This is a genomic window from Emticicia aquatilis (genome assembly GCF_014644295.1).
Lineage (GTDB): Bacteria > Bacteroidota > Bacteroidia > Cytophagales > Spirosomataceae > Emticicia > Emticicia aquatilis.
This window is the reverse complement of record NZ_BMKK01000001.1, coordinates 1-230,686: the sequence shown is the minus strand read 5'-3', so window position 1 is coordinate 230,686 and position 230,686 is coordinate 1. Positions and strand designations below refer to the sequence as shown.

At 37.3% G+C, this 230,686-nt stretch carries 197 protein-coding genes and 1 pseudogene (1 of these 198 cut by a window edge); 106 read left to right on the top strand and 92 right to left on the bottom strand.

Annotated elements, in window-relative coordinates; all coding sequences use genetic code 11:
- From IEX65_RS00980 to IEX65_RS00920, 14 genes are all read left to right on the top strand, one after another.
- Positions 1 to 672, top strand: the 3' portion of a protein-coding gene (locus IEX65_RS00980) for a ThuA domain-containing protein (RefSeq protein WP_188763730.1). It extends 156 nt beyond the left edge of the window; 672 of the gene's 828 nt are visible here — the last part of the coding sequence; its start codon lies off the left edge, out of view; its stop codon occupies positions 670 to 672.
- An 88-nt stretch (positions 673 to 760) separates the two neighbouring features.
- Positions 761 to 1,531 (top strand): MerR family transcriptional regulator, encoded by a 771-nt coding sequence (locus tag IEX65_RS00975; RefSeq protein WP_188763728.1) that lies wholly within the window; start codon positions 761 to 763, stop codon positions 1,529 to 1,531.
- 108 nt (positions 1,532 to 1,639) lie between these two features.
- Positions 1,640 to 2,260, top strand: coding sequence for a Crp/Fnr family transcriptional regulator (locus IEX65_RS00970; RefSeq protein ID WP_188763726.1), 621 nt, complete (start codon positions 1,640 to 1,642; stop codon positions 2,258 to 2,260).
- A gap of 85 nt (positions 2,261 to 2,345) precedes the next feature.
- Positions 2,346 to 2,555, top strand: a complete 210-nt coding sequence (locus IEX65_RS00965; protein WP_188763724.1) for a YgaP family membrane protein — start codon at positions 2,346 to 2,348, stop codon at positions 2,553 to 2,555.
- A gap of 68 nt (positions 2,556 to 2,623) precedes the next feature.
- Positions 2,624 to 2,815, top strand: a complete 192-nt coding sequence (locus tag IEX65_RS00960; protein ID WP_188763722.1) for a DUF6132 family protein — start codon at positions 2,624 to 2,626, stop codon at positions 2,813 to 2,815.
- On the top strand, positions 2,812 to 3,084 hold the full coding sequence (locus tag IEX65_RS00955) for a heavy-metal-associated domain-containing protein (RefSeq protein ID WP_188763721.1): 273 nt from the start codon (positions 2,812 to 2,814) through the stop codon (positions 3,082 to 3,084). Before IEX65_RS00960 ends, IEX65_RS00955 begins: the two co-directional genes overlap by 4 nt.
- 11 nt (positions 3,085 to 3,095) lie before the next feature.
- A complete protein-coding gene (locus IEX65_RS00950; RefSeq protein WP_188763718.1) occupies positions 3,096 to 3,380 on the top strand; it encodes a rhodanese-like domain-containing protein in 285 nt (94 codons plus the stop codon).
- 32 nt (positions 3,381 to 3,412) lie between these two features.
- Positions 3,413 to 3,727 carry a rhodanese-like domain-containing protein gene (locus IEX65_RS00945; RefSeq protein ID WP_188763717.1) on the top strand — a complete coding sequence of 105 codons (315 nt, stop codon included), beginning with the start codon at positions 3,413 to 3,415 and terminating at the stop codon, positions 3,725 to 3,727.
- Positions 3,724 to 3,933 (top strand): hypothetical protein, encoded by a 210-nt coding sequence (locus IEX65_RS00940; RefSeq protein WP_188763715.1) that lies wholly within the window; start codon positions 3,724 to 3,726, stop codon positions 3,931 to 3,933. The genes IEX65_RS00945 and IEX65_RS00940 overlap by 4 nt, the downstream gene beginning before the upstream one ends.
- A 112-nt stretch (positions 3,934 to 4,045) precedes the next feature.
- Entirely contained in the window at positions 4,046 to 4,294 is a 249-nt protein-coding gene (locus tag IEX65_RS28000) for an OsmC family protein (protein WP_229250467.1), read from the top strand.
- 23 nt (positions 4,295 to 4,317) lie between these two features.
- Positions 4,318 to 4,476: a hypothetical protein gene (locus tag IEX65_RS27995; protein ID WP_229250465.1), complete on the top strand. Its 159-nt coding sequence runs from the start codon at positions 4,318 to 4,320 to the stop codon at positions 4,474 to 4,476.
- Positions 4,477 to 5,196 (top strand): thioredoxin domain-containing protein, encoded by a 720-nt coding sequence (locus tag IEX65_RS00930; RefSeq protein ID WP_188763713.1) that lies wholly within the window; start codon positions 4,477 to 4,479, stop codon positions 5,194 to 5,196.
- Positions 5,197 to 5,627: 431 nt separating this feature from the next.
- Positions 5,628 to 8,702: a SusC/RagA family TonB-linked outer membrane protein gene (locus IEX65_RS00925; protein ID WP_188763711.1), complete on the top strand. Its 3,075-nt coding sequence runs from the start codon at positions 5,628 to 5,630 to the stop codon at positions 8,700 to 8,702.
- A 42-nt stretch (positions 8,703 to 8,744) separates the two neighbouring features.
- Complete coding sequence (locus IEX65_RS00920; RefSeq protein ID WP_188763709.1) at positions 8,745 to 10,088, top strand: RagB/SusD family nutrient uptake outer membrane protein; 1,344 nt, start codon at positions 8,745 to 8,747, stop codon at positions 10,086 to 10,088.
- Between the two features lie 105 nt (positions 10,089 to 10,193).
- On the opposite strand, the gene IEX65_RS00915 is transcribed toward IEX65_RS00920, so the two are convergent.
- The 4 genes from IEX65_RS00915 to IEX65_RS00900 all read right to left on the bottom strand — a co-directional run bounded on the left by IEX65_RS00915 (position 10,194) and on the right by IEX65_RS00900 (position 14,114).
- Positions 10,194 to 10,892, bottom strand: coding sequence for a 3-keto-disaccharide hydrolase (locus IEX65_RS00915; protein ID WP_188763707.1), 699 nt, complete (start codon positions 10,890 to 10,892; stop codon positions 10,194 to 10,196).
- A 227-nt stretch (positions 10,893 to 11,119) separates the two neighbouring features.
- Entirely contained in the window at positions 11,120 to 12,172 is a 1,053-nt protein-coding gene (locus IEX65_RS00910; RefSeq protein ID WP_188763705.1) for a sugar phosphate isomerase/epimerase family protein, read from the bottom strand.
- 86 nt (positions 12,173 to 12,258) lie between these two features.
- Entirely contained in the window at positions 12,259 to 13,410 is a 1,152-nt protein-coding gene (locus tag IEX65_RS00905; RefSeq protein ID WP_188763703.1) for a Gfo/Idh/MocA family protein, read from the bottom strand.
- Between the two features lie 74 nt (positions 13,411 to 13,484).
- Complete coding sequence (locus IEX65_RS00900) at positions 13,485 to 14,114, bottom strand: Uma2 family endonuclease (protein ID WP_188763701.1); 630 nt, start codon at positions 14,112 to 14,114, stop codon at positions 13,485 to 13,487.
- Between the two features lie 180 nt (positions 14,115 to 14,294).
- Between IEX65_RS00900 and IEX65_RS00895 the strand changes: the two genes are divergently transcribed.
- Both IEX65_RS00895 and IEX65_RS00890 read left to right on the top strand, forming a co-directional pair.
- Positions 14,295 to 15,509, top strand: a complete 1,215-nt coding sequence (locus tag IEX65_RS00895; protein WP_188763699.1) for an MFS transporter — start codon at positions 14,295 to 14,297, stop codon at positions 15,507 to 15,509.
- Positions 15,510 to 15,846: 337 nt separating this feature from the next.
- Positions 15,847 to 16,914 (top strand): GHMP family kinase ATP-binding protein, encoded by a 1,068-nt coding sequence (locus tag IEX65_RS00890; RefSeq protein ID WP_188763698.1) that lies wholly within the window; start codon positions 15,847 to 15,849, stop codon positions 16,912 to 16,914.
- A 99-nt stretch (positions 16,915 to 17,013) separates the two neighbouring features.
- On the opposite strand, the gene IEX65_RS00885 is transcribed toward IEX65_RS00890, so the two are convergent.
- The gene (locus IEX65_RS00885) at positions 17,014 to 18,216 is read right to left on the bottom strand and encodes an ROK family protein (RefSeq protein WP_188763696.1); all 1,203 of its coding nucleotides are present in this window, start codon (positions 18,214 to 18,216) and stop codon (positions 17,014 to 17,016) included.
- A 203-nt stretch (positions 18,217 to 18,419) separates the two neighbouring features.
- Between IEX65_RS00885 and IEX65_RS00880 the strand changes: the two genes are divergently transcribed.
- Positions 18,420 to 19,781, top strand: coding sequence for a M20/M25/M40 family metallo-hydrolase (locus IEX65_RS00880; RefSeq protein ID WP_188763694.1), 1,362 nt, complete (start codon positions 18,420 to 18,422; stop codon positions 19,779 to 19,781).
- Positions 19,782 to 19,879: 98 nt separating this feature from the next.
- Here IEX65_RS00880 and IEX65_RS00875 read toward each other — a convergent pair whose 3' ends face one another.
- Both IEX65_RS00875 and IEX65_RS00870 read right to left on the bottom strand, forming a co-directional pair.
- Positions 19,880 to 20,650, bottom strand: coding sequence for a TIGR02757 family protein (locus IEX65_RS00875; RefSeq protein WP_188763692.1), 771 nt, complete (start codon positions 20,648 to 20,650; stop codon positions 19,880 to 19,882).
- A 221-nt stretch (positions 20,651 to 20,871) separates the two neighbouring features.
- Positions 20,872 to 21,960: a LysM peptidoglycan-binding domain-containing protein gene (locus IEX65_RS00870; protein ID WP_188763690.1), complete on the bottom strand. Its 1,089-nt coding sequence runs from the start codon at positions 21,958 to 21,960 to the stop codon at positions 20,872 to 20,874.
- A gap of 181 nt (positions 21,961 to 22,141) precedes the next feature.
- Between IEX65_RS00870 and kdsB the strand changes: the two genes are divergently transcribed.
- From kdsB to IEX65_RS00855, 3 genes are all read left to right on the top strand, one after another.
- The gene (gene kdsB / locus IEX65_RS00865; protein WP_188763688.1) at positions 22,142 to 22,885 is read left to right on the top strand and encodes a 3-deoxy-manno-octulosonate cytidylyltransferase; all 744 of its coding nucleotides are present in this window, start codon (positions 22,142 to 22,144) and stop codon (positions 22,883 to 22,885) included.
- A gap of 138 nt (positions 22,886 to 23,023) precedes the next feature.
- Positions 23,024 to 24,586, top strand: coding sequence for a T9SS response regulator signal transducer PorX (gene porX / locus IEX65_RS00860; RefSeq protein WP_188763687.1), 1,563 nt, complete (start codon positions 23,024 to 23,026; stop codon positions 24,584 to 24,586).
- Between the two features lie 49 nt (positions 24,587 to 24,635).
- On the top strand, positions 24,636 to 25,349 hold the full coding sequence (locus IEX65_RS00855; protein WP_188763686.1) for a hypothetical protein: 714 nt from the start codon (positions 24,636 to 24,638) through the stop codon (positions 25,347 to 25,349).
- A 71-nt stretch (positions 25,350 to 25,420) separates the two neighbouring features.
- On the opposite strand, the gene IEX65_RS00850 is transcribed toward IEX65_RS00855, so the two are convergent.
- Genes IEX65_RS00850 through IEX65_RS00840 form a run of 3 tightly spaced genes read right to left on the bottom strand, consistent with a single transcriptional unit; the run spans position 25,421 to position 27,320 of the window.
- Positions 25,421 to 26,320, bottom strand: a complete 900-nt coding sequence (locus tag IEX65_RS00850) for a carbon-nitrogen hydrolase family protein (RefSeq protein ID WP_188763685.1) — start codon at positions 26,318 to 26,320, stop codon at positions 25,421 to 25,423.
- Positions 26,317 to 26,919: a GNAT family N-acetyltransferase gene (locus IEX65_RS00845; RefSeq protein ID WP_188763684.1), complete on the bottom strand. Its 603-nt coding sequence runs from the start codon at positions 26,917 to 26,919 to the stop codon at positions 26,317 to 26,319. The genes IEX65_RS00850 and IEX65_RS00845 overlap by 4 nt, the downstream gene beginning before the upstream one ends.
- A 2-nt stretch (positions 26,920 to 26,921) precedes the next feature.
- Positions 26,922 to 27,320 (bottom strand): nuclear transport factor 2 family protein, encoded by a 399-nt coding sequence (locus IEX65_RS00840; RefSeq protein ID WP_188763683.1) that lies wholly within the window; start codon positions 27,318 to 27,320, stop codon positions 26,922 to 26,924.
- Between the two features lie 499 nt (positions 27,321 to 27,819).
- Here IEX65_RS00840 and IEX65_RS00835 point away from each other — a divergent pair, with 499 nt between their 5' ends.
- The gene (locus IEX65_RS00835) at positions 27,820 to 31,836 is read left to right on the top strand and encodes a fibronectin type III domain-containing protein (RefSeq protein ID WP_188763682.1); all 4,017 of its coding nucleotides are present in this window, start codon (positions 27,820 to 27,822) and stop codon (positions 31,834 to 31,836) included.
- Between the two features lie 296 nt (positions 31,837 to 32,132).
- Here the strand turns inward: IEX65_RS00835 and IEX65_RS00830 are convergent, their stop codons facing one another.
- The 3 genes from IEX65_RS00830 to fsa all read right to left on the bottom strand — a co-directional run bounded on the left by IEX65_RS00830 (position 32,133) and on the right by fsa (position 34,939).
- Positions 32,133 to 33,410 (bottom strand): Hsp70 family protein, encoded by a 1,278-nt coding sequence (locus tag IEX65_RS00830; protein ID WP_188763681.1) that lies wholly within the window; start codon positions 33,408 to 33,410, stop codon positions 32,133 to 32,135.
- Positions 33,411 to 33,491: 81 nt separating this feature from the next.
- The gene (locus IEX65_RS00825; protein WP_188763680.1) at positions 33,492 to 34,175 is read right to left on the bottom strand and encodes a cell division ATP-binding protein FtsE; all 684 of its coding nucleotides are present in this window, start codon (positions 34,173 to 34,175) and stop codon (positions 33,492 to 33,494) included.
- A 104-nt stretch (positions 34,176 to 34,279) separates the two neighbouring features.
- Positions 34,280 to 34,939, bottom strand: coding sequence for a fructose-6-phosphate aldolase (gene fsa, locus IEX65_RS00820; protein ID WP_188763679.1), 660 nt, complete (start codon positions 34,937 to 34,939; stop codon positions 34,280 to 34,282).
- Between the two features lie 423 nt (positions 34,940 to 35,362).
- Between fsa and IEX65_RS00815 the strand changes: the two genes are divergently transcribed.
- Positions 35,363 to 35,698, top strand: a complete 336-nt coding sequence (locus IEX65_RS00815; RefSeq protein WP_188763678.1) for a transmembrane 220 family protein — start codon at positions 35,363 to 35,365, stop codon at positions 35,696 to 35,698.
- A 193-nt stretch (positions 35,699 to 35,891) separates the two neighbouring features.
- On the opposite strand, the gene ligA is transcribed toward IEX65_RS00815, so the two are convergent.
- The 8 genes from ligA to dusB form a co-directional block, all read right to left on the bottom strand.
- Positions 35,892 to 37,964, bottom strand: coding sequence for an NAD-dependent DNA ligase LigA (gene ligA / locus IEX65_RS00810; RefSeq protein ID WP_188763677.1), 2,073 nt, complete (start codon positions 37,962 to 37,964; stop codon positions 35,892 to 35,894).
- Positions 37,965 to 38,129: 165 nt separating this feature from the next.
- Complete coding sequence (locus IEX65_RS00805) at positions 38,130 to 38,696, bottom strand: hypothetical protein (RefSeq protein WP_188763676.1); 567 nt, start codon at positions 38,694 to 38,696, stop codon at positions 38,130 to 38,132.
- A 4-nt stretch (positions 38,697 to 38,700) separates the two neighbouring features.
- A complete protein-coding gene (locus tag IEX65_RS00800; RefSeq protein ID WP_188763675.1) occupies positions 38,701 to 39,402 on the bottom strand; it encodes a hypothetical protein in 702 nt (233 codons plus the stop codon).
- Between the two features lie 219 nt (positions 39,403 to 39,621).
- Positions 39,622 to 40,182: a ribosome recycling factor gene (gene frr, locus IEX65_RS00795; protein ID WP_188763674.1), complete on the bottom strand. Its 561-nt coding sequence runs from the start codon at positions 40,180 to 40,182 to the stop codon at positions 39,622 to 39,624.
- A gap of 48 nt (positions 40,183 to 40,230) precedes the next feature.
- The gene (gene pyrH / locus IEX65_RS00790) at positions 40,231 to 40,947 is read right to left on the bottom strand and encodes a UMP kinase (RefSeq protein ID WP_188763673.1); all 717 of its coding nucleotides are present in this window, start codon (positions 40,945 to 40,947) and stop codon (positions 40,231 to 40,233) included.
- A 175-nt stretch (positions 40,948 to 41,122) separates the two neighbouring features.
- A complete protein-coding gene (locus tag IEX65_RS00785) occupies positions 41,123 to 41,620 on the bottom strand; it encodes an acyl-CoA carboxylase biotin carboxyl carrier protein subunit (protein ID WP_188763672.1) in 498 nt (165 codons plus the stop codon).
- Positions 41,621 to 41,739: 119 nt separating this feature from the next.
- Positions 41,740 to 42,636 carry a DMT family transporter gene (locus tag IEX65_RS00780; protein WP_188763671.1) on the bottom strand — a complete coding sequence of 299 codons (897 nt, stop codon included), beginning with the start codon at positions 42,634 to 42,636 and terminating at the stop codon, positions 41,740 to 41,742.
- Between the two features lie 138 nt (positions 42,637 to 42,774).
- Positions 42,775 to 43,803 carry a tRNA dihydrouridine synthase DusB gene (dusB, locus tag IEX65_RS00775; RefSeq protein WP_188763670.1) on the bottom strand — a complete coding sequence of 343 codons (1,029 nt, stop codon included), beginning with the start codon at positions 43,801 to 43,803 and terminating at the stop codon, positions 42,775 to 42,777.
- A gap of 188 nt (positions 43,804 to 43,991) precedes the next feature.
- Between dusB and IEX65_RS00770 the strand changes: the two genes are divergently transcribed.
- Complete coding sequence (locus tag IEX65_RS00770) at positions 43,992 to 44,918, top strand: CPBP family intramembrane glutamic endopeptidase (RefSeq protein WP_188763669.1); 927 nt, start codon at positions 43,992 to 43,994, stop codon at positions 44,916 to 44,918.
- Between the two features lie 327 nt (positions 44,919 to 45,245).
- Here IEX65_RS00770 and ggt read toward each other — a convergent pair whose 3' ends face one another.
- Entirely contained in the window at positions 45,246 to 47,033 is a 1,788-nt protein-coding gene (gene ggt, locus IEX65_RS00765) for a gamma-glutamyltransferase (RefSeq protein WP_188763667.1), read from the bottom strand.
- 221 nt (positions 47,034 to 47,254) lie between these two features.
- Between ggt and IEX65_RS00760 the strand changes: the two genes are divergently transcribed.
- The 4 genes from IEX65_RS00760 (at position 47,255) to IEX65_RS00745 (ending at position 51,109) form a co-directional block, all read left to right on the top strand.
- Positions 47,255 to 48,499: an ABC transporter permease gene (locus IEX65_RS00760; RefSeq protein ID WP_188763665.1), complete on the top strand. Its 1,245-nt coding sequence runs from the start codon at positions 47,255 to 47,257 to the stop codon at positions 48,497 to 48,499.
- Between the two features lie 114 nt (positions 48,500 to 48,613).
- Complete coding sequence (gene tsaB, locus IEX65_RS00755; RefSeq protein WP_188763662.1) at positions 48,614 to 49,345, top strand: tRNA (adenosine(37)-N6)-threonylcarbamoyltransferase complex dimerization subunit type 1 TsaB; 732 nt, start codon at positions 48,614 to 48,616, stop codon at positions 49,343 to 49,345.
- 128 nt (positions 49,346 to 49,473) lie between these two features.
- Entirely contained in the window at positions 49,474 to 50,553 is a 1,080-nt protein-coding gene (locus tag IEX65_RS00750; RefSeq protein WP_188763660.1) for a BamA/TamA family outer membrane protein, read from the top strand.
- Between the two features lie 79 nt (positions 50,554 to 50,632).
- Positions 50,633 to 51,109, top strand: coding sequence for a hypothetical protein (locus tag IEX65_RS00745; RefSeq protein ID WP_188763658.1), 477 nt, complete (start codon positions 50,633 to 50,635; stop codon positions 51,107 to 51,109).
- On the opposite strand, the gene IEX65_RS00740 is transcribed toward IEX65_RS00745, so the two are convergent.
- Entirely contained in the window at positions 51,069 to 52,232 is a 1,164-nt protein-coding gene (locus IEX65_RS00740; RefSeq protein ID WP_188763656.1) for an NRAMP family divalent metal transporter, read from the bottom strand. The two genes, IEX65_RS00745 and IEX65_RS00740, sit on opposite strands and share 41 nt — an antisense overlap.
- Before the next feature lie 118 nt (positions 52,233 to 52,350).
- Here IEX65_RS00740 and IEX65_RS00735 point away from each other — a divergent pair, with 118 nt between their 5' ends.
- The 4 genes from IEX65_RS00735 (at position 52,351) to IEX65_RS00720 (ending at position 56,143) form a co-directional block, all read left to right on the top strand.
- Positions 52,351 to 52,977 carry a Uma2 family endonuclease gene (locus IEX65_RS00735; RefSeq protein WP_188763654.1) on the top strand — a complete coding sequence of 209 codons (627 nt, stop codon included), beginning with the start codon at positions 52,351 to 52,353 and terminating at the stop codon, positions 52,975 to 52,977.
- A gap of 84 nt (positions 52,978 to 53,061) precedes the next feature.
- Complete coding sequence (locus IEX65_RS00730) at positions 53,062 to 55,518, top strand: 3-coathanger stack domain-containing protein (RefSeq protein WP_188763652.1); 2,457 nt, start codon at positions 53,062 to 53,064, stop codon at positions 55,516 to 55,518.
- A gap of 149 nt (positions 55,519 to 55,667) precedes the next feature.
- Positions 55,668 to 55,880: a hypothetical protein gene (locus tag IEX65_RS00725; RefSeq protein WP_188763650.1), complete on the top strand. Its 213-nt coding sequence runs from the start codon at positions 55,668 to 55,670 to the stop codon at positions 55,878 to 55,880.
- Complete coding sequence (locus IEX65_RS00720; RefSeq protein WP_188763648.1) at positions 55,877 to 56,143, top strand: type II toxin-antitoxin system RelE family toxin; 267 nt, start codon at positions 55,877 to 55,879, stop codon at positions 56,141 to 56,143. The genes IEX65_RS00725 and IEX65_RS00720 overlap by 4 nt, the downstream gene beginning before the upstream one ends.
- Before the next feature lie 54 nt (positions 56,144 to 56,197).
- Here IEX65_RS00720 and gcvP read toward each other — a convergent pair whose 3' ends face one another.
- A complete protein-coding gene (gcvP, locus tag IEX65_RS00715; RefSeq protein ID WP_188763646.1) occupies positions 56,198 to 59,074 on the bottom strand; it encodes an aminomethyl-transferring glycine dehydrogenase in 2,877 nt (958 codons plus the stop codon).
- A gap of 890 nt (positions 59,075 to 59,964) precedes the next feature.
- Complete coding sequence (locus IEX65_RS00710; RefSeq protein ID WP_188763644.1) at positions 59,965 to 61,290, bottom strand: cytochrome-c peroxidase; 1,326 nt, start codon at positions 61,288 to 61,290, stop codon at positions 59,965 to 59,967.
- Between the two features lie 363 nt (positions 61,291 to 61,653).
- On the opposite strand from IEX65_RS00710, the gene IEX65_RS00705 reads away from it, so the two are divergent.
- The 11 genes from IEX65_RS00705 to IEX65_RS00655 all read left to right on the top strand — a co-directional run bounded on the left by IEX65_RS00705 (position 61,654) and on the right by IEX65_RS00655 (position 81,211).
- The gene (locus tag IEX65_RS00705) at positions 61,654 to 63,552 is read left to right on the top strand and encodes a helix-turn-helix domain-containing protein (protein WP_188763642.1); all 1,899 of its coding nucleotides are present in this window, start codon (positions 61,654 to 61,656) and stop codon (positions 63,550 to 63,552) included.
- Between the two features lie 256 nt (positions 63,553 to 63,808).
- Complete coding sequence (locus tag IEX65_RS00700) at positions 63,809 to 64,333, top strand: nuclear transport factor 2 family protein (RefSeq protein WP_188763640.1); 525 nt, start codon at positions 63,809 to 63,811, stop codon at positions 64,331 to 64,333.
- 13 nt (positions 64,334 to 64,346) lie between these two features.
- A complete protein-coding gene (locus IEX65_RS00695; RefSeq protein WP_188763638.1) occupies positions 64,347 to 64,667 on the top strand; it encodes a LytR/AlgR family response regulator transcription factor in 321 nt (106 codons plus the stop codon).
- A 71-nt stretch (positions 64,668 to 64,738) separates the two neighbouring features.
- Positions 64,739 to 75,331 carry a choice-of-anchor D domain-containing protein gene (locus tag IEX65_RS00690; protein ID WP_188763636.1) on the top strand — a complete coding sequence of 3,531 codons (10,593 nt, stop codon included), beginning with the start codon at positions 64,739 to 64,741 and terminating at the stop codon, positions 75,329 to 75,331.
- Between the two features lie 610 nt (positions 75,332 to 75,941).
- Positions 75,942 to 76,520: an ankyrin repeat domain-containing protein gene (locus IEX65_RS00685; protein WP_229250462.1), complete on the top strand. Its 579-nt coding sequence runs from the start codon at positions 75,942 to 75,944 to the stop codon at positions 76,518 to 76,520.
- A gap of 13 nt (positions 76,521 to 76,533) precedes the next feature.
- Positions 76,534 to 77,607 carry an acyltransferase family protein gene (locus IEX65_RS00680; protein WP_188763634.1) on the top strand — a complete coding sequence of 358 codons (1,074 nt, stop codon included), beginning with the start codon at positions 76,534 to 76,536 and terminating at the stop codon, positions 77,605 to 77,607.
- Positions 77,608 to 77,699: 92 nt separating this feature from the next.
- Positions 77,700 to 78,203: an RNA polymerase sigma factor gene (locus IEX65_RS00675; protein WP_188763632.1), complete on the top strand. Its 504-nt coding sequence runs from the start codon at positions 77,700 to 77,702 to the stop codon at positions 78,201 to 78,203.
- Positions 78,204 to 78,205: 2 nt separating this feature from the next.
- Positions 78,206 to 78,850 carry a hypothetical protein gene (locus IEX65_RS00670; protein ID WP_188763630.1) on the top strand — a complete coding sequence of 215 codons (645 nt, stop codon included), beginning with the start codon at positions 78,206 to 78,208 and terminating at the stop codon, positions 78,848 to 78,850.
- 23 nt (positions 78,851 to 78,873) lie between these two features.
- On the top strand, positions 78,874 to 79,503 hold the full coding sequence (locus IEX65_RS00665) for a hypothetical protein (protein ID WP_188763627.1): 630 nt from the start codon (positions 78,874 to 78,876) through the stop codon (positions 79,501 to 79,503).
- Between the two features lie 138 nt (positions 79,504 to 79,641).
- Positions 79,642 to 80,130: a DUF3237 domain-containing protein gene (locus tag IEX65_RS00660; RefSeq protein WP_188763625.1), complete on the top strand. Its 489-nt coding sequence runs from the start codon at positions 79,642 to 79,644 to the stop codon at positions 80,128 to 80,130.
- A 157-nt stretch (positions 80,131 to 80,287) separates the two neighbouring features.
- Positions 80,288 to 81,211, top strand: coding sequence for an alpha/beta hydrolase (locus tag IEX65_RS00655; protein WP_188763623.1), 924 nt, complete (start codon positions 80,288 to 80,290; stop codon positions 81,209 to 81,211).
- Positions 81,212 to 81,400: 189 nt separating this feature from the next.
- On the opposite strand, the gene IEX65_RS00650 is transcribed toward IEX65_RS00655, so the two are convergent.
- Positions 81,401 to 83,548, bottom strand: coding sequence for a xanthine dehydrogenase family protein molybdopterin-binding subunit (locus tag IEX65_RS00650; protein ID WP_188763621.1), 2,148 nt, complete (start codon positions 83,546 to 83,548; stop codon positions 81,401 to 81,403).
- 96 nt (positions 83,549 to 83,644) lie between these two features.
- A complete protein-coding gene (locus IEX65_RS00645; protein ID WP_188763619.1) occupies positions 83,645 to 84,103 on the bottom strand; it encodes a (2Fe-2S)-binding protein in 459 nt (152 codons plus the stop codon).
- Between the two features lie 220 nt (positions 84,104 to 84,323).
- Between IEX65_RS00645 and IEX65_RS00640 the strand changes: the two genes are divergently transcribed.
- Both IEX65_RS00640 and IEX65_RS00635 read left to right on the top strand, forming a co-directional pair.
- Complete coding sequence (locus IEX65_RS00640) at positions 84,324 to 84,563, top strand: hypothetical protein (RefSeq protein ID WP_188763617.1); 240 nt, start codon at positions 84,324 to 84,326, stop codon at positions 84,561 to 84,563.
- Positions 84,560 to 84,970, top strand: coding sequence for an HNH endonuclease (locus IEX65_RS00635; protein ID WP_188763615.1), 411 nt, complete (start codon positions 84,560 to 84,562; stop codon positions 84,968 to 84,970). The genes IEX65_RS00640 and IEX65_RS00635 overlap by 4 nt, the downstream gene beginning before the upstream one ends.
- A gap of 23 nt (positions 84,971 to 84,993) precedes the next feature.
- Here IEX65_RS00635 and IEX65_RS00630 read toward each other — a convergent pair whose 3' ends face one another.
- From IEX65_RS00630 to IEX65_RS00605, 6 genes are all read right to left on the bottom strand, one after another.
- Positions 84,994 to 87,402: a penicillin acylase family protein gene (locus IEX65_RS00630; protein ID WP_188763613.1), complete on the bottom strand. Its 2,409-nt coding sequence runs from the start codon at positions 87,400 to 87,402 to the stop codon at positions 84,994 to 84,996.
- Between the two features lie 143 nt (positions 87,403 to 87,545).
- On the bottom strand, positions 87,546 to 88,238 hold the full coding sequence (locus tag IEX65_RS00625; protein WP_188763611.1) for a response regulator transcription factor: 693 nt from the start codon (positions 88,236 to 88,238) through the stop codon (positions 87,546 to 87,548).
- Positions 88,239 to 88,374: 136 nt separating this feature from the next.
- Positions 88,375 to 90,066 (bottom strand): sodium:solute symporter family protein, encoded by a 1,692-nt coding sequence (locus tag IEX65_RS00620; RefSeq protein ID WP_188763609.1) that lies wholly within the window; start codon positions 90,064 to 90,066, stop codon positions 88,375 to 88,377.
- Positions 90,063 to 90,212, bottom strand: coding sequence for a hypothetical protein (locus IEX65_RS00615; protein WP_188763606.1), 150 nt, complete (start codon positions 90,210 to 90,212; stop codon positions 90,063 to 90,065). The genes IEX65_RS00620 and IEX65_RS00615 overlap by 4 nt, the downstream gene beginning before the upstream one ends.
- A gap of 50 nt (positions 90,213 to 90,262) precedes the next feature.
- The gene (gene porW, locus IEX65_RS00610; RefSeq protein ID WP_188763604.1) at positions 90,263 to 92,440 is read right to left on the bottom strand and encodes a type IX secretion system periplasmic lipoprotein PorW/SprE; all 2,178 of its coding nucleotides are present in this window, start codon (positions 92,438 to 92,440) and stop codon (positions 90,263 to 90,265) included.
- A gap of 199 nt (positions 92,441 to 92,639) precedes the next feature.
- The gene (locus IEX65_RS00605) at positions 92,640 to 93,395 is read right to left on the bottom strand and encodes a patatin-like phospholipase family protein (RefSeq protein WP_188763601.1); all 756 of its coding nucleotides are present in this window, start codon (positions 93,393 to 93,395) and stop codon (positions 92,640 to 92,642) included.
- Between the two features lie 191 nt (positions 93,396 to 93,586).
- On the opposite strand from IEX65_RS00605, the gene IEX65_RS00600 reads away from it, so the two are divergent.
- Complete coding sequence (locus tag IEX65_RS00600; protein ID WP_188763599.1) at positions 93,587 to 94,606, top strand: phage tail-like protein; 1,020 nt, start codon at positions 93,587 to 93,589, stop codon at positions 94,604 to 94,606.
- 72 nt (positions 94,607 to 94,678) lie between these two features.
- On the opposite strand, the gene IEX65_RS00595 is transcribed toward IEX65_RS00600, so the two are convergent.
- Positions 94,679 to 95,512 carry an MBL fold metallo-hydrolase gene (locus IEX65_RS00595; RefSeq protein ID WP_188763597.1) on the bottom strand — a complete coding sequence of 278 codons (834 nt, stop codon included), beginning with the start codon at positions 95,510 to 95,512 and terminating at the stop codon, positions 94,679 to 94,681.
- Positions 95,513 to 95,868: 356 nt separating this feature from the next.
- Between IEX65_RS00595 and IEX65_RS00590 the strand changes: the two genes are divergently transcribed.
- The 5 genes from IEX65_RS00590 to IEX65_RS00570 all read left to right on the top strand — a co-directional run bounded on the left by IEX65_RS00590 (position 95,869) and on the right by IEX65_RS00570 (position 103,302).
- Positions 95,869 to 97,245, top strand: a complete 1,377-nt coding sequence (locus IEX65_RS00590) for a HAMP domain-containing sensor histidine kinase (protein WP_188763595.1) — start codon at positions 95,869 to 95,871, stop codon at positions 97,243 to 97,245.
- Between the two features lie 90 nt (positions 97,246 to 97,335).
- Positions 97,336 to 100,875, top strand: a complete 3,540-nt coding sequence (locus tag IEX65_RS00585) for a DUF7948 domain-containing protein (RefSeq protein ID WP_188763593.1) — start codon at positions 97,336 to 97,338, stop codon at positions 100,873 to 100,875.
- A 72-nt stretch (positions 100,876 to 100,947) separates the two neighbouring features.
- Positions 100,948 to 101,316, top strand: a complete 369-nt coding sequence (locus IEX65_RS00580) for a four helix bundle protein (protein ID WP_229250460.1) — start codon at positions 100,948 to 100,950, stop codon at positions 101,314 to 101,316.
- A gap of 48 nt (positions 101,317 to 101,364) precedes the next feature.
- Positions 101,365 to 101,820: a DUF4920 domain-containing protein gene (locus IEX65_RS00575; RefSeq protein WP_188763591.1), complete on the top strand. Its 456-nt coding sequence runs from the start codon at positions 101,365 to 101,367 to the stop codon at positions 101,818 to 101,820.
- A gap of 201 nt (positions 101,821 to 102,021) precedes the next feature.
- Positions 102,022 to 103,302 carry a metal-dependent hydrolase family protein gene (locus tag IEX65_RS00570; protein WP_188763589.1) on the top strand — a complete coding sequence of 427 codons (1,281 nt, stop codon included), beginning with the start codon at positions 102,022 to 102,024 and terminating at the stop codon, positions 103,300 to 103,302.
- Positions 103,303 to 103,353: 51 nt separating this feature from the next.
- Here the strand turns inward: IEX65_RS00570 and IEX65_RS00565 are convergent, their stop codons facing one another.
- From IEX65_RS00565 to IEX65_RS00510, 12 genes are all read right to left on the bottom strand, one after another.
- Positions 103,354 to 104,061 carry an SDR family oxidoreductase gene (locus tag IEX65_RS00565; protein ID WP_188763587.1) on the bottom strand — a complete coding sequence of 236 codons (708 nt, stop codon included), beginning with the start codon at positions 104,059 to 104,061 and terminating at the stop codon, positions 103,354 to 103,356.
- A 102-nt stretch (positions 104,062 to 104,163) separates the two neighbouring features.
- Positions 104,164 to 104,376, bottom strand: a complete 213-nt coding sequence (locus IEX65_RS00560; protein ID WP_188763585.1) for a DUF3820 family protein — start codon at positions 104,374 to 104,376, stop codon at positions 104,164 to 104,166.
- Between the two features lie 33 nt (positions 104,377 to 104,409).
- On the bottom strand, positions 104,410 to 106,065 hold the full coding sequence (locus tag IEX65_RS00555; RefSeq protein ID WP_188763584.1) for a phospholipase D-like domain-containing protein: 1,656 nt from the start codon (positions 106,063 to 106,065) through the stop codon (positions 104,410 to 104,412).
- 104 nt (positions 106,066 to 106,169) lie between these two features.
- The gene (locus tag IEX65_RS00550) at positions 106,170 to 106,553 is read right to left on the bottom strand and encodes a DUF3037 domain-containing protein (RefSeq protein WP_188763581.1); all 384 of its coding nucleotides are present in this window, start codon (positions 106,551 to 106,553) and stop codon (positions 106,170 to 106,172) included.
- Positions 106,531 to 107,316 (bottom strand): HipA family kinase, encoded by a 786-nt coding sequence (locus IEX65_RS00545; RefSeq protein WP_188763579.1) that lies wholly within the window; start codon positions 107,314 to 107,316, stop codon positions 106,531 to 106,533. The genes IEX65_RS00550 and IEX65_RS00545 overlap by 23 nt, the downstream gene beginning before the upstream one ends.
- A gap of 12 nt (positions 107,317 to 107,328) precedes the next feature.
- A complete protein-coding gene (locus tag IEX65_RS00540; protein ID WP_188763577.1) occupies positions 107,329 to 109,032 on the bottom strand; it encodes an amidohydrolase family protein in 1,704 nt (567 codons plus the stop codon).
- Positions 109,033 to 109,049: 17 nt separating this feature from the next.
- On the bottom strand, positions 109,050 to 110,435 hold the full coding sequence (locus IEX65_RS00535) for an alkaline phosphatase family protein (protein WP_188763576.1): 1,386 nt from the start codon (positions 110,433 to 110,435) through the stop codon (positions 109,050 to 109,052).
- 118 nt (positions 110,436 to 110,553) lie between these two features.
- On the bottom strand, positions 110,554 to 111,747 hold the full coding sequence (gene eboE / locus IEX65_RS00530) for a metabolite traffic protein EboE (RefSeq protein WP_188763574.1): 1,194 nt from the start codon (positions 111,745 to 111,747) through the stop codon (positions 110,554 to 110,556).
- 203 nt (positions 111,748 to 111,950) lie between these two features.
- Positions 111,951 to 113,096, bottom strand: coding sequence for a 3-dehydroquinate synthase (locus IEX65_RS00525; RefSeq protein ID WP_188763572.1), 1,146 nt, complete (start codon positions 113,094 to 113,096; stop codon positions 111,951 to 111,953).
- Between the two features lie 204 nt (positions 113,097 to 113,300).
- Positions 113,301 to 114,203, bottom strand: coding sequence for a UbiA-like protein EboC (gene eboC, locus IEX65_RS00520; RefSeq protein ID WP_229250458.1), 903 nt, complete (start codon positions 114,201 to 114,203; stop codon positions 113,301 to 113,303).
- Positions 114,204 to 114,238: 35 nt separating this feature from the next.
- On the bottom strand, positions 114,239 to 115,258 hold the full coding sequence (locus IEX65_RS00515; RefSeq protein WP_188763570.1) for a TatD family hydrolase: 1,020 nt from the start codon (positions 115,256 to 115,258) through the stop codon (positions 114,239 to 114,241).
- 33 nt (positions 115,259 to 115,291) lie between these two features.
- On the bottom strand, positions 115,292 to 116,098 hold the full coding sequence (locus IEX65_RS00510; RefSeq protein WP_188763568.1) for an EboA domain-containing protein: 807 nt from the start codon (positions 116,096 to 116,098) through the stop codon (positions 115,292 to 115,294).
- A gap of 434 nt (positions 116,099 to 116,532) precedes the next feature.
- Here IEX65_RS00510 and IEX65_RS00505 point away from each other — a divergent pair, with 434 nt between their 5' ends.
- Complete coding sequence (locus IEX65_RS00505; protein ID WP_188763566.1) at positions 116,533 to 117,534, top strand: hypothetical protein; 1,002 nt, start codon at positions 116,533 to 116,535, stop codon at positions 117,532 to 117,534.
- Positions 117,535 to 117,851: 317 nt separating this feature from the next.
- Here the strand turns inward: IEX65_RS00505 and IEX65_RS00500 are convergent, their stop codons facing one another.
- The 6 genes from IEX65_RS00500 to IEX65_RS00475 form a co-directional block, all read right to left on the bottom strand.
- Positions 117,852 to 118,598, bottom strand: a complete 747-nt coding sequence (locus IEX65_RS00500) for an NARF domain-containing protein (protein ID WP_188763564.1) — start codon at positions 118,596 to 118,598, stop codon at positions 117,852 to 117,854.
- Positions 118,579 to 119,055, bottom strand: coding sequence for a Mov34/MPN/PAD-1 family protein (locus IEX65_RS00495; protein WP_229250456.1), 477 nt, complete (start codon positions 119,053 to 119,055; stop codon positions 118,579 to 118,581). The genes IEX65_RS00500 and IEX65_RS00495 overlap by 20 nt, the downstream gene beginning before the upstream one ends.
- Entirely contained in the window at positions 119,052 to 120,731 is a 1,680-nt protein-coding gene (locus IEX65_RS00490; RefSeq protein WP_188763562.1) for a ThiF family adenylyltransferase, read from the bottom strand. The genes IEX65_RS00495 and IEX65_RS00490 overlap by 4 nt, the downstream gene beginning before the upstream one ends.
- Before the next feature lie 3 nt (positions 120,732 to 120,734).
- Positions 120,735 to 121,715 carry a nucleotidyltransferase family protein gene (locus tag IEX65_RS00485; RefSeq protein ID WP_188763560.1) on the bottom strand — a complete coding sequence of 327 codons (981 nt, stop codon included), beginning with the start codon at positions 121,713 to 121,715 and terminating at the stop codon, positions 120,735 to 120,737.
- 49 nt (positions 121,716 to 121,764) lie between these two features.
- Positions 121,765 to 121,920, bottom strand: coding sequence for a hypothetical protein (locus tag IEX65_RS00480; RefSeq protein ID WP_188763558.1), 156 nt, complete (start codon positions 121,918 to 121,920; stop codon positions 121,765 to 121,767).
- A gap of 77 nt (positions 121,921 to 121,997) precedes the next feature.
- Positions 121,998 to 122,174, bottom strand: coding sequence for a hypothetical protein (locus IEX65_RS00475; RefSeq protein WP_188763556.1), 177 nt, complete (start codon positions 122,172 to 122,174; stop codon positions 121,998 to 122,000).
- Between the two features lie 207 nt (positions 122,175 to 122,381).
- On the opposite strand from IEX65_RS00475, the gene IEX65_RS00470 reads away from it, so the two are divergent.
- Together IEX65_RS00470 and IEX65_RS00465 are read left to right on the top strand one after the other, a co-directional pair.
- Positions 122,382 to 122,726, top strand: coding sequence for a helix-turn-helix domain-containing protein (locus IEX65_RS00470; protein WP_188763554.1), 345 nt, complete (start codon positions 122,382 to 122,384; stop codon positions 122,724 to 122,726).
- A gap of 20 nt (positions 122,727 to 122,746) precedes the next feature.
- Entirely contained in the window at positions 122,747 to 123,292 is a 546-nt protein-coding gene (locus IEX65_RS00465) for an ImmA/IrrE family metallo-endopeptidase (RefSeq protein WP_188763552.1), read from the top strand.
- Positions 123,293 to 123,636: 344 nt separating this feature from the next.
- On the opposite strand, the gene IEX65_RS00460 is transcribed toward IEX65_RS00465, so the two are convergent.
- The 5 genes from IEX65_RS00460 to mnmE form a co-directional block, all read right to left on the bottom strand.
- Positions 123,637 to 124,623: a hypothetical protein gene (locus IEX65_RS00460; protein WP_188763550.1), complete on the bottom strand. Its 987-nt coding sequence runs from the start codon at positions 124,621 to 124,623 to the stop codon at positions 123,637 to 123,639.
- Positions 124,613 to 124,924, bottom strand: a complete 312-nt coding sequence (locus IEX65_RS00455; RefSeq protein WP_229250454.1) for a helix-turn-helix domain-containing protein — start codon at positions 124,922 to 124,924, stop codon at positions 124,613 to 124,615. Before IEX65_RS00455 ends, IEX65_RS00460 begins: the two co-directional genes overlap by 11 nt.
- A gap of 305 nt (positions 124,925 to 125,229) precedes the next feature.
- Positions 125,230 to 126,159: a hypothetical protein gene (locus IEX65_RS00450; RefSeq protein WP_188763548.1), complete on the bottom strand. Its 930-nt coding sequence runs from the start codon at positions 126,157 to 126,159 to the stop codon at positions 125,230 to 125,232.
- 54 nt (positions 126,160 to 126,213) lie between these two features.
- On the bottom strand, positions 126,214 to 127,296 hold the full coding sequence (locus IEX65_RS00445; protein ID WP_188763546.1) for a site-specific integrase: 1,083 nt from the start codon (positions 127,294 to 127,296) through the stop codon (positions 126,214 to 126,216).
- Between the two features lie 168 nt (positions 127,297 to 127,464).
- On the bottom strand, positions 127,465 to 128,787 hold the full coding sequence (mnmE, locus tag IEX65_RS00440) for a tRNA uridine-5-carboxymethylaminomethyl(34) synthesis GTPase MnmE (protein ID WP_188763544.1): 1,323 nt from the start codon (positions 128,785 to 128,787) through the stop codon (positions 127,465 to 127,467).
- A 194-nt stretch (positions 128,788 to 128,981) separates the two neighbouring features.
- On the opposite strand from mnmE, the gene IEX65_RS00435 reads away from it, so the two are divergent.
- From IEX65_RS00435 to IEX65_RS00270, 35 genes and pseudogenes are all read left to right on the top strand, one after another.
- A complete protein-coding gene (locus IEX65_RS00435; protein WP_188763542.1) occupies positions 128,982 to 131,693 on the top strand; it encodes a hypothetical protein in 2,712 nt (903 codons plus the stop codon).
- 436 nt (positions 131,694 to 132,129) lie between these two features.
- Positions 132,130 to 132,750 carry a 50S ribosomal protein L3 gene (rplC, locus tag IEX65_RS00430; protein WP_188763540.1) on the top strand — a complete coding sequence of 207 codons (621 nt, stop codon included), beginning with the start codon at positions 132,130 to 132,132 and terminating at the stop codon, positions 132,748 to 132,750.
- Positions 132,751 to 132,855: 105 nt separating this feature from the next.
- A complete protein-coding gene (rplD, locus tag IEX65_RS00425; RefSeq protein WP_188763538.1) occupies positions 132,856 to 133,482 on the top strand; it encodes a 50S ribosomal protein L4 in 627 nt (208 codons plus the stop codon).
- 38 nt (positions 133,483 to 133,520) lie between these two features.
- Complete coding sequence (rplW, locus tag IEX65_RS00420; RefSeq protein ID WP_188763536.1) at positions 133,521 to 133,808, top strand: 50S ribosomal protein L23; 288 nt, start codon at positions 133,521 to 133,523, stop codon at positions 133,806 to 133,808.
- Between the two features lie 78 nt (positions 133,809 to 133,886).
- Positions 133,887 to 134,711, top strand: coding sequence for a 50S ribosomal protein L2 (gene rplB, locus IEX65_RS00415; protein WP_188763533.1), 825 nt, complete (start codon positions 133,887 to 133,889; stop codon positions 134,709 to 134,711).
- 67 nt (positions 134,712 to 134,778) lie between these two features.
- Positions 134,779 to 135,057 carry a 30S ribosomal protein S19 gene (gene rpsS, locus IEX65_RS00410; RefSeq protein WP_188763531.1) on the top strand — a complete coding sequence of 93 codons (279 nt, stop codon included), beginning with the start codon at positions 134,779 to 134,781 and terminating at the stop codon, positions 135,055 to 135,057.
- A gap of 127 nt (positions 135,058 to 135,184) precedes the next feature.
- Complete coding sequence (rplV, locus tag IEX65_RS00405; protein WP_188763529.1) at positions 135,185 to 135,529, top strand: 50S ribosomal protein L22; 345 nt, start codon at positions 135,185 to 135,187, stop codon at positions 135,527 to 135,529.
- Between the two features lie 56 nt (positions 135,530 to 135,585).
- Positions 135,586 to 136,446 carry a 30S ribosomal protein S3 gene (gene rpsC, locus IEX65_RS00400; protein WP_188763527.1) on the top strand — a complete coding sequence of 287 codons (861 nt, stop codon included), beginning with the start codon at positions 135,586 to 135,588 and terminating at the stop codon, positions 136,444 to 136,446.
- A 111-nt stretch (positions 136,447 to 136,557) separates the two neighbouring features.
- Positions 136,558 to 136,986 (top strand): 50S ribosomal protein L16, encoded by a 429-nt coding sequence (gene rplP, locus IEX65_RS00395; protein ID WP_188763525.1) that lies wholly within the window; start codon positions 136,558 to 136,560, stop codon positions 136,984 to 136,986.
- 126 nt (positions 136,987 to 137,112) lie between these two features.
- The gene (gene rpmC, locus IEX65_RS00390) at positions 137,113 to 137,295 is read left to right on the top strand and encodes a 50S ribosomal protein L29 (RefSeq protein WP_015027364.1); all 183 of its coding nucleotides are present in this window, start codon (positions 137,113 to 137,115) and stop codon (positions 137,293 to 137,295) included.
- A gap of 44 nt (positions 137,296 to 137,339) precedes the next feature.
- Positions 137,340 to 137,594 (top strand): 30S ribosomal protein S17, encoded by a 255-nt coding sequence (gene rpsQ, locus IEX65_RS00385; RefSeq protein ID WP_015027363.1) that lies wholly within the window; start codon positions 137,340 to 137,342, stop codon positions 137,592 to 137,594.
- Between the two features lie 101 nt (positions 137,595 to 137,695).
- Positions 137,696 to 138,064: a 50S ribosomal protein L14 gene (gene rplN / locus IEX65_RS00380; RefSeq protein WP_015027362.1), complete on the top strand. Its 369-nt coding sequence runs from the start codon at positions 137,696 to 137,698 to the stop codon at positions 138,062 to 138,064.
- 71 nt (positions 138,065 to 138,135) lie between these two features.
- The gene (gene rplX / locus IEX65_RS00375; protein WP_188763523.1) at positions 138,136 to 138,474 is read left to right on the top strand and encodes a 50S ribosomal protein L24; all 339 of its coding nucleotides are present in this window, start codon (positions 138,136 to 138,138) and stop codon (positions 138,472 to 138,474) included.
- A gap of 82 nt (positions 138,475 to 138,556) precedes the next feature.
- Entirely contained in the window at positions 138,557 to 139,105 is a 549-nt protein-coding gene (gene rplE, locus IEX65_RS00370) for a 50S ribosomal protein L5 (RefSeq protein ID WP_188763520.1), read from the top strand.
- A 35-nt stretch (positions 139,106 to 139,140) separates the two neighbouring features.
- Positions 139,141 to 139,410 (top strand): 30S ribosomal protein S14, encoded by a 270-nt coding sequence (rpsN, locus tag IEX65_RS00365; protein ID WP_188763518.1) that lies wholly within the window; start codon positions 139,141 to 139,143, stop codon positions 139,408 to 139,410.
- A 201-nt stretch (positions 139,411 to 139,611) separates the two neighbouring features.
- Complete coding sequence (rpsH, locus tag IEX65_RS00360; RefSeq protein WP_188763516.1) at positions 139,612 to 140,013, top strand: 30S ribosomal protein S8; 402 nt, start codon at positions 139,612 to 139,614, stop codon at positions 140,011 to 140,013.
- 130 nt (positions 140,014 to 140,143) lie between these two features.
- Positions 140,144 to 140,704 carry a 50S ribosomal protein L6 gene (gene rplF / locus IEX65_RS00355; protein WP_188763514.1) on the top strand — a complete coding sequence of 187 codons (561 nt, stop codon included), beginning with the start codon at positions 140,144 to 140,146 and terminating at the stop codon, positions 140,702 to 140,704.
- An 81-nt stretch (positions 140,705 to 140,785) separates the two neighbouring features.
- The gene (rplR, locus tag IEX65_RS00350; RefSeq protein WP_188763511.1) at positions 140,786 to 141,133 is read left to right on the top strand and encodes a 50S ribosomal protein L18; all 348 of its coding nucleotides are present in this window, start codon (positions 140,786 to 140,788) and stop codon (positions 141,131 to 141,133) included.
- A gap of 18 nt (positions 141,134 to 141,151) precedes the next feature.
- Positions 141,152 to 141,655 carry a 30S ribosomal protein S5 gene (gene rpsE, locus IEX65_RS00345; RefSeq protein ID WP_188763509.1) on the top strand — a complete coding sequence of 168 codons (504 nt, stop codon included), beginning with the start codon at positions 141,152 to 141,154 and terminating at the stop codon, positions 141,653 to 141,655.
- Between the two features lie 80 nt (positions 141,656 to 141,735).
- Complete coding sequence (gene rpmD, locus IEX65_RS00340; RefSeq protein ID WP_188763507.1) at positions 141,736 to 141,915, top strand: 50S ribosomal protein L30; 180 nt, start codon at positions 141,736 to 141,738, stop codon at positions 141,913 to 141,915.
- A gap of 130 nt (positions 141,916 to 142,045) precedes the next feature.
- Positions 142,046 to 142,480, top strand: a pseudogene (rplO, locus tag IEX65_RS27990) (50S ribosomal protein L15); the annotation flags it as partial.
- Positions 142,457 to 142,846 (top strand): helix-hairpin-helix domain-containing protein, encoded by a 390-nt coding sequence (locus tag IEX65_RS28280; protein WP_510185802.1) that lies wholly within the window; start codon positions 142,457 to 142,459, stop codon positions 142,844 to 142,846. The pseudogene rplO and the gene IEX65_RS28280, both read left to right, overlap by 24 nt.
- A gap of 32 nt (positions 142,847 to 142,878) precedes the next feature.
- Positions 142,879 to 144,213, top strand: coding sequence for a preprotein translocase subunit SecY (secY, locus tag IEX65_RS00330; protein ID WP_188763504.1), 1,335 nt, complete (start codon positions 142,879 to 142,881; stop codon positions 144,211 to 144,213).
- Positions 144,214 to 144,231: 18 nt separating this feature from the next.
- Positions 144,232 to 145,041: a type I methionyl aminopeptidase gene (map, locus tag IEX65_RS00325; protein ID WP_188763501.1), complete on the top strand. Its 810-nt coding sequence runs from the start codon at positions 144,232 to 144,234 to the stop codon at positions 145,039 to 145,041.
- 48 nt (positions 145,042 to 145,089) lie between these two features.
- Positions 145,090 to 145,308 (top strand): translation initiation factor IF-1, encoded by a 219-nt coding sequence (infA, locus tag IEX65_RS00320; RefSeq protein ID WP_188763499.1) that lies wholly within the window; start codon positions 145,090 to 145,092, stop codon positions 145,306 to 145,308.
- 147 nt (positions 145,309 to 145,455) lie between these two features.
- Positions 145,456 to 145,572: a 50S ribosomal protein L36 gene (rpmJ, locus tag IEX65_RS00315; RefSeq protein WP_015027349.1), complete on the top strand. Its 117-nt coding sequence runs from the start codon at positions 145,456 to 145,458 to the stop codon at positions 145,570 to 145,572.
- Positions 145,573 to 145,577: 5 nt separating this feature from the next.
- On the top strand, positions 145,578 to 145,952 hold the full coding sequence (gene rpsM / locus IEX65_RS00310) for a 30S ribosomal protein S13 (RefSeq protein ID WP_188763497.1): 375 nt from the start codon (positions 145,578 to 145,580) through the stop codon (positions 145,950 to 145,952).
- A gap of 120 nt (positions 145,953 to 146,072) precedes the next feature.
- Positions 146,073 to 146,468 (top strand): 30S ribosomal protein S11, encoded by a 396-nt coding sequence (rpsK, locus tag IEX65_RS00305; RefSeq protein ID WP_188763495.1) that lies wholly within the window; start codon positions 146,073 to 146,075, stop codon positions 146,466 to 146,468.
- 226 nt (positions 146,469 to 146,694) lie between these two features.
- Entirely contained in the window at positions 146,695 to 147,300 is a 606-nt protein-coding gene (gene rpsD, locus IEX65_RS00300; RefSeq protein WP_188763493.1) for a 30S ribosomal protein S4, read from the top strand.
- A gap of 117 nt (positions 147,301 to 147,417) precedes the next feature.
- On the top strand, positions 147,418 to 148,407 hold the full coding sequence (locus IEX65_RS00295; RefSeq protein ID WP_188763492.1) for a DNA-directed RNA polymerase subunit alpha: 990 nt from the start codon (positions 147,418 to 147,420) through the stop codon (positions 148,405 to 148,407).
- Positions 148,408 to 148,559: 152 nt separating this feature from the next.
- Positions 148,560 to 149,150 carry a 50S ribosomal protein L17 gene (rplQ, locus tag IEX65_RS00290; RefSeq protein WP_188763490.1) on the top strand — a complete coding sequence of 197 codons (591 nt, stop codon included), beginning with the start codon at positions 148,560 to 148,562 and terminating at the stop codon, positions 149,148 to 149,150.
- A 115-nt stretch (positions 149,151 to 149,265) separates the two neighbouring features.
- The gene (locus IEX65_RS00285) at positions 149,266 to 152,409 is read left to right on the top strand and encodes a T9SS type A sorting domain-containing protein (RefSeq protein WP_188763488.1); all 3,144 of its coding nucleotides are present in this window, start codon (positions 149,266 to 149,268) and stop codon (positions 152,407 to 152,409) included.
- A gap of 52 nt (positions 152,410 to 152,461) precedes the next feature.
- Positions 152,462 to 153,412, top strand: coding sequence for an Ig-like domain-containing protein (locus IEX65_RS00280; RefSeq protein WP_188763486.1), 951 nt, complete (start codon positions 152,462 to 152,464; stop codon positions 153,410 to 153,412).
- A 32-nt stretch (positions 153,413 to 153,444) separates the two neighbouring features.
- The gene (locus IEX65_RS00275; RefSeq protein ID WP_188763484.1) at positions 153,445 to 153,987 is read left to right on the top strand and encodes an RNA polymerase sigma factor; all 543 of its coding nucleotides are present in this window, start codon (positions 153,445 to 153,447) and stop codon (positions 153,985 to 153,987) included.
- A 103-nt stretch (positions 153,988 to 154,090) separates the two neighbouring features.
- Positions 154,091 to 155,494: a hypothetical protein gene (locus IEX65_RS00270; protein WP_188763482.1), complete on the top strand. Its 1,404-nt coding sequence runs from the start codon at positions 154,091 to 154,093 to the stop codon at positions 155,492 to 155,494.
- Between the two features lie 72 nt (positions 155,495 to 155,566).
- On the opposite strand, the gene IEX65_RS00265 is transcribed toward IEX65_RS00270, so the two are convergent.
- From IEX65_RS00265 to IEX65_RS00255, 3 genes are all read right to left on the bottom strand, one after another.
- Positions 155,567 to 158,152 (bottom strand): TonB-dependent receptor, encoded by a 2,586-nt coding sequence (locus IEX65_RS00265; RefSeq protein WP_188763480.1) that lies wholly within the window; start codon positions 158,150 to 158,152, stop codon positions 155,567 to 155,569.
- A gap of 362 nt (positions 158,153 to 158,514) precedes the next feature.
- Positions 158,515 to 158,730, bottom strand: a complete 216-nt coding sequence (locus IEX65_RS00260) for a helix-turn-helix domain-containing protein (RefSeq protein ID WP_188763478.1) — start codon at positions 158,728 to 158,730, stop codon at positions 158,515 to 158,517.
- Positions 158,731 to 158,741: 11 nt separating this feature from the next.
- Positions 158,742 to 159,272 carry a DUF2975 domain-containing protein gene (locus IEX65_RS00255; protein WP_188763475.1) on the bottom strand — a complete coding sequence of 177 codons (531 nt, stop codon included), beginning with the start codon at positions 159,270 to 159,272 and terminating at the stop codon, positions 158,742 to 158,744.
- A 223-nt stretch (positions 159,273 to 159,495) separates the two neighbouring features.
- On the opposite strand from IEX65_RS00255, the gene IEX65_RS00250 reads away from it, so the two are divergent.
- Positions 159,496 to 160,152, top strand: a complete 657-nt coding sequence (locus IEX65_RS00250; RefSeq protein WP_188763473.1) for a response regulator — start codon at positions 159,496 to 159,498, stop codon at positions 160,150 to 160,152.
- Here IEX65_RS00250 and IEX65_RS00245 read toward each other — a convergent pair.
- The 3 genes from IEX65_RS00245 to IEX65_RS00235 form a co-directional block, all read right to left on the bottom strand.
- Positions 160,149 to 162,716 (bottom strand): M4 family metallopeptidase, encoded by a 2,568-nt coding sequence (locus IEX65_RS00245; protein ID WP_188763471.1) that lies wholly within the window; start codon positions 162,714 to 162,716, stop codon positions 160,149 to 160,151. The genes IEX65_RS00250 and IEX65_RS00245 overlap by 4 nt on opposite strands.
- A 27-nt stretch (positions 162,717 to 162,743) precedes the next feature.
- Positions 162,744 to 163,448 (bottom strand): PepSY domain-containing protein, encoded by a 705-nt coding sequence (locus tag IEX65_RS00240; RefSeq protein WP_188763469.1) that lies wholly within the window; start codon positions 163,446 to 163,448, stop codon positions 162,744 to 162,746.
- 161 nt (positions 163,449 to 163,609) lie between these two features.
- Complete coding sequence (locus tag IEX65_RS00235; protein WP_188763467.1) at positions 163,610 to 165,589, bottom strand: sensor histidine kinase; 1,980 nt, start codon at positions 165,587 to 165,589, stop codon at positions 163,610 to 163,612.
- Between the two features lie 164 nt (positions 165,590 to 165,753).
- Here IEX65_RS00235 and IEX65_RS00230 point away from each other — a divergent pair, with 164 nt between their 5' ends.
- The 4 genes from IEX65_RS00230 (at position 165,754) to IEX65_RS00215 (ending at position 174,930) form a co-directional block, all read left to right on the top strand.
- Positions 165,754 to 169,551, top strand: coding sequence for a choice-of-anchor Q domain-containing protein (locus tag IEX65_RS00230; RefSeq protein WP_188763465.1), 3,798 nt, complete (start codon positions 165,754 to 165,756; stop codon positions 169,549 to 169,551).
- Positions 169,552 to 169,594: 43 nt separating this feature from the next.
- The gene (locus tag IEX65_RS00225; RefSeq protein WP_188763463.1) at positions 169,595 to 170,932 is read left to right on the top strand and encodes an autotransporter outer membrane beta-barrel domain-containing protein; all 1,338 of its coding nucleotides are present in this window, start codon (positions 169,595 to 169,597) and stop codon (positions 170,930 to 170,932) included.
- Positions 170,933 to 171,262: 330 nt separating this feature from the next.
- Positions 171,263 to 173,290 carry an NAD(+) synthase gene (gene nadE, locus IEX65_RS00220; RefSeq protein ID WP_188763461.1) on the top strand — a complete coding sequence of 676 codons (2,028 nt, stop codon included), beginning with the start codon at positions 171,263 to 171,265 and terminating at the stop codon, positions 173,288 to 173,290.
- A gap of 35 nt (positions 173,291 to 173,325) precedes the next feature.
- Complete coding sequence (locus tag IEX65_RS00215; RefSeq protein WP_188763459.1) at positions 173,326 to 174,930, top strand: AAA family ATPase; 1,605 nt, start codon at positions 173,326 to 173,328, stop codon at positions 174,928 to 174,930.
- A gap of 44 nt (positions 174,931 to 174,974) precedes the next feature.
- On the opposite strand, the gene IEX65_RS00210 is transcribed toward IEX65_RS00215, so the two are convergent.
- From IEX65_RS00210 to IEX65_RS00125, 18 genes are all read right to left on the bottom strand, one after another.
- Positions 174,975 to 176,486, bottom strand: a complete 1,512-nt coding sequence (locus IEX65_RS00210; RefSeq protein ID WP_188763457.1) for a sulfatase family protein — start codon at positions 176,484 to 176,486, stop codon at positions 174,975 to 174,977.
- A gap of 47 nt (positions 176,487 to 176,533) precedes the next feature.
- Positions 176,534 to 178,783: a DUF7133 domain-containing protein gene (locus tag IEX65_RS00205; RefSeq protein ID WP_188763455.1), complete on the bottom strand. Its 2,250-nt coding sequence runs from the start codon at positions 178,781 to 178,783 to the stop codon at positions 176,534 to 176,536.
- 7 nt (positions 178,784 to 178,790) lie between these two features.
- On the bottom strand, positions 178,791 to 179,621 hold the full coding sequence (locus IEX65_RS00200; RefSeq protein ID WP_188763453.1) for a ceramidase domain-containing protein: 831 nt from the start codon (positions 179,619 to 179,621) through the stop codon (positions 178,791 to 178,793).
- 5 nt (positions 179,622 to 179,626) lie between these two features.
- On the bottom strand, positions 179,627 to 181,165 hold the full coding sequence (locus IEX65_RS00195) for a DUF8769 domain-containing protein (protein WP_188763450.1): 1,539 nt from the start codon (positions 181,163 to 181,165) through the stop codon (positions 179,627 to 179,629).
- Between the two features lie 15 nt (positions 181,166 to 181,180).
- The gene (locus IEX65_RS00190; RefSeq protein ID WP_188763448.1) at positions 181,181 to 182,737 is read right to left on the bottom strand and encodes an arylsulfatase; all 1,557 of its coding nucleotides are present in this window, start codon (positions 182,735 to 182,737) and stop codon (positions 181,181 to 181,183) included.
- A gap of 12 nt (positions 182,738 to 182,749) precedes the next feature.
- Complete coding sequence (locus tag IEX65_RS00185) at positions 182,750 to 184,768, bottom strand: NPCBM/NEW2 domain-containing protein (protein WP_188763445.1); 2,019 nt, start codon at positions 184,766 to 184,768, stop codon at positions 182,750 to 182,752.
- 69 nt (positions 184,769 to 184,837) lie between these two features.
- Complete coding sequence (locus IEX65_RS00180; protein WP_188763443.1) at positions 184,838 to 187,087, bottom strand: PVC-type heme-binding CxxCH protein; 2,250 nt, start codon at positions 187,085 to 187,087, stop codon at positions 184,838 to 184,840.
- Positions 187,088 to 187,102: 15 nt separating this feature from the next.
- Positions 187,103 to 189,103 (bottom strand): NPCBM/NEW2 domain-containing protein, encoded by a 2,001-nt coding sequence (locus tag IEX65_RS00175; protein WP_188763441.1) that lies wholly within the window; start codon positions 189,101 to 189,103, stop codon positions 187,103 to 187,105.
- An 18-nt stretch (positions 189,104 to 189,121) separates the two neighbouring features.
- Positions 189,122 to 190,630 carry an alpha/beta hydrolase-fold protein gene (locus IEX65_RS00170; protein WP_229250450.1) on the bottom strand — a complete coding sequence of 503 codons (1,509 nt, stop codon included), beginning with the start codon at positions 190,628 to 190,630 and terminating at the stop codon, positions 189,122 to 189,124.
- A gap of 26 nt (positions 190,631 to 190,656) precedes the next feature.
- Positions 190,657 to 192,363, bottom strand: a complete 1,707-nt coding sequence (locus tag IEX65_RS00165) for a hypothetical protein (protein ID WP_188763440.1) — start codon at positions 192,361 to 192,363, stop codon at positions 190,657 to 190,659.
- A gap of 44 nt (positions 192,364 to 192,407) precedes the next feature.
- Positions 192,408 to 193,784 carry a 3-keto-disaccharide hydrolase gene (locus tag IEX65_RS00160; RefSeq protein ID WP_188763437.1) on the bottom strand — a complete coding sequence of 459 codons (1,377 nt, stop codon included), beginning with the start codon at positions 193,782 to 193,784 and terminating at the stop codon, positions 192,408 to 192,410.
- A 94-nt stretch (positions 193,785 to 193,878) separates the two neighbouring features.
- Positions 193,879 to 195,741: a RagB/SusD family nutrient uptake outer membrane protein gene (locus IEX65_RS00155; protein ID WP_188763435.1), complete on the bottom strand. Its 1,863-nt coding sequence runs from the start codon at positions 195,739 to 195,741 to the stop codon at positions 193,879 to 193,881.
- A gap of 21 nt (positions 195,742 to 195,762) precedes the next feature.
- Complete coding sequence (locus tag IEX65_RS00150; RefSeq protein ID WP_188763433.1) at positions 195,763 to 199,065, bottom strand: TonB-dependent receptor; 3,303 nt, start codon at positions 199,063 to 199,065, stop codon at positions 195,763 to 195,765.
- A gap of 304 nt (positions 199,066 to 199,369) precedes the next feature.
- Entirely contained in the window at positions 199,370 to 200,449 is a 1,080-nt protein-coding gene (locus IEX65_RS00145; protein WP_188763431.1) for a FecR family protein, read from the bottom strand.
- Between the two features lie 69 nt (positions 200,450 to 200,518).
- Positions 200,519 to 201,133: an RNA polymerase sigma factor gene (locus tag IEX65_RS00140; RefSeq protein ID WP_188763429.1), complete on the bottom strand. Its 615-nt coding sequence runs from the start codon at positions 201,131 to 201,133 to the stop codon at positions 200,519 to 200,521.
- Positions 201,134 to 201,342: 209 nt separating this feature from the next.
- Positions 201,343 to 202,368, bottom strand: coding sequence for an OmpA family protein (locus IEX65_RS00135; RefSeq protein WP_188763427.1), 1,026 nt, complete (start codon positions 202,366 to 202,368; stop codon positions 201,343 to 201,345).
- 38 nt (positions 202,369 to 202,406) lie between these two features.
- Positions 202,407 to 203,447, bottom strand: coding sequence for a hypothetical protein (locus tag IEX65_RS00130; protein WP_188763425.1), 1,041 nt, complete (start codon positions 203,445 to 203,447; stop codon positions 202,407 to 202,409).
- A 27-nt stretch (positions 203,448 to 203,474) separates the two neighbouring features.
- Positions 203,475 to 204,707: a hypothetical protein gene (locus tag IEX65_RS00125; protein WP_188763423.1), complete on the bottom strand. Its 1,233-nt coding sequence runs from the start codon at positions 204,705 to 204,707 to the stop codon at positions 203,475 to 203,477.
- A gap of 136 nt (positions 204,708 to 204,843) precedes the next feature.
- On the opposite strand from IEX65_RS00125, the gene IEX65_RS00120 reads away from it, so the two are divergent.
- The 4 genes from IEX65_RS00120 (at position 204,844) to IEX65_RS00105 (ending at position 208,277) form a co-directional block, all read left to right on the top strand.
- Positions 204,844 to 206,805, top strand: a complete 1,962-nt coding sequence (locus IEX65_RS00120) for a tetratricopeptide repeat-containing sensor histidine kinase (RefSeq protein WP_188763421.1) — start codon at positions 204,844 to 204,846, stop codon at positions 206,803 to 206,805.
- 74 nt (positions 206,806 to 206,879) lie between these two features.
- Positions 206,880 to 207,494 carry a response regulator gene (locus IEX65_RS00115; RefSeq protein ID WP_188763419.1) on the top strand — a complete coding sequence of 205 codons (615 nt, stop codon included), beginning with the start codon at positions 206,880 to 206,882 and terminating at the stop codon, positions 207,492 to 207,494.
- A gap of 58 nt (positions 207,495 to 207,552) precedes the next feature.
- Positions 207,553 to 207,891, top strand: a complete 339-nt coding sequence (locus IEX65_RS00110) for a hypothetical protein (RefSeq protein WP_188763417.1) — start codon at positions 207,553 to 207,555, stop codon at positions 207,889 to 207,891.
- The gene (locus tag IEX65_RS00105) at positions 207,888 to 208,277 is read left to right on the top strand and encodes a type II toxin-antitoxin system VapC family toxin (protein WP_188763414.1); all 390 of its coding nucleotides are present in this window, start codon (positions 207,888 to 207,890) and stop codon (positions 208,275 to 208,277) included. Before IEX65_RS00110 ends, IEX65_RS00105 begins: the two co-directional genes overlap by 4 nt.
- Positions 208,278 to 208,337: 60 nt before the next feature.
- Here the strand turns inward: IEX65_RS00105 and rplI are convergent, their stop codons facing one another.
- From rplI to rpsF, 3 genes are all read right to left on the bottom strand, one after another.
- Positions 208,338 to 208,781 carry a 50S ribosomal protein L9 gene (gene rplI, locus IEX65_RS00100; RefSeq protein ID WP_188763412.1) on the bottom strand — a complete coding sequence of 148 codons (444 nt, stop codon included), beginning with the start codon at positions 208,779 to 208,781 and terminating at the stop codon, positions 208,338 to 208,340.
- A gap of 143 nt (positions 208,782 to 208,924) precedes the next feature.
- The gene (gene rpsR, locus IEX65_RS00095) at positions 208,925 to 209,179 is read right to left on the bottom strand and encodes a 30S ribosomal protein S18 (protein WP_188764753.1); all 255 of its coding nucleotides are present in this window, start codon (positions 209,177 to 209,179) and stop codon (positions 208,925 to 208,927) included.
- Between the two features lie 16 nt (positions 209,180 to 209,195).
- Positions 209,196 to 209,579, bottom strand: coding sequence for a 30S ribosomal protein S6 (gene rpsF, locus IEX65_RS00090; RefSeq protein ID WP_188763410.1), 384 nt, complete (start codon positions 209,577 to 209,579; stop codon positions 209,196 to 209,198).
- 259 nt (positions 209,580 to 209,838) lie between these two features.
- Between rpsF and IEX65_RS00085 the strand changes: the two genes are divergently transcribed.
- Positions 209,839 to 210,306 (top strand): hypothetical protein, encoded by a 468-nt coding sequence (locus IEX65_RS00085; protein ID WP_188763408.1) that lies wholly within the window; start codon positions 209,839 to 209,841, stop codon positions 210,304 to 210,306.
- A 42-nt stretch (positions 210,307 to 210,348) separates the two neighbouring features.
- Here the strand turns inward: IEX65_RS00085 and IEX65_RS00080 are convergent, their stop codons facing one another.
- Positions 210,349 to 210,798, bottom strand: a complete 450-nt coding sequence (locus tag IEX65_RS00080; RefSeq protein WP_188763406.1) for a type I restriction enzyme HsdR N-terminal domain-containing protein — start codon at positions 210,796 to 210,798, stop codon at positions 210,349 to 210,351.
- A gap of 113 nt (positions 210,799 to 210,911) precedes the next feature.
- Here IEX65_RS00080 and IEX65_RS00075 point away from each other — a divergent pair, with 113 nt between their 5' ends.
- The 4 genes from IEX65_RS00075 to IEX65_RS00060 all read left to right on the top strand — a co-directional run bounded on the left by IEX65_RS00075 (position 210,912) and on the right by IEX65_RS00060 (position 216,360).
- A complete protein-coding gene (locus IEX65_RS00075; RefSeq protein ID WP_188763403.1) occupies positions 210,912 to 211,685 on the top strand; it encodes an AMP nucleosidase in 774 nt (257 codons plus the stop codon).
- A 68-nt stretch (positions 211,686 to 211,753) separates the two neighbouring features.
- Positions 211,754 to 214,186, top strand: coding sequence for a TonB-dependent receptor (locus IEX65_RS00070; RefSeq protein WP_188763401.1), 2,433 nt, complete (start codon positions 211,754 to 211,756; stop codon positions 214,184 to 214,186).
- A 37-nt stretch (positions 214,187 to 214,223) separates the two neighbouring features.
- A complete protein-coding gene (locus IEX65_RS00065) occupies positions 214,224 to 215,288 on the top strand; it encodes a DUF4249 domain-containing protein (protein ID WP_188763399.1) in 1,065 nt (354 codons plus the stop codon).
- Positions 215,289 to 215,298: 10 nt separating this feature from the next.
- Positions 215,299 to 216,360: a DUF4249 domain-containing protein gene (locus IEX65_RS00060; protein ID WP_188763397.1), complete on the top strand. Its 1,062-nt coding sequence runs from the start codon at positions 215,299 to 215,301 to the stop codon at positions 216,358 to 216,360.
- Here the strand turns inward: IEX65_RS00060 and IEX65_RS00055 are convergent.
- From IEX65_RS00055 to IEX65_RS00040, 4 genes are all read right to left on the bottom strand, one after another.
- Positions 216,357 to 216,704, bottom strand: coding sequence for a LytR/AlgR family response regulator transcription factor (locus tag IEX65_RS00055; RefSeq protein WP_188763395.1), 348 nt, complete (start codon positions 216,702 to 216,704; stop codon positions 216,357 to 216,359). The genes IEX65_RS00060 and IEX65_RS00055 overlap by 4 nt on opposite strands.
- Positions 216,705 to 216,846: 142 nt before the next feature.
- On the bottom strand, positions 216,847 to 218,793 hold the full coding sequence (locus IEX65_RS00050) for a sensor histidine kinase (RefSeq protein WP_188763393.1): 1,947 nt from the start codon (positions 218,791 to 218,793) through the stop codon (positions 216,847 to 216,849).
- Between the two features lie 4 nt (positions 218,794 to 218,797).
- Positions 218,798 to 220,633, bottom strand: coding sequence for a histidine kinase (locus tag IEX65_RS00045; protein ID WP_188763391.1), 1,836 nt, complete (start codon positions 220,631 to 220,633; stop codon positions 218,798 to 218,800).
- A 174-nt stretch (positions 220,634 to 220,807) separates the two neighbouring features.
- Positions 220,808 to 221,551, bottom strand: a complete 744-nt coding sequence (locus IEX65_RS00040) for a LytR/AlgR family response regulator transcription factor (RefSeq protein ID WP_188763389.1) — start codon at positions 221,549 to 221,551, stop codon at positions 220,808 to 220,810.
- 305 nt (positions 221,552 to 221,856) lie between these two features.
- On the opposite strand from IEX65_RS00040, the gene IEX65_RS00035 reads away from it, so the two are divergent.
- Entirely contained in the window at positions 221,857 to 223,140 is a 1,284-nt protein-coding gene (locus IEX65_RS00035) for a citrate synthase (RefSeq protein ID WP_188763387.1), read from the top strand.
- 101 nt (positions 223,141 to 223,241) lie between these two features.
- On the opposite strand, the gene IEX65_RS00030 is transcribed toward IEX65_RS00035, so the two are convergent.
- Positions 223,242 to 223,904, bottom strand: coding sequence for a riboflavin synthase (locus IEX65_RS00030; protein ID WP_188763385.1), 663 nt, complete (start codon positions 223,902 to 223,904; stop codon positions 223,242 to 223,244).
- 127 nt (positions 223,905 to 224,031) lie between these two features.
- On the opposite strand from IEX65_RS00030, the gene IEX65_RS00025 reads away from it, so the two are divergent.
- Together IEX65_RS00025 and IEX65_RS00020 are read left to right on the top strand one after the other, a co-directional pair.
- The gene (locus IEX65_RS00025; RefSeq protein ID WP_188763383.1) at positions 224,032 to 224,622 is read left to right on the top strand and encodes a DUF1684 domain-containing protein; all 591 of its coding nucleotides are present in this window, start codon (positions 224,032 to 224,034) and stop codon (positions 224,620 to 224,622) included.
- 93 nt (positions 224,623 to 224,715) lie between these two features.
- On the top strand, positions 224,716 to 227,175 hold the full coding sequence (locus IEX65_RS00020; protein ID WP_188763381.1) for a zinc-dependent metalloprotease: 2,460 nt from the start codon (positions 224,716 to 224,718) through the stop codon (positions 227,173 to 227,175).
- Between the two features lie 107 nt (positions 227,176 to 227,282).
- Here the strand turns inward: IEX65_RS00020 and IEX65_RS00015 are convergent, their stop codons facing one another.
- Both IEX65_RS00015 and IEX65_RS00010 read right to left on the bottom strand, forming a co-directional pair.
- The gene (locus IEX65_RS00015) at positions 227,283 to 228,101 is read right to left on the bottom strand and encodes a DUF3298 and DUF4163 domain-containing protein (protein ID WP_188763379.1); all 819 of its coding nucleotides are present in this window, start codon (positions 228,099 to 228,101) and stop codon (positions 227,283 to 227,285) included.
- Between the two features lie 137 nt (positions 228,102 to 228,238).
- Positions 228,239 to 229,561, bottom strand: a complete 1,323-nt coding sequence (locus IEX65_RS00010) for an alpha-L-fucosidase (protein WP_188763377.1) — start codon at positions 229,559 to 229,561, stop codon at positions 228,239 to 228,241.
- Positions 229,562 to 229,710: 149 nt separating this feature from the next.
- Between IEX65_RS00010 and IEX65_RS00005 the strand changes: the two genes are divergently transcribed.
- Entirely contained in the window at positions 229,711 to 230,550 is an 840-nt protein-coding gene (locus tag IEX65_RS00005; RefSeq protein WP_188763375.1) for an endonuclease/exonuclease/phosphatase family protein, read from the top strand.
- The last annotated feature ends 136 nt before the right edge of the window (positions 230,551 to 230,686 follow it).

Below are 230,686 nucleotides of genomic sequence, written 5' to 3'. Positions count from 1 at the left end.
TTTCCTACTGTGGCTAAGAAATATAATTTCAGTTATGATTCAACTGATAATTGGGCAAATCTTAATGCTGATTTTCTTTCAAAATATCAGATTGTACTTTTCTTAGATACACGTCCCGAAGATAAAACTCAGCGAACTGCTTTTCAGCAATACATCGAAAAAGGTGGAGCTTGGATTGGCTTTCATTTTGCAGCTTTTGCTCTCAATAATTCTACTTATAATCAAGATTGGGATTGGTATCACAACCAGTTTTTAGGTGCTGGACAGTACAAAAGCAATACATGGCGACCAACTTCGGCTATTTTACGAGTAGAAGACTCGACACATCCTGCCACAAAAAAACTTCCAGAAACCTTCAAATCTTCGCCTAACGAATGGTACAGATGGGAAAAAGATTTACGCCAAAATAAGGATATTAAGGTGCTACTTTCTATTGACCCAAGCAGTTTTCCACTCGGAACTGGCCCAAAAGCCCACGAAATTTGGCACAGTGGCGATTATCCCGTGGTTTGGACAAATAAAAACTACCGAATGCTCTACGTAAATATGGGGCATAACGACATCGAGTATGAAAACAAAACCAATAAAGAATTATCATTTCAGTTTACCAACGAAACTCAAAATCAGCTGATTATCAATACTTTGCTTTGGTTGGGTAGAGGTAAGAAATAATTTTTTAGATTACTTTCGAGAAATCGCTTGACTCTAACCTTAGGTCATAGGCTATGTTTGCAGAGTCAATGAATAATATTCAAAAGAAATGCAAAAATATTCGGTTAAACAGTTGGCAAAATTGGCAGGAGTAAGCGTACGAACACTCCATGTCTATGATAAAATGGGTTTGCTCAAACCATTGTCCCGTACTGAGGCTAAGTATCGGTTATATGGTGAACAAGAATTACTTCGACTTCAGCAAATATTGTTTTACAAAGAGCTTGATTTTCAATTACAAGAAATTGCACAAATCTTAGATGATAAAGATTTTGATGTGATGGATTCGCTCAAAAATCATAAAGTAAACCTAAGAGCCAAGCAGGATAGATTAGCAACTTTGATATTAACGATTGACAAAACAATAGAAAACCTAAAAAAAGATACTGTTATGTCGAATCCAGCCGAATTATACGAGGGTTTATCTGCCGAAAAAGCCCAGTCGTATCGCACAGAAGCCATTGAAAAATATGGTGAAGAAGTTTATAAATCTGAGAAAGCATTATTGAAACTGACTAAACCTCAGATTGCCGAACTAAAAACCGAACAGACTGAAATTGCTCAAAAGCTATTCTCATTAATACACAAAAGCATTGAAAGTGAGCAAGTTCAGACACAAATTGCTCGACATTATGAGAATATCCGTAAATTTTGGGGAACGCATGGTTCAGCCGATACTCAAGCCGAAGCCTACGCTGGTTTGGGTCAGTTATACGTTGATGATGAACGTTTTACGATGATTGATGGCAAATCTCACCCAGAATATGCCTTGTTTCTGAGCAAAGCCATGAAATATTTTGCCGAGAATCGTTTAAAGTAGTATTTGTATAAGCCTGCTTCTAAATCATGCGTTGGAAGTAGGCTTACTTTTATAATGGATTTTTTCTGCTAAATTTGGATTCCTCTTTTAATAAATACTCAGCAAAAAATGGAACTTGATAATTTAGTAGCATTCAAATCATCGCACGAAGTAAAGCAAAAACTTTCTTCTTACGGAATCGTCAAGAAATTTGAGGAAGGGTCGATTATTCTCAACGAAAATGCTTACATCAGAGCCATTCCAATTGTGCTGAAAGGCTGCATCGGGGTTATGCGAACCGACGACGAAGGGCGAGAAATTCTACTTTATTATATCAATGCTGGCGAAAGCTGCATTATGTCGTTTTTGGGTGGACTTCACAACGATACCAGCAAAGTAAAAGCCATTGCCGAAGAAGAAACCGATATTCTTTTTGTGCCGATTGATAAAGTAAATTTACTAATAAAAGAAAATCCCGAATGGCTTGATTATATTTTTCGTCTTTATCACAAGCGTTTTGAAGAATTGCTGGAAGTTGTCAATGATGTTGCTTTCAAGAAAATGGACGAAAGGTTGCTCAATTTTATCAAGAAAAGATGCGAATTGGGCAAAACTACCACACTTCATATTACCCACGAACACCTCGCCAACGAACTCGGAACTGCCCGAGTGGTGGTTTCTCGCCTATTGAAACAAATGGAAGATAAAGGACTTTTGAAACTCGGCCGAAATAAAATTTCGCTTATGTAACAAATGTTGCTGAACGCCCATTTTTCATGTTTGATATTTGTGTTGTTAAAATAATTCTACCTCTAAAATTAAAAACAACAACAAAATGAAAGCAAACATGGGAACTGTTGACAAAGTAGTAAGAATACTTGTCGCAATCGTAATAATCGGTTTATATTTTGCCAATCAAATCACTGGAATGGCTGCCATTATTTTATTGGTAGTTGCGGGAGCATTTATCCTAACCAGCTTCATGAGCTTTTGCCCATTGTACTTGCCTCTCGGTATTTCTACCCGAAAAAAAGAAGATAAATAAATACTGTGGAGCGAATATTTTGTTCGCTCATATTTAAAAAGCGAATAAAATATTCGCTCCACAAAAACATGAATTTCATCAATAATCATAAACTGACCATCATCGGAGTCATAATCGGAGCGATTGGTGGCTTCCTCTACTATCACTATATAGGTTGTGCAAGTGGCACTTGTCCGATAACCTCCAAGCCACTCAATAGTACGCTTTACGGTGCGGTGATGGGTAGTTTACTTTTTAATATTTTCAAGAAAGAATCATGAAAACCGAAGAAATAATCATTGCCAACTTGAAATGTAATGGCTGTGCCAGTACAATCAAAAAAGAATTATCATCGCTAACTGGTGTAAAAGAAGTAGCGGTCGATGTAGAAAAAGATGCCGTAAATGTAACTTATGATAATATCAGCCGAGAAAGTATCATCAATAAACTCCACTCATTGGGGTATCCAGAAGCTACCGAAAAAAACGGTTTGTTATTGCAAATCAAAAGTTACGGAAGTTGTATGGTCGGTCGAATCAATAATCTATAATTTATACTAAAATGAATATCGAATCAATAATCCAAGAAAAGAAAGGTACAATCGTAGATGTACGAACGCCCGAAGAGTTTCGTGGCGGACATGTAGCAGGAGCTATAAATATTCCACTAAACGAAGTTCCATACCGTGTTGAAGACCTAAAAACTTTGAAAGCACCAGTAGTTTTGTGCTGTGCATCAGGTAACAGAAGCGGACAAGCACATCGTTATTTGCAACAACACGGTCTTGAGTGCTATAATGGTGGCTCGTGGTTGGATGTAAATTATTATCAATCTTTAGCGGTTTAAAGTCAGAATATTTACAAAACGTACTTCAGAAAATGTTAAATGCAATAAAAAATTTATTAGGTTTTGGCCCAAAGGTCGATTTTGCTGAGTTGGTAAAGCAAGGAGCAATTATTTTAGATGTGCGAAGTTCGGGCGAGTTTGCGGGCGGACATATCAAAGGAGCAATCAACATTTCGGTCGATTCTTTGGGTCGAAACCTGAGTAAACTTAAAGATAAAAATAAACCAATTATTACCTGTTGTGCATCGGGAATGCGTAGTGCAGCAGCAAAAAATATTCTTTCATCAAACGGTTACACCCAAGTTTATAACGGTGGAAGCTGGGGAAGTTTACAACACAAATTATGATTACCAAAGAAACATTATTCACCAATTGGCATTTTATGCGTTGGTTGAGGCTGGGCATGGGCTTTTATGCCGCCGTAGTAGCTTTGCAGCTGCATGACCCACTTTCGGGATTTATTGCTGCTTTGTTTTTATTCCAAGCAATGACAAATACAGGGTGTTGTGGAGCTAACGGTTGTTCAGTTCCCACATCCGCTAAAAGAAGTTAGAGGAAAACTGAAGAAATTGAGTTTGAAGAGATAAAGTAGTCCACGGTCGATAGTCAATAGTACACAGCAATCGGTCGTTACCATCAATTAACACTTAACATATTTTAATAAAATGGAACCACACTATTTTAACGTAAATCTGAGTTGGATTTCAGACCGAAAAGGCGAAGTGTCTTCGCCAGAATTAGAAGACAAAATTGAAGTTGCTACTCCGCCACCGTTTCCTAAAGGAATCGAAGGCGTTTGGTCGCCTGAACATTTGCTTACCGCAGCGGTGAATAGTTGTTTTATGACCACATTTTTGGCCGTAGCCGAAAACTCAAATTTGAACTTTTCGACTGCAAAGCCAAAGGTAAATTAGAACAAGTAGAAGGTAAGTTTTTGATGGCAGAAGTGATTCTCGAACCAACACTGGTTATCACAAAAGAAGCTGATAAAGACCGTGCTGAGAGAATTCTACAAAAATCAGAAGCTGCTTGTTTGATTTCTAATTCGATAAAATCGAAAGTTTCGATGATTTCTAATATTCAATATCTAAACTGAATGAAAAAATATATCATTGCTACTCTGGCAGCTTTTACTATTATATTAAATAGTTGTTTGTCTGGGCAATCACAAAATATCAAAACGAATTTAACACCAACCGAGTTTGCCGAAAGGATAAAAGCACAAGCGAAGACCACACTGATTGATGTGCGTACGCCCGATGAGTTTTCGAAGGGACACCTCGAAAATGCCCAGAATATCGACTGGCGTAACAATGATTTCAGTAATCGAATCGAAACATTGGATAAATCGAAACCAGTATTTGTCTATTGTTTGAGTGGTGGGCGAAGTGCGTCGGCAGCCAGTGCGATGCGTGAAGCAGGTTTCAAGGAAGTGTATGAATTGGATGGTGGAATTATGAAATGGAGAGGAGCGAATCTGCCCGAAACAACTTCAAATACCTCAAGTAAAACAGCAGGCTTGAGTCGCCAACAATTTGAAGCACTTTTGGCGTCTGATAAACTGATTTTGGTGGATTTCTATGCCGATTGGTGTGCTCCTTGCAAAAAAATGAAGCCATATTTAGAAGAAATTTCAAAAGATATGGCCAACAAAGTAAAAGTTGTGCGTATTAATGCTGATGATAATCAAGCACTTTGTAAGGAATTACAAATAGATGCCTTGCCCGTTTTGCAGCTTTATAAAAACAAAAACCTTACATGGAATAATGTGGGTTTTATTGATAAAGCAGGTGTTCTAACTCAAATAAATAAGTAATCACATAAAAGGTTGAGAGAGAAAAATTCGATAACCAAACTTCGTTCCATCCGTAAATATTTAAAAAATCTTCAAATATAAAAACTTTGAAGGTTTTTTTTTGTTCATAAACTTACCGAATTGAGTGTAACTCAGGAAGTTAAAAGAACCATTTTTTATGAAACTTAGCTATTCCAACAAAAATTTTAAGCCTTTTCAATAGAGGCTGTTGAAAATAAATGTTAGAAAATACAGCGTTGTAAGAAAAATGAACGTTCTTAAGATAAGCGTCTTTTTTAAATATAAACATAATTATTTGTATTATGTCGAGATATTTTATTAAATAGTCGCTATTATTATTTAAAATATTTAATAATCAAGTCTTTTTTATTAAGTATTGATTAATTTTATCACGCTTTATTAATTATTGTATAACAAACTAAAACTTACGAATGAACAAACTTCTACGAGTTTCGCTGGCGTGTTTATTTCTCTTTGTTTCTTTTTGGGGAAATGCACAAACGGTAGTAACGGGAAAAGTTACATCGAGCGAAGATGGTAGTCCACTTCCAGGAGTATCAATCACAATCAAGGGTACAACAAAAGGAACAAGTACAGATGAAAAGGGTGCGTACAAATTATCTGTACCTGCAAATTCAACACTTCAAGCAAGTTTTATTGGCTTTACTGATGCCGAACAAGTTGTGGGTAATCGCAGTGTTGTTGATTTCACACTTACTTCTGATGTAAAATCATTAAACGAGGTAGTTGTAACTGGTTATGGCTCACAAATTAAGCGTGACCTAACAGGAAATATCGTTAAGATTAAATCTTCTGAAATCCAAGATATGCCAGTGACTACTTTCGAGCAAAGTATTCAAGGTAAAGCTGCGGGTGTTCAGATTAACCAAGGTACTGGTAAATTAGCTCAAGGTATTCAGGTACGTGTGCGTGGCCAGTCGTCGGTTTCAGCGTCAAATGAGCCATTATATGTATTAGATGGTATTCCACTAACACAAGGCGATTTGAGTAGCAATGGTGGTGATACCAACCCATTAGTTGATATCAACCCACAAGATATTGAGTCAATCGAAATCTTAAAAGATGCTTCGGCTGGTGCTATCTATGGTGCTCGTGCTGCTAATGGAGTGGTTTTGATTACTACTAAAAGAGGTAAATCAGGCACTACGAAAATTACTTTTGGTATGCAGTATGGCAAAAGCAAGCCAACAAATATCTTGAAGTTCTTGAATACTAAACAATACATGGACTTCTATCGTATTGCTGCTGCTAACTCTGATGCTATTGATGGATACGATGCAAAAGACCCAGATTCTTACACTGCATACATGGAAAGTTTCTTTGAAACTCAAAGTCTCGGAACACTCGGAACAGCTAATCAAGCAGATACTGATTGGGGTAGTTTAGCATTCCAAGATGCTCCATCAAAGCAATATGACCTTAATTTAAGTGGCGGTTCGGATAAAACTACGTTCTTTATTTCTGGACAATTACTTGACCAAACGGGTATTTTGTTGGGTAACGCATTCAGCCGTTATACTGGCCGTATGAATCTCAACCACAAAGTATCTGAGCGTTTGAATATCGGAATGAACATGAGCATTGCTCGCTCGCTTAATGAGCGTGTTTCGGGTGACCGTCAGTTTGACAACCCATTACAGTTAGTTGCTTTACCTCCAATGACACCTGCAACTGACCCTACGACTGGTCTTCCAGTAGGTACACCTCCTGGTGATATTTCTATTCCTGTATATTATAATGGTATGATTAACATCGGTAATGCTTACTATAACACTACCGTACACCGTAATATCAGCAGCGTTTATGGCGAATATACTTTATTGAAAGGTCTTCGTTTCCGTACAGAATTTGCTCTTGATTTATTGAATCAACAAGAAGAACAATATTACAATAGCAAAACTCAACGTAACTTCGGTGCTCCACTTGGGTATGGTTTCAACCGTTTCGTAAGAGTTGAAAACTATAATACCAACAACTATTTCGTTTACGACAATGTATTTGGTAAACACGGAATCAATGCAACGGCTGGTTTATCTTACCAAAACTCACAAACTAAAACAAGTTCGGCTGAAGGTAAAGATTTTCCATCAGATGCTTATCGTATGATTGCAAGTGCGGCTCGTAAAACCGATGCAAGTTCTTCTCAGTCAGATTATCGTTTTGCTTCATACTTCACTCGTTTGAACTATAAATTTAACGATAAATACTTATTAGGTTTAAGTGCCAGAGTCGATGGTTCATCACGTTTCGGTGCTGATAACCGTTATGGTTTCTTCCCTGCGGTTTCGGCTGGTTGGGTACTATCAGAAGAAAGTTTCTTGAAAAACATTGAGTTAATTAGTTTCTTGAAATTACGTGCAAGCTGGGGTAAAACAGGTAATGCCGAAATCGGTAACTTCCCTCAATTGGGCTTATTTACTGGTGATGCAGGTTATGGTACTTTACCAGGCCAACGCCCTTCACAATTGGCTAATCCATCTCTCGGTTGGGAATCTACTCAACAAATTGATATTGGTCTTGATTTCGGTATCTTGAAAAACCGTATTAATGGTGAAATTGACTACTACGAGAAAAACACCACTGGTTTGTTATTGAACGTAAACGTACCTGGTACTACTGGTTTTGCTACACAAGTGAAAAACGTGGGTGCTTTAACTAACAAAGGTTTTGAATTTGTGCTGAACACCGACAATTTAGTGGGTCAATTCAAATGGAAAACAAGCTTAAATGCTTCTACCAATAAAAACAAAATCACTGACCTACAAGGGCAAGTAATTGAAGGTGGTTTGGCTAACATGAGCCGTGCCGTTGAAGGACAGCCATTGGGTACATTCTTTACGGTTGAATATGCTGGTGTTGACCCTGCAAATGGCGATGCTCTTTTCTATAAAAATACCAAGAATGCCGATGGTTCAATCGACCGTTCAACAACCAAAACTTATAGCCAAGCACAACGTACTGTAATTGGTAGCCCACTACCAAAATGGGTTGCAGGGGTAACAAATACATTTAGCTATAAAGGTTTTGAGTTAAGCGTGTTCTTGAATGGTGTATTCGGAAACAAACTTAACTTTTACGGTGTAGGTCGTTTCTCTTCTGCTAATGGTCGTTTTGAAGATAACCAAACTGTAAATCAATTAGCTGCATGGACGCCACAAAATACTAATACGAACGTTCCACAAGCACGTTTATTCTTCAACAATGGAGCTCAAGCATCGAGTCGTTTTATTGAAGATGGTTCATTCGTTCGTTTACGTAACGTAACATTTGCTTACAACTTACCAAAATCATTGATTAGCAAAATAAAATTAAGCAATGTAAGATTATATGTGACAGGTCAAAACTTATTGACATTCACGAAGTATTCTGGTTGGGACCCAGAAGTTAATGCCGATGATGTTGTATCAAACATCGCTTTGGGTTATGACTTCTATACAACTCCTCAAGCAAAAACTTTCATGGGTGGCTTAAACATTAGTTTCTAATAGCCTAACACTTTATTGATTTACTTAAAGAAATTAGATAAAATGAATAAAAATATAAAAAATTGGCTATTTGTTGGTGCATCTGCTGTATTAATGACAGCGTGTGATAGCCGCTTAGATGTAAAGCCAACACAATCAATAGAAGAGTCAACGGCTCTTGCTACTTCACAAGACGTAGAAGTAACACTTATTGGTGCTTATGATGGTTTATCGAGCAATAACCTATATGGCGGAGCGGTTCAATATTCGGGCGAACTATTGGGTGATGACGCAGAAGTAAGATTTGCTGGTACATTCTCTACATTGGACGAATTGTGGCGTAAAACAATGACCACCACTAATGGTCAAACACAATTGACTTGGTTACAGGCTTACAGCACTATCAACCGTGCAAATAATGTTTTGGCTTCACTTGATAAAGTTGAGGCAAGCAAAAAAGCACAAGTTGAAGGTGAGGCTCGTTTTATCCGTGGTTTAGTTTATTTTGATTTAGTGAGATTATGGGCAAAAGCATGGGGTGATGGCGATAATGCTACTAACTTGGGTGTACCACTCGTAACAACTCCTACACGTATTGTTAGTGAGGCTGACAGTCGCCCGAGAGCAACTGTTGCAGCTGTTTACACGCAGGTGTTAGAAGATTTGACAAAAGCGGAGTCATTACTCGGTAATATCTCTGATGCTGGCTTTGCTTCAAAAAGTTCTGCACAGGCTATTTTGGCAAGAGTTTATCTACAACAAGGTAATTATGCTGCCGCTCGTGACGCTGCTAATAGAGTAATAGCAAGTAATCAGTTTGCTTTAACACCTACATTTGCAGAGGCATTTGAAGATGCTTCGAATGACAGTGAAATGATTTTCAAAGTTATCGTAACTGACCAAGATGGAACCAATGATTTGAATACATTCTATGCTCCATCTACTTATCAAGGACGTGGCGATATTCGTATTCAGGCAAAACACTTGGCACTTTATGCTGCTGGTGATAGTCGTGGTACATTCTTCGTGAGAGCATCTAATAATAACTTTACTGCTAAATTCCTTGACCAATATGGCGATGTGCCAGTGGCTCGTTTGGCCGAAATGTATTTGATTCGTGCTGAAGCTAATCAGAGATTGAATACAGCTATTGGTGCAACTCCATTGGCAGATATTAATCGCATTAGAGCCAGAGCAGGAGCAAGAGCTTTGACAACTGTTGATTTGAATGCAATTTTAGCTGAACGTAAGTTAGAATTAGCTTTTGAAGGACAACAAGTGCATGATGCTAAACGATTAAAGAGAAATGTTGGTACTTTAGCATTTAGCGATAATAAATTAGTGATTCCGATTCCACAACGTGAAATAGACACTAACAAAGCTTTAGTACAAAACCCAGGATATTAATTTTTGGAAATAATAGCATAAAAAAAATGCGAGTCGATTTCGGCTCGCATTTTTTGTTGAATTGAAAAATTACCAGTCACAAATTACCTAATAACCAGTAACTAATCACAATTCTTTGATACGAATATTTTTGAAAGAAACGGCATCGCCATGGTCTTGTAAACCAATTTTACCTTTACTATATTTTCCGAAACCTTCCCAACCTTTAAATTTACTTTTAGCTACCATTGCGTCCCATTCTGGGCCTTCTGATTTATATTTTACCGACAATGTTCCATTTTGATAAATGCTAACTTCGCCTTTATTTTTAACGATTTTTACTGTATTCCAAACTCCCGCAGGCTTTGTAACCGATGCCGAAGGAATCATATCGTATAACGAACCCGCTTTGTGATTACCATCTTTACCTGCTTTTGCATCAGGGTGACGCTCATTGTCAAGCACTTGAATTTCAGGAGCTGTCAGGTAAGGAACACTGTATTTAGCATCTTCAAAAACACCATAGAAAATGCCACTGTTTGCACCTTCCGATACTTTCCACTCTAATTCGAGTTCAAAGTTTTCGTATTCTTTGTCAGTAATAAGGTCGTCACCGTGTTTTTCGCCTTTGGCTTTTCCTGTAAATACTAATGTTCCATCTTGAATCTTCCATTTATCAGTAATTGGTTGACCTGCTTTGTTATAAACGTGCCAGTTTGTAAAAGTTTTTCCATCGAATAATGTTACCCACTTACCTTTTTTTTGAGCAAAACTTGTTGAAGCCACCAATAGCGTAAGTGCAAGGATTTTTGAAATTGTTTTCATTGAAAAATGATTGAGGTTGATTAAATAATAAACTACTAAGCAAATTAAAGAAAAGATGAACGAAGAATTGTGTTGGAGAAAGAAAAATCGACAAAAAGGTAGATAGTATGGACAAAACTTTGGCAGACTTATTTTACCATAAGTTTAAAAATGAGTAATTGTTTAAAGTTGGGACTGAAATTTCTTCAACCCCAACTTTATCTTTTATCAGAATGATACTAATGATTTTAAATCCCTAAAACTCGGCGATTTACTGCTTCGTCAGCACCAGTAGCAGCAAAATCATCAAATGCACGAGTAGCTACTTGAATAATATGATTTTGAATAAACGGAGCTCCTTCAGCAGCACCTTGTTCAGATGATTTTACACAACATTCCCACTCCAATACTGCCCATGAATCGTAGTCGTATTGTGATAATTTCGAGAAAATACCTTTGAAATCAACCTGACCATCGCCTAATGAACGGAAACGACCCGCACGGTCTGCCCAACCAGCATAACCACTATAAACACCTTGTTTCCCTGATGGATTAAACTCAGCATCCTTAACGTGGAATGCCTTGATACGGTCGTGATAAAGGTCGATAAATGCTAAATAGTCAAGGTGTTGAAGCACAAAGTGACTTGGGTCGTAGTTGATACAAGCACGTGAATGTCCACCCAAATAATCTACAAACATTTCAAAAGTTGTTCCATCGAACAAATCTTCACCTGGGTGTAATTCGTAGCAATAGTCAACGCCACACTCATCGTAATAATCTAATATTGGTTTCCAACGGTTTGCCAATTCTTTGAATGCCGTTTCAATCAAACCACTTGGACGTTGAGGCCACGGATACAAGAAAGGCCAAGCCAATGCACCAGAAAACCCAACGTGTGATGTCAATCCAAGATTTTGCGAAGCTTTTGCTCCCCATCTGAGTTGTTGCTCAGCCCACTGGCGGCGAGCTGGCTCATTTCCATGTACAGCCGCTGGTGCAAACGCATCATACATCGTGTTGTAAGCAGGGTGCGAAGCAATCAATTGCCCCTGGAGGTGCGTTGATAATTCTGTGATTTCTAAACCTTTATCTTTTAGTTTTCCTTTCAATTCATCACAATATGTTTGGCTTTCGGCTGCTTTTTGGAGGTCAATCACACGGCCATCCCATGATGGTAACTGGATTCCTTTATAGCCCAAACCTGCCATATAATCGGCAATTGTATCAAGTGAATTAAATGGTGCTTCATCGCCCATAAACTGAGCAAGAAATATCGCTGGTCCTTTTATTGTTTTCATATAAGCCCTATGATTACGCATCCCGCCCCTAAAGGAGGACTTTTATCGTTTTAAATTTGTAAGAAATTTATAAATATTATTCAAAATTAGCTTTTAAACTTTACCCATTTTGACGAAGACTTGCCTGATGCAATTACTGTTTCCACAAATTGCATTCCTCTGATTCCATCATCAATCGTTGGGAAGTCGAGGTCGAATTCGTTTGGTGTTTCACCATTCATTCGCTTGCGAACTGTGCGAGCAAAGTTTTTGTAAATATTAGCAAATGCCTCCAAATATCCTTCTGGATGTCCAAACGGAATACGTGAACTCACTTTAGCGGCTTCGTATAAATCGCCCACTGATGGTTCGAAAATTCTTTGTCCATCAATAGATTTGTGCTTTAAGTATTGTGGCGTTTCTTGGTGCCAGTGTAAACTTCCAAGTTCGCCATAAACTCTGATATTAAGTCCGTTTTGTTCGCCATTGGCAATTTGGCTACAAGTCAGAATACCTTTTGCCCCATTATCGAAATGTAATAAAACATTGGCATCATCATCAAGAAGGCGGCCTTCAACAAATGTCGAAACATCAGCACAAAGTTCGGTGATTTTCAAGCCAGTTACATACTCAGCTAAGTTTTCGGCGTGTGTACCAATATCACCGACAGCACCTGCAATTCCCGAGCGTTTAGGGTCAGTACGCCATTCGGCTTGCTTATTTGTGCCTTTTTGTTCTTCAGGAAAAGATAACCAACCTTGCGGATATTCAACAATAACTTTGCGGATATTTCCGATTGCACCTGCTTGAATCATGGAACGTGCTTGTTTTATCATCGGATATCCCGTGTAGTTGTGCGTTAAGGCAAATGTTAAACCTGTTTTCTCAACAATATCTTTCAGTTTTCGAGCTTCCGAAAGTGTGAAAGTTACGGGTTTATCGCAAATCACATGGAAGCCATTTTCTAAGGCCATTTTTGCAGGAGCAAAGTGCATGTGATTAGGTGTAACGATTGAAATAGCGTCCATGCGGTCTTTGCGACGCTTTTCTTTTTGAATCATTTCTTTGAAATCGCCGTAGCAACGAGCGGGGTCGAGCATTAAGTCTTCGCCCGATGCTTTTGATTTTTCTGGTGTAGAACTAAAAGCCCCACCAACTAATTCGATTTCACCATCAATGGCAGCCGCAATTCGATGAACACCCCCGATGAATGCCCCTCGACCACCGCCAACCATACCTATTCGGATTTTACGAGCCATAGTTTAAATAATGATTAATTTTTAATGATTAATGTTGAATGTGTTGCGATTTACGCTAAGTTTTATAGAATTTTCTAAAGTTTGAATCCTTCTTTTTCGAGTAATTTTTCGAGCGAAAATTTATATTCGCCCAAAACCACTAATTCTTTATCCCAATTTGCAATAATCCAATCTTGGTTCGGACGAGCAATGGCTACTTGTTTGGATGCTGAAAAGAACCAAAAAACTTCTTTTACCCCAAAATCTAATAGACTTTTGGTTTTCATCGAATAATAATCAAACTCACTGAGACCAAAGTCTTTAGCATCGGCTTCAATATCTATTTCGATAACTACCAGTGGAGGAATATCAAAATATTTGCCTTTATTTTCTCTATTTTTTAGGATTTCCTTGTCAAAAATTACAATATCAGATGAAATATTATTGTTTTTTGATAGATGAAACCCCGTTTCGTTACTTCCTACAAAATATTTATCATCATCTAAATTTCTGAAAAGGTTTTTTAAAATAATGTTTAATAGGATATACTGAATATCACTTTGTCCCATGATTTCTTCCGTGCTTTTTAAATGATTCATCACGTCCTTGTAACCCTTATAATACATAGGTTTTCCATCGTACATTTCATAGATGAGTGATTTTGGAATCTCATGCTTTGCGAAGTGATGACGATAACGTTTTTTAGGTGAAAGAGCCGTTTCCATACAAAAGAATTTATTTGAGTAGCAATTTACATAAAACCATAGATTCTTGTTAATTGCGTTGCCAAATTTCTGAAAAAGTGTCGAATCAACAATTAAAAATAGGATTTTCTTTTGGGAAAATTTAAAATATTCTATTTTTACGGCTCAATTTATTCAAAACCCTTAAAACCTTCTAAAACTATGGTAAATCAGAACCGTCTTTTTCTGGGAAGTTGTTTTGCTCTCATCACAACAGCTTTCTCATTTAGTATTCGTGCGGGGATTCTTCCGCAATTAGCAACTGATTTTAGTTTAACAGCCGAGCAGCTTGGTTTCATCAACTCTATGTGGTTTTTGGGCTTCCCGATTGCCATGATTGTTGGCGGATTGGTGTATCACACCGTAGGCCCGAAAAAAATCATGATGATTGCATTCGTGTGTCATGCTCTCGGTATTTTATTGACTCTTTATCCACAAATCTTGGGTGGATATACTGGTCTTTTGGTTTCAACCTTCTTGATTGGTATTGGTAATGGCTGTACGGAAGCAGCTTGTAATCCGATGATTGCAGATGCCTATTCTGGCTCACAAATGAGTAAAATGTTGAACCGTTTTCACATGTGGTTTCCTGGCGGAATCGTGGTAGGTAGTTTATTATCTAAATTCATGACAGATGCAGGCTTGGGATGGCAGCCACAAATTTGGTTGATTTTAGTGCCAACAATAATATATGCTTATTTATTCTGGGGACAAGAGTTTCCAAAGCCTAAAACAGAAGGTGTAACTTCAATCGGCGAAAACCTAAAAGCAATGGCTACACCTTTGTATATCTTTATGTTTGCTTGTATGGCTCTTACGGCTATCACAGAGTTTGGCCCGCAACAATGGACAGGCTTAATCATGAGTAAATCAGGTGCAAGTCCGATGCTTATCTTAGCTTTGGTAACAGGTTTAATGGCTGTTATCAGATTCTTTGCTGGCCCAATTGTTGAGAAACTTGACCAAACTGGGGTTTTACTTGGTTCGGCAGTTTTAGCAGCCATTGGTATCTATTTATTCAGTACACAAACAGGTGGTATGGCATACGTAGCAGCAATTTTCTTTGCAATGGGTGTTGCTTTATTCTGGCCAAATATGGTTGGATTTATTGCCGAAAAAGTGCCTTTGAGTGGTGCTTTAGGTATGTCAATCATTGGTGGTGTGGGTATGTTCTCAACTTCAATTTTCCAACCAATCATTGGTCGGTGGATTGACTCAGCAAAAGCAGAAAAAACTGCTGCTGGCTTGACAGGTGATGAAATGGAATTGGCAGCAGGACAAGCTACGCTTAGCACAATGGTATTATTCCCAGCTATCTTGATTGTGGCGTTTACAATCCTTTATTTCTGGCAAAAAAGAAAACCAGCTCAAGCATAAGTTTTTCGATATATAGTTGATTATTAAAAAGCCTCGCTAAATACTTAGCGAGGCTTTTTAATAAGAAAATCCCTTATCTCAAGCGAAATAAGGGATAAGAATTAAATTACTAACTTTCTCTATTAATTATGATGCTTGTTGACGAACGATGTAAAAAATATCTTTTCTTTGCTCACATTTGATTCTGGTACAAATAAAAATATTTTTTTAGTAATTGCATAATATTTTTAAAAAATTTATTTATATTCTAATTATAGATAAATAAATAATTAATCATTTAAAAGTTTTGTGTTAAATTTGGGCAAATTCGATTTAAATAAAAATTTAATATATATTGATGATAAAAATATCAACTCCAGGACGTATCTGTCTTTTCGGGGAGCATCAAGATTATCTCGGTTTACCTGTCATTGCTGCGGCAATTTCTCGAAGGGTTGATATGTCGGGCGAGCATCGTGCGGATAAGCAAATAATCATTCATTTACCCGATATTGGTTCAGAGCTAATCATGGAAGTTTCGGCTACTCGAATGCCGTATAAGCAGAAACGAGATTATTTCAGAAGTGGTTATAATGTGTTGATTGATAAAGGCTTAACTTTCTCAAAAGGCTTAGAATGTACTGTAAGAGGTAATATTCCTATCAATTCAGGTACATCGAGTTCATCGGCGTTATTAGTTACTTGGATTCATTTTTTATCGAAAATGGCTGATATTCCGCATGAGTTTTCATCAAAAGAATTAGGCGAAATGGCGTATCAAGCCGAAGTAGTTGAGTTTGGTGAACCCGGTGGAATGATGGACCATCTTTCGACAGCCATCGGTCACGCTGTTTATTTAGAGTTTGAGCCAAGTACAACTGCGGAAGCCATCGAACCAAAATTGGGAAGCTTCGTTTTGGCTGATTCTTGTGAACCAAAAGATACAATTGGTGTCTTGAAACGAGCAAAGTTTGCCCGTTTGGCACTTATTGAAAAGATAAAAGAGCAATTACCTGATTTCTCACTCCATACATTTGATTCTGCCGAAAAAGAAAAGCTAAAGATATTTTTGAGTGAAGATGATTATACACTTTTACTCGGAACTCTCAGAAATCGAGATATTCTGCGAGAAGCTTTAGTTCTCTTCAAGTTAGATAAAATGACCGATGAAATTTTAGGTAATTTACTGCTCGAACACCACACGATTTTGAGAGATGTACTGGAGATTTCTACCCCAAAAATCGAACGAATGCTTGATGCCGCTATGAACGCTGGTGCTTTAGGTGGGAAAATTAATGGTTCGGGTGGGGGAGGATGTATGTTTGTGTACGCTCCAAATGACCCCGAAAAAGTAGCTGAAGCAATTGATAAAGTGGGTGGTAAAAGCTATGTAATAAGTATTGATGCTGGAACGAAGGAAATGTAAAATTAAGAATGTAGAATTAAGAGTTAAGAATGAAGAACTATTCGTATGCAATTTGCTGATAATCACATTCTTAACTCTTAATTTTTAATTGTGTAGCTCCTATACCTCATCAAACAAATGTTCTAAAACGAACGAGAAAGTGCCCAAAAAGCCTGCTGATTCGTCCAATTGAGAAGTATTGACTGATAATTTGGTCTTAAATTCACTCAGACAATATTTATTAATGGCCTGCTCAATCGGAATCGTGATGAATTTATCAGCTTTGGCCAAAAGACCATCTACTAAAATCAATTCGGGGTTGAATAGGTGTACCGCAATCGAAAGGGCTTTGCCCAGTTCGGTTCCAATTTCATTGAGTAAATCAATACAAAGTTCATCGCCCGAATGCGTGGCAGCAATAATCATATCTTCGTTGACCGACTCAATATCACCTTTTGTCAACTGAACAATCTTTGAAACTCGACCATTCTGTAATTCTTCCTTTACTCGTTTGATAAGCACTTGGGCGGTTGCTACCGTTTCTAAACAACCGATTTTCCCGCATGAGCATAACTCGCCCGCACCACGTACTTGTATGTGTCCGAGTTCGCCTGTAAAGCCAGATGTACCATTGAAAACCTCGCCGTCAATCAAAATTCCTAAACCTACACCCCAGTCGATATTGATAGCCAGTACATTATTGTAATCATGAGCCAAACCGAAGCGTTTTTCGCCCAAAGCTATGGCTTTTGCATCATTTAAGGTATAAGATGGCACATTGAAATATTCACTCATCAGAATATTAATGGCTTTACCTTCGCTGGTTGGATAGGAGAAATTATAGCCTGTTTCTTTATCAATCAAGCCTGGCATACAAATGCCAATGCCCAATATTTTTTCGGTACTAAAACCTTCTTTTTTTAGAAATTCTATGGATTTTTCTAATATAAATGTGCTGTAAGCGGCGTTGTTTTCGATTTGAAGTTTAAATCTTTTTTTAGCACAAACCTCGTTTTTAAGATTATATAAAATAATTGTGCTATCGAATTTATTGATGAGCCAAGTGAGGATATAGCCATGACCAGCATTGAGTCCATAAAGTACAGGTTTTCGGCCTGATTTTGAATTACCCGTTCCGACTTCCGTAAGCCAACCTTCTTGCATTAGCTCGATGAAAAGCACATTAACTGATGGTGGACTTGAATGCAAGGTTTTACTTAAATCAATGATAGTATTTGGGCCATTGAGGTATAATTCCTTCAAAAGTTGTTGTTTTAACTTATTTTTTTTTATTTCTACGACAGACTCCTTTGGTTCAACCATAATTACGAAAAGATTTTATTTAACAAAGATACATCTTTTTAATAATTGTTATGAATAAAATATTATTTTCAATAAAGCTCAACATTTGAAAAAAATATTTTTTAAATAAATTTATTATTTACCTTTTGTGATTTAATGTCAAACTCACTAAATTTTACTAAATTGCCTTATCAATAAACTAAATAGTATCCTCTATCTAAAACATGAAAAAAAGTCTTCTTGCCCTAATCTTTTGTTCGTTTTCGGCCTTCGCTCAAGACAGTGATTCGCTGGTAATCCGAAAAATCTACAATGAAATTCTCTCAAAAGGAGATGCTTATAAAACACTTACACATTTAAGTAAAAAAATAGGGCCAAGACTTAGTGGTTCTGAAGGTGCTGCAAAAGCCGTGCAATACACCAAAAAAGTAATGGAAGATTATGGTTTTGAACGAGTATTTCTGCAAGACGTAATGGTGCCTCACTGGGTGCGTGGTCAAAAAGAAACGGCTTTTATTGAAGCTGGCAAACAAAAGATTAATGTGCCAATTGCGGCATTGGGTGGCTCGATAGCTACGCCAGCCGCTGGAATTAAGGCCGAAGTAATAGAAGTAAAGAATTTTGAAGAATTGGAAGCTCTCGGCACAGAGAAAGTGAAAGGGAAAATCGTGCTTTTTAATCGCCCGATGGACCCTACAAAAGTTAATACTTTTGAGGCTTATAGTGGTGCTGTCAATCAGCGTGGAAATGGTGCTTCACAAGCTGCTAAGTATGGTGCAGTTGGTGCAATTGTGCGTTCGATGACTACTCTACAAGATGATAATCCGCACACGGGCGGTATGCGTTACGCTACAGGCGTACCGATGATTCCGACGGCGGCAATCAGTACAAACGGAGCAAATTTATTGAGCAAAATGCTTAAAGAAAATCCTAAATTGCAGTTTTATTTCAAACAAAGTTGTGAATCATTACCCGATGCTCCTTCGCATAATGTAGTTGGGGAAATCAAAGGAACAGAAAAACCTGATGAAATTATTGTAGTAGGCGGACACCTCGATTCGTGGGATTTGGCGGAAGGTGCTCAAGATGATGGTGCAGGTTGTGTGCAATCAATCGAAGTTTTGCGTGCTTTGAAGGCTCTGGGCATTAAACCAAAACGTACAATCAGAGTAGTAATGTTTATGAATGAAGAAAATGGCCTTCGAGGTGGAACAAAATATGCTGATTTGGCCAAACAAAATAATGAAAAGCATATTGCCGCTATCGAATCAGATAATGGAGGATTTACGCCAAGAGGTTTCGGAATGGTGGGAACTGATGCCCAAATTGCCAAAGTGGCAGTTTATAAAAACTTACTCTCTGCCTATGACCTCAAAGAAATTGGTCGTGGCGGTGGCGGTGCTGATATTGGCCCGTTGGGTCAGCAAGGTACTTTATTGATTGGTTTTAAACCAGATTCTCAACGTTATTTCGATTTTCATCACGCAAAAACTGATACGCTTGAAGCCGTAAATGAGCGTGAGCTAAATCTCGGTGCTGCTTCAATGGCTGCCTTGGTTTATTTGCTTGATAAATATGGACTTTGAGAAATTTACGATTTCAGACGGGGTCGCCCGTGCGATTACGATTTACGAATAATTGTTCTCAACCGATTCGTAAATCGTCATTCTACATTCGTAAATCTCTACATATATCCTTCAACGCCTAACCCAAATAGTGCAAAATCATATTTCACTGGGTCAATTGGGTCGAGTTGCTTGAGATTTTGCGTGAGTTCGACTGCCGTTTGCCAGTCGGGTTTCGGGCGAGTAATAAAACCGAGTTTTCGAGCAACACGCTCAACATGAACATCGCAGGGACACACCAACTGCGATGTTTTTATTTTATTCCAAATACCAAAGTCAACACCTTTGTTATCTTTTCTTACCATCCACCGCAAAAACATATTGATGCGTTTGCAAGACGAGTTGCGTGCAGGCGTAGCTACGTGTTTGCGTGTGCGAATAGGGTAATCTTCTATGCTGAAAAATACGTTTTGGAAATTCTCTAAGCCAGCCTTAATATCTTCATCATTGGGGTTTAAGCCTACTAAAAAAGCATTTTCAAGAGAGTCATTTTTTGCGTAAAAATCCTTGAAAAACTCAATAAAATAAAGTGTATCAGTAGCATTAAAAGTGCGATGCTTAAATGCAAGAAAGCGTTTGAGGTCAGAATCTTGGTGATTTTTGATAAAATCGTAAGGAGCATTATCCATCAAACCGATAAGCTCATTGCATTTATTTATAATGGTTTTTCGCTGCCCCCAAGCGAGGGTAGCGGCAATAAAACCTGTAATTTCTATATCTTGTTTTTTGCTGAACTGATGCGGAATACTGATTGGGTCGTGAGGAATGAAGTCAGGTTGATTAAACAACTCATACTTTTCATTCAGTAAATCAATAATGATTTGCGACATTATTTTATGATTTTATCTTCTTCAAAACCCAAACAATACTATTGGATACCCACGAAAAAACGGCAAGTATGGCTGTAAATAAGAAGCCAAATACCGTAATAAAAGGATATAAGATAGAAAATAAAACCGTCCAAATGACTGACTTAGTTTGCATAAAAGCGTACAAATTGAAATAATAAATACTTTACTTTCACCGTGGACTGAAAACTATCGACAGTGGACTAATTACTAACACTATAACTCAAGTCGGCTCTGATTCGTTTATCTTTTGGCGATAATTTTTCGAAAGCTTTCGGTGAAATTTTTATCACTACATCGCCCGCCGAGCTTAGTTTGCCAATAACTTTTACCCAAACACTTTGGCCGTTGGCTTGGTTAGCAACTTTGATAAGTGTTCCAACTGGAGCAGTGCGGTGCAAAGCCAAAAACTTATTGGTGCTTACACCTGCGTCAATCATTTCGGCAATTCCTTGTTCCGAAAACTTCTTGCCTCCTGGAGCATTAGGTACGGTTGTGGTTGCAGGTTTGTTAGTTACTGGTTTGTTTACAACCGTTTGGTCTTTACGTTTTTCCTTTTCTTTCTCTTTTACGGCCACATCACCCGCAGGAGCTTGAACCTGTACAGGTTTTGGCTTTAATGTATCTTTTTTTGCAGTTTTTGTTACTAAAACTGCGGGTTTTTCTACGATAAGGACTTGCCCAACACGAACGGCATCATTGGTCAAATTATTCCATTCTCTAATTTGCCATACCTTAATATTATGAAGTTTAGCCACCGTAAATAGATTTTGTCCAGCCACTACTGTGTGCGTTTTGCCTTTGATTGGCACTTTAGATGCTGAGGTTTTCTTATTACTATCAGTTTTTGCCGAAGCTCCCTTTGCTAAATCATCGGTTTGGCCTATCTTTTCAGTGACTTGTGGTTCTTTTGGTGTTGCTTCTGGTACATCAACTACTTCAATTCCGTTTTCATCGACATTTTTCTTTTCGGTTTTAGCTGGTGTGGCCGACACAATCTCAACTACGGGAGCTGCTTTAGGCTTTACTTTCTTGCTTTTGAAAGGAACTTCAATTACTTGTTCGGGCGAAATAGTTGCTCCTTTTTTAAACGAAGAATTAGCTACTAGAAAATCTTTTTCTGAGCAGTCATATCTTTTTAGGATTGAATATAGGGTTTCGCCTTTTTCTACTTTATGTTGAACCAAAATTTTTCCGTTTCTTTTTTCGACTCCAAGAGAATCAACAGGATTAGCGAAAGAGTTCGTCAGAATAAGCATCAAGGCTGTCGTAGAACAAAACAATCTGAACATATGGGCGTAATTAGGATAAAATGCAAAACTTTTAATGTGCACGATGTAATAAAAAGACCGAATTTACTTCGTTTTTTGCTGGTATTTATTTCAATTTTATGCAAATTTAATCATTCTATGACAGATTAACGTATATATTTTTTTTTTGGTGTAAATTCGCCCTCTTCAAGCAACAAAACCTATGAAAATTCTCGGTATTATTCCAGCAAGATTCGCTTCGAGCCGCTTTCCCGGAAAGCCTTTGGCCGATATTGGCGGAAAAAGTATGATTCAGCGTGTGTACGAACAAGCTCTAAAAGCCAAAAGTCTCAATAAAGTAGTGGTGGCTACCGACGATGCTCGTATATTAGAACATGTTATTTCATTTGGAGGTGAGGCTTACATGACTGCCCAAAATCACCCGAGTGGAACTGACCGCTGTTTTGAGGCTTTGCAAAAAGCAGGAGGGGGAAGTAAATTCGACTACATTATCAATATTCAAGGAGACGAACCTTATATCGACCCCGAAACCATTGACCAAATGGCAAAACTGCTCGATTTTAAGACCGAAATCGCTACGGCTGTCAAGAAAATAACTGATTACGAAACCTTGTTCGACCCAAATGTGGTAAAGGCTGTACTCACCATGCGTAAACAATGTTTATACTTTAGTCGCCAAACTGTGCCTTATGTGCGTGGATTTGAACCCGAAACTTGGCTCGACCACGCAGATTTTTATAAGCATATTGGCCTATATGCCTATCGGAATGATGTTTTGGAGCAGATTTCGCATTTGCCACCATCGCCACTCGAAAACACCGAAAAACTCGAACAATTACGTTGGCTTGGATATGGATACAAAATTTATGCGACTATCACTAACTACGAAAGTATAGGCGTTGATACCCCCGAGGATTTAGAAAAGTTGAATAAGAGCCTTTTATAATTTTTTAAAGATTAAGAAAGCAACAAAATAGCGTTTATGCCGTTAGAGATTAATTAAAAGTAGTCCTATATTTTACTAAATAGTTCTCCACTGGGTCAGTTTGCTGTTGCTACTGGAGGGCGAATAAAATCATAACTTATGCGATATAATATTCTTTGGGCCGATGACGAAATAGATTTATTAAAACCATACATAATTTTCTTGCAAGCTAAGGGCTACGATGTGACGCCTGTGCCGAGCGGAGCCGACGCACTTGATAAGGTTGAGTCAGAAAGGTTCGATGTGGTGTTTTTGGATGAAATGATGCCAGGTATGACGGGTTTGGAAACACTTTCAAAAATTAAAATTCTGAAGCCAAACTTGCCAGTTGTGATGATTACGAAGTCGGAAGAAGAACGTATCATGGAAGACGCTATCGGCTCACAGATTGCCGATTATTTGATAAAACCAATCAATCCGAACCAGATTTTACTTTCGGTTAAGAAAATTCTTGATAACAAACGCTTGATTTCGGAGAAAACAAACTTGGGTTATCAGCAGGATTTCAGAAACTTAGCCATGCAATACAACGACCGCATTGGTCATGAAGAATGGTCGGAGATTTATAAAAAATTGATTTTCTGGGAGCTTCAACTCGACAAATCAGAAGATAAAAGTATGGAAGAGGTTTTTGGCATGCAAAAGGCCGAAGCCAACTCTAATTTTTGTAAGTTTGTTGAAGAAAACTACGAAGATTGGCTCTCAGACCCTAAAGCCGACAAGCCTCTGCTTTCGCATCAGTTGATGAAAACCAAAGTTTTTCCTTTGGTTAAAAACGATTCTCCACTTTTCTTTTTACTGATTGATAACCTTCGTTATGACCAATGGAAGGTAATCGAAGAGGTGATTTCTGATTATTTCAATGTAGAAGAAGAAAGTGATTATTATGCGATTTTGCCTACGGCAACTTCGTATGCTCGCAATGCAATTTTCTCGGGAATGATGCCTTCAGATATGGCAAAATATCACCCCGATTTATGGGTAAATGATGAAGGTGAAAATGAAGATGCCTTGAATAATAATGAGGCTGAATTTTTGAAACGTCAGATTGAGAAAAGCCGCCAGAATATTAGTTTTTCATATCATAAAATCTTAAATACGGCTCAAGGTAAAAGCTTGGTCGATAATTTCAATAACTTATTGAAAAATCAGCTGGTGGCGATTGTCTATAATTTTGTTGATATGCTTTCGCATTCACGTACCGAAATGGGTATGATTAAAGAGCTTGCTCCTGATGAATCAGCATATCGTTCGATAACTAAATCTTGGCTCGAACACTCACCTTTGTTGGATTTATTGAAGAAAATTGCCGATAAAAAAGGCCGTTTGGTAATTACAACCGACCACGGTATGATAAAAGTAAAACATCCGAAACGTATTGTTGGCGATAGAAACGTTAATACGAATCTTCGTTATAAGCAAGGTAAAAACCTAAACTTAGATGATAAAAACGACCACGTTTTGGTAGTGCGTAAACCAGAAACTTTTATGTTACCAAAACCAAATATTTCGACGGCTTATTTCTTTACTACCGAGGATTATTTCTTTGCGTATCCGAATAACTATAATCATTACGTTAGCCATTATCGTGATACTTTCCAACATGGAGGAATCTCTATCGAGGAAATGATAGTGCCGTTTGCTTATTTGACAGCGAAGTAAACACAGTTTCCTAAATTGTGTTAAGAATGACCACATACCACAACAGAAAATGAAACGGATAATCAACTTGTTGCTGATACTCAATTGTTTGATAGTCAATGTGATGGCTCAAGAAAAGCCCACGAAATATCTTGAAGACCGATATGCGTGGTATATGTCGCTTAATCTTGGGAATCCGACAGGAAATTATCACAAAATTCTGAAAGATGCCGACAATGCAGGCACAAAAGCAGGTATTGTGGTGGGTGGGTTGATGAACCCATATAAACGAAAAAAAGCGTCAGCAGTATTTTATGGAGCGGAGCTGGGGTATCAATCTAACGGTCGAGACAAAGATTTTGTTAGTAATGCTTTGGGCGAATTTTATGTGGCAAACAATTCGTTTTGGTTGAATGGATTAGCTCGGTATCGTCCTATTTTGTGGAGTTCTAAGCTGAATCCTTATGCGGATGCGTTTTTTGGAGCAAAGGTCATACGAACAACTGTGGTTGAGCAGTTAAGTCCAGACCAAAGTGAGGTTTTGAAAGCTGTTAATCGAGTTGTGCCGAATTATGGGGTAGGAGTGGGGCTTGGTATAAAACTTACTGGCCAGTTGAAAAATACATACCTTGATATTGGAGTTTATTATCAGCAAGCTGATGCTACCAAAATCGTAAAGCCTAATAGTGTTGAAATTAATAGTTCGTACCTGACTTCTTATAAACAGGTATTAACCAGTACTAATCAAATTGTAATTAAGATTGGCTTGGCTGGTTTTATGTAATGATTATAAAACAGAACGCTGATTTATCTAAAAATCAGCGTTCTGTTTTATAGCTAAAGCCGAATAAAAAATTAGATTTTAGCCTTTAATATGCTTATTTCTTCAGTCTCAAAGCCTGTGCTTATTCGCTGAAAATCTTTGAAGTTAAATACTTGTCCATCGGCTCGTACTTGCTGAATTTTATCAAGGTCGAGCGTTTCTATTAACCAACCTTCTTCTTGTGCCTTACTTACAGAAATGATGCCTTGTTCGGGAAGACTTTTATCAGGCGTAGTGTAAAAAGCTCCAAAACCAAAGTTTATATCTACCGCGGGCGACCATAACGCATTATTTATTGTTTGCGAAACAACCGTATAGCATTGATTTTCTAAGGCTCTTGCTCTTGCTCCGATATGCACACGGGTTGCTCCTCGAATGGTTTCGGTACAACTTGGAGAAAGAATCAACGATGCTCCAGCTTCGCACAAACACTGTGAACCAATCGGAAATTCGACATCATAGCAAATCTGAATACCGAAACTTCCCCAATCAGCCTCAAAGACTGTTAGTTGTTTGGGAGCAGAATGAATTCCCCATTCTTCATTCTCGAAACGAGTCATGAAAAACTTATCTTGATAACCAACTAAGCTTTTTGCCGAAAAAACATACGCACGATTATAGATTTTGTCACTTTCAAGTACAGGGAAACTCGGAGCGACGATAGTAACTTGGTATTTTCGTGCAAGGCTAATAAATGTTTCGCAAAAATCGTTTTTGAGTGAATCAAGTTCTCGTACTTGCCAACGAATATCAGCACGAATTTCGTCGGAAAACAAACTGACCAGTTCCATTGAGCCATATTCAGGGAAAAGCAAGATTTCAGCATTTTGTCGAGCCGCTTTTGCTACCCACTGCTCAGTGTGTAATCGCCAATGGTCAAGACTTTTGTGTTCGGTAATCGGATATTGTGCCGAAGCTACGGTTACGGTCATTTTGGGTTAATTTGTTTGGTCCAATAAATCATTTCTTTTTGAGTCGAAAGCTCTTCTCCAATATCAAGCCATTCAAATTTACTTTTGAGCGAAGGTTCTTTCTGATAACCTCGTTTTGTCCAAAAAGCGTCTAATGGCTGATAAGCGACAGGCTTCAACTGATGATTTTCTGGACGAACAACCGAACAAAAGCAGGTCATTTTACAAGTTTTAAAATTTCGTGCGTGAGCTTCTCTTTCATCAAAAAAACGATGTCCTAAGCCCAACCCACGATATTGGGGCAATAAAATACTTTCACCAAAATAAAATACACTTGAGAGGTCGATACCTGCATTGATGAATGGTTCTTGTACTTCGGTTGTTTCGTCGAGTAGTGGAATACAAGTAGTTGCACCTACCATTTGAGTACCATCATAAACAGCGAATAAAAAGGCATTGGCCGAAGAACAATAAACCTTGAGATACTCTTTTTCATAGGCAATACTTCCTTCATAAAGATATGGGAAGGCCCTAAAAACCGTAATACGGAGTTGTGCGAGTTCATCGAAAACAGATGCTATTTCAGCACCTGTTTTTTTTATGTACGAAAGCTGAGTCATTTTTACGAAACCAACTTAATCCAAAGCGGAAGGTTATAATAAGTAGTTACACGAGTAATTTTTCCATCTTTTACTTCCAAAAATGCCCCCGCTGGCAACACATATTTTTGACCGTGAGCTGCTGGCGAATCTTCATCCCCTTTTTTATAGATGCCATTTACCACAAATTCGGCGGCTACACGGCTGTTGTTAGGTTCACCCAAAAGCACGATTTCTGTCAAGGTTTCTTCGTAGCATTCATCCATCATTTGCAAAAACGCAGTGAATAATTCAATACCGATGCGTTCTTCTCCTTGATTGGGTTGGTGCTTGATTTCTGGATGAACGAGAGCCAACATTCCTTTCCAGTCTTTGTTATTAAAGCAATCGTAGTAATTTTTTACGGTTTCTAAGGCGTTCATTGTAAAGCAAATTTGATTTTTTTAATGGATTATAAGTTCACTTTTCTATTTATGACTACAAAATTAGACAAATATGAGTTTCGGAAAGGGTAAAATTCTGAAAATGATTTGAGAATGACCATCACGGAGGGAATTTTGGAGCGTTATAATGACTCATTTTGGCACTATTATTGTGGCTAATTTATTGACTAATTATACCCACTTAATAACTCTACCTATATACGTAAAAGTTATTTTTTTTCTACATAATTAAGTTTTTTCTTTGCTTCTTTGCCGACACTTATTGATGAAGTTTGATTTGCATATTTCTTGTATTTATGCCCGTAAACGAATATATTCATTGTATTATTCTAAGTTTTTTACTTTTCAATTTACTTCATTAAGCCCCCTTTTTGCATATTCAGATGATTTAAAAAATTATTAAACGGTATAAGATTTGTACTGATTTAATAGGGTTAATCCTGTCAATTGTTATTGAGTAATACTATAAAATTTATTTATGAAGAACTTCTATTTTAGTAGAGCGTTTGCATTATTTGCATTCACTCTTATTATTAATTTTCCGTTATTCGCACAAAAAGAGGTCGCTAAATGGGTAGAGGAGGTTCGTAAAAATAACAATAAATTTTCGGAAGAGAATTTTATACAATCAAGTAACAATAATGTTAATCAATCAGAGCTAAAAAAAGGTACAACTGTAAGCATAGATGTAAGCAAACTGACTGATTTATGGCAAAGACCACGCCCAACCTTAGTATTATCGTTACCAATAGCTGGCCGTAGCACCCCGATTACCGTTGAATTAGCAAGAATCCAAGTCACTACTACCAATTTTAAAGTTTCTTCAAGTAGTACATTAAATCAAAATCCTAAAACAGATGAAGGTGTTCATTATCGAGGTATTGTAAAAGGCGATACTGAGTCGGTAGCGGCAATTAGTATCTATAAAAATGAAGTGAGAGGCTTTATCGCCGATAAAACAGGGAAGTATGAAATCGGAAAGCTAAAAGATAAATCTTCTGACCATATTATATATAATGAGCGTGATTTGACTTCGACTCAGCCTTTTGCGTGCGGGACAAACCCAGTTACTCCTAAGAAAACTATACGTACTTCCAATCTCAAAGAATCAGCCTCTATTACTGGTATTGGATGCAAGACAGTAACGGTATATTTTGAGTGTGATTATCAGATGTATTTAGATAATGGCTCGAATGTAACGAATGTAACAAACTACGTAACGAGTTTCTTTAATCAGGTAGCTACTTTATACCAGAACGAAAATATTGATATTCAGATTTCAGAAATTTACGTTTGGACAACTCCCGACCCTTATCGTACGCTTACTACAACTTCAAGCGTTTTACAATCATTTAATACTAATAGAGGAGCGAATTTTAATGGTAATTTGGCTCACTTCCTCACGACAAGAAATTTAGGTGGTGGAATTGCGTATTTGAGTACACTTTGTAGTAAATCGTATGCACACGGTGTAAGTATGGTACAAAATACGTTTGCAACTTACCCAACTTTCTCTTGGACGGTTGAGTGTGTAACGCACGAATTAGGGCATAACTTAGGCTCGAATCATACTCAATGGTGTGGTTGGGTAAAACCCGATGGTACAACTGGGCCAATTGATAATTGTGCCGCTCCCGAAGGTGGCTGTACGACTGTTGGGCCAGCACCAACAAATGGAGGTACTATCATGAGTTACTGCCATTTAACAACTACTGGAATCAACTTTGCCAACGGATTTGGTACTTTACCTGGTAATGCTATTCGAGCAGGTGTAACAAATGCAACTTGTTTGGCCACTTCTGCAAGTACAACTTCTGCTCCAACTGGACAACAAACAACGAATATCACTAATAATACTGCCACTTTATCATGGAATGCAGTGCCGAATGGCCTTGCCTATTCCGTTGACTATAAACCAACGAGTTCAGCTACTTGGACAACTTTGGGTAGTTTTACAACTACAGCGGCTAATCTGAGCGGGCTTTTGGCAGGAACAAGTTATGACTGGAGAGTTAAATGCGATTGTTCGGGGTATTCAACAACAAGCACTTTCGTAACAACAGGCACTGCTTCTTGTGCAGCACCTATCAGCTTAACCAGTAGTAGCATCTCAAGTACGACTGCTAATTTATCATGGGGAGCAGTAAGCGGAGCAACGAACTATACAGTTCAATACAAAACCTCATCTGCCACTACATGGACAGTCGCTGGCACAGTTTCAACCACAACTTATACCTTATCGGGTTTGGTAGCGAGTACGGCTTACAACTGGCAAGTGAAAGCTAACTGTTCAGCTTATTCGGCAACCGCCAATTTCAGTACGCTTGCGGCCACTTGTGCAGCACCAGTGAGTTTAGCGAGTAGTTCTATTGCGAGTACGACAGCGAGTGTATCATGGGGAACGGTAAGCGGAGCAACGAGCTATACGGTTCAGTATAAAACCTCGTCTGCTACGACATGGATAACTGCTGGTACAGTCTCAACCACGACTTATGCTCTATCGGGTTTGGTAGCGAATACATCTTACAACTGGCAAGTGAAGGCCAACTGCTCAGCTTATTCAGCAACCGCCAGTTTCACTACTCTTGCGTCCACCTGTGCAGCACCAGTGAGTTTAGCGAGTAGTTCTATTGCGAGTACGACAGCGAGTGTATCATGGGGAGCAGTAAGTGGAGCAACGAGCTATACAGTTCAATACAAAACCTCATCAGCCACGACATGGACAACTGCTGGCACAGTCTCAACCACAACTTATGCTTTATCGGGTTTGGTAGCGAGTACGGCTTATAATTGGCAAGTGAAGGCCAACTGCTCAGCTTATTCAGTAACCGCCAGTTTCACTACTCTTGCGTCCACCTGTGCAGCACCAGTGAGTTTATCGAGTAGTGCAATTGCGAGTACGACAGCGAGTGTATCATGGGGAGCGGTAAGCGGAGCTACCAGTTATACAATTCAATACAAAACCTCATCAGCCACGACATGGACAACTGCTGGTACAGTTTCAACCACAACTTATGCTTTATCGGGTTTGGTAGCGAGTACGGCTTATAATTGGCAAGTGAAGGCAAACTGTTCATCTTATTCGGCAACTGCCAGTTTCAGTACGCTTGCCTCTACGTGTGCAGCACCAGTGAGTTTATCGAGTAGTGCAATTGCGAGTACGACAGCGAGTGTATCATGGGGAGCCGTAAGCGGAGCTACCAGTTATACAATTCAGTATAAAACCTCATCAGCCACGACATGGATAACTGCTGGTACAGTTTCAACCACAACTTATGCTTTATCGGGTTTGGTAGCAAGTACGGCCTATAATTGGCAAGTAAAAGCGAACTGTTCAGCCTATTCGGCAACTGCCAGTTTCACTACGCTTGCGGCATCTTGCACGGCTCCATTTGGTTTGTCGAGTACTAATATTGCGAGTACATCGGTTACTTTAGTTTGGAATTCGGTAAGTGGAGCCACGAGTTATACAATTCAATATAAGACTTCATCTGCTACAACATGGTCAACTGCCGCAACAGTTTCAACAACTAATTATAATTTGACTGCACTGATTGCTGGAACAACTTATAATTGGCAAGTGAAGGCCAACTGTTCAGCCTATTCGACAACGGCCAGTTTTGCGACGCCAACAGCTTCTTGTACAGCTCCAAGTGGCTTATCAACTACCAATATTACCAGTTCATCTGCTACTTTAGTTTGGAATTCAGTAAGCGGAGCCACGAGTTATACAGTTCAATATAAGACTTCATCTGCTACAACATGGTCAACTGCCGCAACAGTTTCAACAACTAATTACAATTTAACTGCACTAATTGCTGGAACAACTTATAATTGGCAAGTAAAAGCCAACTGCTCAGCATATTCAGCGGCTGTGAGTTTTACTACTACTACTTGCACAGCCCCAACTGGCTTGACGAGTAGCAACGTTGCGGGGACTTCTGCTACAATAGCGTGGAATTTGGTGAGTGGAGCCGCCAGTTATACAATTCAATATAAGAAATCAACTACTTCGACATGGACAACCGTAGCAACTGTATCGGCTAATGCGTACAGCTTAACTGGTTTGACAAAGAACACTACATATAATTGGCAAATAAAGGCAAATTGCTCTGTTTATAGTTCTACGGCTACCTTTACCACATTATCAACGGCGGCATTGAAAAATGCTATTGTAGCTACTTCAAATGATTATGAGATAAAGGAAGAGAAAATTCAATACTTGCCTAATTTCCCTATTGAGCCTCGAACTAAGTTTTCAATTTTCCCGAATCCTGCTCAAAACAATATTTCTTTGATAATAAGTAATGAAGAAAAAATTGAAGGGGGTGTGTTTTATCAGATTGTTGATTTTAGAGGAAAGGTCAGAAAATCACAAAAAATAACAACTGATAATATTGATTTGCAGATTTCTGACTTAGAATCTGGCATGTATATCATTCAGATGGTCAGTAAATTGGGCGTGATAGAAAGTAAAACTTTGATAAAAGAATAAAATTTTAAAGTTATGCTATTTGATAATTTCCCAATTAAATGACCCAAATCCTTAGTCCGTAGGACTTTTATATTGGTAGAAATTTTGATGATATTAATTTTTAGAATGCCGTAGGTATTCAACTATACCGACTATTTGTTGAGTACCTACGATATTTTTGTTATACTTTTTCGGTTTTATGATACCTAGCGTTAATATTAAAGCCCTATATACTAGATGGCTTAGGCTTAATCTATCTATTCTCTTTTCGTTTAATCGGAAAGCGGTCGATGGGATGATAGCAGACCGCTTTTTTATTAAGCAACGGCCTCAGCCAACACACGATAACTATACGCCAAGCCCATAGCCACACTATTAAAATTATCGCCCGATTTGATTTTTTCTGAGCCAAAACGCTTCATAAAAATATGGTTGAGTGGTCGTACCATCGAAGTACCGCCAGTCATAAACACCACATCAATATCTTCGTTTTTTATCTGATTTTTATCGAGAAACTCTTGCAAATACTGTTCGATTTTCTCGACGTTTTTGTCAATAATTTCTTCCGAAAACGCTTGAATAGAAATAGGCTCGTTAATGGCAATTTCGCTTTCGTTAAACTCAAAAACAGCATCATCAGACTTTGTTAAGTCGATTTTTACTTTTTCGATTTGCTTGAATAAAACATAGCCTAAGTTTTGTTCAATCAAGGTTTGTAGGTTTTTCACTCGATAATCTTTGCCCGAATATTGGTAAGATTTAGCAATGCTCAACTTCATACGAAGCGAGTCGAGGAAGTTCATTTTTTCCCACGAACAGATGCTATAAAAGTAAGAAAGTGGCAAATCAATCGGTTTACCAGGCGTAAATTCTTCTTTTACACCACGCCCGAAATGTGGTGTGCCTTTGTGCCACATAATGTCAGAATCAAAGCTATCACCACCGATATAAATACCTCCTTGGGCCAGCATATCGGCTTTGCGGTCAGCTTGATTGATGGCCTCTGGGTTGAGTTTCATCAACGAAAAATCAGATGTACCACCACCAAAGTCGGCTACTAAAACCAGTTGTTGGTTTTCGATTTGACGTTCGTAAGTAAAAGCTGCTCCGATTGGCTCCATTTGGAAATAAAACTCCTCAAAACCGGCAATTTGTGCCGCTTTTGAGAGTCTTTCTTGGGCTAAAGCATCTTTCTCGGGGTTTTCGTCAAAAACTACTGGTCGGCCAATAACGGCGGTTTTGATGTTTTCTTCCACAAATTCATCGGCTATTTTCTTTAGATGCACTAAAATCAAAGCTACTAAATCTTCGGCACGGTAGCTTTTCGAGCCGATGCGGGTATCAATAAAACTTTTATTTGGCAAAACCTTCTTGATAGATTTCATGAATCGCCCACGCATACGGCTTTGTACATAGAGCGAAATGGCATCATGCCCAACCGTTGGAGCTACAATTTCTTTGGGATTTGTTGGCTCGGGGAAAAATAGGAGCGAAGGTATCGTGAAAAGTTTAACTAAATTATTTGTTTCGGTGTCAAGAATTGCAAGGGCCGAGTTTGTCGTTCCGAAATCAATTCCGTAAATATATTTGCTCATGAAAAACGATTATATTGTAGCACAATTTTCTCAATTGTGTAAGACGTAGAACAATTTGAAAATTGTGTGAGGATAAAAAAATTACATACTCTCGGCAAGGTCACGAACTTGGCCTTTGTCGCAGTAGAGCGTACGGTGCGGGAAGCGTTCGATAAGCTCGAAATCATGGGTTGCCATCAGTACGGCAGTATTCGATTTTTCGTTAATGTCGAGGAAAAGTTTCAGAATTTCAACCGACATTTCTGGGTCAAGATTACCCGTTGGCTCATCGGCCAAAATAATGTCGGGTTTGTTGAGTAATGCTCGGGCAATTCCGACTCTTTGTTGCTCACCACCCGAAAGTTGGTGGGGCATTTTTTCGAGAATATGAGGAAGATTGACCAACGAAAGTACTTCTGCTATTCGCTCATTCATTTCATTTTTATCTTTCCAGCCCATGGCTTTCAAATAGAAATGAAGATTTTTTTCGATATTTCTATCACTCAGTAATTGGAAATCTTGAAAAACTATCCCGATTTTTCGACGTAGATAAGGTATTTCGGAACGTTTAAGAGCGTGAAGTTCAAAACCGCCGATTATTCCAGAGCCTTTTTCAAGCCATAGGTCGGCGTAAAGAGTTTGTAAAAGCGAAGATTTCCCACTTCCAGTTCGGCCAATTAAATAGACAAATTCTCCTTTTTGGATACTAAAATTTACGTCCGACAAAACCAATTGGTCTCGTTGGTAAATAAAAGCCTTTTGTAGAGAAATTACCGAACTTTCCATAATTAATTAAGAATTAAGAATTAAGAATGAGGAATGATTGACCAAAAAGATAAACCATTCTAATTCTTAATTCTTAATTCTACATTCTTAATTCTTAACTAATTTTATTTTGCGTTCACTTTAGCGTAGTCAGCTAAGAATTTAGCCAAGCCGCTGTCAGTTAATGGGTGATTCAATAATGCCATGATAGCCGAAAGTGGGCCAGTCATTACGTCAGCACCGATTTTAGCACATTGTAAGATGTGCATTGGGTGACGCACCGAAGCAGCTAAGATTTGAGTTTCAAATCCGTAGTTGTCATAAATCAAACGAATATCTTCGATTAGATTCATACCATCGGTTGAAATATCATCTAAACGACCAACGAACGGAGATACATAAGTAGCACCAGCTTTAGCCGCTAACAAAGCTTGACCAGCCGAGAACACTAACGTACAGTTAGTTTTGATACCTCTTTCTGAAAAATATTTAATAGCTTTGATACCATCTTTAATCATCGGTACTTTCACTACAATTTGCTCGTCGATTTCAGCTAACTCTTCACCTTCGGCAATCATTTCTTCAAAAGTAGTAGAGATAACTTCGGCACTTACATCGCCATCAACAATCTCGCAGATTGCTTTATAATGACGCATAACGTTGTTTTTGCCAGCAATACCTTCTTTCGCCATTAATGAAGGGTTGGTAGTTACGCCGTCGAGAACACCGAGGTCTTGTGCTTCTTGAATCTCTTTGAGAGAGGCTGTATCAATAAAAAATTTCATGGAGAGAAACCCCTAACCCCTAAAGGGGGATTTTTGTTTGATGCTTTCAAGTCTTGGGGCTATTTAGACTAAAAAGCTACATGAATATGTTTTTCTAAAAAAAAGTCAAAAAAAAAGGCAAATTCACCGCTCAACCACAGTACCCTTGCTTCGGTCAAGACCTGGGGGATTCAGCAGGAGCTGGTAATTTGCCGACACAAAAGTAGTAATTTTTTGACTGTCTGCAAACGTTTTTTTGTGCAAATTTAATAGTTTTTTTGATTTTAGCCTCAAAAAACGGATTAATAGCTTGATAGTCAGTTATTTGTCGGGTAAAGCAAGAGGATTAAAAAAAATTAAGGAGATATATCATATTTTTTAAAATCTGTTAGTCGTAATTTTGTTTGTTTTGATAAATATTCCTAACCCAATACTTTTAAAGATATGATACAGAAAGTAATTCTTTGGTTTTTTGTAGTGATGTTTTTTGTGTTTGCATTGGTACAGTATAACGACCCTGACCCTTATGTTTGGATTCCAGTGTATCTGATTCCGACGTATTTATGCTATTACAAATTGCAGGGAAAGGGCGATAAATTGATGTATTTTGGCATTGGTTTATTGTTTTTAATGTGGGCAATAAATCAATTTCCGCCTGAGTGGGAAGGTGTTTTGTTGAATCAAGGTATGAAAACCGTGAATATCGAATTGGGTCGTGAATCGCTTGGCTTGGGCTGTTGCACCATTGGAATGTGGCTTTGTGCGGCGTTGAAGAATTAAGTGATTGGGTTATTGGTTATTTGTTACTGGTAAATTGGTTACTAAATAAAACTGGGTATTGAGAACTCGTTTACGTAAAAACGAATTTCCCAATAACCAATAACCAATAACCAATAACCAATAACCAATAACCAATAACCAATAACCAATAACCAATAACCAATAACCAATAACCAATAACCAAATTACCAAATTACCCAAGCATTGCCATAAATTCTTCTTCCGAAATCATCGTTACGTTGAGTTTCTTGGCTTTTTCTATTTTTGATGAACCTGGTTTTTCGCCAACAATCAGAAAATCTAATTTTCCTGAAACTCCACTCACCACTTTTCCTCCATTAGCCTCAATTTTTTGTTCGAGGGCTTCACGCTCAAAATTGGCGAACGTACCCGTGTAGAGGAAAGTTTTTCCTGCCAGTTGGTCGCCTTCGATTTCTTTAACTTCATCTAAAGCGGCCATTTGTAAACCTGCTGCTCTAAGCCTTTCGATTAAAGCCAAATTATCTTCATTCTGGAAAAATTCAACAATACTTTGGGCAATCTTGTCGCCAATTTCGGGTGCGGTGCGAAGCGTTTCGTAATCGGCGTTTTTGATATTGTCAATATTTTTGAAGAAACTCGCCAGTTTTTCGGCCACAGTAGCACCTACATAACGAATACCGATACCAAAAAGCACTTGTTTGAAAGGTGCTTGCTTCGACTTTTCGATACCATCTAAGATATTCTGAACGGTTTTTTCTTTGAAACCAATTTTTCTGACTTTACCTGTGAGTTCGTCTTCGGTTACTTTTTCGAGTCCGAAAAGTTTTTCGTAGGTCAAATCATATAAATCCGTGATGTCGTTCACCAATCCTTTATCATAAAGCAATTCGATTTTTCCTTCACCCAAGCTATCAATATTCATGGCTTTGCGGTGAATAAAATGCTCGATTCGACCTCTAATTTGTGGTGGACAACCTTTTTCATTGGTACAGTAGTGGTTGGCTTCGCCTTCTTTGCGAGTTAATGCACTGCCACATTCGGGACAAGCACTTGGATACACAATTTCTTGAGTATTAAACATATCTCGTTTTGATAAATCAACGGCTGTTACTTTCGGAATGATTTCGCCACCTTTTTCTACAAAAACGGTATCACCGATTCTTAAACCCAAACGCTCGATTTCGTTGGCATTGTGGAGCGAAGCACGTTTGACGGTTGTGCCAGAAAGGTGTATGCCTTTGCCATTAAGTTTTTCATTGTCGAGTTCGGCCACGGGCGTAATTGCTCCTGTGCGACCCACTTGATAGGTAACGGCTTTCAGAATAGCGGGTTTCGATTCGGCTTTGTATTTATAAGCAATTGCCCAACGTGGACTTTTAGCGGTATAACCCAATTCGGCTCTTTGAGCAATCGAGTTGAGTTTAATTACGATACCGTCAGTGGCGAGTGGTAATGAAAAACGTTTTTCGTCCCATTCGTTGATGTAAGCAATCACTTCTTGGATTGTGCTGCATTTTGTCCAAGTTTGCGATACATTGAAACCCAAGTTTTTGAGTGCTATTAGGCTTTCTTCATGTGTTGCAAAGACTTCCTCATCGGATAGAAATTGATATACGTACGCATCAAGTCCACGACGAGCTACTTCGGCCGAATCTTGCAGTTTGAAACTACCCGAAGCGGCATTTCGAGCGTTGGCGTAGCTTTCTTCGCCTGCTGCTTCGGCATCGGCATTCATTTTCTCGAATGATGAATAAGGTAGGAAACCTTCTCCACGAATCTCGAATGCTCCAGTTGCTCCTGCTAGGGGAGTTTTTATTTTGAGGGGTAAAGTTTTTATTGTCTTTACATTATTCGTAATATCATCACCTCTTACGCCATCGCCCCGAGTTACACCACGCACAAAAACACCGTTTTCGTAAGTCATTGATAGCGAAATACCATCAAACTTTAATTCACAAATATATTCGTAAGTTTCGCCGTTGAGTCCTTTTCTTACTCTTTCATCAAAGTCGATGAGTTCTTGCTCGTTGTAGGTATTTGCCAACGAAAGCATCGGGTAACGGTGCTCGACACTCGCAAAGTTTTTTGTAATAGTACCACCTACACGATGCGTTGGAGATTCGGGTAATTTTAGGTCAGGGTACTGATTTTCGAGCGATTCTAATTCTTTCAAGAGCATATCAAACTCTTGGTCAGAAATCTCCGAAACGCTATCCATATAGTAGCGTTGGTTATAATAATTGAGTTTTTCGGTTAGCTCGCTTATGCGTTCGGCAGGATTCATATAGGTAGATACTGGTTATTGGTTCTTGAGGAATTAGTTATTTAAGCTCAAGTTTGGCATCATTGAAAAGTTTTAAACCCCAAATTGCAATGCAATTTATAAAGATTCCATTAAAAAAGCCTGCTGTTAGGAGCAAGCTTTTTTAATGAAATTCTGAAATGGTAATTATGAAGGATTATTAATTAATAATATCCCAATAATGATTAGAATAACCGCAATTATTTTAAGAAGGCAGCCAATTCCTCCAACAACAATTGTAAAAATCCCTATAATGAATAGTATTACACCAAAAATAATCAATATCCATCCTAAAAGATTATAATTAGTACTTGTACCATGCTCCCCTTCAATAATTGATAATTCTTTTACATCATCACCATGAATTTCTAAGTACCATATATTAGAATTTGTTTGTCTATTCAAGTGATAAGTCCCATCCCCTTTAACATCCACCATACCTGTGAAGTATATATCAAAAACATTATTGGGAATACTAACGTTTTTCATATTTTTAATTATCAATCGTGTTACTCCTCTTTCCGGCTCTGGCAGGTTTTCTAATGCAACAGAATTCATTGCTCCTAAATTCTTTACAAATTTGCTATTTCCTTCCATTGAAATATTTCCAACATCATCGAAGTGTAGATTAATTTCTTTATTCTTCTCTGCACAACTTAGAAAACAAAAAAAAATAGCATATAAGGCTGTTTTTAAAAAGTTATTAAGTCCCATTTTTTTAAAGTATTTCGTTGATATTGAGATAAACTAATTTTATATTATTAATTTTACTTAAATTGGAGAAAGATAAACTATATTTTTTATTTTCGTCGATATAAAATATCTCTTTTTTGTTTGGATTTAAAAGTATTTGCTTTTTCTGATTTTGGAACCCACTTAATTTAATATATACTTTGACTATTTTATTACTCGGGTCAATCGAATTGACACTAATTTGAAGTAATGTTTTTAAATCGTTATAAGTTTGCTCTTCTTTCATCGCTATTTTTGAATTATAAAGCTGTTCATTAATGAATACGGTATCTATTTGAGAAAGTGTAATATTTATATCGTCTAAATAATTTGAAGTAGAATCATAGTTGGTTATTCGATTAACAACCTCATTTCTTTGTTTTGTTAAAGTTGTATCTAAATATGCATATTGTGTAGTATCTTCTTTGATAAATTCTTTAATTACATCTTTGTGAGTAAAAAGAAGTTGTAAAATTAAGATAATATATATTCCTAAAAATACAATTGAAAAAAGTAAAGTATATTTGTTTATAAAATGTTTAGTTGTTTCGTTGGACGAGCCATTCGATTTGATAAGTGCTGCACCTTGATAAATTACAATTCCCGCCAATAATGTTCCAACAATTAGAACCCCAAGTATCCCACCCTTATCAATTAATTCTTTTAATATTTCAGTAGTAATTTTCATAATTGTTTTTTTCAAATATAGATGAAATTTTAATTATTTGTATATATGAGATAGTTTTTTGTTGTAAAAACTATTTTGAAGTTACTTTCCTTATATTGTTCTTGAGACTACAATATATTCGAAGGTAAAATAAATATTCAATTTATAAAGATTTCATTAAAAAAGCCTGCTTTTGGGCAGGCTTTCTATAATTCTCACAATTTGAAAAATTGTGTTGTACTATACTTGCATGATGTCTTTTTCTTTATCGGCCATTAGCTGTTCGGCTTTGGCAATATAGCTGTCGGTCATTTTTTGTACACGGTCTTCTGCTTTTTTCACTTCGTCTTCTGAGCCACCATCTTTCTGAATTTTCTTCAATTCTTCGTTGGCTTCTTGGCGTACTTTACGAATATTCACACGAGCAACTTCGATTTCGGCTTTAGCTTTTTTAACTAAATCTCTACGACGTTCTTCGGTCAGTGGTGGAATATTCAAACGAATAATTTCTCCGTCGTTGGCAGGGGAAAGACCCACGTTTGAGTTGATGATGGCACGCTCAATATCGTTGATGAGTTTACGCTCAAAAGGCTTAATAGCAATTGTGCGAGCATCAGGCGTACTGATTGATGACACTTGACTTAATGGAGTGGGTGCACCATAATATTCTACCTGAATACCATCAAGCATTTGAGCAGAAGCACGTCCAGCTCTGATTTTTGAAAGTTCGATTTGTGTATGTTTCAAGGCACGTTCCATCGTGTCTTTCGCCATATCAAGGACTAATTCTATTTCTTCCATTTTCTTAAACTTCGTATTTCTATAATTATAATATCTATAATATTCAAATTACTCGCCTACCAAAGTACCTACATCTTCACCTTGCACTACCTTCATCAAATTTCCTGCTACATTCATATCAAACACGATGATTGGCATTTTGTTTTCTTTGCAAAGTGCAAAGGCCGTGAGGTCCATTACTTTAAGGTTTTTGTTGATGGCTTCTTCGTAGCTAATTTTATCGTATTTTGTGGCGGTAGCATCTTTACGTGGGTCGGCAGTATAAACACCGTCAACGCTTGTGCCTTTCAATAGTACATTTACGCCGAGTTCGTTGGCTCTTAAAGCTCCACCCGAATCAGTCGAGAAGTACGGGTTTCCTGTTCCTGCTCCTAAGATGACGATTCTGCCTTTTTCGAGGTGACGAATCGCACGACGACGAATGAACGGCTCGGCTACTTGTTCCATTTTAATGGCCGACATTAAACGTGTATTTAAACCAGCTTTTTCTAATGCACTTTGTATGGCCATACCGTTGATTACGGTAGCAATCATACCCATGTAATCGCCTTGCTCACGGTCAATGCCAGAGTTTTGGCTTGCTCCACGAAAGATATTTCCACCACCGATTACGATTGCAACTTGGCAACCTGCTTCAACGATATATTTAATTTCTTGGGCGTATTGCGAAAGAATATCGGAGTTAATAATTTGGCTTTTATCGCCGCCGTTGAGGGCTTCGCCACTTAATTTAAGGAGGATTCGCTTGTATTTTAGTTCAGACATGAGGGTGTATTTTAGAGCAAAGTTAGGGTTAAATTTTTGAGTTTGGAAAATTTTGTCGGTAGAAATTTGAATCTACTCTACAAAACAAGAGTGGCACACCTTGTTGCGTTCAACAATGAGGTATGCCACTCTTTAAAAAAATACTGACCATTGGCCACGAAATATCGACTAAATTTTACTCAAACTCCATGATTAATTGTCCTTTTTCAACGCTATCGCCAGTGTTGGTTTTGATACTTTTTACGATTCCATCACCTGCGGCTTTGATGGCATTTTCCATTTTCATGGCTACCAAAATCAACAGTACGTTACCTTTCTTTACTTCATCACCTACTTTTACTTTCATTTCATAAATTAAGCCTGGCATTGGTGCTTTTAGGTTATTGAGTTTGGCCGATGCCGCACTACTCATGCCCATTTTTTCTAAAAGTAAATCAGTCCGATTTTTGAGATTGACGGTATGAATTGTCCCGTTTATTTTCAGTTTAAAGATTTTTTCGGCGTAATTGGCCTCTACGAGTTCGGCATTATACGATTGATTATCTTTAATGATATGAAAATGATTCTCAGAAATATCACGTAAATCCCACGAGAAGGGCTGGTTATTGATTGAAATCGCTCCTTTTTCGTCAGAAAGCTCAAAAGTTTGGTCGTTAATGATTGCTTTTAGCATGGTTGAATCTTTTGTTTGAGATGTTTGATGTTGTTACATATTGTTGCACATCGCTTTTCGCTTAATTTGTTGTTCATGAACAACATTCAACCAAAACCAACAATCTGCAACTAAAATAACTATTTTTTATTTATCAAATATACACCAACCAAAATGATTGTCATACCAAAATAATGCAAAAAAGATATAGATTCGCCATCAATGAAACCCATCAAGGTAGCCACAACTGGAATAAGATACGTAACCGAAGATGCAAAAACGGGTGAAGAAATCTGCAAAACATAATTGAAAATGATAGCTGCAATGCCCGAATTGATTGCACCGAGTAGTAGCAACATCATCAATGGTTGGAGGGTATCGGTATTGATGCGAGAAACAAAGTCGGTCGAGAATAGAATGATGGCTGATACTACTGCCACACTAAAAAGTGTCCAACCGCTCAATAAAACGGCGTTGATTCCGCTCAAATGTTTACCCACAATATTTACGTTGAAACCATACATCAATGATGCCAAGATTATCAGTAAAGCGTAAGGGTTTAATTGATTGAGCGAAAGCCCATCTTTGCTTGAAGAAAGTACCAAAATGACACTTCCCGCAAAACCCAAAACTAAACCTGCTACTTGCCAACGCTTGATAATTTGCTGAAAGAAAATAGCACCTACAATCAATACAAAAAGTGGCGTTGCGGAGTTTAAAGTTCCTGATAATGAGCTATTTATCTTACTTCCGGCAAAGGCAAATAAGAATGCAGGTAGAAAATAACCTAAAAGCCCCGAAGCAATGAAGTATTTGGTTTTTTCTTTTGGAAATTGTTTGCGAGAAGAAATTATCCAAGGCAAAAATACCAATCCAGCCGCCAGGATTCTGACCGTTCCGATTTGAATTGGTGTAAAGGCATCAAGACTTTTTTTGATAATAATAAACGAAGACCCCCACATAATGGCCAGTAAACTAAGCAAAAGCCAAGAAATAAGTGTTCGGTTTTCGGGATTGGTAAAGGTATTTTTATTCATAATTAATGAGTGAATGCCTCGATGATAGAATGAGTGAATATTTGAGGGATAGAATGTTTGAATGATAGAATGAGAGGGTAGCAAACAAACAAATTTAAAATTCATTCATTCTCTCATTCAATCATTGAGGAATTGGATTTAATCCACGCCTGCGTATTCAACTTTTATTTCTTGTTTTTCGAGGACGAACCCTTCGTAAACTTTTGAAACTTCGGCAAGTATGGAAAGAATTTCTTGGAAATCCATCGAAAGTACCAAACGCATACGGTATTCTTTGAAGTTGGGTAATCCTTTGAAGTAATTACTGTAATGACGACGCATCTCTAAGATTCCTTGGCGTTCGTTTTTCCATTTCATCGAAAACTCTAAGTGCTTTCTGGCGGCATCTACTCGTTGTTCGATGCTTGGCGGAGCGAGTTTCTCACCAGTTTTAAAGTAATGTTTGATTTCGTTGAAAATCCAAGGATAGCCGATGGCCGCACGGCCAATCATGATTCCATCAACTCCAAAACGATTGCGGTAATCAAGGGCTTTTTCGGGCGAATCAATGTCTCCATTACCAAAAATCGGAATCTTGATGCGAGGGTTTTCTTTGATTTTGGCAATCAAAGTCCAATCTGCTTCGCCTTTATACATTTGGGCTCTGGTGCGTCCGTGTACGGTAAGAGCCTGAATACCAACATCTTGTAAGCGTTCGGCAACTTCTTCTATATTTTTGGTTTCTTCATTCCAGCCCAAACGAGTTTTTACTGTGACAGGTAAATGGGTATTTTTCACAACCGAAGCGGTCATTTCTGCCATTTTCGGAATATCTTGTAATAAAGCTGCTCCCGCACCTCTGCACGCAACATTCTTTACAGGACAACCATAATTTATGTCAATCAAATCGGGTTTGGCATCGGTGGCAATGCGTGAACATTCGCCCATGGTTTCAACATCGCTACCGAAAAGCTGGATTCCGATTGGGCGTTCGTACTCAAAAATATCGAGTTTTTGCACACTTTTGGCTGCATGACGAATCAATCCTTCGGACGAGATAAACTCGGTGTACATCAAATCGGCACCGTTTTCTTTACAAACCAAACGAAAAGGAGGGTCGCTCACGTCTTCCATTGGAGCGAGTAAAAGTGGAAATTCTCCTAAATCTATATTACCTATTTTTGCCATATTCTCATGTAGAACAGGTTTGTAACCTGTTTTTCTTTAAACTACGAATCGACAGGTTGGAAACCTGTCCTACAAAAACTTAACTATAAAAAAACGCTAATAATTCCTTTCGGACAGCCAAAAACGGCCTAAACATTGCTAATGCAGGAAATACTGAATATTTTTACCACAAAATTACGAAAAAACTTATGAAACTTACCGATTCTCGTGAAAACCCCGCAGCTTCGTCGCTTCTGATTATCATTGGCCTATTTTTGATAGGTTTTTTGTTTTTAGGTAGTGTGATTCAGATTTTGGTGATGATGGCCGCTGGAGCCTCGTTGACTGATTTCATGAATAGCGATGGCGACTTCTCTAAACTACCCAATGCGTGGCTCGGAATGATTCTGGGGCAGGGTTTAGGTTCGTTTATGGGTTTTGTTGGTACGGCTTGGCTATATTGGAAGAATATTGAGAAAAAATCTTGGAAAGACCTCGACTTTAATAAAGTGCCTGCCTTACCTGTTTTCGGAATGATAGTTTTAATCCAAATGGCTTTTATGGGTTTCAATGGTTGGTTGCAAGAAATCAATCAAGGTATTGCGTTTCCTGAATCAATGAAAGGCTTAGAGGCATTACTGAAAGGAATGGAAGATAAATTGGCCGAGACAACTAAATTTTTTACAGATTTCACTTCATTTTGGCAGTTTCTGTTGGCATTTTTGGTGATTGCCGTGATTGCTGGAGTAGGAGAGGAATTGATTTTTAGAGGCTTAATTATGCGAAAATTGTTGCTCGGAACGGGCAATCCACACATTGCGATTTGGGTGTCAGCTTTCATTTTTGCGGTTATTCACTTTCAATTTTATGGTATTTTACCCCGCATGATGCTGGGTGTTTTGTTTGGCTATTTTTATTTATGGACAGGAAATATTCGTGTGCCGATTTTTGCCCACATTTTTAATAATGGTTTGGCCGTAACGATTATGTATTTGCATAATATCGGAATCGTGAAAACGGATTTGGAAAGCATGGATGATGTGCCGATGCCAATTGTAGGTTTTTCGTTGATTGCAACTATTGGACTGATGTTTTTGTTGAAGAATTATATGCTTCAACAGAAGCAAGAAAACTAATTAATCAACGGTCAACTGACGATTATCCACAGTGCTATAAATGAAATTTAAGCAGAAAAAGCGGAGAGTTTAGTGGTTGAGTAAAAGAGAATTTGAATGGAAGAACAGTCGAAATTTAAGCAATGGTTTAAGCGGCTCGGGTGGGCTGGTTTTCTGTTTTTTTTGATAAAAGGCTTACTTTGGCTAATAATCCCGTATTTGATTGCGAAGGGAATTCTTAAATAGAGTTCTGAATTCTGACGGGGCCGCCCGTGCGGTTTAGAGTTCTGAGTTAAAAAATCAGATAGCAAATAACTCAGAACTCAGAATTCAAAGCTCAGCACTTTTTCAGTATCCCACGCTTGTATTATCGGCACGAGGGTCAGATGCACCTTCGAGTGTGCCATCTGGACGCAGCATGATGCAGTCCATTCTTCCGAGTGTGCCTTTTTGGGCGTCAATGATGTATCCTCTTGATTTTAAGGCATTTAATGTTTTTTCGCTAAAAGCGTTTGCTTCATAAACTGTTCGGTCGGGCAACCATTGGTGATGAAATTTAAGGGCATTTACTGCTTGCTGCATTGTCATTCCGTGTTCGATTACATTCAAAATAGTTTGGTAAACCGATGTGATGATTGTTGAGCCACCAGGCGTTCCAACGGCCATCAAAAACTTTCCGTCTTTTTCTACAATCGTTGGTGTCATTGACGAAAGCATACGTTTTTCGGGTTGAATTTCATTGGCTTTATTCCCCAATAATCCAAACATATTTGGTACTCCAGCTTTAATGCTAAAATCATCCATTTCGTTATTCATCAAAAATCCACCTCCCGAAACAACAACTTTACTACCATAGCCACCGTTAAGCGTTGTTGTTATCGAAACTGCATTGCCTTCTTTATCAACTACCGAGTAGTGCGTTGTTTCGTTTGATTCATACCCTGGAATTGTACCACCATCAATTGATTTACTATCGGTTGCTTTAGCAAAATTGAAATCAGACCAGCGTTTTTTCAGATATTCACGACTCATCAATTCTTTCATGGGTACTTTCACGAAATCCATATCGCCCATCCATTTGGCACGGTCGGCATAAACACGGCGTTCTGCCTCAATCATTACTTGTACGGTTGAGTCGGAATTAAAGCCCCACTTACGGAGCGGATATTGCTCGACACTTCTTAGTAACTGTACCAAAGCTACCCCACCACTCGAAGATGGTGGCATCGTGATGATTTTGTAGTTTTTATAATCAGCCACGATTGGTTCACGCCAAGCTGAATGATATTTTTTAAGGTCTTCGTGCGAAATAATGCCACCACCTTTTTTCATTTCATTGACCAGTAAATCGGCTACTTCGCCTTCATAAAAACCGCTACGACCTTTTTGTTGAATAATGCGAAGTGTTTTTCCTAAATCTTTTTGGATTAACACATCTCCTTTCACCCAATCACGGTTTTCTGGGTTCATAAAGTAAGGTGTGTTTTCACCATTGACTTTCTTGAAGGTTTGTTTATTATTATTTAGCCCCAATGCTTCACGGTCGGTTAGAATTACACCTTTTTCAGCTAAGTCAATGGCTGGCTGCACAACTTTTTCCCACGATAATTTTCCGAATTTTTTGTGTATTTCTACCATGCCGTCAACTGCCCCTGGTACGCCGCTTGCCAAATGTCCAAGCAAACTTAAACCTTGAATCACATCGCCTTTAGCATCGAGATACATATCTCGGTTAGCTTTGAGTGGTGCTTTTTCTCTGAAATCAAGCGTATATGCTTTGCCATTTTTATCTCTGATAACTGCAAAGCCGCCGCCGCCTAAGTTGCCTGCGAACGGAAACACAACGGCCAATGCAAAGTGCGTAGCGACAGCCGCATCAATGGCATTTCCGCCCATTTTCATGATTTCTACACCTACTTTCGAGGCTTCTGGGTGAGCAGATGCTACCATTCCGTTTTGACCGATTACACCTTTACGGTCGGAGAAAAATGCTTTTTGATTAGGGTCTTCTTCAAAAAGTACAAATAAGTCTTTTGATTTGCTCGATGTGCCATCAGTCGTTTGAACAGGCTTATTTGTACACGCAATAGCAAAAAAAACTAAAAAAAGAGTAAGAAGGGAAAGGTTTTTCTTCATGTTTATTGATGTTTTCTGTGGGGCGAACTTCCCAGTTCGCTGTTTTAAATATGTGACAACTTAACAAAGCGAATTTGGAGATTCGCCCCACATATCCTTGAAATTTGCCGTTAATTTACTAAAAACTACTGATTGACGAAATTCATTTCCGAAAGTAATTTCACAGACCTATTTTCGTAAAATTATTAATTCAAAAAAACTGTCCTGCGGGGCGAGAAAATATGAAAGTATTCCTACTAATATTCGAGAGTTTTCGTTTTGCGATGAATGCCCTACGAGAAAATCTTTTGCGTACAGTTTTGTCCCTTTTGGGCGTAACGGTCGGTATTTTCTCAATTATTGGGGTTTATACGATGGTGGATTCGCTCGAATCGAATATTAAGGGAAGTTTGAGTTCGATTGGTACGAATGTAATTTACGTACAGAAATGGCCATGGTTTTTTGGTGGAGGCGATTATCCGTGGTGGAAATATTTTCGTCGTCCCGAACCTAAATACGACGAATTCAAATATTTGAAAGATAATCTTGAAAATGCCCAAGCCGTAGCGATGATGGATTTTGCGGGTGGGGTTTCGTGCAAAAAAGGAAACAACAGTATTGAGGCTCTGTGCCAAGGAATTACTTACGATTTTACTGAAATCACCGAGGTTCCGATTGTCAATGGTCGTTATTTTGCTCCGCAAGAAGTTGAATCAGGTAGAAATGTTGGGATTCTGGGTGCAGATATTGCTGATGCTCTTTTTCCAGATTCTGACCCAATCGGGCAGACTTTTAAGATGAAAGGGCAAAATATTACAGTTATTGGCGTGCAGGAACGAAAAGGGAAGCAAATTGCCGATTTTGGTGGCGAACCTGACCAAAAAGTATTTATCCCGTTTTTGTCACACAAACGTATTTTCTCTTCTGGTGAACCATACGGAGATATTGTGCTGAAAGGTTTTGATAATGATGAAGGACTTTTTGAATTAGAAGGTGAAACAACAGGCTTGATGCGTACGAAACGAGGTTTACGCCCATCGCAAGAAGATAGTTTTGCTCTTAATCGACCTGAAGCAGCCGCAGCAGCTCTTGGCCAGTTATTTGGAACGATTCGTACGAGTGGTTTCTTTATTGGATTGTTTTCGTTGCTAATTGGTGGTTTCGGAATTGCCAACATTATGTTTGTCTCCGTAAAAGAGCGTACTAATATTATCGGTATTCAGAAATCATTGGGTGCCAAAAACTTCTTTATACTCTTTCAGTTTTTATTCGAATCGGTCTTTTTATGCCTTATCGGTGGTTTCTTCGGAATCTTGTTAGTGTACCTATTAAGTTTCTTACCACTCGGAACACTTGACATTGTACTTAGTTCGGGGAATATCGTTTTTGGAATCATCATTGCAAGTTTGATAGGGGTAATTTCTGGAATTATCCCCGCTTGGCAAGCTGCTCGCCTGGACCCCGTAATTGCGATTAGGAGTAAATAAAACCCCTAACCCCTAAAGGGGAACAAAAATATTGAGTAATTTTGGGCGATAGAATGTAGTATGAGTCTTGACATCATTCTACATTCTACATTCTACATTCTACATTTTTTGATAATGCCCATTATTCTCAGTATCGAAACTTCTACGAAGGCTTGTTCGGCTGCCATTCATCAAGATGGTAAGTTGCTTTCTGTCAGTGAACTATATAATGAAAAATCTTCTTCAGGCATGCTCACTACGCTCATAGAGCATGTAGTAAAAACCGCCAGTTTGAAACTCCAAGAGGTTGATGCCATCGCCGTTGCAAAAGGCCCAGGTTCTTACACGGGGCTACGAATTGGTGTTTCTACGGCAAAAGGGTTGTGTTTCACCCTCGAAAAACCTTTGATTGCTATCAATACGTTGGAGGCAATGGCTTTTTCGATTTTTGATTTGAAATCAGATGCTCAAAATCCAGTAACCAATCTTCAATCTTCAATCGTAAATCTCCTTTGCCCGATGCTTGATGCTCGACGGATGGAGGTTTATTGTGCTGTTTATAAGGCTGATTCACTTGAAGTTATAGAGCCAACACAAGCCAAAATCATTGACGAAACTTCGTTTGCGGATTTACTCGAAAAGCATCAAATAATCTTTTTTGGTGATGGTGCCGAAAAATGCCGAACTACTTTGGGAGCAAATCCGAACGCTGTTTTCTTGAACCACACTATTTATCCATCGGCCAAAAGTATTGGTGCATTAGCCAATGGTGCCTTTGAGCAACAACAATTTGAAAATGTTGCCGATTTTGAGCCTTTTTATTTGAAGGAGTTTGTTGGTACAACACCAAAGAAAAATTCGATATAGGTTAGAATGAAGGTAGTGCCGAAACAAATCATGCTGAAATTCGTTTTTAGTTGGAAGAAGATAAAAGTCTATATTCAACTTTTAAACGTAAATGAGTTATTGATTTATTGATAATTCGACCTCCAAACATGAAGTATTACATTTTGTTTTTTATATTATTGAGTTTTATTCATACTATTTCTGCACAAGATTCCACCCGAAAGAAACTATTAAGAAATAAAAGTATTATTGCTTTGCCAGTTGTATTTAGGCTACCCGAAACTCGTTTTGGTGGAGGAGTAGGCGGTGTAGCTACTTTTGGTTTTTCGAGAGATTCTATCGGAGCAAAGCCTTCCCAGATTTCGTTTGGGGCTACTTATACCCAGAATAAACAAATTCTGATTTTCTTCCCATTCAAAATTTTTACACGTAATAATAAATACTATTTTTCGTCAGAAAATGGCTGGTTTCGCTATAATTATATCTATTCGGGAATCGGTGAAAATCGTGTTGCCGAAGAAAAATATGATGCTGATTATGAGCGAGTAAGGCTATTGGCATCGAGGGCGATTAATGCAAATACCTATGTAGGGTTAAGGCTTAATTTTGAAAATTATAATGTCACATCAACGGTTGCAGGCGGAGAGTTGGCTTCGGGGCGAATAAACGGAAGTAAGAAATCCCGAACGTTGGGTTTGGGAATGAGTATTTTGCGAGATACCCGTGACCAAGTTTTTTATCCAAGAAAAGGTGTTTTTGGAGAAGCCTTCATTGTTCCTTCTGGTCGAGTATTTGGAGGAAACCGAAATTTTACGAAGATTTCGGCCGACATTGCTAATTACAATAGTTTGGGAAAGAAGACAGTTTTGGCCAGTAATTATGTGTTTACTGCTAACATTGGCGATGTTCCTTTCAATCAATTGGCTTATTTGGGTGGACAGTCTCGGATGCGTGGAATTTTTGAAGGATATTTTAGAGATAAAAATGCTCTGATAATTCAGCAAGAAATCAGACAAGAGATTTGGAAACGTTTGGGAGCAGTGGCTTTTGGTTCGATGGCATTTTTGGGGAGTCAAGAAGATAGTTTTTTACGATTGAATAAACCCAAGTTTACTTATGGGGCAGGGCTAAGAATCGCCACAAAAAATCACCTCAATCTTCGTCTTGATTATGCTCTTTCGCCTTATGGTAAAGGAAATTTTTATGCAACTATCGGGGAAGCATTCTGAAAAATCCTTAATACTTGACGAAAATCATAAATTGCCCCGAAAACTCGCCATAACTTGCCTAAAAAATCACATTAATCTTATGGCAAGTAATTACAAACAGTTGAATCCGCTTTCTATTTCTTCTAACATCATTTGGTGGAATCGTGTCGCTTTATTTGTAGTTTTCTTTTGGTTTGGGTTCCTAAAAATTATTCATATTTCTCCTGCCGAAGGTTTAGTCACTAATTTACACCAAGCAACTATTGCCTCCTTGATGCCTATTGAGCATTTCTTGGTCTTTTTGGGTGTCGTTGAGTGCGTAATTGGTGTTTTGTGGTTGATACCGAGCCTTACAAAAGTGGCTTTTGGAGTATTTATTTTACAGATGTTTACCACATTTTTGCCGTTACTTTTCTTACCAAAAGATACTTGGCAAAATACATTGGTGCTGACGCTTACTGGCCAATACATCATCAAAAATGTGGTATTAATAGCCAGTGCTTTAACAATTCTTAGAGCTACTTCTAAGGTAGAAACTAATGAGGTAATAGTCCGTAAATCACCATCGCTGACATAATTACCACTACCAACCAGCCAATTATCTGTAAAACTAATGAGTGTTTGTAATTACCCATCAAGCGGGATTTTCTACTGGCAATCAACATAATAGCCAATGCAATTGGTAGTACAAAACCGTTGAGCATTCCAACAAAAACGAGCGTTTTTACAGGTTTTCCGACCAAAACAAAGATAATAGTAGAAAAAACAATAAAACCGATAATGATTTGTCGATTGTATTTCTCGAAATTGGGGTGAAAAGTACGCAAGAAAGAAACCGAAGTATAAGCCGCTCCAACTACTGAAGTAATGGCCGCACACCAAATAACTACTCCAAAGATTTTATAGCCAATTTCGCCCGCCGCACTCTGAAAAACCGATGCTGGAGGGTTGTCTTTGTTCAAGGTAAAGCCCGCTACAACCACGCCCAGTGAAGCCAAGAAGAGTAAATATCTGACCACGGCTGTTACTAAAATACCAGTTGTAGCACTGCGGTTGATTTCGGGTAGATTTTCTTCTCCATTGATGCCAGCATCTATCAAGCGATGCACTCCCGAAAACGTAATATAACCACCAACTGTACCTCCCACGAGTGTAACAGTAGCCAACGCATCAAATTTTTGAGGAATAAACGTACGTTGAACTGCCTCAAAAATTGGTGGATTCGATACAAAAACTACGTAGAGAATCAATAAAATCATGACGAACCCCAAAACCTTGGTAAAACTATCCATGACTTTGCCTGCATCTTTCGAAATAAAAATACCGATAGCAATCACCGCACTAATGACCGCCCCGATTTTTACATCAATTCCAAAAAGAACCTCGAAGCCCAAGCCTGCACCTGCTACATTTCCGATATTAAACGCCAAACCACCCACAACAATCAAAATCGCTAACAAATATCCCATTCCAAAGAAAAGCTCGTTGGCTAACTCTTGGGCGGGTTTTCTACTGACCGAAACTACTCGCCAAATGTTGAGTTGTGTACCAATATCCAACAAAATTGAAAGAAAAATCACGAAGCCAAAGCTGGCGGTTAGTTGCTGAGTAAAAACCGTAGTTTGAGTCAGGAAACCTGGACCAATAGCAGAAGTGGCCATTAGAAATGCAGCTCCGATAATGGTGTTTTTGTTTTTCATAGGGATTTTGGTTAGTCAATGATTTGCAAAGAAAGTAATTCTACGAGAAGAATTTTAGGGTTTATTTGAAAAAAAGAGACTATTTGTTTTAAATTTACGAAAGCAAAAATCAAATAATATGGTAGCAGTCAGAAATTTAAATAAAAAGCTCCCAAAAATTCCAGCAAAGAAAATTCCAGCCTCGTTGATTTATGAAGTAATTGATGGAAAACCTATCTATTATAAAGGTTACAGAGAAGTATTGGGTGGAACAAAGAAAATTAGCGAAATCATGGGTGCAAGTACATTACAAAATATGATTATCCAATATATGCTTAGGATTTTGTTCAGAAATCTGGATGAGAAAAGATATCATATATTGACAAATGAGCAAGGGCTACACTTAGAGAAGAAAACCAATTTATCAGCAGATATTGCTATTTTTGAAACCTCAAAATTGCCTTTAAAAGCTGCTGATAAACATTATGCGAGTGTTCCACCAAAAATTCAGATAGAAGTAGATATTGATGCTGATATTGAAGATTTTGAATTCCCTGAGGCTTATATTAACTTAAAAACTGATAAACTTTTAGCTTTTGGTGTGGAAAAAGTGATTTGGGTTATTTCGGAAAGTAAAAAAGTAATGATTGCTACTAAAGACGAAAACTGGCAAATAGCTAACTGGCACCAAGATATTGAAGTAATTGAAGGTATCAGTTTTAATATTGGGCAATATCTACAAGAAGGAGAATCGCCATACGCTTAAAAAGATAAACTACCAGAAAATAAATAAATTTGCTCATCAGGTGAAAAGTTACGACTTTAGTATCTCACTTAATGAGCATTTTTTATGCACAAATCTTACATTATCGCTGTGGCTCTGTTCTCAGTTTTCAATGTTTGGGGGCAAGAAAAAAAGAAAGAATTTCATGAGAATCCCTACGAACGAGCAAGGTTTGAAACCGAAATCACACAAGACCCCGCCACAGGAGTAGTTCCACTTGAGCGATTGGTTTCGGCAAGAAAAAATCTACAAGAGAAAATACAGAAAGGCCGTTTATCCTCTTCAATGAATTGGTACGAAATGGGGCCATCGGATGCAGGTGGGCGTACACGAGCGTTAGCTCTCGACCCCAATGATGCCAATCATAAAAGAGTGTGGGCTGGGGGAGTAGCGGGCGGACTTTGGTATAATAATGATTTCACCGATGCTAATCAGCAATGGGTAAAAATTGATGATTTTTGGGCAAATTTGGCGGTTTCTTGCATTGCATTTGACCCAAACTCTCCACAAAAAATGTACGTAGGTACGGGAGAAGGTTGGCAAAATATTGATGCTGTTCGTGGGGCAGGCATCTGGTATTCTGCCAATAACGGTACAACTTGGCAACAATTACCTTCAACCGCTTCCAATTCCGATTTTTATTTTGTTCAAGATATAGCAGTAAACACTAATGGAAAAGTTTTTGCTGCTACACAAAACGGCGTTTATCGCTCAACTGATAATGGCACAACTTGGCAACAAGTTTTATTACCCACCATTGGCTCAACTTTTGCCGCTGATTTAGAAATTGCCTCCGACCAAACGATTTTTGCAACTTTTGGTAAAATTACCTCTTCGGGAAGTGGCATTTATAAATCAACCGACGAAGGGTCAACTTGGACAAATATCACGCCCGATAATACTGGAGCAAGAACTGAATTGGCTTTAGCTCCCTCCACTTCGGGAAGTTCGCAAGTAATTTATGCGGTTTCTACTTATGGAGATTCACCCCCAAATACTGGAAAAATCAAATGGTTTAAGAAATCGAGCGATGCTGGTAGCACTTGGACAGATATTGCAGCACCAAATTTTACATCGAATCAAGGTTGGTATAATCTGATTTTGTCGGTACATCCAACCGACCCCAACGTAGTGATTGCGGGCGGTACGAATCTCGCCAAAACGACCGATGGCGGTGCAAACTGGGTGATGCTCTATTATGGACTTCCATACCCCGACCAACATGCGATTGTTTTTAACCCTTATAACCCCGACCAAGTGCTGATTGGTAATGATGGAGGCGTTTTTGTATCAAATAATTATGGAAATGCAGCTACTACCGAGCCAACTTTTCAACGCCGAACCAAAGGCTATAATGTGGCTCAGTTTTATAGTGTGGCCGTAAAAAATATTGCAGGAAGCGGCTACGCCATTGGCGGAACGCAAGATAATGGTTCACAAAGAATCAATCCACCGATTTTTACGCAAGGAACTGGCACTGATGTAGCCATCTTTAGTGGCGATGGTTATATCTGTTTTATCGACCGAGATAACCCAAATGTGCAGATAATTTCGGGTATTAAAAATGTCTATGAACTGCATAACCAAAATGGAGATTTCACAGAATCTATCGTCATTGATGGTGATAAAGGTAAGTTTCTGAATCCTGCGGCTTATAATGATAAAATCAATGTTTTTTATTCATACTCCGATACTACTTCTACTACAACTCGCCTTTCAAGAGTGACGGATGTTGGTGGTGGGACAGTCTTGGGTAGCATGACCGTAAACGTAAAAATGGATATTACGTTTATGAAAGCTGGCAAGACCGACCATACCTTATTTATTGGCTGCAAAGGTGGTAAAATCTATAAAATTACGAACGCAGGCATTGCTGGTCAGAACTTTACGCAAATTGATAATGCTTGTTTACCTGCTGGAAACACCACTATTTCGTGTATTGATATTGGTGCAACCGATGATAATTTGTTGGTGACGTTTTCAAATTATGGTATTTCTTCGGTTTGGTTGACCAACGATGGTGGCACAACCTGGGTAAACAAAGACCAAACAGGTTCTGGCTTGGAAGATATGCCCGTGCGAGCCGCAGTTTTTTATCCGCTCGACCGCAAACAAGTATTTTTGGCTACTGAGTTGGGTGTTTGGCAGACACCAGATATTTCGTCAACTAACCCCAATTGGCAACCGACAAACACGGGCTTGGCCAATGTACGCTGCGATGGCTTGGTGTATCGTTCAACTGACCGAGTTTTGGCGGTAGGCACACACGGACGAGGCATTTACATGAGTACGCTACCACTACCACCCAACTGCAATAGCCAACTGGTGTTAGAAAAAGAAAACAGATTGCCAAACGCCACAATAGAATCGTGGGATTGGATACAAGCCAATGCCAATAATGCCATCAATGCCAACCAAAAAGTAACCTATTCAGCAGGAAAATATATTTTGCTCGAACCCAATTTTGAAGCCAAACAAGGTAGCACTTTCCAAGCACAGATTGCTGGGTGTTCGGAGAATTGAAGTGATAAATATTTGAAGAGTTATGAAAATAATGTTTAAATTTGAGAAAATAGTAGTAGCCAATGTATTGTTAAACTGTTATTAGTATAGAGGCATCTTGTTAATAAAACAAAAAACCAATAAATTTGCTCATTAATAAAGATAATACGATGGATTTAATTCTGGAAAATATACAACCCGAACAAGTACAGGTTTTTAAGAAAATGGCGAAGCTATTGAGTATTCGCACTAAAATTAAGAACCGAGTTTTGACAGAAGAACAAGAAGATAAAGCATTGTTCGTGGCAATGGAAGAGGGTTTAAAAAGCGAAACCTTGACAGAAGCAGAAAAAGATAATTTTTTAGATGCTTTAGGTAAATGAAAATTGTTATTAAGGGAAGTTTTGTACGTGATGCCAAGAAGTTGGGTAAGGAAATACAACTCGAAATTAAAGATATTTTACTCGAATTAGAACAAGTTGATAGCTTATCACAAATTAAGAACCTCAAAAAAATGACTGGCTACAAAAATGCCTATCGAATAAGATTGGGGAATTACAGAATTGGTTTCTTAATGATTGCAGATGAACTTATACTGAGCCGAGTACTTCATAGAAAAGATATTTATGATTATTTTCCTGATTAACAAAAATGCCTTGCTGATGAAATCAACAAGGCATTTTTGTTAAGTTTTATCCTATCAATTCTCAGCATAAGCCTCCACAGGTTCACAAGCACAGATAAGATTTCTGTCACCATAAGCCGAGTCGATGCGGCTAACGGTTGCCCAGAATTTATTGGCTTTTACGTAAGGTAGTGGGTACGCCGCTTTTTCTCTCGAATAAGCTTTTGTCCAATTTTCTACCAAAACTACTGCCGCTGTGTGCGGAGCGTTTTTCAATACGTTATCGGCTTTATCTACATTTCCTGCTTCAATTTCTCTGATTTCTTCACGAATACTCAAAAGTGCATCGCAGAAACGGTCGAGTTCAGCTTTCGATTCTGATTCAGTTGGCTCAATCATGATTGTACCCGCAACTGGGAACGAAAGCGTTGGAGCATGGAAATTATAATCCATCAAACGTTTTGCTACGTCTTCGGCCTCAACGCCTGCCGAAGTTTTGAACTGACGTAAATCAACAATCATTTCGTGGGCACAACGTCCGCTATCGGCGGTGTAAAGAATTTGGTATTCGCCTTCCAAACGAGATTTGATGTAATTGGCATTCAAAATCGCATTTTTAGTGGCATTTGTTAAGCCTTCACCGCCCATCATGGCAATGTAAGCGTAAGAAATAGTCAAGATACTTGCACTTCCGTAAGGAGCAGCCGAGATTCCGTGAATACCCGATTTTCCACCCATATCCACAACGGCATTGGTTGGTAAAAACTCAGCTAAGTGCTGTGCTACACCGATTGGCCCCATTCCTGGACCACCACCACCGTGAGGAATACAGAATGTTTTGTGTAGGTTGAGGTGACAAACATCTGCTCCGATAGTTGCTGGCGAAGTCAAACCAACTTGGGCATTCATATTTGCACCATCCATATAAACTTGTCCGCCGTGTTCGTGAATCAAAGCACAAATTTCTTTGATAGATTCTTCAAAAACCCCGTGTGTCGATGGGTAAGTTACCATCAAACAAGCCAAGTTTGCTGAATACTGCTCAGCCTTTGCCTTCAAATCTGCAACGTCGATGTTTCCTTTTTCATCACATTTACTCACAACTACTTGCATACCCGCCATTACGGCCGATGCTGGGTTTGTACCATGAGCCGACGATGGAATCAAGGCAATATTACGGTGCGAATCGCCACGGCTTTCGTGATAAGCACGAATCACCATCAAACCTGCGTATTCGCCTTGAGCTCCCGAATTTGGCTGTAACGACATTTGAGCGAAGCCCGTTACTTCACACAACCAATCGTTTAAGTTTTTGAATAATTCTTGATAACCTTCGGTTTGGTCTTTTGGAGCAAATGGGTGAATTTGACCGAATTCTGGCCAAGTTACAGGAATCATCTCGGCCGTAGCGTTGAGTTTCATGGTGCAACTTCCCAACGAAATCATTGAGTGAACCAACGATAAATCTTTGTTTTCTAAAGATTTTAGGTAACGCAACATTTCGTGTTCGGTGTGGTAGCTACTAAACACAGGGTGGGTCATGAAATCAGAAGTACGGTTTAGACCTACGCCAAAACCAATTTCAACTTCAGATTTTAAGTTGATGTTGGTGCTTTTTCCACCCGCTTCGGCAAAAATATTTAATAATTGCTCAACGTCTTTGATGGTTTTTCTTTCATCGAAAGAAACGCCCACATTTCCATTGGCATAATAACGAAGATTTACCTCATGTTTCTCGGCAATTGCTTTGATTTTGCTGTTGTCTTCGGTATGAATCGTTACGGTATCGAAATAGTTTTTATTTAATACTTGATAGTCGAGTCCTTCAACTGATTCAGCAAAAAGTTTGGTCAAACCATTGATTTTAGCTGCAATATTTGTCAAACCTTTTGGCCCGTGATATACACCGTAAGCCGAAGCCATCACCGATAATAAAACTTGGGCAGTACAGATATTTGAAGTTGCTTTTTCACGACGGATGTGTTGCTCACGAGTTTGTAAAGCCATACGCAAAGCACGATTACCTTGGGCATCAACCGAAACACCAATAATACGACCTGGGATTTGACGTTTGAAGCTATCTTTTGTAGCAAAAAAAGCCGCATGAGGGCCACCATAACCCATCGGCACTCCCAAACGTTGGGCTGAACCAACTACCACATCAGCACCCATTTCACCTGGAGGAGTGAGGAGCGTTAATGACAATAAATCGGCCGCTACGGCAGTAAATACATTGAGTTCGTGAGCAGCAGCAATCAAATCGGTGTAGTCATACACTTCGCCGTTTGTGGCTGGGTATTGCAATAAAATTCCGTATAAATCTTCGTTGGTTAAATCATAAGTTGCGTGATTACCAACCACAACATTAATTCCCAAAGGTTTTGCACGACCAATTACCAAATCAATTGTTTGTGGGTGACAAAGTTCTGAAACGAAGAAGGTTTGAGCGTTTTTCTTGGTAGCAGGACGCACACTGTGAAGCATCGTCATGGCTTCGGCGGCAGCAGTACCTTCATCGAGCAAAGAAGCGTTAGCAATTTCCATTCCCGTTAGCTCAATCACCATCGTTTGGAAATTCAATAGCATTTCTAAACGTCCTTGGGCGATTTCAGCCTGATAAGGCGTGTAGGCTGTGTACCACGCAGGATTTTCGAGTATATTTCTTAAAATCACATTTGGCACAACGGTATCATAATAGCCCGTACCAATAAATGATTTATAAACTTTGTTTTTTTGAGCCAATGCTTTGAAGTCAGCTAAAAAATCTACTTCCGACTTTGCTTCTGGCAAATTGAGTGGATTTTTTAAACGGATTCCAGCAGGAACAGTTTCGTTGATGAGTGTTTCGAGCGAATCGACACCAATGCTTTTAAACATGGCTTGGAGTTCTGCATCGCTTTTGCCATGATGGCGACTTTCAAAGGATTCTTGCGTAATAAGGTTTACTTTCATCGGTGAAAAACCCCCTGCCCCTGAAGGGGAGTTTATTTTTGAATTGATTCATGCTTTGGGGTATGAAACTGCATGAATGGTCTGTTTGGATGAGCATGCAAATATACTAAAATTATAAATTAATTGTTGAAACAAATTGTTAGAAAATCAGAGAAATTTTATTGAATATTTTTAGAAGGCAGTATATTTAATCTACAAGAATGATATATTTTAGAGAAAATGTCTATTAAAAAGATAAATCATAGAAAATGGTAAAACAAAAGAAATGCAATGTTATTGGGCGGTTTTGACAAATAAATTTACCATTAGTTAATACCAAAGCAGAATAAAATATTTTTGAGTTTCGGTTTTGAAGAGATATATAAACAAAATTACTCTAATTTTTTGTGACCTCCTCTTCTCCTGCGGGAGAAGAGGAAAGGAAGGAGGGCTTGTTACTACGAAAACACCCTCACCCTTTCACCCCCTCTCCCACGGGAGAGGGAGGAACACGCTATGGAAGTTCAAAGAAACTTTATTGATAGTATCTGATGTTACGCAGAGCCATCGGCTCGATTGATTTTGTAGCCGTCGATTTTAATCGATGGTAGTAATTATAAGGGTAAATCAAGTTCCATCGGAACGATACATTTATTATATGGGTCGTTTATTATATGGGTCGTTCCGATGGAACTCTAACAAACTATGTACATCGTTTTACCATCGATTAAAATCGACGGCTACAAAATGAGACAATCCTACGGATTTTTAGAAAATTTGCGTAACATCAGATTTATGTTAACACCTAAAAATTTCGCCATTTTTTTGTTAGAACTAAAAAAAGCATAGCTTAGTGCCATTCCGACAAAAGCTATGCTCAAGTAAGTAAAATATATTGAAGGGTATGTGTTTTATTGACAAGTGCTAATCTGGGCTTTAAATACACTCCCAGTTTTAGCTTCAAACGAAGGATTCAGAATAATGGCTTTGCCAGAAACAAGGTTTACAGTACTACCACTTTGCACTTGTGTGCTGCTACCATCTTGCACTAAAATAGCATTGCTCGACTGAAAACCACCCGAATTGATTGTACCCGTAAAACTTAGATTAGTCTGACAAAACGGGTTACTCCAACGTGCTTCGGTTGCTACACTATTATCGGTTAAGGTTCTCATAAAGGCCACTAAGGCGTTTTTCTGAGCAGTCGAGAAGTTTAATCTTATGGGGTTGCCGTTGGCATCTTTCAAAATACCCGAAAGATTGGGGTGAGCCTGAATACCACTATTGTAATGCTCAACCACTTGTTCGAGGGTAGTAAATCGGCCATCGTGCATGTAGGGGGCAGTAAGTTCGATGTTTCGGATACTTGAATTTTTGAAATGTCCTATTAAGTTGGGCCTGATGGGTGCAACACCACCAACGCCTAAATCGGTAGTTGAAGTGAGGTCAATTCCGTTGTTTTCGGGTCTGGCACTTACAAAGGCTTCTGTACCATGACAGCCCGCACAACCTCCGCCCCCTTGCGGAATTGGCGTGAAGAATAACTGCTTTCCTTGATTTTCTTGAGCTGTAAAATTTGCAAAAGGCTGGTTAGGATTGTTTACAGCAGCTCGACCAATATCATATTTACTTTGATAGCTCACGATACTTCTTACAAATTGAGCCAAAGCCTTTGAAATTCTATCGTTAGTAATAGAATTATCTCCAAAAGCATTGATAAATAGTTGATTATAGTAAGGTTGCTCGCTCACTCTTTCCGAAATTTGAGCAGCAGTCAAACCCATTTCTACGGTGTTTTGTAGAGGTTGAAGCACTTGGTCTTCAAGCGTGGCGGCTCTTTCATCCCAGAAAAAACGCCCACGTTGATAGTACCGAGCATTCAGAACGGTCATGCCGTGGCGGTCGGTTGTACCTCCAGCAAAACCTATGCTTAGCGTGCGAGAATCGCTGAAACCTTCGCTTTGTTTGTGGCACGAAGCACACGAAACAGTTCGGTTAATACTTAGGTTTTTATCATAAAAAAGTACACGCCCGAGTGTTGCTCCATGATTGGTGATAGGGTTGGTGGCGGGAGTGTTATCTATCGGATTGACATTATTGGCATAGTAGTTGGGTAACGAAACACTATATTCATAAGGAGTGGCTGGTAGGTTTAGGTAGTCGGTAGTGGTTATTGTTTTTGAGGCAACAAACAAAAAGAAAATAACAGAGCCAAAGAGTAATTTTTTAAGATTCATACGTATAGGTTTTATGGCTTTTGATGTTTAAAGGAGCTAATGGTTTAACGAGTTTTTGTTTAGATGCTTTATTTAAAGTTTTCTTGCGGTCATAGTCGAGCTTTTGTGAAAAGATATGATTTCTTAAAAATTGAAATATAGATACTATTAAAATTCCAATGCTGATTAATACGGCTTTTCTGAGGTATCTGCTTAAACCCTTGCTGAAAATAAAATTTATCGGTATTCATCGTATTTATTGAGTTTGATAGAAAAAAAGAATGATTTGCTCGATTAAGAGTGAAATGTTTGTTCGCTTTATACTTATATTTGTAACCCAAGTAACCCTATTATAATTGAGTGAAGCTTTAACGCTTATTTTGAATGTCAGAGAAGTTTAACAATACAGAAGTAGTTTTATTGGACAAAGTCAACCAACTGATTGATGATAATCTTGGGAACGAGTCGTTTTCTTCAGATACTATTTGTAAAGAATTTGGACTAAGTCGGTCGCAACTTTTTAGATTAATCAAGGAATCTTCAGACCTTTCTATTTCGCTGTATATTCGCCAGCGAAAGCTTCAAAAAGCTAAGGAATTATTGCTAAATTCGGAACTGAAGATTTCCGAGATTACCTATGCCGTGGGCATTGATTCTCCTCAGAGTTTTAGTAAATACTTTACGGAAACTTATGGTGTAAGCCCCACTGAATATCGAAAAAACAAAGATAAACTCATTGTTCAGAATTATAATCAAAATACTGATAGTGAGATAATTACAGAAAAACGTGTTTCTAAAAAGTCATTTAATAAAAATTGGCTTTGGGTAATTCCTATTTTATTAATTTTATTTTCGAGCATCTACTTTTTTCAAAATAATACTACTACAAATAATCAATTAAATACCGATAATTCGATTGCCATTTTACCTTTTAAAAACATCGGGAATATTGACAATTCGTTTTTTGCAGAGGGTTTGATGGAGCAAGTTCATTCGTCGCTTACTTTACTCAAAAAACTCAAAGTTATCTCAAAAAACTCTTCTTCTCAATTCAAAGATTCTCCAAAAACGATTCCCCAAATTGCCAACGAACTCCAAGTAACCTATATTTTAGATGGCACCATTAAGCAAGTTGGTTCAAAATTATTGGTCAGTATTGAGTTGGTGAAGGCAAAAGAGGACAGAACGATTTGGATTAAAAGTTTTGAAGCTGAAACTAATGATGTTATTGGTATCACAAATAAAATAACAAAAGAAATTGTAGAGGTATTGCATGAGCAATTGAGCGATATTGATACCAAACAATTGAATAAGATTCAGACAACAAACACGGAGGCATACAATGAATACTTGCAGGGGAGACAACTATTGGCTACCCGAACCAAAGAAAAAATGATAGCAAGTTTAGAAAAAATGGATAGGGCAATTGCTTTAGACCCGAGTTTTGCCGATGCTTACGCCAGTAAGGCGAGTGTTTATTTTTTTCTTGGTAATTTGAACTATATAAACATAGATTCAAGTTTTAGAATGGCAGAGCAAGAGGCATTAGAGGCAATCAGAATAGATGTTGCCAATGCTGAGGCCTATGGCTTACTGGCGGCTATTTATCAGGACCAACACAAATGGGAACAAGCCAATACTACCTTTCAGATTGCTCTCAGATGTAATCCCAACAATGCACAGGTAAATTATTGGTATAGTCTGATGTTACGCTCCTTTGGTATGTTGGACGAGGCATTAGAGTATAGTACCAAAGCACTTTCATTAGACCCACTTTCTCCAGTCATTTTGGCAGGACACATCAGGAATTGTTCGTACTCCAATAAAATAGCATTAGCCAATGAAGCTATCAAAAAAGGTGAACTTTTATTTAATGATTCTTATCTGTTCTATTGGAGTACAGGTTATCATTACCTTCATATTAAAGACTATCCCAAGGCATTGTCTGATTTGACCAAAGCTCAAAAACTTAATCCAACTGTGAAAGGTGTAAATGCAGCTATTGCCTACACGCAAGCCTGTATGGGGCAAGATGCTGCCGCTAAAACCTACTTGGCTAATTTACCCAATATGCCCGAGAACTATACGTATTTTGCTATGGTATATGCTGGACTCAAAGACAAAGAAAATAGTTTCAAATACCTTGAGCAAATGGCTACTTTAAAGCAAATACCACTTGATATAAAAGTATCACCTTTCTTCAGATACTTAGATGGCGACAAACGATTTAATGAATTATTGAAACGCTTTGGCTTGCTTGATGTGAAGGTAGAAGTGGAGTAGAAAAGGTGAAAAATATGCTGTAAAAAAAGATTTTTGAAGTTGGTTGAGAGGGTTTTCTCAACCAACTTTTTTTATTTTGAAAAATCCCCTAATCTGAATGATGCAAGGCCTCTTTTTGGGACAAAATTTACACATTTGGTCAAATAACACAAGTTTTGGTCAAATAACCTAAGTTTTTGGTCAAATATACTAACATAGAAAATTTAATCTTCCCGAACTTTGTCACATCAATTTCATAAAAAACAGCATGAAAACGATGCGACGATTCATCTTTTTTACCCTCAAAAAAATCTTACTGATGGGCTTGCTTTTTGCCTGTCAGAGACAAGAAAATTCGAGCAATAACGACCTCAGTATTGCTACTCAAAACTATGCCGTATTGGCCGAAAAAACTATCAGCTACCAAGCTGATTTTGATTTGGATGCTTGGAGCAAAATGCTGGCCGATGATGTGCAGTTTGAACTACCCGATGACACTACTCAGCCCAGCTTGGTGGGCAGAGCTGCGGCCATAGCAGCATGGCAAAAGTGGAGAGATGTGAATAAAATTCAATCGCTGAAATTTTCGAGGTTTACTCAGATTCCCATCAGTAGTCAGAAGGCCATGAAGTTCTCAGATTTGTCAGGAGTGTATGTTTTCTCACTTTTTAGTGGAACGGTTCGCTACACCGATGGCCGCACGGCCGACCTAAAAATGAACTACTGCTTTCATTTTAACGAAGCCAAAATGATAGATAGATATTATGTCTTTCATGACAAGATAAATTTTACTAAAAACTAAACAACCAAAAGCTATGGAAAATGTGATAAGTATCGGAGGTCGAAAAAAAGTTTCTCCTTCAGAAGTGGTCTATTTTGAAGCTGATGTTAATTACACCCGTGTACACTTTGAGAATGGAGAAAAACTACTGGTTTCTACTAACCTAAAAGTAATCGAAGAACGCTTTGCCGAGTGTAAGTACTTCTTTCGCCCGAACCGCTCTTTTTTTATCAACCTGCATTATGTCGAATTTGAGGCATCTTACTCGATACTCAGAATCAAAGACCAAGAGTCGGTTTTGGTTTCGAGACGAAAGAAGCCTTTACTAATAAATGCATTGGATAAAATTAACTGATTTTGAATAATTAAGTGACAACTCAACTATAACTAATTGACTAACAAAATAATCTAATTCCAAAAAATACGATGAACACAAAGTTTAGAACCTATTTAAATCTACTTTTTTTGCTGTTTTGGCTGAATGTCGAAGGATTTAGCCAAGCCCAAACGAAACCCAAACTATTTATATTCTATGCCGATTACTGCGGGTATTGCAAGAAAATGCACCAAGCGTTTGAGCAAAACAAAGCTTTTCTTGATTCGATGAATGTACGATATGACGTACAAGAAATAGAAATACAATCGCTTAATGGAAAACCAGTTGCACAAAAATGGGGTGTTTCGGCAGTTCCAACACTAATTGTGCAGGAGAATGATGGAAATGTTAGAAAAATTAATGGTTTTTCAACGCTCGAAAAACTCAGCAGTAATTTATTTGATTTGCCAATTCAGAGCAAATTTATTGATGCTTCAGCAAAGTCAAAAGCTGATTATATACCTTATTGTGGCAGTGCGATTCGTGACGCTGGCGAACAATGCGATGACGGAAATACGGCATCGGGTGATGGGTGCAGTGCTACTTGCCAAATAGAAATAAATTATAGTTGTAGCGGTGCACCAAGTGTATGTACAGCAGGTTGTGGGAATGGTGTAAAAGCGGGTAATGAACAATGTGATGATGGTAATAGTAATAATACCGATGGTTGTACAAATTATTGCGAATTGGACGTAGATAGAGATGGCGTTGGTGATAGAATTGATAACTGCCTTACAATTGCAAATTCTAATCAATTAGATACAGATGGCGATGGATTTGGTGATGTTTGTGATGCTTGTCCGACATTTGCAGGAAGTCGGTTATACGTAAATTTTATGGCCACCACAGGCTTAAATAACGGGTCAAGTTGGACCAACGCCTATAATGATTTACAGACAGCTTTGACTTTTGCACGAAATAATACTTGTATAACCGAAATCTGGGTAGCCAAAGGTACTTACAAGCCGGGAACTTTTCGTAATAGTGCATTTAGCATGATAAATAACGTAACCATTTATGGAGGATTTAGTGGAAATGAAACGTTACTTTCACAAAGAAATTGGGTAACAAACGAAACGATTTTGAGCGGAGATATTGGTACATTAAATAATAATTCTGACAATAGTTATCATGTAGTTAGCAATGGTAACCTCAATAATACTGCAAAATTAGATGGTGTAATTATTACTGATGGAAATGCTAATGTTTTCGGTACGAATTCGTTATGGGGTGGGGGAGTTCTTAATAATGGGATTTGTAGCCCAGTTTTCACAAACTGTATCATCAGAAATAACACCGCAATTTACGGTGGTGGGGTAATGCACATTGGAACAACAACCGCATCCACCCCAACATTTATCAATTGCCTATTTTATAATAATCAAGCTATTGGCTATAGTGGTAATTCTACTGGTGGTGATGGAGCAGCGATGAGGGCTCATGGAAACTCTCAAGTGCAATTAATAAACTGTACGTTTGCCAATAACTCAGCCTTGAACTCAGGTAGAGGGGGGGCTCTATACACTGAGATTTCCAACGGTTCACCTAACGTTACTGCAAAAAACTGCATTTTTTGGGGTAATACGTCGGTCTCACCAGTAAGTCAAATTTATATTTCTAATTCTACTCTAAATGTTTCAAATAGTATTTTAGAAGGAGGGCTTGGTGCCATTATTTTAGTCAATAACGGAACTTTAAGTGATGGAGGAAATAATCTTTCTTCTGACCCACTTTTTGTGGATGCCGCCAATAGTAATTTTAGGTTACAAGTTTGTTCGCCAGCGTTAAATGTAGGGAGTAATGCCGCCAATACAACTACAATTGACTTGGGAGGAAACCAACGTTTATTTGGGTCAACGATTGATTTAGGGGCGTATGAGTCGCAAACGGCAAATCAACCCCAGAAAATCAATGTTAAAGGGAATACTATTTCAATAGCGAATGGAGATGGCAGTCCGTCATTAGCCGACCACACAGAGTTTGGGTCAGTAGCTATTGGAAGTAGTAAGATAAGAACTTTTACCATCGAAAATACGGGAAATTGTGACCTAATCATTCCCGCAAATGCGTTTTCTATGGGCGGTACAAGTTCAGTAGATTTCAGTATCGGTGGAATTACTCTCCCAGCTACAATTTCGGCGAATAGCTCTACTACATTTACTGTTAACTTCACCCCTTCGGTTACAGGATTGAGATATGTGGGGCTGAATATTGACAACAATGATACACATTATGCTTATGGTATTCAAGGTACTGGGGTTAATCCAAGTTCTGATATTAGTGTTTCAATGACCGATGGTGTAACAATAGCAACACCTGGAAATAATGTTACTTATACTATAACTGTAACTAATAATGGGCCAGATAATGCCAACAACGTAACAGTTGCCAATCTATTCCCTGCAAGCTTAACAAATATTTCTTGGACGGCGGTAGCCACCAATGGAGCAACAGGAACAACCAGTGGAACTGGAAATATTAACACCAATTTAGTAATGCCTGCGGGTTCAACCTTTACTTTTACAGTAACTGCTACTGTTTCTCCATCTGCAACGGGTACATTATCAAATACCGTTACTGTAGCTCAAGCTGGAGACCCGAATGCAGCCAATAATAGTGCCACAGATACCGACACTTTATCACCAAGTGCCAACTTGTCAATTTCAATAACTGATGGGCTTACTTCTGTTAGTCCAGGTTCGCAGGTAACCTATACTATTGTAGCTTCCAATGCTGGGCCATCAAATGCTTCTGGAAATGATGTAGCTGTTACTTTTCCTGCATCGCTTTCAGGGGTTTCGTGGTCTGGAATTAGCTCTGGTGGGGCTTCTATATCCGGAACTTCTACTGGTACTGGTAATATAAACAAAACTGTTAATTTGCCTGTAGGTAGTTCGATAACTTTCACAGCAACAGGAACACTGATAAATACGGCCACTGGAAATTTATCTACAACAGCAACGATTGCTGCGGGAGCAGGAATTACAGACCCAGTTCCAGGTAATAATTCGGCTAATGATACTGACATAATTACGCCGATTCCAGAAATAAATGTAAAAGGCAATGGTACTTCAATCGTAAGTGGCAATACAAGCCCTTCTACCACTGACCATACTGATTTTGGTTCAGTATTGGTTACTTCTGGAACAATTGTTAGAACCTTTACGATTGAAAATTTAGGTGGAGCCAATTTATTATTAAATGGCTCACCGCAAGTCTCTATTAGTGGCACAAATGCCGCTGATTTTGCTGTAACAGCCTTACCTACCTCACCAGTGGTGGCTTCAGGAAGTACAACTTTTCAAGTTACTTTCGACCCTTCGGCGGCAGGAACAAGAACAGCCATTATTAGTATAGCAAATGATGATTCTGATGAGAATCCTTATGTATTTTCAATTCAAGGAATAGGCTCAAATCCTACTATTTCAATCAATAATGATATTTCGTTAAATGAAGGACTTTCGGGAACTACCGCTTTTGACTTTACGGTAAGTTTGTCTTCTCCCGCAGGCCCAGGAGGTGTATCATTTGATATTAGAACTGTTGATGGAACAGCCTCAGGTGGTTTTGATTACGTTTCGAAATCGCTCACTGCCCAAACTATACCTGAAGGAAGTAGCAACTATACGTTTACGGTACTGGTCAATGGCGATGCTACATTTGAAGGTGATGAAACTTTTTTTGTAAATATCACGAATGTAACAGGAGCGACTATTGGTCGAAGTGCAGGTACAGGTACTATTATTAACGACGATTGTTTGCCACCAAATCCTCCAACTGCCCTTTCGATAAGTTCAGCTACCGTCTGCCAAGGCACAAGCGTAAATTTACAAGCTACTTGTACAAACGGAACTGTAAACTGGTATAATTCATCAACGGGTGGTACTGCTCTCGGCACGGGAAGTTCATTTAGTTATACTGCTCCAGTGGGAGCAAACCAAACGTTTTATGCCAGTTGTAAAACTGCTACTTGTGAGAGTGCTTTGATGGCAACGAGTAATACATTGATGGTAAATAATGCACCCACTCGCCTCTACGTTAACGCCTCAGCCACCGCAGGAGCAAATACAGGTTTAGATTGGGCAAATGCCTTTACTGATTTACAGTCAGCTTTGAATTATCCTTGTAAAACTAATTTGACCGAAATCTGGGTAGCCAAAGGTACGTACAAGCCCCATGCTTCCGACCGCAATGTAGCATTTGTGATGCTACCGAATGTGAAAATTTATGGTGGATTCCCGAACACTGGCAACCCAACGATGACTGAAAGAAACTGGACAGTCAACCCAACTATTTTAAGTGGAGATTTGAATGGTAATGATGTGATAACTGGCTCAGGGGCTACTTTGAGTATTACTGGTAATGGTGAGAATAGTTTACATGTTATTTTAAATGCCAGTAACGGTCTGACAACAAGCAATTCACTTTTGGATGGGTTTACGATTACTGGAGGGAATAGTAACACTAATGGTGGCGGTATGTCAAATGAGGGCTCTTCTCCAAGCCTTAGTAATGTTATTTTTTCAGCAAACAGTGCCTCAAACGGTGGAGGTATTTTTAATCAAGGTTCTTCGCCATCTCTTAAAAATGTTCAATTTTATCAAAATAAGGCATTTTTCGGTGGCGGAATTTTTAATAATAACTCTTCACCAAGCTTAGTTAACGGTCTATTTTCGGCGAATAATGCTTCACTTGGTGGGGGGGGTATATTTAATGTTGCATCTACTACAAACCTAAGTAATGTGACATTCTCGGGAAATAATGCAAATAATGGCGGTGCTGTTTATAATGATTATTTAACCAATACGGTTGTAAAAAACTCTGTGTTTTGGGGGAATTCTGCTGCGGGTAATAGTAATACAACAGGTGCTGACATTGTAAATATGAGTGCACAAAGTTCTCCTGCAATTACACTTGTAAATAATACCACATTGCAATTGATAAATAATGCCACAAACTACCCAACTACTGGTAATAATAAGTTCCAATTTAGCGATGTTAATAATATTCTCTTTGCCCAAGACCCACTTTTTGCCAACGCCGCTAATCCAGCAGGAGCAGATGGCATTTTTGGTACTAATGATGATGGTTTAATCCTTACCGCTTGTAGCCCTGCACTCAATGTTGGTGATAATACAGGCGTTGCAAGTACAGATATCATTGGCAACCCACGTATTTTCAATACAACAGTAGATTTAGGGGCGTACGAATTGCAAGGAGCAGCTCTAACTTCACCTATGCGTCTGTACGTAAACGCCGCTTCCACTACAGGAGCTAATACGGGTTTAGATTGGGCAAATGCCTTTACGGACCTACAATCGGCATTAAATTATACTTGCAAAACTAATTTGACCGAAATCTGGGTGGCCAAAGGTACATACAAACCCCATGCTTCCGACCGCAATGTAGCATTTGTGATGCTACCGAATGTAAAAATATATGGTGGTTTTCCGAACACTGGCAACCCAACAATGGCCGAAAGAAATTGGACGACGAACCCAACCATTCTGAGTGGTGATTTGAATGGTAATGATGTGGTAACTGGCTCAGGGGCTACTTTGAGTATTACTGGTAATGGTGAGAATAGCTATCATGTGATTTATAATAACAGTAATGGATTAACAAACAGTAACTCTCTTTTAGATGGTTTTACTATTACAGGAGGGTATGCGAACGGTGGTTATGTTAATGATAGTGATTATGGGGCTGGAATGTATAATAATAATTCTTCTCCGAGTCTCAATAATATTACTTTTTCGGGGAATAAAGTTTATAATAGTGGAGGTGGGATGTACAATATTAATCAGTCTTCCCCGAAACTCAACAATGTTTATTTTTTGAGGAATAATTCTAATGCTAATGGCGGTGGGATGTTTAATTTTAGTTCTTCTCCGAGCCTTAACAATGTAACTTTTTTTGGAAACAGTGCTTCCAATAATGGTACTTATGGTGCCAATGGTGGTGGAATGGGTAATTATGCTTCCTCCCCGACTCTAACTAATGTTATTTTTTCGAGGAATAATGCCATTAATGTAGGCGGTGGGATGTATAATGCTCTATCTTCCCCAATCCTCATTAATCTTACTTTTTCGGAGAACAGTGCTACTTATAATGGCGGTGGAATGTATAATTTCGTTAGCGGCTCTCCAACCATTAAAAATAGTATCTTTTGGGGCAATACCAAAGGAGGTAATGCCACAATTGCAGGAGCAGACATTCTAAATAATGGTCCTACAGTTACTGTCAGCAATTCTTTACTGCAATTAGCTAATAATACGACTAACTACCCAAGCAGTTTTACTTTTTCAGGCACAAATAATCTTTTTGCACAAGACCCACTTTTTGCCAACGCCACCAACCCAGCAGGAACAGATGGTATATTTGGAACAAATGATGATGGCTTATTGCTTCTTGCTTGCTCACCAGCCGTAAATACAGGTGATAATACAGCCAATACAAACACCACAGATTTAGCAGGAAACCAACGTATTTTCAATACAACCATTGACATGGGAGCGTATGAATTGCAAAGTTCGCCAATTACTGCTCCCACAGCTGTTTCGATAAGCCAAACAACAGTTTGCCAAGGCACAAGTGTAAACTTGCAAGCAACTTGCACGAGTGGAACTGTCAATTGGTATAATTCTGCAACGGGTGGTACTGCTCTCGGCACGGGTAGTTCATTTAGTTATACTGCTCCAGTGGGGGCAAATCAAACTTTTTATGCCAGTTGTAAGGATGCTACTTGTGAGACGGCTTTGGTGGCAACGAGTAATACAATTACAGTAAATGCTAAACCAAGTGTACCAACAATTACACCACCAACAAACACGGTTATCTGTTCACCAAATACGTTAACCTTAACGGCAACTTGTGCAAGTGGAACGGTTGTTTGGTCAAATAATTCAACGGGTACAAGTTTGACACTTAATTCAGTTGGCACATATTCAGTATCAGCTAAATGTGTGTTGAATGGTTGCGAATCAGACGCCAGTTCGACAACAAACTTAGAAATCAAAGCCAAACCAAGTGTTCCAACCATTACACCACCAAGCCAATTAGTGGTATGTTCTCCAAGTAATTTGACTTTAACGGCAAACTGTTCAACTGGAACGGTCCTTTGGTCGAATAATTCAACAGGCACGAGTTTGACGCTTAATTCAGTTGAAACATATTCAATATCTGCCAAATGCGTGCTGAATGGTTGTGAATCAGACCCAAGTTCTACAACGAATTTGGAAATCAAAGCTAAACCAGCCACTCCGACCATTACACCGCCAAGTCAATTAGTGGTGTGTTCTCCAACAAGTTTGACATTAACGGCAACTTGTGCGATTGGAAATGTATTATGGTCGAATAATTCGACAGGTACGAGTTTGACGCTTAATTCAGTCGGAACATATTCAATATCAGCGAAATGCACCTTAAATGGTTGTGATTCTGACCAAAGTTCAATAACGAATTTAGAAATCAAAGCTAAACCAGCCACTCCGACCATTACGCCACCAAGTCAATTAGTGGTTTGTTCTCCAAGTACTTTGACATTAACGGCAACTTGTGCAACTGGAACGGTGCTTTGGTCGAATAATTCGACTGGCACGAGTTTGACGCTTAATTCAGTCGGCACATACTCAATATCAGCTAAATGTGTATTGAATGGTTGTGAATCAGACGCCAGTTCTACAACGAATTTGGAAATCAAAGCTAAACCAAGTGTGCCGACTATTACACCACCAAGCCAATTAGTTGTTTGTTCTCCTACAAATTTGACATTAACGGCTACTTGTGTAACAGGAAATGTAGTTTGGTCGAATAATTCAACAGGTACGAGTTTGACGCTTTCAGCAGTTGGAACATACGCAATATCAGCGAAATGTACGTTAAATGGTTGTGAATCAGACCCAAGTTCTACAACGAATTTAGAAATAAAAGCTAAACCAAGTGTGCCGACCATTACGCCACCAAGTCAATTAGTGGTTTGTTCTCCAACAAGTTTGACTTTAACTGCTAACTGCATGACAGGCACCGTTTTATGGTCGAATAATTCAACAGGTACGAGTTTGACGCTTTCAGCAGTTGGAACTTATGCGATTTCAGCAAAATGTACATTGAATGGTTGTGATTCCGACCCAAGTTTGACAACGAGTTTAGAAATAAAAGCCAAACCAAGTGTGCCGACTATAACGCCACCAAGTCAATTAGTAGTATGTTCACCAACAAGTTTGACTTTAACGGCAACTTGTGCAAGTGGAACGGTACTTTGGTCGGATAATTCAACAGGTACGAGTTTGACAGTTTCAGCAGTTGGAACTTATGCGATTTCAGCAAAATGTACCTTGAATGGTTGTGATTCTGACCCAAGTTCGACAACGAGTTTAGAAATAAAAGCCAAACCAAGTGTGCCGACTATAACGCCACCAAGTCAATTAGTAGTATGTTCACCAACAAGTTTGACTTTAACGGCAACTTGTGCAAGTGGAACAGTACTATGGTCGAATAATTCGACTGGCACGAGTTTGACACTTAATTCAGTTGGAACATATTCAATATCAGCAAAATGTACCTTGAATGGTTGTGATTCTGACCCAAGTTCGGTAACGAATTTAGAAATCAAAGCCAAACCAAGTGTGCCGACCATTACGCCACCAATTCAATTAGTGGTTTGTTCTCCAACAAGTTTGACTTTAACGGCAACTTGTGCGACTGGAAATGTTGTTTGGTCGAATAATTCAACAGGGACAAGTTTGACACTTAATTCAGTTGGAACATATTCTATTTCGGCTAAATGTGTACTAAATGGCTGTGAATCAGACCAAAGTTCTGCTACGAATTTAGAAATCAAAGCCAAACCAAGCGTACCGACTATAACGCCACCAAGTCAATTAGTGGTATGTTCGCCAAGTAATTTGAGTTTAACGGCCAATTGTGCAAGTGGAAATGTAGTTTGGTCGGATAATTCAACTGGTACGAGTTTGACACTTTCAGCAGTGGGAACATATTCAATATCAGCTAAGTGTGTGTCGAATGGTTGCGATTCTGACCAAAGTTCTGCAACGAATTTGGAAATCAAAGCCAAACCAAGTGTTCCGATAATTACGCTACCAAGTCAATTAGTGGTTTGTTCGCCAACTACTTTGACTTTAACGGCAAATTGCACAACAGGAAATGTTGTTTGGTCGAACAATTCAACAGGAACAAGTTTGACGCTTTCGGCCGTTGGAACTTATGCCATTTCCGCAAAATGTACCTTGAACGGTTGTGATTCCGACCAAAGTTCGGCAACCAATTTGGAAATCAAAGCCAAACCGAGTATTCCAACCATTATACCACCAAGTCAATTAGTGGTTTGTTCGCCAACTACTTTGACATTAATGGCAAATTGTGCAAGTGGAAACGTTGTTTGGTCTGATAATTCAACAGGCACGAGTTTGACGCTTTCGGCAGTGGGAACATATTCAATATCAGCTAAGTGTGTGTCGAATGGTTGCGATTCTGACCAAAGTTCGGTAACGAATTTGGAAATCAAAGCACTACCCAATGTTACAGCTACAAATACTGGCCCCTATACAGTCGGACAAAGTATTAGTTTAGTTGGAAGTGGTGGTGGAACTTATAGTTGGACTGGTCCAAATAATTTTAGTAGCACGCAAAGCAGCCCAACCATTCCAAATGCCCTTTCGGTCAATGGTGGAATTTATACTTTGACTGTGGTTGGAGTAAATAGTTGTTCGGCCGCGGCAACGACAAATGTTGTCATCAGTGGCGTTGACCCTTGCGACCCAAGTCGAATCGTTGATTATTTGTATGTAAAAGCAGGGAACCCGCACCAGCCATTATTCAATCTGACTGATGGTATGACTATCAACCAAATTCCTGAGCAGGTTTCGATTTTAGTTACACCATCATTATGTCCATCAGTTACTATCGAAAGTTTTGAGATGAATCTTCAAGGCCCAGAATTCAATTGGAATATTTTACAGAATGTTGCACCTAATGCTCTGTTCGACAATTTTGGCTCAGATATTTGGGGAAGGAGTTTTAAACCAGGTAATTACACCTTGACCGTGACGGGCTATGCCCAAGATAACAAAGGAGGTGGCATCACTTACGGACCAAAAGTTATCCGATTTAAAGTATTGGGTAATCTGACAACGATAAATGCACCAACACTTTCAAAGACCATTATTTGTGCGGGTAGTTCGGTGGATGTAAGTTTTAATACCTCTGGTACTTTCAATATCGGTAATGAATTTAGGGTTGAGTTGTCTGACTCGTCGGGAAGTTTTACTACTCCAGTTTTGATAGGAACCACCAATGCCATAGGCACTTTGAGTTGCACAATTCCACAGAATACAGTTGAAGGAACAAAGTATTTGATTCGAGTATCCTCTTCAAATCAAGTAGTAGTGAGTAATCCAGCGATAAGCCAAGTTACGGTTCACCCGTACAGCTATAATTTGCTAAGCCCAACTGATAATTTGACAGGTACAAAAACTAAAAAAGCTGTAACGAGCATCAATGCGAGTAATAAGGTAACATCACCTGCCAGCGTGAGTTACCAAGCAGGGAAGTCGATTTTACTGACACCTGGTTTTGAATCGGGTGCGGTCTTTAAAGCAGAGATTTTAGGTTGTGAGAATTGATTGATTATCCTCCCACCCCCCATTTCTAATAGATTTGGAGGGTGGGTTATATTTAAAATGTAAATATTCTATTAAAGTTACAATGAAAGGCAAAATAAAATATTGAAAAAATCGAATCGCAATCTTTATTTTATTTAAAAAAATGGTCGTTAAAAAGGAGTTTGGAGAGCATTACTCACCTTTTCTGTCCACTTTTATAGATGTTTTGCTTAAAAATTTTTGAATTATTTTGCCAATAAAAAACTCTACTGTTTTGAGACTTTGCATTCGATTATATTCCGTTCAATCAGCAAAAACTCAAATAGAAGTTCAAAACTCTATGTTTACACGTTAGCCTCGCCTGAAGCAGTAAATCTGCGTTACTATTAATTCTTCTTTTTTCTATCTTACTGTTACAATTTTAGTGAAACTATATTGTGACTTTTATTTATTTACTCGGCCAAGTCGAAAATACTTTTCTTCAAGTTTAATTTGGTAGAACAACTCTAATTTCTCAATTAGCTTTTTGAAATTTTTGTCTGCTTTAAGGAAGTTTCTGTGATATTTCCTCCCATCATGCGAATCATTAGGAAATAATTTTTTAATAATCTTTCAAATAAACATTTAAGAAATGAAACGTTTATTCCTATTCAGACTGAAACAGTCTGCAGCTATGCTATTGCTTATTTTTAACCAAAATACAGCTTTTTGTACAAACATTACTTCTCCCAAAAATGCGTTTGTTAGGAGTCAATCTAAGGAAATTAATATCCACGAGGCAGTAAAGGCAAATAATATTACAGCTGTAAAAAAATACATTTCCCTCAAGAAAAACCTAAATGAAAAAGACCCTATGGGCGGTTCAAGCCCTTTGATTACGGCTTGCTTGTATGATAAAAAGGAAATTGCTCAATTATTAATAAAAGCAGGAGCAGATTTAAACTTTCAAAACAATGATGGTTCAACACCTTTACATGTGGCAGCTTTCTTTTGTAAGCCAGAAATGGTGAAATTACTACTCGCTTATAAAGCCAATAGAACCATTAAAAACAAATATGGAAGTACTGCACTACAAACTGTTTTAGGTTCATTCAAAGATGTAAAACCAATTTATGAACCAATGAAACAAATGCTTGAACCTATGGGTGTGAAGCTCGACCTCGCTTATATTGAAAAAACAAGACCAGTCATTGCCCAAATGTTGAAATAAACTATAAAAAAGCATGAAAAGACGCTATGACATTGATTGGATAAGGGTAATTGCAATTGTGTTATTACTCATTTACCACACAGCTATTGGTTTTCAACCTTGGGGTGGATTTATAGGATTTATTACTAATGCAGAGCCGTGGGATACGCTTTGGATTCCCATGACAATGCTTAATGTTTGGCGAATACCCATATTATTCTATGTATCTGGCATGGGTTTGTATTTAGCCATCCAAAACAGAAATTTGAAGCAGGTTTTTGTTGAACGCTTTTTACGCATTGGGTTACCACTAATATTTGGAAGTGTAGCCATTGTACCATTTCATTTATGGCTTTTACAGCTTTATTATCAGAGAGATAATGCCTATTTACCCAATATGGGCCATCTTTGGTTTTTGGGTAATATTTTATTCTATGTGACCATTTTATTACCTATTATCTTCTTTTTTAAAAATAGAAGTGATAGTAAAATAAGAGTTTTTTGTAAGAAAACCCTTAGTACATCTTATAGCTTAGCCATTGTTATATTTTTGTTTGTATTAGAGACTTTAGTTAGTAAACCTATGGTTTTTGAGATGTACGCCTTTACCTTACATGGTTTACTTTTAGGGATGTTAGCATTTATATCAGGTTTTTTATTTATGCTTGGTGGAGAGCCTTTTTGGAAAATGTTACTCAAATGGAGATGGCTTTTTATAATTGTAGCGGTAGCTCTTTTTAGTATTCGAACTGTAAAAATCTCCGAGCCAGTACCCCACTATTTATTGGCAATCGAATCAAACTGTTGGATATTTTCAATGTTAGCATTTGCTCATAAATATTTAAATAAAAATAGTCGTCAGTTAAAGTATTTAAAAGATGCTGCTTACCCTGTTTACATCATTCATATGGTGTTTTTGTATATGGGTTCTATTTTATTATTTCCTTTGAAAATAGACGTTGCCATCAAATACTTACTGCTCCTTTTTTTTACAATTGGGGGAAGTTTAGCTTTTTATGAGTTTTTTATCAAACGAATCAATTGGACTCGACCACTTTTTGGTTTAAAGTATTTTGAAAAAAATAAAATTATAATCAAAAAACTGTGATTTTTTCTCCCTGTTATCGAATCATTGGTAAAAATGATAACGTATCAAACTTGAAACGAATGAGAATTTTACAAAAAACAATTTAATACATTATGGAGCAAACAACACAAAATAGCTTGTTTGAAACCATACTCAACGAGCATAAGGGAATTTTCTTTAAAATAGCTAAAACGTATTGTAAAAATGAAGACGACCGAAAAGACCTTTTGCAAGAAATGATGATACAAGTTTGGCAATCATTGCCGAGGTATAAGAGCGATTTTAAACTGTCAACATGGCTTTACCGAGTGGTACTAAACGTAGCCATTTCTTATTACCGAAAACAAGTTATCCGACAAAACCACCATCAAATTATTGATTTTTCGATTCAAGATTTTGTTGATACGCCTATTAGTGAAAGTAATCCAAATCTTGAACTTTTAGAGACGTTTATCTCAGAATTAAATGATTTAGACAAAGCCTTGATAGTCTTGTATTTAGAAGACAAAAATCATGGAGAAATTTCGGAGATATTGGGAATTTCGGTCTCAAATGTTTCTACTAAAGTGCTAAGAATTAAAGAAAAGCTAAAACAAAAATTTTCTAAACAACAATAAAAATGGATGATATAGAATTCAAGCAAATGTGGGCTTCGCTCAATGAAAAGCAAGAAACTACTTTAAAAGTTAATCAAAAAATTATAGAAAATGCCAGTGGTTTGAGAGTAAAATCTTTACTCAATTCAATGAAGCCGACAAAATTGTTTCTCATTATAATCGGTATTTTGTGGGTGCTGTTTTTGGATACTGTCATCATAAATACTTTTGGTGAGGTAAGTGCTTTTTTTACTATTTCGGCAATAATTCAGGTCTTGTTAACCAAGTTATCTATTGGTATATATCTCTACCAAATCATTATGATTCAACAAGTAGATATTAGCCAACCTATTACAGTAGCTCAAGAAAAACTTTTAAACCTAAAATCTTCAACACTTTGGGTGGCTCGAATATTATGGTTACAACTGCCCGTTTGGAGTACATTTTATTTACACCCAGCACTTTTTACAACTGAAAACCTTTTGTGGCTCATTTTCCAAGCAATCGCTACTTTTTCATTGCTATATTTATCAATTTGGTTATTTATTAACATTAATTTCAAAAACAAAGAGAAAAAATGGTTTAAATGGCTATTTGATAATAATGAATGGAACCCAGTTATTAAATCAATGGAATTAATAGATGATTTAAAAGAATTTAAAAATTAATAATAATAACAATAACAAAAATTATGAAAAAGCTCAGATATACTCTCTCTTGTGTTTTGGTAATGGTCATTACACAACTTGTTTATTCACAAGATAATCGTATGAAAATCTACGGAGTTTTCGGATTTCAAATGAACAATTTTGCAAGTAAGTTTAATACAAATCTTACGCCAGAAATATATTCGTTTAATTCTGGTGTAGGAGCAAAATATTATTTCAAACACTTTTTTTCAGGTGCTGAATTTTACAATGCTAATGGTGTTCAAAATACACAAGCAGAAAAAATCAACTTTAGCGGTTTTAGTTCTACGATGTTTGCAGGTTATAAGTTTGGTATTACTTCTGGAATATCAATAGAACCATCTTTAGGGATTGGCATGCTACTTAACAAAGCAATAATCAATAATTCAGAACAGATAAAGACAAGGGCCTATACTAAAAATACGGCTGTTTTTAACCCAACATTGAGCCTCAATTATCTCGAAAACAAACCGATTTATTTCGGAATTAGATGGGGTTATAATTTAGGATTAAATAATAATTCAAATTGGCTAAATGATGCCAACGATAAACCAAGCAATTTTACTGATAATAACAATTCGTTTTTTATTCAATTTACCTGTGGAGCGAATTTATCCTTTAAGAAGAAGTAGATTTTTTGCTTCAAAAATAGTCTTTTTAGGTTAAAAATATGAGATATAACGACATATAATCTCACTATTGCAATAAAAGTTTTCATGTGGTCGCCTTACTATCTTATTATTTTTTTACATGTTAAACATCCAAATAAAATGAAAAAAACTATAATAATCTCAGGGATTACACTATTCCTAACGCTGTTTTTTGTCAATAATTCCTTTTCGCAACAGTTAGAATCTGAATTCCTTTACAAAATCACATTATTGTTGGACAAGCCAATTGACACCGGCAAATCTCCATTCGGAATAAGGATTGCATACCCCATCAAAGGGGGGATTTTTGAAGGCCCAAAAATGAAAGGAAAGGTAAAACCAGTAGGCGAAGATTGGCTTTTGAAAGTAGATGATGTAACTAATAAACTGGCTGTTAGATTAGTTCTTGAAACCGAAGATGGTCAATTAATTGCATGTAATTATACTGGAATTGTGCATAATCAGCCTAATGAAGCAGCGTATTGGAGAATCACTCCCACATTTGAAACGAGTTCAAAACAATTTGATTGGTTAAACTATGTGCTTGCTGTCGGAAAAGGGAGTTTTCAAGATGGTAGTGTGAATTATGAGGTTTTTGCCATTAAATAAGTTCAAAGTAAAAAAAAAACGCATTAGATATTTGTTTAAAGCCACTATTTTAAAAACAAAAATCCATGTATTGAAGGTAATTACCTAAGGAACAATCTTAAGTAGTCAGCCAATAGAAAATTGGTAAAAAACATTCATTTTTCACTTCAACTCAATAATGAAAACACGCATTTTTATACTAAAGATTATTTTATTTTCACTTAGGCAAATTACATCTTTTGCTCAGGAAAAAGTAATTTCAATTTATTCGGGTGAAATACCAAATTCTAAAGAAGCACCCCTAAACTATCAAGAAAATAGAGATTCAGATGGTTTATTTACGAAAATTAGTGTCCCCACATTAACAGTATATACTCCAGAAAAAAAGGTAAAAAATGGCACAGCGGTAATAATCCTTCCAAGTGGGGGGTATAGGGTGCTTGTGGATGAAGGAGAGGATTTTGCTAAAACTTTTATTAAGCATGGGATAACAGCTTTTGTTCTAAAGTATCGATTGCCCAGCGATGAAATTATGCAAGATAAATCGATTGGTCCATTACAAGATGCTCAAATGGCAATTAAATTGGTACGCATGAATGCAAAAGAGTATAATATTGATACAAATAAAATTGGTTTTGTGGGTGTTTCTGCGGGCGGGCATCTTGCAACAACAGAAGCTACGCATCTTGAGACCGTCTTGATTGATAATAAAGAAAAGATAAATCTTCGCCCCGATTTTATGATATTAATTTACCCCGTTATCAGCTTTACTCAAGCCAAAGTTAATGCAACTATAGCCAAGTTGCTCGGAACAAATCCTTCAGAAGAAACATTGAATTTTTTTAGCAACGAAAAACATGTAACTGCCAATACTCCACCAACATTTTTACTTCATGCAGGCGATGACGAAAGAGTTTCGGTGAAACATAGCCTTTTATTTTATGAAGCTCTACAAAATGTAAAAGTAAACTCAGAAGTTCATATCCTTCAAAGTGGGGGGCATGGTTTTGCTTTGGAACATCCAACAAGAGGTGATAAATGGTCTATTTGGTGTATAGATTGGTTAAATGAGAATGGATTTGGGATTCAGACTAAAAAATAAAACCTGTATTTTTGTGGAATACATACCTAAAGGTGAGGTGGTATCCCTTACGGTCTAAAATCATCCGATTTACGATTTAGAATAGGGTGCAGGATTCGAGCTTGCGAGAATTAAAGTTTTTGCTCAAACTAAAAAGCCGAATCAGTTTTGATACTGATTCGGCTTTTTTAGCAAATATAACTTCATTTATCAAGAGACACTCTCAAACAACTTTTGGTCTTCTTCAATAAAAGGTTGATTACGTAAACGCTTGCCAGTCGCTTTAAAAATAGCATTGGCAACCGAACCACCAGTAGGAGGGAGAGCTGGCTCACCTAAACCAGTTGGGTCGATGCCATTATTGACGAAACTTACTTCTATTGCAGGAATTTCGTTCATTTTTATCAATCTAAAAGCGTTGAAATTCTTCTGGTCTGGCGTACCGTCTTTGAAAGTCAAGTTTCCGTACATGGCGTGACCGATACCGTCAACGATTCCACCAGTAACTTGGTTTCTTGCTCCACTTTGATTGACTACTATTCCACAATCAACGGCAGCGTAAATTTTTTGTAAAACTGGTTTCCCTTTCTTCATTACTACTTCTGCCACTTGAGCAACATAAGATGCGTGTGAGAAATAAACACTGAAACCGAGACTTACACCTTTTTTCTTTTTACCCCAACCAGATTTTTCAGCCGCCAATTCAATAACAGCTTTCATGCGGTCGATGTTATATTTTATTTCACCTGTTGGAGCAGTTTTGGCTTTTTCCAGTAATTCAAGTCTGAATTGTACGGCATCTTTACCTGCGGCTGTCGCTACTTCATCAAGGAAAGATTGTTCGGCAAATGCCAAGAAATTAGTAATTGGAGCTCTCCACGGGCCTGTTGTAATTGGTGATTTGTGCTCGGCCGAATCAATCAATAAGTTTGAAACTGCTCCCGCTGGAAAATTATCTTGTCGAGTTGAGTTTCCTGCATTAATACCTGCTCCACGGAGTGTGTAGCCAATCATATTGCCTTGTTTATCGAGAGCCGCACGGAAACGATAACGAACAGCTGGACGGTAACTACCTCCACTCATATCATCTTCACGAGTCCACATTACTTTTACTGGGGCTTTGATAATGCTTGAAAGTTCGGCCGCTTCCAAAACGTAGTCTGTTCCCAAACGACGTCCGAATCCACCACCCATTTTTGTCAATTCAACCGTTACTTTTTCGGCTGGAATATTGAGCAATTTGGCAGTTTGGTTTTGTGCATTTTGTGGTGTTTGGGTTGGACCAACTAATTCGACTCCATCTTCTCTCACGTGAGCGAAGAAGTTCATTGGCTCCATCGGGTTGTGCGGTAAAAACGGACATTGATATTCGGCTTCTACGATTTTTGCTGCATCCTTGAAAGCCGTTTCCACATCACCATCTTTTCTACGTACTTCTGCTTTTCCATCCAATAACTCTTTAAAAATTCTATTATGGTCGTCGCTACTTTCGAGGTTAGCGGCTTTCTCCCATTCGATTTTAACTAAATCACGGGCTTTTTTAACTTCCCATGTCGATTTTCCAACGATGGCAACTTTATCTTTGAGCGAAACCACTTCAATACCACTTGCCGAAGCTTTCGCCGCAGAAGCATCAAATGATTTGAGTTTCATTCCAAAAGCAGGCGGACGCTGAATCATGGCGAATTTCATGCCTTCACGATAAAAATCGAGTCCAAAAAGTGGTTTTCCTGTTAAAAGTGCCTGATTATCAACGCCTTTTACGGTAGAGCCAATGAGTTTGAAATCTTTTTTATCTTTCAATTTTACATCAGTTGGTGGGGTGAGTTTAGCAGCTTCTGTCGCCAATTCTCCATAGCCCAACTTTTTGCCTGATGCTGTATGAATCACAAAACTTTTTTCGGTCGAACATTCACTTGCCGAAACTCCCCAACGTTTGGCGGCCGCTTCAACCAACATTTGGCGGGCTGTTGCACCTGCTTTGCGGAGGCGTTGCCACGAATGAGGAATCGAACCACTACCACCAGCTACTTGGCGTTCAAATTTCTTGGTGTCGAGCGGAGCTTGTACAACTTTTACGTTTGCCCAATCAGCATCTAATTCTTCGGCCACGATTATCGGGAAAGCAGTTTTGATACCTTGTCCGATTTCAGGATTTGGTGAAAAAATCGTTACGATTCCGTCAGTTTGGATAGATAAAAAGGCATTGAAAGCAGTGTTGCCTGCTTCGTTTGCTATACCTTCTACTACTGTGGCCGCCGAAGCCTCTTGTCCAAACCAATTGAAACCCAATATTAAGCCACCAGCACTCAGTGCGGTTGACTTTAGAAAATCTCGTCGGCTATTATTTTTTGTCATTATAGTATCTGTTTATTTTGGATGATAGACGAAAAATAAGTAAAAGATTGATAGTCAAAACTTTATTCTATCATTCTAACATTCACTCATTCAAAATTACATTTTTGTTGCCGCTAACTGAACCGCTTCTTTGATTCGGTGATAAGTACCGCAACGGCAAATATTTCCTGACATCGCCGCTTCAATTTCTTCCAAACTTGGTTTTGCATTCTTTTTCAAGAAAGCCGCCGCCGTCATCATTTGTCCAGTCTGGCAGTAGCCACATTGTGGTACGTCGATGGCATCCCAAGCTTTTTGGACAGGATGGTCACCTTTTTCAGAAAGTCCTTCAATTGTGGTGATTGTTGCATCAGCAACCGCTGAAACAGGTAACACGCACGAGCGAGTTGCTTCGCCATTGATATGTACCGTGCAAGCTCCGCACTGAGCCATTCCGCAACCGTACTTTGTACCTACAAGTCCGAGATTATCACGCAAGACCCATAATAATGGTGTATCAGGCGATGCTTCGGTTTTGAGGGTTTGACCGTTGATTTTGAGGTTATAATTTGCCATTATCGAAATGTTTATTGAATGTCTGAATCTATAACTAAAATTACACTAAAAGTTCTTGAAAATATGCTAAAAGTATAAAGTTTTGAATAAAAATTCGACCAAAATGTGGTTTTTAGCGATTTGCAATAAAAAGTCTTTTGTTGTAATGGTCGAATTATTATCAAAATTTACAAACACAATTTTTTTCTTATATCTTTGTTAACATATAAATATACTAAAAATGAGCGTATCAGAAGCATTTGGGGATGTAGCGAGCTTAATTGCTCAGATGAATCCCGAAAAGATTGTTAAACTCAAAGCATCGAATGTAATGTCGGAGCGTGTAGAAAATTTAGTTTTTAGGAAAAAAAATGGAACTATCACGCTTGATGAAACTTCAGAACTTGAGCGGTTTTTAGCCCTTGATTTATTTATTGGGCTTGCTAAAGCTCGTGCTAATCAATTGATTATGAATAAATGAGACAAGCAATTCCTGAACGAATTCAACTTGCGGTGGCACAACGAGCCAATTTTCGTTGTGAATATTGTCATATTCATTCTGATGATTTGTTTTTATCTTTTGAAATTGACCATATAATTGCCATCAAACATGGTGGTACAAATGCCATTGAAAATTTAGCTTACGCTTGTCCACATTGTAATCAGCATAAGGGGGCTGATTTTGCCACACTTTTAAATGATTTCAGTAACATTGTGGTGCTGTATAATCCAAGAATACATAACTGGATAGAGCATTTTGACATTTCCGATGGTGAAATAATTGCAAAAACTCCCATCGGACAAGCAAGTATAAAAATATTCAAATTTAATGAACCAGATTTATTAATTCTTAGAAAACTACTATTTGAGTTGGGGCGTTATCCATAGATTTTTCCCCAACTCGTTACATCTCAAGGTTTCAAAATCAACTTTCCTGTTTTCACCTTTTCAATCTCTGCTCGATTCATCAGTTCGGGGCGTGAACCACCTTTCACAAACATTTCGGCTTGGTCGTCGTAGTGTTTGCTTAAAAAATGTCCTGATTGACCAGTTGGTAGTACGCTTCGACCATGTTCGACATCGGCAAAATCAACAATTCTGCGTAAAGCTGGGCCATAAGTAACTTTATAAGTGCCGCTCGAATCGACCGAAAAATCAAGATTATTGATGGTTTCTCGGCCACCTGGGGCTGGAAGTGGCCCAACATTGAAATATTTTCCTACAACTGGCAAAATACCGAGTGGATGATTATGCGTAAGCGTATGTACTTTTTCCCATTTCCACGCAGTCATGTCGTTGCCAAGTTGTTTTTCGAGACTTACCAATGCTTCATTCAGCGACGTTGTCAAGATTTCTTTGCGAGTTTCTTTGTTTTTTGTCGAAATATTATCCCACCACGGCGAAGCATCATTTCGCATCAATGTTGCCATATTTCGCTTGAAATTTCCGTTGTGTTCAAAAGCCTTGAAAACTTCGTTGCCCAATTCATCTTTGATGGTATTTACAAAAAAATGATAAAGAAAACGGTAGTAAATTGTTGGTTCAATGTCTTCTAAATCGTGCGAACCGTCCCATTTCGAGAGTTTTTCTAAACCACTTTTTGCCGAAGGACTTAGCTTGTTTTTATCAATTACTGGCAGAATATCTTTCAAAAGTCCACTAAACGAAGAAGAAGTTACATCATTGATTACTTTTCTTACGCTTTCCTGCGTCCAATCTTTTTTATCATTAAACAAAAGTTCTTCGATTCGGCTTGCACGATTCCCTGGAACGTAGTATCCTGGCACTAAGCCATTTCCCATATCGGCTGGCTGATTATTAGCAGTGTAAAGTATGCCACGTTTTGGATTTAAGATTTGAGGATTCAGCGAGAAATCGTACCAACCTTGTGGGTCGTCGTTGCCTGTTGAGCCATCTAAAATTAACATTGGATTTACGTGGGCTGGACGTTTCGGCAATTTCCCGGCTGCCCACCACGCAATGTTTCCTTCGGTATCGCCCCACATAATATTTAAACCTGGAGACGTAAGTTTACTTGACGCTTTGCCTGCTTCGGTAGCATTTTTTGCGTGAGCCATTTCGTAGAATGCCTCCAGATGATAGCTTGGAAATTGATTGTAAACCCACCACAACGCAATCGGGTCTTTTTGGTCGGCCATTTTATCAAAACTATCATTCATTAAGATTCCGTGGCGAGAAGTTTTTACCGCAATTTTTACATCGGCCGCATCTTTTACTTTAATGCTTTCTTCACGCACTTTCAAATCTTCCCAATGGTCTTTGTACCAAACTTGGTTGGCGTTGGCAGGATTTGCTTTTTCACGGAAAAAATCAACGTCGTCATTTTCAAACATTGTCAAACCCCAACCGCCATATTGCGAATGTCCCAACGCTCCAACTGGCGTTCCTGCCAAGAAATTACCGTAAAACTTAAAGTTTGGACATTCGAGATGAGCTTCATACCAAACCGAAGGTTGCGAAAAAGCAATGTGGGTATCGTTCGATAAAATTGGCTTGCCTGACTTGGTTTTCGAGCCAGCAATTACCCAGCCATTTGAGCCATGATAAGGCGGAAAAAGTGCATTGGTTTCGATGTTGGTTAGTTGATTGGCCATGCGTGCCAAAGCCGTAGATGAAGCGATGTTTTCTTGAGCGTTAGTTGGAATTTTTGGTTCGTTGGTAGGCCAACCTGTCATTACATCTTTCCAATATTCTGGGCCGTATTTGTTCTGAATCATGGTAGAAATGGCTTCCGAGCGGAAAGCTTCGGCAAATGTAAAACCCATATAACCCATAATTATCTGCATATCGGCCATTTCAAAAGGTGTTTTTTTGATGCCCGCAATTGAAAACTCGGGAGGCGTTTTGCCATTTTCGATGTATTCGTTTACTCCTTTTATGTAGGCTTGTGCAGCTTTTACGAATGGTGCGTTAGGGTTTTTCATCAGCACCGAATCAATCGTCCATTGAGCGTGCTGGCGGAAACTGAGTGTTCGGAAAAACTTATCTGATGGGAGTGCTTTTTCGCCAAAAAGTTCTGCTAAGCGTCCATCTGCCAAACGGAGGAGTAATTCCATTTGAAAAAGGCGGTCTTGGGCATGAACGTAACCAAATGCTTGAAATAAATCGTCTTCGTTTTGGGCGTAAATATGTGGAACTCCGTAGTCATCATAAAGCACTTCGACTGGTGCTTTTAGTCCTTTGAGTTGTAACTCGCCATCGAGTGTAGGTTTGGTGCTTTGTAACCAAAAATAGATTCCAATGCCCGCCACAACGAGCAAAATAAGTAATCCGAGAAGGATTTTCTTCAATACTTTCATCGAACAGTAGTTTTTAGGTTGATTGAGTTGAAATGTAAAAATAGCAAGAAAAAATTGAAGTTTTTGAAAAAAAATGTGGCACACCTCGTTTATCGCAATAAAAGAGGTGTGCCACATTTAATGACACAATTCGGAGAATTGTGTTACTCATCTTTCAAAACATAACCCATCCCAGTTTTGGTATGAATAAGTTTTGGTTCGAAATCTTTGTCAATTTTTTTACGGAGGAAATTGATATATACTTCAATCACATTTAAGCTATTTTCGGCATTATTTCCTTCCCAGATTTTCTCGGCAATTTCGGCCTTTGAAACTACTTTTCCTTTATTACGTATCAGGTATTCGAGCAACGAAAACTCTTTTGGTGTAAGGTCAATGTGTTTGCCTTGTCGAGTTGCCATTTTGCTCTCAAAATTAATTTCGAGGTCGGCAATGCGTAGAATATTTGCGTTGGTTTCGTTTTCGGCGTAGGCACGTTTCAAAAAAACATTCACACGGGCAATCAATTCACGGTATTCAAATGGTTTTACGATATAATCATCGGCACCTTTTTCAAAACCTAAGATTTTATCATCGGTTTCACCTAAGGCCGTCAACATGATAATTGGCGTTTGGCGGTCACGTTCTCTGATTTTTGCACAAACCTCGTAGCCATTCATTAAGGGCAAATTCACATCGAGCAAAATCAAATCGTATTTACCACTTAGGGCAAAACGAAGGCCAATTTGTCCATCAAAAGCAATTTCGGTTTCAAAGTCTTTCTCTGACAAACCTTTTACTAAGTTTTCGGCCAAACGTTGGTCGTCTTCTACGATGAGTATTTTTTTCTTTTCCATATCTTTGTTTTTAGATATGAGATATTAGTTATGAATTATGAGATATGCAATTCAAGATAAGACACGCAAACAAAAAATCTTTTCAACTCCAAACTATATCTCGGACTAATCACCTAACCAATTCATAACTCATATCTCATAATTTATATCTAAATTTCTGCAAAACCCAAGCAATACCAATTACCAAAAAACAGCCAATCGGATTGAACCACAGATAAGCTATCCACTCTTTTTTCAGAATTACTTGCGGGATTCCAATACCAAGAATAATAGCTTGACTGATAACTGCTGCCCAAAAAGTGGCCGTTCCGCCAATATTTTTGAAATAAAATGCGACTAAGAATACGCCAAGAATTATTCCATAAAACAATGAGCCAAGTACATTGACAACTTCAATCATATTACCAAGCTGGTTGGCGTATTGTGCGACAAAGATACAAAAAAGCCCCCACAAAACGGTTGAAACTTTCGATGCGTTGAGTTCTGACTTTTCGGTTGGAGTAGTTTTTGAAAATTTTCGGTAAACATCCACCACCGAAGTTGCCGCCAAAGAGTTATAAGCAGAGGCAATAGAACCCATTGAAGCCGCAAAAATAACGGCAATCAAAAGCCCGATAAGGCCGTGCGGTAGGTGGTCGAGTACGAATCTGAGAAACACAAAATCTCGGTCGTTGGTGCTGGCCGATGGGTCATTTTTCTTGATTAAAGACACGACTTCACCTTTGATACTTTTAATTGCCGAATCAGACTTATACAAATTAGCTTTATAAACATCCAGCTGTTGGTCAGTGAGATTTTCGGAGCCAACTAAGAGCTGTTTGCGTTGCTCGGTTACGCTTTGGTATTGACTTTCTAAGGCTTTATATTCGGTTGCATATTGGCTATTCAGTAGCTTATCCGTTTCGACTTTGTTGAAAAATACAGGCGACGAGTTATACTGATAAAACACAAAAACCAAAACCCCCACCAATAAAATCAGAAATTGCATCGGGATTTTCAACAAACCATTCATTACTAAACCCAAACGGCTTTGCGTGATAGACTCGCCCGTTAGATAACGCCCAACTTGTGATTGGTCAGTACCAAAATAAGAGAGTTGCAAAAAGAAACCACCAATCAGCCCCGACCACAGATTATAACGGTCTTTAGGGTTAAAATCAAAACTTACGACATTCGTATGGTTGGCTTTTCCAGCAATTTTCAATGCTTTCACTAAGCCGATTTCGGGCGGAAGCATCATTACTACAATGACACCCGCCAATACCATTGCTACCGTAATAACAATCATTTGTTGGAGGTGAGTGTATGAAATGGCCTTTGTACCACCTACAACCGTATATGTCAGCACCATTCCTCCCATCAGAATATTTGTCCAGAAAATATCCCAGCCAAAAATTGTTGAAAGAATAATTGAAGGAGCATAAATTGAAATTCCAGTTGAAAGACCTCGCTGAATCAAGAATAGAAAAGCAGTGAAAACTCTCACCTTCCCATCGAAGCGTTTTTCGAGGTATTCGTAGGCAGTATAAACTTTTAATCGATGAAAAATTGGAATGAACGTAACGCACAAAACTATCATTGCCAAAGGCAAACCAAAGTAGAATTGTACAAAACGCATTCCATCGTCGAAGCCTTGTCCAGTAGTAGAAAGAAACGTGATGGCACTGGCTTGGGTAGCCATTACCGAAAGTCCAACATGATACCACGGAAGTGATTGATTACCAAGTAAGTATCCGTCTATGTTTTTATCTTTATGATTTTTATAAACACCATAAATGATAATAAAAAGCAATGTAATAGTAAGTAAAATCCAGTCGAGGTTTGTCATGCAAAGTATAGGGTGAAAGCGTAGAAAAGTACAATAGATACTACCAAAGAAATAAGCACTAAGGCATATACATTTTTCCAAGTTCCTAAAATTGGTGGAGCCTCGTCACAGTCAGCCTCCAAAGGAGAATCATCGTCGTTTTTCATAGTTTTGCTTAGGGTGATAGTTTATAATAGGGAAAGTGCGTTTGTATAAATTACTTTTTTTCTAATACTGCCATCAACTCTTTGGCCCGACCGAGCAATGCACTCGAAGGATACCCTTGAATGAATTCGTTGAGAGCTTGTTTATAAGCATCTTTTTGTTCGGTTTTAGCAAAAAGAAAGATTCGGAGCATAGCAAATTTATCTTCAATACTTGTGCCTGTATAAGTGATTAGTCCGTCTTCTGCAAGTTTGATGGCTGACTCATAACTTTCATTAGTATATAAGTTGAACGCCTGTGAGTAAACTAAATGTGCTTTTGATTCAGTATCGCTCGTAATCTGTACATTTCCTCGCAAAAGCTGACGAGCATAAGTTGATGCAGGAAACTTCTCAATCAAAGTCTTGCGATAGGGGCTTGTTGCCTGATTCTCAGATAGTAAAGTAAGCAAATAAAGTACCTCTACTTCATGAACTGTATTTGGAAACTTATTGAGTAAAGTCAAGAAGGTTTCGGTAGCATTTTGTGGTTCGTTAAACTGAAACTTATAAATTTTACCAAGTTGATAAAGTGCTTCTTCTTGCTTACGTTTAGAACCAACAAGCTTTTCGGGCGTTGTTGGAATCTTTTCATAAAGTTCTTTTTTCTTTCCTTCAAGAGCTAAAGATGCTTTCTCTTCTTGAAGTTTCTTTAAATCCTCGGGGCTTTGTTTAGGTGCTTGTTTGGTAGGTTCTTGCCCGACGACACCACGCTCAACTTTAAAGCTAATCGAACCCGCTTCTTTGTCTTTTCTACGCCAGTTATCATCTAACGGACGGCTACCCCATACTTGTTGAAAATCACTTTTGTTACGAGAAATCACCAGAGGGTCATATAAAGCCCAACGTTTAAATTCTGGGTCTTTGTCGGAAAGGCGGTCAACAGGAAGACTATTTTGCGAGACAATTTTTTGTGCCATTTCCTGCATTTTTTTATCCTCATCTTCTTTTTGTTTGATGATTCGTTCAAGAGCTTTATCAAGAGCCGCAGGATTCATGCCTGCCAAGCGTTGAAGACTGTCTTCTACGATTAAAACTTTCTGATATTTCACGAAGTCTCCCAATGAAATGGCTCTTTTGGCAATTCGTTCGTAGTCGGTTGATGTTTTAGGAAGGGCCGTAAGCGTACTATCGTAGTACATACTGGCTACATCGTATTTGTTTAAATGATTATAATAAAGTTCAGCCAGTTCTAAATAAGTATAAGCATTTTGGGTGCTATTACCTTTCGAGCTTCGGAGCGAAGAATTAAAGTATTCGATGGCTTTTGGGTAGTTTTGTTTTTTCATTTCCAAACTTCCCATCGTGAAGTAAATCTTATCTTTTAGGTCAGAATTCTTTCTATCGACCAGCATTTTCTTGAAATTTTCTTGCACACCTGCCGTACTTCCACGTTGCGAAGCGGCGGCATCAAGCAAAGTATTCATGCGAGCATAAAACTCCATGTCATAATTCGGACGATTTTTGGCAACAGCCGCAAAGTGCGGAAGAGCTTTGTCAGGTTGGCCAATCATGTCATACATTTGTCCAACTGCAAAATGCACACGAGCAGTTTGCTCACCTTTCGACATCAATTTTAGTGCTTCTTCGCCAATAGCGGCCGAAATTGCAAATTCTTCACGGCGTTGGTGCAAATATGCTTTTACCAAATAAAAATCTCTGGTGTTTTCTTTGTTCAAATCAAGCGTGCGAAGTACATCCGAAACTTTAAGGGCTGTATCATAATCTTTTTCTTCGGTGTAGGCACGCATGAGCCAAACTAAGGCTGCGTGTTTATCATCTTCTTTGCTTTCAGTTGAGTTGATGTACTTAAAAATCTCGATAGCATTTAGATAATCTTCTTTCAAAAGTCGAGCTTTACCGAGCAAAATATAGGCTTCACCTAAATATTTTGAGTTAGAATGACGCTCGGCAATCAAAGAGGTTTTCTCAATAACTTCCTTCAAATTTGTTGCAACTGCCTGACTTTTAGTAGAATCAATCGGAACGAAGATAGTCATCAAAGCACTGTAATTTTCTACACGTTTATCAAACAGGTCTTTTTCTGCCTGTTTCATGTTGTCACGGGCAATAATGAGCGAGTTGAAACGAGCATTGGCGTTGTGCCATGCCTTGCTTGTGGGAGAGTTGCTAAACTGCGAACAAGAGGCAGTAAGCAACGAAAATGCTATCAGTATATATAATTTTTGCACTTAAATATTAAAGTTGATGATAGATACCTTTGCTTTTAACGGTTTCTTGAATAAAAAATTGTCTAATTTCATGCCAAAGTGAGTAGTTTTGAATGTAGAGTTTTGAATTCTGAGTTGTTTTTCTTTGAATAAAACCTGATAATAACTTGAAGATTAGATTAGTTTTGATACAATAATAACTCAGAACTCTACGGCCCCGTCAGAGCTCTCGAAGTTTTCCTTCAGCGGCACGAATGGCGTGTTCGTAGCCGAGTTGGTATATTTCTTTGGCTTTTGCCATGCTTAGGCCGTTGTAATTATATATTTCGGTTGGTTCTATGGCAATGTCACAACGAGTGAGTTTTGCCCCCGAGGTATTTCTGATAGCCAAATATAGGCTTTTGGTCAGAATATCTTTGGCCGAATTGATGGGCATATTATTGCTTACAGGCGTAACGTTTACGCCAATGATGAGGTCGCAAATACCTTCGAGTTGCTCAATGGGTAAATTATTGGTTACACCACCATCTACCAAAACTCGGTCTTGAAATTTTATTGGCTCAAAAATGCCGGGAATACTACACGAGGCCATCACAGGTTTTATTAATTCTCCTTCGCTGAAATAAACCGCTTCTCCTTTTTCGATATCAGTTGCACATACAACGAGTGGAATTTTAAGTTTTTCAAACGAATTATGCGGAATGTACTTCAAGAAAATCTCCTCTACTTTATCCATTTTGAATAGACCAAAACGGTTGAAAGCAAATTTAATAGAATTTATAATGCCCAATGATTGAATCGTTTCAAAGATAAAATCGGGTGAATATCCTGCTGCCGTAAAAGCACCTACGAGCGAACCTGCACTCGTGCCTGCAATCATTGTTGGTTTAATTCCGAGTTCTTCGAGTGCTTTCAATGCCCCTAAATGAGCAAATCCACGGCTGCCTCCGCCTGATAATGCTATTCCTATTTTCATCTATACATAAAATTATGTTTGTGAATTTAATTTTCAAAATTACTAAAATAATGACTTAATAAATGATTGAATGAAACTTCACTCAAAAAAAATACCGCTCAGTAAATTAAACGAATGAATATTGGCCTCAGATATGCTTTTAAATTTAATAGCATTTACTTTTGAAGCATCAATTTTTAAAATATAATGCTATGAAAAAAATAACTACCTCTCTTTTCATTTGTTTAGTAGCGTTTAGCAGTTTTGCTCAAAATACCAAGGTCGTAGATTCTCCCAACGGAACGGTGATTAGCAATTTAGGTGGGACTGATATTCCTCATTCTTCGTCTATTTTGGATATCAGAAGTACAAATAAAGGAATATTATTGCCCCGAATGCTTGCTTCAAGCCGTGATGCCATTATATCGCCACAACAAGGGTTATTAATCTATAATACATCAACCAACCAATTTGACTATCACAATGGTACGAGTTGGCAACAACTGTACTTAGGAAACCAGTGGAGTGTAAATGGAACAAGTTATTATTATAATGCAGGAAATGTGGGTATTGGTACAAATGTGCCAGGTTATCCATTAGAAGTTATAGGTAATGCTCGTATTTCAAACAGATTGGCTGTTAACGACCCTTTTCCTGATTATAATTTGGATGTAAATGGTACGGCTGGGATAGAAACTTTGGGTATTGGTGGAGCAGTTCCCAATGCAACATACCCATTAGATGTACTCGGAAACACAAGGTTGCAGAGTAGTTTGTCAGTATTTGGGACAACGACCATCACTGGTACAACAAATTTGAATACAACTACCAATGTAGGGGGAACTTTAAATGCCAATAGTAATTTGGTAGTTGATGGTACTGCAACCATTAATAACGGGAAAGGGGTTGCATATAATCCTGCAAGTGCCACTAACCTTAGAGTTTATCCATTTACTACTGGTACCTTTAACGCTGTACTGCCCGGATTTGGGTTATCGGCCGAAGGTGGTATTATATTTGGTGGTAACTTTACTTCTGCTCCAAAAGTATTTGTAGGTGATATTGATGTTACAGGAGGAAGTGCAGGTGAACTATACAGAGTACAATTAATACTTTACGGTTGTAAAGTAGATAATGCTACTAATTCAAGTTGCAAGGCAAGATTGCTAAATACAAGCCCCAATGCTGTAAATTACTCAATTACATGGAATTGTGTAGCAATAGGAAATTAATAGATATTTTAAAGCCACAAAACAAATAAGTTTTGTGGCTTTGTTTATTACCTTAATTGCAAGAGCCTTTTGTCATACTTTTTCAAAATCACCTACTCTATAACCTTTTTCGGTCAGTTGAATAGTTGCGGCTTCGTGGCTTGGGTCGTGGTCGAAGATGATTGTCCAGTTTCCTTCAACTGCTTGCTTCAATAACGCTTCTTTTTCGCTCATTGTTTGGAGTGGACGCACATCGTACCCCATCACATAAGGCACAGGAATGTGGGCATGAGATGGAATGGTATCGGCAATAAACAAATACGTTTTTTCGCCAACCTTTATTTTAGGCATAATCATTTTTTCGGTATGGCCATCGGCATAAAGCAAGTCGATATTTTCCCCAAAAGGATTGACAATCTTGTCTGTAAATTGCAATGCTCCTGTTTCTTGCATTGGCATAATATTTTCTTTCAAAAATGTTGCCTTTTCACGAGGATTTGGCTTCGTAGCCGTTGCCCAATGTTCTGAATGGGTCCAATAATTAGCATTCGGAAAAACCAATTCCAATCGGTCTTTGCTTGTATTCCATTTTACGCTTCCACCACAGTGGTCAAAGTGCAAATGTGTGCTTAGTACATCGGTTATTTCGTTGGGCGAATACCCAGCTTTTTTGATGGAATTTATCAAATCACCTTCGCCATGACGAAAATAAAAACCTTGCCAACGAGCATCTTGCTTGTCGCCCATACCGCTATCTACCAAAATTAGTTGTTTACCTGTATCTATCAATAGGCAACGCATCGCCCAACTGCAAAGATTATTTTCGTCGGCAGGCATTTGCTTATTCCAAATCGTTTTTGGTACAACCCCAAACATCGCTCCACCGTCTAATTTAAAATGCCCAGCATCAATTACATGAATTTGCATATATTTTGCTAATTGTTTCTTAAATGCACTTGTGTTACAGAAAAATTAAATTTATTTGTAAAAACTAATTTGCTGATTACTAAACTTCTTCGCCTTACTTTTTTTTGAAAAAAAGTAACCGCTTCGGCGGTCCGAAAAAAAACACGAACCTTACAATCACCTCATGAAAAATTTGGTAAAAAATCAAAAGAACTTTATAGATTTACTTTACCAAATTTTTCAAACGGCGTGTAAGATTCATTTAAGATACATATTTTTATATATTTGTTTACACTTTTCATTTTAAGTTTTTGTGTTACAAATATATTGAATATTCGCTCATTCACTCAATCAGTCATTCACTCATTAAATTTTAAATGCAAATACGTACTAAAATAGCTATTCAGTTTACGATAATCATTGCGGCTATCTTGATTATTTTCTCGTTGGCTATTTATTATACCTCAGAGAATTTTCGGAAGCAAGAATTCTATAATCGTCTAACTGACCGTGCGTTGCTGACGGCTGGCTTATTGAAAGAATTGAAGATTACCGAAAAAGATAAAAAGAAGCTACGTGATGCCAACAAAACCTTTTTGACAAAACTTAATACCGAAAAAGTATTGATGTTTAACGAAAAAAACGAATTGGTTTACGCCAGCTACGAAGCAGAATCATTTTTGTTTAGCCCTGATTTTTTGAATCAAGTACGTAAACAAAGATACGTGGAAACCAGCGATTGGGCCAATCAAGTGATTGGAACGATGTATGAAGATGAAGAAAAAAAATCTTATGTAGTTGTGGCATCGGCCAGTGATAAATATGGACAAGATAAACTCAAAAACATTAGAGATACCCTCGTAATTAGTTTTATCATCGGAATTTTACTAACCATATTTTTGGGCGTAATTTTTGCTGGACAATCACTCAAACCCATTGCTGATATAAACGAAGAAATCACGAATATTACGGCCTATAATCTTAAACAAAAGCTTAGTACAGGTAATAATAAAGATGAAATTGCTCAACTGGCCATTAACTTTAATCAAATGTTGGAGCGTTTGGAGCGGTCGTTTGAGTTGCAAAAAAGCTTTGTATCAAATGCTTCGCATGAGCTACGAACGCCACTGGCTGCTATTAAATCAGAAATTCAGATTGCACTTGAAAACGACCGAACACCAGCCGAATATAAATCTATTTTACGTTCGTTGTTGACTGATAATCAGCGACTTATTCAGCTTACCAACGGACTATTACAGTTGGCAAAGTCTGAGAATCGGGATAATAGTTTGGTGATGAAACCAACTCGCTTAGACGAGCTTTTGTTTAAAGCCCAAGAAGAAGTTTTGAATCAGAATAGCGACTATAAGATTTCGATTGATTTTGATGACATCCCTGATGATGATGAATGGGTAAGTACAAACGGTAACGAAGCATTATTGCTTACAGTATTTACTAATTTACTCGAAAATGCTTGTAAGTATTCGCCCGAACATCAAGCTGAGGCCAAAATCAAATTTAACGAGCAACATTGTATTGTGGCTGTAAAAGACAATGGAATTGGTATTCCTGCCAGTGAATTGAGTAAGATATTTGAACCGTTTTACAGAACACCGAACGCATCAAAATACCGTGGGCATGGCATTGGGCTCTCTATTTGCCGAAGAATTATTGATATGCACCAAGGTAAAATAGATGTAACAAGCGAGGAAGGAAAAGGCAGTACTTTTGTAGTGACCTTGCCACATTTGTAATTTTTTGTCTGCACCGAAGGTCTGACAAAAGGCGTAGAACAACATTATAAACAAAATACATCGTCAGACCTTCGGTTAGACGTAAACAAGATGAAATACTTATACCTTATCATTTTTGCTGTATGTGGGTCGTTAAGTTTCGCAGCTCCCAATCCTTCGGTTAGGTTTATCCAAAACGAAGGTCAATGGGAATCATCCATTCGTTTTCGAGCCGATATTCCAGGAGGATATTTGCTGGTAAAAAATACAGGTGTCCAATATGTTTTCTATGATACACAGGCTTTAGCAACGATTCATGCGGGTAGTTTAGACCCCAAATCTGGCCGAAAATCTGTTGGAGCTATCAAGGCTCACGCCTACGAAATGACTTTTCAAGAAGCTAATCCAAGTCCAAAAATAGAGGCGGTTTCTCCCACAACTGCCACTTACAATTACTTTATCGGTAATGACCCTACCAAATGGAAAGCTAATGTGGCAGCTTTTGACGAAATTTATCTACGAGATATTTATCCCGATATTGATTTTAAATTATACAGTTTCGACCAATCGCTTAAATACGAATACATTGCCAAGCCACGAGCCGATGTTTCGAAAATTAAGATGAAATATGAGGGTTTGGACGAAATTACAGTCGAAAACGGACAACTTCGATACAAAACTTCGGTCAATGTCGTGAAAGAGTTTGAACCATATTCGTTTCAGACCCGAAATGGCAAAACCGTTGATGTAAAATCGAATTTTCGAGTCAATAATAATGAAGTACGTTTTGAGTTCCCCGAAAACTATGATGCCTCTCAGCCACTTATTATCGACCCTGAGTTAGTTTTTTCTACGTATTCTGGTTCGAAGTCAGATAACTGGGCCCAAACTGCAACCTATGATGCCGACGGCAATTTATTTGCGGGAGGAACTGTCTTCGGGCTGGACTTTCCCGTAACCAATGGTGCATTTCAGGTCAAAGGCAGCTCTACAACCGCCTCAAGTGCCGAAAGTGTGGCGGGTTATGGCATTACGGATATTGTCATTATGAAATTTAGTGCCGATGGCTCAACTTTGCTTTACTCAACTTATTTAGGGGGTAATGCCTCTGATGTACCGCATAGTTTAGTAGCCAATTCAAAAGGAGAGTTGGTGATTTTCGGCACTACTTCGTCCAATAATTTCCCAACCAATAGTTCATCTTATCAAAAAAGCTTTGCAGGTGGAAGCCTTATCGGCATTTATTCATCGTTTTCGGCAGCCGACCAAGACCCCAATTTTACAGGAATTGGCTTTGAGCGTGGAACTGATATTTTCGTGACCGTTTTGAGTGTTGATGGTAAAAGTCTGGTCGGAAGCTCATACATCGGCGGAAAAGCCAACGATGGTTTCAATGATACTCGTGCTTTAAATATCAAAAACTATGGAGATGAATTTAGAGGAGAAGTGGTAGTTGATAAAGATGATAATATTTATTTTGCTTCAATTACTGCTTCAACTGACTTTCCGCTCGTAAAACAATCGCAAGGCGTAAAAGGGGCAGGTTTTGATGGAGTAGTTTGTAAACTCAACAGGACTTGTTCGCAACTACTTTGGAGTACTTATTTAGGTGGAAATAACTTCGATGCAGCATACGGTATAAAGGTAAGCCAAGAAGGTAAAATCTACGTTTGTGGCCAAACTTTTAGTGCAAACATGGCCGTAAAAGATGGGGCTTATAGTAAAACTTACGGTGGAAGTGGCGATGGCTACATTGCAAAGTTTAGTGCTGACGGAGTAATAGAGCAACTTACCTACGTAGGCACAACCGAAGCTGACGTAAATTTCCTTCTTGATATTGATAAAGACGAAAATGTGTATGTTTTTGGCTTAACACAAGGCGATTATCCAGTTTCGAGCGATGTTTACCGCAATGCAAAAAGTGGTCAGTTTATTCATTGTTTTGATAAAAACCTGAGCAAAAGTGTCTTTTCTACCATCGTTGGTACAGGTAGAGGAGTTGGCAAAATCGACATTGTGCCTACGGCGTTTTTGGTCAATGATTGTGGAAATATCTATTTATCTGGTTGGGGGGGAAGAGTAAATGCCTCAGTCGGGCGTAACCTCAATCGCAATAGTACCACAACTGGTTTACCTGTCACTTCTGATGCGTTTCAGGCTACAACTACTGGTAGCAACTACTATTTTATGATTCTTGAAAAAGGAGCAAAATCATTGCTTTATGCTACTTTTTTTGGAGCATCTGCTCCCCCTACACCCGAAGGTGAAGTAGGCGACCACCTTGATGGTGGCACTTGTCGATTCGATAAAAATGGCATCATTTATCATACTGCGTGTTCGTGTTTGCCTCGTCAGGGGCAAGCTGTGGCCACTTTTCCTGTAAAAAATGCCTATCAGCCACGTCACCAAAGTACCAATTGCAATATGGCAGCTTTTAAATTTAGCATTGATGCTCTAAAAGCTGATTTTGAGATAAAAAATGAATCAAATCGAGTAATTACCGAAGTATGTGCCCCTGCCAGAGTGAACTTTAATAATTTGAGTGTAGGTGCAAAAACTTACGAATGGGAATTTAATGGCAATGTAGTTTCTCGTTTGAAAGATGTAGTTTTTAACTTCACCACTCCCGGTGAATACACCGTAAAACTCCGAATATTTAATAAAATAACTTGTCGAACAACTGATTCCACAGTCAAGAAGATTTTAGTAAAAGGTTTTATCGCTAAAGCTGGCCGAGATACATTGGTTTGTCCTGACTCGCCCGTGCAGCTTTTGGCCGAAGGTGGCGATAAATATACTTGGACGCCAGCAACAGATTTGAGCAGCACCACAATTTTCAATCCGATTGCCAAGCCGAAAGCTACTACCAAATACACAGTTGTGATAGAAAAAGATGGCTGCTCGGTATCGAAAGATGTAACTATAAAAGTTGAAGACAATAAAGTTGATTTTCAGGCGAGTGGAGGAAAGGAAATTTGTGCGGGACAAAGCGTCACACTCACCGCAGTAGGAAGTGCCACCAAATTTACGTGGTCGGGCGTAGGACTAAAAGATACCGTTGCCAAACAAATAGTAGTAAAACCTACCCAAACCAGTACCTATACAGTGAGGGGGGAATACCCCGATGGGTGTAAACCTACACGCACCACTACGGTTGTGATTGATAATTCGTTTAAACCCGATTTTGATTATAGTATCACACAGTTTTGCGATAAACCGTATCAGTTGACTTTTACGAATAAAACCACCAATGCTAACTCATACGTTTGGGATTTGGGAAATCAGGATTCATTGAAAGCAGCCGTTCCTGAAAATTATCGTTTTCAGAAAGGCGGAGCATACACGGTTACTTTGAAAGCCTACAATAAAATAGGTTGTGAAATGGTTATTACAAAAAGTATCGACGTGCCAGAAGGCGATGGGAAAGTTCCGAATGTGATTACACCCAATAATGACGGAAAAAATGATAACTTTGTGACGGGTTTTAAGAATGCAACTTTAGAGATTTATAATCGCTACGGAAAACTTATCTTTAACTCAAAAAATTATCAGAATGATTGGGGAAGCGGCGTCTCAGCAGGTACTTATTATTATGTATTAAGCACCGATACTGGAACCGACTGTAAAGGTTGGGTGACGGTGGTCGATTAGTTTTGATTGAGTGAATGATTGAATGAGAGAATGTAGTATTTTAATTAGTTCTATGAAAAAAACTTAATTGCTGTGGAAAAGATTATCGAAAAGACTATTTTTGTTGAAGAATTTAAGAAAAGAACAAAAGATTTCACCCTGAGAAACATAAAGCTATTTCAATCTTTACCAAAAACAGATGAGGCTCGAATCATAGGAAAACAATTACTGAGGTCGGCAAGTTCGGTTGGAGCAAATTATAGAGCCGTTTGTCGAGCAAGAAGCCAAGCCGAATTCTATTCGAAATTAAACATCACAATTGAAGAGGCTGACGAATCTCTTTTTTGGTTAGAAATTTTAGGTGAGTCAAATATTTTACCATTAAATAAATTAGCAGACTTAATGAATGAGGCAGAGGAAATTATTAAAGTACTTTCTAAAGCAAGGAAAAATATAAATTAAATATTCACTCATTCGCTCAGTCAATCATTCAAAATTAAATTTTTAACAATGAAAAAACTCATCACACTTTTCGTAATTATTTTCGCAGCAAACATTTCATTCGGTCAAAAATATGATAGTTTTGGCGAAAAAATCAAGCCAAGCGGTGCAATTACCACGGCTGATTTAGCTAAAAAAGCAGTTGAAAAAGGCACGGTAGAAGCCAAAGTAACTGGCGTAGTAGAATCGGTTTGTCAAGTAAAAGGCTGTTGGATGAAAGTAAAAATGGATGATGGCCAAACCATGCGTGTAACTTTCAAAGATTATGGTTTCTTCGTACCGAAAGATATTGCAGGAAAAACTATCGTTTTTGAAGGAAATGCTAAAACCAAAACTACTTCGGTGGACGAACTTCGTCACTACGCTGAAGATGCTGGTAAAAGCAAAGACGAAATTGCAAAAATCACTGAGCCTAAAACCGAACTGGCGTTTGAAGCAAATGGAGTTTTAGTGCCGAAAAACTGATAGTCTTTCTAAAATCTGCAAGGTTTGTAAAAAACTTTTAGATTTAAATCAAGGTCTTCCCGCATACGGAAGGCCTTTTTTATTGAATGTCTTTATAAAATAGCTTTTTAGCTATTTATCGTAGTAAAGTTTTCAAAAAACAACTATTTTTAGGCATAGATTTATAGTTATAACATCTTCCTAAACTAAAAAAACATCTAAATGAAAAAAACTTACCTTTTAGCCCTTTCTCTTGGATTATCAGTTTCATCTTTTGCCCAACGTACACTCATTCATTGTGGTACTTTGATTGATGGAGTGAGCAATTCGCCAAAGTCTCAGATGACAATTATTGTCGAGAAAAATCGTATCACTGACGTACAAAGCGGTTATACTGCTGCTCAAGCAAGCGATAAAGTGGTAGATATGAAAACCAAAACCGTTACGCCAGGTTGGATTGATATGCACGTGCATATTGAAAGCGAAACCAGCAAAGACCAGTACCTCAAACGCATGAGCTATAACATGGCCGATGTGGCTTACGAGGCACAAAAACACGCTAATACCACTCTCATGGCGGGTTTCACGACGGTACGAGATTTAGGTGGTACGGGCGTAAATATTTCTATCCGTAATGCCATTAATAAAGGTTTGGTGGTTGGACCAAGAATTTTTACATCAGGAAAAACAATCGCAACAACTGGTGGACACGGCGACCCAACCAATGGAATTAACTCTAAATATACTGTGCCTGATGATGTAACTGATGGTGTAGTAAATTCGCCAGAAGAAGGCCGTCAAGCCGTGCGTCAGCGTTATAAAGATGGGGCAGATGCCATCAAGATTACGGCAACTGGCGGTGTATTGAGCGTTGCTAAAAATGGAAAAGGCCCGCAATTTACTGAAAACGAAATCGAAGCTATTGTTTCGACTGCCAAAGATTATGGTTTCACGGTAGCTGCTCACGCCCATGGTGCGGAAGGTATGAAACGTGCGATTCGTGCAGGCGTAACCACAATCGAGCACGGAACATTCATGGATGATGAAGCCATTGAGTTATTCAAAAAACATGGAACTTACTACGTACCGACAATTATTGCAGGAAAAACCGTTGGTGATTCAGTGAAAGTACCGGGTTATTATCACCCATTGGTTGTCCCAAAAGCCATAGAAACATCTAAACAAATTGCTGCTACGTTTGCAAAAGCTTACAAAGCAGGTGTAAAAGTGGCTTTCGGAACAGATGCGGGTGTTTTCCCTCACGGATATAACGCAAAAGAGTTTCAGTATATGGTTGAAGGAGGAATGCCAATGATGGAGGCAATCAAATCGGCAACGATTGTAAATGCTGGAATCTTAGGAATGAAAGACGACCTCGGTTCAATCGAAAAAGGCAAATTGGCTGATATTGTAGCCGTTGATGGCGACCCATTACAAGATGCAAAAGCTATGATGAATGTTGTGCTTGTAATGAAAGAAGGTAAAATTTATAAGCAGAAATAAGTTTTAAGGAGGTCTCCGCTTCAAGCGAAGACTTCCTTTTTTATCTAAAATTTACTTCGGCATTGTCGGACGAACCTCAACTTTACTCGGTAGCGTACGAGCGGGCATTTTGATTAAATCCGAAACAATTTGCCCAATATCTTCTGGCTGAATCTTCCACGCATCCTTTTCACTTGGTTCGTGATTATTGAAATGCGTAGCCACCGAACCTGGCATAATCGTAGAAACTTTGATTCCTTCGTTTCTCAAATCAAGCATAATGGCCTGTGTAAAACCAACCAAACCAAATTTACTGGCATTATAACCACTGGCACTTGCAAAAAAGTTTGTACCAGCCAAACTTGCGATACTAATAAAGTACCCTTTTGTGGCTTTTAGTGCTTCTAAAGATGCTTTGATGCTGTAAAAAACACCTGTAAGGTTAATGTCAATCATCTCGTGCCATTGTTCCGAAGAAAGTGTTTGAATAGGTGCGAAGTGTCCGACGCCCGCATTCGCAATGAAATAATCGAGTCTTCCCCAAGTATTGATTACTGCATCAACTGCACTTTGTTGAGAATCAAAATTTCTAACATCCGATTCGATTCCGAGGGCGTATCCTTCTTTGATTTTGTTTAGTTCAGCGGCTGCTTCATCGGCAGCTGCTTTTGAGCGACTCGTGATAGCAACTTTTATTCCTTCTTTTATCAATACTTCCGCTACACCGTAGCCAATTCCTTTTGAACCTCCCGTAATGAGAGCTGTTTTTATTTCTGACATGTTATTCTGATAGTTTATATATCAAGAATAACAGCAAAATGTAGAAGATAGTTTGAATGTTTGAATGAAGTCTTCGCTTTAAGCGAAGACTTCATTTGAAGTTTAGTGTTGCTTCAATGGTTTTAACAAATATTCCAAGCCATTGACTTTAATTTCGTACATTGTGGCAAGCAACATTCCGAGTTTGCCTTCGGGAAAACCTTTGTTTTGATACCAAATTAAATAATATTCGGGCAAATCGCATATTAATTGGCCTTTATATTTGCCATAAGGCATTTGCATTTTTACTAAATCTTGTAATATCTGAGAATTCATTTTTGAATATTTTATTGAATCGGACGAGGCTTACTAAATAGCCATTTCGTCAAATAACTGCTTTCTTTTTCCTCTTAATGTTGTTTTTTTATAGAACGACGGAACCCAATCTTTTGAGTTTGTTTGTAAATGTAATGGATTTCGTTGGTCATGAGTATTATCGCTGGCCATCTTTTTTGCCGTTTGACGCACATAATAGTGGTTGAAAACCCTAATGAATTCGGTCAAATACATATCTGCCAAGTCTTTATTCCCTTTAATAACGAGTGTATTTTCGTCATTATTAGCAATGCTATTATCACTAAAATTTGCCGAACCAATAATTACTACTGGGTTTTCACTCATAGGGTCGATTAGCAAAATTTTGTTATGAATAAAATTTGTGCCACTCTTAAACAAACTTCCTGCACTTGTTTCTTTGACCCAATTGAAAAGTGGCTCTTTAAAATATCCACCATAAACAATCATATTATCAAAGTCGGTATTAGGAAGGGTTGTGTTTTTATCTTGTTTATCAATTAAGATATATTTGAGGTGTTCGGTTGGCTTCACGACCACATTTTTAATGGCCTTATTAAACGAGAACGGAAACATTCCGCATACCAATGCTTTAGAACCATCAATCAACGACGCATAGGTTTTAAGAATATCTTTCTTGCTTCTTGGGCTAAAGAAAACAGATGTTCCTGAGGGTATTTCTTCTAATTTTAAATCTTTCTGAATCGCCTCTGTCTTTTGTTGAATAATATCTTGCTCTGGGTCGGTATTTAGGCATTCCCAATAATCGGCATATTGAGCAGCTATTTTTGGATTACTTACTAAATGACCAGTGTTACATTGTCCAAAAATCCCTTTTTCGGTAATATTAGTTGAGCCTGTCCAAACTTTGATGGGCAGGTTATTTTTGTAAAGAACTATAAATTTATTGTGAGAAATAAAATCTGGGTCTTTGGTTCGTGGAGTTAACATTTCGGCTGGTAGAGCAGCTTCGTGAATAGCTTTTGTATTTTTTTCTTTTTGTCCCCTCGAATCATAAACAATATGTACATCAACTCCTCTTTCTTTGGCTTTTTTGAAAGCTTCTAAAACTGGCTGGTATTCAAATTCATATAGAGCCGCCCTTAGTTTAAATGTATTATCTTTAGCCGACTCAATGAAGCCAATGAGTGCTTCAAAAAGTCCCCTCGAAAGCCATTCGAGTGCCTTTTTTTGTTCATCTGCGGGCATTTCACTCGGTTTTTTATTTCCGAATTTTATGGCATAGGCATTGCTTCCTGCTACCCCACGATTAAAGTAAACTGCGTGTTCGGCCAGTTCATAGCTTGGGGTAGTTACTTTAATAGCACAACTTTTGCCATATTCGAGAAATTTGGGTTTTCCAAAGACAGGGATAATATTATAAATATATTCGTGTTCTTTTTTTACCGTAAAATCTTCCCACATAAAAGATTGAATCGGATGCTCGAATGAAGTGAAAAGCTGTCCTTCGCCAACAATAACTGCTGTTTCTTCAAAGTATTTGAAACCTTTTAGAAAATACTTATCGCCCTCGGTTTTGTCTTCTCGTTCGATTGCGAAGCCAAGTAAACCTTCGGTTTTGGCTACTTTCATATCGAATGATAATAGCACACACGTTGTACCGCAAATTGCCGTAACGGTTAGTCCATTTTGTGTTTCTCGAAATCTCATAACAAAAGTGTTTTAAGTTTAATCGAAGTTCCACAAAACTTTTGAGATTTAGCGAAGATACCAACCATTTTTATTTATCGGTTTTGATTGACTTATTTAAAAAGTCATAAAACCAACTCCGAGAATAAGGTTGTTAGCATTTCTTGGGCATCAGTGCAGTAGCCAGGATGAACTTTCGAGGTTTGAATAATTGTGCTGCGGGTAGCTGTAAGCCATCTGAAACGTGCCGAAATTGCCAAACTTCCAATCGGGCCGCCATTCTTTCCTCCTTTACAGATTTTTTGCCAAGTTTCGAGGTAATTATGTAGTTCTTCGCAATCAATATTAGCCGAAAAAGCACGTAAACGTTCTTCTTCAATCTTAAAAATTGACTGCAAAAAATGCTGCTTGGCACAGTATAAAATAATACCAACATTCAGAAATTCCTCTCGTTCAACTCTTGGAACTACCCGAATGACAGCGTATTCATATAAGACTTTCTCTTGCATTTTGGGCTTCTTTTACTAATAAATCGGAGATTTCTAAACGTTTTACTAAAAATTGGGTATAAACTGCACGGCGGTCTTCGGCGGTTTCGTCATAAGTATCGGCCAAAAGCCATTCGTCTGGAATTAGTCCTGTGATGTCACCTATGATTTCGGGAGTGAGTTTCTGTTTAAATGCTTCATTTACTGCATCAAGTTCGCTTGCTTTGGGTAACAAAACGTGGTCTTTGATGGCGGCAAATGGGCGTTCGGCTTGCGACTGCCAGCTATCCCACGAGTGATGAAAATAGAGCGAAGCACCGTGGTCTATCAACCATAATTCTTTGTGCCACATGAGCATATTGGTATTTCGGAAAGTACGGTCAACGTTTGTTAGGATACAATCCAGCCACACAATTTGAGAAGCCAGTAGGGGAGATACCTGCGAAACAACGGGGTCGAAAGTAATTGAGCCAGAAAGATAATGTATGCCTAAATTCAGTCCAACACTCGCTTGTAGTAAATCTTGGATTTCTTCGTCTGGTTCGGTTTTGCTGAAAGAATCATCAAGCGTAGCAAAGACAATTTCGGGCATTTTTATACCTAAGAATCGAGCTAATTCTCCACCAATTAACTCGGCTATTAATGCTTTTACGCCTTGACCAGCCCCACGAAATTTAAGTACATACAAAAATCCATCATCAGCCTCTACAATGGCAGGCAACGACCCACCTTCTCGCAAAGGTGTTACGTAGCGAGTAATATTTACGGTTCGGAGGTTTTGCATGGAAGTTTTGGTTTATCTCACAAAATAAACCCTTTTAATTTTATTATTTTCAATCTGATAAATAGCAGAAGCTTCAAAAGGTTTGCCTGCACCTGTGATGTATTCTTTATCAATAACGGTGTTGCCTTGAATGATGCGGTTTTTTATCTCACAATGAAGATTCGGTGTTTTCTTGAAGTAAGTATCATAAGATTTTCGCATTTCATCTTTTCCCTTACTTCGTAAAGTATTCGGAAATGTGTAAATCTCGACGTCATCGGCATAAGGTTCTAAAAAAGCCTCAATATCACGTGCATTATAGCCATTTAACTGCTTTTGAGCTAAAATTTCTGGCGTGTCAATCAGAATTTCGCTCGGTTTAATTTCTTGACCCTTATTAAAAACTGTGTTTATATCGTGTAGAGACTCAAGATTTTCGAGAGGATTGCTATTCAAAACTAATAAATTGGCGAGTTGTCCTTCTTCAATTGCTCCAAAATTTTGATGTTTGGTAAAAATATTAGCAGCATTAAAAGTTGCCATTTTGAGTAATTGACTATTGGATAACCCTGCTTTTTTCATTTCTAATAATTCATCTAAAAAAGACGTACCGTGAAAAACGCTTAGATTACCAGCATCTGTGCCGACAACAATATTGATACCCGCATCAAATAATCTTTTTAAATTGACTCGTTGAACAGAATCAACTTTGGCACGACGAATTTTATAGGCATTTGAATTAACGACTCGCATTCGTGTATTGATGAGTGTTGTATCAGAGAGCGTTTTTAAATCGAATAATGTGCCAATTACAAATGGATTGGCTTTCTGGAAGTCGTATTTTGATATAATTTGTGAATTATTATAAGTTTTGCCCGAGTACAAACTGACAATCATTGTTGGGTTTAAGGTAACTTTAAATTGTTGCATTAAGCCTATAAATTCTTCATCTATGGCTTCATATACATTATGAACCAAGTATTTTGCACCCGCTTTTATAGCAAGTTTTGCTGAGCGTAAATCGGTAGCGTGTACGGCCACTTGTAGGTCGTTTTTCGTTGCTTCGTCAATTGTCGCTTCTAAAATTGGCAAATTTGCTTCGTGATTGTTTGTTGCATTGATAAACCAAATTTTTATAAAATCAGGTTTTTGTGGGAGCTGTGCTTGTACGATTTTACGAGCTTCTTTTGGAGTATTGGCTTTTATAATTGGAGCATCTTCGATTTTGAAAGCTTCGGGCTGATAGGTCGAAATCAAAGGCCCTGTCATGATTATATGCGGAGATAAAGTTTCTTGGTTGAATTGATTGCGGATATTAAAATTATAGAGCGGCCCACCAATATCAATCACAGTAGTTATTCCACAAGCCAAATATCGTTTTAGTAAATCGCCTGCATTATCTTTCAACCATTGCCTTTCTGCTTCATAAGAACGATATTTTCTTAAATCTAACCCATCGGGACGAGTGTAGAGCCCACCTGACTGAAAAAGATGTATGTGACTATCGACTAAACCGGGTAACACCCATTTCCCTTTCAAGTCAATGACTTTAGCGTTTGATGTAGCTGTAATATTATTGCCAATTTTTACGATTTTGTCGTTTTCAATCAAAATACTTTGACCATTGAGAATTTGTTCATTCTTTGTGTCAATGATTGTAGCATTAGTAATTAACGTTTGTTTTTGAGCAAAAAGAATATTTGTCAAAAACATAAATAGGATACACGCTTTTTTCATGAAAGTTTCAGGATTAATTATTTGGTAGGTAATGGCTTTTCGCCAAAAATAGCCTCCCAAATTACTGAATAAACGTCAGTTGCCAAAATTTCATCAGAAGTAGTTTGATTACTAATCAAAACAGGATAGTACTCTTTACCAATATCAAGCGTTCCGTGCGAGCCTTTGATGAGGGTTGCATCGAGCGGAATTACATCCATTCTGTATCTGAAACCTAAGAGTTTTCGAGCGAGTTTATAAGCTGCACGCAGTTTGATGAACGGATTTTTAGGGTTCATAAACATCTCCACAGGGTCGTAACCTGGTTTGTTATGAATATCAACACTTCGGGCGAAATCAGGAGCAACTTTATCATCCAACCAATAATAGTACGTAAACCAACTATCGGCTTTTGCCATCAAAACCAAATCTCCTGCCCGTTCGTGGTTGATTTTATGCTCACGTTTCTCGGCTTCGTCCATTATCAAAGCAATTCCTTCTACCTTAGATAAAATAGACTTGATTCGCTCTTTTTGACTTAAATCATTGATATAAACATGGGCAATTTGGTGGTCGGCGGCGGCAAATGCTTTTGAAGCACCGCCATCAAGAAGTTCATGTCCATTTTCAACTCTTACCGAAATCAAACCATTTTCACGCAAAATACGATTAATATGTATTGGATTACTTACGTTGTTAATTCCATATTCGGAAAGCAGAATTACGTTGGTATTTTTTGCTTCGTAATATTCTACTAATTCTTTTACCAACTCATCAATTTCGTTCAAATCTTTGGCAATTTTATTGAAATCAACGCCAAATTTCTGTAAACAATAATCTAAATGTGGTAAATAAATGAGTGTAAGTGTTGGGTCATTTTCTCTATCAACTTCTAAGGCAGCATCGGCAATCCATTTTGAACAATCAATGCTCGTATTTGGCCCCCAAAATTTAAACAATGGAAAAGTGCCGAATTTGGCTTGTAATTTATCTCGTAAATCAGCAGGGTAGGTGTAGCAGTCAGGTTCTTTTTTTCCATCCGAATGATATTGCGGGCGAGGCGTTGCAGAAAAATCTGCCGATGAATACATATTGTACCACCAAAACATCTTTGATGCTGTAAAATTTGGATTTTTACGTTTGGCAGCCTCCCAAATTTTTTCAGCCCGAACTAATTTATTCGACTGCTTCCAAAATTTCATTTCGTTGGCTTCACGGTCGTACCAGCCATTGCCCACGATACCATGTTCATCTGGATTTTTCCCTGTAACATAACAACTTTGCGAGGTAGTCGTTACAGCAGGAAAAGGTGGTTTTATATGTGTTAGCTTGTTTTTTGCAATAAATTGCTGTAAAAAAGGTGTATGCTCACCAATCACACTCGTGCTGAGACCAACTATATCTATGACTACTGTTTTTTGCATTTTTTAGTTTGAAATGTTTTAACCACGGAGTTTTGTGAGTTTATCACAGAGTTGCATAGAGTGAAAACCCTCCGAGAAACTCCGTGCAAAACTTTGTGCAACTCCGTGGTGGAAAAGATTATAGGAGTCCTTTCACCCAATTAATTTCTCTAATAATTGATTCATTCAAAGGGGCTTGGAATTCAGTTGGTAAAACTCCCCAAGTATAAGTTTCGATTTCGAGGTGATTGGTGAAAGGTTTATTTTTATGAACATTTATTGTATCAACAATATCAGATTGAGTAGAACTCAATACACCGTAGTTTTCCAAGAATAATGGCACATGGAAATGCACTTTCCAAGAATGAATGTTTTCGTCAAAACCTTCAATTGCTTCTGTCAAATCTGGGAATTTCTGAAAACTTCCATCTTTTCGTTGAGCCACAACTTGGTGCAAATAAGTTGGTTCATTGTATTGAGCAATAACTCTCAGTTTTTCTTCAGCATCGCTCGAAAAATCAATTTTTAAAGCCGAACTAATTTGTATTTTTCCAACTTTCAATCCTTCTGATTCTAACTTGTCAATGACCACTTGCGGAGCTTCAAAACCTACTGCAAAGTGACAAACATCATAACATAATTGGATATGTGTTTTGATAGCTTCAGCAGCTTGTTCGCTCGAAAATCCTTTGCTCACAAGTTGTTCAATACCCATTGGGAGTAAGTAATTATTATACCAAGCGATATATTCATCAGAGTTTTCGAGAATTCCGTCAGGTTCTGGTTCAATATCAAGATGAAGTATTTTTCCTTTAGTAGCTTTTATTTCAATAAGTGATTCTACTACTAAAATCATGTTTCTTGTAGCAATTTTAGTTGCTTCCTCTAAAGAATCGGCAGTTTTCCACCAAAAACGGTAGGAGAGAGGAGACGTGGAAATACCCCCTTCAGTTAAATGAGTTGGTAAAAGTTGAGCCAGTAAACTAAAACTTCTGATAGTATAATTGGTGCGTTCGGTTGTTGTCCAATCGGGGGCGTGAACTTGGTCTTTTACAACTACGTTATGAAAGCCTCCGTATGGAAAACCATTCATCGTAAAAACATAGCAGTCGTTTGCTTCGAGCCAATTCTTGAAAGTGTCAAAATTAGATTTTTCCGATAAGTCAATGCTTGCTTGATTAGCCAGTCGTAGGCCAATACCCATCTTTTCGTTTGGAAAAACAGCCGCTTTTATTTCCGGAATACTTCTTTGAAGTACCGAAAAATGAGCATCCCAATCTTCGCCGGGATGAATATTACTACAATAAGAAAGGTGTCCGTATGGGGTTTGCATAGTCGAATAGAATTGTGTAATCTACTTTTATACTTCTTCGCTTTACTTTTTTTTGAAAAAAAGTAACAAAAAAACACGAATCATACAATCACCTCTTGAGAAATTGGGTAAAATATCTAAAGAACTTTTAAGTTGGTTAAACCCAATTTCTCAAACGGCGTGTATGATTCATATAAGGTACAATTCTGATGAACTTAAAAATATCAAATATTCATTTTCAATTCATCCACTGCCTGTTTCATTAGCTCAAAATCTACTTCGTGAATCTCACGGCCTTTGCCCAATTTTTCTAAAATCGTGATAGTGAGTTGTCCGCCCAAGTGTTCTCTAAATTCATTCAAACCTTCCCACAAATTTAATTTGTCGTTCTCACCGAGTTTTTCGTGGTAAAGCGTGAAACCAAGATTTTTGAGCAAATGAATGATTCGGTTTACTTCTTCTTGTGAAATAAGGCCTAAAAGTTGCGAATAAATCGAATCAAGTGCAATTCCGATGGCAACAGCTTCACCGTGTCGAATCTCGAAATTGGTTAAATACTCCAACTTATGAGCTGCCCAGTGCCCAAAATCCAGCGGTCGAGCCGAACCCATTTCAAATGGGTCGCCACTCGAAATATGATTAGTATGCAATGCCGCCGAACGGAAAATCTGTTCGTGCATTACTTCCATATCACGGTTTGCCATTGCATGAGCATTAGCTTCAAGCCATTCAAAAAATGGTAAATCTTTTATCAAAGCCACTTTCACAGCTTCCGAAATTCCCGAACGCCAATCTCGGTCAGAAAGTGAGGTCAAGAAGTCAGAGTCATTGAAAACCGCAACGGGTGGAGAAAAAGTGCCAAGAAAGTTTTTCTTTCCTAAAAAATTAACTCCATTTTTTACACCAACACCCGAATCATTTTGAGAAAGAACAGTTGTGGGAATGCGTATATGTTTTACGCCTCGGTGAGCAATCGTTGAGGCATAGCCAACCATGTCCAAAAACGCTCCTCCACCGATGGCTGCCACAAACGAATGGCGGTCGATGCCGTATTTATTGATGGCCAAAAGCGTTTGGTCTAAATACTGCGTATCATTTTTTACGATTTCGCCACCAGGCATTACCAAAATTTCATCAACTAAAATAATACTGTGGTGATTTTTGAAGTAAGATTGAATAGAACCTGCCAACGAAGGATGGTTTTCGGCTACTCCCGCATCAATTAAAAACAAAATTTTCTTTTGAAATCGAGTATCACCAAAATTTGTTAGAAAATCACTAAACTCTTGATTATCAGATGAAAAAAGCCCTTTCGTAAAAACAATATTAAATGAATACGGAACTTGAAAGGCTTGTTGAATAAGGTTCATTATATTGGGTTATAGAATTTACGATTGACGAACGGTTCGCCGTAGCGATTACGATTTACGAATTGTTTTGTCCCGAAATAAATTTATAAAAAATGTAAACTATAAATTTGGTTTTTATGCTTGACTGAAAATATATTTTCAAAATATGTGAATTTTTGAGAAAATTCGTCATTCAACATTCGTAAATCGTCATTTTACTTCTAATTAAGTTACGGCAAAAACTTTTGCCAACTTCATCGAAATCGGTAATAAACATAAAACTGCGATAGCAAGAAAAATGTTGCCCGAAACACTTACCCATGCGGCATCCATTACGATGAGCGAAAGTACTCCTGCTTTCACGGCTTTACCGATATTTGGCCCAATTGGATTTGAAATTGCCGTAATTAAAGGTTTGAATATCAAATAAATATGCAAAATTACGAATCCTACCGTAATTAGTAGATTTCCTAAATTAAAAGAGATAAACAACTGAAAAGTGCTGACCAAAACGTATAAAAATGCAGCAAAATAGAGTGTGTTCTTATTTCCGCCGTGTACTTCGCCTCGGCTAATCATCGTGATGGCAGCAATATAGCAAACTGGCAAAAGACCAAGCCACCACCATTGCGGAATGGATGCTTCGATGATACTCATTCCCAATATCAGATTTCCACCACGACAAAGCCCCATATTGATTGGTCCAAAAAACGAATGATGCTTGCCGTATTTGTCATAAATCAATGCACAAATAGCTACTGATAAGGCAATTATACTGCTTATTGAACTATTCACAAGTGCCGCAAAAACGCCTAATAGCAATAACAAAACGCCGAAAATGATTGCATTATTTTTGCTTACCTTTCCACTCGGAATTACTCTTTCAGGACGCTCAACTTTATCCAGTTCTAAATCAAAAATATCATTAAAGACAATGCCACCACCGTACAAACCAATGGTAGAAAGGCACAAAAAGATAACTTTTGTTGGGTTTATCTCTTCAATCGAAAATGAGAAGGTAGCAATAGCAACGCCAGCCAAAATATCAGCAATAGCCGTGATAATATTGGCAGGTCGGGTCAGTTGTAAGTAGGCTTTTAGGTTCAAGGTTGTATTTTGTAAAATCAATTTTTTACTATTGTCTATCGTCTATTGACCATCGACTAACTAATTATCAACGAATTTTTATCAATTCTCGGTATTTGGCCACCACGCAAAACCGTATTTCCATTGAATTTGAGGCTTTGGTCAATTACCTGTGGCGTCTCAAAATCAGCCACATTGATTTGTCCGCTTTGGGCAAAAGCATCAATGGCATTTTGGTAAGTTACTAAACGAATATCTTCGTCCGAAATACCTTTGATTTTCATTAAAGCTGCCGTTTTTGGCACTGCCAAAGGGTCGCTTATACCCCAGTCAGCTGCTGAATTGACCATAATTCTCTCCGAGCCATATTTTTTCACGATTTCAACCATACGTTCATTCCCCATTTTTGTAAATGGATAAATCGTAAATGCCGCCCAAAAACCTTTATCAAGCACACTTTCTACCGTTTCTTCATTATTATGGTCGATAATTACCATGCTTGGGTCGATTCCGTGTTCGAGAGCAATGGCCATACTTAGTTCAGTTCCTTTCTTTTTATCACGGTGTGGTGTATGAACTTGTACTGGCAAACCAGCTTCTTTCGATAATTCGAGTTGCAATCGATAGTATTTTTCTTCGGCGGCGGTTTGGTCGTCAAAACCAATTTCTCCAACACCAACTACACCTTCTTTGTACAAAAACAAAGGTAAAATTTCCATGACTTGCTCTGCTAATGCCTCATTATTTGCTTCACGAGAATTTAAGCCAATCGTGCAGTAATGTTTGATTCCAAACTGCGACGAACGGAAACGCTCCCAGCCAACCAAACTGCTAAAATAATCTTTGAAAGAAGCCAAGCCCGTACGTGGTTGACCCAACCAAAAAGCAGGTTCAATAATGGCTACCACACCCGCATCAATCAAAGCCGTATAATCGTCGGTGGTGCGGGAAGTCATGTGAATATGTGGGTCGAAGAACTTCATGCCTTTTGTATAATCAGCATAATTCGCCTGTACTGTTTTTGACGTTACGAGTTCTTCGGCTGTGCCTTCAAAGTGTGAAGGATTTTGCGATATTTCAGAATGTTTTTGACACATTTTATTGATTCTATTGTTGTTAATACTCCGTTTCTAAACCTCAAGCATTGACCAACTAAAGGTTTTGTTCTGTAATTCTTGGTGTTTTTCTAATTCTTCTTTGGCCGCTGAAAAATCAGTTTCGTTACAAACCAAAGTAGCCGCTATTTGGTCATTTTGATTTTGAGATACAAATAGGGTACAAATATCTTTAAAAATTGCTTCATTCATAAATTTACTGACCAATCGCCAAGCCTGAGCAGGAATCGTGCGACCAGCAGCCCAACGCTCATGGGCAAGGTTAGAAATCGAAATTGCCAATTCTTGATTTGCTCGTTCGTTTAAACCTTGAATTCGGTGAATAGGTTTATCATTGAAAATACACTTCAAAACCAGTTGATTCCAAGCCAGTTCAGAGAAATATTGCATCGGAAATGGATTCTGAAATGCAATTGCGTCGAAAACTAAACCAATGTTTGAACGCACTGCATCAGTAGCCCTTAGCATCCAATAATCAGGAAAAGCCAAAAAGGGTAGTGCAGAAATAAGTGCAACCGCCTCATTATTTTCAGCAGTTTCAAAGAGTGTATCAAGGGCTTTGGTGTAGGAATCTTTATCTGAACTATCCATTTGCGAAAGCAAGTAAACTCTAACGAGTCTGTCCAGCGACCAATCTTTGATAGATAAATCGTTGATAGTTTCAGTAGATTGAATGAGAGTTTTGCTAATAAATCTTGGTGTAGCCACAAACGCAGTCTGTAGCGATTGTAAACTGCCACTGGCTTTACTTTCTATCCAAGTTATCTCTTTTGACGTAGCGTATTCTTTTATTTTTTCGAATAATTGTTCTGAAAAACTCATTGTTGGTTAGGCGAAATAGCGACTATTAAATTGAAAATAATCGTAAATATTTAATAATGATTTTATCTATGCTATGAGATAAATCACTTTCCAATGCAAAAAGTATTAATATATTGATTATTAAATAGTTACAAATACAAATTAATACATAATCAATAAAAGTAATTAAAAACCATAAAAAGGTTATAAAAATATGGTATTAAAAACTTTATTATTTTTTATTGTTTTATATTAGTCAATATATTTATTTTAGAATAAAATTGAATAATTAACTGTAAAGATAAAGGAGGAAACCGTATATTTAAAATAATACACATTATCTTAGAAAATATATAGTAAGTAAAATATTATAGTGCGTTTAGCTAAAAGTCCTGTATTCTGAAATCTGGTAAGTTTCTATTACAAACAGGGAAGTAAAGCCAAAACGTCTGTGCATGGCATGGACGTTACTTTGCTTTGTTTGTAAGGTTTACCAGAGCCTCAGAATACAAGTAAATGTAATTGTTCATGCTTTTTATTTAATATCTCAATTCATGCTATCTTCTAAATCAAATCTGGTATTACTTCAAATTTTGCTTTTTATCTTTTTGCCATTCTGTTTTAGTTCTTGTGTTAGTAAGGAAACAAAGATTAAACGACTTTGTAAGAAATGGATTTATAGCCCGAAAACCATAAATGAAAAGAAAGATAGATTAGCTGAACTTTCTCAGAGTTCAAGTTTAACTGAACAATTAGCAGGAGCAATGGGACAAGGAGTTTTTAAAATGATGGAAACTTCGATATTTGAATTTGAGGGAAATGGCAATTATACGATTAGTAATTCAGAAGATGGGCTTTCAGTTTTATTAACTCAAACAGGAAGTTGGGAGTTTGATGGATTGGGAACTATCATTATTACCTTGAATAATAAAAAAGAAAGATATGAAGTTAAGGAATTAACCGATAAAACCTTGATTTTATCCTATATAAAAGAAGGACAAGAGGTAGTTGAAGGATTTGTACCATTCGTGAAAGAAAATGTGAAAAAACAGGAAAAAACAGGTGAAAAAAAATCTGAGGTTGAAAAGCAAACATCTTCTAAAAGTACTGATGGTATTTTCTTAAAGTATCCTACTGAAATTAATCATGGTGAATTATTTTTATTAAAATTAAAAATACCTCATGGAAAGGAGTTTGGAATAGTTGACCCTTCTAATAATTTCTTTTATGTTGTTTATTCTGGAAATGATGGTTTTGTCGAATCAACTATAACTCCTAATGGTTTTGAAAATTTAGAAAGTACAATTATTAATACAGCTACTTTTAAAGGAACAAAAGCTGGTGAAAGTAAGCCTGAATTAATATTTAATAAAAATGGAGTATATAGATTTATTATTGGTGATAATCTTGAATCTGATTCAATAAACGAAGTAATAGATATTAAAATTAATAAATGAGTTTAATTATCTCTATAATTCTTTAAAAATACCATTGAAAAACTGATTCTAACACATTATCTTCTATTTGATAGGAATAATCCTTACTTAACAATTATCTATTGTTAAAACAAAGAATTATACAAACTTAGTCTTTCTATAATTATATCTTTTCTTTGAAAGAATAATACTTTTTCTTTTTGCCTGACTTTTTATTAATCACTCCTTCTTTCTATCTTTAGAGATTATCAAAATATGAATAAAAACTAAGTTCAATGCTATTTTATAAACCCCTTAATTCAATATACCAAAACTCTACTAGTTATAAAGAAAAATAATTATTTTAAAACCTCTTGGTATCTTAGCAAGTTTATAAGGTTTCCATAAATCTGTGTTCGACTATTTGCTAAATTCATTCTATCAGATTCACTTGTTCCTCTTGGATATTGACTACCAAAGAAAAACAAAACTGTTTTATTATTACTTTTTTGAAAAAATTCTTGAATCAAATTAATATCTAAAGTATTGTCTTCATTATTTGCAAAAATTAAATCATAGTTTCCAAAATTTTGAAATGAATCTACCTTTTCAAAATTTACATTATTTACAGGAAATCCCATAGCTCTAAAAAACTTTCTTATAAAAATATCACTGGCATTTTTTGAAGAAAGAACAAGAATTTTCTTTGTATTAACAATTTGTTTTTCTATGTCTTGTTTGTCTAAAATCTCCAATATATTAGCTTCTTTTTGTGTAATAATTTTATCAAACTTTTCAGTTAGTTTTTTTTCTACATACTCTTTGTATTTCCATAAACCACCGATTAAAACAATAAGATTTAAACCTAAACCTATCCAACCTAAGTATTTTAATAAAGAATAATCGTCATTAATTTTGTTCTCTAGTTGTTTGAAGTTATTATCTAATCCTTGTTTTGTTATTTCTTGAAAACCCTCTACTTTTTCTATTCTAAAATCAATTTTTTCTAACTTAGCTTTCGTGCTATCCTTCTGCCCCAAACTGTAAGTAACAGTAAAGATTGACAATACCAAAACTCCAATAATTTTATTTATTAACTGTTTCATATTTATATATTTTATTTTTAAAAATAATGTAAAAACCAAGTTCTGTTTTAATTTTATTATACCCAATTATTAAGAATATAGGATTTTGAATAGCCACTTCTTTAGAATTAGTAATATTATTCATGGCTTTAATATCCATATTACTTGGAATAGGTAGGTTATTGGGGTGTGTATGCCATTCCCCAACATAAAATTTTTGAGGGTTTTCTTTATAAAACTTTTCAAATTGTTCGTCTACTCCTATATTTTCTCTTTCAAATAAAAATGGAGTTGATTTATATCTATTTGGTAAAATAGTATCTGTAATATTTAATTTCTTAAAATCATCTGAATAATTACCGATAAGAAAACCCCCAAACTCATTCGGATAGTGTTTCTTGCCGATATAAATAAGATTACCTACCAATTTATCGTCAATTTCTATACTTAGTCCTATTTCTATATTTGTTAAAATCAAAATTCTTTTAGTTTAATATTTAACTCATTATCAGTATTAGTTTCTACAACAAAGTTTCTTAGTGATATATCTTGTGAAAGTCTTAAATTAATATGTTTTAAGGCATATTGAACTAACACACTTATATCGTTATAAGATGCTTTAAAGGTTGGACTCCAACAACCAGTAGGATAATGTAGGTCTTCAATATCATTGTCAAGTATCTTTTCAAATTGATTTATAACCCAATCATAACTTTTGATTTCTGTTGAACAAACTAAGCTTTTTGCCTTATTTGTTATAGCCATTGAAATTAAATTGTGTAGTTCTAATTGATTTAAAACAAACATTAAATCATTATCTGTTGAGCAATCAAAAATTAAATCATATTGATTAAAAAACTCTTTCTTCTCTGTTTCATGAATTTGAATTTCAAATTTTTCCCAATCTTGAATTTTTAAAATAGAATTAAAAAGCCCACCTTTTTGTATTATTTTTACATCTATAAAAGGAGATATTGAGTGTAAATAATTTGAAATATCTGTTACTTTATCGTTTATTCCTGTTAGAAATGAGTATTCGGCTCTACAAACATTTTCAGGCTCTTTTACATCAAAATCAACAACATCTATTTTAGTACAACCTCCTCTTGCTAATGTTGTAGCCACCATACTTCCAATGGCTCCAACTCCTATAATTAAAATTCGTCCTTGACTTATTTTATCCTCCATTTTTCCACGACCAAAGAAATATTTATAGGAACAGTTTTTTGTAATTCCCCATTCGATATTTCTATCATCAAAATATCCTATATATTTTTGATTTTCTTTTTTGTGATAAATTGGAAAATTACCAATTTCTAAATTAGCCGTTTGCCAATGTATTTCATTATCAGTTATCTTATATCCTAACAATAAAGGAATATTTACTCCTCTATTGTTTTTATTTGAGACTTCAAAATCATATAAAAATTTAAGAAAATCTTGACTAATTAGTGGTTCTAATTCTTTCCATGTTTCAAACGCAAATTTTTCAAAATTAGCTGGTGGCGTTTCTATATATATGTATATTCCATGATTACTACTTACTCGTCTAAGACTTTTTATTTGAATTCCCCATTGACACTGAATAATGCTTTTTTGGTATTTTGTTTTAAATTCTTGGACAACATTATTATATATTTTATTTCCATAATAGCTCCCTTCACTCATCAGCGAATATTCAAAATATCCAAAATCACCTTTATTAAAAGAATGACTCACTTCTGTAAATAAATAAGAATAATATGCTGTTTTAATTGGTGACGGATTTAGTATAAGATGTTCATAATGTTTATCTTCTTTACCATTTATGTAATACTCCCAAATCCATCTTTTTAATGAATTAAAGTCAATCTCAATCTTTTTTCTTAAATCAGTACAATGTGAAGTGTGAATACAGATAGAACCACTTTTCATAATGTGCTTATATTTTAATAAGCCAATATTAATAAAAGTAATTGATTCAGAATTTCCTGTTTTTAATGGATATTCTGGTAGTATTCTTACTTCAAAAATTAATGATTCTTGATTATCAGGTAATTTAATGGAAATAGCACCTTTTATATCTAAATCGTTAGTTATCTCAAAAGTATCTACAATTGAAACATCTTTAAGTTCAGAGACATATCCTATAATTTTATGTAGTCTATCTTCCATTAATTATCCAAATCTTTCGTTTTTTGGTGGAATAGTGAAAAAACCACTACCTTTTACTTGGTATTTATTTTCTTCTTTTTTATCTTCTTTAAACTTAGCATTTTCGGGAAAATATGTTTTTATATTCTCATCATTTTCTTCAATTCTATCAAGTATATTTTTCATATCATTTGAAAGTGTTCTTTTTTCAGATTCAGTTAAAGTATCGGCTAAGTCGTTTGAACTATTGCCTTTATCTTTTAGAGTAAAGCTGTCTTTTGTTACTTCATCTTTTATATACTCTAAAACTGTTTTCAGTTTATCCCAAAGATTACCCGCTATAGTTTTATTATCAAAAGCCTTAATTGTTATTAATTCCAAGAAATATGATTTTGTAGGATAATCGAATTTCGTCTTTTTCCAAACCTTTAAAAGTCTGATAATTTTTCTGATAGAATCTTTTTCGGTAGTAGCTCTATTTCTAATGCTATCTATTTGAGCCTGAATATTTGTCTGAATTCTTTCACTTCCAGCATCAAATTTTCCATATCTGGAATAGACATATAGGTTTAGTTTACTATCTTCTATATATTGTTTTTCGTTCAGTTCTCTACCAGGAGTAACATCAATTTTTACAATATCATTTTCTGAATCTGCATAAAATTCAATTCCGATTGACACTTTTTGTTTTTTTACTTTTGCTACATCTTTATATTTCTCATAAAGAAAATCGTAAACATCTTCGTACATTTCCTTGAGAGTTCCTTTTGTGCCAAAAGCATATCTTTTAAATGGAGCAATTAAATCAAAATCGAACTTTGTATTTATAGCCGTATTTTTAGCATACGAACCCGAATTAAAAGGATTGTAAATACTCCCTTTGTAATGTTCAAATAAATCGTCTTTGACTTCTTTATTCCTTTCTCTGAATTTGTTAAGAAGTTTTTCCTCTTTTGTAATTTGGTGAGTTTTTATTACGGAGTCTAAATGTTCACTTTTATTCATGTTTATTGGAGTTTAGTTTAAAAAATAATGGGGACTATGCCCCATTTTCTCAGTTTGTATTTGACTGCTTTGCTAAATATGCAAAACCAGCCGCTACTAAAAAGATAAAGATTCCAATAGAAATTATTCTAGCATTTTCTCCACTTGCTTTTATTGAATAGTTTCCGAATCCTAAGTCTAATGAATCATTTGTTATTAAATTCATCTTACATAAAATAGAATGGTTAAAAATAGCTTTTAACTTATCGACCTAAAAGCTTAGACGGTTACTTCCAGTAGTAACTACTTTTCTTTGCGAACCCCTTTGAATGGTTCGTTTGAAGATGTCTTCACATCCATAAATCTACCTGTGGTAGAATCTCTTTTAACCCAAAGTTCAGTTTTGGTATTCAAAACCTGTGAACGTTCCTTAATTGACCCTTTTCTGGCATTATCGCCAAATGGTTTATTAGTTGCCATAATTTTATATGTTTTAATATTAATTCATTAGCAAAGAAAAACAAATAAGTTTTCCAAAGCAAGAATGTTTTCATTTTTTTTATTTGTTTTCAAATATTGTACATAAGTTGATTAAAAAAGCGAGTTACCAAAGTGATAAATTTGTATTAGTGTTATTTATAGTTTAGATTTGTGCAAATATTTCAATAAAAGAAATTAATAAGAAATATGAAAGAAGAGCAAAAGAAGCAATTCTATATGCTAATAGGAGAAAATATTGTTAGGTATATGAAACAAAACAATATTAAGCAATCTCAGCTTTTAGAAAAATTAGAAGATGTTAAGAGTAGGTCTACTTTATCAAATATTTTATCAGGCAAAAGACAAATTAGTCTTCATTTACTTCATGACATTTCAATAATTATTAATGTCAATATCAATCTTTTAATACCATCAACTAATGAACTTTATAGTGTTTCAGACAACTTCAAATTGCGTGAGGCTCTAAATGATGCTAATATAGATGATACAAAAAATCTAAAATCATACTTAAATGATTTTATTAATAGATAAACTTTCAAACTACTTATGTTATGATAAATCAAGCTATTGAATTAAAAGCAGAAGGGCTTCTGCGTGATTCAAACACATTTTCATATCCAATAAAAGTTGAGGAGTGTGCAAAATATTTAAAATTACCAATTTCTGAACTTGATATAGAAGATGAAATTTCGGGTTTTTTGGCTATTAAAGATAAGGAATCTATAATTGGAGTTAATATGAAACATCATATTAACCGAAAAAGATTTACTATAGCTCACGAATTAGGTCATTTTATACTACATAAAAATGAGAACCCCCTTTTTATTGATAAAAATGAATCTAATGTTATTGCTATTTATAATAGAGACGAAAAATCTTCCAGAGGTGAAATCTTAAAAGAAAAAGAAGCCAATAGTTTTGCAGCAGCTTTATTGATGCCTAAGAAATTAATAAAAGAAGCTATTGAAAACAGTATTAATAAAAATAATATTTTATCTCTAATAGATGAGCTTGCAAGAAAATTTGAAGTTAGCCAACATGCTATGAGTATTAGGCTTTCAGATTTAGGGTATTCAGACTATACAAATGCCTTCTAAAATTTATTCTTTTTATTTGTTTATCAAATAGCCTTTGTAAAATAGGTATTTATTAGTTGAAAATGTTAATATAAGGTTAGGTTTTTAAGTTAAAAGTATCTCTATCTTATTTCTGATATGATTTAGTCAAGACAAAAGTTCATTTGTTGACTTAAAGTTTCGTACAGTTATTCAACAGTTTGTTATCGTATTTTTGTTACAATATTCATGTTTGTATAGAAGGATAAAGAATGTTAAAAAGATGGAGTAGTTTATTATTATATTATAAACCCTAAAACTTGAGTTACTTAGCTTTGTTAATAAAGAAAAAAGCACTTCTCATTAGTTATGAAAAGTGCTTAATTTTAATTAGTAGCAAATTGCAATTTAAGCTCAATACTTACATTTCTTATTTTATTTTTTTCTAAAATTAGACTTTCAAAAGTTTGTTTAAATTTTTCTTTAAGTTCAACAAAACAAGTGCCTTCTCTTTGAATAACTGTTTGATACACCTCTTTACATTCTGCAAACACTTTTTTATACTCATTTTTATTACTTAGAATTTTTTTATGGTCTTCCATAAAAACGGTATCTGTATATGCTTTGACTGATGCATATTCTAAGGGGGATAAGTTATCAGCAAATGGTGTTTTTCTAATTGAACCGAATACACTTATTAATTTGTCATAGCATTTATGCCAATTTTCTACATTGAGTAAGTCTTGTAGTGTAATTTGTTCATTACCAAGTTTACCAAATATTTTTCTTGTTTGCTCAATGTTTTTGCACACAAATTCATATCTTAATATTTTGCCCTTTACCTGTGCTTGTTTTCCTTTATCATAAAATTTTACTGCATAGTTCGTAAAATCACACCTCTTTTCGATAGGTTTTCCATATTCATTTGGCATGACATAAAAAGGATTTGAAGCAGTGGTAACAATGGAGTCAAATCTTGAAATTATGCTAAACGGTTTTTGATTCACAATTATATTTAAACCAAACTCAAAATGACCAAATAACTTCAAATCATTAGGATAACAGTCTAATGTGTTACAAAGAAACAGCACTGTTTCATTAAAATTTGCAAGTGTAAAAGTATTATGGTTATATGCCCCCCAATTTAAAATGTGAGTGTTATAAAATTTATGAATAGAATTTTTTATCCAAAGTTGTTTGGAATGTGGATAAAACTCAATTCTTAAATTTTCCCAGTTTATATACCGTTTCCCACCTCGTTGAGATTTAGCATAAGTAATGGAGTTAACATTTGCCCCTATATGCTTGGTAACTAATTTATAGAATCGTTCTTTTGAGAAATTTTCTAATTTGAATGAAATATTATCGAACATAGTGGTATTTTCTTTTAGTGTGAATTTCTATTTCGGTTGTTAATTCATCATTTGATTTTACTTTTCTTATATTTAACCAATTTTCTAAGTCTTCTTTTTTGAAGTATAATTTCTTCCCTGCTTTGTAATAAGGTACCACATTATTCATACGATACTTGTACAAACAAGAGGCAGAAATACCTAAGAAACTACAAGTTTCTTTAAAATCCATGAACGGTTTATTTATTTTTGAGACAATATTTCCATTTAATACCTCTTTTAAGGCATTGATTAGAACTTGGTGGTTTTCAATTATTTCCATGATTCTTTTATGATTTTCAAAATGATAGTTGTATACTAAACTTATTTTTTGGAGAATAGCTAAAGTAGATTATACTACAATTACTTGTTGCATAAAAGTTAGGGAGGAACCTTATTTAAGCGTAAAATAGTTTTCAAAAAGACTATGAGATTAGATAGCTTTTTAGCAATTTCTTTAATTTGTGGAGTAAACTGTTCAGTTTCAAATAGATGTACCATACTTATGCTATTATTTTAATAGCACAAGATTACGAAGTGGATAAGTGGCAACAAGGTGGACAAAAAGTGATTTCGTGAACAATAAATTTATTTGTTCCTACTTAGTAAAAGTTGGTAGTTTTTGGGCTCTTCACTGAATTTTTTATAGTTCGTAGATTTTCGATAATTTTTTTTATTATCATTTAATCTTGGAAATATTCTTGTTAGAAAAATAAATATATTCTCTGAATACACTGTATCAGGATACTTTTCTTTTGTCATTAAATAGAAAGAATATCTTATTTCTCCAGCTCTTAATGCAGTACTTTTTATAGGTTTGAGGTCTTCTGGAACTTCTAATTTCTCGAATAAATAATTTGTGGCTTCGATTAGATGATTATATTCATTAAGTGTCATGTAAGGTTTATTTGTTAAACTTTTACCTTTCAGAAAAAAAAGGAATTTTTCAGCAAATGATTCATTGTTGTCTTGACTCTGTACATTTTTATCAATGTTAATTTCTGAATCTACATTTGATGAATTACCCCTATAATATGGAGTAATTTGTTCATTATTAGTTACATCATCATTTTTAACATTAGAAACAGGGTTTTCAAGTTTTAAAAGGTTTTTCTTATACTGGGCTACTTTTTCTTTTAATTCATTTAATTGATTAAATCTTTTTGTGAGCCATCTTGACTGTGCAGATAATGCTCCACTACCATGAGTATTTATCTCTGATAATATGTCTTCTTGGGTAATTTCATCAAATACACATTCCCCGATTTTATCTAATCTATCAGTAAAATATTCCTCTAACTCAACATTGTTTGATAATAAAACATCTAATCTTTCTAAAAAAAATATCGTTTCGTTTGTTGTTGTAAGTTCATTACATAAATCTTCAAATACCAAGTTATAACTATAATCTTTTGCATAAGAAAAGGGCTCACTTTTCTTGGTATAGAATAAAAGCCTAAAAATTAACTGTGATGTCTTATTTAAGGCATTTTCAAAATGATGTTTATTATCATTCATTCTCTAATAAAATTAAAGTAGGATAGACTAAATAAAAATGATAGAACTCAAATCTCAAGTTAAATTTTTTAGTTCAATTTTAGGTAGCTTAGATAATGCTTTTATTTTTGTTTCATTCATTATTTTAGCATAAATCTGAGTTGTTTTTAAATCCCTATGACCCAACATCTCAGAGACAGTATAAATATCTACTCCATTATTGAGCAATAACATTGCATTAGTATGTCTTGCACAATGGAAAGTAATATGTTTTTTTATACCTACATTCAAAACCCATATAGCTAAAGTTGAATTGTTGTATGCACTATATTTTAACCCTTTAAAAGCTCTATCTTCGTCCTTCTGTCTTTCTCCTAATAATTCCAAAGCATTAGCAGATATTGGGAGTGTTTCAGAGTTTTTAGTCTTTTTTTGTGTATATACTATGTGAGGAATGTTATCAATAATTTGAATATTTTTCCATTTTAAATTATTGACGTCTGACCACCTTAAACCTGTAAGACAGCTAAATATAAATGCCTTTTTAAGTAAGTTGTTTTTGCAAGGCTCTTCTACTAATTTATTTAACTCTTCATTTGTTAAAAACTCTCTATGAGTTTCTACTAATCTTGGTGCGGTTACCCTATCAGCAGGGTTTTCATAGATTAATTTTTCTCTATATGCTCTGTGTATAGAGGCTTTTAATTTATTGAAGTAATTACTTGCGGAGTTTTGGTGTACCTTTTTTAAGAGATATGCTCTAAACGTTTCTAAAAAATCTTCTGTAAGTTCGCCAAATAAAATTGGTTTTTTAAAATCATTGAGGTGTTTATTAACACTTATCCAAGTTTCATGGTTTTTACCTGTTTTTATTCTCTCTGAAACTAAATCATTGAAATATTCGGAAAATGTTTTATTATTCTTTTGAGGAACACGAAACCCTAAGCCTAAATGTTGGATTTCTGTTAATCTTTTTAACTTCAGTTGGTCTGCTAATCTTAATGTCTCTTTATTTTTCTGTTTTACTAATGGATTATTCTTGTCATCTTCTAAGTAAAGACCTAATGTTTCTTGGGTTTGCTTTCCATTTACATATACATCCAGAAACAAACTCTTTCTATTACCTTTTAAAGCTCTTTCTCTAATTATTACATTCATATTTATATTTTATTGATTTGTTACTAAAATTAATAAATAATCAATAAAAATAATAATAAATAATGAAAATATTTGATAAATAATGAAAATAAAATATACTGTAAAGTGTTTATTATAAGTGATTTATATTTCTTTTGTTTTCCTTTGTTTTCATCTATTTTTATAGTATTACTTTCCAATGCAAAATTTACTAAATATATTGGCCAGTAAATCATCGGAAGAGATAGCTCCCGTAATCTCACCCAAATGATGCAACGAAAGACGAATATCTTGAGCCAAGAAATCGCCTGTTATACCTAAATCTAAACCATTCAATACTTCACTCAATGCTTCGTTGGCTTTTACAAGGTGTTCATAGTGGCGTAAATTCGTCAGCATTGTATCAGCTTGTTTTTTCATTTTTGCTTTAGCTACGATTGCAGCTTTGAGTTCATCAATACCGATGTTGTTTTTTGCTGAAATACCCAAGCCATCTACATTTTCTGCTTTTGCCACCAAATCAATCTTATTTCTTACTCTAATAATCTTATCTTCATCAAATTCTGAAATAAAATCTTCATTTGAATCTTGACTATCCGACAGCAATAGCACAATTTCTGCTCTACGCATGGCATCTTTCGAGCGTTCGATACCAATTGATTCTACAACATCTTTTGTCTCTCTGATTCCTGCGGTATCAATAAATCTAAACTTTATCCCTTCAATAAAAAGCACATCTTCAATCACATCACGGGTTGTGCCAGCAATTTCGGTTACGATTGCCCTTTCTTCATTCAACAAGACATTGAGTAAAGTAGATTTTCCTGCATTGGGCGGGCCAATTATCGCCACAGGAAGACCTTCTTTTATCACATTTCCCGCATCAAAAGAATCTATTAGATTTTTCAGAAAATTTTGAATTTTCAATATTAAAGATTTTAAGTCATCTCTTTCTGCAAATTCTACGTCTTCTTCGCCAAAATCTAATTCTAATTCAACCAAACTTGCAAAATGAATCAGTTCTTCACGCAATGCCTTCAATTGATTCGAGAAACCTCCACGCATCAAGTTCATGGCAGTTTTATGGGCTGCTTCGGAGTCAGCGGCAATCAAATCTGCTACGGCTTCGGCTTGTACTAAATCAAATTGACCGTTTAAAAATGCACGTTGCGTAAACTCTCCTGCCTGTGCCATTCGGCAACCGTTTTGGAGCAGAAGTTTCAGAATATACCTTATTATATAGTCGCTACCGTGACAAGAAATTTCTACGACATCTTCTTTCGTAAAACTTTTGGGAGTTTTAAAAACTGCTATCAAAACTTCATCGACAATCACGCCGCCATCTCGAATCGTACCGAAATGAATCGTGTGGGAATCTACTTTCGTTAGGTCTTTTCCCTTGAAAATTTTATTGACAATCTCAAATGTACGCTCGCCCGAAACACGGATTACCCCGATTGCTCCAATGCCTTGTGGCGTAGCCAACGCACAAATTGTTTCTAATTGAATCATTTATTGTATAAAAAACTTATTAAACCATCCCATTAATCAAGCTTACAAATCCTGTAAATCTTTTAATCGTGGTTTTAATTACTTATTTTTGCAAATCTACCAACTAAAATCTTAAAATCAGTGATTGTAGATAATACGTCGATAATTTATTTGAAACTATCGACTTACAGCCCTGTACTTTCGACTTTTGAAATATGCTAAAAGCAAGACAATTGTGGTATCTGAATGCAATCTTATTGGTGGTTGCTCTATTTATTGCTTATCAAATATGGTTTGCTCCACGTAAAGATGCTTGGAATTTTGTGCCTGACAGTACTTTTTTGGTTGTCGAAAGCTCCGAAATTCAACAATCACTTTATTCCAAAACTGACCCCACTCAGCTTGCTGATATTCCTTTTTTTTACGATGCCTTAGTTCAACTAAAAAAGGTAGGCGAAAATATTGATAACCAAGATATTGCTAAAAAGTTCTTCGAGAAAAAACTTATTACTTATTCGCTTCACCGAGAAAACAAGAAAAACCTCGAATACATTATATATATTCCTGCGGGAAATTTCGGTGATGAAGCCTTCTTGAATAATCTTTTAGTGCCAGATGCTACCAAACGTAAAGTTTACGGACGTAACTATAAAGGATTACGTATCAACGAATTATACGATGTAAACAGCCGTCCAATATTCAATTTCTTTGTGCATGATGATTTCTTGATTTGTAGTGCGTCAAAAGTATTGCTCGAAGAAGTAGCCAATCGAATCAAGTCAGGTGTAGCAATCGAACGAGTGCCATTCAAAGAAAGTAGAAAAGGAACTGCCCACATTTATTTCAAAAGTAAAAGTTTGCAAGATGTAGCCGATATTCTTCCGTCACAATTGTCGCCTAATCTCATTGAGTTTTTCGGAAATATCACCCCACGAAATCCCGATATTGTTTTCGAGAAACAAAAACTACCTAATATCATTTCTGCCTACATTTACTCAAAAGGCAAAAATGCTATTCCGTTTTTAGGGATTTTTGCTCGCCAGAAACCACAGCCATTTGCATGTACGGGGCTAATTCCCGAAAATACAGCTATCACGATTCGTCTGAGTTTTAAGAATAAACTTTTGTTGGCACAGGAGTTTAATACTTATATGAAAAACGAAGAACCCGAACTCGTTGCCGAAAAAGATAGTGTGAATCGTTTGCTTAATGCCAATATCAATAGTTTTTATTCGATTCTAAAAGATGAAATAGTTTTATGCGAGATGGAAACTTCATCGGATGAACCATCGAAGAAAATCCTGCTCATCAAAACCGAAGATTCGGCCGAAGCTCTCAATTTATTTGATGATTTAGCTACCAATGCCGAAAAGATTTCGAGTTATTTCAAATCCCAACCGTTCACATACCTCAATAATTATGTAAGAAAAATTGATGTCAGCCAATTACCCGCCATGCTTTTTGGTTCTGTATTCAAAGGTTTTTCTGACTGCTACTATACTCAAAAAGATGATTATATCATTTTGGCGAGCGATGACGATGCTATGCGTGAATACCTCAATAATCTAAACACAGGTCAAACTTGGGCAAAATCGAGCATTTATCGAGATTTTATAGCCAAACTTAGTCCACAATCGCAAGTAACCGCAATCATTAGCCCTCAGCGAGTATGGAACAATATTTATTATTCATTACCAAAAAAATGGCAAGCCTCAACTGTCAAGCATGAAGTTAGAGTGAAAGATTTACGCTTTATCGCCATCGAAAACTTTGTGATTAATAGCACCTTCGGCACTAAGTTTTTGATAGAAAAAGTCCCACAGACTCAAAAAGCGGCTGTCGTTAATAAGCTGTTCCTGCAAGATAGTTTAGTTGTCAATAGCCCATTGGCTGGTATTCCAAACATTATCAAAAATCCAGTTAATGCCGCCGATGAAATTATTATTCAGCAGGCAGATAGTCACCTGAAATTATTGTCAAATACTGCTAAAGAAATCAATGCTATTCCGGTGGGACAGGCAATCAACACCAACTATTTATTACCAACCGATTATTTTCAAGATGGCCTTTTGCATTATCTGACCACCACAGTAACTGATTTGGTGGTTTTGAGTAGAGATAATACAAAAGGGATTGTAGCCAGTTCGCCCGAATTATCGCTCGATGGTGGAGTAAAAGCCTTAGCCGCCAACGAAACCAAAATCTATGTCGTTGATGCTTCGGGGGCGATATATATAATTAATGAAGAAACCCAAAAAGTAAGCAAGATAAAGACCCCGACTCAGCTCGGCAGTATAGTTCAGATTCAGCCAGTTAAGTATAAAAACAATCCATATTTGGCTGTCCTTCAAAAAGATGGTACACTCAATGTATTTTACGAGCAAGGACCGAACCTAAGTGGTTTTCCGAAAGTGCCACTAACTGCCAGACCAGTAGGAATGATAGTGGAAGAAGATGGCAACAAAAACTCGGTAATTACTTTACTTTCTGAAATCGGTGAAATCAAGAAAGTAGATATGTTCGGCAATAGCATAACCGACGCCAATATTCAGTTGGAGCGACCCGATAAAGGAACGGTATTTGAACTATTATTCGACCAAAATCGCAAAGATTGGTTAGTGGTGCGTCGTACTCCAACTTCGATGGTGATTTTCAATAAGCAAGGAGCATCAGTCATAAAAATTGAAAGTACCAACTTTATGAAATCTCAATTGAAGTATTTCGATTTAGGAAATGACCTGCGAGTAATTTCAATTTTTGATGGAAAAAATAATACATTCTTTGACCTAAAAGGTAAAACTATCGGGGATAAACCGTTGCCAGCCAGTGCATTACCCGCACTTTCGTATGCCGAAGCCTATAATAAGTTGTACATTTATAACCCCAACAAAACCAAATTTGAGGTTTGGACAGTGAAGTTGAAATAAATATAAAATATTTCCACTAAACATTTGTAACTAAAAAATAAAACTTCTACCTTTGCACTCTCATTAAGAAACGGAGTATTCTTCTCTGGTCAAATGAAGTCCCAGCTCATGCGGGAAACCAATTTGATTATTGACCTGTTGAGTCGTCTGAATTTATTCACTACACTCATTTGAAACGGTCTCCGAAAGCTTTTGAACATTTACAGGAATCATTGCAAGGTAACAAGGAATTGTCCTGCACCTTTTGGTCCTTACCCACGTGGTTTGCAATGCAAAGTTTAAGTTGGCAGTGGTCAACCTCTGAAAAAAGTAAATAAATTATTGGCTTAAACTTGTAATCGTGCATTATTTTCACGAATTTTGCACCCCAGTTTACGTTGAACTGGCGAAACGGTGAAAGTTTAGGTTAAATTAGCAAAATAAAGCGTAAAATACCATGTCTGGAATTATTGGAAAGAAAGTTGGAATGACAACTATCTTCAACGCAGAAGGTCAAGCAGTGCCATGTACATTGATAGAAGCAGGCCCATGCGTTGTTACTCAAGTTCGTACTGAAGAAAAAGATGGCTACACAGCTATTCAATTAGGTTACGGCGAAAAGAAAGAAAAAAATACAAGCCGCTCGCTTGTAGGTCATTTTAAGAAAGCAGGTACAACACCTAAGCGTAAATTAGTAGAATTCAAAGAATTCGAAAAAGAATATAGCCTTGGCGAAACAATTCGTGTAGAAGATGTTTTTGCAGAAGGAGATTTCTTAGACGTAACTGGAAACTCGAAAGGTCGTGGCTTTCAAGGGGTTGTTAAGCGTCATGGATTTGCTGGGGTAGGTGGTCAAACACACGGTCAGCATAACAGAGGTCGTCACCCAGGTTCGATTGGTGCTTGTTCATTCCCATCACGTGTATTCAAAGGTGTTCGCATGGGTGGTCGTATGGGTAACACTCGTACTACAATCCAAAACTTGAAAGTATTAAAAGTACTTACAGAGCAAAACCTAATCGTAGTGAATGGTTCAATCCCAGGAGCGAAAAACGGTTACATTACATTACATAAATAAGATAACCCCCAGCCCTTTAAAGGGGTGTTATAGAAAAAGCTTCCACAGGGCAGGAGCTATTTAGGTCGAAGCTGAACGACATCGAAAAAATACAGTAATAAGCAAATGAATTTACCAGTATTAAGCAAAGACGGAAAAGACACAGGTCGCGTAGCTACATTAGCTGACAGTGTTTTCGGAATTGAGCCAAACCAACATGTTGTTTACTTAGATGTAAAACATTATTTGGCTAACCAACGTCAAGGAACTCACAAAGCAAAGCAAAGAGCAGAAATCGCTCGTTCTACTAAGAAAATCGTTCGTCAGAAAGGTTCAGGAGGTGCTCGTCACGGTTCTACCAAATCTCCAATCTTCGTAGGTGGTGGCCGTGTATTCGGTCCAGTTCCACGTGATTACGATTTCAAACTCAACAAAAAAATCAAAGTGTTGGCTCGTAAGTCAGTACTTTCTTCAAGAGCTTCTGAAAACAATGTTTCAATCATTGAAAACTTTACTTTTGAAGCTCCAAAGACAAAATCATATTTGTCATTCCTCAACGCACTTTCTTTAGCTGGCACTAAAACCCTATTCATCATAGGCGATTATGATAGCAACGTATATTTATCAGCACGTAATATTCCTAAAACTAAGGTTTTGAGTGTTGATGAAGTAAGTACTTACGATTTAATTAACGCTGACAAAGTTTTAATTAGCGAAGGTGCATTGTCGAAAATTGAAACAATATTGAATTAAGACTTATAGTTGCATTGCAGCTTATAAATAATACAAAAATGAGCGTACTCAAAAGACCAATCGTTACCGAAAAATCACAAAAACTTACTACAAGTGGTAAATTTGTGTTTGAGGTTGAGTTGAATGCGAACAAAATCGAAATCGCAAAAGCTGTCGAAAAAATGTACGGTGTTACTGTAACAGACGTAAACACTGTTCGCCAAATCGGCAAAAAGAAATCGAGAATGACTCGTAGCAGAGCATCATCAGGTATGACTTCTACTTTCAAGAAAGCAGTAGTAACATTGAAAGATGGTGATTTAATCGATTTCTACGAAAATTTGTAATAAGTGCTAAAAGTAGCCAAGTATTACACAATTTACTAAATTAAAGTATAGCCTTTGGCTGCAAAAGATTAAGTAACAATGGGTATCAAAAAATTAAAACCAAACACACCTGGCCAACGTCATAGAATTGCTCCTGATTTTTCAGACATTACAGCAAGTAAGCCAGAGAAAAGCCTTACGGTAACCATCAAAAAAACTGGTGGTAGAAATAGCGAAGGTCACCGTACTGCACGCTACATTGGTGGTGGTCACAAACGTAGATATCGTTTGATTGACTTCAAAAGAAACAAAGTAGATGTTACGGCTGAAGTAAAAACTATCGAGTATGACCCAAATCGTACTGCACGTATTGCACTCGTACAATACGCTGATGGCGAGAAGGCTTATATTATTGCTCCTCAAGGATTGAAAGTTGGACAAACTATCATTGCAGGTTCAAATGTTGCACCAGAAATCGGTAACTCACTTCCAGTAGGAAACATGCCACTTGGTACAATCATTCACAACATCGAATTACAACCTGGTAAAGGTGCTCAGATGGCTCGTAGTGCTGGGGCTTACGCTCAAGTACTTGCAAAAGATGGCAAATATGTTACCTTAAAAATGCCATCTGGTGAAATGAGAATGGTACTTGCTACTTGTGTTGCCACAGTAGGTACAGTATCAAACGCAGACCACATGAACGTAACGCTTGGAAAAGCTGGTCGTAAACGCTGGTTAGGGGTTCGTCCAAGAGTAAGAGGTGTTGCAATGAACCCAGTTGACCACCCGATGGGTGGTGGTGAAGGTCGTTCGTCAGGTGGTCATCCACGTTCACGTAACGGTTTATTAGCGAAAGGTAAGAAAACTCGTGATACGACTAAGCCTTCAACAAGACTAATCATTTCAAGAAGAAGTAAATAATCATTAAGCAGTTTTAAAGTTTTGATTTTATTCAGAACTCAGGACTCAGAACTCAGAACAATTAAAAATGGCACGTTCACTTAAAAAAGGACCATACATTGATTTTCGCCTCGACAAGAAAGTTGTTGACATGAATAACTCAGGCAAAAAGTCAGTTATCAAAACGTGGTCACGTCGCTCAATGATTTCTCCAGATTTCATTGGACACACCTTCGCAGTACATAACGGAAATAAATTTATTCCTGTTTATGTAACTGATAACATGGTAGGACACAAACTTGGTGAATTTTCACCAACTCGTAACTTCCGTGGTCACGTAGCAAAAAAAGATAAAGGTAAAAGATAATAATTACAATGAAGAATGAAGAATGAAGAATGTAGAATGTAAAATGAAGTGTGAATACCGAAATGTAAACATAATTCTTAACTCTTAATTCTTAATTCTAAATTCATAATTCTACATTTCAAGAATAATGGAAGCAGTAGCAAAACTTAATGATTACCCTACCTCGCCTCGTAAGGCAAGATTAGTGATTGACCTTATTAGAGGGAAAAAGGTAAGTCAGGCTTTAGGCATTTTGAGCTTTCAGCCACAACACGCCGCACCAGTGGTTAAAAAAGTCTTATTATCGGCAGTTGCTAACTGGCAACAAAAGAATGAAGACTTGAAAATCGAAGACGCAGAATTGTACGTAAAGTCAATTTTCGTTGATGGTGGACGTATGTTGAAACGCATGAGACCAGCTCCACAAGGACGTGGATACCGTGTTCGTAAGCGTTCTCACCACCTTACAATTGTAGTTGATAGTGCAAATTAATTAAATCAAATAGCAAACGATACACTACTCGTATTGCTTAATAAAGTAAATTACCAATGGGACAAAAAGTAAATCCGGTAGGTCTAAGACTTGGTTATATCAGAGGATGGGATTCTAACTGGTATGGTGGAAAAACTTTCGCTGAGAAATTAGTTGAAGACCAAGAAATCCGTAAATACGTTTCAGCTCGTATTCCAAAAGGTGCTATCTCGAAAGTAGTTATCGAGCGTACTTTAAAACGCATCACACTTACAATCCATACAGCCCGTCCAGGTGTTGTTATCGGAAAAGGTGGAAATGAGGTTGATAAAATCAAGGAAGAGCTAAAAAAATTAACGGGCAAAGATGTTCAGATTAATATCTACGAAATCAAACGTCCAGAACTCGACGCTAAATTAGTAGGTGAATCAATCGCTCAACAACTTGAAGCTCGTATTTCTTACCGTCGTGCCATGAAGCAAGCTATTCAAGCTGCAGTTCGTGTAGGTGCACAAGGTATTAAAGTAAAGTTAGGTGGTCGTTTAGCAGGTGCTGAGATGGCACGTAACGAAATGTACAAAGAAGGACGTATTCCTTTGCATACACTTCGTGCTGACATAGACTACGCTATCTCTGAAGCCCTTACTGTGTACGGAAAAATCGGTATCAAAGTATGGATTTTCAAAGGTGAAGTTTACGGTAAGCGTGACTTGACTCCAGCAGGTGGTGGTACTTCTCAATCGAACAACGAAAGAGGTGGAGCAGATGCACAAGCTGGCGGACGTGGTGGTCGTGATGACCGCAGAGGCGGAGGCCGTGACGACCGCAGAGGTGGTGGTCGTGATGACAACAGAGGTGGTGGACGCAACAACGGTAATAACCGTGGCGGAAATCGCAACAATAATAACAACAGAGGTACAGGTCCAAATAAGAGATAAGCACCTAACTTAGTTTCAGGTTTACTTCTCGAAAGATTTTGATGTACTCATTGAAACATAAGATAATAAAACTTGAAACTAAGCACTCAGTGCTGAAAATATAACATCGTCATGTTACAACCAAGAAGAACCAAATTTCGTAAGCAACAAAAAGGCAGAATAAAAGGTCTTGCCACTCGTGGACACGAGATAGCTTTCGGAACATTCGCTATCAAATCTTTAGAGCCAGGTTTCATTACCTCTCGTCAGATTGAAGCAGCACGTATCGGTGTTACCCGTGCAATGAAACGTGAAGGTCAAGTATGGATTCGTATTTTTCCAGACAAACCAATCACTAAGAAGCCTTTAGAGGTACGTATGGGTAAAGGTAAAGGTGCACCTGAATACTGGGTAGCCAGCGTTAAGCCAGGTACAATTTTATTCGAGGCAACTGGAGTTCCAGTAGAGTTAGCAACCGAAGCACTTCGTTTAGCGGCTCAAAAACTTCCAGTTCAAACGAAGTTTGTAGTACGTAGAGACTACCAAGAAGGAGCTGAATAATAACAATAGTTCTGAGTGCTGGGTGCTGAATTCTGAATGTTCAAATGCGAGTTTTACAACTCAGAACTCAGAGCCGCTACGGCCGACCGTTCAGAATTCAGAACTCGACAAAGTTTAAATAAAAAAATGAAGAAGTCAGAAATTAAAGCATTGTCAGTTGAGCAGTTAGAGCAAAATATCGCTGTTGAAAAAGATAGAATCTTGAAATTACAGTTTGCTCACGCCATTACACCCATCGAAAATCCGATGCGTATCCGTCAGTCTCGTAGATTGATAGCTCAATTGATGACCGAATTGAACGCAAGATAAATTATAGCAATCCCTGTAAATACAGGATATCAAGTATCTGAACAATGGAAAGAAATCTCAGAAAAGAGCGTATCGGAACGGTAGTAAGCAACAAGATGGATAAATCAGGTGTTGTAGCTGTGGTTCGTAAATTGAAACATCCGAAGTACGGAAAGTTTATGCTCAAAACCAAGAAGTTTATGTTCCATGACGAGAACAATGAAGCAGGTATCGGTGATACTGTGAAAATTCAAGAGACTCGTCCTTTGAGCAAAAACAAAAATTGGAGATTAGTAGAAATCGTAGAAAAAGCGAAATAATAGCCCCAATTTTATTCTCCTTAGCTGGAGAAAGCTATTAACCAAATTACCCCTTGAGCAGGGTCGAATCCGACTTAGGGGTCTTAACTATTCATAAGACAATGTTACAGCAAGAATCAAGAGCAGGTGTTGCCGACAACAGTGGTGCAAAAGAAGTGCTTGTTATCCGTGTATTGGGTGGCACACGTAAACGTTATGCATCAATCGGTGATAAAGTTGTCGTAACGGTGAAATCAGCCCTTTCATCTTCAAACATGAAGAAAGGAACTGTATCAAAGGCTGTTGTTGTGAGAACTACTAAAGAAGTTCGTCGCAAAGATGGTACTTACATTCGTTTTGAAGACAACGCAGTCGTATTATTAAACAATCAAGATGAGCCACGTGGCACTCGTATTTTTGGACCTGTTGCTCGCGAATTGCGTGAGAAACAATTCATGAAAATCGTTTCTTTGGCTCCAGAAGTTCTTTAATTTGAATGATAAGTGGTGTAAACCAAACTATTTTCAAATTCTAAAATTTCCAAATTTTCAAATTCAAAGTAATGGAAAGAAAATTCAATAAGCAGCAGAAACAACACGTTCGCACTGGCGATACTGTTGAAGTGATTGCCGGCAATGCTAAAGGAAAGCGTGGCGTAATCAGTGAAGTGATTACATCAAAACAACGTGTAGTTGTTGAAGGTGTAAACATCATGAAGAAGCACGTAAAACCTTCTGCTCAATCTCCTCAAGGCGAAATCCGTGAGTTTGCAGCCCCTATTCACATCAGTAACGTTATGTTAGTTGACCCAGCTACTGGCAAACCAACACGTACTGGTCGTAAAGAAAACGACAAAGGAAAGTTACAAAGATTTTCTAAGGAAACTGGAAAATTTATTTAATCAATTACCATTTGGAATTAGCTTCTGCCGAAGCTTCTACCAATAAATATGAGGGTCGGAAATCCTCCTATTAAAAAATCTAATGGCACGTTTAAGAGAAAAATACACCAAAGACGTTGTACCAGCTTTGAAAGAAAAGTTTGGATACAAATCAGTGATGCAAGTTCCAGCATTGAAAAAGATTGTAGTGAACCGTGGGGTTGGAGCTGCAACTGGGGACAAGAAATTAATTGACAGTAGTTTAGAAGAAATCACTACAATTACTGGTCAGAAAGCAGTAGCTACACTTTCTAAGAAAGCCGTATCAAACTTTAAACTACGTGAAAATATGCCAATTGGTGTAAAAGTAACTTTACGTGGAGATAAAATGTATGAATTCTTAGACCGTTTGACTGCCATTGCTCTTCCACGTGTACGTGACTTCAAAGGTATTAGCGATAAAGGCTTTGACGGACGTGGAAACTATACCTTCGGTGTGAAAGAGCAAATCATCTTCCCTGAAATCTCGATTGATAAAATCTCTAAGATTCAAGGTATGGATATTACATTCGTAACATCAGCTGAAACAGATGCTGAAGCATACGAATTATTAAAAGCAATGGGAATGCCTTTTGCAAGCATTAAGAAATAATATTAAGATTTCGATATTTATAATTCAGTCATACAATGGCAAAAGAATCAATAAAAGCAAGAGATAGAAAAAAAGCAGCTTGTGTTGCTAAATACGCTTCAAAGCGTGCTGCTTTGAAAGAAGCAGGCGACCTAATTGGCTTAGACAAACTACCTCGCAACGCTTCACCTGTACGTTTACACAATCGTTGTCAATTGACAGGCCGTCCGAGAGGATATATGCGTAAATTCGGTATCAATCGTGTTACTTTCCGTGAAATGGCAAGTAAAGGATTAATCCCAGGAGTTACAAAAGCATCTTGGTAATTTTTGTAGAAGTACTTATTTTGATGTAAATATTTAAAGTTATTTTATGACTTAATAAAGAATATTTGTTCTTCTTGATAATTACTTGCACAAATACTACTTTTTCTAAAAAACATTTTCTAATTTTGCAGCCCAGTTAAGAAAGTCGTGCTCACGATACTGCTTAACGCTGGCTTAGGTATCCAAAATTAAATATCAAAAATGATTACAACGGATCCAATAGCAGACTTCCTTACCAGAATCCGAAATGCCATCAAGGCACGTCACAGAGTGGTAGAAATTCCTGCTTCGAACATCAAAAAAGCGATTACTCAAGTACTTTACGATAAAGGCTTTATTCAAAGTTATAAATTCGAAGAAGTTGCTCCTCAAGGAGTAATCAAAATTGCATTGAAGTACAATCCAGTTACGAAACAATCTGCTATCGTAGATTTAAAGAGAGTTTCAAAGCCAGGTTTACGTAAATATGCTGGTACAACCGAAATTCCACGTGTATTGAATGGTTTGGGTATTGCTATCGTTTCTACATCGAAAGGTGTAATGACTGATAAAGAAGCTCGTGCCTTGAAAGTAGGTGGTGAGGTATTGTGCTACGTATATTAATACAATGCTCAATTATTGACTTTATGTGCATCGCTGCACTTTATCGTCTTCACTCAAGTAAATTATTTGTTGACCGCTCCTAATAACTCGTGCCAACGAAAGTGTTTTGAAGCCTTAAACTATTTATAAAATGTCAAGAATTGGTAAAAAACCAGTTGCCCTTCCAAGTGGAGTAAGTATTTCAGTAGATGCTCAAAATGTAGTTACTGTAAAAGGACCAAAGGGTACACTTACACAAAAGGTTGATTCGGATATCACTGTTTCAGTTGAAGATAACGAATTGAAAGTTGAAAGACCAACTGAACAAAAAAGACACAAAGCCCTTCACGGTTTGTATCGCTCATTAATCAATAACATGGTTATCGGCGTTAGCACTGGCTATAAAGCTGAAATGGAAATCGTCGGTGTTGGTTACAAGGCTGCCAATAATGGTAATGTCCTTGATTTAAGCTTAGGTTTCTCGCACAATGTTTACTTCGTAGTTCCTTCAGAATTGAAAGTGACAACAGCGATGGAAAAAGGTAAGAACCCGATGGTAACTCTTGAAGGTACAGATAAGCAGTTAATCGGCTTAGTAGCTTCAAAAATCAAGTCATTACGTAAAGTTGAACCATACAAAGGTAAAGGTATTAGATTTGTTGGTGAAGTTATTCGTCGTAAGGCTGGTAAAACATCTGGTAAGAAGAAATAATCATTAGACACAAGACGTAGGAGAAACAAGTTTTAAAAGTTTAATACTTGCTGCTCTGAAAATCACAAAATAGCAAATACAATGTCAAGTGTAAAAACTGATAGAAGACAAAAAATTAAGTGGAGTATCCGTAACAAAATCTCTGGTACAACCGAGAGACCACGTTTGTCGGTATTCCGTTCAAATACTGCCATCTACGCTCAATTAATTGACGATTCTAAAGGTGAAACTTTAGCAGCCGTTTCAACAACCGAATTAGGTTTGAAAGGTGTTAAAATCGACAATTCAAAAGAAGTTGGTAAAAAGATAGCTGAAAAAGCGACCGAAAAAGGAATCCTTGCCTGTGTTTTCGACCGTAATGGCTATTTGTATCATGGTAACATCAAGGCTGTGGCTGAAGGAGCCAGAGAAGGCGGTTTGAAATTCTAATCTTGAAATTCTGAATCAATGAACAAAGCAAAAGTAAACGAGGCAGAACTCAAAGAAAGAGTAGTCGCCATCAATCGTGTAGCAAAAGTAGTAAAAGGTGGACGTCGTTTTAGCTTCTCAGCTATCGTTGTTTTAGGCGATGGTAAAGGAGTAGTAGGACAGGGCTTAGGTAAAGCAAATGAGGTAACTGATGCAATTGCAAAAGCTATCGAAGATGCTAAGAAAAACTTAGTAACTGTTCCTGTAATTAACGATACAGTGCCTCATGAAATTCATGGAAAATTCTCAGGTGGTTTAGTATTCGTTAAACCAGCAGCTCCTGGTACAGGTATTATTGCTGGTGGTGCGATGCGTGCCGTTTTAGAAGCAGCCGGAATTCATAATGTATTGGCAAAGTCTAAAGGTTCATCAAACCCTCACAACGTAGTAAAAGCAACTATCGATGCTCTTAGCCAAATGAGAGCTCCACATGCAGTAGCTTTCCAACGTAGTGTAAAAATGACTAAAGTATTCAACGGATAATAGCTCTGAGCTTTAAGTTTACTGACTGCCATCTTGTGCATTGGTTAACTTAAAGCTTATTGCATACAGCTAATAAAAAAATGGCAAAGGTAAAAATTACTCAAGTGAGAAGTACAATTGGCAGACCAGAAGTTCAAAAGCGTACAATAGCTGCTTTAGGCCTTGGTAAAATCAATCGTACTGTTGAAAAAGAATTAAACCCTGCAGTGCAAGGAATGATTAATGCGGTGAATCACCTATTAGTTGTTGAGCAAGCATAAGCAAGAATACTTCTTTATTCAAAAACTTATTTATTTACTTTTAGTACTTAGATAAGCTAGCAGGCATAGCCGAGTAAATCTGAAGGTCAGATTTGCGTATTATTAACCCGATTAAATTAATCGAATTACAATGAAATTAGAATCTCTAAAACCAGCGAAAGGTTCAGTAAAAGCAAATGATAGAGTAGGTCGTGGTCACGGTTCAGGTGGTGGTGGCACTGCTAAACGTGGTCATAAAGGTGCAAAATCTCGTTCAGGTTACAGCCAAAAACGTGGTTTTGAAGGTGGTCAAATGCCTCTACAACGTCGTGTTCCTAAGTTCGGTTTCAAAAATATCAACCGTGTTGAGTACAAAGCTATCAACTTGGATACAATTCAAGCATTATTTGATAAAACTGGTATCACTAACATTGATTTAGGTGTATTGTATAATAATGGACTTATTTCAAAATCTGATTTGGTAAAGGTATTAGGTCGTGGTGAATTGACTGCAACGGTTAATTTACGTGCTAACGCTTTCTCTGCTTCAGCAGTTGCTGCTATCGAGAAAGCTGGTGGTTCTGCTACAGTTGATGCAACATTCAATCCTGAAGCTTCTGCTACTGCGGTCGCTCAGCCAGTTGCAGAGGTTGTTGCTGAAGAGAAACCAAAGAAAGCAGCAAAAAAAAAAGCTGAAGGTGACGATTTAAAATTAATCGAAGGAGTTGGTCCGAAAATTGCAGATTTGTTAATTAATGCAGGAATTGTTACATTTGCAGATTTAGCAGCAACTCCAGTTGAGAAAGTTTCTGAAATCCTTGATGCAGCAGGTTCCAAATTTGCGATGCACAACCCAGCTACTTGGGCAGACCAAGCCGCTTTGGCTCGTGATGGCAAGTGGGATGAGTTGAAGGAATTGCAAGACAAACTCAATGCAGGTAAAGCTGAGTAATTTCACTAAAACGCCTTGTTTTTCCTATTAAAATGAACAAATTCATTACGACACTCCGAAACATTTGGTCAATAGAGGAGCTGAGAAAGAGAATTCTCCAGACTATATTGATTATCTTAATTTTCAGAATTGGTTCACACGTGGTTTTGCCAGGTGTTGATGTAGCAAAATTGAAAGACCTTACTCAAACTAACGGTTTGTTAGGTCTATTAAATACACTCGTCGGTGGTGCTTTCCAAAATGCTTCAGTTATGGCACTCGGAATTATGCCTTATATTTCGGCATCCATCGCAATCCAATTGCTTACACTTGCTCTACCATATTTTAGTAAATTACAAAAAGAAGGTGAGTCTGGTCGTAGAAAATTGAATCAGATTACTCGTTGGTTAACAATCATTGTAGCTGCTGCTCAAGCATTAACTTATGTAAGAGCTACAATTCCAACTGATGCAATTACAATTAGCCAAGGGTTATTTTACTTTAGTTCAGTAATTTTAATCGTTTCAGGTACTGTAATGTGTATGTGGTTGGGTGAAAGAATGACCGAAAAAGGGGTTGGTAACGGTATATCAATGATGATTATGATTGGTATCGTTTCAAGATTCCCTGGAGCAATTATCGGTGAGGCTCAATCAAGAGGTGGAAATGGTCAAATCCTTTTCTTTGTACTTGAACTTGTGGCTTTATTCTTAGTTGTTTTATTTGCGGTTGCAATTACACAGGCAACAAGAAGAATTCCTGTTCAATATGCTAAACAAATTGTTGGCAATAAAGTAGTAACAGGACAACGTCAGTATCTTCCATTAAAGTTGAACATCGCTGGTGTAATGCCAATTATTTTTGGTCAAGCCTTGATGTTTATCCCGGGATTAGTATTGACATATTTAGCAGAGAGTACAAAAAGTGATACTTTCCAAAGCTGGGCAATTATTATGAATAGCCCAACTTCATGGCAGTATTGTTTAATCTACGCTATTTTGATTATTGGATTTACATTTTTCTATACTGCGATTTCGATTAATCCTAATCAAATTGCTGATGATATGAAACGTGGTGGTGGATTCATTCCTGGTGTTAAGCCTGGTCAACCAACATCTGATTTTGTAGCCAATATTTTAGATAGAATTACATTACCTGGTGGGGTTCTTTTAGCAGTGATTGCTATTTTACCTGCATTCGCTGGCCTTTTAGGTATGACTCAAGGTTTTGCTTCATTCTTTGGAGGTACTTCATTATTGATTCTTGTAGGTGTTGTTTTAGATACATTGCAACAAATTGAGAGTTATTTATTAATGAAGCGTTACGAAGGTTTGATGCAGTCAGGACGTATCCAAGGTCGTCAGATTGATGCTAACGTTCCTGCATAACAAAACGACAACGCAGTCATGAGTAAAAAAGATAGAATAATTTATCTAAAATCTGAAGAAGAGTTAGAGATAATTAGAGAGAATGGCCATATTTTAGGTAAAGCTCATGCTGAAGTTGCTAAATTAATTGAGCCTGGTGTTACGACTAAAGCACTTGATAAAGTAGCTTTTGAGTACATCCAAGATAATGCAGCTCAACCATCTTTTTTGAATTATAATGGTTTTCCAGCGAGTTTATGTATTTCAGTAAATGAAGTTGTAGTTCACGGAATACCGAGTAATAGAGTTTTAAAAGATGGCGATATAGTTTCGATTGATTGCGGAGTATATAAAAAAGGATTTCACGCAGATAGTGCTTATACTTACACTATTGGTGAGGTTCAGAATGAAGTACTTGATTTGCTTAAACATACTTATCGTTCTTTATTCAAAGGTATTGAACAAGCAAGGGTAGGTAATCGAATTGGGGATGTAAGTTATGCCGTTCAAAATTATGCAGAAGCACAGCGTTATGGTGTTGTGAGAGAGTTAGTTGGTCATGGGGTTGGAAAGTTTCTGCATGAAGCACCAGAGGTTCCAAACTTTGGTAAGCGTGGAAATGGGCCTAAACTTCTTGAAGGAATGGTACTGGCAATCGAACCAATGATTACTTTAGGACGCAGAGGGGTTGTTCAAGAAAACGATAATTGGACTATTCGAACTGAAGACCGCAAGCAAGCTGCTCATTATGAACACACGGTTGTTGTTAGAAAAGGTACTGCCGAAATCTTAACTACTTTTCAGTATATCGAAGAGGTTTTAGCAAAAAAGAATTTAGTAATCGCATAGTACATAAGAACAGCGACTTTTTAAATGAAAGTCAGCATATTAAATTAAATGGCAAAACAATCAAATATCGAAGTTGACGGCATCATTACTGAGGCTCTTTCAAATGCCATGTTTCGTGTGCGTTTAGAGAATCAGCATGAGTTAATCGCTCATATTTCTGGTAAAATGAGAATGAATTATATTCGTATTTTGCCAGGTGATAAGGTAAGACTCGAAATGTCACCTTATGACCTTACAAAAGCTCGAATCACGTATCGTTATAAATAACCCCAGCCCTTTACAGGGAAAGTGTAAAGTATAACGTAAAGAATTATAGCATTAGTGTGAAATTTTGTGGCTATAAATTACCCCAAGACACAAAAATATTCTTACAAAAATCCCCCTTTAGGGGTCAGGGGTGGAATCATATTCGTTATGAAAGTTAAAGCATCAGTAAAGAAGCGTAGTGCTGAATGTAAAGTTATCCGTCGTAAGGGTAAAATTTACGTTATTAACAAAAAGAATCCTAAGTTTAAACAAAGACAAGGCTAATTTCTATGAGGATTGCAGGTGTTGATATCCCAGACAAAAAAAGAGGCGAAATCGCCCTTACTTACATCTACGGTATTGGCCGTAGTGCCTCACAAAAAATTCTAACAAAAGCAAATATCAGTTTTGATAAAAAAGCTGGCGAATGGAATGACAGTGAAGCAAATGCCATCCGTGGTATCATTACGGAAGAGATGACTGTTGAAGGTCAATTGCGTTCAGAAGTGCAACTTGCTATCAAACGTTTGATGGATATTGGTTGCTACCGTGGTGTTCGTCACCGTAAAGGTTTACCACTTCGTGGACAACGTACCAAAAACAACTCACGTACCCGTAAAGGTAAGCGTAAGACTGTAGCTAACAAGAAGAAAGCTACTAAGTAATCCCACTCTTAATCTCTTAGTGAGGTTTTTAGTAAATATTTGGGTTTTCTTGTGGGAAAGAGAATCGAACAGAGTACAGGTTTTTCTGTACTGCCAATCATTTAACAATGTTTTGTCACAATGGCACAAGCAAAAAGAAAAGATAAAGCAAAAAAGAGAATTGTGATTGTTGAGCCAGTAGGCCAAGTTCACATCAAAGCATCTTTCAATAACATCATTATCTCTGTTACAAATAGCCAAGGTCAAGTAATTTCTTGGGGTTCAGCAGGTAAAATGGGCTTCAAAGGTTCAAAGAAAAATACACCATACGCTGCACAAATGGCAGCTCAGAGTTGTGCTCAAGTAGCTTACGAAGCAGGAATGCGTAAAGCTGAAGTTTTTGTAAAAGGACCAGGGTCAGGACGTGAGTCGGCAATCCGTACTATTCAAAACTCAGGTATCGAAGTTACTACAATTACTGATGTAACGCCACTTCCTCATAACGGATGTCGTCCGCCTAAGCGTAGAAGAGTTTAATACATCTACAAAAGAATGAAAACATTTGGACTAAGTTTAAATTTAGTTTCGAAAGTTTTCGTTCTTTTGTTTCTTAATTATATAATAAATTGTTAATTATTCCGTTTATTAACGGAATTAGAAATAGAAAAACAGCTTTTTAGCTGTTGTTTGGGCAACCAATTCGATTGATAGTTTGGACATTGGGGCTAATCAATCTCTATTTCGAGTTTAAAAACCAAAAAAAATGGCAAGATACACAGGTCCAAAAGTAAGGATTTCAAGAAAGTTTGGTGAACCAGTAATGGGGCCAAGCAAAGCGTTGAGTAAAAAAGCTTATCCTCCAGGCCAACACGGAAAAGGTCGTAAAAGCAAAAAATCAGAGTACGGTCAACAATTAATCGAAAAACAAAAGGTAAAATACACTTATGGTATTTTAGAGCGTCAGTTTGCACGTTTCTTCCACCTTGCTTCTGTTAAAGAAGGGCGTACTGGTGATAACCTATTGAAACTTTGTGAAGGTCGTCTTGACAACACAGTTTATCGTTTAGGAATTGCTCCAACACGCCGTGCTGCACGTCAATTAGTAACACACTGCCACATCACAGTTGATGGAACTGTTTTAAATGTTCCTTCGTTGATTTTAAAGCCAGGTCAAATTGTTGGTGTACGTGAGAAATCAAAAGCTCTTGTTGCAATCGCTGACAGTTTGAAAGCACGTAATGCAAAACGTTACAACTGGTTAGAGTGGGATGCTACTGAAATGGTTGGTAAATTTATCAGCTACCCAGAGCGTGACCAAATACCTGAAAACTTCAACGAGCAGGCTATCGTCGAGTTGTATAACAAATAATATTTGTACAGTGGTTGTGCCATTACTGTTCAATACAGTAGTGGCACAGCTACGTTTTTTTATTGGTGGTGTAGCTAACCACCTTTTAGTTAACGAAAACAAACACACTGCATACGTATGTCAATATTAGCATTTCAAATGCCTGACAAGGTTGTCATGGAAAAAGCTGACGACTTCCATGGCTTTTTCGAGTTTAAACCACTCGAAAGAGGGTATGGTGTGACCATCGGAAACGCACTTCGTCGTATTTTGTTATCTTCTTTGGAAGGTTACGCAATTACTTCGGTAAGATTCCCGGGGGTATTACACGAATTTTCGAGCATTGATGGGGTTGTTGATGATGTTACAGAAATCATCCTTAACCTTAAAATGGTTCGTTTCAAAAAAGTTTCTGATTATGTAGATAACAAATTTACAGTTAGAATCAAAAACCAATCTGTTTTGACTGCAGGTGACCTCGGTAAGTTTACACAAAGTTTTCAAATTCTGAATCCTGATTTGGTAATCGCTCGTATGGATGACCAAAAAGAATTAGAGCTTGAAGTAATTGTGGACAAAGGCCGTGGTTATGTAGCTGCTGACGAACAAAAACAAAACGATTTACCAATTGGGTTTATTTCGATTGATTCAATTTTTACACCTATCAAAAATGTTAAGTATAGCATTGAGAATACTCGTGTAGAACAAAGAACTGACTACGAAAAACTCTTACTTGAAATCAAAACTGATGGTTCAATCCACCCAGAGAGAGCTTTGCAAGAAGCTGCTCATATTTTGATTCAACACTTCTTGAAGTTTACGGACGAAAACATGGTATTTGATACCAAGAAAGATGATGAAGACAATATTGTTGATGAAGAATTCTTACACATGCGTAAGCTATTGAAGACTTCGTTGCAAGATTTAGACTTGTCAGTACGTGCGTACAACTGTTTGAAATCTGCTGATATTCGTACATTGGGCGATTTGGCAAGACTTGAAGTAGCTGATATGATGAAATTCCGTAACTTCGGTAAGAAGTCATTAACGGAGTTGGAGCAATTAGTTGCTGACAAAGGCTTACATTTCGGTATGGATGTATTGAAATATAAGTTAGACGAAGATTGATATTAGACTTTCCTCTTTCCATGAATACTTGGGAAGAGGATTTTTTATATTTTTCGAACCGCAGTTATCGAGTAAATTAATTAACAATCGTGATAGGTGGAATTGCCAAGACTGCGTAGGCATTTTTGACCGTTACTTACGAAACAAATACAATGAGACACGGAAACAAAATCAACCATTTAGGTAGAACTCACTCGCACAGAGATGCGTTGTTGAAAAATTTAGCGATTTCTTTAATCCAGTACAAACGTATTGAAACAACTTTGGCTAAAGCTAAAGAATTGCGTAAATATGTTGAGCCTTTGATTACTAAATCAAAAAATGATAGCACTCACTCTCGTAGAACTGTTTTTTCTTACCTACAAGACAAAGAAGCAATCAAAACATTGTTTGGTGAAATTGCTGAGAAAGTAGCTAACCGTAACGGTGGTTATACTCGTATCATCAAATTAGGAACACGTTTTGGTGATAACGCTGAAGTTGCCTTGATTGAATTGGTTGACTATAACGAAGCATTATTGACTTCGGCAGAAGAGAAAACTACGAAAACTCGTCGTAGCCGTCGTGGTGGTAAGAAAGCTGAAGGTTCTGCTGCTGTTGAAGCTGCTCCTGTTGCTGATGAATCATCAGCTGTGGTTGTAGAAGATGCACCAGCTGCTGAAGTAGTAGCTGAAGCTGCTCCTGCAGTAGAAGAAGCTCCAGAAGCACCAGCCGCTGAAGGCGAAGAAACTAAAGAAGCTTAATTGCTCGAAAGTTCTTGATGAAAAACCTCAAACGAAAGTTTGAGGTTTTTTTTTGCTCATTCCAACCTTTTGGTAATATTATCTGTCAGTATCTGAAAGTAAAAAAACTCTGCGAATGAGAAAGATATTTATATGCTACATAATTTGTTTACCATTGTTTGCTCAAACGGATTTTACAAAAATCTCGTGGAGATTTCGTGGTCCAGTCAATTATAATTTAGGTTCAAAAGAAGTAATTGATATTGCAACTGACCCAAATGATGCCCAAAAGCTGTGGGCGTGTACGTTAGAAGATGGGTTATTATTTAATGATAATGTAGTTGATGCAAATAGCCAATGGCAGAGGTCTTCATTGGTGAATAGGCGTGTGTACAAAATGAAATTTCATCCAAATAAACCATTAGTTGCTTTTGCAATTGGAGATTTCGTGAATTGGAAAACTACTGATGGAGGGAAAACTTGGTCAGAAATTATAAATAATGAAGCCTCTACGAGATTTTATGATATTTGGGTATCAAAAGAAGGTAAGGTGATAGCTGCTACCAAAAATGATGTGTTTACAAGCTTGGATGAAGGGAAAACTTGGAAGAAAGTGCTGAGAGTTGAAAACTCAAGAATAATTAAACAGCTTTGGGTGCAAGAAAATGAACGCATCTATGTTTTAATGGAAGATAATAATGGACTTTATAGTGATGGAAATAATGTGTTATGGAATAATATTTCGCTTGACCAAATGCGGAAAGAAGAAATGCCATATCCTGAATTAGAAGAATTTCATGCCTATGTGGTTCAAAGTGGTGAGGTTTTTCATGGGTTTACCGTTGATAGAAAAAAAATAAAATTATTGACTAAATACTCGATTGATGGGGGATTAACTTATCAACCGCTATTAAGCCCAACTGATATTAACGAAACTGTTTTTGTAGGAAACGATATAGTTTTTGCTACTAAAAAGGGTATCGTTATTTATAAAGAATCAAGACTTCAAGAACGAAATTTAGGGCAGCTTCAAGGCGAGTATAGAATGTTTGCTAAAAAGCCTTTTGCTGGTGATAATAATATTGTTGCTCTTAGCACAAAAGGGATGTTTTTGATGAATAGTATAGAACGAGGCGATGCCTACGAAGTGATTAATCAAGGGGAATATTATAATAATATTGTGGTAGATGCTAAAAATACTTTTGCAGCTGTGGAGGCTGATAAAATAAATTTTATTGGTTTTAATCATTTAGAAGGGCGAAAGATTATTGCATTACCAAATAATATAAATTTGTTTCTGACAAATAATGGTCAATTAGGTAGATGGATTGGAAATAACACAGGAAATTTATCTCTTGGGAAATTAAGCATTATAGAAACTACCACAACCCCAATTGTTGATATTTACTATAATTCTACTATCAATACAGTATTTTGTCTGTTGCGTGACGGACGTTTTTTGACTATTCTTAACCCTGATGCTGAAAATACGGCTTTTATAGTGAAAAAAATATTTCAGTTTCAATTACCAATAAAAACTTTTAATGAAATACAGATTGAAGAATTAACCTCAGATGGGAGCCAAGTTTTGATTTGTGATAAAACAAAATACTTATTTGCGATAATGAACAATGGTGTTGATAAAATAATAAAACAAATCAACACTGATGCTATTAAAGATTTGAAAATCAATTACTTAGAGTATTCGTTGGTGTTTCAGAAATTGTTTTTAGCCACCGAGAAAGGTGTATTTATGGGAGAAAATATTTTGTCGGATACCCCAAAATGGACAAATATTAGCAATGAAATTGGAGAACAAGCATGTGTCTTTGTTAAAATTCGCTCCTTAGATGGTCAACTATCAGTTATGACTCGTTATTCAGGAATCTATACGACGACTCTTTTCGCTGAAAAAAATACAATCGTTACACATTCGCCGAAGTTCTTTAATACCTATCCATCGCCTAATTATTATTGGAGTAGTACGTTAACTCCTTTTTATTGCAATCAATCAAAAATAAAAATTGATTTCACAACCAATATTCCTTCTACCGAAAAGGTAAAATATGTGGTAGAGGTATCAGATATTAATGGTAATTTTCCTACTGTGCCATTTATCTTAAAGGGAGAAGCTTCCGAAAGTCCCGTAGAAGTTGAGTTTGTAAAACCACAAGACCAACGAGCCAATTTTTTTCGGTTCAGAGTTTTGGCTCAGGGTGCGGTATCGGTCGTGGGAAGTGCAACACCCCTCATAGGAATTAATGATGACAAAGATTTTATACATGAAACTATTAAAAAAACATTGGTATGTGATAAAGAAAGTATAGAGCTTATGCCCGCAAAGGATATAGACTACGGACCTTATAGTTGGAAAAAAGAAAATAATACGGTTGCTACCACCGCAACTTATACAACGAACCAGTCGGGAGTTTATAAACGAACGGTGGTAATCAATGGCTGTAACGTTAGTTCGGTATTTGAGGTATCTAAAGCCTTGAATACTCGTCCATTTTTTAAACCAAATGTTGGGTTCTCGTATGCAGGAAATACATGTGTGGTGGATTCGTTCAAACTTTTTACAGATTACGATAATAGTTATAAATATGTTTGGTATCGAGATGATTTGATTTTAACTAATCTAAACAAGTCTGAAATATTTGTAAAAGACAAAAGTCAATACAAGGTTTTGGTGACAAGCCAAGATGGTTGTAGTGCCATTTCGGAAATTATACAGCTTAAAACCTGTGATAATGGAACTGATAATAGAGCAATTATCTTGAACTCGCCGACGATTTCTGTTGATAAAAAATCAATTTACCCTAATGATAAAGCAACAATACAGTTGGAAAGTTGCGATAATGTAAGTATGCAATGGCTAAAAGATAGCAAACCTTTGTTAGGAGCAAATCAGAGTAGTTTAGAAGTAAAAGAAGCGGGTAATTATGCGTTGCAGATTTCTAAATTTGGGTGTACTACCATGAGTAAAACTGTGGCCATTAGCGTTGAAACGATACTTGCAGTAGGAGAGGAGAGGCATGATTTTGACATAGAAGTTTTTCCAAATCCAACTGAAGAAAAAATATTTATTTCAATTCCAACGCTCATTAATACTCCGATTGATGTAAAATTAACGGACATTTCGGGTAAATTGATTGGGAAATATGATGTTTCTTCAAATAGTCAGTTTATTGACCTAAAATCATTGCAAGAGGGTACATATCTCTTAGTGTTTGAAGTGAAAGACAAACGAGTTGTGAAAAAAATTATAAAAAATAATTAAGCCCATTACAACCTTTTTGAAAAAATACAGTCAGTATATAAAAGAAACAAAAATGGCTCGAATTTTATCTTTCTTATTGGTTTGCATGTTTGTTTTTTCGTGCGATGTTACGAGAGAAGACAGTGTGGGCAATATTGTAACTAATGAAGAAAATCCATCAAATGTATTTTATACTTTGGTTGAATCAAATTTGAGTATTGACCCGACCGCTTTTGAAAAATTAAAATTGGCTAATTCGTTGGTAGTGAGTCAGGTACCCAAAAATGGTGAAGCAAAGTTTTTGCAAAATGGATTTGTGTTTTATCGGGCTACGAATCCTGATGCTACCAATGATGCTTTTATTATCAGTGGAAAGGTTGCGGCTGGCAGTATCGTAAGTGAAGAAATTAAAATAAACTTTGTAAGTAGCCAGCTTGATTTGCCATGTTATGCTGGAACAATCGGAGATAAAGTCAGCGTAGAGATAGGGCAATCTACGGAAATAAATGTTATAGCAAACGACAAAACTTGCGGGATGATAAGCGAAAATTCTTTAAAAATTGAGATACCACCCGCAAATGGTAAAGCAGAGATAAAAGACCGAAAGGTAGTTTATACCCCCAACCAAGATTTTATAGGTGATGATATTTTCTTTTATAGATTAGGGATAAATAACACAAAAAATCCTGTTGCACCCGTTGAATTAAGTATTACTGAGTCAAAGGATTGTATAACGGGAATGACCGATGATATAATCAATGTTTTGAGTTATACACCCGATACTGATTTGGCTTTAAATGTTTTGCAAAATGACCTTATCTGTCCAAAATATCAGAAAGCGGATTTAAGAATTATTAAAAATCCAGCAATCGGAACACTTAGGGTTGATAAAAATAATGCAGGAAATTCGGTGATATATTTTAAATCGGCAACCACCCCGAAAGGAATACAAACTTTTGAATATGCACTTTATAGAACCGAAAAAGCCTTTGTCCAAGCCAAAGTAACAATAAATTTTAATTAAATTCATATAGCCTACACTATTACCCAGCTTTTGTGCAGTCAAACGACCGTGAATTATTAGAAGGGTGCCTCAGACGAGATTCTAAGGCACAAGCGGCACTTTATCATCAGTATAAAGGTCGCTTTTTTGGTATTTGCCGTCGTTACGCTCAAAGCCGTGAAGATGCCGAAGATTTGTTGCAAGATGCGTTTGTGAAGATATTTTTAAACTTAAACGAACTACGAAGTGCCGAGCAAATGAGTGCATGGATTAGGAGAGTAGTAGTGAATGTGTGCATTGATTATTATCACAAAAAGGTGAATTTGACAAATATCGAAGAGATTCCAGATATTCCGACAGGAAACTGGGAAACGGACAATGTGATAAGTCAGATGAGTAATCAAGAGCTTTTAGCAGCAGTTAATGAATTACCCGACGGAGCAAGAATAGTTTTTAATTTGTTTGTGATTGATGGACTTTCTCACCAAGAAATTAGCGAAAAACTTAATATAACCGAAGGAACATCAAAGTCTCAATTATTTTTTGCCAAGAAAATTCTCAGAAAAAAACTGGAAGAAATGGGCGTGAGGGCGTAGGAGAGATGATGAATGTTTGATGTTTGATGAAAAACAGTCACCACACGAGCAACTCCGCAGTTCACCAATAACTAATTACCCAGTAACAAGTAACCATTTACAAATGGAAAATTTTGAAGATAACATAGAGAAAGAATACCACGAGCGTTTTCGAGATTTTGAAGAAATGCCCGATGATGCTGTGTGGAATAAAATTCAAGAAAGAATTGCTCCCGAACCCGAAAGACGTCCGATAGTTTTTTGGTGGAATAATTATCGCTCTATGGGAATTGCAGCGAGTGTTGTGCTTGGCTTAACAGTGGGTGGTTATCTATTTTCAACATTTTATGATACAAAACAGCAACAATCAATATCTGACAATACTAAATCTACACCAGTTGGGGAGAATAAACAAACTACTAAATCTACACGACTTTTAACTACAAAAAATGCTAAAACAGACTTAGAATCTCATCACACAGCAAAAAAAAATAATGAGTTGAAAAATACTTTTTGGAAAAAATCTGAACTAAAAGAAAATTTTATTGCAAGCAAAACTTTTGACAATAGTATTAGTGAACCCAAAGTTGAAGAATCAAAGAAGGAGATTTTTTCAATGACTGAAACTTTAGCAAAACAAGAGCAAGTTGATAGAATTTTTGAGTCAAAATCACAAAATCAGACCATAATACAAGGTTCAGAACTTACCATTTCTAATCTCAATTCTCAACAAAATAGTTCAAATATTATTGAAGAAAGTAAGGAAATCAACACTGAAAAAGTAAATCTTTTTACCGCTGAATTATCCTTTTTAATACCAAAGAATGCTGATATACAGTCAGTTAATAAAGTTTCAAATGTGCCAACATTACCTCAAAACGAACCAGTTTTTGTATTTGAAGAACCACGCCGTGAACGTTTGGTATTTATTCCACCAACTGAAGTTTATGCCAATGTAAGTCCGATGTTGAATTACTATGTTTTTTCGCCGAATAGAAACGATAATTTTCTTGTTAAGAACTTCAATGGTTCGTCTGAAAGGCTGAGCTTTGCTGCCCAAGCTGGTGTGGTTTATCCTTTAGGAAAAAAACTCGATATTCGTACAGGGCTCAGTTTTATGACTGGAAAATCGAATATCAGCTATGGTTTAATTAATAATAACCAGAAAGTGGTTAAAGTAATTGACGAATTAAATATTGAAGTACAACCCACAAATAGTATAAATATTGAGCAAAGAAACTGGCAATATTTAGAACTTCAAAGCGATGTAATGTATGCTATAAAGAAATTACAGGCAATTTCGGTTGGTTTTAGGGCTGGTGTTCAAACATCTAATTTAAACAAACCTGTCTTTAATGGACGAATTGGCTACCGAATCAGTAAACCAGTTAATAATCGAGTGGCCTTGTGGCTTGAGCCATCGGTTGTGTTAGCTCTTTCTGCACAACAATCTCTTGATAATCATTTTCTTTATCGTACAACTGGCTTTAGCCTAAATATGGGCGTGAGTTTGCTGCGACATGAGTAAAAAAAGAAAAACCTGCAAGGATTGCGAAACATCGCACTGCTCCTTACAGGTTTTGTCTATTAATTTTATCTCTTAATTTCCAGCTTTAACCCTGCTTTGTTCTGCTTCGGTTGCTGTGCTACGGCGGCGAGCTGCTTTTACATTCTGATTACCAAATTTGTAAGTAAACGTTAAGCGTGCAGCACGGCTATCCCAACGGTTATTGAGTGTCATTTTTACTCCTGCAAAGTCAGTCTTTCCTGTGAATTTATTCGTCAAGAAAATATCGTTGATGTTTAATCTTAAATTCGCTTTTTTGTTCCAAAAACTCTTCTGTAAGCCTGCATTTACTGCATATTGAGCATTTCCACGCATCATACCGTAAACGTTTGGTGAGTTATACCACATCGAAATTTCGGCTGTTAAATCTTTTGGCAATTTTAAGCTGTGGCTTGTATAACCATTGTATGCCCATTGTCCAACGTTGAGGTTTTGTTCCAATAATTGTCCCGAATATCTATTATAGAAAACCGAGATATTGTTTTGTGCTGTCCACCATTTTGTAATCGGAATCGGTACGCTGAAATTGAAATTGATGTTTTCAAATTTGGCGATATTCTCACGAGTAGCAAAGGTGATTTTCTCTGGGTCAATGCCTTGAATATTATTATATTTCTTGATTTTAGCCAAAACCTCAGGGTCATTGATAGCATTTTTGATAACCTCAATCATAAAATCGTTGGTCACACTATACCCAACACTCGTTACGAATGCTTGTTTGAAACTGTGCGTTAGCTCAAATGAATTGGTATATTGTGGTTTCAAATAACCATTACCCAATTGGTAAGTATATGGGTCAAGGAAATATACAAATGGGTTAAGTGACTCATAATCAGGGCGTTCGATTCGACGGCTGTAAGAATACGAAATCTGATTATCTTTATTAATCGTCTGATTCAAGAAAATACTTGGAAATAACTTAGCGTAATTACGTTCACGTTTTTCATCAAGCGTAACTGATTTACCGATTGAGTGTGTATGCTCCATACGCAAGCCCGCCTGTACATTAAATTTCTTGCTCAACTCTTTACTAAAATTGGCGTAAGCAGCATTGATATTTTCATCATAGATGAAGTAATTTGTGCGACCTTTGTCAACTTCACCATTCTGAAAGAAACGAATATCATTATCAGATTTTACCCAGCTACTTTTTACACCAAACTCAAACTTAGCTTTACTTTTTGGTAATGGATGCACATAATCAGCCTTCAAAGCAAAGATATTATACTTATTTGGTGTGTTGCTTGTGATATTAAGTGGTGTATTAGACTCTACTTCTTTTAAATCGATATACTTATAAAATCTCGAAACCATTCCACGCTCGATGCCCAAGTTTTGGTAAGTTGAGTAATCAACGTCGGCTGTTAGTTCTTTACCAGTTGAGTCAAAAGTATGCTTAAAGTTGGCGTTTAAGGTAATGTTTTTCCAAGTTCTTAATGTACTTGCCGTAGTTACCAAGCTCGAATCTGGTACATTTTTACCTGCACGCTTTATGTAGGTTGTGTTGATGTTCGGCGAGTTTGGTTTATTTTGCCATGAGCCCACACTTCCATTTACTAAAACACCCAGTGTCGTTTTCTTGGTAGCATAGAAATCAGTACCTACTTTATAGCTAAAGTTTTGGCTGGCATTGTAGCGATACGCATATTGCTCAAAAATCTTTCCGCCTAAGTCACGTACAAAAACGTTGTTATTGAAGCGTTGGTTATCCGAAAAAGTAAGGTTAGCGAAAGTATTAAATTTCCCTTGGCGATTGTTGAGATTTAAGCTTGTATTGTATTTTGGCATGATACCAGGTTTTACGGTTTCAACTTTGCTGAAATCTTCGTTTAAGCCTTTTGATAAATATGGAGGAAAACTGGCCGAAAATCCTGCCGAAATACTTCCATTTGTACCATAATTCTTGTTTTTCTTCGTCACGATATTAATCACGGCTTTTCCAGCAGCATCGTAGCGAGAAGATGGATTTGAAATAATTTCAATCTTTTCGATTTGGTCACTATTCATGTTTTTGAGCTGGTTGGTCAAATCACTTTGCGACATATACGTTGGCTTGCCGTCCATGATTACCAAAACGCCCTGTTTGCCTTTTACGCTGATGTTGTCGTTGTTATCAACTGTAACTCCCGGTGATTTTTGTAAAACTTCCAAAACTGTGCTTCCAGTTGCAACGATGCTGCCCTCAACGTTTACAATCAGTTTATCGGCTGCTTGCTCGATAAATGGCTTTTTGGCAGTAACGGTTACTTCCTTGAGGTTTTGAGTATCTAAATTCAACTGAATCGTCGAAAGTTTTACTTCAAGGTTTTCATCATTTAAGATGATTTTTGGAGAGAAATATTTTTTATAACCCACCATTGAAATCGACACGATGTATTGTGCGTCGTTGCCAACTGCAATTTGCTCAAAGCTGAATTTTCCGTCTAAATCACTTACAGCACCTTTGGCAAGGGTTGAGTCTTTAGCTTTGAGTAATAAAACGTTGGCGAAGGGTAGTGCTTGTTTTTTCTCGTCGAAGAGGCTTCCCGAAATTTTACCTTTGTACGAAACTCCGTTAGTTTGGGCAAAGGTGAACACGCTCGCAAATGCGAGTAGCATTGTTAGTAATAGCTTTTTCATTTTTGTAATTGTTAAGTAATAGCTTTTTTCTTTGGTACGACTCCCATAAGAGTCATGTCATGTTTTGTTTTTTGTGAATTCAATTATTAGATGCAAAAAATATCTTGCGAGTTACAACCTTTAAAGATTTTGATAAACTACCTCAAAAGTTTTGAGGCAGTTTTGACTTCTTCAATTGTATAACGTTTGCTTTTTCATAATTTCTGTGACAAATATATCGGTACTTTGTAATACAAGGTAACTGATATTACATAAGTGGTTTTAAATTTAGGATGAGTGGTTTTCGACTATAAAAGTAGCTTTTGAGTAGTAGATGCAGTTTTGAAAAGAAGAGTTGCGTGGATTCTTAAAATATTTTAATATTATTTATTGTTCTCAGGTACAAATTCTAATATATCGCCAGGTTGGCAATTAAGGGCCTCACAGATGGCTTCTAAGGTCGAAAAGCGAACAGCTTTGGCCTTTCCAGTTTTTAATATCGAAAGGTTAGGGAGGGTAATATCTACCTTTTCGGCCAATTCTGAGAGCTGCATCTTGCGTTTAGCAAGCATTACATCAAGGTTTACGATAATGGGCATAAAGGTATTTTTTAAACGGTTAATTCATTTTCTTCTTGTAATTCAACGCCACGTTTGAAGATTTGAGCAATGATATAGACAATGCCCGCCATAAAGAAATATTCTTCATGATTGAAATGATTGACCAAATCAATATCAGTATGCTTAGAAACATAATTGAAATAACCATTGCCAATTTCGGCCATTATCCAGAGGCTTAGTAATAAATAACTAATGGTTTGAATTTTGGTAGCAACCTCGTCAGTAAAAGGATTTTTTAATTTTAGTTTATGCAGGAAATCAAATAGATAGTACCAAATGTGAGCTTTCAAGCCAGCAAATACGATAACTAACGATTTCGTGAAATAGAAATAAGTAAGGTTTAAGCTACGTAGTTCAAAAATACTTTTATTAGCCAAATACATTTTTTTAGCAAATTCAGGATTGGTAAAACTAATGATAAACGAAATAAGCTGACTACCGCATTCAATCGAAAAACCGATGGCTCCGATGAGTGCCAAATATTTAATAATTTCTAAAATTGTTTTGGTTTGCGTTTTCATAAAAATGTATATTAAAATGTGATTGATGGCACAAATGTAAAATTTATTTATTGATAAACAATAAATAAATAATGTTTTTAGGTAATTAAATATTGATAAACAAATTTTGGTTTAGTAACAACCTATTAACTGTATAATAGTTTTAGCTTGTTTTAAACTAGATTTTGAAGGCATTGTACCGTAATTTATTATCTTTGGATTTCAAATGATTTGAGTTGAACCCATGAAATTAATCATTGCCGATGACCATCAGTTTATTTTGGAAAGTATCGAAATATTGATTTCGACAATGCCTAACTATGAGATTGTAAGTATATGTAGCAATGGGGCAGAGGTTTTGAAGATGCTCCAACAGCACACAGATGTTGAAATCGTATTATCTGATTTTTCGATGCCCGAAATGAATGGTATTGAACTAACCTATCAGATTAGGCAACGTTTTCCGAAGGTAAAAGTGATTTTACTGACGGTTTCGGAAGATGCTCAGACGATACAAGAAGCATTTCAGGCGGGAGTTTCGGGATATATCATGAAAAAAGCTGGCAAAGCAGAGTTTGAAGAAGCTCTAAAAATGGTAACTTCGGGCAAAAAATACTATTCCGAATCGGTAGTTTTTGAATTATTGAATCGAAATAAACAGGTTTCTGATTTAGTGAATGAAACCATAGAAGAAAAAGTAGAGAACTTGAGTAATCGAGAAATTGAAATCATAAAATTGATTGCTCAAGAGTTATCGACCAATGAAATTGCTGAAAAACTTTTCCTCAGCCCCGCTACGGTAGAAACTCACCGCCATAATATTTTGAAGAAATTGGGTATTAAAAATTCAATAGGTTTGGTGAAATTTGCTATCAAAAATGGTTTAGTTGAATCGCTTTAGTTACAAGCCTTTATTTCTGCTCTAAAAACACTCCCATTGGCTGCCGAAAACACACCCACCAATTCGATACTTTTTCCTGCTTCATAACTTACATTTCTATCCGAAATAATACTTTGATTAGATGAAATAGTATTTACGGCTTTTTGTAGTCCATTAGTTGCCGAACCGTTGAGACTCAAACTCGTTGGTACAATCGTAACCGTTGCACTGCCTGCCGCTCCCCATCCACAGCCATTATTGGCTCTGAAATAGTATGTCCCTGATGCCGAAACGACTTGACTAATGCTTGGCGTTGTTGTAGATGTTCCATTACTATTTGTTCCTTGCCAATAAACAGTTCCGCCGTTTCCACCATTGGCACTCAGTGTGGTTGAGTTCCCGCAAATTGTTCCGCCTCCACTAACGTTTACAGCAGCAGGACTTGTAATAATCGTAATTGTTGTACTTCCTTGTGGCCCCCAACCACAAGTAGCATTATATGACCTAAAATAATAAGTTCCTGATGCCGTAATGGCTTGGCTCGTAGATGGTGTAGCGGTTGAAGTGCCATTACTGGTTGTTCCTTGCCAATAAATTGTTCCACCCGCACCTCCCGACGCCGTAATGGTGGTTGAGTTACAGACCGTTCCGCTTCCTGTAATTGAAACGGCAGCAGGAGTATTTTGGATAGTTACGATTGCACTTCCTTGTGTTCCCCAACCACAAGTGGCATTATATGACCTAAAATAGTAAGTTCCTGAACTTGTAGGAACTTGACTCAATGAAGTTGAACCAAAGAAAGTTCCGTTCGGGATTGTTCCTTGAAAATAGATTGTTCCGCCCGCACCACCTGATGCCGTAATGGTTGTTGAATTACAAAAAGTTCCACTGCCTGCCACCGAAACAGCCGCTGGCATTGGTACAATTGTAACAGTTACGCTTCCAACCGTTCCCCAACCGCAACCATTGATAGCCCGAAAATAATAGGTACCAGACGATGTAATTGTTTGGGTTGTACCAGGATTAGCCATGGAAGTACCGCTGCTATTTGTTCCTTGAAAATAAATGGTTGCCCCCGAAGCCCCCGATGCTGTAATGGTTGTTGAATTACAGAAAGTACCACCTCCCGCAACTGTAACCGCCGAAGGTGCATTGCCGATACCAACCGCACACCAAGCATTGGTTACGGTATTTACTTCGGTTGAGTTTGCTCCATATAAATCTATGGCTGATTGAATAGAGGCATTTCGAGCCACTGAGTAGGTCGCATTGGGCTGCCCAACTAAATTGACTGTCAGCGTACGATAAGCAATAGCACGTGCTTTGGTGATGCCAAGCCCTGTGATATTGAAAGGATTTCCGTTATCATTTGTGCCAATTCCGCCATTTGTAATCAGATAAAACCAATAATTCTGAACGCCACTATTGGTATGAACGCCGCCTAAATCTACGTTGGGGTCGGTAATCCAATTTGTACCTAAATACGTATCTGGGTCGTTGTATGTATTCGGGTTACTCATACTTCGTATTGCTCCACTCGTACGATTTGCTCCCATTAGCCAATCATTACTTCCTAAGGTATAGTTTTCAATACATTCTCCAAAAATATCACTGAATGATTCATTCAAAGCCCCTGATTCGTTTTGATAAACCAAAGCCGCCGATGAAGCCGTTACAGCATGGGCATATTCATGCCCGATAACATCTAATGTTCCATAGCTATTGGTAAGTGTACCTGTTGAACTAAGCCCAACTTTCATTAATCCAGAGTTTGACATAGATGCATTATCTGTATAATACGCAGAACCACTCCAAAAGACAGCATTTACATAGCCATCCAATACGCCGTTGGCATTATTATAGGAACTTCTTGAATGAATACTATTGAAATAATTATAAGCAGACTTTGTAGCCCACATAACTGAAGCACCAAATTTTTGAGTTTGAGTTGTCCATGAGTTATTTCCGCTTGTAATTTCGATAGGATTTGATACAGTTGTAGTGCTATTCCAATCTCGGATTTTATTAACGGCAGTTTGACATTGGTCGTAAAGTCTAAATTGTGTATCTTGGTAATGCTCGGTGTTGAAAGCTTGATTTCCATTGAAAATAGTCGTTGCAGTTGCTCCTACACAAGCCCCTTGTTGTACTGTAAATGTTCGGGTAAAAGTGTTATCTGATTCGTTGGATTCTGCAATAATATTTGGGCTATCAATATCGACTTGAATCGTATGAGTGCCAACACCAAGCGAACCCGAAATCATGAAATCTGAAATAGAACTAAAAAAGCCCGAATTCAAAATAGGATAAGTAAGGGTAGTCTTGAAAACACCATCTAAAAATACATTTGCCTTTACGGTTGTAGAAGCATTACATGTACCATTGTTTTGGATTGCAATGTCTAAATAAAGCGTTTGGTTGAAATAATAGGCTGCTTCTGAGGTATTTGTACCCGTAATAGCCGAAATAACAATGCTGTTGTCCCAGCCTGCAGGTTGATATTGTCTGAAATTGACGCACTGTGATTTCGCTTGGAAGGCTATTAAAAATGTTGTCAATAACGAAAGTAAGTATATTTTTTTCATGATTGTCGAAATTTCAAGGTGGAGAAATCAATTAGATTCAAGAGGGTATTTATCAATGATTTCGCCCGAATGAGCATCTACGAATATTCGTTGTGAATAGTGCGGAGAAGATGAGGCAATATCCATTCGATAAACCAAATTGAAAATCCCTAAGCCTTGGTTGTAGTTTCGTTTTTCTTTAATCACTAAAGTTGGAGAAGGGTAATAGGTTGCCTTTGGGTCGTTATTTTTCTTTTTCAATTCATTTTCCCAAAAAGTATTCTGCCACATATATTCTTTGGCATTGACATACTTTAAGGCTATTTCAATCGCTTGTTGTGCAGTAATTTTTGGGGTTATTTCTACATTTATTCCTTTCAAAATTCGACCAGTGGCGGCATACGTTTCACCATTTTTATTGGTATGAACATTTATTGATTCGCCATCAATCAGAATTCCTTTAAAATATTGCTGATAATTGCGATGTGTAAAACCAATATCATCGACGAAGGTTTTATTGACCACCATCTTATCAAAAGCTGATAGTTCAAAAGCGACTTTATGGTCTTCAAAAATCGTTTCGGGGTTGATTTTGGCCGAAGTTTTAAATTTTATCCAGTTTTGCTCACTTTCTGGCGAAGCAATTTGCTTCATTGATGGGTTCAATAAATCGTAACTGCTATTTTGAGCCATGAGATTTGAAGTCAACAAAATGCCTACACAGCAATACAACTTGAAGAAGAAGTTTTTCATGGTTTTTTGGGAAATAAGTATCAAAATAAAACTATCGCAATATATTTTACGACACTAAATTGCAGCCCAAAATCATAAGGTACAATAAGTCATTTGTCGTATTTTTTGAAGCAATAATTTGAAAATATAAGAAAAGCGGAGAAAAGGTCTTTGCGAATGACCTATGATATAACTGGAATTTGGATTTTTACTTGTAAACCTGCTGTATTTTCGATTTTCAGAAAACCTTGAAGAGCTTCTATTCGTGAATATAAATTTTTGATGCCTATTCCGCTATGATTTTTGTTGGTGTCGAAACCTTTGCCGTTGTCTTTTACTAATAATTGTAGTTGATTATCGGTCTTTTGTAGAGATATTAAGGCATCTGTCGCACCTGAATGTTTCAAGATATTATTCGATAATTCGAGAATAATACTGAACAATTCATATTCGATTCTGTTATCAAATCTCCCAATGTTTTCAATGATTTTTGTAGAAAATTTAGTTTTTTCGAGCGAATTTAGCTCTGTAACTAAGTTTTCTACGGCAACTGTCAGTCCTTTAGTTTCGAGTTCAATCGGTAGTAAATTATGTGAAATTAGCCTAACATCAGTATAGATTTCAGAAAGAGCATTGACCGAAGATTCATAGATTTGTCGTTGTTTTTCTATTCTAAAATCGGGCTGAATTGCTTCTAATCGCCACTTTACGCCTGAGATTTTAGCCGAAAGATTATCGTGAAGTTCGGTCGCAACTCGCTTGCGTTCGATGGTTTGTCCTTTCAGCAATGCTTCTTCAATTTCTCGATTTTTCGCTTTTAACTTTTGATTATTTTTGAAGAAATATCCTAATAGTGAAGCTCCCAATAAAAGACTGATAAACAGTAGATTACGTATCATTTTCTGACGATTGGCTTCGGTTTGTAGCTTCTCGTTTTCGAGTTTTTTTACTTCCGATTCTCGCAAAATCAATTGATAATCAGAAGCCACTTTCTCATTTTTTTGAAGAATCAACGAATCATTCTTGACTTGCAACGTTTTCAGGTATTCAAGCTCTTGGGCTTTGCCTTCTGCTTCTTTGATTAATCGTAGGTTTTCTAACTTTTGAATTTGCGATTCTTTGGTTGCCAACTCATAATCGGCATAAACTTTCTGTATTTTTTCTCTGCTGAGCGAGTCATTGTTTTTCCAAAACTGCTCTAAATAAAGCAAAGCAATGGCATTATTGCCTTTGAGTCGATTGATTATGTATAATTCTCGTTGGGCAGTGGCGATGAATTTTAGAACCCCAAATTGAGTAGCATATTTGAATGATTCTTGGGCAAGTTTCAAGGCTGCATCTAAATCTTTTTTTTTGGCATATTGATAATAATAATCAGCTTTTAGCCGATTCATCGACGATAGCGTGTAGAAATCATTTTGTGGCGTGGCAATTTTCAAACACTTTTCCCAATATTCGAGTGCTTTTTCAAATTGATTGGTGTAGGAAAACAACACGCCGTACGTTCCATAAAATAGATTTTCGGTTAAATAACCAACTTTGTGTTTGCTGATAATTTCGTTGGCTTTTTCAAGGTTTTGTGTGGCATTTTTCGAATCATTATTGAAATTATAATGATTGGCAGCATAAATATACCCTTGACATTGAATATCGAAATCGTGTATTCTTTCACCCAAAACTATCATTTCTTTAGCCGCTTGTATGCCCGCAATGCTGAATTTGTCTTTTTTTTCATTACCTAAATTCCAGAGCATTATCGAAGAAATACGCAGATTTGCATAAGCCAAAGCATGGAAATTATTGGTTTTACTCAAAATTTCTTTGGCTTTTAAGGCATCTTTCAGTCCAATCGAAAAATCGTTTCGCACATACGAATCGTAGAAAGATTTATTAATCAAAAATAGACCTTTTCCTGCTTGCCATTGCGTGCGGTTGGTCAATCTTTGGAGTGAATCCAATAGCAATTTGTCGTTTTTTTCTCTGAAATAAATAGCGTAATAACCCAATTCCCACAAGGTATTTATTAACAAAGTATCTCTTCCAAACGAAGGTTTTTGAATCGAAAAATATTTTACATTTTTCAACAAGCTATCTATCACAGGACGACCCGCAAAAGCATTATTAGTAATCAACAACAGTGATATGAAAAATATTTTCTTCATCAAATCTTTATAAAAATCACATTAAGTAAGGTTAAAAACTAATATTTTCCAAAGTTTTGGGGCAAAATACAGGTTTACCTGTATGGAAGACAGGTAAAATTACAAGGAAGCATGGATTGATTAGAAATAGTGCTTGAACGAACTTTGTTGAAACTATTGTACCCATGAAAAAGCTATTTTTTTTCTTATTTCTAATTAACTTAAATACCAAAGCTGCCATCCGTTATGTAAACATCAATGCCACAGGAACGAACGCTGGAACTTCGTGGGCCAATGCTTTCACAAGCTTGCAAAGTGCTTTAGATGTGGCTGTTTCGGGCGACCAAATTTGGGTGGCGGCTGGCACTTATCTACCATCAAAAGACCCATTTGGTAATACGTCTCCAGCCGATGCTGGCGATAAAACTTTTTATCTGAAAAATGGTGTTTCAATTTATGGGGGCTTTGTTGGTACAGAAACTGCCTTAAATCAAAGAGTTTCAGGCAATGAAACCGTTTTGAGTGGTTTCGGAGTGGGAGCATATCATGTGGTTTTGTCAGTCGCTGATGATAATACCACTTTGTTGGATAGACTAACAATTACAAAAGGAAGTGTCGCACCTATTTCAAATTCAACTTCTATCACCGTAGAATCGCAAACCATTGCAAGAGCCAGAGGTGCGGGGCTTTATAACAAAAATTCAAATATTGTACTCAATAATGTTTTTATAGTTTCAAATAATGGCATGGGGATATACAACGATGGTTCTTCGCCCATGATTCAAAATGCTGTTTTTTACGATAATGCTTATATTTATTTTAGTCCTTTTCCAGTTGAAAGACCATCGGCTATTTATAATGTTAATACCTCAAATGCAACCATAGTCAATGCCACTTTTTATAAAAATAGGGCAGGTTCAATAGAGTCAGATGGCAACTCTTTGCTTGCAATCAAAAACAGTATATTTTATGGTAATACTGCGAATGCTGAGGTATTCACATATTCGGGCACAACAACAATTAGTAATTCGTCTTTGCCCAGTGCAAGTACCAATTATTCTGCTACATATTTCCCAAATATTAGTACAAGCAACAATATTTTTGCACAAAATCCACAATTTATTAGCGAAACTAATCTGCAAGGCTCTGATAATAAATGGGCAACTGCCGATGATGGTTTACAGCTTAAAGGCCCTTCGCCTTGTATAAACACAGGTACTTCTGTTGGGGCATTGAGTTCAGACATTACAGGTTTGGCTCGCCTCGGCAACCCCGAAATGGGTGCTTTTGAATACAATAATACGTGTGCAACTTTTGCTGGAAACATAGCCTACGTAAATTTTGCAGCAACGGGCTTAAACAACGGAACTTCGTGGGCAAATGCTTTTACCGAATTAGAATCTGCCATAAATGCCAGTAGAAATTGTGGCGTTACGCAAATTTGGGTAGCAAAGGGGACCTACATACCAACCAAAGACCCGTATGGAAATACAAATCCAACCGACCCACGAGATAAAACTTTTTATTTGTACGATGGCGTAGCTATTTATGGCGGTTTTGCAGGAATAGAAACTGCTATTAGTCAGCGTGTTACGAGTAATGTTACGGTTTTGAGTGGAGATATTGGCATTAGTGGGGATATTTCTGATAATTGTTATCACGTTGTTGTATCTGTAAATGATGCCAATACAACCATTTTAGATGGACTTTCAATCAAATATGGAAATGCTAACGGAAGTTCGTCAGTTAGTTTGGAAACCAATAATGTTTATAGGTACTACGGTGGTGGAGTTATCAGTATTTCGTCTTCCTTAAACTGTAAAAATGTAGTTTTCTCGCACAACTATACTGGTACATCAATTAACAACAACGAACGAGGTGCAGGATTTTATAATGAAGGTGGCTCTCTAACTTTCTTGAATGTCGTTTTTTATGAAAACTTTGGAAGTCAAGCTCTCACTACTTTTAATGGTTCGGTAACTTTAAATAATTCCGTTTTTACAGGAAATTCGGCAGGGATTCGTAGTGATGAAAGTATCTTGAATGTAGCCAATTCTACTTTTACTCGGAATACGGGTAGAGCCGTTGTAATTGAAACCGATTTTCTTGCTAATTACACCAAGTCATTTACTAATTGTATTTTTTGGGAAAATTATCCAGCAGTATCTATTGTTGGAAGCAACAGTCAAGGCATTGATATGTATATCAATGATAATTTTATTTATGTCAAAAATACCTCATTGCAACTTGTAAATAATTCGACAAATTACCCGTCCTATTTTACCAATATTAGTACACTGGATAATATTTTTGCTCAAAATCCACAGTTTGTTGATGCCGATAATCCTGCGGGAGCAGATGGAATCTGGATGACTGCTGATGATGGATTGGCACTAAAAAGTACATCACCTTGCTTAAATTTAGGAACGGCAACTGGTACACCACTCTTAGACATTACAGGACTCAGCCGAACAGGAAACCCCGAAATGGGTGCTTATGAACTCAACGGTTATGTATATGTAGCCTGCCCACATACCTACACCAATGGCATTGCGTATGTAAATGCCTCGGCAACTGGACTGAACAATGGAACAACTTGGACAAATGCCTACCGAAGTTTAGAATCTGCCTTGAAAGCTGCCCGTACTTGCGGCGTTACACAAATTTGGGTGGCCAAAGGCACTTATACGCCATCAAAAGACCCATTTGGCAATGTTGCTCCTACCAACCATTCAAACAAATCATTTTACTTGGTAAATGTTGTTGCCTTGTATGGAGGTTTTGCAGGAACAGAAACTTCTGTTGCTCAACGAGTGAAAGGCAATACCACAACCTTGGATGGTTATCTTGGTAAAGATAATCCTGGCAATCCTGTTTCGTGTTACTCTGTAATTTTATCAATAAGTGATGCCGCTTCAACTATTGTTGATGGATTCACGATAACGAAAGGAGATGGCGAGGATTTGTATAATCCAAATGACCCAGGCTTTATTACGGTTGAAGGAAAATTTATTTCTCAAATTTATGGTGGAGGAATCTATAATGAAAGTAGCTCGCCTACGATTTCAAATGTAGTTTTTTTGTCGAATAAAAATGGAGGATTGTACAATAATCTTTCCTCTCCTACGCTCACAAATGTTGTTTTTTCAAAGAATTATGTAGGAATAATTAATAATGATTCTAACCCTATTATCACTAACGCAGTTTTCTCCGAAAACGATAATACCTCAAATTTTTATGGTGGAGCAATCTCCAACGATGGTTCGAGTCCGATAATTACCAATGCCGTTTTTTATGCTAATGGGAAAATTGCTCAAAACTACACCGTTACGGGCGGAGCAGGAGCAATAGCAAATAGGTATGGTTCAAATTCAGTGTTAAAAAATTGTGTCTTTTGGGCAAATACTAAATTAGGAAATGCTACATCGGTAGGTGCCGATATTGAAAACTCCAATACTTCTACCGTAACGATTTCTTATTCGTCTTTACAACTCGCCAATAATGTAACCAATTATCCAACAGCCGATTATCCGAGTATTGGCACGAGCAATAATATTTTTGCTCAAAATCCTCTATTTGTAAATACAGCCAGTCCAATTGGTGCAGATAATATCTGGATGACTACCGACGATGGCTTGGCATTGCAAAGCACCTCACCATGTGTCAATACAGGAACTGCAACGGGTTCTCCTATAACCGACATTTTAGGAAATGCTCGCTCAGGATTGCCCGATATGGGAGCGTATGAGTATTTTTTGGTAGTAGTAATTTATGAAACAATTACTTCGGGAAATAATTGGGGGGCAAATGCAACTTGGAGTACAAACAGTCCACCTACGGCTACAAACCCAGCAAAAATTAATGCCACTCATACAGTAAACGTACCCAATGCAGGCAATCAGGCTAAAACAATTCAGATGAATGGTGGAAATATCAATTTTAATGGAGGTACTATTCAGATAAATAATACCCCCAACCCCTAAAGGGGAGTTCATTTAAAATAAAATTTTAAAACAATAAATATCTATGAAAAAGGCATTTTATCTTATAATAATCAATACTTTACTACAAATAATTCCCCCATCGGGGGTTAGGGGGCTTTTTGCCCAAAACTCAATAACAACGCCCACAGGTACACCGCTAACAATTGGTAATAATGGTGTGAAGTTGGCAAATTTAACTTCGGCTTCAACACCTGCTGCTTCAAATAATTTAGCTTTAAGTGTTGATGCTGTGGGGAATATTATTCTTGTGCCAGCTGCTGCAAGTGGCGTAGGCGACCCAAGTTTTAGAATCGTTAATTCAAATAATACAATGGGCGGTACGGGTTCGGGAAATGCCACAACAGCACTTGGTGTTGCCAATACTTTTTTTGGTTTTAATGCGGGTTATAGTACGGGTGCAACTGCCGCAGGTTCACAAAATGCCTTTTTTGGAGCAAATGCAGGATTTTATTCAACGGCTACTTGTTGTAATACCTTTGCTGGGGCAAGTGCTGGAGTTTTTAATACTTTGGGGGCATCTAATACTTTTTTAGGTCAAGCGGCAGGTGCAAATAATCGCACAGGCAATCAAAACATCATGATTGGTGTAAGTGCTGGTTATGATGGCATTGGTACAACAGCCAAAAACTCAAATTATAGCACTTTTATCGGCAATTATACAGGGCAAAACTCAACTGCTAATTATAATACTTTTATTGGTTATGCAGCAGGGCAGTTCTCAACAACTGGAGCAAATAACATTTGGATTGGTAATTTTGCAGGGGGAAATGCAGGCATTACCAATAATAATTCTTGTATATTTATTGGCGACCAATCTGGCTCTTGGACAGGTACAAATTTTGCTTCGCCAACTACCGTAGTGAATAATTTGACCAACGCCACATCTATCGGTTTTCAATCGCAAGTCACAGTGTCAAATGCTCTCACGTTGGGCGGAGTGGGAGCTTATGCCGTAAAAGTAGGCATAGGTATGCACAATCCTCAATACCCACTTGATGTGAAGGGAGTTGTAAATATGCGTGTGGCTTATAATAACCCAAGCATGAAAATTAACGACCGTGACTTTATGGGCGTTGGTGAAGAAGGTGAATTTTGGGTGTCGAACTTCAAGATTCGCTACCAAAACGAAAACCAATGGTCGGATAAAGTTTTTGAAAAAGATTATAAGTTGATGAAAATCAATGATTTAGATAATTTTATAACCCAAAACAAACATTTGCCTAACATTCCGTCTGCCAAAGAAGTAGTAGCCAAAGGCATCGATAATGCAGAAATGACCGCTAAACTTTTAGAAAAAATTGAAGAAATGAGTTTGTATATTATTCAACTCGAAAAGCGTGTAAAATTATTAGAACGCTAAGCTGGATACACTGAAATTTATTTTGATTATTTGCTGAAACCGCAGATTTACACAGAAAAAGTGTAAATTCTGCGGTTTTTTGCGAAGTCTGCGGGAATAAAATAATAAAAAAGTAAGACCTTCTTAAATTATAGTGTAATGAATAGTGTTGAATGAGTGAACATGATATTTTTAATGTCAAGCAGTTATAAACAAAACTTAGCACTAAGAGTTTTTGTTATCTTTGCGAAGAAGACTTCTAACTGATAGATTTGATTTTAAAACAGAGTATAAAATGATGAACCAAACATTTTTTCTTCATTGTCATATACTCATTCACTCACTGATTTAATGAAACTTATAAAAGTAGCTGCTGGTACGCTCAATCAAACGCCTTTGGCTTGGGAGCAGAACCAGAAAAACATTATTGATTGTATCAAAGAAGCTGATAAACAAGATGTTAGCTTATTATGCTTGCCTGAGTTGTGTATTACGGGCTATGGCTGCGAAGATGCTTTTTACTCATGGGATTTGGTTGAGCAAGCAAAAGAAAGCCTGCTCGAAATCGTACAGCACACATCTGGAATGATAGTTTCGGTGGGTTTGCCTATTCGTTTCAACAATAAAGTTTACAATACTGCCTGTTTGATTGCCAACAAGAAAATCTTAGGATTTGTCTGCAAACAACATTTACCAAACTATGGAGTTTTCTATGAAGACCGTTGGTTTCATCGTTGGCAGGCTGGCGTGCGTGACGAAATCGAAATTGATGAATTCAAATATCCAATTGGCGATTTAGTTTTTGAGTTGAGTGGCGTTCGTATTGGCTTCGAGATTTGCGAAGACGCTTGGGTGGCTAATCGCCCTGGACGGACAATGTTCGATAGGGGAGTAGATATTATTCTGAATCCAAGTGCAAGTCCGTTTTCGTTCTCAAAATTTGTTACCCGTGAACGTTTCGTTATTGATGGAAGTCGCTCGTTTGCTTGTAGCTATATTTATACAAATTTGCTCGGAAATGAATCTGGACGCTTGATTTTCGATGGCGATGCCATGATTGCTTCTGACGGAAATCTACTGGTTTCTTCCCCACGTTTTGGCTACGAAGATTTTTACGTTACTTCGGCTGTGATTGATGTAGAAATGCCGAAAGTAAATCACTCACAGGTAAAATCACCGATTACACAAGGAAACTGGAAAGTACCAACCCTTTTCGATTTCCCCGAAATAAAACCAGTTGCTCCACAAACCGCTGAACTCGAAAAGTTTGAGCGTGGAGGATTTCTGAAAGAAGAAGAGTTTGCTCGTGCCGTAAGTTTGGCTTTGTTCGATTATCTTCGTAAATCTCGTTCGCAAGGTTTTACGGTTTCGCTATCGGGTGGTGCTGACTCCTGTGCTTGTGTGGCCTTGTGTGGTTTAATGATTCGTTTGGCCGATGAAAGTATTGGTTTAGAGGCTTTCAAGAAAAAACTTTCGTTCATCAAGAAAATCCAAGATTGCACGACGGTTGAGGAAATTGCCGAAAAAATGATTCACAGCATTTATCAAGGCACAGAAAATAGTTCGACTGATACCTACGAATCGGCCGAAAGTTTGGCAAAAAATATCGGTGCAACTTTCTACAATGTAAACATCAACGGACTCGTAGAAACCTATAAAGACCTAATAGAAAAACAAATAGGCCGAGATTTGACTTGGGAAACCGACGATTTACCGCTTCAAAATATTCAGGCACGTGTGCGGGCCCCAAGTGTTTGGTTGCTCACAAATTTGCATAATCATTTACTTTTAGCAACTTCTAACCGCTCTGAAGTAGCCGTTGGTTACTGCACAATGGACGGCGATACGGCAGGCAGTATCAACCCGATTGCAGGAATTGATAAGTTTTGGCTCAAAAAATGGTTAGTTTGGCTCGAAACAGTAGGTTGCGATGTAAAAGGAAAGCATATTAAGATTGAAGGTTTAAATAAAGTAAATAGCCTACAACCAACTGCCGAACTTCGTCCGCTCGAAACCAAGCAAACCGACGAAAAAGACTTAATGCCTTATGAAGTCCTAAACTCAATCGAAGGTGTGGCTATCAGAGATAAAAAGCCTCCTTTAGAATGTTTACTTTTCATGGAGGCTCAATACGCTGACCGTTTCGACCGTCAAACTTTGGCCAATTGGGTAGAAAAATTCTTTAGAATGTGGAGCAGAAACCAATGGAAACGTGAGCGTTATGCACCAAGCTTTCATTTAGATAGTTATAATCTCGACCCACGTGGCTGGTGCCGATTCCCAATTTTATCAGGTGGATTCGAAAAAGAATTAGCCGATATGAGAGAATACCTCGAAAAAGGCGACCGCCGAAAATCGAGAGGTAGGATTGGGTTTTGATGAATATTGAGTAAATTTGAAAAAAACATGCCTCTATGCACATTTCAAAGCTTGGTTTAGAAAACTTTAAAAGATTTACAGATTTAACAATAGATTTGTCAGAGCTGCCTATTGCTCCTAAATTAGTATTGCTCATTGGAGGTAATGGCTCAGGTAAGACCTCTGTTTTTGATGCTTTTGAAGTTATGGCAAATGCAAAGAATAAGAATGGTCTTTTGCCACAAACTAATGGGTATTACGAAAAAGAAGGAAAAGAGTTTAGAATTGATGTTAGATTTACTGGATTAGAACAAAATCAGACAACAAATACTACATTTTATGGTAGGAGTAGCTTGAAACAAGTACCTCGACTTACTCGAACTGCTTTTGGCCAAACAAAATTTGATTTTGAAAATGATACTGACAGACCAAGATTGTATATTGAAAGAGATGAAAGATTTGAAAATGATGTAGAACACATCGTTAAGTTAATGATTGATGATTTATTTAAAGGAGATGGTAAAAGTAGGTCTGAAATCATAAATAATTATATCAATCCTATCAATCAAGCTTTTTTTCGTATATTCAGTGAACATTCTGATAAAACAATTTTAGAGTTTCATTCATTTACTCCTCCTGTAGATGGTAAAACTGCTGAAATATTATTTAAAAAAGGAAACTCAATAATTCACTACGATTTATTGAGCAATGGAGAGAAAGAAATTTTTAATACGTTACTGAATTTATTAAGTAGAAGAGATTTATACCAAAACACCATCTATTTCATGGATGAGTTGGATTTGCATCTAAATACGCAACTTCAATATAATTTACTGAAAGAGATTACAGAAAACTGGATTCCTGAAAATTGTCAATTATGGACAGCCAGTCATTCACTTGGTTTTATTGATTACGCCAACGAATCAGAGTTTGGAGCAATCATTGATTTTGATGATTTAGATTTTGATATTCCACAGGTACTTCTCCCACAACCTAAAAATAATTTTGAGGTTTTTGAGATTGCTGTAAGTAAAGACTTTATGCGTAAAGCCTTTAAAGGAAGTAAAATCTTTTTTGCTGAAAATACTGATACTCCTTTTTATAATAATCTTGAGTTTAAGAATACGCTTTTTATCAATGCAATTGATAAAAAAGATGTATTCTTTAAATCAAAAAATAACGATGTTTTTGGTTTGATAGATAGAGATTATCTTACGGATATTGATATTGAACAGATTAGAAATCAATATAAAAACTTACGAATTTTGAATTACTATAGTATAGAAAACTATTTTTATCATCCCGATAATTTGGAGGAGTATTATTCAAAAAAGAAGAAAGAGTTTGATAAAAAATTATATATTCAAAAAATTAAAGAGCTAAAAAATGAAAAAAAAGATACTATCCTATATGGAATAGACTTAGCACGACGAGGATACCCATTTTTTAATGAAAATGGCTTAGAGAAACAAAAGCAAGTTTTCATTGAGAATGGAAAAACTGTTGTTGAATTATTGCGTTCGGATGATTTTGAACAGTTTTATAAGGTTTTTCCTGCTAAAGATTATGGTAAAACTTTACTTGAACGGCAAAATTTATCGAAAATTGAATTAGCACAGACAAAGTGGTTTAGAGAAAAAATACAAGACATTATCAAATGAAAGGTTTCAGTACTTGAAACCTTTCATTTTTATTTGCAGCTTTTTTACTTCCCCAACCAAGTCAACTGGCTCCAGTAACTTGGCCCTTCATTGGTTTGGTTTTTTCCTTTTGTACTTCGGCCGTCTTGAATTTGCTTTGTCAGTAAAGCCGTTAGTTCTTTTACGATTTCTGGATTTTGGGCGTAAACATTTTGTGTTTCGCCAATGTCAGTTGATAAATCGTATAATTGAATAGGAGGTAAGGTTTTTGCTTCTTCGCTTGTTTCTTTGGGTTTTCCATTGCCGCCCGAATGCGAACACATTATCAATTTCCAATTATCTTTTCGTATCGCAAAAAATCCATCTGATGAGTGATGAATGACTGATTTCCTGACATCGAAAGTTGGTTTTTTACCCGTAACCTCACTCAAAAAACTAAAACTGTCTTCTGCTACATTATCGTTTAATTTTTGATTATTAAGTTCAGCAACTGTTTGGAAAAAGTCAGTTGTACATACTAATTGCCTACTTACTTTTGGTGATTTGATAGTTTGTTTCCAAGAAACAATGAAAGGTACGTGATGTCCACCTTCAAAAATATCGGTCTTTAGTCCTCTATACATCATCGATGGATTATGGCCTTTACTGAGTTGAGCTTTCAAATCAGCAGGGTTGGCGAAGCCATTATCAGAGCCAAAAACAATAATTGTATTTTCATACACACCATTTTTTTTAAGTGTCTCAACAACTTGCCTGACTACATCATCTACCATCAAAACGAAATCGGCGTAGGGTGAAACATTACTTTTACCTACAAAATTGCCAATCGGAAGAATTGGCGTGTGTGGTGCAGCCAATGGGAAATAAAGGAAAAACGGTTTGTCTTTTTTTGAATTTTGATTGATGAAACTAAGGGCTTTTTCGGTAAATTTTCCTAAAACTTCTTCTGGCTGAAAATCAGGTGCAATGATACCCGCACGGAATAGCTCGATACCTTTTCTACCAATACAAGTATCTTTTGGAATGGCCGTGCAGAAACCGTTTTCTACGTAAGCATAAGGAGGCATATCGAGCGAGGCCGGAATACAAAATGAGTAATCAAAGCCATTGGTATTAGGGCTATTTCTTACTTGTTTTGTGAAATCTACATTTTTCTCACCCGCTTCAATATTGCCCCAATTCCAACCCAAATGCCATTTGCCTACAATTCCTGTTTTGTAGCCTTGTTTTTGCAAGAAAGAGGCAACTGTTTCTCTTTTTGGGTCAATCAAAGGCGTATCATAACCGTGTAGAACGCCTTTTTTTAGGGTAGTTCGCCAGTTATAACGTCCAGTCATAATGCCGTAACGAGTAGGTGTACAGACTGCCGAAGTTGTGTGTGCATCGGTAAACTTTACACCATTTTGAGCCAGTTGGTCAATATTAGGGGTTTGAATTTTTCCTTCTGAATTATAAACCGATACATCACCAATACCCAAATCATCGGCGAGGATATATATGATATTCGGTTTTTGGGCAAAACTTTTTGTACTACTTATGAAACATAGCAATACAAGAAAAGCAACTATTTTTTTCATGTTTATTTCCGGAAATTGGGTCAAAAAAGAGAACGGTAAAATTGGCTTCATTGGCTCGGAGGCGTAGAAAGTTGTTCCAGTTCTTCGATTGTCCAAGGTTCGGTTTTTGCTGCGTGCTGTTCTCTGATTTTCTTCACATCAGATACTTGCACAACAGCTGATTGCCGTCCTTTGCCAACTCGCATCGAAGTACCAACAAATTCGTAGCGGATATAACTTACCACCGAAGCAATCCATTCATCAGAGTTATCATTCATGGCAAGCATCACACTTGGATAAGATTTGCCCTCGATTGGGCCTTTCAAACCATTCATTAGGATTCTTATCGCAATATCTTTATCGGCATTGATGTGTTTTGCTCCTCTCAATGCAGGGGCAGCATTCGTGGGTAAACCTTTCCCATCTGCACCATGACACGCCGAACAAAGCGATTTGTAAATTTCGCCACCCGCTAAAATCAATTTTCGTTCGGGAGGAGTAAATCCTGCCAGTTTTATACCATAAATCTTAGCATCTTCGTTTTTATCAATGCTCTTTTTTACGCTCGTAATCATCTGATTATTGGCATTTTGAATAAGGATTTCTTCTACGATTTGTTTAGCCAATGCACTTTTATTTGACCCCAGCGATAGCAAAATCTGAGTTCTAATGTCATAATTCTCATCGTTTATCATTTTACCGATAGTGGCCATCATGGCTTGGTCGTTTTGCTTCAAGTAGATTTCCGAAATCCAGATAGCTGTTTTTTTGACTTGTGGGTCGGTATCTTTCAAGGCCGTATAAATGGTTGGCTTATCAATAGCATTTAGGCCTTCGAGTGTCCATAGTGCATGAATTCTTCCGAGTGCCGATGTGCCATTTTTACCCGAAACCATTGCCTTCAAGGTTGGAACTACCGATTTATCCTCTAAAATAATGATTTGCTTTTGGGCGTTGTCTCGCCACCAACCATTCGGATGGTCTAAGTAGGCCAATAGAGATTTTGCTGGCATATCTAACATTTTGGGCTGAGGACCTCTTTTGTAATCATCATGAACCAAACGCCAAATTCTACCTCGTTGATTGATTTTTCCAATACCATAATAATCTATTTTACCACGAAGAAAAGAGCCCTTTGGTGTCCAATTTGATTCTTGAATAATACCTCGGCTCATATCCACAATATACAAACATCCATCGGGGCCAGTGTAAGTATTATTGGGTCTGAAATAAAAATCAGTGCTTGCAATAAACTCTTTTTTATCGTAAACGTTTTCGAGTTGTGTTTTGCCTTGATTATTAATGACTTTTGCTCGGCGAATGATACGAGCAACAGGTTCGTTGATGAGGTAATCACCCACTAAATCGGCAGGAAGGTGGTCGCCTCTAAAGATAGATTGTCCGTTGGCGGCAGTGAAGTGATTCAATGTACTATCTGGATTCAAACGTGGTTTTCCACCTTGTACATCGGGGGTGGCAATGATTGGCCAAATACGGTTGAATTTTTCCTCGTTGTAAGCATCCGAAAATTCTAATTGTCCATATTTAGGGTTGATTTGAAAACCGCTTCCTGCGTTTTCGCCACCAGCACGACTAAAAAATAATCTTCCGTAATTATCATGCGTAAGTCCCCACTGTCCATTCGAGCCACTTGGCATAGAGTCGGGTTTTAGTACACCGTTTTTATATCTAAAACGTACTGCATCGTAGGTTTGATAGATATAATTATCAAGATTCCAGTCTAAACCACTTCTTTGATGCTCCAGATTTCCACCTGCAACTTTCCCTAAAATATAGGCTGGCTTTTTAACGTCAGCTACGCCGTCGCCATTGGTATCTTTATAGCTGTAAATATCATACGTATCAGTTTCATTGACCAAAAGCTCGTGGTTTACACACAAAATCATGCGTGGTAAAAGCAAGTCTTTGATAAAAACTGAACTTTTATCCATTTTTCCATCATTATCGGTGTCTTCCAGTAGCATCACACGGCTTCTTTTTTCTTTAGTACCCGTGCCATCAGCATCTTGGGTATAAGTTTCCATTTGTGCAACGTACATTCTGGCGTTGCCATCCCAAGCGATTGCTACTGGTTCGGAAATCATGGGTTCGCTTGCAACCAGCTCCATGTGATAACCCGCTGGCACATGAAAAGCCAAACGACTTTGCTCGGGCGAAAGCACGGGAGGCGTAATGGATTTAAGACTGTCTGCTACCGAGAATTGCAGGTTTAGGTCAGAATTGTCGTTTTGAATTTTAGAAAAATAGGATAGGCCTAAAAAGACCAATAGGCTGAATATCAGGTAATTAATTTTCATTTTTTGTTTATAAAGGTTGAATTTTTGAAAATCTAAAAAAGGCGTAGCTGCAAAAACTACTCATGGCCGTAAGCAAGTGCCAAACTGCGTGACCTTGATAAAAGGAGTGCGGGTCGCAGTTAATTTTTTGTACATCTAAAGTACGAATTTTAACAGCGATAAACATTAAAACAAACCCTAAAATTGCCAAAATAAATGATTTTTGTTTGCGGAATTGAAAATAGTGAATAGCAATAAGTAGCATTAAAAGTAAAATCATGACAGGTAAGAGTTTACTACTCGAAATCATGAGTGAAATTGGCAGAAAAGCTATGATAATTACTAATAATCCTACAATCCAAAGTTTTTTTGTGGTTTCTGAAAAGTCGATTCTATGCAGAAGATGATATAGACCAATTCCCAACAAGGAGATAGAAATACTATAAGTGCCATTCATATCAACTCTTTGCCCTAAATACGTGAGTGAAGCGTGGAAAAAGGCACTTCCCAAACTCAGATAAATAAAACAAAAACCCATTAGAGCTGATAAAAGTGGGAATTTTTCAAGCCTATTTTGAATGGTATTTTCTTTATTTTTGTAATCATATTGGGCAATTTGTAAGATTAAAATCCCAAAGAAGAAATAGGCTAAATTAGAATAAGTATTCATCGACTGATGAAAAAACTTTTCGGTATGATTAAATTCACAATACTCGACCGTCAAAGCGGATTTACTTACGGTCATACCTTCCCAAATATTGCCACTCAACCACGTGTTTAGGCACGCCCAAATCGCTATCATTCCGAGGGTAAAAATGAAGGCTATCCCTAAAAATCTGATAAATAATTGCTTGGTCATGAGGTTCATTTTTTCGGTGTAATTTCAACTAAAGGCTTTGAGATATCCCAATAGGCAGGTATTTCAAAGGTTATTTTATAAATACCAGTTATTTCGTCAGAAATAGCATAGTTTTCATGCAGTTTTTTATCGTCAATGCTATCAATTTGCGTAATTTTTAAAGTGGTGTTGATACCGAGAATCATGCCTGATAAGCTCCATTTCGTTGGTGTAAATGCTTCTTTTGTTAATTTTTTTGCATAAACAAATACCTCAAAACTATTGGGTTGAGTATCATTGGCAAAAATGCTCATTTGAGTTTTTGATACTTTTACGTTGGTTTTGCCGTCACCCAATGTCATTAACCACGCAATATCTCCGTCTGGAGTTTTCCAATGAATTGTTCCAGTTTTTATTTGCTCCCATACTCTTTTATTACCCCATAAAGCTCCCATCATCCAGTCTTTATTCATCATGGCAGTTACTTTCTTGATACTATCTCCTTTATAATTATTGGGTATATTTCGAGCGATAAACTGAGGTTTTGAGAAAGATTTAAGCTTTGCCAAATCTGCTTTTGGTATAGATAAGCCTACATTAAAAATGGTGGAAAGATTGCTCATTTCGCCATATTTAGGTCCTTTTTTCGGAGGAAGCGGAGCCAGCTTTTCATCATCAACCGCAAGTGCAATCCATGTGCCTGTAATGGCAAAGTATTTATTCATATCCATACCATAAGCCCTGAAATACGGGCCAGGCATATTTTTTAGATTGGGATTATAGAAGTTGGTAGTCTCATGCCAAAAATCCATTTCGAGAGCCTTCCCCATTTCTTGAATTTCCTTTGAAAAGGCCAGTTCTCGCCACAAACCAAGCCCGATGAGCGTAACACCATAGTAAGTAGGCGAATTAAATTCACTAAAAGTTTTATTAGATTGATACAACTTGAAAATGTCACGAGCTTTTTTCAAACCCGCATTTTTGATTTCTTCCAAACCAAACTCTGTTCCGACATATTCCATCAAAAAAGCACTCATGATTGAAATATTGGTATAATCGGGGGCAACATTTCTTTTGAAAGCCCCTTTGGCTGCATGAATAATGCCCGTTTCGATGTCTTTGATGATATTTTCGGGTAGAAGATGTCTGAATTTATTTCGAATAATAATCAAATCGCAGCCGATAAATTCACGCCAATTTTGGTCAAATTTGTCGTTATTGATTGAAGTTTTCCAGATACCATAAATCTTAGTGTTTTCGTCTTGGTATTGATTTTTTAGAATCCAACGCAAAATCACTATTGCTTTCTCTTTGTCTTCAGCGGCATTTCTGAATAATAAAGCCTCGGCCAAGCGGGTTTTGCTGCGTAAACTGGTGTTATCGGTTAATACATCTTCAATTTTGGCTCCCGTAGGAATTTCATCGGCCAAAAACTCTTCAAAAAGGTGCTTTTGATAAGGTGAAAGAGTTTGATACGTGAATTTTTTTGAGTAAATATCATCATTGGCTTCGACAAGGAAAGTATTTAGCAAGAGGAAACTCAAAAATAGAATTGTATTTTTCATGATAGTTGTTGTTTATTAGTTTTTTGAAACCTCTTTTACTCCCACAGACTTTGCCCAAATAGCGTATTCTTCTTTTAAATCACTCAATATTTTAGGCTCTTTAGCTGCAATATTTTTGGTTTCGCTTGGGTCATTGCCGAGGTTATATAATTCCCAATCGGCATCTTCCAATTCTTTTACTAATTTCCAGTTTCCTTTCCTTATAGCTTTATTTCCTTCATGTTCCCAAAATAGCGTTCTTGTTGGTATTTTTGCTCCATTCCAAAGGTAACTTAGGCTTTTGCCGTGAACGTCTGAAGGTTGTGATTGTGCCAGTTCGAGACTGGTTGGTAGGAGGTCAATTACATGGCTTGGAGCATCAATAAACTCCTTTTTAGGTTTGATTTTAGCAGGCCAATGAATAATACATGGGCTAATGATGCCGCCTTCGTGCATATATTTTTTATAAAGTTTGAATGGCGTATTCGATACATTTGCCCACTGGAAATCGTAAGTGCTATAAGAGCCTCGTTCGCCAATTCTTTTGTTTGGTTCGCCGAGTTTTCTGTCGTCAACGTTTTCGGGGCTGGCTCCATTATCGGCCAAAAATATGATAAATGTGTTGTCTAATTGCTTACTGTTTTTTAGGTATTCAATCAGCTTGCCAATATTTTTGTCCATTCTATCAATCATTGCCGCATAAACTGCCATTTTTCTTGCCCATGTTTTTTTGTCGCTTATTTCATCCCAAGGCTGAATATCGTTTGGACGTTCAGTGAGTTGATAACGCTTATCGAGCAAACCAATTTTTTGCATTTTCTTGAAGCGGTCGGTACGGGTTTTATCCCAGCCTTGTAAGTAGTAGTTTTCGTATTTGACAATATCTTCTTCGTAGGCGTGTAGCGGAAAATGTGGAGCAGTGTATGCTAAATACAAGAAGAATGGATTATTTTGTCTATCGTTCGACTTGACAAATTCGATGGCTTTATCGGTAAAAGCATCGGTTGCATAATAGCCATCTTTGGGCAAAACATACTCTTTGTCGTCTTGAACCACAAATCTTTTTCGTTTTTCTTGTAAGACCTCAAAATAGCTTGATGCACCCGAAATTAGACCAAAATAACGGTCGAAACCTCGCTTCAAAGGCCAATAGGCGGGACTCTCGCCTACGTGCCATTTTCCTGTCATGTAGGTTTTGTAACCAACTTTCTTTAAATCCTCGGCAATGGTTGGCACGCTTGGTTCGAGATAGCCCTGATAATTACCTTTTTGCACTTTTTGGTCTTCAAAACTCACCATATTGCCCATTCCAACGGCATGGGAATACTTGCCAGTGAGCAATGATGCTCTGGTTGGGCAGCACCGCCCCGCATTATAGAAGTTTCTTAGTTTTAAACCATTGGCTGCTAATTTATCAAGATTGGGGGTGCTTATTTCACTGCCATAACAACCAATGTCCGAAAAGCCCATGTCATCGGCCATGATAATGATGATATTTGGGCGTGACGGTGAAATTTTAGATGAACTTAAGGAAATAAACCCCAATAAAGTAATGATTATCAACGATGTGATAAAGTGCCATTTCTTTTTCATTTTGATTGAATTTTAGCGTTTTTGAGGAAACATTCTCAACATTATGACTCCGTGATGACGAATATTGGCCGTGAAAGAGCCATTGAAAAACCCTAAATCTTTCTGACTCCACACATCACGCAGTTTGAATTTTCCTTGCAAACCAACTTTTGAGAAATCAAACGTAAACGATTTAGCTTTTTCATCACCCCAGTTGAAATACGATTCAGGTGTTTTGCCATAATTGCCAGTATTGAAAAGGCCGACGGCAGACGACCCATCTTCTAAAGGTTTTACCCAAACTTGTATGCCATTTTCTTCCAATAAAAGCCTTCCACCTTTACCAAGTGAGTCTTGGTTTATTTCGATTACTTCATCGTTCGATAAAAGATTGAGCGTGAAAGCATCGAGCTGTTCAATCGGGCAGCCAATGAGTAGGGGAGCAGCCAATAAGCTAAAAATGCTCACATGACTGTATTGTTCGTCGGGTGTTAGGCGAGTGTCGTGCATGATTGGGCCAATCGAAACTTTACCAACAATCATCATGTCGGGGTCTGCCCAGTGGCCATGCCCAGTATAAGGCGACCATTTATCGAGCGAAAAAGAGTTTAGAAAAAGGCTTGTCCAACTATCTTTAATATCAGGCCCAGTGCGGTACATATTCGTTAATCTTGCCCAGTCGCTTACTTTCTCAAAAGGGGCGTTGTTTGAAATACTAAAGACAATATCTCTACCAGATTGCTTCAAGGCATCTGCCATTCGTACGGTAGAATTGACATCAATTCGCCAATCGTATTTCAAAAAATCTGTTCCCCAATCGGCCATTTGTTTGGCATCAATTGTTTCAAATCTATATTTTGCAATGTGGTTAAAGGCTCGTCTATTGACCATGATTGACTGATGAGATTCGCCACCTTTTTCAAAATCAGAGGATGCCCCAACATAACCACCATAACTTGAAATATAGGGGGTAGAATAAAGCCCCACTTTTAAACCAAGTGAGTGAATATAATCGAACATTCCTTTTATATCGGGAAATTTCTCGTTGGGTTGTAAGGCTAAATTCTCTCCTCCACGCATACCTTGCCAAGCATCGTCGATGTTGATATACGTCCAGCCGTGGTCACGCAGACCCGTTTTTACCATTGCATCGGCCGAAGCAATTACTTTTTCTCGGTCAATATGAGCTTCCCACGAATTCCAACCGTTCCAACCAATAGGTGGTGTAAGAGCAATGGTATCACCTATCTTGATAGTTAATGATTTGGTCGCTTCACCGAATTTGTTTTGTACTTTTAAAGTAGTTTGATATGTCCCACGTTCGCTTACTTTGCCAGTTATGATGCCCGTTTGTTTGTCGAGGAGAAGCCCTTTGGGAAGGTTGGCTGCCGAAAAAGTCATTGGCCGTTCGCCAGTTGCAGCTATTGTGTAGAGAAATGGATTATTGGGTGTGGCTCCGAAAAGTTTAGCCGAATTTATTTTAGGTTTTTTGCCTACTTGGGGAGTTAGAATATACTTTTCGTCGGTGTTTACAACGTGTTCGGGCATGGCATCGCCGAGCATCTTTAGTTGGGCATCAATCCAGTTGCAGTAAGTTCGTTTGTTGTTGATACCCCCAACTTTGTCGGTAACTAATAAACCCAGTTGCTTGATTCCTGTAAGGTTAATGTCAATTTTTACTGGTTCATCACCAATTTTCATTTCCTTACTTTCAAAAAGTACTTTTCCATCGCCAACCACGTAGAAGGTAAGGGCGATTTCTTTATTTCCTAAATCATCGGCTCCGATTAAGGCCGAAAAACGAGTAGCTTGTTTGTTTAATAAAAAAGCCAACACACAAGGCGATTGGGCCCCCAAACCTCTTGAATACTTCTTTCCGTTGATTCGTAAAGTATCGTTTGAATAATTTTTCTTTGCTTGTACTGGCCGCAGACCTTCCGAAAATGTTTGAATCAATAAATCGTCCAACCATACGGTTTTGGTCTGCTGTGCCGAAATACTCGCATGCACGAAAACGAAAAGAAGTAATAGAAGTTTGGGTATTTTAGACATGATTTAAAAATGAATTTACTGTAATAAATACTTTTCAAAACCCTGTCTGAGTGTTGGCTTCTTTAAAAATTACTTCTCAAAATCGGTTTCGAGCAATTGTTTTTCGTTGAATAGTCCACCACCCGCAGGCTTTTTATCTCTTAATTTTTTAACGTCACTGGCCGCAATGTTTTTGCCATCTTTGGCAAAGGCATTTTGCGTGAAACGAATAATATCAGCTATATCTTCGTCGCTTATATCTTTGTTATTGGCCAAACCTGGCATTTCGTTATTGAGCTGATATTGTTTGCCATTCACAGTAATTGGGCCGCTCAAACCATGTAAAATAATTGATGCCAATCTTTTCATTGAGCCATTGATATACTCCGATTCTTTCAATGGCGGGGCTAAATCTTGGATACCTTTTCCATCTGCACCATGACATGTCGCACAAATTGAGCGGAATAATTGTAAACCTCGGGTACGGTTATCTACTGCATTTTTCTCCTTCACAAAAATCGGATTCAACTCTTTTTTCTGATGATTGTTAATCGCCAAAGTCAAGTTATTTTTTAACAGGGTCGATGGATTTTGGGTATTGAGATATTGTTCTTCTTTTCCATCAAGGCTACTCACGATTGCTTCTTGGAAAACTCGTTTATCGGCATATTTTTTCTCGATTTGAGCAAGCACTGGCAAAAAAGCATCATTGCTAAATTTCAACCAATTATTCATTGAAAATGCTAAATATAAATCAAGTGTTTCGTTATTTTGAGCTAATAACTGTGTACAAATCGCCTGCATTTGTGGCGTATTTTGGATATTTGCATAGCGTTCGATAAGACCCAAGGCATGGGCTATGGTTTCGGGTTGTTTTGATTGGCCTATAATTTCCGATACTGTCCCAAAATTCAAGAAACTTGAACCTTCCAAAACATATAAAGCATGAATCGAAGCCGAAAACTCATTATTGCTTTTTGCCAAAGCAACCAAATCTTTTATGACACTAAAGTCTTTTTTCTGAATCAATAATTGTTGAGCTCGGTCTCTCAACCAGCCATTCGGATGGCTAAGTAGAGCCACTAAATCTTTGGAGGTTGCTTTGGTTAAGTCTGGTATTGCATGAAGTTTGCTTGATTTATTCACAACTTTCAAGATACGACCTGCATTTTGCAACGTATCTAATTTTTTATTGGCCAGTTGTTCGGCTAAATATTGAGAAATGTATGCTTTGTGCTGAATAATACCTCGGTGCATATCAACGATATACATTGCTCCATCTGGCCCATTAAATAGATTGACAGGACGGAAACCTTCATCGGTTGAAGCAATAAACTCTTTGCCCGCAATGGCTTGGGTAGCAACGGTTTGTGTGCTATTAAAACTCAAAGTATTGCGTTTGATAAGGTTAGCTTCTGGCACACAAACAAAAGCATTTTGGTTATAAGCAGCTGGAAATGCCCCACCTCTATAAATCAATGGTCCACAAGAAGCAGTTACTTCTGTCAGATACCCTCTTTCATCTAATACACCTTTTTGATACCCACGATTAACCGATGTTTGATGAATCGGAAAAACCTTATTGTTGGTTAATTTTTGCCCCTCAGCTATCGAAGGCTTAAAGTATTTGTTTCTGATGGCTTTGTTAGGCAAAACATAGTCGCCTTGTAGCTGCACGCTATTATTGTTGTAGTAAAGCCGCCCGAAATTATCATGTGTAATTCCCCATTGCCCACGATACGAAGTTGGTTCTTTGAGCCATTTACCATTTTTAAGTTGGTATCTGAAATTATAATTGGCGTTATAAATCCAGTTGTCAATGTTCATCATCAAGCCGTTTGATGAATGCTCAACATTCCCGCCTTCGGCATAGATTGGGTCAACGAGTGTTTTTTTGCCTGGTTTGTCGCCTTTAATTTCAACAAACCAAAGTTTTGGGCCATCGGTATAAAGTAAGCCACCATAAACAAAAGCCATTGCACGAGGCAAAACGAGTTTATCCAAAAAAACTTTTGAATGGTCAACCACACCGTCTTTATCGAGGTCTTCTAAAATCGAAATACGTCCGTTTGGTTCGTCTTCGCCGATTCCTTCGAGGTTTGGCATATAGCCTATCATTTCTACAATCCACATTCGACCTTTATTGTCAAAATCCATACTAACAGGAGCTTTCAATAAAGACTCAGAGGCAATCACGCTGAGTTCAAAACCATCTTCGATTTGGTAGCCTTCAAGCGAAACTTTTGGCTCTTTGAAAGAAATGATTTTAAAACCAACAATAAAGGTGGAAAGCATTAATAATGAGGTAAATGCAATTTTAAATGGTACTTTCGTAGTCATATCTGTTAAGGTTTTTTAATGGTTTTGCGGAAACATTCGTAACATTATAACTCCATGATGACGGATGTTTGTTTTGAAAGAACCAATAAAATTACCTAAATCTTTTTGTTGCCACACATCTCTTACACGGAAATTACCTTTTAGGTCAATTTTGTTGAAATTTAGAGCAAAATTTGCGGATTTTTCATCGCCCCAACGGAAATACGACTCGGGGGTTTTGCCGAAATTTACAATATTAAATAAGCCAACTGCATACGAACCATCTTCCAGGGGCTTAACCCAAATCTGTATGCCGTCTTCATCAGAAACCAATCGGGCAGGTTTACCCAGAGGGTCCTGATTGATTTCGATGACTTCATCATTTGTTAATAAGTTGAGCGTAAAATCGTCTAATTGCTCAATCGGGCAGCCAATTAGTAAAGGTGCTGATAGTAAGCAAAATAAACTTACGTGGCTGTACTGCTCGTCGGGAGTTAGACGGGTCGGGTGAAGTTCAGAACCTGTCGTAACATTGCCCAAAATCATCATGTCGGGGTCGAGCCAATGACCATGCCCACCGTAGGAAGCCCATTTATCAAGCGTAAAAGCAGATAGATAAAGGCTCAACCAAGAATCCCGAATGTCGGGACCTGTGCGGAAGGTATTGCTTAACTTTGCCCAATCTTTAGCATTTGAAAAGGGGGCTGAATTAGAAATACTGTAAACAATGTCTCTTCCTGAGTTTTTTAAAGCCGCCGACATCCTTTCAGCTGAAGGCACTTCAATCCTCCAATCGTATTTTAAGTAATCGACTCCCCAAGCTGCCATTTGTTTGGCATCATTTTCTTCAAAATGATATTTGCCAACATAGCGAAAAGCTCGTTTATTATTTTTGATAGAATCAGTGATTTTTCCATCGGCAAAATCTGAAGAACCGCCAATGTACCCAGCATAGCTTGTTATCATGGGCGTAGAATAGACTCCAAGTTTCAGCCCCTGATTATGGATATAATCGGCCATTTCTTTGAAATTTGGAAATTTTTCGTTGGGTTGGATGGCATTAAAAACGCCACCTCGTTGCCCTTGCCAAGCATCATCAATATTAATGTACGTCCAGCCGTGTTGGTTGAGTCCCATTTTTACCATGGCATCGGCTGAGGCGATTACTTTTTCTCGGTCGATGTTTCTTGCCCATGAGTTCCAACCATTCCAACCAATTGGTGGCGTAAGTGCAATCGTATCACCGATGATAATTTTTAACTCTTTTGTAGCCTCACCAAAGGCGTTTTTAGCCATTAAGGTGCTTGTGTAAGTCCCTTTTTGAGCAACTTTGCCCGCTATAAGCCCCGTTTTTGAATCAAGCGAAAGACCTTGTGGTAAGTTTTTTACTGCAAAATTCATCGGGCGTTCACCTGTAGCAGCAATCGTGTAAAGGAATGGGTTATTGGGTCTTGCACCAAAAAGTTTAGGCGAATTAATTTTAGGTTTTTTGTCAGGCTTGGGTGTTAGAATGTATTTTTCATCAGTATTTGGCATCGTTTGTGGAATAAAGTCATCTTTCATGATAAACTTAGCATCTGCCCAATTGGAGTAGGAACGATTAAATCCATTTTCTTCAATCGTAACTAAAAGCCCTAAGCGTTTAACGCCCAAAAGACTTACTTTTACTGGTTTGGGGGCATCGCCAAGTTTCATTTCACCACTTTCAAACAATATTTTTTTATCGCCGATTACATAAAATTTGAGCGGTAAATCTTTGACTCCTTTATCGTCAACTCCAACCATGGCCGAAAACTCGGTGGCATGACCATCTAAAAAGAATGATAAGACGCTGGTTGAGCTTACACCCACACCGTGTTTATATAGTTTACCATTTATTTTCATGGAATCCCCACCCGCATTGGTTTTACCCAAAACCGCAGGAATTCCCTCTGAAAATGATTTAATTTTCAAGTCATCGAGCCAAATAGATTTTGTTTGGGCAAAGCTGTGTGTATGTAGCCCCAATACGGCAAGAAAAATGATTATCTTATTCATGTGATGTGTAATGAACCGTTATTTTTTCGCAATTTTATTGGCAATCAAAGTCAAAACAGCCTTATCGCTCCATTCTTGTCCATGCCCTGCCATAGCCGTAAATGAAACCTTTGCATCTGATTTAGGATTTTCGGTTTTATCTAAAAACTTTTGTAAAAACCTTGTGGCGACATTTGAGTAAAGGCCGTCCATGTCGCCCATCCAAATCCATATTTTGCCTTGCAATTTTGGACCAAGTGTTGTCCAGTTTTTCTCTAAAACCTTTTTCAAATCATATTTCTCCCATTGTTTGGCAATGGAATGGTCAATTTTACCAGTAAATGGGTCAAACATCAGTGAAGGTAAATTATTCGCTCCTTTTGGGCCAAATGCAGCATTATAGGCTCCAAACTGACCGCCAGAAACTAAATAATTACCTGTTCGACTATTGAGGTTTTCTCCTGCAATCCAATCTTTCATCGAGAAGGTTGGCTCTCCATAAATTGTTCTTCGGCCTGGTTGTAAATAGCCATAACGATTATAGAAAATAGATTCATCTTCATAGATATTGATGAGTCCGTAGTGTTCAAAATCAACAGGGTCGGGGCTGTACGACCACGTGCCATCAAAAAAGTCAGGGTAGAAGATTTGTAGAGCTAATGATACCCAGCCTCCAGTAGAATTTCCTGTCAGAAAACGCATTTTTGATTCGGGTTTATAGCGAACTTGCCTTTCGATTTCTGGAATTAATTCTTCAAGCAGTGCTTTGCCACATGGACCATTATTTTCAGAATCAACTTGATAAGTATCTCCGTAAGGCCCTTGCGAATCAAGAAAAACATAGATGATTTGTGGTGCGTTTTGGGTAAACCACCAATCCGAAAAATCTTTATTATTGACTATACCATTAATAGCGGTGTAGCGTCCGTTTAGCCCCGCTGCTCGGTAGCAAATCGGATAAGTTTTGTCAGGATTTTCAAAGTACCCCGATGGCAATAAGATTGAAGCCTTCAAAAAACGAGGTTTATCCGAAAACTCGGATAAGTATTTACTTTTAATTTCAACAGATTTTACAAAATCATGCTTAATTATACTCGTTGGCTCAATGATTTGGTTGAGTGTAAGATTCAGTTGGAGGTTATTTGAAAACAAAACTGAATCAATATTGCTGTATATATTTCCTGCTACATTTTCCTGTCCATCTTCAATGTTTTGTTTGTAAACTACTTGAAAATAATATTTATCTGAAGGATTTCCTTTCAATTTATCCAAGCCAATGTTGAGTACATTTTTGTTTTTTGAATCCAGAACAAAGGATTGGTTTATCTCCCAATTCTGGGGTGTTACGCCAAAGGCAATTTCAGACCAAAGGCGTGGCTCTCGTTCATGTTGTTTGGTTACGTGTAGTATTAATCGCCCCCCTTTGATAAATGATTTCCTGATTTCGGGTGTTATGCCGATGCTAACTTGCCAAGAGATAGCCTCTTGGGCGTGAGCAAAAGCCTTAATAAAAAATACCGAAAACAGAATTATAACAAGATTTTTCATCTGAATACTATTCTCTACTAACAAGTTTAAGACAATGAAATTTTATGTTTGAAAGGTGTAAAACCTGTTAGATAAACCGTAGGTGCATCCATTGCGGGCAAAGCTCCACGTAATTGAATATTCTTATGTTCGACTTTTCCTGAGTTAAAGTTAATGCTATCATTGCCAACTGTATAGGTGCCTTTTTGCTCAGAAAAAAGATAAGCATTGTCTTTTTTAGTTGATTTTGTAACGCCCGAAAACGTACCGCCTGCTCTAAAAATTAACTCAAGCGAAACAGGAACTCCATCGGTACCGCTCAAACTGATTTCAATTTCAAGCCCATTGTTAGCTTCTTTTATTTTTACGACGGTTTCCAGTTGCTGAATCTCGCTTTGTTTGCGGAGTGTTCTTGGCATTTTGTCTAAATCTCCATCGGGAGATATTTTGTCTTTGTCAAGTGGTTGATAATAAGGGCCTTCGAGCGTTTTTCGTAAAACCCAAGTATCGCCTTGCTGCTCAATTTTCTCTGACTGAAACTGTCCTTTTCCAAAGAATGATGCGGCTACTCGCATTGCCTGCAAAACTGAATTGCCTTTATGAAAAGTCAACCAACCCGTGTTGTTTGATAAAAGTGTGCTATCCCAATTATTACGTCGGATACGCACCACGCCCGAGTATGGGAAGGCCTTTGCATAGCTGACTGGCAAAGGTTTGTCGGCAGGTAGTTCTCTCCAAAGTGTTGGGTCTTCTAAAAAATAATCGAGATAACCAGCCAGTTGCTCTTTTGTACTGGTCTTTTCGATTTGTCGAGCCATTGCTGCCATTTCGCCGTTATTTTTTTGTAATGCCATAAAACGGTAGCAATAATAGTATTTCGACATATTACCAATCGTTCCTTTGTCTTGTCGGTTAGATGCCTCAGTAACAACTTCGCCGTTTGGGTGAACGTAGTATAGTGTCATTTCGAGGTTTTTCAGGACAGGCTCTAAAAGTTCGGGCTTGTTTAGTCCTTTTGCCATGATTATTAAAGAGCGATTGACAATAGGAGAGTAGCTATTGGTACTTTTCTCGGTATATTGCCCATCGGGGTCTAAATCAATATGTTCGGCAAGCCATTGGTCAATACGATTGAGATAGCGTTTATCAGGAAATAACTCATTAAGTTTTGTTAAAGCGGCCGAAACCACCCAACGATGATTGGGCGTGTGAATACCACCTACAATAAGTCCATCACCTGCATTTTTTAGAAATTTCTGTAATAAATCAAGTGTATTTTCAGCTCCTTTGGTATTAGATTGTTTCAGAAATTTGTACGCAGGAACGATGTTTTCTAAAACAAATGCCGTATCGGGTGTTGAATGAAAATTAGTGGCTAATAAATCAATCGTTCCGTCGCTGTGCTGAAATTGGAGCATTGCTTTGGCCGCAGCTTCTACCTCTTTCAAAACCTCATTTGATTGATAAAACGAAGACTCAGAACATGACATCAGCATACAGGCTTTGCCAATAAATCCACTCGTTGAGTGTGGATTTGGAATCTCAACATCGTCCATGTACCCACCCACGTATTTATGCTTTGGGTCAGTAACTTTTAATGCCTTGAAGCTGGGTAATTGTTGGTCATGAATCTTAATCCATTCGAGCAACCAAGCAGGCTTAGCTGCTGATTTTTGTTGAAATGAACCAAAGCCAACAAAAGGTAAAGCACAAAGCGAAGTAGCTCCCATTGCTACAAAATTTCTTCTATTCATGGGTGGTAGATATTTTAATAAGTTTGTTGGTGAAGTGTATTTGCTTAAAATTCTCTGATTTTTATGCTTCTGAAATGAACCTCATCGCCGTGGTCTTGTAAGAGAATGTGTCCCGAAACAGCTTGTGCGAAATTTTGATATGTATTGTATTTGCTTTTCGAAACGAGGTTACGAAATATTTGAGAATGTCGGTCATATTCAACCATTTTGAGGTTATTGAGCCAATGTTCTACATGCCCATCTTTTGAAACGATGCGAAGTTTGTTCCATTTTCCGGGTGGATTCATTCGTTTATCATTGTTGCCTTCCGAAAGATTTTCGGCGGTAATTAAATCATAAAGCGAACCAGTAGTGCGGTTTCCGTTTACACCTTCTTTAGCATCGGGATGTACTTTGTCATCGAGGATTTGAAACTCTGGCCCTAAGCCCGTACCTGCTCTTTTCTTGCGGTCTTCAACTACAAAATATTTCAGTCCGCTATTAGCTCCAGTGCTAAGTTTGAAGTCGAGTTCGAGTTCAAAATTGGAGAATTCTTGGTCAGTGATAATATCACCACTTTTTACCAATGTATCTTTTTTTGTACCTAAAACTTTCAAAACCCCATCTTGAATCGCCCATCCAACCGTTGGGAATTTATCATAATTAGCCAAACGCCAGCCTGCGGTGGTCTTTCCATCCCAAAGCAAACGCCAACCTTTTCGTTGTTCGTTGGCCGATAGTTGATTGATTAAATAACTTACTTCGGGGGCTTCTGCACCGCCTTTCCAAACAGCATCTTTTAAGTTTTCGGTAGCAATTCTGATATTTTTCCATTGTACAGTTAGCCCGACTTGCTCTTCTCGCTTGATTTGGTGTACTTGCAAGGCTATAAATCCACGAGCAGTTTGTGGGTCTAAGAGATTCGCACAAGGAATACCATTTATCCAAGTTTTGAGGCTATTTCCAACGGCTTCAATATGATATTTGTTCCATTGTCCATTTCTGAAAGCCTTTTGTCCTTCGGCATTGACAGATAGCGGATACAGCCAGCCATTTCGGCCTTCATCGAAAATCCCTCCACTCCATGCTCTACTGCCAGGGTCGATTTCTACTTGATAGCCATGTACTTTACCTGCTTGAATGTTTGGGTCGCTGATGCTTCTGATTTGAATACCAGAGTTTAAGCCAAGGTCAACTTTTACTTCTAATTCTAAAACAAAATCGCCGTAGGCTTCTTCAGTACATAAGAATGAATTAGGTGTATTGAGTTGCGAAACCCCAACGATGGTTTTGTTGACAACCTTATATTCGGCATTGCCATTTTTCTTAGTCCATCCTTTCAAATCAGTGCCATTGAAAAGTTCTTTCCATTGGGCTTGTGCCAACGAAAAACAGCAAAGAAAAAAAGTAGTGGTTAGGGTTAATAATAAATACTTTTTCATGGTTAGGGTTGAAATGAGGGTTTGAGTGGAAAAAAGAGAAGAAGAAAGTTCTTCCTCTCTTTCGCATTCTATTTATTAACAAATCTACTATTAATTAGTACCCGGGGTTTTGTTTCATCGCAGGGAACGAAAGGTCAATTTCGCTTTGTGGTATTGGTCGTAAATAATGCTTGTCAGAAATAGACTGACCTTTTACCCAAGGATTATACTTCTTTACTCTATCAACCAATTTGCCTGTTCTTTTCAAATCAAACCAGCGGCTATATTCACCCATAAACTCTCTGGCTCTTTCATCTAAAATCAAATCAATCGTAATATTTGATGCAGTTGCTCTGTACGATGCCGTTTCGAGTGATTTTTGGTTTTCGGGAACAGCCGCACATTTAGGGTCTGTTCCTTTTTTAGTACCTAAAGCACGGTCGAGGATACGATTATAGTAAACCTCAGCACCACCTAATTTCCCACCTTTTGCCCCTTTTACGATAGCTTCGGCTGCGATTAAGTAGGCTTCAGCTGAGCGGAATATACACTCATTAAATGTACCGTAAGCGTCACCGTAAGGGATACCTGGCTGCCAAAACTTCCACATCAATGGAGCTTGGATATTCAAACCCGAATTATCAATAGGGTAGCCACCTCCGTATTCGTCAGTGTTTACAACAGCGTAATTTTTCTTTCCGCCTAAATCAATACCTCTATCGGCCAGTGTAGTTGCGGGTTTATTCCAAGGACGGCAGAGTAATACTGTATCGCCAGCAGCAAAACTTACTTTTAGGTTTGCGTTGCTCAATGGAAGTGGTTTATAATCTTTTACTGCCGAAAGAGCATAACCAACACTCACAAAGTTATGAGCATAGCGTGTATCATTATCTGGGTCGAAGAAACGGTATGTTGCCGTATTTATTTGGTGAACACCAAGACAACGGTTATAGTCTGTCGTACGGCCTTTGCTACCAATGAAACCTTCGCCACTTGGGCCAAATTTAGAGTGCAAATCATTGCCACCCGCTGCATCTTGTGTAAATGCTGGGTCAGTTTTATTGGTCAAAACATCGGTATTATATTGAACCGAGAACACAATCTCAGCATTTTTATCATTTTGAGCTCCAGTATATTGCGTCAAAGGGTTATTTGAACGCTTCGGGAACAAATCGCTATAATTTGTAGCTAACGGATAGGCATCAATTATTTTATCGGCGTATTGAAGAGCCAAGTCAAAATCTGCGTTAGTACCACCGAGTGAGTTGTTATAATTCCAGCCTCTTGTCAGATACACCCTTGCCAATAAAAATTGGGCTGTTCCTTTCGTGATTCGTCCATAGTTAGAGGCTACCACAGGTAATTTAGCTTCACAATCAAGCAAGTCGGTAATGATTTGTTTATAGACATCAGCCGCTGGCACACGAGGGAAATCTTTTTGCGGAGTGGTTGTTTCGGTCAATGGCATCGGAATATCGCCCCATTGCTGAACTGCATAGAACAAGCACAATGCTCTCAAGAATTTAGCCTCTGATAAGCGTGTATCCTTCAAGGTTGCGTTCATGGTTGTGATGGCATCAGCACGAGAAACCACGGTGTTTGTTCGAGCAATTTCGGCATAAAGTAATTGCCATAAACTCTGAATCTCAGGTAAAGTAGCGTTAAATCGAGCGTCATAAACATCAAACAAACTTGGTTGATTTTCTTTACCATTCACTGCCGAAGGATTCCAACCACCTTGCGACGAGAAAATATCAGTACCATTCAAAACTAAAACTCTATTCTGGTGGATATTTCTTAATAATGGATAGCACGAACGAACCAAATCTTCAAAACCTGCCTCGGTTTTGTAATAGACATCGGTGGTTAGGGTCGATTTTGGAACTTCCTCTAAAAATTGGTCTTTACAGCTTGTCAAGACAATCAATAGACTTGTAACGAGCCAAAAATTATATTTTTTGAATAATATTGTTTTCATTGTCATTCTGCATTTAGGAAATTAAAAACTAACATTAAGACCAACACTAACTGTCATTGAGGGTACGTCGTCTTGGTAAATAGCTGAGTTAAACTCTGGGTCGAATCCAGTATATTTTGTGAAAATAAATGGATTAATGACTTGAGTGTATATACGTGCATTGGATAGCTTGAACTTATCCATTGCTCCTTTTGGTAATGAATAACCAAAAGTGATGTCAGAAATTCTTAAAAAGCTGGCATCTTGATAAGTAATGGCTGCACGATATGGGTTAGCTGCAACAGCTCCAAAGTAAGTATTTGATGGATTGTCGCTTCTCCAATAATCTAATGACGCTAAGCTATTGTAGCGAGTGCCGAGTTCGCCAAATGTTCCTGATAATGTATTGTTTTTATATTCTGTTCCGTTACGATAGTAAGCAAAGAATGAAAGGTCGAAGTTTTTATACTTGAAACGGTTTGTGATACCCACAAGGAAATTTGGTAATGCAGTTCCTAAAATCATACGGTCGTCAATGCCTTCGGTTGAAGAAATTTGGCCATCATTATTGGCATCAACAACTCTTACCGAACCCGGTACTTGCTTATATTTAGTTGCTAAATCTTTTTCAGCAGTTTGCCAGATGCCATCAAATTTGTAATCGAAATTTGATTTTATTGGATAACCTACAAACAATTTATTCCCTTTGTCGATTGTCTGGCCTTCGCCGTAGAGTGAAAGTAATTTGTTATTGTTTTTTGTAAAGGTTAAGGTTGTATTCCATGTGAAGTTTGTTCTTGCTACGTTAACTGTGTTTAACAAAATTTCAATACCCTTATTCTGAATTTTACCCACATTCGAGATTACCTGCGAAAAACCTGAAGTAGTTGGCAGTTTCTGACTCAAAATCAAATCAACTGTTTTTCTGTCATAGACTTCAACTGTTCCTGCAATTCTATTTCTGAAAAATCCGAAGTCTAAACCTAAGTTGAGTTCTTTACTTCTTTCCCAACGTAAATCTTTATTGCCTAAGTTTTGAGGAGCAAAACCGTAAGCGGCCGTGCCGTCAAAATCATAACCTGTATTCAATAAGCCCGCTTGTGTGCTATATGGATTTACGGTCGAGTTACCTACTTCTCCGTAACTGGCTCTTAATTTTAAGTTAGAAAGAGCTTTTACATTTTGTAAGAACGATTCGTCAATTAATCTCCAGCCCAAAGCCACTGATGGGAAAAATGCCCATTTGTTGCCAGCTGCTAATTGTGAAGCACCATCCGAACGGCCAGTAACTGTCAATAAATATTTGTTATTGAAGGTGTAGTTTAAGCGACCCATGTATGAGGCAATCGAACGCTCAACTAATGAACTACCAAATGAAGTAACGGTACCAGTGTTTAAGGAGTACCAGTCAGAATCAAATGGCAAGTCTTTTACTGCAACTGTATAGCTTTCGTTTCTTTGATAGAAAGCACTTTGCAAGCCCGTAAGTGTAAGTTTATGTTTGCCAAAATCAAGATTGTAATTAATGATATTATCGAGTGTATAACTTCCAATCAAGCGACTATCGTATTGTGTACGAGGTTTTGTACCGATTTGTGATTTCGACCACATTCCTCTAAAATCACCGATTCTTGAAGTTCCATAAGTAGCCGAAAGCGAAGAACGAATGCTCAGACCTTTAATAGGCGTGTATTCAACATAGGCATTGCCCATGATATTGGCAGTGGTTGTCTGCAATTTCGATACGTTTGGGTCAGTATCGCTCAATGGGTTGGGTACTTGTTTATCGTTGATACCCATCCAAATTGCCAAACCATTGAAATTTACATCTTGATTTTCGCTTGGATTTGCCAAATCGGCATAATAAACAGTTCCTGTTGGTCTTGCACGATAAGCACCTCTCAATGACTCTTGTGAACCTAAATTTTGGTCAGAATAAGTTACATAAGACGTAAAACCTACCTTGAAATGCTCACCTAATTTGCTATCAAGGCCAGCATTGAGGTTATATCGTTTATAGTCAGTGCTGATTACATTACCTTGCTCTAGTAAACAGCCTCCCGAAAAACGATAAGTTGTTTTCTCAGTTCCACCTGCAACGCTGATGTTGTGGCTTGTTTGAGTAGCGGGTTTAGTTACTAAATCAACCCAATCGGTTGTTACGCCATTTTTAATATTAGCCATCTCGGCCGATGTAAAAGTTGCCCCAGTAGCACCTTCTAAAATCCTATCCGTGTAGGCAAGTTTATAAAACTGCTCGCTCGACATCATTGCGGGTAAGTGTGCAGGATTTTTAACTCCTACATAAGAGTCGTAGCTTACTCTTGGTTTGCCTGATAGACCTTTTTTAGTCGTAATTAAAATTACGCCGTTTGCACCTCTTGCACCATAGATGGCAGTTGATGAGGCATCTTTGAGTACATCCATCGACTGAATGTCGTTTGGATTAAGGTTATTGATGTCACCACCCATCAACCCATCAATAACTACCAAAGGAGCAGTTGAGTTATTGATGGTGTTTTCACCTCTAATCGTGATATTATAGCCGCTTCCAGGGCGATTATCTGATTTTGTTACAGTTGCACCAGCTACTTGCCCTTGCAAAGCTCTCGCAGCCAACGTAGGGTTTGCTCTAACAATATCTTTCGATTGAATTGATGATAAAGCTCCAGTTAAATCACGTTTCTTTTGTTCGCCATAACCAACTACTACTACTTCTTCAAGAGCTTTATCGTCTGGTGCAAGCGATACATCAATTGTTGTGCGGTTTCCTACAACTATTTCTTGCGTAGCATAACCTACAAAACTAAATACTAATACTGCTTTATCGCTCGGTACATCTAAGCGATACATCCCCGAAACGTCGGTTGTTGTACCTTTGGTTGTGCCTTTAATAGCTACACTTGCACTCGGAATCGGCTCTCCTTTTTCGTCAGTTACCTTTCCCGTGAGCATCTGAACTGTTTTTATAGTTTCGATACTGCTTGATGGTAAAGACAGCCGAGGTTCGCTAATTAGCCCGAGGGCATTTTTAAATAACAAAATTTGCTTTCCGTTTACTTCGTAAGAAATTTGTAAAGGCTTAAAGATTTTTTCCAATACCTCTTTCAACGACTCGTTCTTAACTTCCAGCGATATTTTTTGTCCGATTTTAATCTCTCTCGGATTATAGACAAATCGTACGCTCGTAGTATGCTCAATGATATTGAGGGTTGTTTTCAGATTATCATTGCTTGCTTTGATGGTTATCTTTTGCTCAAGAACGTCTTGTCCTGTGGCTGAGTGGGCATAAGAAATTCCTATACCTACCAGACTTATTAGCAATTGCAGAAATGAAACTTTCATAAGTTTCTTTATTAATTGAGGGTGAAAATACTCATTCATCAGATTTTGATAAAATTTAGAGTTAATGTATGTATTATCAAAGAAGAAATATAATTATTTAATTATTTTGCTGAAATCTGAGCAATGACTTGATTATCCGCTAAAAACCTTTAGCGACGAGGAGAGGGCCGAAACAATAAGATTGAATTGAGGTTTTGGTAAAAAATCATCCATAGAAGTTAGGTTTTAACTATGGATGGCAGAAACATGCTTTAGATACTTGTTTAAGTCAAACTTTTTTTTGAAATAATGCAAAAAAATATTTTTAGCAGCCTTTGCTATGGATAATTATCTGAGCATCAACTATTTCGTAGGTCGAATGAGTAATTTTGCAAATCAATTTTAGTTTGTCGTAGAGTGATTCATCAGAAAACGATGCAGTCAGATAACAGTTTTCCATATTTTTCTCATCGAAAATAATATTGATACCGTAGGTTTCTTCGAGGATACCAAAAACCTTTGCAATGGGGGTTTCGTCGAAGGTAAAATGTTTTGGAGAGTTTGCTACTAAAACCTCTGGTCGATTAATGATTGATTTCAGTAAGCGTGCATCAGCAATCGAATAATCAACTTCTTGATTTGGTGTGAGAATGATACCAACCAACTCATTTTTCTGTTGAAGTTTAGCTTTTTCGAGGTCTTCTCGGCGATACACAGATACTTTACCAGAATGAACTTCAACTTTGATGTTTTTTTCGTTTTCAAAGGCTTTAACCATGAAACTCGTGCCTAATACTTGGGTCGAAATATAATTGGTATAAACCCAAAAAGGGCGTTTCGGATTTTTAGTAACTTTAAAAAACGCTTGGCCGATGAGATATACTTCTCTTAATTGAGTCGAAAATTGTTTAGGATATCGAATCTTACTTTTGGGATATAACGTAATTTGGCTACCGTCTTCGAGCGTAATCTGTTTTTTTGCGTCGTTAGTGTTTTCTTCTTCTACGTAATTGCTGCTCAAATTAGGTGCAATTTTTTCGGAAGCAACATCGCCCGATTCTTGACCGTAGTATTTCAGACCAATTAAACCAATGCTTAATAAGAGCAGTATCGAAGCGGCAAACTTGAATGCGGTGGTTTTCCAGAACGGAATAATCAGTGGCGTTTCTTCTACAATTTTATCGGTTATAGCAGCCAAATCATCATTGCTCAACGAAATGTTTTTTTCTTGAAGAGTCAATAATAATGCTTTTGCTACATTAACGTTGTCAGCACAGTCGGGATTTTCGGATACCCATTTTTCCCAAAATTCATCATTTTTAGTATGAGGATTTAACACCCACTGACGAAATGATTCATCTCGACTGAAATCTTCAAAGCTATATTCTCGATAATTTGTATTCATCTAATATGAAGTATTATTTAATAGGATGCCAATGATTGGGTGCAAATACTGTTTTTTATAAATATTTTTTTAAGAAATGAAGTTTATCAGAAATAAATAATGAATAATTAGCCCCGACCAGTTCTCTCGAATGGTTTTGAAGGCCGCTTGCAGAAGGTTAGAAACCGATTGAGCATTGACCCCCATAATTTGGGCGATTTCGTCTCGTTCGAGGTTTTGATAAAATCTTAAATAAACAACTTCTCGCTGGCGTTTGGGTAGAGAATTGAGCAAACCAGAAACTTTTTGGATAGTTTCTTGCGTATTTTCTTGCTCGATGATGATTAATTCGGGCGAAAACTCAGCAAATTTTAAATCATTTTCTATGTTGATGATTTTGTCGTCTCCATTAATTTTTTGTCTGACACTTTCTCTCAAAATCTTCTTACGAACAGAACTTAGTAAATAGGCCCGTACGCTATCGGGTTGACTGATACTCTGCCGTCTGCTCCAAATTTCTACAAAAACTTCCTGTACACAATCTTTGACAAAATCTTCGTTTCTAACAAATTTATAACCGTAGTTCTGTAAAAGGTTAAAATACTTTTTGATGAGTTTTCCCAAAGCCAATTCGCTACCATTCTTCAACTGTTGCCATAGTTGAGAATCGTTATTAGTACTTGGTTGAGCTTCTTGGGGAATCATGTTTTCAATAAAAAATTATAAGCCGATTGGCAATTTACATCTTTTATTTTTTTCTGATATTCATTATAGATAATATTTGTTTGGGAGGTAAGTTTTTGATTGAAAATTTGGACTGTTAATGGAGTGACTGAATGAAAACAGCATACACTTCGGGTGTATGCTGTTGATATAGTGGGTGTTGAATTTTAAATCTATGTTAAGTGTCTCATTTACATCTTCACAAACTCAACTCTTCTATTTTCGGCTTTGCCTTCAAACGTAGTGTTTGGTGCAATTGGCTTGGTTTCGCCATATCCTTTAGTAGCAAGGCGGTTGGCATCAATACCTAAAGCAACTAATTGGTTTTTTACGGCATTGGCTCTTGCTTCTGATAATTTCATGTTGCTTGCATCATCACCGTCTGAATCGGTGTGTCCGCCTACTTCAAACTTCAAGGCTGGGTTGTCTTTCAAAATCTTAGCGATGGCATTAATTTCGCCCATCGAAGCAGGTTTAATGCTTGATTTGTTTACATCAAAATTAATTCCGTGCGAAATGTATTTACCGTCGGTAAATGCTTTACCAATCAAATTCATATCACCTCCAGCAGCTAATTTGAAATTCTTAAACATCATATTCATGCCATCGCTTGCATCTCCTAAAACTGCTATGGTGGTTGCTTTGAAGGCAACTTCTGGAACAACCAATACCCTATATTGGTCACAATAAATTTTGATTTGCCCGCCTTTTACGGCAATGGCAACATGATGCCATTTATTGAAATAATCTTCGCCTACAACACTTTTAGGTAGTTCGCCTGTTAGTCTTCCTTCGGGGTTTTCGCAAATCCATTGGCTATTATTGGTGGTGATTCTTACAGGACAATCATCCCCATTTTTGAAACAAATGATAACCCCATTATTTGAATCATAAGCAGCATCAAGCCAAGTATCAAACTCAATCGTGAACTCTTTGGGTAAGTAGTTAGGTATTTTTACTCTTGGCGAAAGAGCTGTGTAGTATTTTGTAATAAAAAAGGCTTTCTCGTCTCCTGCCATATTGACAACACCTTGTCCGCCATTGAGTTTCCAGTGAGTACTAAATTCTCCAGTTTGTGAATCTGAAAAATCATCAGAAAAAATGATTTTATCACCAGCCACAAAATCATAGTTTTGATAGGCTTTGATGTCTTGTGCGAAAACACTCGCAGTTCCTAAAAAGAGACTTAAAAAAAGGATTAAGATTAAATTCTTCATGATATTTTGAGGTTAATTTTTTTATCTGAGATATTGAATTAATTGGCTTTCATCGCTTTAAATTTACCTTGTAATTGACCTCTGACAACGTGTCCATTACCATCGTCAGAGAAAACGACTGTGTTAAATTTCCCTTCAATCGTTTTACCGTCATCTTTTGTAATCGTAATCTTTCCTGTGCAGTTATAAATTTCATCATCAGAATAAGCATCACGACTACATCCACAGCCTTTTTGCATAAAACTCATAACCACTCCAACGTTTTCTCCTTTTTGTTCTACTGCCAAAGGAAAACTGCCTACACCTTTTCCTTTATAGGATATTCCTAATATTCCTGCATTTGGAATTGCCGCTTTGCTTCCTCCATCAATACCCTCAAGCGTTAATCCAGAAAATGTAATAGCCGAACTGTTCTCACTGGCATTATAGACATACATCGCATTATTAGTAAGAGCATTGAGGTGGTATCCTTTAGATTTTGCTATATCATACGCCATTTGTGGTACATTTCCTTTCGATAAACCTGCTACACCACCATTACTGGTATTAGTAAATTTGGCATTGATGATACCAATAGCAGGGATATTAAGTGTAAAAGAACTTTCGTTTTCTACGAAAAAAAGAGTTTTAAGTAATTGTACTTTTGGAAGATTCGGTCTATTAGGTGCCAAATCAACTGAAATAATCATTTTGCTTCCCGTAGGCCTGTTCTTTGGGGCGGTATAGCTGATAGTATTATTGTCTATTCCGACGATATTTCCTCCACCTTCTACTATTCTCCAATTAGTAGTTGTATAAGAGTTTGCTTCTCCAACTGGCAAATCAAGATACTGATACTCTTTTTGTAACGAAGGCGTTTCGTTGTTTGGGTCAGTATTCGGAATTTTGATTAACTGAATTTTAATCATGCAGGCTTCTGATGCCTCTAATAAATCTTTGTCTGAGTATAAATACAACTTTGAGGCTTTTCCTGCAACGGCCTCGTCCCATTGTTCTTTGGTCCAACCTTCGGGAGTTTGAGCATAGATATGCTCATTAATAAAGCTGCTTAGGAGTAATATAAGAATGAGTTTTTTCATAGTTTTAAATTCGGAATACATAAATTTTCAATACCTATCTTCTTTTCGATGAACTTTAAATCGGCCTTTAATTTGAGCATTTGGGCGTTTCTTTTGGTCATTGTCAAGTGGTTGATTTATTTTGTAGCCTACGGTCACTTCCCCCTCAAAAGTTCCTTCAATAAAACCACCAACTGCATCATATCTCGAAACATTGACTTTCATTCCATCGGCATCGAAACTATATTCACAGCCATCCCAGCAATTGATTCCACCCGCAAATGAAGCTTTTTCGGCACCTTTAAAAACCTCAAATTCTCCTGTTTTTCTAATGAACGGAATCGTTATATCAAGAAAGCCAGTTTTATTTTTTGTTTTAAAATCATCGTCTTCTTGAATCAGAATTCTTGTCATGGCATTATCTGTAATCGCAGGGTTAGGATGATTGTTCAGCAGATAGCCAAACTCGCCATCTTTTGAATGTTTTAGCTTGAAAGTACGATTGTGAAAATCACCGCCATCGAGTGTAAATTCAATTTCATTATTGCCCTCGAGTGGTTTGGTGAGTGGTTTCTCTTTTGTAATGGTTTGATTATTAGTTGGTTGTGTAATTTTATTTTGCCCAACCAAAGTTTGAATGGCTTTTAAATCGGTATTTTTTAGAATAAAATCAACGACAGTAGGTGAACCCGTACAATCTAAATGAATGGTCTGAATTTGTGTCATCGGCACACCCTTGTTAATTGCCGCTTCAACTACATAATTCCTTCGATTATCTTCCAAACTTTCATTTTTGCTTATTTTCCAGCCATTTCCCATGAAATATTTGGCCTCAAAAGGCCCGACCATACTTAAATTAAATGGCGATACGGCTTTTGTTTGTAGATTTTCGGCCTCAAATTCTGTAAAAAAAGTATTGACTGTAACAACGATTTCGCATTCAGTTTCTGCCATCATCTTCTGAATTCCCACAACGTCAACCGCAACTTTCTTCCACTTTTCACGTTCTTGCTCACTTACGTTTTTACGTTTATAATTAATTTTATATTGGTGCGTAAACGGACTATTGGCTGCTTCTCCACCATTATGAAACCAAGTGATTCCATCGGTTTTTGATTCGTCTTCTACTTCCCAATTTTCCAAATCGTGTGGAAAAGCCTTTTTGATTGTGCTTTTTACTCTTTCATCTTCACTTGTCTCCGAAGCCAATGCGGGGCGACCCTCTTGAGCAAAAATTAAAGGAGAGAAAAATAGCAAGGCGATAGAAAGTAATATTTTCATGGTTGATTCGATTATTTTTATTGTTGGGTCAAAATTATAAGGTGAAAAATTATTTTTTTTCCACCAAAAGGGGGAATTTTAATAGTTCATAAACCACTACCTTTGAAATATTATTCAGAAGCTGAATCTTGACACTATGAAGCTGATAGACAGAGTTTTATGTATCTTTTTTATTTCGATTTTGTGCTTACAATCAATGGCACAAACAGGCGAATTGGCTCCGCTGCTCGAAAAACTAAAATCCTCTAAGGCAGATACGAATCGAGTGAAATTATTGAATAAGATAGGTGACGAATATGCCTACAACGACATAAAAACTGCTCGTAAATATTATCTTGAAGGCTACGAATTAAGCAAGAAATTATCGTTTTTACGAGGAATTGTGCGGTATTTTTCGAGCGAAGGAGAGCTACTAAATCTCGAAGGCAAATACGACCAAACTTTGGTTTTGTTGAGAGAAGGAGTGAGGCTTAGTATCGAGAAAAAAGATAAAATGCGTGAAGGAATCATGTATGAAAACATGGGAAATACCCTCGTTTTGATGCAAAAACTTGATTCGGCTACTAACTATTACTTTAAATCATTGAGCATTTTTGAGGCTTTTAGAGATAGTGTAAAAATGGCTAATGTCTATAATGATTTGAGTTCGGTATTTACGCAAACCGATAAACAAGAGATTGCTCTAAAATACATCAATCAGGCAATAGCCATCAGTCAAACTTTTGAAGATGGATTTTATCTGAGTCACTTGATAAACAAAGAGGGAGTTTTGTGGAAACTCAAACGAAGAAAAGAGGCCGAAACGGTTAATAATCAGATAATTGCGTTGGCAAAAAAACTCAATGATGCAATCGCAATGGCCGATGCTTTACAGAATTTTTGTTACCATGATGTCGAAACCCAACACTATGAAAACTTGCTAAAACACGCTACCGAATTGGCCGAATTAAGTCCGCAACTCCAATCGGCTGAGCGAACGTCTTTGGCTGATTATTGGCTTTCGGTGGCATATTACTATAACCATAGCTACCCCATAGCTCTCAATTTTATCAAAAAAGCAGTCGAAAAAGACGAAAAACTCAAGAATATCAATCATTTACAACAATATTATACGCAATACGCCAAGTTGCTTTTGGTCAATAATCAAGACCCAATTTTGGCCGAAAAGTATAATCTATTGGCCGATTCATTACGAAATATTGGTTTAAACAATGCTATTCTGAAAAATACCAAAGAGCTTGAAACCAAATATGAAACCGAAAAAAAGGAAGCTGCTTTACAACAACTTTCGGATGAAAATCAATATAGAAAACGACTCAATAGTCTGCTTATTTTTTCGGTTGTTGTTTTGGTTGGGGCGTTAATATTCTTTGGCTTGTGGATACGCAACCGTAATCGCATACGTAGGCAAGAACAGATTTTACACGAACAAGAACTTCGACAGCTTGAAAGCGAAAAACAAATTTTAGCTGGTCGAGCAGTTTTGCAAGGACAAGACGAAGAACGAAGTCGTTTGGCAAAGGACTTACACGACGGACTCGGTGGTATATTATCAAGCGTAAAATACGCATTTCAAAACATGAAAACTTCATTTATTTTACAACACGAGCATGCCTTAGCTTTTGAACGAAGCATGAGTCTTTTAGATGAATCGCTGTCAGAATTAAGGCGAGTTTCACACAACATGATGCCTGAAAGTTTAGTGAAATTAGGCTTAGAAGAAGCCCTAAAAGATTATATTCAGACGATTGACGAAAATTCAGGTATCAAATTTGCCTATCAAAGTTTTGGTTTAGCTGAAATTGAACTTGAAAATATCTATAAAACTACTATTTTTAGGGTGATTCAAGAGCTTACAACTAACATCATCCGACATTCGCGAGCAAAAGAAGCTTTGGTACAAATAATGGCAAAACCTAATTTGATTAATATTACGATTGAAGATGATGGTATCGGTTTTGACCCACAGCAGGTAAATAGTAAGAAAAGTATGGGGATTCAAAACCTTTACAATCGAATTGAGTACCTAAAAGGCAAAATAGATTTCCAAACCGAGCCAAACGCTGGCTGTTCGTATTATATTGAGATACCAATTTGATTTACGATTTTAGATTGTGGATTTAGGATTTTTTACGCAAATCCACAATCATCAATCCGAATTCCCAAATTAACATGACCGAAATCTATTTAGTTGAAGACCATCCGCTTGTTACAGAGGGCATCAAAGCGATTTTCGATAAAGAAGATGGCATGAATTGCACATATAGTTTCGATAATGGTAAAGACCTTTTGGCGAAACTACCCATCCACCAACCTGATGTGATTGTGATGGACATTAACTTGCCCGATACCAACGGAATCGACCTATGTAAGATTGTGAAAGACCAATATCCGAGCATTGCTGTGATTGCTTTGAGTATCAACAATGAAAAAAGCATTATCAAAAAAATGATGGATAACGGTGCAAGTGGGTATATTCTGAAAGATGCTGCCAAATACGAAATCGTTGACGCTATCAAGGCAGTTATGCAACGTAAAACCTATTTCAGTATTTCGGCATCAAACACCCTCAAAAAGCCCGACGAGCGAAAACTTCCTGCTCTCACTCGTCGAGAAAAAGAAATACTTCTAAAAATTGCTGATGGACTCACCAATCAACAAATCGCCGATTTAATTTTTGTGGATGTCAGCACCGTAAGCAGCCACCGAAAAAATATGCTTGCCAAATACGATGTTCAGAATACTGCCCAGTTGATAAAACTGGCTATTACTGAGAAGTTGATATGAAAAAGCAAATTGTTTTTTGATGAATTTTTATTAGATTTGATTGAAAAATAAGAAAAAGATGAGAACAATCTTAGAATTGGAGATTACACCTGAGCAAGAAGCTTTATTGATAGATATGTTAAAAGAAATGAATATTACTTTTAACAACAGTCGTTTAGAGGGAGAGTATTTAGTTTCAAAAGTTGCAAAGGAAGAAGATTTACTGAGAAATATGCAGGAAGATATGAATAATATTTTTAGTGATAATTATCTTGATGCCATATTTGAAAAGGGGGGAACTGCAGTGGAAATTAAAAATGCAATCAATGACACGTTTGGTATTTGGAGAGACAGAACGGAATGGAAAGATTTTGCGGATTTTAGAAAACAAGCGTGGGGAGGACGTGGCGTTAAATGATACTCTGTGATACTAATATTATCTTTGAGATTTTTAGGGGTAATTCGATAGTTGTCAGTGAATTAGAGAAAATTGGTTACGAAAATTTAGCAATTTGTGATGTTACGATTGGGGAAATTTACTTTGGAATGCGAAAGGGTGAAGAAAAACAAACTAAAAAACTCATTCGACAATTTAATCGCTATAGTATTACCAAAGATGCTTCCAAAATATTTGTACAAATTATGTCTGACTTATCAAGTCGTCAAATTGGTATTCCAGATGCACTAATTGCTGCTATTGCTAAAGCTAATAGTCTTGAGGTTTTAACATTAAATCTGTCAGATTTTACATTAGTTGAAGATTTAAAAATATATCGACCATCGCAAAAGTTGATAAATTATTAAATAAAAAGCGTGTACTTCTTTCGAAATACACGCCTTTATATTTTTACACAAAGCCTTAAATTATGCTTCAGCTACTACGCTAACTGCTACTTTGTGTTTAACTTCTTTGTGAAGGTCAAGGATTGCTGAGAAATCACCAACGAATTTCACATCATCCATCGTAATTTTCTTACGGTCAATGTCGAAACCTTTTTCTTTCAAGTAGTCAGAAACTTGAGTGTTAGTAACACGTCCGAAGATTTTACCGCTTTCGCCAGTTTTCATCGGAATAGTGATTACCATGTCACCAATTTCTTCTGCCAATGTCAAAGCTGCAGTTTTGATTTTTTCAGCTTTGTGAGCAGCTTGTTTAAGATTTTCAGCTAAAATCTTACGGTTAGACTCAGTAGCTAACTGAGCAAAACCTTGCGGGATTAGATAGTTACGAGCATAACCAGGTTTTACAGCAACCAAGTCATTCTTATATCCAAGACCAGCAATATCAGTTTTTAATATTATGTCCATTTCTTAATTAATGATTGAATGAGTGAATGATAGATTTAATGAATAAAAATACTCGAACACTCAGTTTTGTTAAAATGTAAATATTTTGAATAAATTGATGAGAAAATAATAATTTACTCATTTATTCATTCGGTCATTCACAATTATTTAAGTCCATCAGCTACGAATGGCATCAAAGCTAAGTGTCTTGCACGTTTGATGGCAACCGATACTTTACGTTGGAATTTAAGGCTGTTTCCAGTCAAACGACGAGGAAGGATTTTTCCTTGTTCGTTTACAAACTTCAATAAAAAGTTTGCGTCTTTGTAATCAACATATTTGATACCTGCTTTTTTGAAGCGGCAATATTTTTTGCGAGCCTGGTCTTTTCTATCCACAGGGTCGTTTACGAGTGACATTGCGTTGTTTCTCATCTTAATTTTCAGTTTCTGCTTCTTTCGGAGCTGTTTCTACATTTTTTCTGCCAATTTGTCCTTTGCTACGGCGGTCGCTGTAATCAATAGCATATTTGTCTAATTTCGTAGTCAAATAACGCATTACACGCTCATCACGTTTGTAGTCAGTTTCCAAAGTTGCAACTGTCGTAGGGGCAGCTTTAAACTGAATTAATTGATAATATCCCGTATTCTTGTTCTGGATGCTGTAAGCCAATTTACGAAGTCCCCAATGTTCTTCGTGAACGATTTCTGCACCTGAATCAGTTAATGTTTTTTTGAATTTGTCGACAGCTTCCTTTATCTGAGTTTCAGATAAAACGGGAGTTAGAATGAAAACTGTCTCATACTGGTTTTGAAACATACTAAAAACAGTGTTAAATGATAAAATTTATTTTCCTCAAAAATGAGGGTGCAAAGGTAGGAATAATTATGTATAATGAAAAATTTAGATTGAAAAAATAATGATTTTTACCTCAAAATCATAAAAATAGGGGAGTTGATAGCCAAATTCTTTACCAGTTGATAAAATTATGGTCGATATTGATGCTGCAATCTAACTAAATAGATACCTTTGGCTCCGATATATTACTCATTATTAACCTATTAAATGTATTTGAACTATGAAAACATTAATTACTTCTATCGTACTCATTACGCTTTCTTCATTTGGCTTTATAGCCGATAAAACTTATGTCTGGGAACATTACAAACTTCAAATCACCGTTCCTGATGATTTTAAAGTAACAAAAAATACCGATAATGACTTTGAAATGAAAGGTGATGGCATGGAATTGATGATGCACATTTTTGAGCAAAATATTTCGGCTGATGATATGGATGAGGCCGTGATTGCTGGTGCAAAAGCCATGAAACTACAAGAAATTGATGCTGAAGAAATTATTGAAGGCGATGGGCTTGACGGTTATTATGTAGAAGGTTTTAAAGATGGTCATCGAGTGATGTTTTCGGGGATGATTGACCCTAAGAGTCACACCAATTTTTTCTTGATTATCATCTTTGACGATAAAGATAAACAAGCCGAAACTGACGCTCTCGAAATTATCGAAAATGTGATTAGTCTAAACTAAATACTGAAGCCTTGAATCGAGCATGGGTTGTGAGTAAATTACTTACAACCCATTTATTTTGGGCAGGTCTTTGAGTTGCTCGTACTTGCCATTTTCAAAATCAACCTTAAAGCAAAAAGTACTGATTCCGTTAGTTACTACTAAGAAAGGGCATCGCATCGTAAGGTTATATCGAGAAGCTTGTGCAATAACTGCCTGATTGACAGGTACATCAGCTGCTTTGCACTCTACTAATAAAAATGGCTTACCTTCATTATCGAATACCACAATATCGGTGCGTTTTTGTAATTTATTGTACGATAAACCACCTTCGAGTCGAAGTAGGCTTTTTGAGTAGCCATAATGACTTAATAATAAATTAATGAAGTGCTGTCTTACCCACTCTTCGGGTGTTAGTACCAAATATTTCTTACGAATTGCATCAAAAATATAAGTTTTTCCATCCGTTTCTTTAATTTTATAAGTGTAGGTCGGAAGGTTGAGTTGGTGCATGACAAAGAAAGTTTTGGTACGCTGGAACTAATGTTGTAATTTTTGGGTTGGGTACTCTAATATCCTGTAATGAACGTTACAGCATTTCGCAACAAATTTACGTCATTAAAATTATGCAGACAAAAGAAGAAATCGTAAAAAACTGGTTACCACGCTATACTGGCACCCCCCTCGAAGAGTTTAGACCTTATATATTATTGACCAACTTTGGTAATTATGTAGAAATGTTTGCTCAGAAGTTCGGAGTAGAAGTAAAAGGTCGTGACCGTGCCATGCAAACTGCATCGGCGGGCAACATTACCATCATTAATTTTGGAATGGGTAGTGCAGTAGCCGCAACTGTAATGGATTTGCTTACGGCCGTGATGCCCAAGGCAGTTCTTTTCTTAGGTAAAGTAGGTGGCTTGAAGAAGTCGACCAAACTTGGTGATTTGATATTGCCGATTGCCGCCATCAGAGGCGAAGGAACAAGTAATGATTATGCTCGCCCCGAAATTCCTGCTTTGCCTTCGTTTCGTTTACAGAGAGCAGTTAGCTCAATGATTAAGAAACATGAGTTAGATTACCAAACTGGTACTGTTTATACCACCAACCGCCGTGTATGGGAACACGACGAGGCTTTCAAAGATTACTTGCGTGAGCTTCGTGCAATGGCCATTGATATGGAAACGGCTACCATTTTTATAGTTGGTTTTGTAAATGCCATTCCTCACGGAGCATTATTGTTAGTATCAGATAACCCGATGATTCCAGATGGTGTGAAGACAGAAGAAAGCGATAAGAAGGTAACGGGAGCTTTTGTTGAAAGACACCTACAAATCGGAATTGATTCGTTGAACGAATTGGCAAACTCAGGCGAATCGGTTAAACACTTGAGATTTGAGTAAAAATAGTCCACAGTCAATGGTCGGCAGTCCACAGAATGAGCAAACTAAATACAAAACAAATAATATTTATGAAAAAGAAATCCTTTTACTCCCCTTTAGGGGTATGGGGGTGTTTTATTGTGTTATTCCTCTCATTCTCAACTACTTGTGGGCAAAGAAAGTTTACACTTTCGGGAGTAATCCGACAAAGTAGTAACGAAAAACCCTTACCAAGAGCCGCAATCTATGTTGACGAGACTGGCTACGGTACACTTTCTGATACACTCGGTCGCTACCAAGTTTTAGTGCCAAAGGGTACATTCAATATCACGGTTAGTTATCAAGGTTTTTTTACGAAACACCAGCGTGTAGATGTAAATAATAACCTGATGGTTGATATAATCATGGATGAAAAAGCCAATGATTTAGACGAAGTTGTGGTGTCGGCCAATAGTGCATCGCAGAACGTCAAAAGGCTCGAAACTGGGGTTACGAATCTGAGTATCAAGAATATGAAGAAGCTACCCACGCTACTCGGCGAGCTTGATATTATCAAAAGTTTGTTTTCATTGCCAGGAGTAGCGAGCGTAGGAGAGGGGGCTTCGGGCTTTAATGTACGTGGAGGAAATATCGACCAAAATCTTATTTTGATGGATAATGCCCCCGTATTTAATGCTTCTCACTTGATGGGTTTCTTTTCGGTATTTAATCCCGATGCTTTGCGTGATATTAATTTTTATCGAGGCGGTATTCCTGCTCAGTACGGCGGGCGTACGGCTTCGGTTTTGAACATAAATCTGAGAGATGCTAATGCTCAGAAATTTTCGGGACAAGGCGGAGTTGGGCTTGTAAGTAGCCGATTGATGCTCGAAGCTCCAATCATTAAAGATAAAGCATCCTTCTTCGTTGCCAGTCGTTTTTCTTACGTTGGCTATTTATTTAAGCTACTCCCTCAACAAAATATCAAAAATACGAAAGCAGATTTTTATGACATCACGGCGAAACTGGAGTTTCGCCCCACAAAAAAAGACAAAATCGCTTTAACTGGCTTTACTGGTTTTGATAAATTTAAAGTAGCAGGCGACTCGCTGGCTAACCTTGAAGTTAATGCTTCTTCTTCGCTTTTCAATTGGCGAACTACCAATGGTACGCTTTCGTGGGTACACTCGTTTGGCACAAAACTGACTTCTAAAATTGTAGGTGTTTATAGTCGATACGATGCCAATATTATCAATCCAGATTCTGCTTTGGCGTTTCGTTTAGAATCGAATATTGTCTATAAAAATCTCAAAGCCGATTTCAATTATTTACCTTCCGAAAAACAAAAAATTGATTTTGGCCTAAGTACAATCGACTATCAGATTCAACCTGGTAAACTCAGACCTGATAATGCTGTTTCGCAGATAAATCCTGTTACGCTTCGCAATGAGAGTTCCTTAGAGTCGGCGGTTTATATCAATGATGAGTATGATTTCAATAAGAAATTTTCGATTTTAGTGGGTGTTCGGTATTCGTTTTTCATGAATCGAGGAACGGGCTATACTTATAATTATCGTGACGGACTGCCCAAGAGTATAGAAACCCTCACTGATTCTACTCTTTATGCCAAAGGTTCAGTAACGAAAAGTTATGGTGGAATTGAGCCACGTTTTTCGGCCAAATATTCACTGAACGATAATGCATCCATCAAATTTAGTTTGAATCGAATGATTCAGTACATTCAGTTGATTTCAAACACTACTGCCGCTTTGCCTACGGCACGTTGGAAATCGGCTGATAATTACATAAAACCTCAAATTGCCGACCAGATTTCGATTGGATATTTTCAGAATCTAAATGATAATAAAATTGAAGCTTCGATTGAGTTTTTTTACAAGAAATTAACCAACGTAGCTGATTATAAGGATGGCTCAAACCTGTTGCTCGATAAATTTCCCGAAGCATCTATTCTGCAAGGAACAGGCCGTGCTTACGGTGCTGAACTTTATGTAAAGAAAAATATCGGTTTGCTTACGGGTTGGATGAGCTACACGTATTCACAAACGCAGTTTTTGGTGAAAAGTAAATTTGAGGAAGAAACCATCAATAACGGTGAGTATTTTTCGCCCAATTATAATAAACCGCACATTTTCAACCTCATTGCAAGTTATCAGGCCGCTAAGCGGATTTCGTTTTCTACTAACTTTACATTCAGTACTGGCCGTCCGATTACTTATCCTGCTGCCAAATTTTATGTAGGTGGTTTGGTCGTGCCTTATTATGCCAACCGAAATCAAGCAAATATCCCGAATTATGTACGCCTTGATTTGGCGATGAATATTGATGCAGACCCTTATAAAACTAAGAAATTTAAAGGCAGTTGGAATTTTTCGATTTACAACGCTCTCAATACTCGCAATGCCTACTCGGTATTTTTCCGAACCAAAACCCGTTACGCACAATATTACAACAAAGTTGATATTTATAAATTATCAATCTTAGGCTCAATGATTCCTTCGATTTCGTATAACTTTAAGTTTTAATGAAATAAATTATCGAAACACATAACTATTCAAAAACTTGAAATTTCTCAACCGAATACTCGCCGCTTTAGTGCTTTTTAGCCTAATAGCTTGTGTTGATGTTTTCGACCCCAAATTAGTAGGCGGAAAACCGAAAATTGTTTTTGAAGGTACATTGACAAATTTGGTTGGGCCGTATTTTTTTCAGTTGAGTTATTCGGCGGGATATAATAGCCAAGAAAGTGTTTTTGATAAATATGTAAATGCCGCAAAAGTTTGGATAACTGATGAAAAATCAAATCGTACGGATTTGATTGATATGAATAAGGGGCAATTCAGCACTCCCGATGGTTTTAAGGGAGAAGTCGGAAAAACATATCAAGTACATATCAGATTGAGTGATGGAACAAGCTATGAAAGCGAATCCGAAACGATGCGAATGACGCCTTCTATCGAGAAGGTTTATAGTGAGTTTAAGCTTACAACCACACCAAGACCCAAATATAGAGGCGTTTTTAATATATATGTTGATGTAAAAGACCCTGCAACCGAAGGTGATTTTTATCGTTGGAAGTGGGTGCATTATGAAAGAGCCAATTATTGCTCTCAATATACAGTGACAGGTGATAGACCTCAAATTTTCTATCAGAAATGTTGTACTGATTGCTGGAATACAATAAGTTGTCTGGGATGTGTAGTTTTGGCATCAGATAATTTGGTAAATGGAAATACATTAAAAAAACAATTTGTTGCCCAAATTCCATTTGATAACATAACGGGGTATTATATGCTCATTGAACAAATGAGTTTATCTCGTAAAGCATATACCTTTTGGCGGAATGTTGACCAACAAGCCAATAATTCGGGCGGGATTTTTGATACTGCTCCAGCGGCTATTCGTGGAAACTTGAAAAATGTAAACGATGATTCGGATATAATATTAGGGTATTTTCAAGTATCGGCCATTGAGCAAAAAGCAGTGTATATTCAGCGAAACAACCTCGGAATTGTGCCATTTGGGTTTAATTTGAATGAAGGGAGTGTAAATTATGCTCCTAATTGTGAAGTATGCAAAGAGAGTCCATACCGTACAGCCAAACGTCCGTTGAATTGGGTAGATTAATATAAGACTTATGAAATTTTTTATTCAACTTTTTATTGCTTTTTTTTGTGTTTTGCTCATTGCCTGTGTCGATGAATTTGACCCAAAACTTGTTGGTGGTACTCCCTCAATTGTTTTTGAAGGTACTTTGACCGACCAACCTGGGCCGCACTATTTTGTGTTGAGTTTTTCGGCAGGATATAACAGTAAAGAAAGTGTTTTTGATAAATATGTTAATGCCGCAAAAGTTTGGATAACTGATGCCAAAGGCCTGCGAACTGACCTAAATGATTTGAATCGTGGCCAATTTAGTACGCCCGATGGTTTTCGTGGCCAAGTCGGTAATACCTATACGCTTCACGTACGCACCAGCGATGGAGTAGAATATGCCAGTAACGCTGAGCCAATGCGTGCTTCGCCTGCCATTGATAAAGTCTATACCGAATTCAAACTCACTACCACACCTCGCCCACAATATCGAGGTATGTTTAATGTATATGTAGATGTAAAAGACCCAGCTACAGAAGGAGACTATTATCGTTGGACTTGGAAAAACTACCAAAAAGCTGGTTTTTGTGAAGTTTATACGGTGCCACGCACTGACCCTCCCGTACGATATTTGCGTAAATGTTGCGAAGATTGCTGGAATATAACGCAATGCTTAGGCTGTGTAAATGTAGCATCTGATAAACTTGTCAATGGACGCACACTGGCCAAACAAAATATTGGTCAGATTCCGTATGATGATACTACACCTTATTATATGCTAATCGAGCAGATGAGTTTGAGTAAAGAAGCGTACCTGTTTTGGTCGAACGTGAAAGCTCAAGCCAGTAATTCGGGGGGAATTTTTGATACTGCCCCTGCAATGATTAAGGGCAATATCAAAAATCTAACAGATGTTACCAAGCCAATGTTGGGCTATTTCCAAGTGTCAGCTGTTACACAGAAGGCGGTTTTTATTCAAAGAAATAACCTGGGTGTTCCGCCATATAGCATTGGTTTAATCGTTTACCCATTCGATATAGAATGTGCGGTTTGTAAAGAAAGTCCATACCGCACTGCTAAACGCCCACTTGATTGGAAAGATTAATTGTTTAACCTTTTGGCTTGACGTCTCGAAACAATGATTTTATCGCCCGTTGTAAGGTGGGCTACGTGTTCTTCTCCATGACGCTCAATGTGTTTGAGGTATTGCATATTGAGCATGAATTTTCGATGCACCCGAGCAAATTGACCTTTAGCTACTAATTGGGTTTCATGGATTTTGAGTGTACGAGACGAAATTACTTTTTTCCCACATTTAAGATGAAATTCGGTATAGTTTTCAAGGCTACTTAGGTACACAACCTCTTCGGGAAGAATACAAGTCTTACCGTGGTCGAACCAAATGAGTTGAGGGTCACAAAAGTTGGGTTTTGTATAGAAAGTTTTCATGGCTTTTTGGAGTTTTTTTACATTCCAAAATTGCAAATAAACTCTTCATTATAATAGTTGCATTTAGTATTTGGTAGGTTTGGTGGATATTTGGTAGGTTTGAGTTATTATTTGGCGGTACTTTTTTTATTGAATGGTATTTTTACTCTACCGGAATACGTATAATTACCTTTGTACCTTCACTCACATTCATAGCCGTTTTTTTATCTTCGATTTGTATTTCAATAAAAAAATCATTCGATTGCCCCAGTAGATTGATTCTTTCATCATTGATGCTCATACCCATTGATTGGTATTTGGGTGTATTTTTGCGTAGGAGCGAGGCTTGTTCTCTCCCGATGCCGTTATCTTCGATTTCGATACTGATATATTTTGGATTTTCATTAGAAATCTTGAGCGACAAAATCCTAATCCCGTGTTTATTCATCAGACCATGCTTGATTGCATTTTCAATATATGGTTGCAAAAGCATCGGCGGAATCATGATTTCATTGGTATCAATGGTAGGGTCGAGGTCATAATTAAAGACAAAATTTTCTTCAAATCGGCGTTTTTCGAGACTCACATAAAGCAAGGCTATTTCGAGTTCGTTGCTTAACGAAATTAATTGTTCTTTAGAATACTGTAAAATGGCTCGCATCAAAGTAGAAAAATCGGTCAGATATTCAGAGGCTTCGGTCGAGCGATGAGTTAGGATATAGCTTTTGATAGAGTTTAGGCTATTAAATACAAAGTGAGGGTTTATTTGCGAGCGTAGTGTCTGAAGCTCCGATTCCATCATTGATTTATGCAATGACTTTTGTTCTTTCTGAATATTATAGCTTTTGATGCCGATGGCTATCGAAAAAAAGAAAACTTCAAGCAATGTACCTGCCACAAACATGATACTCGGGTCGATTCTGAATAATACCATCGGCGTATTATTGAAATAATGTGTAAGAAAACCCGCCAACCCACCAATCATCAGAAAAGTGCTACCTACTTGGATATTGCGTGCAATCCGACCTTTTGCTTTGAATATGGTGAATAAAAGCACAAAATTCAGAATCGGAAAAATATCTTGGAAGGTCCAGTAAAGACTCGTACTCCAATCTAAGCGTTTTAGTATAGATAAAATAAAAATATCAACTACCAACATGATGGCCAAACCGATAATCGTCCAACGGAAAAGTTTAGCAACCAGTGGGGTTTGTTTTTTTAGTTCAAGAAATTCAAAAATAAATAAGAAGTAAAAGATATGAGTCAGAAAAACATAAATATTACTGTTTCCTGTAAATTTTAAGAATGGTAAATGATTGAAAATTAAGTGTGTGTAAGGCGAATGTTCGTATTCCCATAAGTTAAAGAGTCCTATCGAAATTGTATAAAAAGCATAATAGAGGTAATAAATTTGGCGGTCGAGTAAATAGAACATCAATACAAACAAGGCCACAAAAAACAATACGGATACCAAAAAGCCGTAGGCAATCAAATACACGTATTCATCATAGAAAGCATTGAGTTTATGCAGATTTACCCATGACTTGCTACTTAAAATTGGACGAATTGCAAAGTCTTCACGAGGATAATCATTGATTTTTGCATAAAATACATAGACAGTATTAGGCAAAAAACTAATAGGCATATATTGGTCGTCGGAGCGGAAAGGGCGTTGTTGCTTACTAAACCTTTCTTGAGTCTCGGTAATTTTCTTGAATTGATTTTTCTCAAAGCGAAAAAGCGTAGTAGATTCATGCAACCCCGTGGTTAGTAATAAATTAAGCGTATCATCAGTTGGGTTTTCAACCGTTAATTTTAACCAATAGTCATACCTGTATGCTTTGATTAAACTTTTAGGTATCTCGAAGCTGATTAATGGCAAAAATTGCTCTTGAGATAGGCTGTTTAGTGAAATTTTGGCTGATGAATCAACAAAGAGCATCGCTTGTGAACTACAATCAATAAAACCCGATTTGTCGATTTTTGTATGTAGTTTAATCTGTGCAAAAACGGTGGTTGTTCTAAAAAAGATACATATCATTGGCAAGAAAAGATTAAATAAAATCTTCTTGCTGAGTGCTTGCTCAATATGTATTTTTAAATGTTTCAAATGCTTAAATAGGTAAGGTAATTACTACAGTTGTTCCTTCCGAATGTCCATCGGGCGATTTTTTATCAATAATTTCTATCTCAATATGCAAATCGTTGGTAATTCCCAGAAGTTGCACACGTTCATTATTGATACTCATACCCATTGATTGATGTTTGAGCGTATTTTTTCGCTGTAAGGAAGCCTGTTCTCTGCCGATTCCGTTGTCATCAATCGTGATAATTATTTCGTCATCACTTTTTTTTTTGATACTCAATCCCAAAATTCTATCATCGGTTTTGCCCATTAAACCGTGCTTGATAGCATTTTCGATATAGGGCTGCAAGAGCATTGGTGGAATAAGTATTTCGTCGGGTTTGATGTTTTTATCAAGATAATAATTGAAAGTAAAGCCTTCTTCAAAACGCAAATTTTCGAGTTTTACGTAAAGAAGCGTTGTTTCTAATTCATCGCTCAATGAAATAAATTTATCTTTCGACTGCTGCAAAATAGCCCTCATGAGGGTCGAAAAATCGGTCAAATACTCTGAGGCTTCCAATTGGCGGTCTTTCAGAATATATGCTTTGATTGAATTAAGACTATTAAAAATAAAGTGTGGATTGATTTGCGAACGCAGCGTACGTAATTCTGATTCTTTGATTGAGCGAATCAGGCGGTTTCGATTACGCTGAGAAATCCATGTTTTGTAAGCCAAAGCCATCGAAAAACAGAAGATTTCAATCAAAACTGCATAGTTTAGTCCAAAACTCGGAGCGAGCCGCATCAGTACATTATCAGCTGGTTTGATGAGTAAGAGTTGTTCGAGAAAACCAACGATTGCTCCTACTATCAAAACCGTGCTACCGATTTGAATATACCGAACAAAAGGCCCTTTGAGGCGATAAAGTTGAACCGTGCCGTAAATACCAAAAATAGCAATCAAAGGTTGGGTTAGAATCCAGATTTTACCTCCAAGCGAATAATCATTCAGTACAAAATTGACAAAGGTATCTATTACCAAAAGCCCAATAAGAATTTTGATGTAGCCAACCAGCACTTTACTGAATTTGGGTGCTATTTTAGGTAATTCCAGAAATTCGTAGTGAAAAAGGTAGTAGAAAATATTAGTAATGAGCAAATACGTATTGTTATTTGCAGAAAACTTTAATGAGGGTAAGTGGCTGAAAATCAGTATAATATATGGCGAATGTTCAACAGCCCAAAAACCAAATAACACCAGAAAAAAAAGATAGAACCCGTAGTATAGGTAGTAGCGTTTACGTTCAATAAAAAACATAATGAACATATAAGTTGCTACAAACAGCAAAACAGAAATATAGATACCATCATGCACAAAGTAAATATATTCATCGTCAAATGCTCTGATTTTATCTTCGTATTCTGCCGCATAGCTTACCAGTTTAGGTGTAAGTTTGAAGTATAGCTGCGGGTGTTCGGTTACCTTTATGAATAATTCGTACGATTTTTTTGGCTCAAACTTCAAAGGCAAATATGATTCATCAAATTTATAGGTTCTTTGGTTGGGTCGTAGTGCCTGATTGGTAGTTTGGAGTTTTATGAACGCTCTGCCTTGTTTTCTAAAAACATCAATACTTTTATGAACGCCAGTCGTAAACAATACATTAATACTCGTGTCGGAGGGGTTGTTTACCGTCAGTTTTAACCAAAAATTATATTGATAGTATTCGGTAGAAAGCTGTGCAAATGCAAAATCTTTTAATGGCCTAAATAACTGTTTGTCAGCTTCATTTATGCTTAGTTTACTGGTCGAATCTATAAAAAGGGTAGTGTTTGGGGTGGCGTCAACCAAACCTTCATCATTCAGGTGCTGAGATAGCATTATCGGAACAGTTTTTTGTGCAAAACTGTAATTAAGGCTAAAAACTAAGCAAACTATGACAAGCTGTATAAATCGCAAGTAAGTATTAATTCAAGATTTTATGCACTAAATATTTTGTATTTGTCTGATAATAAGGTATTTAATTCTCAGTTCTCAATTCTCAATTATTTTTCACTATCTCACTAAATCCATTAATTTTATACGATTAGCTCTCGAAACCTGCAAGGTTGCTCCGTTGGTCATTACCACGTAGCCTCCTTCTCCTTTGACATATTTTTTGATATATGCCATATTGACCAAATATGATTGATGAATGCGTACGAATGGATGATTTGAGAGTAAGGCCTCTAAATCTTTGAGGGTTCGAGAAATCAAGATTTTTTCTTTGTTGGTCATGTAAATCCGAGAATAATTACCGTCGGCCTCGGCATAAACAATATCAGTTATCGAAATAAATTCCAATCCTTCGGGAGTTGGTACAGCCACATTCGGTTTGTGGTGAATACCGCCCCGCATATTGGCCAGAAGAAGCTCTAAGTTTTGTAAATCAACTTGTTTGTGCTGTTTTTGTCGAACTTTATCAACCGCTCGAATGAGCTTTTCTTTTGATACTGGTTTCAATAAATAATCAATGGCACAAAACTCAAAAGCCGTAAGAGCAAAGGCATCGTATGCAGTGCAAAATATAACTTCAAAATTGATTTTAGGGATTTTCAACAGAAAGTCAAAACCATTGATTTGAGGCATACTGATGTCCAAAAAAATCATATCAGGTATTAAAGTATCAAGTACTTCGAGAGCTTTTTCGGCCGATTGGCATTTAGCCAAAACCTTCACATCGGGGCAGTAAGTTTGTAGTTCTATTTCGAGTGTGTCTAAACACCCTTTTTCGTCGTCTATTAGAATGGCGGTTAGCATAATTTTTATAATTTCGGGAAAGTGAAGCTACAAAAAAAAACTGAAATTATAATTATCTATAGAAATTGAGCAAACTTTTTATGACCGAAATAAGTTGTATAAGTTATAAAAGTATCTATAATTGCAAAAAAGTATAATAATTAGAAAACTGTAAATTAAATTATTGTTGTTACGACAAATATTTTTTGGTAGTCGATGCTTTTTGCAGTTTTTTTACTAATATTGTCACCGAATTAACAAAATAATTCATCAGCGAATTTCAATAATACAAACGGGCGGTGTCCCGCATAATCTTAATGTTTCTTATGGCTGGTACAGCAGAAATAATACTTGACGGTAAAACATACCAATATCCCACCATCGAGGGTACAGAAGGCGAAAAAGCAATTGACATTGCCAAACTTCGTGATGAAACTGGTTATATCACAATTGATAGCGGTTATAAAAATACAGGTGCTACCAAAAGTGCAATCACGTTTTTGGATGGAGAGTTAGGCATATTGCATTATCGTGGCTACTCGATTGAAGACCTTGCTGAAAAGGCTAATTTTTTGGAAGTTGCTTATTTATTAATCTATGGCGAGTTGCCAACAACTGAGCAATACAGCAAATTCGAGCATGATATTCGTACACACACAATCGTGAACGAAGATATGCGTCGAATCTTCAATGGTTTCCCTGTAAACGCACACCCAATGGGCGTTATGTCGTCGTTGGTAAGTGCTATGAGTGGTTTCTACCCAGATTCGTATGATGATAAAGCTCCAGACCGTACTGAAACGCACATCATCCGTTTGTTGGCTAAATTCCCAACTTTGGCTACTTGGTGCTACAAGAAATCGCACGGACACCCAATCAATTATCCGAAAAATTCATTGGATTACTGCTCAAACTTCTTGCACATGATGTTCTCGCTTCCAGTAGAAGATTATCATGTTGACCCAATCGTTTCAGCAGCATTAAATAAATTATTGATTCTTCACGCTGACCACGAACAAAACTGCTCGACATCGACAGTACGTTTGGTTGGTTCATCGAAAGCAAATATTTACTCTTCAATCTCGGCAGGTATTTCAGCTCTTTGGGGACCACTACATGGTGGAGCAAACCAAGAGGTAATCGAAATGCTTGAAGAAATCAAAGCCGATGGTGGTGATGTAATGAAGTTTGTAAACAAAGCGAAAGATAAAAATTCAGGTTTCCGCTTGATGGGCTTTGGCCACAGAGTTTACAAAAACTTCGACCCACGTGCCAGAATCATCAAAAAAGCAGCCGATGATATTTTAGGTAAATTGGGCGTAAACGACCCAGTTCTTGAAATTGCAAAAGGCTTAGAAGAAGCAGCTTTACACGATGATTATTTCGTTTCAAGAAAATTATATCCAAACGTTGACTTCTACTCAGGTATCATTTACCGTGCGTTAGGTATCCCGACGAATATGTTTACGGTAATGTTTGCCTTGGGCCGTCTCCCAGGATGGATTGCTCAATGGAAAGAAATGAGAGCTAACAAAGAGCCAATTGGTCGCCCACGTCAGATTTACACTGGTGCAACTGACCGTCCGTTTGTGCCAATGGCAGAACGTTAAACCGATTTACGAATTGTGATTTACGAATAAAAAAATGGGAGGCAGAAATGCTTCCCATTTTTTGTGTATGACTCTTTCTGAAATATTTGATTGACTTATTTTTACTTCCTCGCCAAAATCTTCAGCATATATTTTCCCAAAATATCAAATTCGAGATTTACTACACTTCCCACACTTAGCTGATGAAAATTGGTATGCTCCCAAGTATATGGAATAATGGCTACGCTAAAACCATTATCTTTTGAGTTTACAACCGTCAGACTCACACCATTGACACAAATTGAGCCTTTTTCTACCGTAATATTATTGTTTGCGGTATCATATTCAAACGAAATTAACCAACTGCCATTTTGGTCTTCGATGGCGGTACAAATACCCGTTTGGTCAACGTGGCCTTGCACAATATGTCCATCAAAACGACCATTGGCTGGCATACAACGCTCTAAGTTTACTTTATCGCCGAGTTTTAGTTTCCCTAAATTTGTCTTTTTGAGTGTTTCGTCAATGGCGGTAACTTTATAAAATGGTGAATGATTAATGGTGGATGGTGAATAGGTATTTTGCTTACTGCCCACTGTTGACTGTGGACCGAGGTCTGTGGACTCTCCTAAACTAACAACCGTCAAACAAACTCCGTTGTGCGATACACTTTGGTCGATTTTTAGTTCATGAGCAATGCTCGATTCAAATGTAAAAGTAAGGTTTGTTCCTTCGGTATGAATATCTACTAATTTGGCCGTAGCCTCTACGATTCCTGTAAACATAATTATCTAATTTTTGAGCTGCGAATAACGGAAATTAAGGTCGGAAAAAGAACAGTTTTTTGCTAAATTTACTAACTTAGCGTAAGGATTAGTTCTACTTATTTTATAACACGCAAACCTTGCAAATATGTTTAAAAACAAAGTTTTTTTAGTAATAATGATACTGGGTATTATCGGAATCATGTTTTATTCGTTGAGTGGGTCAGAAAGTTATACCGATACTGTGAAAAAACAACGTGATACTTTTCTGAAAAATTTGATGAGTGAAGATGATTCTCCAATTGCTTCGCTCAAAGATTTTTCGGGAATAAAATATTTCGATGCTGATAAAAAATTCACCATTGATGCTGATTTTAAGGCTGAAAGTGCAGGACAAGGAATGATTTTGATGACAGATAGCACTCAAACCGAAATTAAAAAAGCAGGAACCGCTACTTTTTCGGTCAATGGAAAGACTTTTACTGTAAGCCTTTTTGATGAAGGCGAACATTTTTTATTTCCGTTTAGAGATTTAACGAGTGGCAAAGAAACTTATGGCGGAGGACGTTTTATCAATATTCCGAAAGACAATCTAAAAGGTGATAAAATCGAAATAGACTTCAATAATTCCCATAATTTTTATTGTGCTTATAATGAAAGTTTCATTTGCCCGATTCCACCCAAAGAAAATTTTATTGATGCTGAAATCAGGGCAGGAGAGAAGAAGTATAAGGAGTAGTAATGTGGTGCGAACATTCTGTTCGCATGACAAAGCGATTTAGTATTATTCAAATTATTCATAATAGCGAACAGGATGTTCGCACCACAAAAAATGAAAAAACACTTCATCAAAACCCTAATCTTTCTAACAATCAGTTCGTTAGCGTTTTCGCAAGAACTCAAAACCATTGAAGCTTTTACCGCTGGAATGGAAAAAAAAGAAGGTTTCTTGACCTTCTACTGGAACGCCAAAGAAAACAAAATTTGGCTCGAAATAGATAAATTCGATACCGAATTGCTCTATTATCCTTCGTTGGCACAAGGCATTGGCTCAAACGATATTGGCCTCGACCGTGGCCGTCTGGGGCAAGAACACGTTGTAAAATTCCAACGTACAGGCAACAAAGTGCTGATGATTGAACCCAACTATGCTTACCGAGCCATTTCAAACGACCCACTCGAACGCAGAGCCGTTGAAGAATCTTTTGCTAAATCGGTTCATTTTGGGTTTGAAGTAAAAGCCGAAAGCAATGGCAAAGTTTTAGTCGATTTAACACCATTTTTATTGCAAGATGCCGTAGGAGCTGTGCAAGATATTGCTCGAACTCGACAAGGAACTTACCGTTTTGATGCGTCAAGAAGTACGGTTTACTTGCCTCATTGTAAAAGTTTTCCGAAAAACACAGAGTTTGAAATGACCATTACGCTCATGGGCGAAAATGCTGGTCAGTATTTGCGTGAAGTTGTGCCAACACCCGCAATTGTAACCATGAATCAGCATCACTCGTTTGTAGAATTACCCGATTTATCAAAAAATGAATTTAAAGCCCGAGAATATGACCCACGCATTGGCTACGGTGGCATCGAATACTTCGATTATGCGACACCTGTGAGCGAGCCAATCATGAAACGCTATATTTCTCGCCATCGTTTGCAGAAAAAAGACCCAACTTCGATGATAAGTGAGGCCGTTAAGCCGATAATCTATTACATGGACCCAGGTGCTCCCGAGCCAATTCGCTCAGCTTTGATGGAAGGAGCTGCGTGGTGGAATCAAGCCTACGAAGCGGCTGGATATAAAGATGCTTTTCAAGTAAAATTGCTGCCTGCCGATGCCGACCCGATGGATATTCGCTATAACCTCATTCAATGGGTACATCGTAGTACACGTGGGTGGTCGTATGGTGCGAGCATCATTGACCCACGCACTGGCGAGATTTTAAAAGGAAAAGTTACACTTGGTTCGTTGCGTGTGCGTCAAGATTTTTTGATTGCTCAAGGATTCTTGGGTAATTATGAAACTGACTCGTCGAAAGTTAAAGAAATCATGCAAATGTCGCTCGACCGCTTGAAACAGTTGGCAGCTCATGAAGTTGGGCATACTTTGGGTTTACCGCATAATTATATCTCAAGTACTGCTGGTCGTGCCTCGGTGATGGATTATCCGCATCCTTTGGTTGATTATGCCAACGGTAAATTTGACCTTTCTCGTGCCTACTCAATGGGAATTGGAGATTACGATAAGGCGTCTATTATTTGGGGTTACCAAGATTTTCCTACAACTGTTAATGAGAAAGTTGAATTAGAGAAAATCGTACAGAACACACTTCGTAAAGGTTTACGCTTTTTGACCGACCAAGATGCTCGCCCAGAAGGTTCGGTAAGTCCGACCACGCACTTGTGGGATAATGGAGCAGATGCCATCACCGAGCTGAAAAGAGTAATGGAATTACGTAGAATTGCTTTACAGAATTTTAACGAAAAGAAAATTACAAAATCGACTCCGATGGCCAATCTGGAAGAGGTTTTAGTGCCAATGTATATGTTTCATCGTTTCCAAGTAGAAGCAGCATCGAAAGTTTTGGGTGGAGCAGATTATAATTTTGCTTTGCGTGGCGATGGTCAAGTAGTTTATGAGCCAGTACCAGCTGCCAAACAACTTGCAGCCTTTAATGCTCTGATGAGTACACTCACGCCGCAGTTTTTGGCAGTTCCTGAGCATATTCTAAAAATGATTCCTCCACGTGCGTTCAGATATGATGCTAATCCACGAGAAACTTTCAAGCGTCATACGGGTCTTGCATTCGACCCACTTGCTCCTGCCGAAGCTGCTGCTGGTTTAACTTTGCGAATGATTCTGAATCCAGAGCGTTGTTCGAGACTCGTGAGCCAAAGAGTTTTGAAAGCTGATTTGCCAACTTTCTCAGAAATAACAAAAGAAATGAATAAAAAGCTGTGGAAGAAGCCAGAAATGGTTGATAATATGAGTTATTACGCCCAAATCGACCGAATGGTGGCGACGCAATATCTCGACCATTTGATGAAGCTGGCAAATAATAAAGAGACCGCATCAGAAGTACGCATGAACGCTTATGCAGCCATTGATGATATTAAGACTTGGGTTTCTGGAAAAATGTTTGATGGAGGAGGTTTTGCAAGACTCACTTTATTGAAAATCAAGCAATTTGAAGAAAATCCAGAAGCAGTTATTTCATCAAACGCACTTACGCCACCTGATGGACAGCCGATTGAATCGGGCTATGATTGGTTAGGAACTGAGTGTGAATGGTAAACCACTGACCGTCTCTGAATAGTTTGTAAAAAAAGGCTTTCAAAACTATGTTTTGAAAGCCTTTTTTTACATTACCGTGGACTATCGACAATTGACGGTGGACTATTTTACCTAATTTCTTTCTTTACAATTGCTCCTAATTCTTGCCAAGTTAAATCGAATGAGATTGGCCCATAAGCATAAGCCGCTGCTTCATAAGGATTATACATGAAAAGCAGTCCAGTTTTTGTTATGGCAATATTTGCTGGCAAAAAGAATGGATTTCCCCAAAAATAGCTTGCTCGGTCGTATTCAAAGTCGTTGTCTTTGGCAAATGCTTTTTGGCTTTTCTCAAACTTTAGTTCTGCAATTTTCTTCAAAGCAGTAGTATCAGAAACCATATCGGTTAGTTTCAGTAAATCACCAGTTTGGGCATTGAAATTCAAATAAGTGATGTTAGAATTTCCATGAGCCCCGCCTGTAAACGAATATACTTGGTAATAAATTGAAATTACTTTTGTTGAAATTAAGAGCGTATCGCCCGAACCTTCGTAATCCCAGCCCATGAGTGGCATATCATCATTTTCGGCTGCTAAATCTTCAAATTCTTTCACAAAACCTTTAGCCAAACTTTCAATCGAACCAGTTTTTGTTGTTTGCACGGTATCATCTATGCTAAAAGTTTGGTCTTTCACCATTTGCTCAATCTGAGCATTGATTTTGCTAATTACAGCTTCATTTCCACCTACGAGTTTCGGATATTTTACACTAAAGCTTGTAATAACGGTATCGCCATCTTTCGTGATTTTAGGTGGTGTTTTAAGGCTATAAGTTACGCTATCAACTTTTATTTCGGCTGAAGCTGTTTCAGTTGTAGTAGTTTCATTTTTACTCTGACAAGACGCTAAAGCGATTATTGACGCAAATAATAGGAGGAGTTTTTTCATTGATTATTGTTTTAGAAGTTTGAATTTCAAAGATATTACCTTTCATTCGAAATTCTATTTTTTGAGAAACAAATGTAAAACAAAGGAGTTTCAAATAGTCTTGAAACTCCTTTAAATGCAATAATACTGAAATTCAATTACTCAGGCGTGTTATACAAAGCCACATTTGAGATGATTGGTTTTGCAAAAGCTTCATCAAACACAATGCGGAGTTCTTTGGCGGTTGTTGTCGGGAAATAAACAATTCTTTTATGCCCTATGGTTGTTGCAAAAGTGAGGTTTTTCCATTCTCCATTCATTTTTGCTTGGATGTAAAACTTCTTTACTCTCTGCCCATAGCGAATATCTTCTTGCACCACAAAGCAATTAAAAGTTTGCGGCTTCATAAGCGTAATATCGTAGGTATCTTTACTGAAATCTTTTTTGAAATTACCAGCAGTCAAGAGATTGTTCTTGAAATAAGTATCTCTCATTTTCTTGAAATCCATCAAGGCTTTTTCATCATTCTCATGAATCAGTCCACGATTATCAACTGGAATATTCAATAAGAGATTTGAGCCACGCCCCACCGACTTATTCCAAATATTCATCAAATCTTTGTCGGTTTTTACTTTATTGTCTTCGTTTTTGTGGTAAAACCAACCTGGACGAATCGATACATCACATTCAGCAGGAATCCAATGAGTTCCTTTTTCATCACCAACATTGAGGTGGGCAGGTTTATCGTACGCAGGGAAAAGTTTATCCCCATTGATAGTTGCCCAGCAAGTTTCGCCCGCAAAACCATTCTCATTTCCTACCCAACGAATATCAGGGCCAGCATCGCTAAAAATTAAAGCATGTGGTTGATAGGTTTTTACGGTTTTGTTAAACAACGGGAAATCATATACTTGGCGTTTACCATTAGGTCCTTCGCCGTTTGCACCATCGAACCAAACTTCAAATAAATCACCGTATTGAGTCGTAATTTCTTTGAGCATATTTACATAGACTTGGTTGTATTCGGGCGTGCCATAAGTTGGGTGATTTCTGTCCCACGGAGAAATGTAAAGTCCCATTTTTAGTCCATATTCTTTGCAAGCGGCCGATAATTCTTTCAAAATATCACCTTTCCCATTTTTCCATTTCGATTCTCTAACGGTGTGTGTAGAATATTTACTTGGGTATAATGCAAAGCCATCGTGATGCTTAGCTGTAAGGATGATTCCTTTCATGCCCGCTGCTTTGCAGATTCTTGCCCATTGGCGGCAATCGAGTTGAGTTGGGTTAAAAATCTCTTCTTTTTCAGTGCCATCGCCCCATTCTTTGTCAGTGAAAGCATTCGGGCCAAAGTGAATAAAAGCGTAATATTCCATATTATGCCATTTTACTTGGTCTGCCGTTGGTGTTACTCCGTAAGGTTTAGGGGTTTGGGCAAAAGAAAAACTCGTGATGAAGAGTAAAATGAGGATTTTTTTCATTTGTATAATAAATTGGATAAGGTTTGAGAATACAAAAATAGAAAATGCGATTAATAATCTGCTAATAATATCTTAATTCGAGGAGCATTTAAAACTTTCAGAAATTATCCTACTTTTGTGAAATAAAACTATGACAAAACCTTAATAAAATGAAAAAAAGTATTCTGTTCTTCCTCATGTCTTTCATGACACTCAACTTATTCGCCCAGAAAAAAACACCAATCACCATTGCTTCTTATAACCTAAGATACAACACTCAAAACGATGGTATTAATGCTTGGCCCAATAGAAAAGAATTGGTAAAAGGGCTGATTCGTTTTCATGAGTTTGATATTTTTGGTATTCAAGAAGGCTTGCGTGGACAGCTTGATGATATTGCCGAAATGGGCGATTTTGCATTTCTTGGCAATGGTCGTGATGATGGTAAACAAGGCGGAGAACATTCTTCGATTTTTTACCGTAAATCTCGCTTTAAAGTTTTAGAATCAGGTGATTTTTGGTTGAGCGAAACGCCAGATGTACCAGGGAAAGGTTGGGACGCCACTTGCTGCAATCGTATCTGTTCGTGGATAAAATTCAAAGACTTGATAACCAAAAAGAGCTTTTATGTTTTCAATGTGCATTTCGACCACCAAGGAGTTGTGGCACGTCGTGAGTCAGGTAAGTTGATGGTGAAGAAAATTCAAGAAATTGCTAAAGATGCGACCGTAATTCTGACAGGAGATTTTAATTCTACCCCCGAAACTGAGCAGATTCAGCACATTCAGACACTTTTGAGCGATTCTAAACAAGTATCGCAAACACCAGCTTATGGCCCCGAAGGTACATTTAACGGTTTTAAATTTGATGCCTCATTAAAGAATCGAATTGACTATATTTTTACTAGTAAACAAATAACTGTATTAAAATATGGCGTTTTGACTGACTCATTTGAACAACGCTATCCATCTGACCATCAGCCAGTTGTGGTGAAGGTGGTGCTTAATTAAAAGAGTTTTTGAATGGGAAATGTGATTCTTTGATTTTTTGTATAAAAAACAAAATAGACATTATCAAATGTAGAGACGTTGCAATGTGCCGAGCGAAGTAGGGTTATACCTGTAAAAAGCGAAACTTGATTGTGCC

Coding starts and splice junctions, on each gene's coding strand:
- IEX65_RS00030 (WP_188763385.1), bottom strand. CDS start 223,904: ATGTTTACAGGAATCGTAGAGGCTACGGCCAAATTAGTAGATATTCAT.
- IEX65_RS00565 (WP_188763587.1), bottom strand. CDS start 104,061: ATGTCAGAAATAAAAACAGCTCTCATTACGGGAGGTTCAAAAGGAATT.
- rpsC (WP_188763527.1), top strand. CDS start 135,586: ATGGGACAAAAAGTAAATCCGGTAGGTCTAAGACTTGGTTATATCAGA.
- IEX65_RS00750 (WP_188763660.1), top strand. CDS start 49,474: ATGAAGTATTACATTTTGTTTTTTATATTATTGAGTTTTATTCATACT.
- IEX65_RS00835 (WP_188763682.1), top strand. CDS start 27,820: ATGAAGAACTTCTATTTTAGTAGAGCGTTTGCATTATTTGCATTCACT.
- IEX65_RS00040 (WP_188763389.1), bottom strand. CDS start 221,551: ATGCTAACCGCCATTCTAATAGACGACGAAAAAGGGTGTTTAGACACA.
- IEX65_RS00575 (WP_188763591.1), top strand. CDS start 101,365: ATGAAAAAACTCATCACACTTTTCGTAATTATTTTCGCAGCAAACATT.
- IEX65_RS00120 (WP_188763421.1), top strand. CDS start 204,844: ATGAAGCTGATAGACAGAGTTTTATGTATCTTTTTTATTTCGATTTTG.
- IEX65_RS00250 (WP_188763473.1), top strand. CDS start 159,496: ATGAAATTAATCATTGCCGATGACCATCAGTTTATTTTGGAAAGTATC.
- IEX65_RS00805 (WP_188763676.1), bottom strand. CDS start 38,696: ATGGGACTTAATAACTTTTTAAAAACAGCCTTATATGCTATTTTTTTT.
- IEX65_RS00970 (WP_188763726.1), top strand. CDS start 1,640: ATGGAACTTGATAATTTAGTAGCATTCAAATCATCGCACGAAGTAAAG.
- IEX65_RS00535 (WP_188763576.1), bottom strand. CDS start 110,435: ATGCAAAAAACAGTAGTCATAGATATAGTTGGTCTCAGCACGAGTGTG.
- rplC (WP_188763540.1), top strand. CDS start 132,130: ATGTCTGGAATTATTGGAAAGAAAGTTGGAATGACAACTATCTTCAAC.
- IEX65_RS00895 (WP_188763699.1), top strand. CDS start 14,295: ATGGTAAATCAGAACCGTCTTTTTCTGGGAAGTTGTTTTGCTCTCATC.
- porX (WP_188763687.1), top strand. CDS start 23,024: ATGCGATATAATATTCTTTGGGCCGATGACGAAATAGATTTATTAAAA.
- IEX65_RS00745 (WP_188763658.1), top strand. CDS start 50,633: ATGGCAAGTAATTACAAACAGTTGAATCCGCTTTCTATTTCTTCTAAC.
- IEX65_RS00660 (WP_188763625.1), top strand. CDS start 79,642: ATGAAAAAAACTATAATAATCTCAGGGATTACACTATTCCTAACGCTG.
- IEX65_RS00470 (WP_188763554.1), top strand. CDS start 122,382: ATGAAAGAAGAGCAAAAGAAGCAATTCTATATGCTAATAGGAGAAAAT.
- dusB (WP_188763670.1), bottom strand. CDS start 43,803: ATGGCAAAAATAGGTAATATAGATTTAGGAGAATTTCCACTTTTACTC.
- IEX65_RS00975 (WP_188763728.1), top strand. CDS start 761: ATGCAAAAATATTCGGTTAAACAGTTGGCAAAATTGGCAGGAGTAAGC.
- IEX65_RS00525 (WP_188763572.1), bottom strand. CDS start 113,096: ATGAACCTTATTCAACAAGCCTTTCAAGTTCCGTATTCATTTAATATT.
- IEX65_RS00515 (WP_188763570.1), bottom strand. CDS start 115,258: ATGTGTCAAAAACATTCTGAAATATCGCAAAATCCTTCACACTTTGAA.
- IEX65_RS00695 (WP_188763638.1), top strand. CDS start 64,347: ATGGAAAATGTGATAAGTATCGGAGGTCGAAAAAAAGTTTCTCCTTCA.
- rpmD (WP_188763507.1), top strand. CDS start 141,736: ATGGCAAAGGTAAAAATTACTCAAGTGAGAAGTACAATTGGCAGACCA.
- IEX65_RS00115 (WP_188763419.1), top strand. CDS start 206,880: ATGACCGAAATCTATTTAGTTGAAGACCATCCGCTTGTTACAGAGGGC.
- IEX65_RS00215 (WP_188763459.1), top strand. CDS start 173,326: ATGCACATTTCAAAGCTTGGTTTAGAAAACTTTAAAAGATTTACAGAT.
- pyrH (WP_188763673.1), bottom strand. CDS start 40,947: ATGTCTGAACTAAAATACAAGCGAATCCTCCTTAAATTAAGTGGCGAA.
- IEX65_RS00720 (WP_188763648.1), top strand. CDS start 55,877: ATGAAAATTGTTATTAAGGGAAGTTTTGTACGTGATGCCAAGAAGTTG.
- IEX65_RS00950 (WP_188763718.1), top strand. CDS start 3,096: ATGAATATCGAATCAATAATCCAAGAAAAGAAAGGTACAATCGTAGAT.
- IEX65_RS00280 (WP_188763486.1), top strand. CDS start 152,462: ATGGCTCGAATTTTATCTTTCTTATTGGTTTGCATGTTTGTTTTTTCG.
- rplD (WP_188763538.1), top strand. CDS start 132,856: ATGAATTTACCAGTATTAAGCAAAGACGGAAAAGACACAGGTCGCGTA.
- IEX65_RS00140 (WP_188763429.1), bottom strand. CDS start 201,133: ATGATTCCCCAAGAAGCTCAACCAAGTACTAATAACGATTCTCAACTA.
- IEX65_RS00490 (WP_188763562.1), bottom strand. CDS start 120,731: ATGGAAGATAGACTACATAAAATTATAGGATATGTCTCTGAACTTAAA.
- IEX65_RS00105 (WP_188763414.1), top strand. CDS start 207,888: ATGATACTCTGTGATACTAATATTATCTTTGAGATTTTTAGGGGTAAT.
- rpsN (WP_188763518.1), top strand. CDS start 139,141: ATGGCAAAAGAATCAATAAAAGCAAGAGATAGAAAAAAAGCAGCTTGT.
- kdsB (WP_188763688.1), top strand. CDS start 22,142: ATGAAAATTCTCGGTATTATTCCAGCAAGATTCGCTTCGAGCCGCTTT.
- IEX65_RS00960 (WP_188763722.1), top strand. CDS start 2,624: ATGAATTTCATCAATAATCATAAACTGACCATCATCGGAGTCATAATC.
- IEX65_RS00225 (WP_188763463.1), top strand. CDS start 169,595: ATGAAAAAGGCATTTTATCTTATAATAATCAATACTTTACTACAAATA.
- IEX65_RS00230 (WP_188763465.1), top strand. CDS start 165,754: ATGAAAAAGCTATTTTTTTTCTTATTTCTAATTAACTTAAATACCAAA.
- IEX65_RS00165 (WP_188763440.1), bottom strand. CDS start 192,363: ATGAATAGAAGAAATTTTGTAGCAATGGGAGCTACTTCGCTTTGTGCT.
- rpmJ (WP_015027349.1), top strand. CDS start 145,456: ATGAAAGTTAAAGCATCAGTAAAGAAGCGTAGTGCTGAATGTAAAGTT.
- IEX65_RS00800 (WP_188763675.1), bottom strand. CDS start 39,402: ATGAAAATTACTACTGAAATATTAAAAGAATTAATTGATAAGGGTGGG.
- IEX65_RS00850 (WP_188763685.1), bottom strand. CDS start 26,320: ATGACCGTAACCGTAGCTTCGGCACAATATCCGATTACCGAACACAAA.
- IEX65_RS00540 (WP_188763577.1), bottom strand. CDS start 109,032: ATGAAAAAAGCGTGTATCCTATTTATGTTTTTGACAAATATTCTTTTT.
- IEX65_RS00945 (WP_188763717.1), top strand. CDS start 3,413: ATGTTAAATGCAATAAAAAATTTATTAGGTTTTGGCCCAAAGGTCGAT.
- IEX65_RS00550 (WP_188763581.1), bottom strand. CDS start 106,553: ATGCAAGAGAAAGTCTTATATGAATACGCTGTCATTCGGGTAGTTCCA.
- IEX65_RS00930 (WP_188763713.1), top strand. CDS start 4,477: ATGAAAAAATATATCATTGCTACTCTGGCAGCTTTTACTATTATATTA.
- IEX65_RS00760 (WP_188763665.1), top strand. CDS start 47,255: ATGAAAGTATTCCTACTAATATTCGAGAGTTTTCGTTTTGCGATGAAT.
- rpsR (WP_188764753.1), bottom strand. CDS start 209,179: ATGTCACTCGTAAACGACCCTGTGGATAGAAAAGACCAGGCTCGCAAA.
- rplF (WP_188763514.1), top strand. CDS start 140,144: ATGTCAAGAATTGGTAAAAAACCAGTTGCCCTTCCAAGTGGAGTAAGT.
- IEX65_RS00830 (WP_188763681.1), bottom strand. CDS start 33,410: ATGAGCAAATATATTTACGGAATTGATTTCGGAACGACAAACTCGGCC.
- IEX65_RS00170 (WP_229250450.1), bottom strand. CDS start 190,630: ATGAAAAATCTTGTTATAATTCTGTTTTCGGTATTTTTTATTAAGGCT.
- IEX65_RS00840 (WP_188763683.1), bottom strand. CDS start 27,320: ATGAACGCCTTAGAAACCGTAAAAAATTACTACGATTGCTTTAATAAC.
- IEX65_RS00625 (WP_188763611.1), bottom strand. CDS start 88,238: ATGGAAAAGAAAAAAATACTCATCGTAGAAGACGACCAACGTTTGGCC.
- IEX65_RS00175 (WP_188763441.1), bottom strand. CDS start 189,103: ATGAATAAGATAATCATTTTTCTTGCCGTATTGGGGCTACATACACAC.
- IEX65_RS00480 (WP_188763558.1), bottom strand. CDS start 121,920: ATGAATTTAATAACAAATGATTCATTAGACTTAGGATTCGGAAACTAT.
- IEX65_RS00245 (WP_188763471.1), bottom strand. CDS start 162,716: ATGAAAAAAATATACTTACTTTCGTTATTGACAACATTTTTAATAGCC.
- IEX65_RS00615 (WP_188763606.1), bottom strand. CDS start 90,212: ATGAAAAACGACGATGATTCTCCTTTGGAGGCTGACTGTGACGAGGCT.
- IEX65_RS00630 (WP_188763613.1), bottom strand. CDS start 87,402: ATGAAAGTATTGAAGAAAATCCTTCTCGGATTACTTATTTTGCTCGTT.
- IEX65_RS00035 (WP_188763387.1), top strand. CDS start 221,857: ATGGCTGGTACAGCAGAAATAATACTTGACGGTAAAACATACCAATAT.
- IEX65_RS00005 (WP_188763375.1), top strand. CDS start 229,711: ATGAAAAAAAGTATTCTGTTCTTCCTCATGTCTTTCATGACACTCAAC.
- rpmC (WP_015027364.1), top strand. CDS start 137,113: ATGAAGAAGTCAGAAATTAAAGCATTGTCAGTTGAGCAGTTAGAGCAA.
- tsaB (WP_188763662.1), top strand. CDS start 48,614: ATGCCCATTATTCTCAGTATCGAAACTTCTACGAAGGCTTGTTCGGCT.
- rplW (WP_188763536.1), top strand. CDS start 133,521: ATGAGCGTACTCAAAAGACCAATCGTTACCGAAAAATCACAAAAACTT.
- IEX65_RS00670 (WP_188763630.1), top strand. CDS start 78,206: ATGGATGATATAGAATTCAAGCAAATGTGGGCTTCGCTCAATGAAAAG.
- IEX65_RS00710 (WP_188763644.1), bottom strand. CDS start 61,290: ATGAATCTTAAAAAATTACTCTTTGGCTCTGTTATTTTCTTTTTGTTT.
- IEX65_RS00665 (WP_188763627.1), top strand. CDS start 78,874: ATGAAAAAGCTCAGATATACTCTCTCTTGTGTTTTGGTAATGGTCATT.
- IEX65_RS00295 (WP_188763492.1), top strand. CDS start 147,418: ATGTCAATATTAGCATTTCAAATGCCTGACAAGGTTGTCATGGAAAAA.
- IEX65_RS00015 (WP_188763379.1), bottom strand. CDS start 228,101: ATGAAAAAACTCCTCCTATTATTTGCGTCAATAATCGCTTTAGCGTCT.
- IEX65_RS00045 (WP_188763391.1), bottom strand. CDS start 220,633: ATGCTATCTCAGCACCTGAATGATGAAGGTTTGGTTGACGCCACCCCA.
- IEX65_RS00780 (WP_188763671.1), bottom strand. CDS start 42,636: ATGAATAAAAATACCTTTACCAATCCCGAAAACCGAACACTTATTTCT.
- IEX65_RS00545 (WP_188763579.1), bottom strand. CDS start 107,316: ATGCAAAACCTCCGAACCGTAAATATTACTCGCTACGTAACACCTTTG.
- rpsF (WP_188763410.1), bottom strand. CDS start 209,579: ATGTTTCAAAACCAGTATGAGACAGTTTTCATTCTAACTCCCGTTTTA.
- rpsH (WP_188763516.1), top strand. CDS start 139,612: ATGATTACAACGGATCCAATAGCAGACTTCCTTACCAGAATCCGAAAT.
- IEX65_RS00855 (WP_188763686.1), top strand. CDS start 24,636: ATGAAACGGATAATCAACTTGTTGCTGATACTCAATTGTTTGATAGTC.
- IEX65_RS00955 (WP_188763721.1), top strand. CDS start 2,812: ATGAAAACCGAAGAAATAATCATTGCCAACTTGAAATGTAATGGCTGT.
- infA (WP_188763499.1), top strand. CDS start 145,090: ATGGCAAAACAATCAAATATCGAAGTTGACGGCATCATTACTGAGGCT.
- IEX65_RS00740 (WP_188763656.1), bottom strand. CDS start 52,232: ATGAAAAACAAAAACACCATTATCGGAGCTGCATTTCTAATGGCCACT.
- IEX65_RS00915 (WP_188763707.1), bottom strand. CDS start 10,892: ATGAAAACAATTTCAAAAATCCTTGCACTTACGCTATTGGTGGCTTCA.
- mnmE (WP_188763544.1), bottom strand. CDS start 128,787: ATGATTCAATTAGAAACAATTTGTGCGTTGGCTACGCCACAAGGCATT.
- rplX (WP_188763523.1), top strand. CDS start 138,136: ATGGAAAGAAAATTCAATAAGCAGCAGAAACAACACGTTCGCACTGGC.
- IEX65_RS00640 (WP_188763617.1), top strand. CDS start 84,324: ATGAGCGTATCAGAAGCATTTGGGGATGTAGCGAGCTTAATTGCTCAG.
- IEX65_RS00135 (WP_188763427.1), bottom strand. CDS start 202,368: ATGAAGAATTTAATCTTAATCCTTTTTTTAAGTCTCTTTTTAGGAACT.
- IEX65_RS00205 (WP_188763455.1), bottom strand. CDS start 178,783: ATGAAAATTAATTACCTGATATTCAGCCTATTGGTCTTTTTAGGCCTA.
- IEX65_RS00235 (WP_188763467.1), bottom strand. CDS start 165,589: ATGAAGAAAATATTTTTCATATCACTGTTGTTGATTACTAATAATGCT.
- IEX65_RS00085 (WP_188763408.1), top strand. CDS start 209,839: ATGAAAACATTAATTACTTCTATCGTACTCATTACGCTTTCTTCATTT.
- IEX65_RS00785 (WP_188763672.1), bottom strand. CDS start 41,620: ATGCTAAAAGCAATCATTAACGACCAAACTTTTGAGCTTTCTGACGAA.
- IEX65_RS00590 (WP_188763595.1), top strand. CDS start 95,869: ATGCAAATACGTACTAAAATAGCTATTCAGTTTACGATAATCATTGCG.
- IEX65_RS00125 (WP_188763423.1), bottom strand. CDS start 204,707: ATGAAAATATTACTTTCTATCGCCTTGCTATTTTTCTCTCCTTTAATT.
- IEX65_RS00110 (WP_188763417.1), top strand. CDS start 207,553: ATGAGAACAATCTTAGAATTGGAGATTACACCTGAGCAAGAAGCTTTA.
- rpsE (WP_188763509.1), top strand. CDS start 141,152: ATGAACAAAGCAAAAGTAAACGAGGCAGAACTCAAAGAAAGAGTAGTC.
- IEX65_RS00605 (WP_188763601.1), bottom strand. CDS start 93,395: ATGAAAATAGGAATAGCATTATCAGGCGGAGGCAGCCGTGGATTTGCT.
- IEX65_RS00010 (WP_188763377.1), bottom strand. CDS start 229,561: ATGAAAAAAATCCTCATTTTACTCTTCATCACGAGTTTTTCTTTTGCC.
- IEX65_RS00675 (WP_188763632.1), top strand. CDS start 77,700: ATGGAGCAAACAACACAAAATAGCTTGTTTGAAACCATACTCAACGAG.
- IEX65_RS00585 (WP_188763593.1), top strand. CDS start 97,336: ATGAAATACTTATACCTTATCATTTTTGCTGTATGTGGGTCGTTAAGT.
- frr (WP_188763674.1), bottom strand. CDS start 40,182: ATGGAAGAAATAGAATTAGTCCTTGATATGGCGAAAGACACGATGGAA.
- IEX65_RS00890 (WP_188763698.1), top strand. CDS start 15,847: ATGATAAAAATATCAACTCCAGGACGTATCTGTCTTTTCGGGGAGCAT.
- IEX65_RS00455 (WP_229250454.1), bottom strand. CDS start 124,924: ATGGAAATAATTGAAAACCACCAAGTTCTAATCAATGCCTTAAAAGAG.
- IEX65_RS00815 (WP_188763678.1), top strand. CDS start 35,363: ATGATACAGAAAGTAATTCTTTGGTTTTTTGTAGTGATGTTTTTTGTG.
- IEX65_RS00725 (WP_188763650.1), top strand. CDS start 55,668: ATGGATTTAATTCTGGAAAATATACAACCCGAACAAGTACAGGTTTTT.
- IEX65_RS00905 (WP_188763703.1), bottom strand. CDS start 13,410: ATGGCTCGTAAAATCCGAATAGGTATGGTTGGCGGTGGTCGAGGGGCA.
- rpsM (WP_188763497.1), top strand. CDS start 145,578: ATGAGGATTGCAGGTGTTGATATCCCAGACAAAAAAAGAGGCGAAATC.
- IEX65_RS00210 (WP_188763457.1), bottom strand. CDS start 176,486: ATGAAAAAAATAGTTGCTTTTCTTGTATTGCTATGTTTCATAAGTAGT.
- ggt (WP_188763667.1), bottom strand. CDS start 47,033: ATGAAGAAAAACCTTTCCCTTCTTACTCTTTTTTTAGTTTTTTTTGCT.
- IEX65_RS00475 (WP_188763556.1), bottom strand. CDS start 122,174: ATGGCAACTAATAAACCATTTGGCGATAATGCCAGAAAAGGGTCAATT.
- rplP (WP_188763525.1), top strand. CDS start 136,558: ATGTTACAACCAAGAAGAACCAAATTTCGTAAGCAACAAAAAGGCAGA.
- rplE (WP_188763520.1), top strand. CDS start 138,557: ATGGCACGTTTAAGAGAAAAATACACCAAAGACGTTGTACCAGCTTTG.
- IEX65_RS00240 (WP_188763469.1), bottom strand. CDS start 163,448: ATGAAAAACTTCTTCTTCAAGTTGTATTGCTGTGTAGGCATTTTGTTG.
- IEX65_RS00200 (WP_188763453.1), bottom strand. CDS start 179,621: ATGACCAAGCAATTATTTATCAGATTTTTAGGGATAGCCTTCATTTTT.
- IEX65_RS00965 (WP_188763724.1), top strand. CDS start 2,346: ATGAAAGCAAACATGGGAACTGTTGACAAAGTAGTAAGAATACTTGTC.
- IEX65_RS00055 (WP_188763395.1), bottom strand. CDS start 216,704: ATGAAAACTTTCTATACAAAACCCAACTTTTGTGACCCTCAACTCATT.
- IEX65_RS00080 (WP_188763406.1), bottom strand. CDS start 210,798: ATGCACCAACTCAACCTTCCGACCTACACTTATAAAATTAAAGAAACG.
- IEX65_RS00025 (WP_188763383.1), top strand. CDS start 224,032: ATGTTTAAAAACAAAGTTTTTTTAGTAATAATGATACTGGGTATTATC.
- IEX65_RS00445 (WP_188763546.1), bottom strand. CDS start 127,296: ATGAATGTAATAATTAGAGAAAGAGCTTTAAAAGGTAATAGAAAGAGT.
- IEX65_RS00145 (WP_188763431.1), bottom strand. CDS start 200,449: ATGAATACAAATTATCGAGAATATAGCTTTGAAGATTTCAGTCGAGAT.
- IEX65_RS00730 (WP_188763652.1), top strand. CDS start 53,062: ATGCACAAATCTTACATTATCGCTGTGGCTCTGTTCTCAGTTTTCAAT.
- IEX65_RS00910 (WP_188763705.1), bottom strand. CDS start 12,172: ATGAAAACAATAAAAGGACCAGCGATATTTCTTGCTCAGTTTATGGGC.
- rplV (WP_188763529.1), top strand. CDS start 135,185: ATGGAAGCAGTAGCAAAACTTAATGATTACCCTACCTCGCCTCGTAAG.
- rpsS (WP_188763531.1), top strand. CDS start 134,779: ATGGCACGTTCACTTAAAAAAGGACCATACATTGATTTTCGCCTCGAC.
- rplI (WP_188763412.1), bottom strand. CDS start 208,781: ATGGACATAATATTAAAAACTGATATTGCTGGTCTTGGATATAAGAAT.
- IEX65_RS00645 (WP_188763619.1), bottom strand. CDS start 84,103: ATGGCAAATTATAACCTCAAAATCAACGGTCAAACCCTCAAAACCGAA.
- IEX65_RS00435 (WP_188763542.1), top strand. CDS start 128,982: ATGCTAAAAGCAAGACAATTGTGGTATCTGAATGCAATCTTATTGGTG.
- rpsK (WP_188763495.1), top strand. CDS start 146,073: ATGGCACAAGCAAAAAGAAAAGATAAAGCAAAAAAGAGAATTGTGATT.
- IEX65_RS00595 (WP_188763597.1), bottom strand. CDS start 95,512: ATGCAAATTCATGTAATTGATGCTGGGCATTTTAAATTAGACGGTGGA.
- IEX65_RS00880 (WP_188763694.1), top strand. CDS start 18,420: ATGAAAAAAAGTCTTCTTGCCCTAATCTTTTGTTCGTTTTCGGCCTTC.
- ligA (WP_188763677.1), bottom strand. CDS start 37,964: ATGAATCCTGCCGAACGCATAAGCGAGCTAACCGAAAAACTCAATTAT.
- IEX65_RS00940 (WP_188763715.1), top strand. CDS start 3,724: ATGATTACCAAAGAAACATTATTCACCAATTGGCATTTTATGCGTTGG.
- IEX65_RS27995 (WP_229250465.1), top strand. CDS start 4,318: ATGGCAGAAGTGATTCTCGAACCAACACTGGTTATCACAAAAGAAGCT.
- IEX65_RS00450 (WP_188763548.1), bottom strand. CDS start 126,159: ATGAATGATAATAAACATCATTTTGAAAATGCCTTAAATAAGACATCA.
- IEX65_RS00270 (WP_188763482.1), top strand. CDS start 154,091: ATGGAAAATTTTGAAGATAACATAGAGAAAGAATACCACGAGCGTTTT.
- IEX65_RS00465 (WP_188763552.1), top strand. CDS start 122,747: ATGATAAATCAAGCTATTGAATTAAAAGCAGAAGGGCTTCTGCGTGAT.
- rpsQ (WP_015027363.1), top strand. CDS start 137,340: ATGGAAAGAAATCTCAGAAAAGAGCGTATCGGAACGGTAGTAAGCAAC.
- map (WP_188763501.1), top strand. CDS start 144,232: ATGAGTAAAAAAGATAGAATAATTTATCTAAAATCTGAAGAAGAGTTA.
- fsa (WP_188763679.1), bottom strand. CDS start 34,939: ATGAAATTTTTTATTGATACAGCCTCTCTCAAAGAGATTCAAGAAGCA.
- IEX65_RS00070 (WP_188763401.1), top strand. CDS start 211,754: ATGAAAAAGAAATCCTTTTACTCCCCTTTAGGGGTATGGGGGTGTTTT.
- IEX65_RS00925 (WP_188763711.1), top strand. CDS start 5,628: ATGAACAAACTTCTACGAGTTTCGCTGGCGTGTTTATTTCTCTTTGTT.
- IEX65_RS00735 (WP_188763654.1), top strand. CDS start 52,351: ATGGTAGCAGTCAGAAATTTAAATAAAAAGCTCCCAAAAATTCCAGCA.
- rplB (WP_188763533.1), top strand. CDS start 133,887: ATGGGTATCAAAAAATTAAAACCAAACACACCTGGCCAACGTCATAGA.
- gcvP (WP_188763646.1), bottom strand. CDS start 59,074: ATGAAAGTAAACCTTATTACGCAAGAATCCTTTGAAAGTCGCCATCAT.
- IEX65_RS00555 (WP_188763584.1), bottom strand. CDS start 106,065: ATGAGATTTCGAGAAACACAAAATGGACTAACCGTTACGGCAATTTGC.
- IEX65_RS28000 (WP_229250467.1), top strand. CDS start 4,046: ATGGAACCACACTATTTTAACGTAAATCTGAGTTGGATTTCAGACCGA.
- IEX65_RS00845 (WP_188763684.1), bottom strand. CDS start 26,919: ATGACTCAGCTTTCGTACATAAAAAAAACAGGTGCTGAAATAGCATCT.
- IEX65_RS00620 (WP_188763609.1), bottom strand. CDS start 90,066: ATGACAAACCTCGACTGGATTTTACTTACTATTACATTGCTTTTTATT.
- IEX65_RS00885 (WP_188763696.1), bottom strand. CDS start 18,216: ATGGTTGAACCAAAGGAGTCTGTCGTAGAAATAAAAAAAAATAAGTTA.
- IEX65_RS00680 (WP_188763634.1), top strand. CDS start 76,534: ATGAAAAGACGCTATGACATTGATTGGATAAGGGTAATTGCAATTGTG.
- IEX65_RS00260 (WP_188763478.1), bottom strand. CDS start 158,730: ATGCCCATTATCGTAAACCTTGATGTAATGCTTGCTAAACGCAAGATG.
- IEX65_RS00685 (WP_229250462.1), top strand. CDS start 75,942: ATGAAACGTTTATTCCTATTCAGACTGAAACAGTCTGCAGCTATGCTA.
- IEX65_RS00255 (WP_188763475.1), bottom strand. CDS start 159,272: ATGAAAACGCAAACCAAAACAATTTTAGAAATTATTAAATATTTGGCA.
- IEX65_RS00190 (WP_188763448.1), bottom strand. CDS start 182,737: ATGAAAAAGAAATGGCACTTTATCACATCGTTGATAATCATTACTTTA.
- IEX65_RS00875 (WP_188763692.1), bottom strand. CDS start 20,650: ATGTCGCAAATCATTATTGATTTACTGAATGAAAAGTATGAGTTGTTT.
- IEX65_RS00510 (WP_188763568.1), bottom strand. CDS start 116,098: ATGAGTTTTTCAGAACAATTATTCGAAAAAATAAAAGAATACGCTACG.
- IEX65_RS00705 (WP_188763642.1), top strand. CDS start 61,654: ATGTCAGAGAAGTTTAACAATACAGAAGTAGTTTTATTGGACAAAGTC.
- IEX65_RS00130 (WP_188763425.1), bottom strand. CDS start 203,447: ATGAAAAAACTCATTCTTATATTACTCCTAAGCAGCTTTATTAATGAG.
- rplN (WP_015027362.1), top strand. CDS start 137,696: ATGTTACAGCAAGAATCAAGAGCAGGTGTTGCCGACAACAGTGGTGCA.
- IEX65_RS00600 (WP_188763599.1), top strand. CDS start 93,587: ATGAAAAAAATAACTACCTCTCTTTTCATTTGTTTAGTAGCGTTTAGC.
- IEX65_RS00920 (WP_188763709.1), top strand. CDS start 8,745: ATGAATAAAAATATAAAAAATTGGCTATTTGTTGGTGCATCTGCTGTA.
- IEX65_RS00060 (WP_188763397.1), top strand. CDS start 215,299: ATGAAATTTTTTATTCAACTTTTTATTGCTTTTTTTTGTGTTTTGCTC.
- IEX65_RS00155 (WP_188763435.1), bottom strand. CDS start 195,741: ATGAAAACAATATTATTCAAAAAATATAATTTTTGGCTCGTTACAAGT.
- IEX65_RS00900 (WP_188763701.1), bottom strand. CDS start 14,114: ATGGAAACGGCTCTTTCACCTAAAAAACGTTATCGTCATCACTTCGCA.
- IEX65_RS00700 (WP_188763640.1), top strand. CDS start 63,809: ATGCGACGATTCATCTTTTTTACCCTCAAAAAAATCTTACTGATGGGC.
- IEX65_RS00150 (WP_188763433.1), bottom strand. CDS start 199,065: ATGAAAGTTTCATTTCTGCAATTGCTAATAAGTCTGGTAGGTATAGGA.
- IEX65_RS00690 (WP_188763636.1), top strand. CDS start 64,739: ATGAACACAAAGTTTAGAACCTATTTAAATCTACTTTTTTTGCTGTTT.
- IEX65_RS00075 (WP_188763403.1), top strand. CDS start 210,912: ATGCAGACAAAAGAAGAAATCGTAAAAAACTGGTTACCACGCTATACT.
- rplQ (WP_188763490.1), top strand. CDS start 148,560: ATGAGACACGGAAACAAAATCAACCATTTAGGTAGAACTCACTCGCAC.
- IEX65_RS00020 (WP_188763381.1), top strand. CDS start 224,716: ATGAAAAAACACTTCATCAAAACCCTAATCTTTCTAACAATCAGTTCG.
- IEX65_RS00650 (WP_188763621.1), bottom strand. CDS start 83,548: ATGACAAAAAATAATAGCCGACGAGATTTTCTAAAGTCAACCGCACTG.
- IEX65_RS00635 (WP_188763615.1), top strand. CDS start 84,560: ATGAGACAAGCAATTCCTGAACGAATTCAACTTGCGGTGGCACAACGA.
- IEX65_RS00825 (WP_188763680.1), bottom strand. CDS start 34,175: ATGGAAAGTTCGGTAATTTCTCTACAAAAGGCTTTTATTTACCAACGA.
- IEX65_RS00460 (WP_188763550.1), bottom strand. CDS start 124,623: ATGTTCGATAATATTTCATTCAAATTAGAAAATTTCTCAAAAGAACGA.
- secY (WP_188763504.1), top strand. CDS start 142,879: ATGAACAAATTCATTACGACACTCCGAAACATTTGGTCAATAGAGGAG.
- IEX65_RS00185 (WP_188763445.1), bottom strand. CDS start 184,768: ATGTCTAAAATACCCAAACTTCTATTACTTCTTTTCGTTTTCGTGCAT.
- IEX65_RS00160 (WP_188763437.1), bottom strand. CDS start 193,784: ATGAAAAAGTATTTATTATTAACCCTAACCACTACTTTTTTTCTTTGC.
- nadE (WP_188763461.1), top strand. CDS start 171,263: ATGAAACTTATAAAAGTAGCTGCTGGTACGCTCAATCAAACGCCTTTG.
- IEX65_RS00570 (WP_188763589.1), top strand. CDS start 102,022: ATGAAAAAAACTTACCTTTTAGCCCTTTCTCTTGGATTATCAGTTTCA.
- IEX65_RS00560 (WP_188763585.1), bottom strand. CDS start 104,376: ATGAATTCTCAGATATTACAAGATTTAGTAAAAATGCAAATGCCTTAT.
- IEX65_RS00505 (WP_188763566.1), top strand. CDS start 116,533: ATGGCATGGACGTTACTTTGCTTTGTTTGTAAGGTTTACCAGAGCCTC.
- IEX65_RS00195 (WP_188763450.1), bottom strand. CDS start 181,165: ATGAAAAATACAATTCTATTTTTGAGTTTCCTCTTGCTAAATACTTTC.
- IEX65_RS00265 (WP_188763480.1), bottom strand. CDS start 158,152: ATGAAAAAGCTATTACTAACAATGCTACTCGCATTTGCGAGCGTGTTC.
- IEX65_RS00655 (WP_188763623.1), top strand. CDS start 80,288: ATGAAAACACGCATTTTTATACTAAAGATTATTTTATTTTCACTTAGG.
- IEX65_RS00500 (WP_188763564.1), bottom strand. CDS start 118,598: ATGAAACAGTTAATAAATAAAATTATTGGAGTTTTGGTATTGTCAATC.
- IEX65_RS00180 (WP_188763443.1), bottom strand. CDS start 187,087: ATGACTACGAAAGTACCATTTAAAATTGCATTTACCTCATTATTAATG.
- IEX65_RS00285 (WP_188763488.1), top strand. CDS start 149,266: ATGAGAAAGATATTTATATGCTACATAATTTGTTTACCATTGTTTGCT.
- rplR (WP_188763511.1), top strand. CDS start 140,786: ATGTCAAGTGTAAAAACTGATAGAAGACAAAAAATTAAGTGGAGTATC.
- IEX65_RS00770 (WP_188763669.1), top strand. CDS start 43,992: ATGAAACTTACCGATTCTCGTGAAAACCCCGCAGCTTCGTCGCTTCTG.
- IEX65_RS00870 (WP_188763690.1), bottom strand. CDS start 21,960: ATGTTCAGATTGTTTTGTTCTACGACAGCCTTGATGCTTATTCTGACG.
- rpsD (WP_188763493.1), top strand. CDS start 146,695: ATGGCAAGATACACAGGTCCAAAAGTAAGGATTTCAAGAAAGTTTGGT.
- IEX65_RS00485 (WP_188763560.1), bottom strand. CDS start 121,715: ATGAATAAAAGTGAACATTTAGACTCCGTAATAAAAACTCACCAAATT.
- eboE (WP_188763574.1), bottom strand. CDS start 111,747: ATGCAAACCCCATACGGACACCTTTCTTATTGTAGTAATATTCATCCC.